This is a genomic window from Streptomyces sp. NBC_01410, assembly GCF_045040195.1.
GTDB lineage: Bacteria > Actinomycetota > Actinomycetes > Streptomycetales > Streptomycetaceae > Streptomyces.
This window is the reverse complement of record NZ_CP109530.1, coordinates 4,538,976-4,766,098: the sequence shown is the minus strand read 5'-3', so window position 1 is coordinate 4,766,098 and position 227,123 is coordinate 4,538,976. Positions and strand designations below refer to the sequence as shown.

Genomic DNA, 227,123 nt, shown 5'->3' with positions numbered 1-227,123 from the left:
GCGCGGCCAGGGCGGCGGTGATGGCTCGGCGGTAGGCGAGTCCGGTCTCTGCCGTGACGATCAGCAGCAGCGGCGCGACCGCGTGCACGGCCACTCCCACCAGGTCTTTTCTCAGCGCGGAGTCGGCGACGTTGAGCGCGAGGGTCATGCAGCCGGTCATCCACCGCAGCGCGATCGGCCACCGGCCACCGTGCCCACCCAGCCGGGCCAGCACCGCGTCCAGGCGGACCACAATCACGACCGCCGCATCCACCACCAGCGGCAGAATCGGCGCCGTCCAGTCCCACTCATCAGGGGTGTGAACGGCCATGAGCGGCGTGACGGTGAGGATGGAGTAGAGCATCGCCCCGGCCACGATCAGCCACGTCCCGACCGACAACGCGCGCTCGGCTGAACGGATCTGAACACTGTTCATTCCGTCGCCTCCCGCACCGTGACCGACGCGATCAGCAGCACCGCCGACGACGGGTCGTCAAACGTTGCACTGTCCTCGATCCACTCCCACTGCGCACCATCGGTGAGCGCGTAGCCGAGGGCGTTCAGCGCCCGTGAACGCTCCTGAACCGTCGGCACCGCAGCACCGCCACCCAAGTCCCGCTGCGGCCATGCCGCCCGCGTGTTGAGCAGCACCACATACAGGCGCCAACGGCCCCGGCGGCGCGCCATCTGCGCCGTGAACATGGCGGCCATCACGCCACCTCCGGCGAACCCGTGACGCCCCGGTTGGCCAGCTCACGGCGGGCGACCAGCACCCGCCGGCGGGCCCGCCGGATCCGGCGGACGTCCAGCGGCGACGGTGTGCGGTCCAGGGTCGTGATCTGCGCGTCCAGCAACTCGAGCTCGGCCGTGATGACGGGCATCTCCCACTCGATCGCGTCCAGCTCCGCGGCCGTGGGCTCGCGGTCGAAGTCGGGGGCGGTAACAAGCGCCTGAACAGCAGCGATGTGGTTCATGGGTCGTGGTCTCCCTAGCAGGTTCACGGCTCGACAGCGGCCCCGGAGGTGCAACTCCGGGGCCGCGCGCCGTGGGACGGAAAGTTGGGTCAGACGGTGGCGATGATCAGAGCGGCGATGAGCAGCCACAGGTGATGGAAGGACTGATCCAGCGCATAGGCGCCGGTCCCGATGTGCGGGTTGTCGTCCCGGCCGGCACGCGGAGCACCCAGCCGGTAGAAATCGCCCTTGCCCGTCACCTCAGCGAGGCCGGCGAGGCTGCTACGGCGATCAGCCCAGCCATGCGACAGGGCATCCACGGCGAGGCCAGCAGCCACACCGGCCGCGGAGAGCTCCAGCCCGAGCAACCACGCCACAGGAAGCAGCAGCAGGGCTTTCGTGGCTGTGAGGGTGGCGACGTGCCGTGCGGCGGCGAGGCGTCCGGGCCAACCCGGCGCCCCCTTCGTGCATGACTGGTGCGATGTCTGCACCCAGTGGTCACCCACCGAATGCCCGACCCATAACGCGATGAAGACCGCAGCGAACAGAGCAGCATCCATGCGGAAACTCCCAGGTAGAGAGGAACGAGCAAGCCGCCCGGCTCCCCTCAACCCCGCCCGTACGGCACGAACACCGGACGGGCAGGGGAGGCAACCGGCCGCAGCAGACCGCTGCGCAGGTGACCGAACTCCGCGAATCACCGGATGTCCCGGTGCGCTCAGCGGTGGATCAGGGAGACGCGAAGGGCATTAACCGCCCGTGCCGGTCCCGCACGAGCAGCGCCCTGGTACTTAACTCACGCATCAGAACTCCTCTTCTCGCCGGCCGTATGTGATGTCGCACTGCAAGGGGGACCTCGTCCCCACCCTCCGGCCGTTGCTCGCGGTCACCGGGCCACCTCGCCAGTACGGGCCGAAACCCTGTTCCACCTGGCCTTCAGCGGGATTGCAGCGTCCCCGCCCTCTACTGCTGAGCAGCCCGAAGAAGGCTCCTCAGACGTCGCTGAGAACTGCGATCGAGCTAGTCTCGATGCAGTACCTCTATTACAGGTACTGCATTGGGATCCGTCAAGCTTGCCGACGGACTCTGCGGTTCTCGCGCCGGGACTTCTTGGCGCACCATCAGAATCGGTGCAGGTGAGGGGCGTTGTTCACCCCGCGCATGGACACCTTGGGGCGATCTCGCTACCGTCAGGAAGTCCCTAGACGTCCCACCGGGGGTTGAGATGTCCAACGAGCGCTTACGGTCTGCTCTCTTGGCGCAGGGCATGACCGTGCAGGACCTGGCCGACGCGATCGAGGTCAACCCGAAGACGGTCGAGCGCTGGATCACTCAGGGGAAGGTCCCGTATCGGCGGCACCAGTACGCGACAGCGTCACTGCTCAAGGTCGATGTGACGACGCTGTGGGAAGACTCCCGCACGGTCGAAAGCGCCTCGGACCTGAGCAAGGCTGAGATCGTCACGGTCTACCCGCATCGACACATGGTGCCCGCCGGACTCTGGCGCGAGATCTACGGGCGGGCCCAGTCGCACATCGACGTACTCGTCTACTCCGGACTGTGGCTATCGGAGGACCCGCTCTTTCACGGTCTGCTCAAGGCCAAGGTGCAGGGGAACGCGCAGGTGCGCATCCTGCTCGGGGATCCGGATTGTGCAGCGGTCAAGCAGCGCGGCATAGACGAGGGTCACCAGATCATGGACGGGAAGATTCGCAATGCGCTGATGAACTACCGGCCACTGTTCAGCAGCCATCCAGACATCGGCTTCCGGCTGCATGACGCGACGCTTTACAACTCGCTGTTCCGAGCCGATGACGAAATGCTAGTGAACACGCACGTCTACGGCATCGGCGCGTATTTGGCTCCCGTTCTGCACCTGCGACGCTTGCCGGGTGGCGGGCTCTTCGACACGTACGCGAATAGCATCGAGCAGACCTGGGGAGGCGCGCGCCAGGTGACAGACCAAGACCTCACGGGAGCTTGAGCATGGGCCGCATTGACTATCTCCACGACCCCGACGCCCCGCCGGCCAACTCCGTCGTGCCATCGGTCGTCGCGTTCCTGCAGAACGACGCGGGCCAGGTGCTCGTGATCCAGCGGTCCGACAACGGGCGGTGGGCACTGCCCGGCGGCGGACACGATGTGGGCGAGTCGATCAGTGACACGGTGGTGCGGGAGGTCTGGGAAGAGACCGGCATCAAGGCCGAGGTCATCGACATGTCCGGGATCTACACGGACCCTGGCCACGTGATGCTGTACGACGACGGGGAGGCGCGGCAGCAATTCAGCATCTGTTTCCGGGCGCGGCCGATAGGCGGGGACGTTCGTACCAGCGACGAGACGACGCAGGTCCGCTGGGTTGCCCCAGCGGACCTGACGGAACTCGACATTCACCCCACGATGCGGCTACGCATCGAGCACGCGATGGACCGGACGCGAACGGCTCCCTACATCGGCTGACGCTTGGCCGCGGCGACCCGCTCCAGGACTCGGGCGGTACCGGCCAGGATCTCCGGTTCTGCGCGACGGATGAATGTGCCGATCAGACTGTCGGGCCCGTACCGCCCGGCGATCTCGTTGACGCGATCCACGGGGTTGGTGGGCGAGCCATCCGGGGTCGTGTTCATGTCGCAGTAACAGAGGGCGTCGGCGAGGTGCGGGCGCTCGCGAGGAAACTCGCCCTCCAGCTCATCGCGGAGGCCACGAGCCTCAGCTTCCATCCAAGCGCACGAGTGGTGAGCCACGAGCCGGATCACCCGCTCGTCCGCGTCGGCCAGGTCCCGCAGATACCGCGCACCGTCCAGCGGGTGAAAGCCGGTCTTGGCAAGGTCCGGTGCGTACCCGATGTCATGCAGCACCGCGGCGGCCTCCAAGAGATCCGCGTCAGCACCGAGGATGGGTGCGATGGCCCGCGCTCGCTCCGCCACCCCGAGCGAGTGCTTCCAGCGACGCGGCAGCGGATCGGCCAGCAGAGATTCGGCGAGGGGGTAAGCCCACTCGGTCAGTTCGGTTGCACTCACAGCTTGGATTGCTCCTCTCGGCTTGGCACAGCCAACACAGTGCGCTGCTTCCCCTGCCTTGCTTCCGACAGCAGGCCGACAGCTTCGAGCTTGCCAAGCGCCTTGGTCACGGTCGGCCGCGAAACACCGAACCGCGTGGCGAGTACGGACGTGCTGGGGAACGGCGCACCCACCGCGATATTGTCTCTGGTGATCACGTCGGCGATCCGCTCAGCCAACGGTCTGCGGTCGACGCTCCGCCCCTGCCTGATCACGCGCCACCGGCCACCCGGCACCGGTTCGGCCACTCCCTCTCGCCGAAGCACGTTGAAGGCCCGGAGGGCTACGCCTCGAGATACGCCATGCTCCTCCATAAGGGTCGCGAGCGTCGGCAGCTCAGTCATCTCCAGGTTGGCCTCGATCTCCGCCTTCACAGCATCCGCAATCTTTACGAAGGTTCCCCGAGGGCTTGTCTGCTGCGACACTCGTTCTCCCTCTCTGCGCGCCGTCGTCACGGTCAAGCGTCCCATGGGCTTCCATGCAGGCGACAGCATGTCCAGCGAGCCGACGCCGTCCGGGGCATGACTCGATCCTCCGTCTCAGATTCCGTCTCATTCACCTCCGTACGTCGGCGTTCATCTCCGTACGCGCTGTCAATCCCCTGGAAACGTAGAGTCCTCATCTATGCGGCTTGGGCCCTCTGGTGGGCTTGGCCGCGTTGTTGTCTGATCTTCTGCTCGAACTCCACGGGCGGGAGTCCGCCGGCACGGGTGTGGCGGCGTTTGGTGTTGTAGAAGTCGGCGATCCAGGTGGCGATCTTGATCCGGGCCTCGGCGCGGGTGGTGAACCGGTGTCGGTGGACGTACTCGGTCTTGACCGTGGAGTTGAACGCCTCGGCGGCGGCGTTGTCGAAACAGGACCCCACTCGTCCCATGGACTGGACCACGCCCAGCCGGTCGCACTGCATGACCCCGGTCAAAGCGTGCCTCCGGCGGGGGCGCTCAGGCTCCGAGATGGAGGGGACGCCGTTCGCGAGTGCCGGCCCTCGTTGGACCTTGCCGGATAACGAGATGTCCGCCGCCTGCCCGCTGCTCGCACCGGGCCGTGGCTCGGCGGGGTCACGGCCGGTATCGACGTCGGCATCGCCTCGGCGACCGGAGTCAGGGCAATCCAGGAGCAGACGACGGCTCTTCCTCCTATCACCACGGAAGTGAACTACTCGAGTGCGCCCTCGTCTCCCACCAGGTGGGAAGAATCTTGGAGCTGGCTTCCCGATCAAGCTCCCTGACGGCCACATACAGGTACGGGCAGATACCGCACCTGCTCCCGGTACAGAACGAAGGGGAGGCGAGCATGGACCCCGTCACCACGGCGGCGCTGGCGACAACTGCGGGTGGGGCACTCACGTGCATCACAACGATCACCGCAGGCTGGCTGAAGGCGCGGCTGCAGCTGCGGCGGGCTCGCGAGGAATCACGACGCCAGCACGTACGCATGCTGCCGACTGGCAGCCGCATCATCGACCTCGGCAAGCGCGGCATCGTCATCGAGGTCGGGACGCGGAAAGGCAGGGCTGGTGAACGTGGATGACCCCGAACCCTGGCCCCTCACCGACCCCGGCCGCGGGGACAGCACCCCGCCGCTGCGGGATGCTGCCACGATGGCCGGGATGCGCGGCGATTTCCTGGACTTCGTGGACGGCGCCTGCCACCGCATGGTCCGTCTTCTGATGTTGGACGGAGCTTGTCGGCAGGATGCCGAGGACGCTGTGCAGGAGGCGTTCCTTCAGGGCTGGTGCGAAGTCGTCGCCGGGCGATGGGCATCGATCGACAACCCGTCCGGCTGGATCCGCCGGGTCGTGTGGCACGTTCACCGCAGGCCGCCCGGGCAGAAACGGATCCAGCCGCAGATCGCGCACGGCATCGAGGTGCCGGACCTGGCAGACCCGGGTCCGGGCCATGCGGACTTGACTGAACAGACCCTCATCGTCATGGACGCCCTGGCCCGCCTCCCGGAGACTCAACGGGCAGTAATGGCCCTCACCATGGACGGCTCATCCGACACCGAGACCGCCTATCTGCTCAGCTTGACCGCACAGAAAGTTCGTGACCTGCGCAAACAAGCGCGCACCGCTTTACGGCGGAATCTCGCTCCACGACCGGGACGAAGGGAGGACACTCAATGAGCAACCCCGAAGACATGCCTGAGAAGCTCACCGACGCGCAGCTCGATGCTCTCCTGGACAGCACCGGAAGCGACCTCCTGCGCTACCTCCAGGCCACCAGCGACACCAGTACTCTCCTGTCCGCTTTCCTGACAGCTGACCAGACCACGTTGGAAACCCCGGCCGCACTGTACGACGAATGGGCCACCAGGCAGGCTCAGGCGGCTATCGCCATCAGGGCCCTTGCCCGCGGCCTCGACCGCGTCGGCAACAGCGCCAGCGACCTCGACAGCGCTCTCGCCCGCGCTCTCGCCCGCGCCCGCGACTTCGACCACGCTCTCCCACGCGATCTCGTCCGTGCCCTCGACAACGCCTTCGATCTCGACCTCAAACTCGACCACGAGGTCGATCTCGGCCGTGCCCTCGACCGTGCCCGCGACCACGCCCGCGAGCTCATCCGTGCGCTCGACAACGCCTTCGACCACGCCCGGGAACTCGCCCTCGCCCTTCAACTCGAAATCGACCGCGAGGTCGATCTCGTCCGCGCCTTCGATCTCGTCAGCGCCCTAGGCAGCGCCCGCGCCAGCGCCCGCGACAGCGCCCGCGCTCTCGACCGCGCCCGCGACCTCATCGATGCCCTCAGCGGCGCCCATGACCTCCTTCCCAACTCTGACCGCACCATCTCCGTACAGTCATGGCATCGTCTGCGCAAACTCGCTGAAGGACAGGTAGATGCCTCTGGTGCAGACCTCAGGCAGACGGACGTCACCGACTTGTCCCTGCTGACCAACTTCATCTGGTCAGACGAAACTCTCTGGCCACCTGGGACTAAACAGCGAATCCGTGTCCGCTCACGGGAACTGCGTCCTGGGGTCTACCTCGTACGAGGCGGCAGGTCAACACGACGTGGTAGCAAACGGTTCCGGGGCACGGGCGCGGACGGGGTGAACTGAGTCAGCGGGCGGCGAGCATCACCGGCGTGACTGTGAGAGCCGGAGCTCGTCGACCAGGGTCCCTCGCGTAGTCGGGTTCGCGAGGGCGGGGGGCTCTCCCATGGGACGAGATGGCCACTGCCTCACCGTTCACGCACGGTCGGCCGGGTCCGACGCGGGGCAGCCGTATCGTCCTCGCCGGATAGCGGAACGGCGCCGCACAGCAACCAATTACATCCCGATCAGCCCTGAAGATCATTGCGGGACAAGCCTTAGGGAGCTCCCTGACACTGTCGCTCAGTCTCAACCGCAGTCTCATTCGTGGAAGTTCGCGCTCGTTCAAGGCCATGCCAGCGGAAGGCGACACGCAGGATCTGAACGGGTCTGAACTACCAGGAACGGGGACCAGCAGAGTTGGAAAGCGTGCACACCGAAAGCGCGCCCGATGTACTGACCCGCGTGCGCGTGGCGCTCTGATGCCGCCCGGCCATGCGCCCTGCCCCGTATCTGCGACGTCGCACACGCTGGATGCCGGAACATCAGGCGGACTACCGGGGTGGACAGTGGGTGAGTGGAACCAAGGAAAGTGTGGTTGGCCGACAGAGGCCGGGGGGCGCTGTCGGAACAAGACGATGAAGGGCACGTCGCGCTGCTACCGCCATCAAGGTGAGTGGACCAAACGCGGCCAGGCCGAATCGAAGAAGAGGGCGGTCAAGCGTCGCAGGAAGTGAGCCCTTCCTGCCCGAGCAGGGGCGGCGGTTCAGAGAGGGAGCCGACTTCGGCATCATCGAGTGGGCGTCACTCCTTGCCTTCCCGGGCACGCGTCGTATGCGCGGGTTTCTGTTTTCGGGGCGCTGTGGCCATCCTGCGGCCAAGGACGCCCACCCGGGGTGCTGGTGGCTGGCGAACATCCAGGTCAGAGCAGGTCCGCTCCGGTGGCGGCGCCCTCCCTCAGCGCTTCGCCCGGTCGCGCAAGCGGCTTGACGTCGTCATTGAGACTCCCACCCAAAGCCACTACGCCGACCGTGCGGGAAACTCTCCGGAACCCAGTCAGATCTCCGGCAACTCCCTTCGAATAGCGTCCGGAATGGCGAACTTTCCCAAGTAGTAAGCCATAAACCGAGCTCCCTGAGGATCCCCACGCAATAGATCCGCCACAAACTGCACCTCGTGGGGGGCTGTCAACCTGCGAACTATCGATGCAAACACGTCGCCAATGTAGAAGCGGTTGTGCTCGACCCCCAGCCGAAAGATTCTCTTCAAGACCACTTGCCGAAGAACGACGTCGCCAGTGGAATGCAACACATTGCGGAAAAAATTCGCAAGTTCGTCAGTATAGCTGAAGGGATGACCACCCTCGGCGTACCCATCAAACACTCGAACAACCTGAGAGAAGACCGAAAAATCTTCCGCCGCCATAGCGTTGATCAACTCGGCCGGAAGGCTAGGCAGGAACTCTTTGAAAAAAACCTCATCGTCGGACCTATCCGAGAGGAAGCGCAAAAGTTCGGGAATGGAACCAGCTATTCCCTCAATGGCTCTTTCTCGCAATTCTTGCGCTCGCTCCGTCGGAGCGGCCAATTCATCGCTTGGAGCAGTCGCCAGCTCCAACGCTCGGCGCAGGTCAGCTACAGACTGAAAGCGATCTTCAGGCTCTTCCGCAATACACTTGGTGATTACATAGCGGAAGCCCGAAGGGATTTTCGCCACCCTGACTCGCGGATACGGAACCTCGCCCACGATGCAATAGTAGAGGATCTGGCCGATCGCGAAAATATCAGCCGTTACAGTGACATTATGCGGGTCGTCGAACTGCTCCGGCGCCATATACGGCAAGGACCCAAACAGCGTCTCCTGCCGGGTTATCGTCAAGCTGTTCGAGTTGACATCCTTACAGAGCCCAAAGTCGGAAACTACCCAACGATTGTCAAGAAGCAATATGTTTTCAGGCTTTAGATCCCTGTGAATTATTCCTTCAGCGTGAGCATAGGCGAGTGCGTTCAACACCTCTATAATCATCTCTACGGCCTCAGCCCACTCCAGGCAGCGCGCATGCAAAAGCTCTTGCAATGAATAACTCGCAAGCGGCATGACGTAGAATGGGTTATCTGCTTGCAAGTTCATCGCAATGATCGGCATGACGCCCGGGTGGCGAAGCGTGCTCTGGCATCGCATCTCTCGCACAAAGCGCGCTCGGTTTTCCTCGCCTGGAGAAAGATCTGTCGACTCTAGCGGGAATTTCATTGCGACAAGGCGTCCCGTTTCGAGGTACTTCGCCTTCCAAACGGTCGCCTGCCCGCCCTCGCGGATCTTTTCGATCTTGCTGAACTTGGCCAAGACTCTTCGCCACCCCCGGTGCCGGCATGAAGGTCATCGCATCGTACTCGGACCAGGGCACCAGTGGGTCAACATCTCCTAGCGTCCAATGCCCCGCCACATCCACCACTTGGGCTGATCCTGGAAGGTGTACGTCTTGCTGCGACAGGAGCAGTGCTTCGGCTGCGTACGGGCTATGTGAGCCACGCATGAGCCTCAGGTGCGACAGCTGTCGCCCTTGACGTCGCACTGACACACTTATTCCCCCCATTACAGAGAGGAGGGAAAGTGCGCCTCGGCAGCACCACCAAGGAAGCTGAGAACTTCTTGGCTTAGGCACCACGGCCATCATCTACCGGACTTCTGCCCCGGAACGACTGGGCGACACGATGCGCCACATAGCCCTTCCTGGCACTGCAATGCTACGTCTCATCGGGCACGCTGGCACTACGGCAAGTCTGGATCACCCAAATTTTCCCTCGCGCATCCAGTCGTGCGCCTGATCATCGACGGTGAGTCCTGCGTTCCGCAAAGCGTTGCGCAGTGTGACACGTGAGTTGATCCCGCCATCGAACCTCACTGCATGACGGCCAGAGTCATCCGAAAATTTTCTAACGTTGCCCACCTCTACTAGGACTGTACGGTCCCTATTCAGGGCGTCTGCAATGCCCGCCTCATAGTAGACGTTGGGTCGAGATTGTTGCCCCTTTTGGTGACCGTTTGGACCGCCCGCTAGATCTGATCGCAGCTTGACATCTTCGTCCGCAGTAAAGAGGACAACCACGGCATTCGAAAGCCGCATCCCTTCAAGTACTATGTCCCCCACGTAGGGCGACCCTTTCTTGAGGCTCGCCTTTGCGTCCTCCCAGTCAACGATTTTCAAACCTAGCGCACGCAAGAGGCTCCGCATCTCCTGTGCCGTTCCCTCGTCCTGGCCATGCACGAGGAAAACACTTCGGGAGTCTTGTGCAGAATGCAGCGTCTCGGGCATGTTCACCTTCTCCTTTTTTCTTTTTCCGGCATAGGCGGATACGTCAATACTTGGAGGGAATTCGAGATTAGAGAGACTCTCGAGAAGATTTGCCACCTCGATAATCTTCCTTCGGAGACCTTTGCTCTCGGTAGAAACACTCAAGGCCCGAAGGCTGATGATCCTATTTAGATAGTGGCGCGAAAAGGGCTTCAGCATTGCTGCCATATATGGGTACTGGGAGTACCCAAAGGACTCCTCTGCCAACAGATGGCCGCACGTGAGGTTGATATAGTCGCCGAACTGCTCAGTCCTCGGGTTCAGTCGGCCGGACTGGACGAGAGGCAGAACAACAGCCAAGCCCATCAAATCACCATGAAGATGGGACAAGAAAACGCGTAGACGACGGATTTCGTCACGATGTTCCCGCTCGATTCCGCGTATCTCCCAGACGGAGAATCTGCTCGCATGCAATGGGATGAACCTGCACTCTGCAGCAAGTCCGATCCCAACTGTCTCTACAAGAGTCAATGCATCGGCTGGCTGAATCCACCACGGTTTGGGAGTGAACCCCGGAACGTTAGAGCGCGTTGTGAAGTCGAGGAGGCTGGTCGCAAAATCATGGGCAAAGAGTCCGAGAGGCACATCCTCTTGACTCCGCCGAAGGTGTACGTTGAGGCCAAGGGCAGCCTCTACTGCACGCTTGGTGTATTCCTCAGGCATCTCAAACGAGGCCCAGCTTGGCGGACACTGAAAGCCGAATTCTAGCCGCACCAAGACGCGGTTGTGGCAGTACATTCTCACAAATGCTGATCGAAGCCCGCCACGTTGCGTTCTTACCAATATATTCCGGCTAGCGTCGGCATAGAAATCCTCACTGGGCCACGTTGACGGGTTTCCGCTCAATCGTTTACGCACCGGCCCAACCCGACGTACAAAGTCGGATCGGGATCCATTAGGGTGCCTCTTTGGGAATACTCTCGTCGGTGTAGGCCAGTCCGGTGAGCGTACCCGGTGGGTATCTCCCTCAAGGAGGGTTCGCAGATCGACGAATGGATACTGTACGACCAGCAGCATGATCCAACCCTAAGTCGCACGTATGGATCCTGCATCTTGATAAGCTTGCGCTTCTTGCGAAATCAACTGCTTCCCGTTGCTCGCCGACTTCGCGGAGCTGTATGGCACCCTGCCCTTCGCCAACCTCCAAATCCTGAAACCATGGAGCCCGTGCCACATCAAGTGGCGCACAGTGGCGGCTGCACCAGATGCGCACCAGATAAGACAGGGATCACCGGTCAACCACAGGCACGACGACGGGCTACTCCCTGGCTGTTCCTGCAGGCCAGAAGGCCTTTCAGCGCAGAACCACTCGTGATTCCCAAGCTCAGCGGCCTGGATGGGTCAGTACGGTCGAGGGATCTTGTGCGCGTCAAGCGCAGCGGAGCAGCGCGTCGAGGTCGGCCAACAGAAGGCCGGCGGTCTCCTGGGCACCGGCCCCGTCGCCCTGGTCGAGGGCTTCCACCACCTCGGTAACGTCGCTGCGGAGGATGGCAGGGCACAATTGCGCCTACCCGTACCGGCTGGCGACAGCGCACAGCCAACCTGCATGGCGAAGTCGTGTTCGGCGTCGACTACAGGGTGTGCCGCCGCCAGTCGTTGGAGCTTGGCTCCAGGCGAAGGGCGGGCACGCGCAGGCGGCTGCGGCGCGGGCGGCGACTGGCGCCGAGCCGCTGCGGCCTTGCGCGTGAGTGACGAGCGTCACTTCAATCATCCCAAGATTTTTTGTCGGTCCTGGCTCATGCCGCGCCTAGAGGTAGGAAGCCTCTTCTGAGACCAGCAAGGAGTCCACATGATTGCCTTCGGGAGCCTTCGCCAAGACCAGCCAAACTCCACCCCGTGCGATGGCTTGTGCCTTGACCCTCAAACGCTCTTGAACTCGGGCTGGCTAACGCCTGGCCGTAGCCGCCTCTGCACACGCCACGTCGATGCGCTGCAGCACCGTCTCGTACCCGACATCGATGATGTTGTATCTGGATTCACTCACCTTTCGCCCAAGATGGTGCGCGGAGAGCTGCAAGGGGTGGACTTTCGCGAGGCCATCCGCTTCGGTGTCATCCACCTCGTTCTGCCTCGGGAAGTGGTGATGCAGCACTTGCCAACTGCCCCCAGCCCTGCGAGTTCAGCCGGCTTGCTTCTAATGCTTGCCCGGTGCTGGCGGACTCTGCCTTCTGTGCCGGTTCGCGCAGCGATCCTGGCTGCGCTGAGTGCACGTAACGCGGCAATCGATGGCGACGTGGATCAGGTGGACGCCTTCGCTCGCACTTGGCTCGGCCTGCGCAACCCAGAGGCGTGGCGCGAGGCTGTAGAGATGGCGCTGCTGGGCGACTGGGTTGAGGTTCTCCGCCAGGGAGCAGCTAGCGACATGGTCCTGGCTCAGATTCTGCGCCACCAAATGGCGATCGAGCACCGGCACTTGCAGCCACTGTGGGAGCGCAGAGTACGGGGCAAGCGCATCCTGCTGCTTAGTCAGGAGGTTGGCGCCAGCCTGTCTCTGGAGGATCTGCTAGTTGACCGTCAAACTCCCGAGACTCAGGCATTCCGCACCGGACTGGGCGACACTCGAATTGCCGCAGTTCTGCATGGTCTGCACGGTGACGAAACAGTGGTCGCTCGCCAGTGGGCGCAGTCGCGGGACACCTGGGCTGCTGCCGCATCTGCGGCAGGCCTGCCAGCTGCACACGGTGAACGCGTGCGCCGTAAGCTCAAGCGGCTCGGGGATAGGCACACTGCACGCCGCTCGGCTGCCGCTGAAACTGCGGCGGCGAGGTCGTGAGCGTTCTCATGGCTGCACTGCCAGAGTTTCTCGGCAGCCTAGGGTCCGCCCTGGTCGTCGCTTTCGTCAGCAGAGGGCTTCACCGGTTGAGGGTGCGGCCAGTCCGATCGACAGCGTCAAACCGCGACGACGGCAACGTCCTCGGACCCGGCTCTCCTGAGCCGTGACCCACCTGGAAGCGCGGGGAGAAACCTGGGAGAAATCTTCTCCCAGACTCGTCCGTGAGCCAAGTCAGACCAACTTAGCCCAAGGCTCTGACCTGCACATACCCTGGCCGCGTTAGGTGGGGATCTTGCCCTGAGCTTATTCGGGACGAAGGTCGCCGAAAGCTGCGTTCGGCCAACCTGCGGCCAGGATTCAACTATGGAAGCCCGTCCGGGCTCGTACGTGCACGTCACAAGCTTGAAGGCATGCTGCACGGGCCGGTCTTGAAAACCGGCGCGGACATGGAGCTAGTGCCTGTCGGCTCCCGCGACCGCCTGCCGAGGCCTTGGCAGTACTGCCCCATCGTGCCTGTTCTGCTGCTCAATCAGCGTGCGAAGATCGGCCGGCGTGGGCCACGGGGCGCTGCGGTGGATCATGCGATGGCAGTTGGAGCAGATGAGCGCGAGGTCTGAGAGCTTCGTCGTGCCCTCACCAGCCTCGTGTAGCGGGACAACGTGGTGGCACTCGATGTACCCCTCGCCTCGCTCGCCGTAGACCGCGCCGAAGTCGAAGCCGCATGCCTCGCAGTCCAAAGTCCCGCCGCTCTTCAGCACAGCAGCGATCTTCTTCTTTCGCAGGCCCTTGTTGCGCTCCCGCGTGCGGTGGCGCCGATACAGCACTCTGCCCTCGGGTGCGCTGGCCTCGTCTTCGGCATCATCGTCATCGTCGGCCAGGACGGGCTTCAAGGTGCCGTGCGTCAAGCCCTCGCGCAGCAGTGCCGCGGCCTGAGCCATCTCAGTCGGCCGGTCCAGGAAATCGCGCAGTACATCCCGGTCCAGCTGGCCACCCTTGGTCTGCTTCTTCTCGTAGTCCGGGTGGTGGGTGGCGATATCGAAAGTCTTGCGCGCGGCACCATTGCGGTTGCGGTAGGTGCTGGCGCGCTCCTCATCTGGGTAGGCGGCCAGCAGTTGCAGGAAGTCGGAGAGCTCTGCGATGCGCGGGTCCTCTGCGTCGAGGCCGTTCCACGCGTTCCGGGCGACGACGTCACAAGCCAGGATGATTTCGTCGCGCGTCCACTTCGGGTTGCGTGACGCCCCGATGGTGAATCCTTCGCGCTTGAGCCAGTCCACAGCGTGGCCCACGCCGCCGCTGAATTCCAGGCGTGTGAGCGGCCGACCGTGCTGGTGCTTGTGGGCGACACCGGCAACGGCCTTGGAGTCGTACTCCTTGCCGTCGTGAACGATGAGGTAGGTACTCGCCTCGCCGTAGCCGTAGGCGCCGAGAAACGCGTCACGTCCCAAGTGGTCATACTCCTCAAGCGTCTTGAGGATGTCGTCCCGCGTGATCGCTCCCTTTTCCATGAGCGGGAGTGTAGGTGCGAGGTAAGACAACGACTGAGCCTCCGCTACGGGCCGGGGGCCTGGGCCACATGTGGGCCGTCAACGATCTCCCCGCGCGCGCCCAGCGATCACCAATGCACGGCCGCGGGCGAGGCCGGCGGCCGCGAAGACCCGGTCGCTGGAGCTCGGCGGACGTCTCGCGGACGACAAAGTGAGCAGCCGGATGTGTACGGAGATCAGCGAGTCTTGTCACTCTGCGTGTATATTGTGATGCTTTCACTCAAAATGGAAGGGCAGGCGACGTGAGCGAAGTGATCTGGCCTTCGGATCCCAGAGCGTTTGAGAAGGGCATCGCGGTCCTGCTCAGCCTGATGCACGGCGACGTCCAGCGGATTGACGGCTCTGGGGGCGATAGGGGTCGAGACGCCCAGTTCATCGACAACGACGGCCTACATGTCTTTGAGATGAAGTCCTTCAGAGGACGGATGACCCCCTCGCGCAAGAGTCAGGTGGCGGATTCCCTGGAGACGGCAGCTGCACTGAGTCCCGTCAGCTGGGACCTGATTGTCCCCATCGACCCGACGCCCGGCGAGCTGAATTGGTTCGAGGATCTGTGCGGGCGCTACCCGTTCAAGATGACGTGGCGGGGTGCTGCTTGGATCGAGGCCCGACTAGCCGAGCATCCGCAGGTCCGCAGGTTCTACTTCGGCGACGCGATGGCCGAGACGAGCGAATTGTTGCGGCAGTTGCTCCGGGAACAGGGACCGGTCGGTGACGTCGGTGATGCCCTGGACCGGATGCGGGGCATGTGCGTGCGGCTGAACGAGCTGGAGCCTCATTACACCTTCAGGATGACGGCAGGTCCCGGGCTGGACAGCATGGTGGAGATGTTGCCGGCCTATCCCGGGGCGGTGCGGGACAGACCGATGGGGTTTTGGCTGGCCTTCGCCGAGAGTCCGGAGGCTCAGGTTGCTGCGCAGGCCTGGGAGCAGGCCATAGCATTCGGTGATCCGGTTGAGATCTCAGGCGAGCATCTCACCGACTTTCAGGTCAGCGGGCCCACGGTCCTGGGCCTTCCGCGAGGACTGCCGGATCCTGGGATGACGCTACGGGTTGCGGCTCATACGGTTCCGGCAGATCACGCGGCGCAGTTGGTTGTTGAGAACGGCCACGGGCGCCGCGTTGCGGTGCTCGGGGTGCGCATGACATCGCTGCGGGCGGGGACTCACGGTGGCGTGCTGAGCGGTACCGACGCCACCGGGTCGTTTCAATGCCGTCTGCGGATGGATCACAGCACCGGCAGATTGCGGGTGGAGTTGGAACTTGAAGTCGCCGACCGGCTTCGCCCCGTCGCCCGGCTGGAGGTCGTACGTTTCGCCTCCGCCCTACTTCCTCACCACACCATGCGTGTAATGCTGGGCGGGCAACCGCTCACGGACCCCAAGCCCGTCCCCGTGCTGCCCGGAATGAACCAGGAAGCGGCGGATGCCATGATCGAGCTGCTGGAGCAGCTGGTCACTGTCGAACACCTGGCCGTGACCGCCTTCGAACTGCCCAGCCAAATCCCGGCACACGACAAAGCGGCCATCCGTACCGCCCATGCCCTCCTCACAGGGCGTACGGCGGAACTCGACAGCACGGCGACTGCAATCTTCGAGACCGCGGACTCGACGGAAATCCGCGAACTAGTCGCTAATCACGGCCGAGTTCAAGTATCGGGAGTCGAAGACGACTACAGCGTGGCAATCCTCGGTCAGAGCATCGTTGTCGGTACTGTCACTGTGGAGACGCCACCTCTGCAGATCACGGGGGCCGACCCCGTCGACACTGGGCTGAGGGTGTCTGCACGAACCGCTCCTGACCACGCGGGCGAGCGCATCCGCGTCACCCCACACCGGCCCACGAGCCGCTCATAAGTCAGTCCACCGCAAGTAGTTAGCTTCGACCTCACGGGCCTCAATTAGCCCCCTGCTCTCCTCGGGAAGAGGTTCGTCGCGCGCACAGGCGCCCAAACAGTCCAAAGCGTGATCGCGTTCTCGCCCGACGGCAACGTCTTCGCCACGGCCGGAGACGACCGAACTGCGCGGCTGTGGGACCCGGCCACGGTCGGCCCGTCGGTGAACCCCTCACCGGCCATCGAGACGCGGTATGGGACGCCGCGTTCTCCCCCGACGGCTCCCTCCTCGCTACGGCCGGCGGCACCCACACGATCCGGCCGTGGACGACTCCCGTACCACAGCGCAATCGGTAATCTCGTCTTCCCAGGTCAGGTGCCTCCGCCGCCGTACACCGGACCGGGGAGTGCGGACGCCCCTGACGATCCGCTGGCCCTGCTGTGCAGCCACGATGGTCGGCGGTCTCAATGGCGCCTCGATCCGGGACAGTCCACCGTCGTCCATCGGAGTCCGAGATCCCCTCTGAACAGCGGTGCCAGCCGCGTGGCGGACGAGGGTGGACGCCCGCGGATTATGATCGGACAACTCGTAATGCGTAGCTGGTCGGCTAGCGGTTCTGGCCACGCTGGCCATAGCCAAGCGTGCAGCGAAGCTGACGTGGGCACCATGCACGCCATGGCCATAGATAGGCGGGCGCCACCGAGGCGCTGCTGCAAGACGGGCCTCTATGAGTCGATGTCTAGCCGAGGCTGGGCCACCCCTGTGCCGAGGTACTCCAGAAGTGCTCGCACGTCGGCAGCGTCCATACCCGCGGCAAGCGGCACCTCTTCTTCGGGATCGCCGAGCTGCTGTACCTCCGGGTCATCGAGAATTCGCCCCATGAAGTCCAGCTTCTCCGCCAGCCGAAGGGCGACCACGTCATCGACACTCCCCTCGGCCGCGAGCACTGTGACCCGCGTCTGCGTGCCCGGATCGAGGCCGAGGCGGTGGATGCGGTCCAGACTCTGCAGGAACCGGCCAGCCTGGAAGTCACGATCGACGTAAACCGCGTCATGACAGACCTGGTGGAGGCTGATGCCCTCGCCAAGGGTCGCCGGATTTGAGATCAGGACCGCGCAGTCCGCATCTTCCCGGAATCGGCGGAGCTCAGCTTCCCGATCGGGTGTTCCACCGTGCACAGCCGCCGGCTGAAACGCGGCCAGTAGAGCTTGGAGTGAAGTGATGCTGCGGACGAAACTCGTCCACACCAGGGTCTTGCGTCCAGCGGCGGCGTTGGCAGAAACGATAGAGAGAGCCTCTTGGTACTTGGGCGGCAGCTCGTAGTCAGGGAGCTGCCGGAGGAGCATGGTGAGCGAGTCTCCTTCGGCCGCCTCCAGCGGTGGGACGCGGAAGTGCAGCGGCTCGTGGCGTGTTGAGCCCGCCACGAGCAGGGCCGGACTGGTCGCTGCCATCAGCAGGCGCAGCGCCGTCTTGCCGAGCGCCTCGAAGTCAGTCCTGTCGGCCATCGCCCTGGCCGAGAACTGTCCCATGAGCGCGTCATAGATTTCACGGTGCAGCGGCGGCATCGGAATGCGGCGCACCCGCGTCTCCACCGGGGGGAGTCCCAGCTCATCCTTGGTCGTCCGCGTATACAGCGGGCGCAGCACCTGGCTGGCATGGGCGAGATCACCGCCATCGACAGCCTGTGTCACCACACGCCGCCCGAGTCCCGGCCAGACGAAGGAAAATAGGTTCTCCAGGTCCCTGGCGCCATTGGGCGCAGGGGTGCCGCTAAGAATCATCCGGACTCGGCTGAGGGGGCCCAGTGCCATGCATGCGGCACCGTACACTCCAGCGCCACCGAGCTTCATTCGGTGTGCCTCATCGAGGATGAGCATCACCGGAGCCGCCTTCAACCATTGGGACAGCCCTGCCAGAGCCCGGTCCAAGCGCTCGTAGTTGACGAGGAGGATGTCCGCCGAGGCCGGCACCGACTTGCCAAGCACCTGCACGTCGAGCGGAGCGGAGAAACACTGCTTAGCCTCCTCCTGCCACGCCTCGTAGGCGGACTTGGGACTCACCACGAGCATGCGAACCACCGCTCCGCGCCGGCGGAGCGCAGAGAAGGCAGCGAGGGAGACACGGGTCTTACCGGCGCCCGGCACACTGAAGTTGGCTCCGTGGCCGACCGAAAGCAGTCGGGCTATGTCGCGGAACTGGAACGGAGTGAGAGGGCCGGTCCAGTCGTCACCCAGCAGGGCCGGAACCGACTCCGGCTCGACGGTGTCCTCGTCGGGCGAGCCGCTGAGGAGCCTGTCAGCCGTGTCAGCCGTGTCGAGCATCTCGGTGACCAAGAGGCGGAAGCCCTCTTCCCAGATGACGCTGTCCGGCCGGGGCCAGGTCCCGAGAGCGCTGAGGCTGGCGAGGAAGCTGTCGATAGGGACAGCCGCCGAGAGCCTGTCGGTCATACGACCGCTGGGGAAACTGGCGACCAACTGCCCGAGCGCGCCGCGGCACTCAGGCACGGTACGCAGCGCAGCCTGCGTACGGGTGACGTCGAAGCCGATGGTCAGACTGGGCTCGTCGGCCACTTAACGCGCCTTCCCGAACGTCTCAAGGAGCCAAGTCACACCGTCTCCGGGGTGCTGCACAGTTCGCCTGGTCTCGATAGCAAGCTTCTCCAGCTTCTGCCTCAGGTCAGCGACGGCGTCGTCGAACGACTCCTCATCCAGGCTTCGCTGCGCGCGGGACATGACCAAATCGGTGACGCACTGCTCGATGTCGCGGCCGGCGTCGGCAAGGCGGGCAGGTGCTGCCTGCTTGCGCTTCTTGATACGCGCGTCACGGCCGACGTTGGCGATGGCCTCATCCATCGCCGCACGCAGCCGCCTGATCTCGTTTTGGGCCTGCGCCGCAGCCTCCGGCGGGGCCGCGCTGCCCGGTTGGCTGACAGCTCGTGCGTGCAGGACGGAATCCGTCAGTGCCTTGGCCGCGCTAAGGGGGGCGGACGGACCCTTCACCGCACGCCCCAAGCCAGGGATGGCCACAGCCGCAGAAGTCTCAGCTGGAGCTTCGCTGGCTGGCAACTTCTTGGAGAGGTACAGGCCAGCGAAGTCGTGATCGATGAAGCGGACGTCGGTCTTGGCGAAGCCCAAGAGCATGGCCGCCAGCCGGTTCTCCAGCAGCAGTTCGGCCTTCTCGGGGTTCACCGCGTACTGCTTGGCGTAGGCACGCTGAAGTTCGCGGAACTTCTCAGCATGATCCTCGAAAGCCACCAATGACAGCTGCTCGCCTGCCGTCTCGCTCCGTTCGATGAGTGACTGGATGCAGGCGAGCACCCACTGGTCCTGCCGGCAGCGCTCCGCGGTCGTACGGAAGGTAGCCGCGATAACGGCGAGTGGCGTGCCTTGATCCACTAGCTCCTGAACAGCGAGCAACCGGTTGATGTAGGAGTAATCCCGCCGGTGCTCCTTGCGCAGCTGGAGCGACAGTTCGATCGCGGCAATGTCCTGCCAGTCGCAGGAAGGCGGGAGAACGGCTACACGCATGGCGTGGCTAGGGCCGTAAAGCTGCATCAGAGCAGCACGCCGGGTATTGCCGTTGACGAGGATGCCTTCGTGAGTAATCAGCCCGGGATCAGTCTGCCCGTACTCCTTCAGGCTCGCTGTCAGCTCGTCGAACTCAGGGTCAGTCCGGGCCGGGTCTGCCGGGAGCACTTGCAGGAGGCGGTCCAGGTATGCCTGGCTGCCACTGCTCCAGGGGTCGTCCGCGAGCGCTTCCGCCTGCTTCGGGTCGTGGCCGGCCTGCGCGCGGATGCGGTGGGTTGCCGGGTTGTAGTAGAGGTTGCCCACCGGCATCTGGATGACCTCCAGGTGCTCCGCGCCTCCCCTCCACTCGACAGTGAAGGTCTCGCGGGGGCCGCCGCCGGCCGCGATCTCCTCCACCCGGGACCGGACGAGGGCGCGGTTCTCCTCGGCACCCGGCGGCAGACCGTAGCCCTTGGCCATGTACTCGCTCCTGCTTCCGTGCTCGTTCTTACGAAGGTTGTTCCGTGCTACCGGGATACTCAGTCGAGTCCCAGCTCCGCCCGGAACTGCGTCCGTGACTCTTCAGGCAGAGAGCGGTAGTCACTCCAGATCCGCTCCAGGCGGCTGAACTCCCGCCGGTCGGCCGCCACCCAGTCGGACAGTACGCCGCGCTCGGCCGAGTCGAGGGCAGCGGCTGCCGTGAGCACCTTGTCCAGATCCGCCGCGAGCGACCTGCCTCCCACCCGGCACCGCTTGCACTCGGTGACCAGCTCCGTGGCCTTGGTACCGTCCGGCTTCACTACTTCCCTGCGCGCGATGTCGAGCTGGGCTGCCTCGTAGGTGCCGGCGTAGGTCTCGCCGGGGGCGATACCGCAGGAGCGGCACATGTACCCGTCCCTAGCCAGCACCTCACGCCGGCGCGCTGCGCCGATCGCGATCGTGCCTGCCTTGCGGGTCGCGCGACCCGGCTCCCAGACGGGGTCGCCAGGCTTCACGAAGCGCTGCTCGTGAGAGTCCAATCCCGCGTCCTCCCTGTTGGTGTCGATGCGCCAACCGAAATCCCGGAGGTCTCGCATGCGGCGGTCAACTTGGGACACCCCGGGGAAGGCGGCTCGCAGCTCCTCCTTAGTAAAGGTGCTGCCTTCGCCCACATCGGAGACCAGCCACAGGGCCACGCGCTTCATCGTTCCGAGGCCGGCATCCTGCCAGGACGGCATGACATCTCCATTCGCGGGGCCTCCCGGCGGGAGGCCCTGGGTGGCACTGGTGAGCAGCGGACTGTGGACATTCATAACTAGCACGACCCCACGCCCTTATTCCAGCGGTTATCAATCTTTACTCGAACGAGGAAAGAGAAGGACTCTATAAAGACCGTTTTGGCATTATTTGTCGGCATTAAAGGCGGCAAATCGCTTCGTGGAAAGTAGTCAGAGAAAAGCGCGGAACCGTGCGCCGCCGAGCCGGTGAGTGGCTAGGCTTCAGGTGATCACCGGTTCTCCATGGGCAATCTCGGGCAAGCGGAAGGGTTCGTTTGGCATGCCATCACTTGGATCGATTAGCACTACCTGTGCACCCGAGGCCACGGAAGAGGTCCAGGCATTTGCCAACGCCCTCAAGCGCCTCATCCACCACGTCCGCCCTGGTGACACGATGGCACTGAAGGCGAAGGCGCTGCACGTCTCACCGCCACTCCTCTCCCACTGGCTCAACGGGCGGCGGCTTCCGCGTCCGGCGGCCATCGAGGAGCTGTCCGGGTTGGCGCTGGGAGGGGTGACAGGTGATCGGGATAATGCCGCACTGACCCACGAGTTCACAGCACTTGAGTCACTCCTCCATGCCGCGCGGCGGTCGATCTGCCGCCGATGCGCGAGTAGCTGCACCTGCAACGAGACGGGAGGCGAGGGGGACCGGCGCAACAGTTCCTGCACTGCCCCTGCCGACAAGGGGGACCGGCGCAACAGAGCGGCGCCGCCGAACCCGGATTTACCCGCACACCTGGCGACGATGACTGAGGCCGACCGCGTGACTCATCTGCAGGACCTGGGGACGGCACTGAGCGAAGGAGATGTCGGCGTATATGCCGATATCCTCGCGCGCGCAGGAATGAAGACCGAAATGGAAATTCTGATCCGTTCAGCGGAATCAGCCGGGAAGGACTCGACGGAAATTGCAATCACCCTCGGCGGACTCCGCTAACATCTTGAATGATTGACTCTCACCCGAATCACGAACAGGGAACACATGTGTCCAGTGACAGGTACGAGGGGTTCTCCCGCCCCCTTTATAGCTACTGCCGCGCACCCCCGGCAGTGCAGGGAAGGCTCGGCCTGAAGGGTCTGGAAACCACGACCGAGACCTCCCCTGCCGGAACGCCCGTTAGATCGATGACCAACTAGGAGTTCCAACGTGAATAGTAAGGCCCTCCTGGCCCGGCTGGCCAGGAAGATCAAGGCTGTCTGCCGGCGGCTCCGCGCTGCCGCCGACGGCGCGGGACGCGCCGGTCTCCTGTGGGAGAAGACGCGTCGCCGACTCCGCTTCCTCCGCTGGACTCTGGTGATCCAGATCTTCAAGGGAGCCGCCTTCGCCGGCGGCGGCATCATCATCCAGGTCCTGGCTACTCGGCTCCTCAATCGCTGAGGCCGATTCCCTGGCTGCCGCCCGCCCTGCCGCGGAGAGCCGAGGACAGCCGACCGGTCGCCGTGTGGGCGACGGCAAGCTGGACAACCAAGCGGGTGCGGTGGCTGACCGTCCAGCAGCACCTCGTCGGGGAGCTGCTGGACGATACGCGAACCTGGGAGAAATCTGGGAGAAGATCTTCTCCCGACGTTGTCCGGGTCCTCGCTTAGACCAACGCATACCAAGGTCGTGACCTGCGCACATATGACCCACACCAAGTCTGGGTCTGGCCCGGACCTTATTCGGGACGAAGAGGTCGTGGGTTCAAATCCCGCCACCCCGACACAGGTCAGAGGCCCATTCGCATGATCGCGAATGGGCCTTCTGCGTGCCCTGGGGGCCAAACAGGGGGCCAAAGGAAATGGATCAGGCCCCGAGCGGGTCCGTCTCGTCATAGTCGGCGAAGATCTCGTCCATCGCTTCGCCTCCCTCCGTGATCACGGGACGGAGTTGCTTGCGGTAGACGGCTTCCGTGGCGGCCTGGCTGCTGTGAACGACCAAGGGCGCGATCCGCTCCAGCGTGATCCCGTGATCGGAGAGCAGGGACACGAAGCTGTGTCGGAGCTCCCGCGGTGTCCACTCCGGCTTCAGCCCCGCCTTTATGACGATGGCCTTGAAGTCTCGTCGGATGTTGGCAGCACCGAGCGGTTAGACACGGCCGGTTGGGCTCCAGTCCTTGCCCGATCCTGCTTTGCCACCTCGGGTGTTCTTCGAGCACGTCGACCACCTGCTTCGGCAGCGCGATGGTCCGTCGGCTCTTCCTGGTCTTGGTGTCGCCATGCTTGCGTACCGAGCGCCACACAGCGACGTGAGCCGGGCCGGCCTGTGTCGAGAGGTAGACGTGATCCCATGTGAGGGGCCATGCCTCCCCTGCGCGAACGCCGCTGAGGAGCGAGAGCACGAGGTAGGCGTACAGCCGCGATCCACGAGCCGTCACCCGCCTCCCGGTCACCAGCGCCGTGCTCTCCTTCCTGCTGCTCGGCACTGACGCGGCCGACCAGATGCCGCTGGTCATCGTCTGCTCGGTTCTCGGCTTCGTCGTCTCCGAACTCCTCGAAGGGGAGCGGAAGTAGGGCGCGACGGACTGATCAGGCCCTGCGTGGCGCGTCGCTGCGGTACACCGCCAGCGCCCAGATGATGAACACGTCGATAGCGATCATGACCACCGACCAGATCGGCGAGTACGGCAGGAACATGAACTCGGCGATGAGGCTGAGCGAGGCCAGGCAGATACCCAGCACCCGCGCCCAGGTGGCGGCCTTGAACAGGCCCCCGGCGGTGATCGCGAGGCAGGCGCCGATGATCAGGTGGATCCAGCCCCAGCCGGTCAGGTTGATGCGGTAGACGTAGTTGCCGACCCGGCCGTACACATCGTCCTCGATGATCGCGGCGATGCCCTGGAGCACGCCGAGCACTCCGATGCACAGCATCAGCACGGCGGCGAAGGCGAGACCGCCGGTCACCCACGGGCTGTTCGGTTCTCCTGGCTGCGGCCCCTTGTACGTCGGTGTTCCTATCGGCTGGTCCTGACTCATGGCGTGGTCCTCCGGTCGGTCCCGTACGCCGGCCGCGTCGGGACTTCGAGCGTCTGCCCGGGCCCACCCCGCCGCCATACGGGAACGCCCGTCCGGGTGATTCGGGCGCAGGTCGCTCATGCGCGAAGTGCACCGTTCGGCCGCTGTCGGGTGGCGGCGGATCGCCGGGGCGGACGATCGTGGTGGGGGCGTGCTTCGGCGGGACGCGACCTCGGGCGGGAGGCTCACGTGGTGCACCGCACAACCGATCCTGGCCCGGTACGGGTCTTGGGGCCACCCCTGTGTCTCGTAGTCGCCACGACCGTCGCGTACTTCCTGCTCCCCCTCGACAAGTTCGGACCGCACCGGCCCCTGCTGAGCTGGACGATCTTCTTCGTGGGGCTCGCCGTCGTCACGTACCTGCTGCTGCGTCAGATCATGAACGCGTACGTCGACAAGCCGGGCACCCACCCCGTCATCGTCATTCCCGTCCTGATGTTCCTGGCGGTCCTGCTCTTCTCCGGGACGTACTACGCACTCGCCAAGGACCCGAACGCGTTCACGGGACTGAAGACACGCCTCGACGCCCTGTACTTCACCGTCGTCACGCTGGCGACCGTCGGCTACGGGGACGTGGTGCCGGTGAGCCAGACCGCACGGCTGGTGACCATGTTTCAGATCCTCTACAGCTTCGTCGTCCTGACCGCCGCCGCGACCGCGGTGACGCGCCGGGTGCGCAGGAGAGCCGGGGAGCGGCTCGGGCGGGACGATCTGACCTGACAGGTCCGTCCGACCTGTCCGGCCTGATGCTACATACGAGCCATGTCGCATCACGGGACACTCATCCTGATCATGGCGATCGCCGTCGTCGCACCCCTGCTGGCGTACGGTGTCGCCCGCTGGGCCCCCGTCCCCCTGGTGATCTTCGAGATCCTGCTCGGCATCGCGGTCGGACCCGACGCACTGGGCTGGGCCTCCCACAGCCAGTTCATCGACACCCTCTCCAATCTCGGCCTGTCCATGCTGATCTTCCTCGCCGGGTACGAGATCGACTTCAGCAGCGTGCGCGGCGACACGCTGCGCCGAGCGACCTGGGCATGGGCGGTCTCGCTCGCCCTCGGCCTGGGCATCGCGTTCGCGCTCACCGGTGGGCAGACCGGCACGAGCTTCGTCATCGGCACGGCGCTCACCAGTACCGCGCTGGGCACCGTCCTGCCGATCCTGCGCGACAGCGGCGACCTTCAAGGCCGCTTCGGGACCGTCATGCTGGCCTTCGGGGCGGTCGGTGAGTTCGGCCCCATCATCGCCATCACCCTCTTGCTGAGCGGCCGCAGTCCCGGGAAGTCCGCCGTCGTACTGTTCGTCTTCGCGGGCATCACCGCGGCGGCGATCTTCTGGGCGCTGCGGCCGCGACGGCCATGGTTCTCCCGGATCGTCGCCGGGACCCTGCACAGCAGCGGTCAGTTCGCCGTCCGCTTCGTCATGCTGCTGCTCGCCGCGATGCTGGCGCTCTCGAACGCCTTCGGCCTCGACACCCTGCTGGGCGCCTTCGCGGCAGGCATCCTCACCCGGCTTCTCCTGCAGGGCTCGGTGCCCGAGAGCAGTGCGGAGATCCTCGGGAAGATCGAGGCGATGGGCTTCGGCTTCCTGGTCCCGATCTTCTTCGTCGTCACGGGTATCGACTTCGACCTCTCCTCACTGCTGGAAGGTGGCGGCTCGCTGGCACTCCTGCCGGTCTTCCTGCTGCTGTTCCTGCTGGTGCGCGGGGCTCCGGTGTACGCGCTCGCCCCCCGCGACCTGGTACGCCGCGACCGCGCGGCCCTCATGCTCTACGGGTCCACCTGCCTGCCTCTCGTGGTCGCGATCACCACCATCGGGCTGGACGAGGACGTACTGGAGGCGGGCGAGGCGGCGGCGCTGGTCGGCGCGGCCATGGTGTCCATCCTTGTCTTCCCGCTGCTGGCGCTGAGGATCCGCAGCGGGAAGGGGGCCGCCCACAGGGCGGAGCGGGCCGAGGGCAGCGAAGCGTGGTGAGGGCCATCCGGACGATGACATCGGGTGTACGGGAACCAGAGAGGGGGACCGCTCGTTGCCCTCTTGGGCAAAGGAATCGTCAAGAGGCGCGGCCCGCGCCGGATTGCGCAGGGGATTTCCATGGGTGTCAGCCTTTCCAAGGGCGGCAATGTCTCGCTGACCAAGGAGGCCCCGGGACTGACCGCGGTCGTCGTGGGCCTCGGCTGGGACGTACGAAGCACCACCGGCACGGACTTCGACCTCGACGCCAGCGCCCTGCTGGTCGATGCCAACGGCAAGGTCGTGTCCGACCAGCACTTCGTGTTCTTCAACAACCTCAAGAGCCCGGACGGCTCCGTCGAGCACACCGGTGACAACCTCACGGGTGAGGGCGAGGGCGACGACGAGCAGATCAAGGTCAACCTCGCGGGCGTGCCGACCGAGGTCGACAAGATCGTCTTCCCGGTCTCGATCCACGAGGGCGAGAGCCGCCAGCAGTCCTTCGGCCAGGTGCGCAACGCCTTCATCCGCGTCGTCAACCAGGCCGGCGGCGCCGAGCTCGCGCGCTACGACCTGAGCGAGGACGCCTCGACCGAGACCGCGATGGTCTTCGGTGAGCTGTACCGCAATGCCGCGGAGTGGAAGTTCCGCGCGGTCGGCCAGGGGTACGCCTCGGGTCTGCGGGGTATCGCTCAGGACTTCGGCGTCAACATCTGAGCCGCGTAAGCCTGTTCACCTGCTCAAGGGCCTGATCCTCGGCGACGTATGCGGCGCGGGTCGGGCCCTTGGCGCGCCACCGGTCCGTCTGCCGCTTCAGCCGGCGTACGCGTTCCCGTACGGTCGACTCTGGAGTCGGCCACTTCAACGCAACATCCGGCCCGTTGATCATGGTGACGGCTTAGAACCACAGGCGGAGGACCACAGCATGCCGACCGACATCCCCCTCGGCCGCGAGGCCCGGACGCTGCCGGGCGTGGATCTGCTGTGGTCCGGGCGGGTCCCCGACCACGTCGCCGATGTCCTCGCCCAGCGCCACATCCTCGACAGCGACGAGTCCACGCGCTTGGCCGCCTTCGTGCGCGACGCCGACCGCGACTCCTACGCCGTGGCGCACGTGATGCTGCGCCGGTTGCTGGGTGAGCGGCTGGGACAGGCCCCCGAAGCCGTGACACTCTCGCGCGAGCCGTGTGCCCACTGCGGCGGCCCGCACGGGCGGCCCGTCGTCCCCGGCAGCCCCGTGCATTTCTCGCTCTCGCACACCAGTGGCCTGGTGATGATCGCCCTCGCAACGGCATCCGTCGGCATCGATGTCGAAGCCGTCCCCGGCGACCCCGGCATCGTCGCCGATGTCGCCGCGCAGCTGCACCCGGAGGAGCGTGCACACCTCGCGGCGCTGCCCATGGAGGACCGCGCCGTCGCCTTCGCCCGCTGCTGGACCCGTAAGGAGGCTCTGCTGAAGGCGACCGGAGTCGGCCTGAACGAGGGCCTTGCCCTCACCCATGTCGGGGCCGGGCCCCAACCGGCCGTGAACGCGGACTGGTTGCTGGCCGACCTGCCCGCGGATCCCGGCTACACGGCGGCCGTCGCCGTACGCCGCACCACATCCGCGCCCGCTTCTCAGTAGCGCTCGACCAGGTGCTCGCGGCCCGGCGGTGGTTCGTACGCCTCGGGCCAGAAGTCCGTGACGGTCGTGATCCGGCCCTCCTCGTCGCCGGTGAAGAAGGTGACCGCGTACATCTCCTCGAGGCCCACGGTGACGTGGATCCAGGTGACGGCCTGGTCGGAGTCGGCCACGATCCGCTGGATGCGCACGTGCCAGTCGCCCGGATACTCGCGGTTGAACCGGACGCACGCCTCCCTGCCGCGGATCTTCTCGCGGGTCTGTGGCAGGTCGTAGACCACGTCCTCGGCCAGCGTCGCGGCGAAGCCCGTCCAGTCGCGGGCTTCGGCCGAGGACCAGTACGTCTCAACTGTTGTGTGCAGCTCGGTCGCTGAGGTCGATCGGTTCATACGGCGAGTGTGCACCCGGCCACTGACAATCGGGTCTGGGTGATCACGTTCGCGAGGCCTTGAGCGAGTACATCAGCGGTATGCGGGGCCGGTCGGCCGGGAAGCGGTAGTAGCCGTCCTCGTGCCGCGTCAGGACGCCGAAGCGCTCGAACAGTGAGATGTCGTGCTCGTGCAGGAACTCCAGTCGCAGGCCCGCGGCGCTGAGCGCGGAGACGACCTCGCCGACCGGGTGCTGCCACTCGACGCTGCGGTTGTGGACGGTGGGCGCGTCGAAGTCGGCGTAGGTGCCGGGTGTCTGGTCGATCCAGGCGTCTCGCGCGAAGTAGTCGTGGACGATCCGCGAGCCCGACGCGTCGTCCAGGACATCGGTGAGCGGATGGAATTCGGCGAGATAGAGAAAGCCGCCGGGTGCGACGAGGGACGCTGCGGTCTCCGCCCAGCGCGTGATGTCGGGCAGCCAGTTCAGCGCACCGACGCCGGTGTAGACGATGTCGTACGAGGAGTCGGGGACGGCTTCGGCGGCGTCGTAGACATCGGCGGCGACGAACGCCGCACGATCCGGGCCGAGTCCGAGGTCTGCCGCGAGGCCGCGTGCCGTCTCGACGGCCGGCTCCGAGAAGTCCAGGCCGACGACCTGCGCGGCCCCGCGGCGTGCCCAGCACAGGGTGTCGAGGCCTATGTGGCACTGGAGGTGGAGGAGCGTACGGCCGGTCACGTCGCCGACCTCCGCCACCTCGAAGGCGCGCAGGACGTCCTTGCCCGAGCGGAAGGCGTCCAGGTCGTAGAAGTCGCTCGCCACATGGATGGGGACGCGTTCGTCCCAGCGGGAGCGGTTGGCCTCGCGCCAGTCCGAGGGGGTCGGGGAGTACATGCCGTCGAAGTTATCCACAGGCTGCGGACGACGCCAACGGATTGTCGGGGGTCCGGCGCAGAATGGGGTCATGACTGAGATCACTGACTCCACGCCGGACCTGCCGGGCACGCCGGAGCTGCCCGGCATGCCCGACTGGGAGAAGCGCTTCCGAGCGCCGCGCGTTTCCCTGCCCGACTGGGCGGAGGACGCACCGCACCGCGCGCTCTTCGTGTCGAACGCCACGGGGACGTACGAGCTGTACGCCTGGGACCGGGCGACCGGCGAGCAGCGGCAGGCGACGGACAGGCCGAACGGCACGACGGACGGGGTGCTCTCCCCCGACGGCACGTCGATCTGGTGGTTCTCGGACACCGACGGGGACGAGTTCGGCGTGTGGATGCGCCAGCCCTTCGGCGGCGGGGACGACGAGCCCGCCGTACCGGGCCTCGGCCCCTCGTACCCGGCGGGCCTGGCGATCGGCCGGGACGGCACTTCGGTGGTCGGCCGCTCGACCGACGAGGACGGCACGACCATTCACGTCGCGCGGAAGGACGCGGAGCCGGTCGAGATCTACCGGCACCGGGAGTCGGCGGGGGTCGGCGATCTGTCGCACGACGGGACACTGATCGCGATCGAGCACACCGAGCACGGGGACGCGATGCACTCGGCGCTGCGGGTGGTGCGCCTCGACGGCAGCCCGGTCGCCGAGCTGGACGACACAAAGGGGGGCACTGAGGAACTGGGGCTGGAGGTCCTCGGTTTTGCTCCGGTGGACGGGGACACCCGGCTGCTCATCGGGCATCAGCGGCGCGGCCGCTGGGAGCCGATGATCTGGGACGTCGCATCGGGCGCGGAGTCCGATCTGGCGATCGACCTGCCGGGCGATGTGAACGCCGAGTGGTATCCGGACGGCTCGGGGCTTCTGGTCGCGCACAGCTTCGAGGCGCGCGGAGAGCTGTGGCGGTACGACCTGGCGACACGGGAGCTGGTGCGGATCGAGACGCCGGCCGGTTCGGTCTCGGGTGCGACGGCCCGGCCGGACGGGGAGGTGGAGTATCTGTGGTCCTCGGCCGCGCTGCCGCCCCAGGTGCGCTCGACGTCGGGCGGTGTCGTGCTCGATCCCCCGGGCATGAAGGCGCCCGAGTCGGTGCCGGTGGAGGACGCCTGGGTGGAAGGGCCGGGCGGCCGTATCCACGCGCTGGTGCAGAGGCCGGCGGGTTCGAAGGGCCCGCTGCCGACCGTCTTCGAGATCCACGGCGGCCCGACCTGGCACGACAGCGACGCCTTCGCGGCGGGCCCGGCGGCCTGGATCGACCACGGTTACGCGGTCGTACGGGTCAACTACCGCGGCTCGACGGGGTACGGCAGGGAGTGGACGGATGCCCTCAAGCACCGGGTCGGGCTGATCGAGCTGGAGGACATCGCGGCGGTCCGGGAGTGGGCGGTCACCTCCGGGCTCGCGGATCCGCGGAAGCTGATCCTGGCGGGCGGCTCATGGGGCGGCTATCTGACCCTGCTCGGCCTGGGCACCCAGCCCGAGGCCTGGGCGCTGGGCCTGGCGGCGGTGCCGGTCGCGGACTACGTCACGGCGTACCACGACGAGATGGAGGCCCTGAAGGCGATGGACCGCACCCTGCTGGGCGGTACGCCGGAGGAGGTCCCGGAGCGGTTCGAGGCCTCCTCGCCACTGACGTATGTGGACGCGGTCCGTGCCCCGGTCTACATCTCGGCCGGCGTGAACGACCCGCGCTGCCCGATCCGCCAGGTCGAGAACTATGTGGACCGGCTGGCCGCGCGCGGCGCCGTGCACGAGGTGTACCGGTACGACGCGGGGCACGGCTCGCTGGTGGTGGAGGAGCGGATCAAGCAGGTGGGGCTGGAGATCGCGTTCGCGGCCGAGCACCTGGGGCAGCGGGTGGACCTGGGGTAGCGGAGACGGGGAGCGGACTCCGGGAACGGGGGAAGCGAGCCGAGGGGCGGGAACGGGGGGCGGGCCGAGGGACGGTCGGCACGTTCCGTACCGTGGGGGTGTGTACCGGTTCCTGCTGACGCCCCGCTGGTGGGGGATCAATATCTTCGTCGCGCTGGCGATCCCCTTCTGTGTCTTCATGGGCTCGTGGCAGCTCGGCAAGTTCGAGGACCGCGTCCACACGCATCAGCAGGCCAAGCAGAAGCCCACGCCGGATGAGCAGAAGGCCGCGCCTCTCGACGAGCTGCTGCCCGTCGACCAGGAGACGTCAGGGCGTCAGGTGACGGCCGACGGGCGGTACGGCACGCAGTTCCTGGTGCCGGACCGGGAGTTGGACGGTGAGCGCGGCTCGTATGTGCTGACGCTGCTCAAGACCGACGGCGGCAGGACCCTGCCGGTGGTCCGCGGCTGGCTGCGGCAGGGCGCGCCCGCCCCCGCGGCACCGGCGGGCCGGGTCACCGTGGCCGGCGCCCTGCAGGCCTCCGAGACCGCGGGCACCGACGGGGTGCACGCGGCGGGCGGGCTGCCGAGCGGGCATCTGGGGATGATCAGTGCGGCATCGCTGGTGAACCTCGTGCCGGACGACGTGTACGACGCGTGGGTCACCCTCACGGAGGCGGACAGCGGGCTGAAGCCGGTCCCGGCGTCCGTGCCTGAGGGCAGCGGGCTGGACCTGAAGGCGTTCCAGAACCTCGGCTACACCGGGGAGTGGTTCGTCTTCGCGGGATTCGTGCTCTTCATGTGGTTCCGGCTGCTGCGCCGCGAGGCGGAGGCGGAGCGGGACCGCGCGCTGGGCCTGGAGCCGGAGCCGGTATAAACAGGGCCGCGGCACCGGCCGCCCCTGCCCCGCGCATTCAGCCCGTCCGGCGTTGAGGACATGCGGCCGAAGGTCGCATACGGGGTCTGGAGCTTGCCCCGGTTACGGATGGCGGTTGAGCCCGCGCAGGCGCCGGACCCGCCGGTCACTGACCGCTCAGCACACCCGTGCGGTAGACCGTGCCCGAGCACGCGTTGGGGATCGTCGTCTCCGCGCTCGGCGCGCCCACCGCCGTGGTGTGGCTCACCGCGACGCTGCCGTCCGCCGTGCCGCCGCCCTCCGCGGGGACGAGCTGGGGCTGGTTGTTCTCCGAGGTCGTGCCCGTACCCGTACCGGTGCTCGTGCCCGACGAGCCGCCGTCCGACGGCGTGGGCTCGGGCGAACCTCCGGTGGTCGGGCAGCTGTCCTTCGGGACCCAGGCGAACTTCACCTCGTACGCCGTGTCCGGCTTCAGCAGCAGCGAGCCCGCCTCCAGCGAGGGGTCCGGCAGTCCGGTGGCCGCGTCGCCCGCCGTGTGTTCGACGACGGTGATCTTGGCGGCGTCGGCCGCGCCCAGCGCCTTGAAGCCGACCGTGCCGTCGCCGCTGACCGCGCAGTCGGCCTTGGAGACGTTGGTGACGCGGAAGGTGCCGTACACCTTGCCTTCGGCGTCCGGCGCCGCCTGTGCCGCGGTGACGCCGAGCTGGCCGGCCTCGCAGACCGGGGAGCTCGCGGGCGCGCTGACGGACGGGTTGACGACGCCGCCCACCGCGCCGTCCTTGGCGCCGGAGGGCTGCTGTCCCGGCGTCTGGGTCGCTCCGCCCTGGTTCTGCCCGGTGCCCCGGCCGCCGGCGGAGGGGCTGTTCGTTCCCGCCTCGCCGTCCTCGGCGCCGGTCTCGGACCCGGTGCCGCCCTGCGCCTGTTCGCCGTGTCCGGCGTTGACGGGGTTGGCGCTGTCGCTGCCGCTGGAGTTCGCCACATGCACGAAGGCGGGGACGGCGGTGCCGATCAGCATCACCGCGGCCGCCGCACCGACCAGCGCCTGCCTTTTGCGGGCGCGCCGCGCGGGTACCGCCCTTCGCAGGTGGTCAAGGGCTCCGTCGGAGGGCTCGAGGTCCTGCACGGCCCCTTGCAGCAGCCGCCGCAGGGCGACTTCGTCCCCGCCGAGGCCTCCGAGGCCACCCAGCTCATTTTCCGGCCCGTTGTTCACAATTCCGTTCCCAGTCCGGTCGTCAAACGGCCCGTCCGGCCCGTACCGCTCAAACCTGTGCCTGTGCCCGCTCATGCCGTGGCCTCCATGGCGACGCGCAGCGCCGCGATGCCACGCGAGCCGTACGCCTTCACCGAGCCCAGGGAGATCCCCAGCGTCTCGGCGACCTGAGCCTCTGTCATGTCGGCGAAGTACCTCAGCACCAGCACCTCGCGCTGGCGGCGCTGGAGTCCGCGCATCGCCTTGATCAGCGCGTCCCGCTCCAGTTGGTCGTACGCGCCTTCCTCGGCGCTCGCCATGTCCGGCATCGGCTTGGAGAGCAGCTTCAGCCCGAGGATGCGGCGGCGCAGGGCCGACCGCGACAGATTGACCACGGTCTGGCGCAGATACGCCAGCGTCTTCTCCGGGTCCCGCACCCGGTTGCGCGCCGAGTGGACGCGTATGAACGCTTCCTGGACGACGTCCTCGCAGGAGGCCGTGTCGTCGAGAAGCAGGGCCGCGAGACCGAGCAGCGACCGGTAGTGGGCGCGGTAGGTCTCGGTGAGGTGATCGACAGTGGTACCCGCGGCCATGACGTCCTCAGCGCCCTCGCGCTGGGACGAGATGCGGGTGGTGCGGGGCGCGGGCATGGGGGCGATCACCGGCATGCCGCCGGACGGGCGGGGTCTGCGGAGCGGACGCACTGCGGCGCCGCGGACCGGGACCACCCTGGTGATGTCGAGAACCTCTGCCACGCCTGTTGGACACGCTTCCCCCCGTCAGGGTTGTACGCGTACGCCACCGTTTTTGACGGTGAACCAAATGCGCCCATGCGTACCCGCTCTTCCCCAATGCCCCTTTTCTTCACGGCATCGTGAAGGGGCAACCACAAAGACGCTTCCCGCCCAACTGCCGGTTGCAGGAAGGGGGAAGCGCATCGTCGAACATCTTTGCACCCCAGTTCAAGTGGTACAGACCTTCGACTTGATCACAGGGCGTTCACAGATCCTACAAAGCATTCCGCTTCTGCCGCCCCGAATAAGCCGCAAGCGGACAAGGAAGACGGACAGAGAAGGCGGACGGAGCAGGCGGAGACGAGCGAGAAGGATCAGCCGGAGGCGAGCGCAGGCCCGATCTCCGCCGCGACAGCCTCCGCGATCTGCGCGGAGTTGAGCGCGGCACCCTTACGCAGATTGTCGCCGCAGACGAAGAGGTCCAGCGCACAGGGGTCGTCCGGAGCCCGCCGCACCCGCCCCACCCACGTCGGATCGGTCCCCACCACATCGGCGGGTGTGGGAAAGTCCCCGGCCGCCGGATTGTCGTAGAGCACCACTGCGGGCGAGGTCGCCAGGATCTCGTGCGCCCGCTCCACGGTGACCTCGCTCTCGAAGCGCGCGTGCACGGCGAGCGAGTGGGTGGTGAGCACCGGTACGCGGACGAACGTCGCCGCCACCCGCAGCCCCGGCATATCGAGGATCTTGCGCGTCTCGGCCCGCAGCCCCAGCTCCTCCGAGGACCAGCCGCCCTCCTGGAGGGTCCCGGACCACGGCACCACGTTCAGCGCCAGCGGTGCCGCGAAGGGCCCGAGCTCGTCGCCCACGGCCCTGCGTACGTCTCCGGGCCTGGCACCCAGCTCCGTACCGGCCACGAGCGACAGCTGGGCGCGCAGCGCCGCGACGGCGTCACGTCCCGCGCCGCTGACGGCCTGGTAGGAGGAGACGACCAGTTCGCGCAGCCCGAACTCGGCGTGCAGCGCGCCCACCGCCGGAACCATCGCGAGCGTGGTGTCGTGCGGACTCGCGACAATGCCGCGCGGGCGGACCCGTACGGCATGCGGATTGACCTCGGGGACGACCAGTGGCACATCCGGATCCAGCCGGAAGGCGCCCGAATTGTCCACGACGACCGCACCGTTGGCCGCTGCGATCGGCGCCCACTGCGCGGACACCGCGTCCGGTACGAGGAAGAGCGCGACGTCGACGCCCGTCAGGGCCTCTTCGCAGAGCGCGACGACCTCGGTCTCCTCGCCGCGCACGGCCAGCTTGCGGCCGGCCGAGCGCGGAGAGGCGACCAGCCGTATGTCGCCCCAGACATCCGCGTGCTGCGAAAGGATCTGGAGCATCACCGAGCCGACGGCTCCGGTCGCTCCGACGACCGCGAGCGTCGGCTTGCGGGTCATCGCCCGGTGCCTCCGTAGACGACCGCCTCGTCGGAGTCGGAGTCGAGACCGAAGGCGGTGTGCACGGCGCGCACGGCCTCGTTGACGTCGTCGGCGCGCGTGACCACCGAGATACGGATCTCCGAGGTGGAGATCAGCTCGATGTTCACGCCCGCGTCGGAGAGCGCCTCGAAGAAGGAGGCGGTGACGCCGGGGTTGGTCTTCATGCCCGCGCCGACGAGCGAGATCTTGCCGATCTGGTCGTCGTAGCGCAGCGATTCGAAGCCGATCCCGGCCTTCGCCTTCTCCAGGGCGTCGATGGCCTTGCGGCCGTCCGTCTTGGGGAGGGTGAAAGAGATGTCCGTCAGGGCGGTGGTGGCCGCCGAGACGTTCTGCACGACCATGTCGATGTTGATCTCGGCATCGGCGATCGTACGGAAGATGGCCGCGGCCTCGCCCGGCTTGTCCGGCACTCCGACGACCGTGACCTTGGCCTCGGAGACGTCGTGGGCGACTCCGGAGATGATGGCGTGCTCCACCTGCTGGTCCCCTTGCGGCTCGTTGCTGACCCAGGTGCCGCGCAGCCCCGAGAAGGACGAGCGGACATGGATCGGAATGTTGTATCGGCGTGCGTACTCCACGCAGCGGTGCAGCAGCACCTTGGAGCCGGAGGCGGCGAGCTCCAGCATGTCCTCGAAGGCGATCCAGTCGATCTTCTTCGCCTTCTTCACGACCCGGGGGTCGGCGGTGAAGACGCCGTCGACGTCGGTGTAGATCTCACAGACCTCGGCGTCGAGGGCGGCGGCCAGGGCGACGGCGGTGGTGTCCGACCCGCCGCGGCCGAGGGTGGTGATGTCCTTCTTGTCCTGGGACACACCCTGGAAGCCCGCGACGATGGCGATGTTGCCCTCGTCCAGCGCCGTACGGATCCGGCCCGGCGTCACATCGATGATGCGCGCTTTGTTGTGGACGGAGTCGGTGATGACGCCTGCCTGGCTGCCGGTGAACGACTGGGCCTCGTGGCCCAGGTTTTTGATCGCCATCGCCAGCAGGGCCATGGAGATCCGCTCTCCTGCGGTCAGCAGCATGTCGAATTCACGCCCGGCAGGGATCGGGGATACCTGCTCTGCGAGATCGATCAGCTCGTCCGTCGTGTCGCCCATCGCGGATACCACGACGACCACCTGGTGGCCGTTCTTCTTGGCATCGACGATTCGCTTGGCGACGCGCTTGATGCCTTCGGCATCGGCAACGGAGGAGCCTCCGTACTTCTGCACGACAAGGCCCACGTGCGCTCCTCGCTCAATCCGTTTCGTTCCGCACTACTGCGGTCGGCTCAGTCTAACGAGCGGCCGGACTCCGACCCGGTGCTGTCACATCGTGAGATGTCCCGCTCACCACGTGATCATCAGGAAGGGGCACGGCCGCTCGGACCGACTCCTGCCCCGCCTGATGCGCGCTACGCGAGGTGTGGGCCGGGTCACACCCCGGGATCGTGCGGAGAGGCCGCTCCCCGGCCACCGCGGAGAGCGCTCAGGTGGCCGTGCGCAGGCCCAGTGGGCCCGCGATCTCCTGTGCCATCACCTTGCCGGCCTCCTCGGCCAGCGCGTCCTCGGCGAGGTCCTCGTCCGTGTCCAGGCCGTCCAGCTCCTCCAGCGGCTGGTCCAGCCTGACGTGGGCGACCAGCGACTGCAGCGCCCGCAGTGTCGCGGAGGCGGTCGGGCCCCAGTTGGAGAAGTACGAGAACTGCCACCACCACAGCGCCTCGCTCGTGCGGCCCGCCCGGTAGTGGGCCAGGCCGTGGCGCAGGTCGGTGACGATGTCCGCGAGGTTGTCGGAGATCCGGGAGGCGACCGGGGCCTTGCGCGGCTCGTACGGGTCGAAGACCTCGGAGAAGACGTCGACCGGGTCGAGCAGCACGGCGAAGCGCTCGCGCAGGTCGTCGACGTCCACGTCGGGGCCGGTGTCCGGTTCGTACCGCTCGTCCGGAATGATGTCCTCGTGCGCGCCCAGCCGGCCGCCCGTCAGCAGGAGTTGGGAGACCTCCAGCAGCAGGAAGGGCACCGCGCTGTCCGGCTCGTCGCCCTTCGCGACTTCCGTGGTCGCGACGATGAAGGACTCGATCGAGTCGGCGATCTGGACCGCGAAACTGTCCGGGTCCTGATTGACGGCGTGCAGATTGGCGTCAGACATCGAGAAGTCGTCTCCCCTCGAAGGCACGCCCCAGCGTGACCTCGTCGGCGTATTCCAAGTCTCCCCCCACGGGCAGACCGCTGGCCAGTCTTGTGACCCTCAGGCCCATCGGCTTGATCATGCGCGCCAGGTACGTGGCGGTGGCTTCGCCCTCGAGATTGGGATCCGTGGCGATGATCAGCTCCGTGATCGTGCCGTCCGCGAGGCGGGCCAGCAGCTCACGGATCCGCAGGTCGTCGGGGCCGACGCCCTCGATGGGGCTGATGGCCCCGCCGAGCACGTGATAGCGGCCCCGGAACTCCCGGGTCCGCTCGATCGCGACGACGTCCTTCGGCTCCTCCACCACGCAGATGACCGAGTGGTCACGGCGCGGGTCACGGCAGATGTTGCACTGTTCCTGCTGCGCGACATTGCCGCACACCGCACAGAAACGGACCTTGTCCTTCACCTCGAGCAGCGTGTGGGCGAGCCGGCGTACGTCGGTCGGCTCGGCCTGGAGGATGTGGAAGGCGATCCGCTGCGCGCTCTTGGGACCGACGCCGGGCAGCCTGCCCAGTTCGTCGATGAGGTCCTGAACCACGCCTTCGTACAACGGAACGCCTCTCGTGGAGTGCTGTGGTGCTTACGGTAGTTGGTGCGCCTGCGCCTTAGAAGGGCAGGCCCGGCATGCCGCCCAGACCCTGGGCGAGCGGGCCGAGCTTCTCCTGCTGAAGCTGCTGCGCGTTCTCGTTCGCGGCCTGGACGGCGGCTACGACCAGATCCGCGAGAGTCTCGGTGTCGTCGGGGTCGACGGCCTTGGGGTCGATGACGAGGCCGCGCAGCTCGCCGGAGCCGGTGACAGTGGCTCGCACCAGGCCGCCGCCCGCCTGACCGTCGACCTCGGTCTGTGCCAGCTCTTCCTGGGCCTGCGCGAGATCCTGCTGCATCTTCTGGGCCTGCTGGAGGAGCTGCTGCATATTGGGCTGGCCACCACCGGGAATCACGGTCACTCCTGGCATTTCGTCGACGAATATTCGGTAAGCCGAGCCTACGTGTTCGCCGGGCGGCTCGCCCCACCCTGCGGTGACCAACTCTTTCGAGTGAGTGGGCGCGCACACCCTTAGCTGATCAAGGACCTCTTGTGGGCGGAAATACCGCTATTTCTGGCGCACAGCCCACCATTCGGCGGTAGGAAGGGCATGAGCATCAGAACGCACGCGCGCACCGTATGTACACGCAGTGTTACGTCGTTCCACCTCGTTCCACCTCGTTCCACGTCGTAGAGGAGTGCACCGGTGAGCCAGCCGGACATGCAGCCCGGGGGGCCGGCCCGGGGCGATCGCGGCGAGGCGCCGCGCCGCGACCTGGCCGGGAGGCCGTTTCCGCTCGGCGACTGGGGAGAACCGGCGGAGCGCCTCGACGAGCTGTACCGGTGGGTCGAGGCGGGCGCGCTGCGCACGGCTCAGTGGTATCTGGTGGACCGCCTGTGGAAACGCCGGGCGGCGCGGGCGCTGCGCATCGGCACGGCTCTGGGCGTGATCGCCGGGGCCGTGCTCCCCCTCCTGGAGGTGACAGGCGTACGGGACGGGACGTCGAGGTGGGGGTATCTGTCGCTGCTGCTGGGCGCGGCCTGCCTGGCGTGCGACCGGTACTTCGGGCTGACGTCGGGCTGGATAAGGAACGTCGCCACGGCGCAGGCGGTGCAGCGCAAGCTGCTGGGGCTGCAGTTCGACTGGGCGTCGGAGTGCGTACGCGAAGTGCTGGGCCCGGCGGAGGGCACGGCGAGCGAGGCGACGGAGAGGTGCCTGGGGGTACTGCGGCGGTTCACGGAGGATGTCGCGGAGCTGGTGCGGGCTGAGACGGCGGACTGGATGGTGGAGTTCGGCTCGGGCCCGGCGCCGCTGGTGATGCAGTCGACGGGGGCGGCGCCGGGGCGGGGGGTGGAGGGGCACCCGTCGGGTCGGGTGCCGTTGCCGCCGGGGGCGCGGCCGAACATGCCGCGACAGCGACCGCCGGAGGCACCGCGCTGAGGCGGGGCCGCCTGCGGCCCCGTTCACGGGCTTGGGGCTGCCCCCGGGCCCCGCGCTGAGCCCGGACGCCGGGGCTCGCCCCGGACCCCGCGCGCCAATCCACCGGGCTTCGTCCGGCGGAGCCCCCGGACCCCGGGAAGCGGCGGTCTCGTGCCGCACAGCGGCTCGGCTTCCGCCGCCCCGGGGGCCAGGGGGCCAGGGGGCCAGGGGGTACGAGCTAACGGCGGGACGTGATCGCCCTCGTCACGATCGGGGGCAGCAGGTCCTTCGCCAGGCGGCGGGCGCGCGACGGGCGGCGGCGTGGGGCCGCGGCAGCCGCGACGGCGGGCACGGGCGCGGGTGCGACCGGCTCGGGCTTCGGGGCCGGCGTGTGGCGGGACTTCGGGTGCGGCGGCACCTCCGCCTTGTTGCCCTTGATGCGGATCAGCGGCAGGCCCGCCACCTCCTCCACCCCGTGCCACAGGTCCGTACGCGACTCCAGCCACGTCAGCAGCGCCTCGCGCGCCGGTGCCGGGTCGCCCCACGTGCCGTACAGCTTCGTGCCCGTGATCACGATCGGCTTCAGGCCCGACGTGGCCACCGCGCCCCACACCGCGGCCGAGACCCCGGGGCAGTGTTCCGCGCGGAAGTCGTCGAAGGACACGATGCCCTCCGGCTGCAGGAGCGTCTTCGCCGCCTCGATGTCGCCGTGCACGTGCTCGTACAGATGCGACGCGTCGACATGCACGAAGCGGCAGCTCCCCGCGCTCACCCGCGAGGTGATCACGGAGGTCGGCGCCTGCACCATCGTGGGCAGTTCGTCGTGGAACGACAGATAGTTGGCCTCGAACGCCCGCCTCGTCAGCGTCGAGTACGACCGGTCCATCTCCGCGCTGTTGGAGTCGTCCGGTGCCGGCGAGTCCCACAGGTCGCAGACCGTGAACTCCTCTCCCTCCCGCAGATAGTCGGCCGTGAAGATCGCGCTCTTGCCCAGGTACGCGCCGAGCTCGAGCAGATCCCCTCTCCCGTCCGGATCCGTGTCCCGCTGATAGGACAGGAACCAGTCGAAGAGCAGCTGGTCCACGGGCCAGAACCAGCCCTTGACGTCCGCGAAGCGCGTGGGCCGGGGGAGCGCTTCGTCCGCGATCTCCCCCGTCGCCGGGGTACTCGTCTGTGACATGCACCGGTCCTACCGGGCGGACATGTCCCGGAGCTTAAGGACGCGCGTTCAGGGGATGTGCGCAGGATGTGCGTCAGCTGAAAATGATCATTGAGCCCTGGCCGAGGCTGCGCGTCGCCGCCGCGTGCAGACCGAGCCACACGTGCCGTTCCCGCGCGAAAGGGCTCTCGTCGTACGGAATCGGCCCGGCCGGTTCCTCCAGCGACGTCGGCCGGTCCGGCGGCCGCGGTGCCTCGGGCGGGTTCGCCGGGTCGATGCCGATCGACGGTGCGACGAACTCCAGCTCCCGCAGCAGCCCCTGCGTGGATCCGAGCGGACCGCCCCCGGCGAGCAGTTCGTCGTTGAACAGCGGCGAGGTGAAGTCGACGGGAACGTACGCCCCGGCGTGGTCGTAGTGCCAGACCAGATGCGACTGCTGCGCCGTCGCCTCGAACATCTCCAGCAACTGCTCGTAGTCACCGCCCAGTTCGTCCACCGGGGTCCCCGCGAGCCCGCACAGCTGCAGCAGGTAGGCGCGCCGCAGGAAGTGCAGCGCGTCGTAGTCGAAGCCCGCGACCGGCGCCACATCGCCGGACAGGCCGGGCATGTACGCGAAGACGGGCACGGTCGGCAGTCCGGCGTCGGTCAGTGCCTTGTCGTAGGCGGCGATCTCTTCGGCGAACGGGTTGTCGGGGCTGTGGCACAGCACGTCGACGAGGGGGACCAGCCACAGGTCACAGGCCAAGGGAAGGCTCGCTCTCCAGGGTGTCGGGCACAGGGTCGGGCACAAGGTCGGGCAAAGGGGCGGGCAAGGGGTCGGTCGAAGGATCAGGCACAAGATCGGGAACAGGGTCGGGCACGGACGGGACAGCGTAGTGGCAGGGACACGTTCGGCGAAGGGTGCCGGTCAGCTGTCTGTCCGAACCGAGTCCTTCGGGTCCCGCACATCCCATACCCACACGCCGCCCACCCGCTTCCCCGGTCGCCCGAGCAGTTTCTCCACGGTCGCATACAGGGCCGCGTCGTTGTACTGCGGCTCCAGCACCACCAGTCCCGCCCTCCACGCCGCCAGGTCGAAGCGCGCCTGCGCCTGCCAGTTCGGCCCGATGGTGGGCACGCGCCCGCTGTTGCGCACCTCGTTGAGGAGGTTGGAGGTGTGCCGGGGAGTCGCGCCGTAGATGCCGATGCGGTCCGGCCCCCACGGCCCGTTGAAATAGCCGCCCGCGACCCGGAAACCGAGGCCGGTCGCCGACTGCCAGTGCAGGGCCTCCGCGCTGCCGGGATTGGGCAGCGGCACCGTGACGACCGACTCGCCCTCGCCGAGGTACGAGCGGTACATGCCCTGCGTGATGAACTCCGGGACCTGCGAGCGCTCCCGCACGGGATACGGCGTCGGCAGCACAGGCAGCAGCGCCGCCGCCACCGCCGCGAGGCCCACCACCTGGTTGACCCGGTCCCTCGTCACCACGAGCCGGTCGGCGGCGAGCGCGATCAGAACGCCCAGCACCGGGGCGCAGATCAGCGCCACCCGCGACTCGATGACCGACTCGAAGAGCGGCTGATGGGCCAGCGCACGCCACGGGCCGGTGAGCACGATGTCCGTGTACGGGATGCGGAACTCCGGCCCGAGCGAGAGGAACGCCGCCGCCATACCCGTAAAGGCAAGCGCCTTGACCAGTGCGAGCCGCCACAGCCGCACCACGATCGCCGCCGCGAGCGCGATCAGCGGCCAGCCGTAGAAGGCGTTCTGCTCGGTGCGGTTCAGCGCGAGCGGGTCGGCGCCCTCGTCGGAGCCCGCGAGCGAACGGCCCGCGAACTCCAGGAAAGCCAGTGGGCTGTTGCCCGCGTTGTCGCCGTGCAGCACGCTCTTGTAGCTCTGCGGGCCGAAGAACTGCCAGCCCAGCGGGAAGGCGATCAGCGGCAGACAGACCGCGGCCGCGACGGCGAGCCCGCGCAGCAGCGGCCGCCGGGCCGCCTGCGCCACATCGCGGCGCACGAGCGCGTACGAGAGCGCGAAGAGCAGCATGCCCACCGCGGCGAGCAGCAGCGGCTCCTCGCCGAGGAAGATCTGATACGTCGCGAACAGGCCCAGCAGCACCCCGTCACGTACGACATTGCGCCCCTCGCACAGCCGCAGCGCCCGGTCGATGATCACCGGAATCATAAACAGCACAAGGAAGTTGGGGTGCGCGTTGCCGTGCGAGATCATCGGCGGCGCGAAGGCGGCGAAGGCCGCGCCGAGCGCGGCCGCCCACCGGTTGGTCGCCAACCGGCGGGCGATCAGCCAGTACCAGGCGCTCGCGGTCGCCGCGAGCCCGAGCGTGAGCACCAGCGCCCAGGTGACGGTCGGGCCGAACAGCAGCGTGACGGGGGCGAGGGGGACGGACAGCCCGAACATGACGGTGTTCGCCATCAGGTTCACGCCGTCCGGAAACCCCTGGAGGGTGGTGAAGAGGGGATTTCGCAGATGCGCGACATTGTCGGCGGTGACCGCGAAGAACCACTCCCACTGGTTCTGGTCCTGCCCCGAGTCGGCGAGATAGCCCCGGTCGAGGTCCGCCCACAGATTCTTGTAGAGCAGTACGGACGCGAGGACGAAGAGCCCGACGACGGCCGGGTCGACACGGCGTACGGCACGGGCGCGCAGTCTGAGCAGCTCCAGCAGCACCCTGCCGTAGTCCAGCGGTCTGACCTTGGAGCCTTCCTGGTGCGACCAGCGCACCGGAACCTCCGTCACCGGCCAGCCCGCGCGCCGGAAGAAGCGCAGTATCTCGACGTCGATCCCCCACCCGTCGAGCCGCGAGTCGGCGAAGGCGGCACGCGCCTTGTCACCGTCGAAAAGCTTGAAGCCGCACTGGGTGTCATGGATGCCGGGCACGGCGACGGCCCGTATGAGGCGGTTTCCCATCCGGCCCATCCATTCGCGCAGCGGGCGCTGGTGCACCTCGATGTGCGAGTCGGGGTGCGCGCGCGAGCCGATCGCCGCCGCGCTGTCCTCGGCCGCGAGTTGCTTGTCGAGACGGTCCAGTTCCTCGATGGGAGTCGCGAGGTCGGCGTCCGTGATCAGGACGCGCCGGCCGTACGAGGCGAGCACGCCCAGGCGCAGGGCACTGCCCTTGCCGCGGTTGCCGTCGCCGCTGACGAGCTGGATGCGCGGCTCATCGGCCGCGGCCTCCTTGGCTATCCGGGCGGTGGCATCGGTGGAGCCGTCGTCGACGACGATCAGCTCCCAGTCGCCCCAGCGGCCGGGCTCCGCACGCAGATGGGCGCAGATCGCGTCCAGGGTCGGACGCAGCCGCCCCTCCTCGTTGTACGCCGGGACGACGACGCTCAGATCCACGCTCACTGCTCCAGCCGATCCGCCCAGGCGAGCGCATGCTCGTCGTATGCGTCGACAGCCGCGCGCACGCCTTCGGCGTCGCCGGCCGTGACGGCTTCCACCAGCTCCTCGTGGCCGCTCCACAGCCACTGCCGCAGCTCCTCGCCGCTGCGCAGACCGCGCAGATACGGGACGGCGAACACCCAGGTCTGGACGCGCAGCCGGTGCAGGAAGTCACAGATGTAGCGGTTGGCGACGAGCGCGCAGAGCTCGCGCCAGAAACGCAGGTCGTAGCCGATGAGGATGTCCAGGTCCCCGGCGCGGGCCGCACGGGCGGCCTCCTCGGCCCGGCGGCGTACGGACACCAGCGCCTTGCCGGGCACTGCGGTGATGCCGCGCTTCTGCGCATGGTGAAGGACACCGTCCACGACGAGTGCGCGCGCCTCGACCATGCCGCGGTAGTCCTCGACCGAGAACTCGTGGACCTTGAAGCCCCGGTGCTGGTCGGAGTCGAGCAGGCCCTGGGCCGAGAGATCGACGAGGGCCTCGCGGACGGGCGTGGCGGAGACGCCGTACTGCTCGGCGATCTGCTTGACGGTGAACTCCTGCCCGGGCTGCAGACGTCCGGCCAGGACCTCGTCGCGCAGCGCGTCCGCGATCTGTTGCCGCAGGGTGTTGCGGGTGACAGCGGAACTGCTGCCGTTGCCCTGCATCGTGGCCTTCTCCTTCGCCGGGGTCCCGGACACGATAGGCCAGACGTCACGAACCGGGTGCGGACAGGGGATTCTGACATGACAGACGTCTTCGAGGCGGCGACGGGTGACGGTCCGCGGCTCGATCTCACCGCACGGGCCGCGGAAGTACGGGCCGCGGAGGTGCGCGCCGCGCTGGACGGCCTGCTCCAGATCCGGCGCCTGACGAACACGGCACCGGCGGCGTGGGAGCTCAACCGGATGGTGCGCGCGGTCGCTCTCGTCCTGGAGGCGGCGGGCATTGAGCCCTCGGCCGTGGACGCGTCGGGGGCGAGGACGGCGACGGGCTATCGCGTACGCGCGTCGGACAGGGCCGGGATGGTGTGCGTGGACTGGCTGGGTCCGCGGGGCACGGGTGCGGCGCAGGAGGAGGAGCCGGGGCTGGCTCGGTGCGCGGCGGCGCTGGGGGCGATGGGGTGGGAGGCGCTGATGTACCGGGGGGCGCGGAAGAGGCGGTTCTTGGAGGTGGAGGCGGGGCGGGGGTGAGACCGCCTGCGGCGGGGCTGTTCCCCTACCCGCCCTCCCCCTACGGCCTGGCGGCCGTGGGAGGTACCCCCATCCCGAACTGGGGGCAAGCCCCCAGACCCCCGAATGCGACCTCCGGCCGCATGTCCTCAAACGCCGGACGGGCTGAATAATTTAGCCCCGTGCGGGTCCCCCCGGACGAAGTCTGGGGGAGTTTGAGGCGCGGGGGTCCGGGGGCGGAGCCCCCGGGTCTTACGCCGTGTGCTCGTCCGCGACCGACAGCGCCGCGTCCAGCGCCGCCAGGCCCTCCTTCGCCTCCGCCTCGGAGATGTTGCACGGCGGCACCGCGTGCGTGCGGTTCATGTTCACGAACGGCCACAGGCCATGGGACTTGCACGCGGCCGCGAACGCGGCCATCGGGGCGTTCGCCGCGCCGGTCGCGTTGTACGGCACCAGCGGCTCGCGCGTCTCCTTGTTCCGTACGAGATCGAGCGCCCAGAAGACACCCGTACCGCGCACCTCGCCGACACTCGGGTGCCGCTCGGCGAGTTCGCGCAGGCCCGGGCCGAGGACGGTCGCGCCGATGTGGGCGGCCTGTTCGACGACCTTCTCCTCCGCCATCACGTTGATCGTGGCGACGGCGGCGGCGCAGGCGAGCGGGTGCCCGGAGTAGGTGAGACCGCCGGGGTAGGGGCGGGTCTCGAAGGTCGCGGCTATCTCGGCGGAGATGGCGACACCGCCGAGCGGTACGTAGCCCGAGTTGACGCCCTTGGCGAAGGTCAGCAGGTCGGGTACGACACCGAAGTGGTCGGCCGCGAACCATTCGCCGGTGCGGCCGAATCCGGCCATCACCTCGTCGAGCACGAAGACGATCCCGTACCGGTCGCAGATCTCGCGTACGCCCGCGAGATAGCCGGGCGGAGGCGTCATGATGCCCGCGGTCCCCGGGATGGTCTCCAGGATGATCGCGGCGATCGTCGCCGGGCCCTCGAAGGCGATCGTGTCCTCGAGGTGCTGGAGGGCGCGGGCGCACTCCTGCTCCTCGGTCTCGGAGTAGAACGGCGACCGGTAGAGGAACGGCCCCCAGAAGTGCACGACACCGGAGGTGCCGTTGTCGGAGGCCCAGCGGCGCGGGTCCCCGGTGAGGTTGATCGCGGTCGCCGTACCGCCGTGGTACGAGCGGTAGGCGCTGAGGACCTTCGGGCGGCCCGTGTGCAGCCGGGCCATCCGGATGGCGTTCTCCACGGCCTCGGCGCCGCCGTTGGTGAAGAAGATCTTGTCGAGGTCGCCAGGGGTCCGCTCGGCGATGAGGCGTGCGGCCTCGGAACGGGCCTCGACGGCGAACGCGGGCGCGAAGGTGGTGAGCCTGCCGGCCTGCTCCTGGATCGCGGCGACGACCTTGGGGTGCTGGTGGCCGATGTTGGTGTAGACGAGGCCGCTGGTGAAGTCGAGGTAGCGGTTCCCGTCGTAGTCCCAGAAGTACGAACCCTCGGCACCGGCGACGGCGAGCGGGTCGATCAGGCCCTGGGCGGACCAGGAGTGGAACACATGCGCACGGTCTGCGGCCTTCACGGCTGCGCCGGCCTGGGGGTCGGGATGAGGGGTCATGCGGGCAAGCGTAAGGAGGGGCCGCTGGGGAGGGACATGGCCACGGTGTATGGCCGTGGCGCTGTTCCTGGGCACTGTGTCGCGTCCGCGGCCCGGTCCGACCCGGAGCCCATTGACAGCAGGCTGTCGACATGACAGGCTGCTGTCATCGAGAGCAGGAGGGCCACCATGAGCACCCGTACCGTTCATCTCGCCGTCTATGACACCTTCGCCGACTGGGAAACCGGCCACACCACCGCGCACCTCACCCAGAACGGCTTCACCGTCCGCACCGTCGGCCCCACCACCGGCCCCGTCACCACCATGGGCGGCGTCCGCATCCAGCCCGATCTCGCCCTCGGCGAGCTCGACCCCGAGGACAGCGCCCTGCTCATCCTCACCGGCGCACACCTGTGGGACGCGGGCGACGACCTCGCCCCCTTCGCCGCCAAGGCGCGCGCCTTCCTCGATGCCGGTGTCCCCGTGGCCGCCATCTGCGGTGCCACCGCCGGGCTCGCCCGCGAGGGGCTGCTCGACGACCGCGATCACACCAGCGCCGTCTCCTTCTACCTCGGCGCCACCGGTTACAAGGGCGGCGACCACTACCGCGAGGCCGACGCCGTCACCGACCGCGATCTGATCACCGCGGGCCCCACCGAACCCGTCGCGTTCGCCCGCGAGGTCTTCGCCAGGCTCGGTGTGTACGAGGGCGAGAAGCTGGACGCCTGGTACCGGCTGTTCCACGACTCGGACGCCTCCGCCTTCGCGGTCCTCAACTCATGAGCCGTGAGGAACAGGACCTGCTCAGCCGCACAGCCCTCGGCGTCTTCCGGCTGAACGGCCAATTCCTCGCCGTCTCGGAGGAGTTGGCGAAGCCCGCCGGGCTGACCGCGGCCTGGTGGCAGGTCCTCGGAGCCGTACTGCACGAGCCGCTGCCCGTCGCCGGGATCGCCCGCGCCATGGGCATCACGCGCCAGAGCGTGCAGCGGATCGCCGATCTGCTCGTCGAGCGGGGCCTCGCGGCGTACGAAGCCAACCCCGCCCACCGCCGGGCCAAACTCCTGCGCCCCACCGACGACGGCCGCGCCGCGATCACCCGGATCGACCCCGGCCACGCGGCGCTTGCCGCCCGTCTCGCCGAGGCGCTGGGACCCGAGCAGTTCGCCGAGACCGCACGGATCCTGGGCCAGCTCTCCAAGGCCATGGACAGCCTCGGGCCGCTCCCGCCGGATCCTGATCTGTAAGCCCCGGTTCGGCGCGCACTATCCTCGGTCCGTCGGCAGCGAAGCGGTACGGGGGAAGGGCGCACGGCGATGGAGCCTCTGGCACCAGCAGATCCACGGCACATCGGCGAGTACCGACTCCTGGCCCGCCTCGGCGCGGGCGGCATGGGGCAGGTATACCTCGCCCGCAACGACCGCGGCCGCACCGTCGCCGTCAAGCTCGTACGCCATGAGCTCGCCGAGCAGGAGGAGTTCCGAAACCGCTTCCGCCAGGAAGTACGGGCCGCTCTGCGCGTCGGCGGCGAGTGGACGGCGCCCGTGCTCGACGCCGACACCGAGGCGCCCGTGCCCTGGGTCGCCACGGGCTACATCGCCGGACCCGCCCTGCACACCGTCGTCTCCGGCGACCACGGCCCCCTGCCCGAGCGTTCCGTCCGTATCCTCGCCTCCGGCCTCGCGCACGCCCTGCGCAACATCCACGCCGCCGGCCTCATCCACCGCGACCTCAAGCCGTCGAACATCCTCGTCACCATCGACGGCCCCCGCGTCATCGACTTCGGCATAGCCCGCGCCCTGGAGACCGTCACCGACGGCGGTCTGACCCGCACCGGCGCGCTCGTCGGCTCGCCCGGCTTCATGGCTCCCGAGCAGATACGCGGCGACCGCGTCACGCCCGCCTGCGACATCTTCTGCCTCGGCTCGGTTCTCGCGTACGCGGCGACGGGCAGGATGCCGTTCGGTTCGGCGGACAGCGGGGTGCACGCGCTGATGTTCCGTATCGCGCAAGAGGAACCGGACCTGGAGGGCCTTCCGGAGAGCCTGGCCGGCCTCGTACGGGACTGCCTGCACAAGGACCCCGAGGCGCGCCCGACGATCGAGAGGATCCTGGAGCTCACCACCTCCGACGCGACCGCCGAGCCCTGGCTGCCGGGCGCGCTGATCGCCCAACTCGGCCGCCATGCGGTCCAGTTGCTGGAGGTGGAACAGCCGCAGGCTGCGGCGCCGGTCCAGCCGCCGACGATGACCGCGCCCGCCCCCAAGCCGCCCGGCCCGACTCCGCTGCCCACAGCGCCCCCGCCACTGCCCGCCTACGGCTACCCGCACGCGGCGGTCCCGGTCACGCACGCCCCGCCGGTGCCGTACCAGCCGATGCCCGCCCCCTACGCGCCCCCGACCCCGCCCCCGCCTCGCAAGAAGGGCGGCACGATCGCCCTGATCGCGGTCGCCCTGCTGGTCGCGGTGGCCGCGGGCGGATCGGTGTACGCGCTCATGGGCGACGACGGCAAGAAGTCCCCGGCGGACGCCAAGCCGGGCCCCACGACCTCCGAGCCGACGACCCCCGGCACGAACAAGCCGTCCACGCCCGCCGGTTCCTCCCGGCCCCCGACCTCGCCCGGCACCCAGGACAGCGGCGTCCCCGCGGAATACGTCGGCACCTGGCAGGCATCCTTCGCCACGGCGGACGGCAACAACACCCGCACCATGACGATCACCCAGGGCACGACGGGCACCCAGGTCATGACCCTGTCGGGCACCGGCCCGAACTACGACTGCACCTGGTCCGCCACCCTCCGAGCCCCGGGCCCGCCCCTCGAACTCGGCCCGACCCAGGTCACATCGGGCGACCCGAAGCAGTGCGCACCGGGCCAGTGGAGCCGCCTGGACATGCCGGACGACACGACGATCGTCCGCGAACTGGTGGGCTCGGGCGGGGCGCCGCTCACGTACACGAAGTCGGGCTGATCAGCCGAGCAGCGCCGATGCGGCGCTGCGCAGCAGGAGGGGGTGCACGAAGCGGTCCCCGGTGGGCGGGAACCGCCATGAGAGCGGCCAGGTTCGGCCGCGCAGGGCGGGGATGGGTACGTAACTCACGTGGGCCGGTCCCGAGTTGAGACGGGTCACTCCGCGCGGCCAGGGGCGGTGGGATGTACTCCCCGCCGGTACGAGGAAGTAGACCGACCGCCGCCCGTACGCCTCTATGACGACAGGGCCGGGGTCCCCGCCGGTCATCCGCTCCATCAGATCGGCGAGACTGCGGCCGTCTTCGTCGTCGACGCGGACGGCGTCGAATTGCACGCCCGCCTTACGTAGCTGGAATCCGGAAGCCGGAATCCAATCGAGGTTCAGTTGGCGACTTTGCGTATCCACAAGGACAGTCTCTGTGACCTCGGCTAGCGTTTTCCATGGGCTTGCGGAGGGCGTCGCAAAGGGGTTGACCTGCGCGAACTGTCTTGTAGACGGGTCGAATTCGGCGGGGACTGGTGGTGACCGGTTGAGTCCGGTTGAGTCGATTGGTGATCGCACATGGCACGAGCGGAAAACAAGGAAACGGCCGGTTCGGCGACCCGCCTGGTAGCGGATATCGCCCGCAAGATGCGTGCACGGAAGGGGTTGACGCAGGAGCAATTAGGGAGCGAACTCGGCTTCTCGGCGGCGGCGGTGAGCGCGATGGAGACGTGTGCGCAGCCCGCCAGCGACGAGATGCTCGTGGAGCTTGAGCGGGTGCTCGGGGACGGGATGGGCATCTTCGAGCAGGCGCGGGAGTACGTACGGCTGGACAAGTACCCGGCGCAGTTCAAGGACTACGCGCTGCTGGAGCAGCGGGCATTGGGGTTGTCGCTCTACGCGACGCTCGTCGTGCACGGCCTGTTCCAGACGGAGGAGTACGCGCAGGCGCTCATCGGCGGAGGCTATCCGCCGCTCTCCGAGGAGCGGGTGGAGGAGCTGGTCGAGGTGCGGATGGTCCGGCGGGCGCTCTTCGAGCGGGAGCCGGTGGCGCTGATCGAGCTGATCCTGGAGGAGTCCGTACTGAGGCGGACGATCGGCAGCGAGGAGGTCATGCGTGGCCAGATGCGGCACCTTGCGGAGTGCGCGCGGCGGCGTAACGTGACGCTGCAGGTGCTGCCGCTGGACTGCGGGCTCACGGGCGAACACGCAGGCGCGTATGGCGAGATGAACCTGGTGGAGACCCCAGAACACGATCACCTGGTCTACCTGGAGCCCCAGGAGGAAGCATTGTTGATCAAGGAACCCGCAAAGGTGAGTACATACACACAGCGGTATGCGAAGATCCGGGCACAGGCCCTGGGTCCTCGTGAATCGCTGGGCCTCATCGAGCGGTTGGCAGGAGACCAGCAATGAGCGACACCCTGCGGTGGTTCAAGTCCAGCTACAGCAACCCCAGCGGCGGCGACTGCATCGAGGTGGCCTTCGACTGGCGCAAGTCCTCGTACAGCGACTCCAGCGGCGGCGAATGCGTCGAGGTCGCCGCCTGCCCCGAGGCCGTCCACGTCCGCGACTCCAAGCTCCCGGACGGCCCCACCTTCACGGTCACCCCCGACGCCTGGTCGTCCTTCGTCACCGGCGTCGCATAGGCAGCGGGGCCCGGGTGCGAGCCGGGCCCCGCGCGCCGTACTACTCGACGATCCTGATCGTCCGGATGCCCGTGCCCCGGTACCGCGACGGTGTCCGGGTCAGCACCGGGCGGCCGCGCGGCCATTCGACGGACGGGCGCGCCAGGTGCAGCGCGTGCGCCCCGCTCCAGTCGTTCTCCGTCTTCTCCGGGTCGTCCGTGCCCGCGTCGGCGCGCAGTTGCTTGCCGACGGCCATCGCACCGGCGAAGTCGAGCGCCGCGATGTCCACGGACGGCAGCGCCCCGATGTGCTCGGCCACGCCCGCGCGTTCGGCCTCCGCGGCCGTCAGGCACAGCGCGGGGATGTAGACGCGCTGTGCGGGGTTCTTCTCGGCCTCGGTGACGAGGCGCGAGGCCATGCTGTTGCCCGCGCCGAGCGCGAGGGCCGCGGTGTCGTCGAAGACGATCGCGCGCGGCAGCGGGTACTGGTCCTTCTTCACTGGACCTCCCCGATGCGCCCGGCCTCCAGGTCGGCCCAGAGCTGCTCGCCGGCCTTCTCGTCCTCTGCCGTGTAGGGCCTGCCGAGGAAGTGCTCCTCGACGTAGGCCTTGGTCTCCTCGTACTGCTTCTGGAGCTCTTCCCTGGTGGGCGTGGCACCCGCGAGCTCCGCGACCAGGTCGCGCATGGTAATCCCGCGCTCGCGAGCAAGCTCCAGCAGACGGTCACGGACGGCGGGGTCGACCTTGATCGTGGTGTCAGCCATGATCACAGTATACCGACGGTATACCGTCTCCGGGCGTTCGAGTGTGGCGGTCACGGGACTCCGTTCCTCGGGGGTTCTGCCGATCGGGGCGTGTGCCAAGTGACTATGCCTGCACGGAAGTTGCGCCGCCCCGGCCTTCGGCACGGTTCACCCCTCAGGGTGACGGCACCCGCCCCGCTGAACCCCCGGCGAACATCCGGCGTCGGCCCCCTCAAACCCCTCCCCCTCCCCCCGCCCACCTCTTACGGTGGCCGCCCCGCCATGCGTGCGAGCAGACGACGAGGAGAAGACCCCGTGGAGTGGCTCAGTGCCGAGAACGTCGTGGCCGTGCTCACCGCCGTGCTCGGCATCCTGGCCTCCGTGGCCGTGCTCTGGTACGAGCGCCGGGTGCCGCGGCGCAAGCGCATCGGGTATCGCGTCCAGCTGGACACCCCCATCGGCAGCGACGTACGCGCCGGGCGGCCCAACTTCCGGCTCGGGCTCTTCAATGAGGCTCCGGAGATGTCCGACGCCACGCTCGTCCTCCTGCGCATCGAGAACGACGGCTCGCAGAGCATCGCCAACGACGACTACACCGGACGTGAAGTCCATGGCCTGACCGCCGAGTTCACCGACCGGACCGTACGGGCCATCGCCGTCACCCAGCCGCCGGGCGCCGAGTATCTGATGGACCACTTCACCCCGGCCGCGGGCATGCGCCACTCCGGCAGCACGATCCATCTGCCGCGGGTCCCGCTCAACCGCGGCCAGCACTTCAAGCTGCTGGTGCTCCTCACCGGCGGCCCGATCGGCTGCGAGGTCAGGGTCACCGGCGGTATCCGCGACGGCGATGTGATGCCCAACCGCAGCACGACGCCCGACGACAAGGCCCCGCTGTTCAGCCGGGCAGCCCGCTGGATCACCGTGCTGCTGACCGTCTGCGTGGTCACGCTCGCCACGATCATCGTCGTACGGGACGACACCCGGCCCCCGATCGGCTGCGCCAAGGGCACGCTGAGGCTGACCGGTTCGACCGCCTTCGCGCCCGTCGTGAAGGAGCTGGCGAAGAAGTACGAGAGGGACTGCGAAGGCTCGACCGTCATCGTCGACGCGCACGGCAGCACCGCGGGGATAAGGGCGCTCGCGGAGGCGGGCGCGCAGTCCACGAAGGGCTCCCCCGCGCTGATCGCCCTCGCCGACGGGCCCAAGCCCGGCGGCTACCCGCAGCTGCGCGAGGACCGTGTCGCCGTCTCCGTCTTCGCGCTCGTCGTCAACGACAAGGTGCCCGCGCGGAATCTGTCGACCGGCGACATCCGCAGGCTCTACCGCGGCGAGATCACCAACTGGAAGCAACTGGGCGGGCCGGCTCTGCCCGTACTGCTGGTCAGCAGGGACGCCAACTCCGGTACGCGCGAGGTGTTCCAGCGCCGGGTGCTGCTGCGCAACGAGCCCGCGAACTCCTCGCGCGACTGCGAGAGCAAGGACGACGGCGAGGCGAAGGTCCTGCGCTGCGAACTCGACAGTACGGAACAGGTGCTGGCCACCGTGGCGCGGCTGCCGGGAGCGATCGGCTACAGCGAACTGCGCGCCGGAGCCGGGCTGAAGGGGCTGCACCGGCTGGACATCGACGGGGATCCGCCGTCGGTGGACGACATCGGCGAGAGCAAGTACCCGTACCGGGAGATCGAGTACGCGTACACCTACGGCCAGCCGCCGGCGGACTCACTGGCCTCCAGCTTCCTCGGCTACATGAGCCGGGGGAACGGGCAGGACGTCATCCGCACGCACGGCCATCTGCCGTGCGCGACGCCCAAGGGGCTGCGGATCTGCGGCGAGGGCTGACGGCGGCCGGGGCGCCGCGGCGCCGGGCAAGGTTCCCCAAGTGGACGACCTGCTCGCCGACGCCCCGGCCCGCATCGGCCCGTTCACCCGGCGGCGCGGCTGACGCCCTCCCAGCTCGCCCAGACCTCCTTCCGCCGGTCGACGCTCTCCTGGACGACGTCGTACATCGCGCCGCCGAGGATCAGCCGCAGGGGCGGCTCATCGCTGTCGACCAGTGCCAGCAAGGCCTTGGCCGCATCGGCCGGATCGGCGTCCTCGGCGTCCTGCCACATCTCGGCGAGGGCGGAGTGCAGCGGGGCGTACGCCTCGTGGGCGGGCTGGGTGCGCATGGCGGTGTAGAGGCCTGTGGTGTAGCCGCCGGGTTCGACGATGCTCACCTTGACGCCGAACGGCGCGACCTCCTGCGCCAGGGCCTCGGTCATCCCTTCGAGCGCCCACTTGCTCGCGCTGTACAGGCCGCTGGTGGCGTAGCCGATGACCCCGCCGACGCTGGAGATCTGCACGAGGTGGCCCGCTGACTGCCGCCGGAGGTACGGCAGTACGGCCTGGGTGACCCAGAGCGCGCCGAAGAAGTTGGTCTCCACCAACGCCCGGGCATCGTTCTCGGTGAACTCCTCGACGGCGCCGATGCCCATGATGCCCGCGTTGTTGACGATGACGTCCAGTCGGCCGAAGGCGGCGGCGGCCTGCTCCACCGCCGCGAAGACCGCGGCGCGATCCGTGACGTCCAGGGGCAGGGCGACCAGCCGGCCGGGATGCTCGGCGGCGAGCGCGGTCAGCGTCTCGGTCCGGCGGGCGGCGCCGACGACGCGATCGCCGGCGTCCAGGGCCGCCCGGGTGAAGGCGAGTCCCAGGCCGCTGGATGCGCCGGTGATGAACCAGACGCGGTCGGCGGCTGCGGTGCTGGGGGCCATGCGGTTCTCCAATCAACGGTGGCGAGACGCTCCGCCTCGCTTCAAAGGGCCTGCTTGCGCGATTCGCCGGGTCAGTCGCCGACCGGGGCCGTCCACTCGACGAGCTGGACGACGACTCCGTTGGGGTCGGTGACCTGGAAGAGCCGCTCGCCCCACGGCTCTTCACGCAGCGGCATGGTGATGGGCGCGCCGGCCTGCCGCAGGCGCTCCTCGTGTTCGGCGATGCCGATGACGGTGAACGCCACGATCAGGCCGGATGCGCGCTGGTCGCGCTGCTCCGGGGGCAGAACCTCGATGCCGCGCTGGAGCAGCACCAGGTCGACGGCCGCGTCCTCGCGCGCGAGTGAGGCGAAGCCGTCCGCCGCCATGACCTGCTTGTAGCCGAAGTGGGTGGTGAAGAAGTCGCTGGAGGCGGCGACGTCGTCGACGGTCAGGGACACGGTGGAGGCGGTGATGTTGATGAGGAGCTCCGTTTGTGAAAGCGGGGAGTGGACTGTCGCACAGGTGAAAACTTACGACGAAGGTAAACTTACATAGAGGGTGAAGGTTCGTCAAGAAAAAACTTACTCCGATGGTAAAGTTGCCTCATGAGTGCTGAACCCACAGGCCTCCGCGAGGCCAAGAAGCTGGAGACCAGGCAGCTGATCTCCGACCACGCCACCCGCCTGTTCATGCAGCAGGGTTTCGAGGCGACGACCGTCGCCGAGATCGCCATCGCTGCCCGCGTGGCAAAGAAGACGGTCACCAACTACTTCGCCCGCAAGGAAGACCTCGCCCTCGACCACCAGGAGGTGTTCGGCAACAGCCTCGCCGTCGCCGTCGCGGAACGCGCCGACGGCGTATCCGCCCTCGCCGCCCTGCGCGGCGCCTTCGATGCCGCGCTCGAAGCACGCGACCCGGTCGCGGGCTTCGCCGGAGCGGCTTTCTCCGGCATGATCGCCGACAGCCCCACTCTCACCGCCCGCCTGCGCGACCTCCACGACCTGCGCGAACACGCCCTCGCCCGCGCTCTCGCCACCGCCACCGACGCCGGCCCCGACGACATCACCCCCCGCGCCGCCGCCGCCCAACTCGCCGCCGCCCACCGCCTCCTGTTCACCCGCATCCAGGAACTCACCCTCGCCGACCACGACAACGACGAGATCGCAGCCACCCTCGCAACTGAGGCCGCCCACGTCTTCGACCAGCTCGAACCCGCACTCGCCGGCTACGCAATCCGTTGACGCCACTCCAGTCTGACGGGCCCTGATCGCAGTGAACAGTCTGCATTCCATGGTGACTTGGGGACGAACAGCCGTCGCCCAAGGGGCTGCGGATCTACCGGGAGGGGCGACCTCGTACGCTTTCGCGCATGGAACAGCTCGCGCCCCAGGATCCGCCCTCCATAGGTGAGTACAGTCTGCTCGGCCGCCTCGGCGAGGGCGGTATGGGCCGGGTCTACCTGGCACGTTCCGCGGGCGGCCGCACGGTCGCCGTCAAGCTCATCAAGGCCGAGCTCGCCGGGCAGCCGGAGTTCCGTCACCGCTTCCGGCAGGAGGTCGCAGCCGCACGCCGGGTCGGCGGGGAGTGGACCGCGCCCGTGCTGGACGCGGACACCGAGGCGGCGGAGCCGTGGGTGGCGACCGGGTATGTCGCCGGACCCTCGCTGCTGCAGGTCGTACGGGAGAGGCCGCTGCCTCAGGAGTCGGTGCGGACACTGGCGTACGGGCTGGCCGGCGCGCTGCGGAGTGTGCACGGAGCCGGTCTCGTGCACCGGGATCTGAAGCCGTCCAATGTCCTGGTCACCATCGCCGGTCCCCGGGTCATCGACTTCGGCATCGCCCGCGCGCTGGAGAACGCCTCCGACGAACTGACGCAGACCGGCGTGGTGGTGGGGTCGCCGGGCTACATGTCGCCCGAGCAGATCCAGGGCGAGCGGGTCGGTCCCGCGGGCGACGTCTTCTCGCTGGGCTCGGTGCTGGCGTACGCGGCGACCGGGCGGCTGCCGTTCGGGCGTTCGGACACCGGGATCCACGCGGTCATGTTCCGCATCGTGAGCGAGGAGCCCGATCTCAGCGGTGTGGACGGGGAGTTGCGGCAGCTGATCGCGGACTGTCTGGCCAAGGACCCGGCACAGCGACCGACGCCGGAGCAGATCGTGGAGCGCACGCGTCCTGCCGATCCGGCCGCGCCCTGGCTGCCCGCGGCTCTGATCGCACAGCTCGGGCAGCACGCGGTGTCGCTGCTCGACGCCGATACGCCGTCGAGGGGCGCCGCCGCGAACCCACCGGCGTACGCCGCCGCCCCGGCACCCGGAACCCCAAGCGGCGCACCCGCAACTCCCGTGCCCGCAACCCCCGTGCCCGCAACCCCCGTGCCCGGAGCCCCCTACGGCCCCTGGGTACAGGCCCACCTCACGAGCGCCGACGCACCCGCCACCACCGGTACCGGCACCCAGGCGCGCAAGCGCTCCCGGCGCACTGTCGCGATCGCCGGTGTCGCCGTGGCAGCGCTGCTGGGCGCGTCCTTCACCGCCGTCACGCTCCTGCGCGGAGACGAAGACACGGTGAGCAGCCGACCGGGAGGCGGCGGCGGGCCGACCACCCCAGGGCCTGGCGCGGCCGGTCAGGGCAAGGGCAAGGAGTCGCTGTCCTCGTCCGAGCCCGGGAGCGGGAGCGGCGCGAGCGCGGATGCCAAGGACCCTGCGGCCAAGAACCCGGCGGGCAAGAAGCCGGGAGCGCCGGGGAAGCCCGCCGGACCGGCCGCGCTGCCGGCCGCGTATGCCGGGTCCTGGACCGGCAGCGTCTACCGCGACGGTGCCGACACCGGGTCGGAGCGCCGGATCACCCTCTCCCCCGGCACGGTCGGCGACACGGTCGTCGCGAGCATCAGCGTGGGCGAGAGCTATCTGTGCAAGGGCACCGGCAAGCTGCTTGCGGCAGGCGGCGGTTCGATCCGTATCGACACCGGAGTCACCGCGAGCACGCCCGCCGGAAAGTGTTCCGCCATCGGCGAGCAGACCCTGGCAGCGCGCTCCGACGGCACCCTCGCGTGGACGGCGAGCGGTGGCCGGACCTCGACACTGCGCAGGGCGGGCTCCGACCGGGTCCCGGGAAGCTTCCTGGGCTCGTGGGAGCGGTCGCTGAGCGGCTCGAAGGGTGCGCAGCGGCTGACCGTCAAACAGGGCGCCGTGGGCAGCAGCGTCGTCACCTTCACCACGACGACGGACGGCGCGACCTGTACGTCGGACGCCGAGCTGTTCTCGGCGGGGGACCGCGTCGTGATCGGTCCTTCCCGGGTCCTGAGCGGCGACTGCGCGGCGGCCGGGTCTTCGGTCCTGACGGTGAGCGGCAGCACACTGACCCGCACCTTCCTCGACACCGGCAACTCGCCGCGCGAGTACCGGCGTCCGTAAGAACGGGTCTGCAAGAACGCAGAGTGGGTCGACGTGCGGGAAGAGGACAGGTCAGCCTCCCTCGGCCGGCATGACCCGGGTCACCTTGCCCTTGGGGTCGGCCTCGAGGTAGGCGCTTTCGTAGTCGTCGGCCAGGTAGACGGCGAGGTTCGGCGGCGTGTGGAACGTTTCGTTGCGCCCGTTGACGATCAGGTAGCGTGAGGTCGGATTCTTCACGTTCAGGTCCTTCTCGGCCCTGGCCAGCAGAGCAGGGACGACGTCCCAGTCGAATTCGTCCAGGCTGAACGGGAGTTCGCCGCCCATGAGCGTGCTGCTGATGATGCCCTTGGTCGCCCCCTCGCCGACGCGGTAGGTCCAGCTGTCGTAGCGCTTGTCGCTCCCCTTGACCATGACGGACACGGAGATGTGCTCCGGGTAGACGGTGAAGTCACCCGCCCTGTTGGTGCCTGTCTTCTCCTTGATCTCCTTGATCGCCATCCGGATGCCGACGGGCGTGAGCAGGTCGGCCTTCTCCGTCTTCTCCGGCTCCGACTCCTCCGGCGATGCGGAGGATGTCGAGGTCGGTGTCGGGGTCCGCGAGCTGCTGGGCGAGGAGTCACCCAGTGAGCCCGTGTTGTCGCCCCGCCCGCCGCCGTCCGGCAGCAGGGACCACACCAGGACGCCGGCCAGCACGGTCCCGGCGACGGACGACGCGATCGCGATCCGGCGCTTCGCACGGGTGCCCGTCCGGGGCGGTGTCTGCCCTGTAGGACCCATCGGGTAGGGGGTCGGCGGCCCCATGGGGCCGGGCACGGCATCATGCGGAGTAGCGGGTCCGAAGCCCATCGGCGGCCCGAACCCGGGCGGTGCGGGCGGCGGGGTCGCCGGCCCTGGCAGCGGGGTCGCCGGTGCGGGCGGCGCGGTCGCCGGTCCCGGCGGGGGCGTCAGCCGGTACGACGTGGTCCCCACGGTCCCGCTCGGTGTGCTTGCCTCACCCTGAGCCGCCTCCGCGAGCATCCGGTCGACGGTCTCAGGGTCCGGCCGCGCGGCCGGGTCCTTGACGAGAACGGCGGCCAATACCCCTGCCAGCGCACCCGCCCGGCGAGGAGGCGGAAGCTCCTCCTTGAGCACGGCGGCCAAGGTCGCCAGCGTCGTCCCCCTGCGCAGCGGATGGTTCCCCTCGACGGCGACGTACAGCATCATCGCCAGTGACCACAGGTCCGAGCCCGGGCCGCCGTCGTCGCCGGAGATACGCTCGGGCGCCATGTAGTCGGGCGTGCCGATGATCGACCCGGTCATGGTCAGCGAGGTAGTTTCCCGGATCGCCGCGATGCCGAAGTCGGTGAGGACGGGGCGCCCGTCGGGCCGCATCAGGACATTGGCGGGTTTCACGTCACGGTGCTGGATGCCGACGTCGTGCGCGGCCCGCAGTGCGGCCAGCACGTCGCGCCCCATCGTGGCCGCCTCGACCGGCGTCATCGGCCCCTTGTTCAGCCGGTCCTGGAGCGATCCGCCGGTGACCAGCTCCATGACGAGCCACGGATAGGTGTGCTCGGCGCCGTCCACAATGTGGTGGATGGTCACCACGTGGGGATGGTTGACCCGGGCGAGCGCCCGCGCCTCCCGCAGCACTCTCTCCCGCAGCATCGCCGCGGCCTCGGGGTCGTGCTCGGCGAGCCCGGGATCGGGCGGCCGCACCTCCTTGAGGGCCACGGCGCGGTCCAGCGCCAGATCGCGCGCTCGCCACACCATGCCCATACCGCCGCCACCGAGCCGTGCCTCCAGCTCGAAGCGCCCGTCGATGACCCGTCTGCCGGATTCCCCGTCGCTCATGGGCGGGAGCCTACGAGGTGCCGGTGACACAGCCCTGCGCAGGTGCCCCCATCGTTATCCGGCCGACGCGCTCCACGCCGGCGTGCGTGGGTCGCACCGAGGAACTCGCCGAGAGCGCCAGGCCGTTCACCACGAAGGTGACCTGGCACAACGCCGAGGGACGACAAGGGGCGCCCCGCACCATCCGGGGCGCCCCTTGTCGGTATCCCTGCTACAGGAACGAGTTGATCTCAATCGTCTCGGTACGGCCGGGGCCCACACCGATCGCCGAGATCGGCGCGCCCGACAACTCCTCCAGCGCCTTCACATAGTCCTGCGCGTTCTTCGGCAGGTCGTCGAAGGTCTTCGCCTTCGTGATGTCCTCGGACCAGCCCGGCAGGTACTCGTACACCGGCTTCGCGTGGTGGAAGTCGGTCTGGGAGTACGGCAGCTCCTCGACCCGCTTGCCGTCGATCTCGTACGCGACACACACCGGGATCTGCTCCCAGCCGGTCAGGACGTCCAGCTTGGTGAGGAAGAAGTCGGTCAGGCCGTTGACCCGGGTCGCGTACCGCGCGATGACCGCGTCGAACCAGCCGCAGCGGCGGTCACGGCCGGTCGTCACACCGCGCTCGTGCCCGATGCGGCGCAGCGCCTCGCCGTCGTCGTCGAAGAGCTCCGTCGGGAAGGGACCCGCGCCGACGCGCGTGGTGTACGCCTTGAGGATGCCGATGACCCGGCTGATCTTCGTCGGACCCACGCCCGCGCCCGTGCAGGCGCCGCCCGCGGTCGGGTTCGAGGAGGTGACGAAGGGGTACGTGCCGTGGTCGACGTCGAGCAGCGTGCCCTGGCCGCCCTCGAAGAGGACGACCTTGCCCTCGTCGATGGCGTTGTTGAGGATCAGCGTCGTGTCGGCGACGTACGGCTTGATCTGCTCCGCGTACTGGAGCATCTCCTCGACGATCTTCCCGGCCTCGATCGCGCGCCGGTTGTAGACCTTGGCGAGCAGCTGGTTCTTGGACTCCAGCGCCGCCTCGACCTTCTGCTCCAGGATCGACTCGTCGTAGAGGTCCTGGACGCGGATGCCGACGCGGTTGATCTTGTCGGCGTAGGTCGGGCCGATGCCGCGGCCGGTCGTGCCGATCTTCCGCTTACCGAGGAACCGTTCCGTCACCTTGTCGAGGGTGACGTTGTACGGAGTGATCAGATGCGCGTTACCGCTGATCAGGAGCTTGGACGTGTCGACGCCGCGGTCGTTCAGCCCGCTCAGCTCGGAGAGCAGAACCGCCGGGTCCACAACGACGCCGTTGCCAATGACCGGGGTACATCCCGGCGAGAGGATTCCGGAAGGGAGGAGATGCAGCGCATACTTCTGGTCGCCCACGACAACCGTGTGGCCGGCGTTGTTGCCGCCCTGATAGCGCACCACATAATCGACGGATCCACCGAGGAGGTCGGTGGCCTTTCCCTTGCCCTCGTCACCCCACTGAGCACCGAGCAGCACAAGTGCGGGCACAGGCGTACACCCCTTCCGGGCGGGGCAAGACCAAGGTCAGGGGGCCTGAGCCGTGCCTGAGTCTTCGGACCGGTTGCCCCGGAATAGACGAAGCCCCTGGCGCAATAGCGCAAGGGGCTCTTGCACAAAGATGCTACCCGAGGAAGGACCGAGGTGTCGGCTCACGACCAGCTACTGGTGGTCATCGACCCGGTCGCCCGCCGGAATGACGGCGAGTCCGTACGGATCGCGAAAGATGTGCTGTGTGGCGGGTCGGAGGCGAAAATCTGTCTCCCCGAGGGGCCGGAGGAATTCGCGCGGGCACTGGCCCGCAGGGGGTCGCGCAGGCCCGTCGTGGTGGGTGACGACCGGACGCTGCTGCGTGCGGTGGCACTGCTGCACCGGGACCGCTGGCTCGGCGACGGGGCACTGGCGATGGTCCCGGTGGGGCCTTCCGTAGAACTGGCGCATGCGCTGGGGGTGCCGCGGGGGGCGGTGGCCGCGGCACGCACGGTGCTCGACGGGGTCGTACGGCGGCTCGATCTGCTGGTGGACGAGAGCGACGGGGTGGTGCTGGGGGATCTGGCGATCCCGGCGGCCGCGGGGCCGGTGGCGGTGCCCACGGCGAACGGCGCGGGCGGCGCGTCCGTGTGGAACACCTGCCGCTCGCTGGTGCGCACCCTGGTCCGCCCGGCACCGCCCGCTCCCGCGGTACGGACCCACCGGCTGCGGGTGGAGGCGGACGGGGTGCTGCTGACGGACCTGGACCGCCTGGTGGAGGCCGTGACCGTACGGGCGGGAGGCGGACGCGCGGAGGTGACCGTGCGGCACGGCGCTCACACGGAACCGGTCATGGCGCGGGCCCTGACGGTGACGGTGTCGGGTGCGGACTTCCGCTACCGGGCGGACGCGCTGATCACGGGCCCGGTCCGGACCCGGACATGGACGCTGAGACCGGGTGCGTGGGGCTTGACCCTGCCGTCGACGGCGGGCGCGGCGGGAGGCGGGTAAGGCCGGGGGCCTCACAGGCGGGCGGACAGGCGGGAGCGGCCGGGAGATCAGGCCGTGAGAAGCGTGGCGCCGGGCCGTCGGCCCGGCGCCGGGGTCGTCGGGTCAGTCGGTGCAGCCCTCAATGGCCGCGGTGCAGTTGTTCGGGGTGTTGCCGGTGACGGCGGTGGCCAGCAGGGACACCGAACCGCCGCTGTTGTTGATCCCGCCATCGCTGTCGGCGCCGCCCACCGAGGTGTTCAGCGTCACCGCCGAGTAGTTCATCAGGACAGTGCCGCCGAGATTCGCGACGCCGCCCCCGGACAGAGCGGTGTTGTTCCGTACCGTGGAAGCGTTCAGCGTCAGCGTGGAACTGGAGAAGTTGGCGATACCGCCGCCGACATCGGCGGTGCTGGTGTGCACCGTGGAGGCGTTCAGCGTCATCGTGCCGGCGTTGAGGACGGCGCCGCCGTAGAAGTTCGCGTTGCTGTCGTGCACGGTGGAGGAGTTCAGCGTCACCGTGCCGTTGTTGAGGAGACCGGCGCCGTTGTCGGCGGAGCCGTTGGTGATGTCCACTGCGGTGATCTGCACGTGGGCGCCCGCGCCGACGGACAGGGTCGTACCCGCGGCATTGCCGTCGAGAACCGCGCCGTTGAAGCCGACGAGGCTGAGGTCCTTGTCGACGGTGAAGCTGCCGACGCAGGTCCCCGCAACCATGATCATCGACCCCGAGTCCGCGCTGTCGATCGCGGTCTGGAGGTTCTGGGCGGGGCAGTTCACGATGGTCTGGGCCGAGGCGGGGGCGGCCGAGACCACTCCCGCCGCTGCGGCGGTGACCGCGACGGTCACGGCCGGCGCCCAAAGGCGCCAGGCTGCGCGAGTCGCTCGCATCTTGAGCATGCTGATGTCTCCTGTTCGTCTGCCGGGTCGCCCGGCGCGAGGGCATGGGTGCCCCAACCGGTCGACAACCGCAACCCGGGCAGCGCACCCGTCCCACGAACGGCCGGAGAGGATGACCTGCGTGGGCTAAGGACAGGGCTACAGCTCGACGTACTGCTCCTACAGCTCCACGCGAAGCTCCTCGAGACCGCGGATCACGAAGTTCGGCTTCCGTTCCGGCTCTGCCGCCGGACGCAGCGTCGGAGCCTGGTCCAGCAAGGCCCCCAGGGACGCCCCCAGTTCGATGCGTGCCAGGGGTGCGCCGATGCAGTAGTGGATGCCCGCGCTGAAGGAGATGTGCGGGTTGTCCACGCGGGACAGGTCCAGGGTGTCCGGGTCGGCGAAGACGTCCGCGTCGCGGTTGGCCGAGCCGAAGAGCAGGGCGACCTCGGAGCCGCGCGGGATCGTCGTACCGTCGATCTCGATGTCGTCCAGAACCCAGCGCTCGAAGAGCTGGAGCGGGGTGTCGTACCGCATCAGCTCCTCCACAGCTGTGGACAGCAGCGAGCGGTCGGCCCGCAGGGCCGCCAGCTGCTCGGGGTGGCGGAACAGCGCCCACCAGCCGTTGACGGTGGCGTTCACCGTCGCCTCGTGCCCCGCGTTCAGGAGCAGGACGCAGGTGGAGATCATCTCCTGCTCGGAGAGCCGGTCCCCCTCGTCGTGCGCCGCGATGAGGCCCGAGATCAGGTCGTCGCCCGGCTCCTTGCGGCGGGCCGCGATCAACTCCCGCAGGTAGGCGGAGAATTCGACGGACGCCCGCACAGCCCGATGCGCCGTCTCCTGCGACGGGCTCAGCTCGTACATCCCGCAGATGTCCGCCGACCAGGGCCGCAGCTGCTTGCGGTCGGACTCCGGGATGCCCAGCATCTGAGCGATGACGGCGACCGGCAGCGGCTCGGCGACGGCCGTCAGCAGATCGCCGCCGCCGTCCGCGACGAGCGCGCCCACCAGCTCGGAGGCCAGCCCCTGGACGTACGGGCCCAGCCGCTCGACCGTGCGCGGTGTGAACGCCTTCGAGACCAGGCGCCGGATACGGGTGTGGTCCGGGGGCTCCAGGTCCAGCATCCCGTTGTCGTTGAGCGTGTGGAACGGCTCGTGCTCGGCGGGCGGCGGCGTACGCCCGAACTCCTCGTGGGTGAAGCGGTGCAGATACGTCCGGCCGAGCCGCCGGTCCCGCAGCAGCGCGGAGACGTCGGCGTGACGGGGGACGAGCCACTGGCGGGTGGGCTCGTAGTAGTGGACGCGTCCGCGGGCGCGGAGCTCGGCGTAGGCGGGGTAGGGATCGGCGAGGAACGCGGGTGACCAGGGGTCGAAGGCGGCCATGGGCCGACGCTAGCCGAAGGTACGGCCGGACCCTAGGCCCTGTCCGGTCGATCAGGCCGGATCAGTGAGCGGCCCGCCGCGGAGCGGCTGATGTCACTGCGGTGCGTGCGATCGCAGGCCGGAGGATGGGGGTCCCCCCGCCGAAGGCAGGGGGAGAGCCGACGCGGAGCGTAGGCGACTGACGCAACGCAGCATGGGGGCACCTCCCGTGCCCGAAGGGCTACGGGGGAGTGCGTACCAGGGCACGCGAGCCCGGCAAGATCGGCCGGACAGGGCCTAGTCCCGGGCAGTCCCCTCAGCCGGGCGTGACCAGCCTCGCCTCGTACGCGAACACCGCCGCCTGCGTCCTGTCCCGCAGCCCCAGCTTCACCAGCACCCGGCTCACATGCGTCTTGATCGTCGACTCGGCTACCACCAGATGCGAGGCGATCTCCGCGTTCGACAGACCCTGCGCGATCAGCACCAGGACCTCCGTCTCGCGTTCCGTCAGGTCGCCGACCTGCGCCAGCGCGGGCGGTCGCGGGGCCTGGGAGAGCTTGGAGAACTCCGTGATCAGGCGGCGCGTCACCGTCGGGGCGAGCAGTGCCTCGCCGGCCGCCACCACCCGTACGCCGTCGGCCAGTTGGCGTGCGGAGGCGTCCTTCAGCAGGAAGCCGGAGGCTCCCGCGCGCAGCGCCTGGTACACGTACTCGTCGAGGTCGAAGGTGGTCAGCACCAGCACCTTGGAATCGGCGTGCGCCGCGACGATCTCGCGGGTCGCCTCGATGCCGTTCAGCTCCGGCATACGGATGTCCATCAGGACGACGTCGGGGGCGAGCTCGGCGACTCTGGAGACCGCCTCGCGGCCGTTGACGGCCTCGCCGACGACCTCGATGTCGGGCATCGCGTTCAGGAGGACCGAGAAGCCCTCGCGGACCATGATCTGGTCGTCGACGATGAGGACGCGGATCGTCATGAGGTCTCCTCGGATGCGGTCTCGGCCGCGGCGACGGGAATGAAGGCGGTCACCTCGTAGCCGCCGTCCTGCGTGGGCTGCGCGGTCATCTCGCCGGCCAGCATCGTCACACGCTCCCGCATGCCCGTGATGCCGTGCCCGGCCCCCGGCGATGGCTTGACCAGGCCCCGGGGCGCAGTGTTCACGACCCGCAGGCCCAGTCCCCCGAGGACGTAGGAGATCTCTATCTTCGCCGTCGCTCCGGGCGCGTGGCGCAGTGCGTTGCTCAGTGCCTCCTGGATGATCCGGTACGCGGAGAGCTCGACGCCCTGTGGCAGCGTGCGGACCGCGCCGGTGACCGTCTTCTCCGTCTCCAGGCCCGCTTCACGGACATTCGCGAGCAGGCTGTCCAGATCGCCGAGCACCGGCTGCGGTGCGTCCGGGGCCTGGTAGTCCTCGGCCCGTACGACTCCGAGGATCCGGCGCAGCTCGGTCAGTGCGGCCACCGCGTTCTCCCGGATCGTGGCGAACGCCCGCTCCAGCTCGGGCGGCGGGTTCTCCACCCGGTACGGCGCCGCCTCCGCCTGGATCGCCACCACCGACATGTGGTGGGCCACCACGTCGTGCAGCTCACGCGCGATGGTGGTGCGCTCCTCCAGCAGCGTGCGCTTGTCGCGCTCGACGGCCGTCACCGTCTGCTGGGCCGCGACTTCCTCCTTGGCCTCGCGGCGTACCTGCCCCACGGTCACCACCAGCAGCACCAGCGCGGAGACGAAGAGCATCTCCGGAATGTTGGATTGGCTGCCCCGGGAGAGCACAACCTCGGCGAACACGCCGTATCCGGCGGTGAGCAGCCACATCCAGGCCGCGGTCCGCGGCCGGGTCCGCAGCGCCACCACGGTCATCACCGCCAGATGCGCGACAAAGCCGCTGGGCGACCACGGAAAGTCGTCGTAGAAGTTGGAGGTGACCCCCAGGGGCGTCGACACCAGCGAGAGCCAGAACGCGCCGACCGGCCTGAGCAGCGTCATCACCACGGCGGCCGCCGGGACGAACCCGGCGAGCACCAACGCCGGTCCTATGCCGTCGCCGCCGTAAGCCAGGAGCACCGTGAACATCGCCACGACGCCGACCGCCGCATGCGGCGTCCAGGCCGCGTAGTCGCGTAGCCGGCCCGGGAGCCGGCGGGCTATCGGCCCGTCCGTATGCCTCCGCGGCAGCGGCCGGTAGGCGAAGGCGTCGTGGAAGAGGTCCTGGCGGAGCCCGCTCAGGGCGCCCACGGCCAGGCGGTACTCGGGGCTGCGATTCGGCTCGGTCACGTACAGAACGGTAAGCGGACGGACGAACGCGGTCGTCAGCATCGCTGCGGATTCTGCCGCGTCCGTCCTGAGTACTACCTGCGTCAACTCGCGGTACTTCCTGGTCAGGCGCGCCCTACGGCCGGAACGCGTCCGCGTGCTCGGCCGCCCACTGACCGAAGGTCCGCGCCGGGCGTCCGGTGACCTTCTCCACGGTGCCGGCGACCGTGCGGCCCACTCGCGGCGTGTTCCCGTACGCATCCAGCAGGAAGTCGATCACCTCCTGCGGGTGGCCCGACGCCCGCCACTGCCCGACGGCCTCCTCCTCGCTCATCCCGACGAGCGTGATCCCGCGGCCGCGTGCCGCCGCCAGCGCGTTCACCTTGTCCTTGAGGGTGAGCACCTCGGGGCCGGTGATCACGTACTCCTGACCGCCGTGACCGGCCTCGGTCAGAGCGACCGCGGCGACGGCGCCGATGTCGCCCTCGTGGACCATGGCGCTGAGCCGGTCGGTGAAGGGCTCGCGCACCTCGTCGGCGCTCTTGATCCCGTCCGCCCACTGCAGGGCGTTCGACATGAACTCGACCGGCATGATCACGGTCCAGTCCGGCTCACCGGCCCGCACGGCGTCCTCCAGCGGCGAGGGCTCGCCGCCGTGCAGCACGGTGACGCGGCGTACACCCGCCTCGCGGACCAGCTCCATGATCCGCGGGCCGGTCTCCAGCGGGGCGAAGTAGGCATCGCCGAAGGTGATCAGATGCAGGCCGGTGACACCCTCGAGCGCGGGGGCGAGCGAGTCCGGGTCGGTCAGATCGCCCCGCACGACCTCGACACCGGCCGGGAATTCGGCCTTCGCGGGGTCACGGGTGAGGGCGCGCACGCGGTGGCCGCGGGCGAGGAGTTCGGTGACGACCTGGCGGCCGACGGTTCCGGTGGCTCCGGTCACGAGGATGTTCTCGGGATTCGTCATGAGCACACCGTAGAAAGGCTTGCGGTCAGCCTCGGTCCTCAATGAAACGCTCTACCAGGCGAGTTGAGCGATCTCCTCCGCCACGACCGCGCAGGCGTCGGCGGCGGGATCGATGAGCGGAAAGTGCCCGACCTCTTCGAGGAGGGTCAGTCCGACCGTCTCCCCCGCCTTGGCCGCGGCGTCGACGTACGACTCGGAGACGGCGTCCGGCACGACGATGTCGGTGCGGCCCTGCACAACGGCCGTGGCGATGCCCGTCGGCAGCAGCGCGGCCGGATCGGCGTGCGCTCTCCTCGCCTCGAACTCCGCCTCGCCGCCGAGAAGTTGGGTCACCGCGCCACCGCACACATCGAGCTCGACGGCCTTCGCGAAGTCCGCGATCGGGGCAAGCGCGACGACCCCGCGCAGCGCGGGCGGCGCGTCCAGCCGCCACGGCGACCCGACGGGCAGCACATGCCGCGCGGCGGCCCACAGCGCGAGATGCCCGCCCGCGGAATGCCCGGTCACCACGATGCGCCGGACGTCCGCCTGCGGCAGGGCCTTCCGCGCCAGGGCAGGCAGGGCGTCCATCACCGCGGCGACGTCGTCGAAGGTCTCCGGCCACCGCCCGGCGACGGGCCCGCTCCCGTGCTGCTGCGGAATCTCGCGCCCGCGCCGGTACTCGACGTTGGCGACGGCGAGCCCGCGGCGGGCCAGAAAGTCGGCGAAGGGGGTGACATGCCACCGGTCGTACGGCGCCCGCCAGGCGCCGCCGTGCAGCACAACGACGAGGGGCGCACCGGCCTGCCCGCCGTGGGGCGCGTAGAAGTCGACGACCTGGTCGGGATGGTCCCCGTACGCGATGGACACGTCCGGCGCGACGGCGGGATGCGAAAGCATCGACTCGGCCTCGGCGGCGTCACGGGCGACGGGGTCGACGGGGTCCGGCATTGCGCTCCAGCCTTCCTGCGGAGTGGCGGAATTGACCTGACCAGCGGGGACGGTACCAGCCGGTTCCGCTGCGCGGGGCTTGTCCCCACCCCGCCCGTTCCCTTAACCGGGGCTCCGCCCCGGACCCCGTATGCGACCTTCGGCCGCATACGGGGTCCGGGGGCAGCGCCCCCGGGAACACCCTCAGCCCGCCAGAACCTCCGCCAGGACCGCCGCCGCCCGCTCCGCGTCGCCGAAGCCCACGTACAGCGGCGTGAACCCGAACCGCAGCACGTCCGGCCGCCGCAGGTCCCCCACCACGCCCCGCGCGATCAGGCGCTCCATCACCGCGGGCGCGTCCGCGCACCGCAGCGCGACCTGGCTGCCGCGCGCGGCATGCTCGACCGGCGTCAGCGAGGCGATCGTCCCCTCGGGCACGTACGCCTCGACGCACTCCAGGAAGAAGTCCGTCAGCGCCAGACTCTTCGCCCGTACGGAATCGATCGAGACCCCGTCCCACACATCCAGCGCCGCCTCCAGCGCCAGCATGGACAGGATGTCCGGCGTCCCGACCCGCCCCCGGACCGCGCCGGGTGCCGCCTCGAAGCCGGGCGTCATCGCGAAGGGGTCAAGGTGCGAGTTCCAGCCCGGCAGCGGGGAGTCGAACGCCGCCTGGTGCCGCTCGGCGACGTACAGATACGCCGGTGAACCCGGCCCGCCGTTCAGGTACTTGTACGTGCAGCCGACCGCCAGGTCCACGCCGTGCTCGTCCAGGCCGACCGGCAGCGCCCCCGCGCTGTGGCAGAGGTCCCAGACCGCGAGCGCGCCCGCCTCGTGGATCGCCGCGGTGAGCGACGGCAGGTCGTGGAGGCGGCCGGTGCGGAAGTCGACATGGTTGACCAGCGCGACCGCCGTGCTCGGCCCGAGCGCGGCGGGCAGGTCCGCCGGGGCGACCGGCACCAGGCGCTTGCCCGTCATCCGGGCCGCCGACTCGGCGATGTAGCCGTCCGTGGGGAACGTCGTCGCGTCGACCACGATGTCCGTACGGGAGTCGTCCCCGCACAGCCGTACCGCCCCCACAACCGCCTTGAAAACGTTGACACTTGTGGAGTCGCCGACCACCACCTGCCCCGGCCCCGCCCCCACCAGCGGCGCGATCCGGTCGCCGATCCGCTCGGGCGCCGTCCACCATCCGCTCTCGTCCCAGGAGCGGATCCGCAGCTCGCCCCACTGCCGGCTCACCACATCCGCGACCCGCGCGGGTACGTGCGCGGGCAGCGCGCCCAGTGAGTTCCCGTCCAGATAGACCGTCTCGTCGAGCGCGAACAGCTTGCGCGCACCGGCCAGTTCGTCGGCGGCGTCGAGCGCCGCGGCCCTGTGGGCCAGTGACTCAGACATGGCTGCGCGCCGTCCACAGCTCCGGGAAGACGTTCTTGCGGGCCCGCTTCTCCAGCCAGGCAACCCCGGCCGAACCGCCTGTTCCCGCCTTCGAGCCCATGGCTCGCCGCGTCGCCACCAGATGGTCGTTGCGCCAGCGCCACACCAGCTCGCCGACATCGGTCAGCGCCTCGCCGATACGGACCATGTCGCTGTCCTGGTCCTCGCCGCCGTACACCGCGGCCCAGACCTTCTCGACGTCCTCCGACGGCTCGTACTTCTGCGACAGGTCGCGCTCCAGGACCGAGGACGGCACCGGCAGCCCGCGCCGGGCGAGCAGCCGCAGCACCTCGTCGTACAGGCTCGGCTCGTGCAGGGCCTTCTCCAGCTCGGCGTGCACGCGCGGCGCGCCCCGGTGCGGCACCAGCATCGACGCCGACTTCTCGCCGAGCAGGAACTCCATCCGCCGGTACATCGCGGACTGGAAGCCGGAGCCTTCGCCCAGGGCGCTGCGGTACGCGTTGAACTGCGCGGGCGTCAGGTGCGCCAGAGGCTTCCAGGAGGCGTTGAGCGATTCGAGCTCGTACGTGCTGCGCTTCAGGGCGGCGAGTGCGACAGGCAGATCGTCCTCGCGCAGGGCGCGCGCCGCCGTCTCCCACTCATGGACGATGACGGTGAACCACAGCTCCATCACCTGCGTGGTGACCAGGAAGACCATCTCTCCCGGATCGTCCGAGAGCGTCTTCTGGAGGTGGGTGAGAACGTCCGCCTGGACATAGTCCTCGTACGGAGTGGTGCCCGCGAAATCCAGATTCGGGGCCGCGTCATGTGACATCGCTGTCTCCTCGACGTGTCCGGGTAGCGGTCCGCCCCTTCCTGTTGGCACGGGAGCCCCGGTCCCCACCGGCATCATAAGCCGACGTTCGTTTCACGGGTCAGAGCTCCGGGCCTGTGATGTACGTCCCGTCCTCGTCGTACGGCCAGGCATTGGAACGGCAGCCGTCCAGCCCCTTGATCTGCTGCATCATCACTGGCGCGAGCCTTCCGGGGCCCCCGCAGCCCAGGTGCCGGCTGATCCCGATCTCGTGCCCGACCTCATGGTTGATGATCAGATGCCGGTACTCGTCGGGCGTGCCCTTGAACGTCGGCGAGCCCAGCGTCCAGCGGCGCAGATTCACCACGACACCGTCGGCGGTCTCGCAGTTCAGCTCGCCGTGGGTGTCGAGGCCCTGCTTGAGGCAGAGGCTGTCGGCGGTGGCCGGGGTGGCGATCCTGATCACGAAATCGGCGTCGGCCTCGGACTCGACGAGCTGGAAGGAGCCCCGGCCGTGCCCGCCCCAGCCGCGCGGATGGGCGAGTATCTGCTCGATCTCGGCGGCGGCGTCCTTCGCGGGGATGTCGACGCCGTCCTCGACCTGGACGCGGTAGCGCCGCAGCGTGCCCGAGCCGGACGGGCGGCCTGTGCCGCGGGCGGTGGTGAAGGTACCCGCACCCGAGGCCGGGACCTTCGTGGGCGGCTCGGCGACCGGCGGGCGGTTTCGCGAGGGCGCCGAGGACGTGGGGCGCGGCTCGGGGTCGGCGGCCTCGGGGCTCTGTGACGGCGGAAGGAGCGGCCGGACGGTGTCCTGGGCGGCCCCGGTCACGCCTTGTCCCCTTCCCTGCCAGTGCGCCAGGGCCGCGCCGCCGCCGAGCGCGAGGACGACGAGGACGGCGGCGAGCGGGAGGATGCGTAAGGCCCGGCGGCGGGAATCCCTGCGACGGGCGTCGGCACGCTTGCCCAAGACAGACCCCTCCCCAGCGGTACCGGTGCGCGGGGCGGACAGTCCGAAGGCCCGCTCCCCCGATCAAGACAGGGGATGCGGGCCTTCGGTTCCATGATCAACGCAGCGTGTCCGCGCCTCAGCTCAGCGTGTCCGCCGCGGTCTGGGAGGAGTCCCGCAGGAACGTCGAGCAGCGCTCGTACTCCTCCTGCTCCCCGATCGCCTGCGCGGCGCGGGCCAGCGCGTGCAGGGCCCGCAGGAAGCCCCGGTTCGGCTCGTGCTCCCACGGCACGGGGCCGTGGCCCTTCCAGCCACTGCGCCGGAGCGCGTCGAGGCCGCGGTGGTAGCCGGTGCGGGCGTAGGCGTACGACTCCACGATGCGCCCGTTCTCGAAGGCGTCGTCGGCGAGCCGGGCCCAGGCCAGCGAGGAGGTCGGGTACTTGGCGGCGACCTCGGCGGGCGCCGTCCCGGCCGCGAGCAGCTCACGCGGCTCGGGCTCGTCGGGCAGGTGGGTCGGGGGCGGTCCCCCGAGGAGGTTTTCATGGATGGACATGGCCCAAGTGTCACAGGTCCCGCCGAGATCCGCGGCGGCGGCGCGGGGCTTGGGTTCCGGGGCACCCGGTGCCGTGTGTGCGGTGCAGGGTCGTCCCCGCGTTTCCAGCATCCGTGGTGAACGTGGGCCAGGGGCGTTGGTTGTTGCTGCCCGGTGGGTGGTCTCGCGGGCGAACCCCCGCGCACCACAGCCCGTCCGGTGGGGAGGCAGGGTCGTCCCCGCGTTTCCAGCGTCCGTGGTGAGCGTGGGCCAGGGGGCGTTGGTGGTTGCTCCCCGGTGGGTGGCTTCGCCGGGAAACCCCCGCGCACCGCAACCGTCCGGTGGGGAGGGGCGGTGCAGGGTCGTCCCCGCAGGCGATTGGCGGCCAACACCGGGTGCCCCTACGAACCCCTCATCGCCGCCGACGCCGAGGAGTCGAGCCCGGAGGCGCCCCGGAACCCGCACCACACGGCGGGCTCGCACCGCGGACGCCAAGGCCCGCGCCCCGCGGTCGGCCCGCACCCCGGACCGCCCAGGCAGGGGGCGGAGCCCCGCGTCAGGGTCCCGCCGACCCCGTCACCCGTTCCTCCGCCTGTTCCAGCGGTGGCGCCGAGACCCCGCAGTTCACCCGGCACTGCGGCCGCGCCCGCGCCAGGACGTCCGCCGGTTCCGGCCTCCGTACCGTCGTCCACGCGATCAGCGAGCCCAGCACCAGCACCCCCGCACACATCGGCATCGCCCGCCGGAACGTCTCCCCGAACTGCTCCGCCGAGCGGTACGCCTCCGGCCCCATCCCCGCCAGCAGCGGCAGCGCCGCCACCGCGAGCAGTCCGGCAGCGCGGGCCGCCGCGTTGTTGATGCCGCTCGCGAGCCCCGCCCGCGCGGTCTCCACGGACGCCAGGACGGTCGCGGTCAGCGGCGCGACCAGCGTCACCATGCCCATGCCCATGACCAGCATGGCAGGCAGCACATCGCGTACGTACGAGGCGTCCTCGCCCACGCGCAGCATCAGCAGCATCGCGGCCGCGCACAGCAACGGGCCCACGGTGAGCGGGATGCGCGGGCCGATCCGCTCCCCCAACTCGCCCGATCTCGCGGAGAAGAGCAGCATCAGCACCGTCGTGGGCAGCAACGCGGTCCCCGCGCCGAGCGCCGAATAGCCCGCCACCACCTGGAGTTGCAGGGCGGTCAGGAAGAAGAAGCCCGAGAAGGCCGCGTACACGCACACCGTCACCAGATTGGCCGCGGTGAACTGCCGCGAGGCGAAGATCGACGGCGGCAGCATCGGATCGGGCCGCGAGCGCTCGACGAGTACGAACGCGATGGCGACCACCACGCCCGCGGCGCCCGCCCACACCTGCGGCGCGATGAGCCCGTACGTGATCAGCCCCAGCGCCACCGCGCCGAGCACCGCGCCCAGAACGTCGAACCGGCCGTGCGCCTGCGGGTCGCGCGACTCCGGCACATGCCGCAGCGCGACGGGTACGCACAGCGCGGCCAGCGGCACATTGATCAGGAACACCCAGCGCCATCCGGGCCCGTCGACGAGCCAGCCGCCGAGGAACGGGCCGACCGCCGCGCCGACGCCGCCGAATCCCGACCACAGCCCCACCGCACGCGCCCGGTCGTCCGGGTGGAAGCTTGCCTGGATCAGCGACAGCGACCCCGGGGTGAGCAACGCCGCGCCGACGCCCTGGAGGGCACGCGCGGCCACCAGGAGAATGTCATTGGGTGCCAGGCCGCACAGCAGCGAGCCGATGGCGAACCAGACCACGCCGAAGATGAAGATCTTCCGCCGCCCGTAGCGGTCGCCGAGCGCCCCGCCGAGCAGGATCAGACCTGCCAGGGTGAGCGTGTAGGCATTGACGGTCCACTGGAGGACCGCCATGTCGGCGTTGAGGTCCTCGCCGATGCGAGGCAGTGCGACATTGACGACCGTGGAGTCCAGCAGCGCCATGCTGGACCCGAGCACGGTCGTCAGAATCACCCAGCGGCCAGTGGCGGAGGAAAGCCTGATCTCGCCCGGGGCTTTGTCCATACCCGGATCATCCCAGCCGCCACCGGCTCAGACGAGTCGGCGGAGGGCACGGATCAGGGCGTCCACACCCTGCTCCGCCTTGGCGCGCGGGCAGCCGACGTTGAAGCGTACGAAGCCCTCGACCCCGTACGTCGTGCCGGGCATGATCGCGACCTTCTCGCGCTGGATCAGCTCACGCTGCAGCACCGCGTCGTCGATGCCCAGCGCCCGCAGATCGATCCAGGCGAGATAGCCCGCCTGCGGCGGCTGCCAGCCGAGCTCGGGGAAGGCGGAGCCCAGCCGTTCGGCGACCATCCGCAGATTCCCCGCCACATACGCGCCGAGCTCGTCCAGCCACGGCCCGCCCTCGCGATACGCGGCGATGTGCGCGGTCAGCGACAGCACGGCCGGCGAGGCGAGCCCTTCGCCGGTCTGCATCCGGCGCAGAAACGCCGCATGGTCGTCCGGATCGCCGATGATCCCGTACGAGCCGCTCAGCGCCGGGAAGTTGAAGGCCTTGGTGGCCGAGGTGATCAGCGCCCAGCGGCCCGCTCCGAACCGCGTCCACGGCAGATGGCGCTGCCCGTCCGCCACGAAGCCGGGGTGGACGAAGTCGGCGTGTATCTCGTCGCTGACGACGGCGACGTCGTACGCGGCCGCCAGCCGGGCCGTCTCGGCCAGCTCGGCCCCCGTCCACACCCGTCCTGTGGGGTTGTGGGGCGAGCAGAGAACGAGCACCTTGCTGTCGGCACGGGCGAGCTGCCGCTCCAGTGCGGCCATGTCACCGACCGGCACCCCGCGCAGCTCCCGCCCGAGGCCCGATATCGCCTTCAGGAAGCCGTCGTACGTCGGCGTGTGGACGACGACCCCGTCGCCCGGCTCGGACCACATCCGCAGCAGCTGGGAGAGCTGGTTGAGCACGGACGGCCCGTACACGACCCGTCCGGTGTCGATCTCGGTGTCGTAGCGGCTGCTGAACCAGTGCGCCACGGCGGACAGAAAGTCCTCGTGCCGCCAGTCGGTGTAGCCGAAGACGCCGTGGGCGACCCGGCGCTGGAGCGCTTCGAGGACCTCGGGCGGGGAGGTGAAGTCCATGTCGGAGATGGTGAAGGGCAGCAGCCCGTCGACGCCGAAGCGGTCGGCGACCCCGTCCCACTGGATGCACCAGGTGCCGCGCCGGTCGACGGGGGTGTCGAAGTCATAGCTCACGATGAGTCCCTCCCGGGGCATGCCGCGGGCCCGGCACCCCGCGAGGGGGTGCCGGGCCCGGCGGTGCGGACGTCGTTTACTTGAGCTTGGTGCCCGTGGAGCGCAGCGCCGCGCAGGCCTCGGCCACACGCTTGGCCATACCGGCCTCGGCGGCCTTGCCCCAGGTGCGCGGGTCGTAGGTCTTCTTGGAGCCGACCTCGCCGTCGACCTTCAGCACACCGTCGTAGTTCTTGAACATGTGGTCCGCGACGGGGCGGGTGAAGGCGTACTGGGTGTCGGTGTCGAGGTTCATCTTCACGACGCCGTTCTCCAGCGCGGTGGCGATCTCCTCGGCCGTGGAGCCGGAGCCGCCGTGGAAGACGAAGTCGAAGGGGTCGGCCTTGCCGTACTTGGCGGCGACACCGGCCTGCAGGTCCTTCAGCAGTTCGGGGCGGAGCACGACATTGCCCGGCTTGTAGACGCCGTGGACGTTGCCGAACGAGGCGGCCAGCAGGTAGCGGCCCTTCTCGCCCAGGCCGAGCGCCTCGGCGGTGCGCAGCGCGTCCTCGACCGTGGTGTACAGCTCGTCGTTGATCTCGTGGGTGACGCCGTCCTCCTCGCCGCCGGTCGGGGTGATCTCGACCTCGAGGATGATCTTGGCGGCGGCGGCCTGCGCCAGCAGCTCCTGGCCGATGGCCAGGTTGTCGGCGAGGGTCTCGGCCGAGCCGTCCCACATGTGCGACTGGAACAGCGGGTTCTGGCCCTGGGCCACGCGCTCGGCCGAGACGGCGATGAGCGGACGGACATAGCCGTCGAGCTTGTCCTTGGGGCAGTGGTCCGTGTGCAGGGCGACGGTGATGTCGTACTTGGCGGCGACGATGTGCGCGAACTCGGCCAGCGCGACCGCTCCGGTGACCATGTCCTTGTTGTGCTGGCCGCCCAGGAACTCGGCGCCACCGGTCGAAATCTGGATGATGCCGTCGCTCTCGGCCTCCGCGAAGCCGCGCAGCGCAGCGTGCAAGGTCTGGGACGAGGTCACATTGATGGCCGGGTAGGCGAACTTGCCTGCCTTCGCCCGGTCGAGCATCTCGTTGTAGACCTCGGGAGTCGCGATGGGCATATGTCCGCTCCTTGTGATGTGCGGGTGTGTGGTGCTGGCCCTGACCTGGGGGCGACGTCATCGTCGCGGCCTATCTTTCCAGACTCTTGGCGCGGCTCCACCCTGCGTGCGTCGTGGGCATGCGTGAGGGGCCGGCTGTTTCACGTGAAACAGCCGGCCCCTCGTCATCACCGCAGGTCAGAGGACCTCTCGCGACCCAGGTCACGAGTTGCTCGCGGACAGGTCTCAGGCGAGACCGAGCTCGTCGAGCGAGTAGGCGTTGACATAGGGCAGCCCCGCCTCGGCGATGGCCGGCGCCGCGCCCCGCTCGACGATCACGGCGACAGCGACGACCTCGCCGCCCGCCTCGCGTACCGCCTCGACGGCGGTGAGCGGCGAACCGCCGGTGGTCGAGACGTCCTCGACGACCAGGCAGCGGCGGCCCTTGACGTCGGTGCCCTCGATCCGGCGCTGCATGCCGTGCGCCTTGCCCGCCTTGCGTACGACATAGGCGTCGAGCCGCTGCCCGCGGGCCGCCGACGCATGCAGCATCGAGGTGGCCACGGGGTCGGCGCCCAGGGTGAGCCCGCCCACGCAGTCGTAGTCCAGGTCGGCGGTGGCATCGAGCATCACCTGTCCGACCAGCGGCGCGGCCTCGCCGTCCAGCGTGATCCGGCGCAGATCGATGTACCAGTCGGCCTCAATGCCCGAGGAGAGGGTCACTTTGCCGTGCACCACGGCCTTGTCCTTGATCTGCTGGAGCAGCTCACCACGTACGTCAGTCATGCCCGCCAGCTTAGGTCCTGCCCAGCCCATCTTGCCGGGCTCGCGTGCCCTGGCACGCACTCCCCCGTAGCCCTTCGGGCACGGGAGGTGCCCCCATGCCGCGTTGCGTCAGTCGCCTACGCTCCGCGTCGGCTCTCCCCCTGCCTTCGGCGGGGGGACCCCCATCCTCCGGCCTGCGATCGCACGCACCAGACCCGCTCACTGATCCGGCCTGATCGGCCGGGCAGGACCTAGAGCCGCCGCCAGCTCCAGGTCGTCGCGATCTCCAGGGGCTCGATCGGAGTGACGAGCTGGGGGTGGGTGTTGAGGCCGTTGGGCGGGCCCGACTGCGGCTCCACGCAGACCGCCTCGGCCTGCTCGTCGTAGATCACGACCCATTCGGCGCGACTGGCCACGGTCAGCTCCAGCTGCTCGGGCCAGGTGAGGGTGACCGAGACCCCGTCGGGCATCCCGAAGCAGTCGTCCCAGGGCCCGGGCCGGGGCTCGATGCGCTGCCCGGTCGGCAGATGGTCCTCCCCGCGCTGCTCCTGCCACGCCGCGCTGAATTCGACGCGCGCGTCCTCGCCGCTTCCGAGGTTGCGCCGGAACCAGGGGTGCCAGCCGGCCTGGGCCGGGAAGGAGGTGTCGTACGTCTCGATGCCCATGGCGAGCGTCAGCGAGTCCTCGGCCAGCTCGAAGGTCTGGGTGACCCGTCCGGTGTACGGCCAGGGCTCGGCGAGGTCGTAGGTGAAGGACGCCTCGCTCTTGGCCGTACGGGCGGTGCGCCAGGCGGTGTCGCGGCCGGTGCCGTGGATGGCGTGCGGCGGGGAGTTGAGCGGCAGTTGATGCGCGACATCGCCGTTGTGGAACAGGCCGTTCCTGACACGGCCGCACCAGGGCACCATCGGAAAGCACCCGTACCGGTCGCCCTGGCGCAGCACCTCGGTGCCGCCGATGCTCAGGCTTGCGACACGGCAGCCGTTCTGCGGACTGACGGTCAACTCGACGTCTCCGGCGGCCAGCCGGACGCTCTCTTCGCTACTCACACCACGACAGTACTGGCGGTGACTACTTGCGGCGGCGCAGCGCCCGGCCGACGACCACGGCGGAGGCGAGCGCGAGCGCAGCGGCGGGCGCGATCCAGCGCAGGGTGGCCGCGGCGGTACTGGCTTCGGGGGCGGGCGTGGGGGCGTAACGCCCGCGCGGCGGGGCGTGGTCGACCTCTTCGGCGCTGCGCCCGATCATGGTGCGGCGGGCGTGCGCGGCCTCGGCGGGAGGCTCGTCGGGGATGACGGGAAGCTCAGGCAGCTCGACGAACTCCTCCGGCTCTTCGGGTCCGTCAACAGCCTGCGCCTCGCCCTCGTCGAAATCGGCCGCGTCGAACTCCTCGTCGGCGGCGGGGTCGAGGGTGGGCGACGGCACGGGCGCGTCGAAGGCGGTCGGCGCCGTGGCGCCGCCGTCCTGCTCCTCCACCGCGGTCTCACCCACCGCCGCATCGTCGGCAGACGAGTCGTCGCCCGGCGCGTCCTCCACCGCCGGGTCCTCCGCGGTCGTCGCGAGCCGGTCCGCGAAGCGGTCGAGGAGCCGGTGCGCGGCGGACGCCGTCGTCGCGTCCTCCAGCTCCGCCAGCCGGCCCTCGGCGCTCGACGTCCCCGTAAAAGTGAGCGTCGTGCCGCCCTCGGCAGGCTCCGGCCGGATCGTCAGGCTCACCTTGGCCGAGCCCGTGCCGCGCGCCTCCACGCCGTCGCCCTCGACCGCGAAGACCTCGCCCCGTTCCACGATGCGCAGGGTGCCGCGGTAGGTGATCGTGTGCCCGCCGATCCGTACCTTCAGCCGGCCGGCGAGCGGGCCCGCGGACTCGTCCGCGTCCTGTTGGAGCCCCGGCACACAACGGGCGACCCGGACGGGGTCCCTCAGCGCCTTTCGGACGGTCTCTGCCGGAACCGGAACGAACACCTCATGCTCCATGGATCGAGCCTACTCAGACGCGCCCGCCACGTCTGCTTTTCGGTCCGTGTACGGCTCACTCGATGCGCCGCTCAGTCGGTGTACCGCGGGTGCACCAGCGTGGAGGGCGGCAGATCGGGCAGCCTCGTACGCTCCGCACACCAGGCCCCTGCCGCCAGCTCGGACGCGTCCAGCGCCCGCAGCGGCGGCGCCGATGAGGCAAGCCCGAGCTGCGGCGCCCACCCGACGGCCGCCAGCAGGAAGCCCCAGCCGCGCGGCACGGCCGCCGCCCGCCCCGAGCGACCGGCCCCGTGCGCGAAACCGGCGAGCGGCCCGGTGGCGCAGTACGGACGGCTCCGGAACCCGGCGGCCCGCAGCGTCGCGTCGACCGTCCAGAAGGTGCGCGGGCCCGTGCCCGGCCGCCCCGCGTGCACGACGAGCCGCCCGCCGCCCGTGAGGACCCGCGCGGCAAGTCCGTAGAACTCCTGGGAGTAGAGCTTCGTGCTCCGTGTGATGCCCGGGTCGGGCAGGTCCGAGATCACCACGTCGTACGTCCCGCGCGGCACGCGCAGCCAGGTGAAGGCGTCCGCGATGACGACGCGCACCCGTGCGTCGCGCAGGGCGTGCCCGTTCAGCGCGGCCAGCGCCGGGTCGCTGCGTGCCAGCCGGACGACGCCCGGGTCCAGTTCGACGACGGTCACCGACTCGACGTCCCGGTAGCGCAGCACCTCGCGCGCGGCCAGCCCGTCGCCCCCGCCCAGGATCAGCACCCGGGCGTGCGGCCCCAGCATCGCCGGGTGCACCAGCGCCTCGTGGTAGCGGTACTCGTCCCGCCCGCTGACCCGCAGCCGTCCGTCGAGGAAGAGATCCGGCGGCCCCGAACGGCTGCCGGTGAGGACGACCTCCTGGACGCCGGTGCGGACGGCGACGCGCACCTCGTCGCCGTAGACCGCCCGGCGTGCGGCCCGCTCGAAGTCGTCGGCCATGACGGTCGCGGTCGCCAGCACGGCGAGCACCATCACATTGGCGACGAGCAGCCAGCCGCGCCAACGCGCCGTCAGATCCCGCCGGAAAAGCCACAGTACGAGCGAGCCGCCCGCCACCGCGTTGACGGCTCCCGTCAACAGCGCGCCCGTGAGCTGCCCCAGCCAGGGCAGCAGCAGAAACGGGAAGGCGAGCCCGCCGACCAGGGCACCCACATAGTCCGCGGCGAACAGGTCCGCGACCGTGCCCTCGGCGTCGCGCCGGGAGATGCGCTGGATCAGGGACATCAGCAGGGGGATCTCCGCGCCGATCAGCACGCCGATGGCGAGCGAGAAGCCCACCAGCACGAAGCGGGACTCGCCGATCCAGGCGAACGCGGCGTACAGCACCATCGCCGAGCAGCCGCCGACCAGGGCGAGCACGGTCTCCAGCACACCGAATCCGACCGCGGCCCGGCAGCGCAACCGCTTGGCGAGAAGCGAGCCGACACCCATGGCGAAGACCATCACCGACAGGACGACGGACGCCTGCGTGACGGAGTCGCCGATCAAATACGAAGCGAGCGCGACCAGTTCGAGCTCGTAGACAAGTCCGCAGGCGGCGCAGACGAAGACGGCGGTGAGCACCAGATACCGGCCGGCGTCGGGGCGCACGGGCAGCCGCACCGCGCACGGGGGCGGTGAGGTCGGCGGCCGGTCGATCATGTTCGTAACGCTACGTCAGGGGTACGGTGCGGCTTGTCACCCACAAGGGTTCACTACAGCGTTGCAGGCATACGGGCACCGACCCGCGTTCGGGTGACAACGAGTTGGCCCTCCTGCGGATAGGCGTGCCATGTGCGCCACCGCACCTGGCCGTCGAGCCGCTGCGCCAGCATCGCCGTGAACGCGTGCGGTGATCCGGGAAAGGTGCCGGCCAGTCCATGAGGGTGATCGGCGACCAGTGCGAGGAGCTCTTGCGCGCGCCCGGCGAAGGAGCCGCTCGACAGCGTCTCGACGCGGGCCGCGAACTCGTACTCCCAGTCCCCGATCCGCTTGGCGACGCCGAGAGGGAGCGGGGTGCTGCTGCCCGGCATACAGGCGACGGTCTCGGAGCAGCTGCCCTGTTCCTCCTCCAGCAGCACCTGGTGCGAGGCGCCGAGCAGCCTCAACTGGAGCTTCGCTCCGGACAGTTCGAGGTCGAGCACGGCGAGGGCGGGCAGCGGCTCCCGGCCCAGCGCCCAGGCGAGGTCGTCGGCGCGGGTGTCTGTGTAGGCGGTATGGAGGGTCGTGAGCATGGGTCGGCTCCGCAAACACGCTTCGGCGGGTGGACACGTGGACCGGCAGCGCCCCTGAGGGGAGTTGAAGAAGATCCGGGAGGAGCGCCTGCTCGGGTCCACATCAGGTCCGAGGGCTGGATGGTTCCAACAAGGTTCCGACAGCGAGGGAATCATGAAGTAAGCGACGCTCACAGCATTTTTACCCAACTTGCAGGGGTTTCCATCCCCCCGGGGGCCTGACGGTTCAACTGTTCAACTGCGAACGGCCACAAAGGTCACCTCGCCGACCATCAACAAGAAGGCACCCGGCGGGAGTTGCTCCGCCGGGTGCCTTCAGTGGTCGCGGACCAGCTGCCCCGTGTCAGCTGCCTCCGCCACCGCATCCCCCGCCGCCCCCGCCCCCGCAGGACGAGCTCCCGCCACAGGAAGAGCCGCCCCCGCACGAGCTGCCGCCCGAATCACCGCCACCGGCCCACCAGCTGCCGCCCCCCGCGGCGCTGCTCCGGCGCCCCCTGCCGCTCCTTGTCCGCTTGGAACCGGCGGCCATCGCGATGATCACGACGAACACGAACCCGATGATCAGAATCCCGATGAACGTTGGCACTGCACTCACCGTCCTTCCATCCCCCGAAGCGAGCTCCCCGCGTCGTCGCGTGACCGCTTCTTGCGTGTGAGGGGGATGCCCCCGGCCCCCGGAACCCAAAGCAGACTTGAGCAACTTCAGAGCCTTCTCGCGGGGCAACGGCCCCTGACCTGCACAGAAGGGCAGTTCAGGGGCCGTCTGTCGGTCACTGGGCCGTCTGTGGGCCGTGATCTTCCTTGGAGACGCGCTGAAACACCGTGTCGATGGCGCGGCGGGCCCGCTGACGGCTGTCGGGCATCAGGTGGGCGTACACCCGCAGCGTCAGCCCCGGGTCAGCATGCCCCATGTACTCGCTGACGGCCTTGATGTTCTCGCCCGCGTCCAACAGTGCGGAGGCGTAGAAGTGCCGGAGGGCATGCATGCCGTGTTCGCGCGCCGAATCGTACTTGCCGTTCTCATCCGTTTCCCGCGGGATGAGGCCCGCGACCGCGAGAGCGGGCTTCCACTCCTTGCCGTTGAAGTTGCTGCGCCACACCATGCCCCCTTGTTCAGCCGTGAAGATCAGCCGGGCGGACACCTTCGGTCCCTCCGGCACGTCCCACGGCAACGTGATCTCCACGGGCTTGAAGGCGTCCATATGCGCCCGGAGGGCTTCCGCCACGGAGCCGGGCAGCGGAACGTCCCGCTTCTTTCCGCCCTTGGGGAGAGCGAATACCGGGTGCCCTTCCACGTGTTTGATCTGCCGGACCACGTGGAGCGTGCGCCCGTCGGTGTCGATGGCGTCCTCAGCCAGCCCGAACACCTCGCCCTGGCGCAGGCCGCATCCGGCGCCGACGTCGACCATCGCTCGGTACCTCTCCAGAAGGGCCGCGCGAACGGCGAACACCTGGGCGGGCACCCACGGGACTACGGGATGCGGGTCAGGCTTGGGCCGCCGGACGGTCCGTGCACCGCACGGGTTGCGCGACAACAGCATGTCGTCGACGGCGGCAGATAGGACCGACTGAACGTCGGCGAAGATGTTCCGGGCGTAGGAAGGGCCGACGCCAGGCTTCGCTTCCAGGGCGGCAACGAAATCCCTGATGTGCTCCGGCCGGAAGGTCCCGATTGGACGGGAACCGAGCACCGGGTAGATGTGCAGCCGCAGGCGCCGGCCGAGTTCCTTCCGGGTCATCGGGCTGGGTGTCTTGCTGTCCAACCACTTCTCGGCGTACTGCTGGAACGTGATCCGCACGGACTTGGGGTCGGTGTACTGCCCGCGCGTCATGTCCGTCTCGATGGCGCTCAGCCACTTCTCTGCGAGCCGCTTCTGTCCGTCGGGGAAGCTCTTGGACTTCTCTGTTCCATCGGGGCCGATGTACCGGGCCCGGTAGCGCAGGCCGCTGCCGTGGCGGTCGCTCTTGACGCGGACGGTCTTGCCGTCGGCGTTGGTCTCGGTCTTGAACCAGCGGTCTTGGATGTGGCCTGCCATGTGGCGGCGGTCCTCTCAACACGCAGCAGGGAGAGCCGCCGGGCGGCGGCTCTCCCTGCTGTCTGCGGTGGGTGTTGGGTCAGGCGGCGTCTTGGTCGGTGCTCTTGCGTTCGGCCACGTGGGCGAGCACGTCGGCGGGGTCGTAACGGAGGTGCTTACCGATGCGGAATCCGGGAGGGCCGATCCGCTTCCGACGCCATTGGTAGACGGTCTCCTTGGGCACCTCGAAGATTTCGGCGATGTCGTCGGGGGTGAGGTAGCGGTCCGGCAGCCCAGCGCGGAGCGTGGCGCGCGGGTCCGACTGTTCACGTGCGATGCGCATGCGGGTCCTCCGTGCGGGGGCGAAGGGTCGTACGTCGGGGCGTGTCTGTCCGAGGTTCGGATTTCTGCGTCACCGCGTCATCAGCGTCACTTGAGGCTCTGACCTGCTGTTTTGGGTGACGCTGCAGTTCGGGGCTGCGTCACCGGTGCGTCACCGGCTGCGTCATCGGGTGACGCAGGTGACGCAGGATGACGCAGAGGCGGCCGTCTGCGTCATCGCTGTTGGCGCAGGTCAACGGCCGTTTTTCGGCTCGGGTGACGCAGGTGACGCAGCGTCTTCCTACTTAGGACAAAGAAGGGGCTGCCTGTAGTAGTTCGGTGCGCCTTACAGAGCGAAGAAGGAGCCGCTGCGCGGCGCGACCTTGGGGCGGCGTTCCGCCGAACAGCAAGAGGAGCACGTGCTCCTCTTGCTGTTCGCTTGAGCGTGCGGGTTGCGGGTCAGAACGCCCGGGTCTGTTCGTGCGGCGGCAGGGTCAGGGCGGCTGTGCGGGTCATTTCGAGGTAGCGGCCCGCTTTGGTGCGGCCCGAGTCGATGAGGACACCTCGGGCGGCGAGGGTGGGTTGGAGGCGCTTGAGGCGGTCGGAGAGGACTTTGCCGGTGGTGGGCCACCCCTTGGGCAGGGGACGGCCGTCGTCGCCGCTGTAGAGGTGGCTGAGGCAGGACAGCCACTCGGTGGACGTCATCTGCTGCGCGGCGCCCGGCTCGATGGTTTCGGCGTGCCGGAGGACGGTCTGCGCGAGGAGGTCACCCTCGATCACGTCGTCGTTCAGGTCGTCCAGACTGGCCCGGTACGCGGGCAGGGCCCCGAGACCGGTCGCCGCGTCGAACTGCGCGCACAGGTGGGCGAAGTCCGCCATCCGCAGGTCGGTGGGGGTCTCCGCCTCCGCAGCGCGGACCTTGACGGTGAGGTCCAGAAGCGAGCCGAGGACGACGGGCAGTACTTCCGCGTAGTCCGCCCACAGTTCGGCCTCGGTGCGCCGGATGCGGGGCCGCTCCAGCCGCAGGGGCAGGAGTCGTTCGGCGAGGTCGGGGCGGATGACGCCGACGTCGATGCCGGTGAGGAGCAGGGGGCGGCGGTAGCCGACGCGGAACACGTCCCCGTCGGTGAACAGGGCCCGCTTGATGCTTTCGGCGCCGGTGACGATGCAGCACATCGCATCCGACAGGTCCGGCGTCATGTGAGAGAGGTTGTCCAGCGCGGTCACCCATCCCGCCGCCACGGCCGCGATCAGGTTCTCCTCATCCTTCGGCGCCCGGCGCAGGTCGCCGGTCATGCCTTCGATGATGCGGACAAGCATCCGTCCGCCGGTGGACTTGCCTGCACCCTGCGGGCCGGTGAGGAACGGCGCGGGGACCGGCACGGACGGTCCGAGGCAGCCGATCAGCCAGGCGATGGCGAGGCATTCGGTTTCGGCGTTGGCGAAGTTGCACAGCCGCATCAGCAGGTCGATGCCCTTGCCCTCGGTGTCCTTGACCGGCAGCGGGAGTTCCCCAGTGAGCTGGGTGCGCCGCCAGCACACCTCGCGGGGGTCGGGGGTGAGGATGTCCCATCCGGTGGGGTGGATACGGACGGATTGCCCGTCGTCGCGGCCCAGGTCCAGCCACGTCGCCCCGTCGAACCCAGGGGCAACCCGGATGTTCACGGCGTGCGTGTCCGCGTCCAACGCGAGGGCTTCGATCAGGTCCAACGCCTCTTTCATCGCCGACCCGTTGAACACGCCGCGCCCGTCCTTGAACAAGCCGACCATGAGTTCCTGCCGGTGGCTTCCCGTCGTGCCCTGAGAGCGCATCGGCCGGGCCACGGGGTGCCCGTTCTTCTGCGCGTACACGGTTCCGTCGGGGGTGCGGAAGTAGCGGAAGTGCGCCTGTGCGTAGTCCGTAATGACTTCGCGGCCGGGAGTCTTTTCATCCTCAGACATGGCTCAGTCCCAACGTGGTCAGGGCGTTGGTCCACGCATCCGTGCAGTGCCGGGCGGTCTCACCCTTGGCCTGCGCGGCAGTGAACAGCCGGGCGGTGTGCGTCTCGGTGAGGCAGCCGCACCGGCCGTGCGTGGACAGCACCGCGAGGAACGTCCGGTAGACGGTCGCGTGCACCGCACTGCGGGCCTCGGTGATGCGCTGCTCCGCCATGGCGATGCCACGGTCCAGATACGTGGGCGTGCGGTGCGGACACTCCCCGCCACCGGCCAGCGCGGGCACCGCGACGGACACCGGACGGACCGTGGCCGTCTCCTTCACGGTCAGGGCCCGCACGACATCCGGCACGGCCGTCATGGTGCCGGTACCGGGCCCGAGCCACCGGGCGTAGGCCATGGTCGACTTGATGTCGACGCCGGTGCGTACGCCGTTGGCGCCCTGCATGACGCCCCGATAGAGCCAGTGCTCACCCCGGGTCGTCGGCACGATCCGGGTAGCGGGCAGACTCGCACGGGCCCACGCCATGGCTTGCGCGTTGTCCAGGTCCACGACGGTGAGACCGGCGCCGCCAGGGTGGTATGCCACGCCCGCCGCTTCCCGCCACGCCCACGCCCACGACGGCGAGTCGATGACGCCGGGGTCGGTAGTGGCGGCGGCCCAGCCGTGGCACGGGTACGGGCAGGTGCAAGGGCCGGGGGTCTTCATATTCGGCCGGCCACCACAGGCGTTCTTGGCGCAGGTGCGGCAGTTCCCGAACGGCACCTTCCCCGCTCGTAACGGCAGCGGAGGCACCCCGGAGGCTGCCAGCGAAAGAGCCGTAGCCAGGAGGTCTCGCCGAATGTCGGTCGGTTGGGTCATGCTGGAGGTCTCCAGTTCCTAGACGTGCTGGATTGGCGGCGGCCCCGGCTCTTGGTCGGATTGGGGCCGCCGTTGTCATTCCGCTGGAGTGGTCAGGCCGCTTGCTGGCCGGGCAGGAGCCTGCCGTCGGCGGTCCGGTGCAGGGCTCCGCTGGTGGTGAGGGTTTTGATTTCGCGGGAGACGGTGCCCTTGTTGAGGCCGGTCGCGTCGGCCACGTCCTTGGCCGTCCGGGCACCGGACTGCACAGCGGCCAGCACCTTGTCCCGGTTGGACGCCGCCCCCGACGGTGCGGCCGTCTCCTTGACCAGGTGCAGCGGTCGCGGCGACTGCTCGCCGGTTGTCTGGGCGGGGGTCCAGATCGACGTGGGCAGTGCGCGTACGCCCGCGTCGTCGAGGGTCCAGGTGCGGAGCATGCGCGGGCCGTAGCCCTTGAGGTAGCCGTGCCCTCGGTACTCGCGGCCGTCGGGGATCTGGTGCGGGGCGTAGTGCGCGCAGTCGTCCAGGGCGACCTGGGCTTGTGTCGTGCCGGCCACCCGCAGCGAGAACCGGGAGAGGAGGTTCGGTGCGATCAGCTTGTGCACGCCCGGCGCACTGCCATCGGTGAGCGGGTACTGGGTTGCCCACCACAGGACGACACCGCGCGAGCGACCGAGCGAGGACAGTTCGATCAGCCGTTGCAGCCGGTCCTTGTCCTTGGTGATCAGGGCCAGGATCACCTGTCCCTCGTCCACGACGACGGTGAGCTGACGGCCGTCCCACACACTGATGCCGCGCTTCTTCATGTCGACCTTGCGGCGGGTCATCTCCGCATGCGCCTCGTCCACGGCATCCGTGATGTCGTCACGTTCCACAGCGACGCGGCAGACCGGCTCCCAGATGTTGGCCTCTTCGCCCTTGCCATCGATGAGCAGCAGGTCACCGCGCAGGTGCGCGGTCCCCATCAGCGGACGGAACGACCAGGACTTGCCGGTGCCGGACGCGCCGGACACCAACAGCCGCTCGTCGAACGGGATCAGGACCTCATCACCGGTCTCCGTGTCCAGACCGAGGCTCATGGCGAGCGGGTCGGACGGGATGCGGTCCGGGGTCCACAGCGAGGAGACGCCCGCGGCTGCGGAGCGGGTGGCCAGGGTCAGGACGGCCCACCCGCCGCGCGAGGCGGACGTGATCCGTATGCGCAGCGCGGTGCGGGCGCCCAGCAGCGCACGGACCGAGTCGGCCTTGTCCGCGAGCGTCTTGACCGTCCACGTCCCGTCCAGACGGATCTCACACCGGATGCCACCCGGCTCCATGGCGGGAGGTGTGGTGACCGTGCCGGACAGGCCACGATCAGGCGCGTGCTCCACCCAGTGCGACGGGTCAAGACGCTCCATGAGCTGACGCTCTTCCAGCGACAGCGACTCATCCACCGGCACGCGCAGTGTGCGCCGCCCGAGCGCGAGAGCTGCCACGTTCGCCCCGATCAGCAGAGCGGAGGTGGCGGCAGGCCAGACGGTCAGGTGCGCGGTGGACATGAACGCAGACGCGACGACGCTGGGCACGGCGTGCACCGAGTGCGCCTGAATCGCGCGAGCCTTGAGCGTGCTCGGGTAGTTCACCCGCGCGGCCTTGAGCTTGGCGCGGGTGTCGCGCTCGTGCCGCGCGGCTGCCTTGCTCGCCACCCGCGCCGCACGGCGACCGGCCGCGAACGGATTGTTCGACGCGGCGCGCGCGGTGAGTTGCTGCGACTTGGCTGTGGCCTGTGTGGACCGCGCGGCGTTGTGCTCCTTCTGCGCGGCCATCAGAGCCTTCAAGTGTTCCGGCGTGCGCAGCTTGTCCCGACGGTCCGCCTCAAGATCCCAGCGGACAGCGAACGGAACACAGACGGGGGCGAGCGAATCCAACGCGCTGTTGGTGGTGTTGGTGGTGGTCGACCATGCTTGTTTCCAGTCCACGAAAGGGTCCTCCAAGACCGTGGATGAGGGCCGGTGCGCCGTTGCGTGGCGTCACCGGCCCGCCCGAGTTGCAGGGGTCGGCGCTGTCGGTTGCGTCAACAGCACCGGTTGAACCCCTGCAACCGCATATGACCTGCGACGTTGCAGAGTTGAGCGTTGGGGAGGGGTGGGGGCCTTACGCGCACGCTCGCGTAGAGGCGGCGGAAAACCGGCCGTGCAACCCCCTCACGAGGCCCTGAACGGCCGTACGCGGAGCGGGGGTTCTCGCCCCACACGGAAGGGGGTCGGGGCGCCCTGCGGGCCGCCTACGGCTCCCGCCCTCTTACCGGCGAACGAGGACCGTTCCGTTCAGTCCTTGGGGTGGGTGAGGCGGAGGGTGATGCCGCCGATGCCGAGGGTCCCGGCGGCGCCACCGACCGCAGCGGCGGTGTGGGCGGCGAAGTCGAGCAGCGCGAGGAACGCGGCCACCAGACCGAACACCCCCACAACTCCCGCGCCCGCGATGACGATCGGGAACAGGTAGTGGCGCAGCGGGCGCCCCTGTTGATCGGTGGTGTGCACGACGATGACGACCGGCTGCCCGGTGGCTTCGGCACGGCGGTAGACGTCGGCGGGTATGTGCGGGGCGATGATCCCCGGCGGATCACGGTGAGCCATCAGGACTCCTTCCACAGGTCAGGTGGGGTGTCGGTGCAGGGAACGCAGGCACCGAGCGAGGTGGGGATGACGTATCCGGCATCACGCCGGCAGGTGGGGCAGATCCGCCGGGCACGGTTGGCCCGGGCGAGCGCCGCCCGGCGGGCCGGGGTCATCGGCCGGACAGGCTTCGCGCAGTCGATGCGGTAGAGGTAGGCGACCAGTGGGCCCCGCCGTCGGCGGGGACGCTGGAGTTCGGCGGCCACGTCCTGACCCCCCGGACGCAGCCCCATCGAACGGAGCTGCCGCCGAGTGGCCAGACCGTCAGGGGCGAGCCGCCACCGGTAGACCGGCAGTGAGCCACTGGCGAGCGGGGTGGGCATCAGCGGCCCGTACCGGCGAGGTCGACCGGGGTGCCGTTGACGGGGCCGCGCAGTTCGGCGTACCGGGTCGAGACCCAGCCCACCGACCAGCCGCACAACTCCGCAGCGGTCCGCACCGACATGCCCTCACCGTGGGCGGCGGCCACGATGGCGCGCGCCTCGTCCTCGGGCAGCTTGTCCGTGGCAGGACCGGCGGACAGCAGCGCCGCGCGTTCACGCGCGGCCCGCTCCTCCCGCTCGGTCCGCTCCCGCTCAGCGCGTTCAGCGGCCTCGCGTTCACGGCGTTCACGCTCGCGCCGGGACTGTTCACGCTCGCGCTCCGAGCGTTCATGCTCAGCCCGCTCGGCAGCCTCCCGGACCTGTTCGCGCTCGCGTTCCTCGCGCCGTGCAGCGGCCTCCCGCTCGGCCTGTTCACGAACCATCAGAGCTTCGTGCTCACGCTGTTCACGCACCAGCGCCGCCGCATGCTCGCGCTCCTCGCGGGCCCGCCGCGCCGACTCGTCACGCCGCTCGATCGCGGCGCGTTCACGGGCTTCCCGCTCGGCGTGCTGCTTGGCCTCCAGCTCCACCACGGCAGCCGTGATGGCGCGCCGGTAGGCGAGTCCGGTCTCTGCCGTGACGATCAGCAGCAGCGGCGCGACCGCATGCACGGCCACGCCCACCAGGTCATTCTTGAGCGCGGAGTCCGCGACGTTCAGGGCGAGGGTCATGCAGCCGGTCATCCACCGCAGCGCGATGGGCCACCGGCCGCCGTTACCCCCCAGCCGGGCGAGCACCGCGTCCAGCCGGACCACGATGACCACGGCCGCGTCCACGACCAGGGGAAGGATGGGTGCGGTCCAGTCCCACCGGTCCGGGGTGTGCGCGGCAGCGAGCGGCCACGTGCCGACCGACAGCGCACGCTCGGCTGAACGGATATGAACGGCGTTCATTCCGGCACCCCCTCGTTGTCGAGGTCGCCCGGCTCCCCTATGAACCGCTCCCCCATCCACTCCTCGGTGTCACCGTTGTCCGGCCCCACCGTGAGCGGTGCCGAGTGGGACGTGAACAGATCCCCCACCCTGTTCAGCAGCCTCGCGAGGCAGACACTCATGCCGCACCCCCGAGGGCGAGCAACGCGGCCAGGACGAGCAGCGCGCCACCTGCGCAGGTGAGGTCGACCGCGCGGCGCAGGCCGGTGAACTTGACCAGCGCGATACGGGACAGAGTGGCGATGTCCGCGCTCAGATCCTCCGACAGGGTCGCGGTGATCTGGTTGGCGGTGAGGGTGGCCCACAGCGGGAAGCCGTGCCGGCCCCGCAGGTTCGGGCGAACCGACCGCAGCAGCAGACCCGCCGCCACGACCAGCACCCCCATACCGAGGCCGCCCGCAACGTAGGCGGGAACGGTCAGGGGCACGTCCTTGGCAACCGTCCACGATCCGGCGAGCACCGCGCCGACAAACGCCAGCAGCAGACCCGTCTTCGTGTCGGTCCGCGCGATCTCCGCCTTCACCTCTGCATGCGCGGCGGCGAGAGTCTGAGGGGTGCTCACGCGCCCACCCCCGGGATGCGCATCGTGGTCAGGTTGGCCACCGCGAGGCGGGCGGCCAGCACCTTGCGGCGGGCCCGGCGGATACGCCGGGTGTCCACCTCGTTCGGCGTCCGGTCCAGCGCGATGATCTGCGCGTCCAGCAACTCGACTTCCGCCCGGATCACGGGCATTTCCTGCTCGATCGCGTCCAGCTCCGCAGCCGACGGCTCACGGTCAAAAACGTCGGCGGTAACAACCGCCTGAACAGCACCGATGTGCTTCATGGGTCGTGGTTCCTCTCACAGGGGGATCGGCCCGAACAGCGGCCCCGGTGTTCCAGCACCGGGGCCGCGCGCCGTTGATGAATTGATCTGCCTGCCGAGCAGACACGGCCCCCGGCGCCCGGCAACCGGGCGTCAAGGACCGTGAGCACTCGGGCTCACTACGACCCATCGACCGCCCGTGGTCAGGCGACTGGATCGGCACTCTGTTCAGTTCTCAATCAATGCGTGCTCACTTCGTACTCACCCCTCCGGGCTTTCCTCCGGGCACATCCCTAAGGTTCCCTAGGGTTCCCTGCGGTGTCAAGCGGTAAGCTAGGGAACCTCAGGGAAGTGACGACAAGGAGCACACGACATGGCAGGCCAGGCCGACAATCGGGCCCCGTACGCGAAGATTGCCGCCCACTACACGGAGCTGATCGCGTCTGGTCAGCTACAGCCGGGGGCTCTCTTGCCGAGCATCAAGAACCTCGCGGAAGAGTGGAAGGTGAGCACTGCGACGGCCGAGAAGGCCCTACGCAAGTTGCGCAACGAGGGTCTTGTTCGCGGCATCCACGGCATCGGGACCGAGGTGTTGGACCGGCCGGCGTCGATGTCGTCGGGGTCTCAGCGCCAGGACCGGGGACGCCGAACCGGGTCCAGTTGGGGCCAAGGCGAGCGATCCGACTCGCATGAGGCGGCCGTGGTTTCTGCCCCCGCCGAAGTAGCTCAAGCGCTGGACATCGAGCCGGGGGCTGACGTTGTCCGCCGTAGCCGGGTCTACAGGGACCGACACGGCATCGTCGCCCACAGCACGTCTTGGATTCCTGCGCGATACGGGAAGCTGATCCCTCAGCTAGCAGCGAGCGAGCGACTGACGGGCGGAACGTCGCTCCAGCTCATCACTCAGGTGACCGGCCACCCGATCAGCCATCGGATCGACACCGCTTCCGCACACCTCCTTACGCCGGAGTACGCACGGCTCTTGGAGCTTGACCCCGATAACCCACTGGCGGAGCCGGTAGTCGTGATGACAGCAAAGTTCGTTGACACCGAAGGCAACATCGTTGAGTACGGCGTGGACCTCGGAGGTCCGGGCCGTACATGGCGCACGGAATCGGAGGTCTCCCCGTGACGGTCCTGGATGACACGCTCGTGAGCGTGCTGGAAGACCGCCTAGGAACGCTGCTCGTGGCCCGCAGGACTGGCACAATCACGCCTGAAGCCGAAGCAGAGATAGAAGTCATCGCCCAGACCTTGACGAGACCGATGCCACCACGCCCACCCTTCTGCGTCCTGATGGCCGGGCTTCCCGGCTCCGGTAAGACCACCCTTTCCCGCGCGCTCACAGCCCGCGGGTTCGTTCGGCTGTGCCCAGATGAGGAGATGTACCGCCGGCATGGCGTCTACGGGGTGGACTTCCCTCGGGGTACCTTCCCCACCCTGGAGCGGCCGGTCCTCGAAGACGTGGCGGACGAACTGAGCGAACAACTCAAAGCGGGGCACGATGTGGTCGTTGACCACGGCTTTTGGACCCCAGAGGATCGAGACAAGTGGCGAGCCATCGCCACTGACGCCGGTGCCACACCCGTGCTTGTCTACCTCGCGGCCAGCCATGATGAGCTGTGGGCGAGAATCAGCAAACGCAACGAACTCCACAAGAATGATCCGAACTCGATCTACTTCGCAGAGAGCGACCTACAGCGGTACCGCACGCGATTCTTCCCCCCTAAAGCAGACGAACCTCATCTTATGTACGACGGTGACGCGCCAGCCCTGCTTTCAGCCCTAATCACTGCCGCCGGTAAAAAATCCGAAGGCAATGGGGAACCCAGGCGCTAGACGAACCGGTATTTCCGCGATGGCCACTGTCACCCCGCCCCAATCCCTCCATATCTTGAGACCTTGATAGGCACAATCATGGCGTCTCAGGAACTTCCTCTAGGCGGCCTCTTTCATTGCTCCACCAAGGGAACTGCTCATCGACAGTAACAAACTCCTGAAACTCTCTCAGCGTTGATGCCGAGGACTGACAGAGGAGGTCGAGCCCTACGTACGCCAGGACGTGAGGGCTTATCGCTGCTTTCACGGACTCTACTGCTGAGCGGTCAAAATCGATCTCGATATTATGACGAGACTGCGGCCATCGAAGTTCGACCGCCATGACCCTAGCTAGCTCTCCGAGAGCCTCGGAAAGCGCCTGCATATCCATCGAACCGCGTAGTCCCTCGGTGGTACTACTCCGGATACGCGTTTTACTTCCGGGAGAGGTGAACTCAATCCCCTCGATTCCGTACCGATCAAGTCGGCGTTCAATTTCGAACCACCGAGGGGCAATATCCAATCCCGTGCGGTGCGAAATTTTCCGCCTGTCATCGACAAACTTGAAGTCTACTTCACCGCATCGCAGGTGTAGATGCGAGTCGACGACTTCCCAATAGGGCGGACCGTCCATGTCGTCAAACAAGTCTGGTTGCACGTGGTCGACTGCCGCTCCACGCGCCTTTATACGATCCAAATTGGCATTAACCAAAAGGTCCAGATTCTTTCCACCCCGCCAATGCTCTAGCTCCTGAAGATGTTCAATCGCAAGGTTCTGACCAAGATTCCGCCAGAAACTATTATTGACCACCTCCTCTAGGGACAACAGGAAGGGAAGGATCTGCGTCAGCTCTCCGGACGAAAGAGCCGCAACTGACTCGCGAGTTCCTGGGAATCTTTCTGTGTTTCCTCCTTGGCTGACCCAAATGACTTGCATGACGCGTTCAATTCGGGAAGAGAATGATGGCGAAAGGAATTCGTTGAGTGTCCTTACGCTGGCAGAAACCTCCGTCTCATCAAGCCGCGAAAGCGCCGCATCGGCGTGCGAAACCGCCCGCTGGACCCCTGCGGCAGAATCACCGACTAGGTAGCCCTTCCCGCCTTGAAGCAAAGACGCCTTAAGCATTTGAGTTACTGGAGTTCGGGAGTTCTCTTTGGAGATTTTCTCTAGGGCCGCAGTACTCGAAAGAAGACAGTCGTCATATTCATAAGTAACGACTTCAGTCTCCATTGAATCGAGCGACCGCCTGCCGCTCGAAATGGAGATGAAAGCTGGAGATTCCTCATGAAGACTCTCCAGATCCCGCTGAATCAATGGAGTATCAACACTGAACCTCAGGTAAACATCACGGGTAGGCCGTTGCCCACCAGATCCCCAGGTTAGAACAAAGTCGGGGATGAATGTGTGGTTGAAATAATCAGTAGCTTTGATTTCGGTCTTCGGATCTAGCGACTGCAATTCTCGGGCGACAACATGCTTAATGTCACGCATCGCCGATTCGGGCGAAGTTTGATGGAGTGCATTTTGAATCTGACTGTCGATGGTATCCACGAATTACGCCCCCCTTGTAATCAAAGAGCGAATATGACCTAGATACTCACGCTTCATCATCAGCTCTTCTTGGCGCTCCGATAGAACAATGAGCCAGAGTCTTTCAGCCAGAAGCTTTCCGATCTCTGGATCATACTCCTCCCCTCCCAGCTTCTCCGGATAGTCCGCAACCGCCTCTTGGATAATTTCAGCATTGCACAATTTCGTCCATGCGCCCATCGAAAATGGGTGCCACGTTATCCACATGAACTCGCACTCTCGATCTACGCCATCTTTAATCATTTTGGCCGTAGCCGAGTAGCAGTCAGTCAAATATTCGCGATACTTTGGACCCTGACTATCGCTCGTATACGCCTTAATCTCTGCGTAGAAAAGATTCTTTTTATCGTTCTCAAAGTAGCCAGCTACATCCCAGGATTCATGTTTCCCGTTCAGTAGTGTCAGTGTGGTCATGTGTGACGCTTCGTAGACAATCCAGGGAGCACTCACGCGCGTAGTGCTCTCCAGCCACGCTTGCGCGAAGTAGGCACCCTCGCGGCCCCGCTCCTGCTGCACTTCACCTGCCACCATGAGATAAGTATGGCGAGACTGAGGGTTCTATCACCAGGGTGATCTATAACTCGCACTCAGTGAGGCTAGGGCCAACGATTCGGTACAGCCAGGCCCAGTCATGAGAAAGCCTCATCCGGACGAGCCTCAGGGCGCCGCACCGGGGGTTCTCATCGAGAGTGGCAGCCCCGCCGCCGGGCCGTCCTTGGGCCGTCCAACAGCGGCCAACGACGACAAACAACGACAGTCGATGACAGCTCCTCCCCTGCTCAGGCAGGGTCCCCGGAACACCCCCGCAGGCCCTAACCCCCGAACCTGAGTTGAGCAACTCCAGAGCTTCGCCGCGTCGTCACCGCGCAGGGGACGCCGGACACCCCCGAAGCCGTGCCGTCCAAGCCGGACAGGGCCTACAGCGCGTCGCCGCTCCCGTCGGACCGGGGCAGCGCCAGCTCCGCCCAGATGACCTTGCCCTCGGGGGTGTAGCGGGTGCCCCAGCGTTCGGCCATCTGCGCGACGAGGAACAGTCCGCGGCCCCCTTCATCCATCGTGGCCGCATACCGCAGATGGGGCGAGGTGCTGCTGCCGTCGGCCACCTCGCAGGTCAGGGTGCGATCGTGGACCAGCTGCATCGTGACCGGTGCGGAGCCGTAGCGGATCGCGTTGGTGATCAGCTCGCTGAGCACCAGCTCCATGGCGAACGCGAGCTCGGACAGACCCCAGTCGTCCAGCTTCTCGGCCACGGCGGCGCGCATCCCTGCGACGGCGGCGGGATCCAGCGGCACGTCCCAGCAGGCGACGTGGTCGGGCCGGATCGCCCGGGTGCGGGCGATGAGCAGCGCCACGTCGTCCTTCGGCCGACTGGGCAGGAGCGCGTCCAGCACCGCCTGACAGCTCGCGTCCGGCGACCGGTCGGGATGGGACTCCAGTGCCTTGCGCAGCATCTCGATCCCCACGTCGATGTCCCGGGTGCGGTCCTCGATGAGCCCGTCGGTGTACAGGACGAGTTGCGTGCCCTCCGCCAGTTCCAGCTCGGCGGTCTCGAACGGCATACCGCCGAGGCCCAGCGGCGGCCCGGCCGGAAGATCGGGGAACGACACACTGCCGTCGAGGTGGACCAGCGCGGGCAGGGGGTGCCCGGCCCGCGCCATGGTGCAGCGGCGGGAGACAGCATCGTAGATCGCGTACAGACAGGTGGCGCCCATGACCCCCGCACCCGCGGTCGCCCCCTCCTCCTCCTGGTCCATCCGCCCGACCACATCGTCGAGGTGGTTGAGGATTTCGTCGGGCGGCAGGTCGAGCGTGGAGAAGTTGTGCACCGCCGTGCGCAGCCGACCCATCGTGGCGGCCGCGTGCAGGCCGTGGCCGACGACGTCCCCGACGACCAGCGCCACGCGACTGCCGGGAAGCGGGATCACATCGAACCAGTCGCCACTCACCCCGGACAGCGCGGGCAGGTAGCGGTGGGCGACATCGAGGGCGCTCTGCTCGGGCAGGGCCCGCGGCAGCAGGCTGCGCTGCAGGGCGACGGCGAGGGTGTGCTCACGGGTGAAGCGGCGGGCGTTGTCGATGCTGACCGCCGCCCGGGCGACCAGTTCTTCGGCCAGGGACAGGTCGTCCTCCTCGAAGGGCTGGGGCTTCTCCGAGCGCCAGAAGTTGGTCATGCCGAGGATGACGCCCCGCGCCTGGAGGGGCACCGTGATGAGCGAATGGATGCCGTAGTCGACGATCATCCGTGTCCGCTCCGGGTCCTGGGCATGCCAGCCGGACGCGTCGGCCAGGTCAGGAACCAGCTCCGAGAGGCCGCTGCCGAGACCGCGTGCCTGCGGTGTGGAGGGGACGAAGTCGATCAGGCGGTCGAGTTCGTAGAGGGGATGGTCGTCCCGGATGCCGTGGACCGCGGTGCGGCGCATGTCCGCGCCACCATTCGGCTCCTCCCCTCGCAGGACCGGGTCGGCAAGATCGACGGTGACGAAGTCGGCGAACCGGGGGACCGCGACCTTCGCCAGTTCCTCGGCCGTACGCACCACGTCGAGGGTGGTACCGATGCCCAGACCGGCGTCGTACAGCAGTTTCAGCCGCTCGCGGGCCACCTCCGCCTTGCCGTACAGCGCCCGCAGCTCCGTGGAGTCACGCAAGGTCGCGACCGTCCCCTCGGGGCCGCCGTGACGATCCGTGAGCCTCTGGTTCACCGCAAGCAACCGCTCCCCGGCCAGGTGCACCTCGTCCGTGGCCACGCGGCCCGAGGTCAGCAGTTCCACGGTGGGGGGATCAAGGCTGGGCAGTTCCGAGATGTGCCGCCCCTCGGCGTCGGGCGGCAGGTCCAGCAGCCGCCTGGCCTCGTCGTTCGCGAGCAGCAGCTGACCGTCGTTGTCGACGATGAGCACACCCTCGCGGACGGAGTGCAGCACGGCGTCGTGATGCTCGTACATGCGGGTCATCTCGGTCGGGCCCAGACTGTGGGTCTGCCGCCGAAGCCGCCTGGCCACCAGCGCCGTCCCGGCTGTGGCGACGGCGAGCGCGGCCGCTCCGGCACCAAGGATGATCGGCAGTTGTCTGTCCACCACGCTGGTCACGTTCTTGACCTTCAGGCCGGCGGACACCAGGGCCACGACATTGCCCTTGAGGTCGTAGACGGGGACGGTCGCCTGGACCTCGTGGCCGAGCGGGCCATGGACGCTCTCGGTGTACACGCGGCCGGCCAGCGACGGCTCGATGGTGCCGACGAACCTCTTGCCGATCCGGCCCGGCTGGGGATGCGTGTAGCGGATCCCCTTCGTGTCCATCACCACGATGAAGTCGACGCCGGCAGCCTTGCGCCCCGCCTCGGTGACGGGCTGCAGCACCTTGGAGGGATCAGGGGTCTTCAGCGCAGCCAGAACACCCGGTGAGTTCGCAAACGTCTGCGCCACGGCGATGGAGCGGCGCTTCGCCTCCGAGCTGCTGTCGTAGCGGGACTGCAGCACAAGCGCGACCACCGCGGCCGCCACAAGCAGCACCACCACGGCCACCTGCAGGGTGAAGACCTGCCCCGCAACGCTCCGGGGGTGCTTGTCGGTCAGTGACCGAACCGGTGCGCTCCGGAATCGGTCGGAGCGTTTGACCACATTGCCTTTCTAACACCGCGAAGTCCTCTGCGGCGATACATGCCCGGACCGGGCCGCGCGGCGCAACGCGAGTGGCGGCCTTTCCGGGTGCGGCACAGCCCGGCTGCGATCAGCGCGCGCTGATCAGCTGGTCGACGGCCTTGCGGATCGAGTCCTCGCGCTTGCAGAACGAGAAGCGGACCAGCCAGGCCGGAGCGTTCGCGCTCAGGTAGAACGCCGACGTCGGGATGGCCACGACACCCGCGCGCTCCGGCAGCCTCCGGCAGAACTCGACCCCGTCCGTGTATCCCCACGGCCGCACGTCCGCCTGCACGAAATAGCCGGCATCCGCACGGAAGGGCAGCAGTCCGGCCTCCGCCAGGCCGTCGCTCAGCAGGTCGCGATGCGCGCGCAGCGTGTCGCGCAGACCGGCCGCCCATTCCTCCACCGAGCCGAGTGCCTGCGCCAGCGCTTCCTGGTACGGGGTACCCGAGGCGTACGTCAGGAACTGCTTGGCCGCGCCCACCGCGGCCACGAGCGGCGCGGGTCCGCAGACCCAACCGACCTTCCAGCCCGTCGTGTTGAAGGTCTTGCCCGCCGAGGAGACGACCACCGTGCGCTCCCGCATCCCCGGCAGAGCGGCAATGGACCGATGGCGCGCGCCGTCGTTGTAGACGAGGTGTTCGTAGACCTCGTCCGTGATCACCGTCAGCGCGTGTTCACGGCACACGTCCGCGACGGCTTCGAGTTCCTCGGCCCTGAAGACCATGCCCGTGGGGTTGTGCGGGGTGTTGAGGATCAGCACCCGGGTACGCGGGGAAACGGCCGCGCGCAGCGCGTCCACGTCGAGGGCGAACCCGTCGCCGTCCAGGACGAGGGGAACGGCGACCAGCCGGGCCCCGGCGAGGCGGGCGTCGGCGGCGTAGGCGTCGTAGCAGGGGTCGAAGGCGATGACCTCGTCGCCGGGATCGCAGAGCGCCAGGAGGGCCGCGGCGAGGGCTTCCGTCGCGCCCGTCGTCACCAGCACCTCCCCCTGCGGCCGGTAGTCGAGGCCGTACCGCCGCAGCTGATGAGCGGCGACGGCCTCGCGCAGCGCGGGGAATCCATGAGCCGGCGGGTACTGGTTGCTGCCCGCGAGCACCGCGTCCGCCACGCCCTTGAGCAGCGCGGGCGGACTGGCCAGCTCCGGCACCCCTTGCCCGAGGTTCACGGCTCCGGTACTCCGCGCCAGCTCCGTCATCTCGGTGAAGATCGACGTGCCCATGCCGTGTACCCGAGCAGCTGGACTCCATCCTGCCGAGCCCACGAGGCCGCGCGTATCAGCCGTCCCTGCCGTGTTCATGCGATCCCGCTTTCCCGAGTGAGGCCGTCAACCAGGAGATCCGGCCCTCACGATAGGCCTGCGAGCGTGTCAGCAGTACAAAAGCCCGGCCGAGGGCGGCGGTCGTGGTGACCGTCGCACCGGCCGGGCTGTCGTTCGCCTGCGGGACGTATCCGCTCAGGCCTCGTCGTCGGGCTTCTCGTCGGCGGGCTTCTCGTCCGCCGTCTCCAGGCCGAGCTGCTCCGCGAGCCACTTGTCGAACTCGATGGCGGCACGGACCCAGCTGACCGTCGAGGAGACGAAGTGCTCCAGGCTGACGCCCGTGCCGATCAGCATCTGGGCCTCGCCGATGAGGCGGATGGTGGGGCCGTCCTCCTCTTCCTCGTGGAGGTGGGTGTAGACCTTGGGCCACAGCGTGCGACGGTTCCAGTCGTCGACCGCGTCGAGGATCTTCGGCTTGTCCTCGACGGCGTGCGGACGGTCGTAGAAGGTCCGCACGGAGAAGACCTGCTGGTCGTCCTCGCCGCGGAACATGAAGTACGTACGGAATTCCTCCCACGGCGCCGCGAGGTCACCCTCGTCGTCGACGACGTACTTCAGTTCCATCTGGTCGAGGAGCTGCTTGACCAGGTCCTGGTCGGGAACGACGGGGCCCGCCGGTCCTGCGGCCTGAGGCTGGGGCTGGCCCCCGAAATTCGGAATCGAGGACGGATCGATGGTCACCGTGGATTTCCCTTCGTACGGTTCCCGCCATCCTCCCCCATCTCGGGCGGGGGCTGGCAACCCCCACCCGACGGGTCCGCTCGTGGCGTAGTCCGAGCGACTCTTACGGCGGCCCCTTACAGCGTCTTTCCTGTGGCCGGTCCGTTCTCTCCTGTGGCCGGTCCGGTCTCGCCGGTGGCCGGTCCGACGATCAGGCCGTCCCCGAAACGGTCCACCCGCACCGTGTCGCCGTCCGTGATCTCGCCCGCGAGGATCTCCTTCGCGAGCCGGTCGCCGATCGCGGTCTGCACCAGGCGGCGCAGCGGGCGCGCTCCGTACGCCGGGTCCATGCCCTCGTCGGCCAGCCACTGAAGCGCCTCAGGAGTGACCTCCAGCGTCAGCCGGCGCTCGGCCAGACGCTTGGCGAGGCGCCCGATCTGCAGCTCGGCGATCCGGCTCAGCTCCTCCTTGCTCAGCGCGGAGAAGACCACCAGGTCGTCGAGCCGGTTGAGGAACTCCGGCTTGAAGGAGGCCCGTACGACCTCCAGGACCTGCTGCTTCTTCTCCTCGCCGCTGGTGAGCGGCTCGACCAGATACTGGCTGCCGAGGTTCGAGGTCAGGACCAGGATGGTGTTGCGGAAGTCCACCGTCCGCCCCTGGCCGTCGGTCAGCCGCCCGTCGTCGAGTACCTGAAGCAGGATGTCGAAGACCTCGGGGTGTGCCTTTTCCACCTCGTCGAGCAGGACGACGGAGTACGGGCGCCTGCGGACGGCCTCGGTGAGCTGGCCGCCCTCCTCGTAGCCGACGTACCCCGGCGGGGCGCCGACGAGGCGGGCGACGGAGTGCTTCTCGCCGTACTCCGACATGTCGATACGGACCATCGCCCGCTCGTCGTCGAAGAGGAAGTCCGCGAGCGCCTTGGCCAGTTCGGTCTTGCCGACACCGGTCGGGCCGAGGAAGAGGAACGAGCCGGTGGGCCGGTCGGGGTCGGCGATCCCGGCGCGCGTCCTGCGTACCGCGTCGGACACGGCCTGGACGGCCTCGCTCTGGCCGATCAGCCGCTTGCCCAGCTCCTGCTCCATCCGCAGCAGCTTCTGCGTCTCGCCCTCAAGCAGCCGCCCGGCCGGAATGCCGGTCCAGGAGGCCACCACATCGGCGATGTCGTCGGGGCCGACCTCCTCCTTGACCATGGTGTCCTTGGCGGCCTCCTGCTCCGCCTCGGATGCCTCCTCCAGCTCACGCTCCAGGTCGGGGATCTCCCCGTACAGCAGCTTGGACGCGGTGTCGAAGTCGCCGTCGCGCTGGGCCCGTTCGGCCTGGCCGCGCAGCTCGTCGAGCTTCTCCTTCAGCTCACCGACGCGGTTGAGGCCCTGCTTCTCCTTCTCCCAGCGCGCCGTGAGACCGCGCAGCTCCTCCTCCTTGTCGGCGAGGTCGCGGCGCAGCTTCTCGAGGCGCTGCCTGGAGCCGGGGTCGGTCTCGTTCTTGAGCGCGAGTTCCTCCATCTTCAGCCGGTCCACGGCGCGCTGCAGCTCGTCGATCTCGACCGGGGAGGAGTCGATCTCCATCCGCAGCCGGGAGGCGGACTCGTCGACGAGGTCGATGGCCTTGTCGGGCAGGAAGCGCGAGGTGATGTACCGGTCGGACAGGGTCGCGGCGGCGACCAGCGCGCTGTCCGCGATCTGCACCTTGTGGTGCGCCTCGTAGCGGCCCTTGAGCCCGCGCAGGATCGCGATCGTGTCCTCGACGGTCGGCTCGTCGACCAGCACCTGCTGGAAGCGCCGCTCCAGCGCCGCGTCCTTCTCGATCCGCTCGCGGTACTCGTCGAGCGTGGTGGCGCCGACCATGCGCAGCTCGCCGCGCGCCAGCATCGGCTTGAGCATGTTGCCCGCGTCCATGGCCGAGTCGCCGCCGGCGCCCGCGCCCACCACGGTGTGCAGCTCGTCGATGAAGGTGATGATCTGGCCGTCGCTCCCCTTGATCTCGGAAAGGACGGTCTTCAGCCGCTCCTCGAACTCACCGCGGTACTTCGCACCTGCGACCATCGCGCCGAGATCCAGCGAGACGAGCCGCTTGTTCTTGAGGGACTCGGGGACATCGCCCTTGATGATGCGCTGCGCGAGCCCTTCGACGACGGCGGTCTTGCCGACGCCGGGCTCACCGATCAGCACCGGGTTGTTCTTGGTGCGGCGGGACAGCACCTGGACGACCCGGCGGATCTCCTGGTCCCGGCCGATGACCGGGTCGAGCTTGCCCTCGCGGGCGGCGGCGGTGAAGTCCGTACCGAACTTCTCCAGTGCCTTGTACTGCCCCTCGGGGTCGGGGGTTGTCACCCGGCGCCCTCCCCTTACCTTCTCGAACGCGTCCTGCAGCTTCTTCGCCGTGGCCCCCTGCCGGGCCAGCACCTCTCCGGCCCGCCCGCCCTTGGCGGCGATACCGATGAGCAGGTGCTCGGTGGACAGATACTCGTCGCCGAGCTCCTTGGCCCGCCGGTCGGCGTCGGCGATGACCGCCAGCAGCTCCCGGTTGGGCTGGGGCGGGGCGACGGTCGAGCCGGTCACGCTGGGCTGGGCCGCGAGCACCCGCTCGGCCCCGGCGCGCACGGCCACCTGGTCCGCCTCGACGGCGGCCAGCAGATCCACGATGTTCTCGTTGTCCTCGCCCGCGAGCAGCGCGAGCAGCAGATGCGCGGGGGTCAGATCGGGATGCCCGGCGGACACCGCCCGACTGGTGGCGGCGTTGAGCGCATCCCGGCTCTTGTTGGTCAGCTCGGCGTCCACTGCGGTCTCTCCTCCTCGCTGGTAGGGGCCTGTTCCCTCACACTGACTCATTCAGCGTGCACAAAGTTGAGTCTATTCCACTCAACCTGTGAAAGGGTAGCCGCCGCCGGTAGGTTCCGGGGCATGGCCATCGATCCGCGCAGTCCCGACGCGTCCTTCCTCACCTTCTGGCGTGAGTACCACATGTGCACACTGACGACCCCGCGCCAGGACGGCACCCCTCACGTCGTCGCGGTCGGCGTCACGTACGACCCGGAGGGCGGATTCGCGCGCGTCATCACCAATAAGCACAGCCACAAGGTCGCAAACATCCTGGCCGCGGGCCCGGACGGGGCGCCGGTCGCGGTCTGCCAGGTCGACAAGGGGCGCTGGGCGACCCTGGAGGGCCGCGCGAGGGTCCGCACGGAGCCCGAGCTCATCGCGGACGCGGTGGAGCGTTACGCGGAACGCTACGGGCGCACACCGGCCCCGAATCCGGACCGGGTGCTGATCGAGATCGCCCTGACGCGGGCGATGGGCCGGGCCTAGCCGGGCTCACCTTCCCGTACATGGCTTCCGTACGGGAAAAGCACAGCGGCGCCATCGCGTTTCAGGTCCACGATGGCGCCGCTGTGTGGGGGAAGCGCCTGAGCGATTTACAACGACGGGGGAACCGCTCAGGCACTGCGGGGGGTGGCGGTGGTGGTGTCGGGCTCGACCAACTGGTGATCACGTTGATCGAGATTGACGAAAATCATGCCGTACCGGATGGCACAGCGGACGGGCTGCGGAGCTCCACGGGGCCGGCGAAGGCACCGATACGCACGGACGTCTTCGTCCTCCTCGCGTGCCACGACAATCGGCTCTCCGAAGAGGGTGACCATCAACGAGTCGCCACGGTGGGGGATTGCCGTGACGAGGTCGATGAAATGCCACCCCGATCGATAAGCCGTAGCCATCTCACGCCGGAAGACCCGGTCGTCCGGTGGAACGGTCATGCGTCCGTGCGGGCCGGAGCGACACCCCATGAGGGCTCACCGGGCGTGCCCGCGGCGTCAGCCGGAGCGACACCCCATGAAGGCTCACCGGGAGCCGACGCATCCGCCGGTGCCACGACGCCCCAGGAGGGCTCACCGGGCGTTCCGGCCACAGCGTCAGCGGGAGCGAAACCCCACGACGGTTCCCCAGGAGCTGCCGTCACCGCGCTGGCGGGAGAGCTACCCCAGGAGGGCTCACCGGAGGCCACCGCACCGAGCGCGGCCGCCGCTATGGCAAGAGCACAAAGAGCACGTAGCGTCCTAGACATGGGTGATCTCCACCTCTTTTGATCATTCCTCCTCCCCCGCGCATAAGACGATGTCTCACTCCGAACGCTTGCACCAGCGACGGCAGGCATCATGTTCCTGTAATGCAGGAGCCTGAGGGGGTGCATATGCCATCTAATGAGGGCGAAACGGGACACCCTCACGCAGACGGCGAGCTGTGCGAGGCGGGGAAAAGTCTCTACATCACCGCACTGCGCACCGGGCGTATAGCCCGGTCAGAGGCGGAATCAACACCCTGCCTCTTCGATCTCGCCCTGCTGCACCCGGATCCCGACGACGCTCAGTGGCTCCGACCGGTCCCGCCGACCACTGCGCTGACACAGCTGATACACCCCATTGAGCGGGAGATCCAAGAGCGCCGACGACGAACTGTCGCTCTGACCGATGCTCTTGAGCCATTCATGGCGTTCACCGCTCAGAACTCCACGGTCCCACAAGGGATTACCGTCCTCGAGGGCCTCAACCGCATCAACACAACCCTCGACCAGGTCACCGCAGACTGCACCGAGGAGCTTCTCACTGTCCAGCCCGGCAGCGGGCGACAGCCGCACATCCTGGAAAAGGCGCTGCGCCGCGTGGAGCCGCTCATCGACCGCGGCGTCCGCATGCGCACGCTCTACCAGCACACGGCCCGCCACCACCCCGCCACGCTCGCCTACATGGAGCAGGTGGGGCCCTCCGGCGTGGAGGTGCGCACGCTGGAGGAGATCATCGACCGGCTGATCATCGTGGACCGGAGAGTGGCCTTCATCCCGGCGAGCAGCGACCGGCTGTCCGCGCTGGAACTGCGGCACAAGGGCATCGTCGAGTATCTGGTCGGCGTCTTCGAGCAGTTCTGGCTGCACGGCATCGCGTGGGAGGAGCCGATCAGTTACGGACCGGACCTGGACGGCATCACCGGCATCCAGCGCTCGATCGCGAAACTGCTGGTAGAAGGGCATGTGGACGAGGCGATCGCCCGCCGGCTCGGGATGAACGTCCGTACCTGCCGGGCCCATATCGCCAAGCTGGGCTCCTCGTTGGGCAGCGGCAGCCGGACCCAGCTGGGCTATCTGATCGCCCAGTCGGGAATGCTGGAACACCAGTCCTGAACCTGACCGAAACCCATATGCAGAAGGGGCGGTGGAGCAACTCGCGTTGCTCCACCGCCCCTTCGGACCGAGACATGGCCTATTCGGAACGCTTGGGTCGCCAGACCACCAGCGCGCTCGCCTGCTGCACATCCTGGTACGGCACGAGATCGCGCCGGTAGGAGGCATGCACCTGGGCCTCGCGCTGCTGCATCGCCGCAGCCGCTCCCTCGACTGCGGCCGACAGCTCGACAACCCTTTGCTGAAGCGCAGCGACCTGGTTCTCCAGTTCGATGATGCGCTTGATTCCGGCCAGGTTGATGCCCTCGTCCTGCGACAACTGCTGGACGGTGCGCAGCAGTTCGATGTCACGGGCACTGTATCGGCGGCCCCGTCCCGCGGTGCGGTCGGGGGACACGAGACCAAGCCGGTCGTACTGCCGCAGCGTCTGCGGATGCAAGCCCGAGAGCTGGGCCGCCACCGAAATGACGTACACCGGCGACTCGTCGGTCAGTTCGTAGGGGTTGCGGCGACGACCGTCCATCTCATGCTCCCTTCGCGGCCTGGAACAGCTCGGCCCGCGGGTCCTCGTCCGCGGTGGCTTCGCGGTAGGCCTCCAGCGCTTCCTTCGCCTTGTCGCCCAGCTCCTTGGGGACCGCGACCTCGACGGTGACCAGCAGGTCGCCGCGGGTGCCGTCCTTGCGGACCGCGCCCTTGCCGCGGGCACGCATCGTACGGCCGTTGGGTGTCCCCGCGGGCAGCTTCAGCGTGACCGGCGGACCGCCGAGCGTGGGCACCTTCACCTCGCCGCCGAGCGCCGCCTCCGTATAGGTGACGGGCACGGTGACCGTGAGGTTGTCGCCCTTGCGGCCGAAGACCGGATGGGAGTCGACATGCACGACCACGTACAAGTCGCCCGCCGGGCCGCCCCGTTCGCCGGGGGCTCCCTTGCCGCGCAGCCGGATCCGCTGGCCGTCGGAGACGCCCGCCGGGATCCGGACCTGCATGGTGCGCGAGGAACGGGCGCGCCCGCTGCCCTTGCAGACCTCGCAGGGGTCCTGCGCGATCAGCCCGCGGCCCTTGCAGTCCACGCACGGGTCGGTGAGCGAGAAGGAGCCGCTGCCGCCGCGCGAGACCTGGCCGGTGCCGACACAGGTCGGGCACACGCGGGGCGTGCCGTTCTTGTCGCCGGTGCCCGAACAGGCCTTGCAGGCGGCCGAGCTGGACATCCGCAGCGGGACCGTGGCCCCGTCGACCGCTTCGGTGAAGCTGAGCGTCACCTCGGACTCGATGTCCTGGCCACGGCGCGGCTGGGTACGCGTACCCGGGCCGGCGCCGCGGTTGAACAGCCCGCCGAAGACATCGCCGAGACCGCCGCCGAAGCCGCCGGCGCCCCCTTGCGTGCCGCCCTGGGCGCCGCCGAAGAGGTCGCCCAGGTCGAAGTTGAAGGAGCCGCCGGGGCCGCCCGGCGCACCGGCGCGGAAGCCACCGTTGCCGAAGAGGGCGCGTGCCTCGTCGTAATCCTTGCGCCGCTTCGGGTCGCCGAGGATGTCATGGGCCTCGGAGATCTCCTTGAAGCGCTCCTCCGCCTTGGCATCGCCCTTGTTGGCGTCCGGGTGGAACTCGCGGGCGAGCTTCCGGTACGCCTTCTTGATCTCGGCCTCGGTGGCGTCCTTGGGGACGCCGAGGACCTTGTAGTAGTCCTTCTCGACGAAGTCCTTCGTGCTCATCGACGTCCCTCCTCTCGGACAATCATTGCGTCAGCCCTCGTCCGGGCCACCGCTCTCCTCGTCGTTCGCCGTCTCGTCCTTCGAGGTCGCGGGCGCCGCGCCCGGCTGGGGCTCGGCCACCGCGACCCGTGCGGGCCTGATGGTCCGTTCGCCGATGCGATACCCCGGCTGCAGGACCGCGACGCACGTGGTCTCGGTGACATCCGGTGCGTACGAGTGCATCAGGGCCTCGTGGATCGTCGGGTCGAAGGGCTCGCCCTCCTTGCCGAACTGCTGCAGGCCCATCTTGGCTGCGGCCGTCTCGAGAGACTCGGCAACCGACTTGAACCCGCCCACCAGCTCCCCGTGATCACGCGCACGGCCGATGTCGTCGAGCATGGGCAGGAGCTCGGTCAGCAGAGACGCCGTGGCGATCTCCTTGACCGTGATCCGGTCGCGCTCCACACGACGGCGGTAGTTCTGGTACTCGGCCTGGAGCCGCTGGAGGTCCGCGGTGCGCTCGTTGAGCGCCGTACGCACCTGGTCCAGCTGAGCCGTCAGGCCTGCGATCTTTGCTGCTGCGTCCCCTGCCGGGGCCGCCGGGCCCTCCCTCTCGGAGGACTCGGCGGACGCGGCGGCGTCGTCAGAGGTGGCGCCTGAGGGGACGTCGGGCTTCTCCTCGAAACCCGGGGTCTCCTCCGTCACGCGGCACCGTCCTTCTTCGGCTTCTCGTCGTCGACGATCTCGGCGTCGACCACATCGTCCTCGGCCTGGGGCTGCTCACCGGCCTGGGCGCCATCGGCGCCGGGGGCCGCGCCACCCTCGGGGGCGGCGTTGGCGTACATCGCCTGGCCGAGCTTCTGGCTGACCGCGGCGACCTTCTCGGTCGCCGTGCGGATCTCGGCCGTGTCCTCGCCCTTGAGCTTCTCCTTCAGCTCGGTGAGCGCGGTCTCGACCTCGGTCTTGACGTCACCGGGGACCTTGTCCTCGTTGTCCTTGAGGAACTTCTCGGTCTGGTAGACGAGCTGCTCGCCCTGGTTGCGGGACTCGGCGGCCTCGCGGCGGCGGTGGTCCTCGTCCGCGTACTGCTCGGCCTCCTGGCGCATCCGGTCGACCTCGTCCTTCGGCAGCGAGGAGCCGCCGGTGACGGTCATCTTCTGCTCCTTGCCCGTGCCCAGGTCCTTCGCGGTCACGTGCATGATGCCGTTGGCGTCGATGTCGAAGGCGACCTCGATCTGCGGGACCCCGCGCGGGGCCGGCGGCAGACCGGTCAGCTCGAACATCCCGAGCTTCTTGTTGTACGCCGCGATCTCGCGCTCGCCCTGGTAGACCTGGATCTGCACGGACGGCTGGTTGTCCTCGGCCGTCGTGAAGATCTCGGAACGCTTGGTCGGGATCGTGGTGTTGCGCTCGATCAGCTTGGTCATAATGCCGCCCTTGGTCTCGATACCGAGGGACAGCGGGGTCACGTCGAGGAGCAGGACGTCCTTGACCTCACCCTTGAGGACACCGGCCTGAAGAGCGGCACCGATGGCGACGACCTCGTCGGGGTTCACACCCTTGTTGGCGTCCTGGCCGCCGGTGAGCTCCTTGACGAGCTCGGCGACGGCGGGCATACGGGTCGAGCCGCCGACCAGAACCACGTGGTCGATCTCGGACAGCTGGATGCCGGCGTCCTTGATGACGTTGTGGAACGGCGTCTTGCAGCGCTCCAGGAGGTCCGCGGTGAGCTGCTGGAACTGAGCGCGCGTGAGCTTCTCGTCCAGGTGCAGCGGGCCCTCGGCGGAGGCCGTGATGTAGGGCAGGTTGATGTTCGTCTCGGTGGACGACGACAGCTCGATCTTCGCCTTCTCCGCGGCCTCGCGGAGACGCTGGAGAGCCATCTTGTCCTTGGACAGGTCCACGCCGTGACCGTTGGCGAACTGCTTCACCAGGTAGTCGACGACGCGCTGGTCCCAGTCGTCACCACCGAGGTGGTTGTCACCGTTGGTGGCCTTCACCTCGACGACGCCGTCGCCGATCTCCAGCAGCGACACGTCGAAGGTGCCGCCACCGAGGTCGAAGACGAGGATGGTCTGGTCGTCCTTGTCGAGGCCGTAGGCCAGGGCGGCCGCCGTCGGCTCGTTGACGATACGCAGGACGTTCAGACCCGCGATCTCACCGGCCTCCTTGGTGGCCTGACGCTCGGAGTCGTTGAAGTACGCCGGGACGGTGATCACCGCGTCGGTGACCTTCTCGCCGAGGTAGGACTCCGCGTCGCGCTTCAGCTTCTGCAGGATGAAGGCGCTCATCTGCTGCGGGTTGAAGGTCTTCCCGTCGAGCTCGATCTTCCAGTCGGTGCCCATGTGGCGCTTGACCGACCGGATGGTCCTGTCGACGTTCGTGACTGCCTGACGCTTCGCTACCTCGCCGACCAGCACCTCACCGTTCTTCGCGAAGGCGACGACGGACGGCGTGGTCCTGGCACCCTCGGCGTTGGTGATGACGGTGGGCTCGCCGCCCTCCAGAACGCTGACGACGGAGTTAGTCGTGCCCAGGTCGATGCCGACCGCACGTGCCATTTCAATTCCTCCAGCTGACTTGAGTGGATCTGGCTCAAGGATGCATGACCGAGCCGACGACGTCAACAGAGCTGAGTCGACCCCACTCAACTTTTATCCGGCACTTACCTGCAGCCCACCCCCCGACCTGCACCCCAAGTCCGCCGCAGCGCGTGGCGCACCCCTTCACGGATGCCCCCATCTGGGAGAGTCAGAGCCGCAAAAGCGGTCAAGAGAAGCCAAAGGGCGTGCGTCCATGCCTGCGAAGCGAGCCATCGACCTGACGGGCAGCCTGATCCTGCTGCTGCTCCTGTCCCCCGTGCTGCTCGCCCTGACCGCCGCCGTCGCCTCGACCACCCGGGGCCCGCTCCTGACCCGCCGCGACAGGACGGGCCTGGGCGGGTCCACGTTTGCGATGCTGTCGTTCCGTACGACACCGGCCTCGCCCGCCGGACGGCTGCTGCGCCGCCACTTCCTGGACAATCTGCCGCAGCTGGTCAATGTGGTGCGCGGGGAGATGTCGCTCGTGGGTCCCCGGCCACTGCCGCCCGGCGAAGACGCCTCCGTCGCGGGCCGGGCACGTCTCTGCGTACGCCCCGGAATCACGGGTCTGTGGCAGATCAGCGGCCGCTCCGAGCTCCCCTGGGAGGAAATGGGCGTGCTCGATCTACATTATGTGGAGCAGCACTGGCTGGGACTGGACCTGTTGATCCTGGTCCGGACCCTGCCGACCGCGATCGCCGGACGCCGCGCGGCCCGTCCGGTCAGGCTTGCCTGAGCGACACAGATCACCGGCTGCGTGGCTACAGTGCGGCGGAATAAGTGGGTACGCTCAGCACGGACTGATTAAGTTACCGCTTAGTAGACTGTCGAGATCCCCACCCTCGCAGGCCCGAGGAGCCCCCAAATGCAACTCGCCGCGATCATCGTGTCGCTGGTCCTGACCGTGGTCGGCGTTGCGCTCATCGCCCGAGCCGTCGCGCAGATCTACCGCTTCGTGAAGCTCGGTCAGCCGGTCCCGGCAGGCAGCCGCACCGACGACCCGAAGCAGCGCACGATCACCCTGGTCAAGGAGTTCCTCGGCCACACCCGGATGAACCGGTGGGGGATCGTGGGCTTCGCCCACTGGTTCGTCGCGATCGGTTTCCTGACGCTCCCGCCGACCCTGGCACAGGCGTACGGCCAACTCTTCGAGGCGGACTGGACGCTGCCGGTCATCGGCGGCTTCCTGCCGTTCGAGATGTACATCGAGTTCATCGGCATCATGACCGTGGTCGGCATCGTCGTGCTGATGGCGATCCGGCTGCTCAACCTGCCCTCGCGGGCGGGCCGCAAGTCGCGCTTCGCGGGCTCCAAGGCCTGGCAGGCGTACTTCGTCGAGTACGTCATCCTCACGATCGGCCTCGCGATCCTCGCCCTGCGCGGGCTCGAGGGCGCGATCCACCACGTCGACAGCTACGAGCCGGCGTACTTCGTCTCGTACCCCCTGGTCCTGGCCTTCAACGGGCTGAGCGTCCCCACGCTCCAGACGCTGATCTACTTCACCGCGATGATCAAGATCGGCACCTCGCTGATCTGGATGATCACGGTCTCGCTCAACACCAACATGGGTGTCGCCTGGCACCGCTTCCTCGGCTTCCCGAACATCTGGTTCAAGCGGAACGCCGACGGCTCCACCGCTCTCGGCGCCCTCCAGCCGATGACGAGCGGCGGCAAGGAGATCGACTTCGAGGACCCGGGCGAGGACGACGTCTTCGGCGTCTCCCAGGTCGAGCAGTTCTCCTGGAAGGGCATCCTCGACTTCTCCACGTGTACGGAGTGCGGACGCTGCCAGTCGCAGTGCCCGGCCTGGAACACCGGAAAGCCGCTGTCCCCCAAGCTCCTGATCATGTCGCTGCGCGACCACGCGCACGCCAAGGCCCCGTATCTGCTGGCCGGCGGCGGCAAGACGATGGAGGGCGAGGAGAAGGCCTCGGCAGAGGCTCTCAAGGACGTCCCCGCGGCCGCTCTCGCGGAGGCGGAGCGCCCCCTGATCGGGACGCTGGAGGAGAACGGCGTCATCGACCCGGACGTCCTGTGGTCCTGCACCACCTGCGGTGCGTGCGTGGAGCAGTGCCCGGTCGACATCGAGCACATCGACCACATCGTCGACATGCGCCGCTACCAGGTGATGATCGAGTCCGCGTTCCCGTCCGAGGCGGGCACGATGCTCAAGAACCTGGAGAAGAAGGGCAACCCCTGGGGGCTCGCCAAGAAGCAGCGCGTCGAGTGGACCAAGGAGGTCGACTTCGAGGTCCCGATCGTCGGCAAGGACGTCGAGGACCTGAGCGAGGTCGACTACCTGTACTGGGTCGGCTGCGCGGGCGCCCTGGAGGACCGGGCCAAGAAGACCACCAAGGCCTTCGCGGAGCTGCTGCACATCGCGGGCGTGAAGTTCGCGATCATGGGCGGCGACGAGAAGTGCACGGGTGACTCCGCCCGGCGCCTGGGCAACGAGCCGCTGTTCCAGCAGCTCGGCCAGGAGAACGTGGCCATGCTGAACATGGCCTACGGCGAGGACGACGAGGACGAGACGACCAAGAAGCCCAAGTCGTCGAAGAAGATCGTCGCGACCTGCCCGCACTGCTTCAACACGATCGCGAACGAATACCCGCAGCTGGGCGGCGAGTTCGAGGTCATCCACCACACGCAGCTGCTCCAGCACCTCATCGACGAGGGCAAGCTCATTCCGGTGACTCCGGTCGAGGGTCTGATCACGTACCACGACCCCTGCTACCTGGGCCGCCACAACAAGGTCTACACGCCGCCGCGCGAGATCATGTCCGCCGTCCCGGGCCTGCGCCAGCAGGAGATGCACCGTCACAAGGAGCGCGGCTTCTGCTGTGGCGCCGGTGGCGCGCGCATGTGGATGGAGGAGCGGATCGGCAAGCGCATCAACACCGAGCGCGTGGACGAGGCGCTGTCGCTGAACCCGGACATCGTCTCGACCGCCTGCCCGTTCTGCCTCGTCATGCTGACGGACTCCGTCAACGGCAAGAAGAACGACGGCAAGGCGAAGGAGAGCCTGCAGGTCGTGGATGTCGCGCAGCTGCTGCTCGACTCGGTGAAGACGCCTCCGGCCGAGCCCGCGGGCGAGACGGAGTCGCAGGACGCACCGGAGCCCGAGCCGGTGAAGTAGTTCCGGAAGACTGGAAGACTGCACTGCACAGAAGCGGCCGGATCTGCCTCGGGGGCAGAACCGGCCGCTTCTGTCTGTCAGTTGCCGCATGCGTACGCGCACGCCGGTTGCCGCGGCACCGCGCGGCCCAGGCCGGTGAGTTGATGCCTGATCTGCCGTGTCTGTAGCCGTTTGCGGCTGCGGCATCCACGAAGCTACGGATGCTCACCGGATAACCATTGGCCAGCGATCTCGCCGGAGCCATTGCCCTGAGGCGAACGCCGAACGAGCATCGTGAGGCGGCTGAGTACGAACGAGACGGACGAGGTGGGTTGTGCGGACAGGACTGGGGCCCGCGGCGGCAGCGATCGCGGCCTGCGCCTGCGCGGTGCTGCTGGCGGGCTGCACGAGCACGCCCGAGCCCCAGCGGCCCGCCCCCGCCAAGAACGGCGACACCGCCCCGCTCGCCGCCCGGGCCGCCGCCCTGCCCGTCCCCCGGGGCAAGGGCAGCCGCGTCCCCGGCGACTTCAACGGCGACGGCCACCGCGACCTCGTACTGAACGACCTGGTGAAGGCACCGGGCGACAGCCACGGCGACGACGCGGGCATCGGCGTCGTCTACGGCACCGCGGGCCCCCGCACCCTCGACCCCTCCGTACACCGCCTGCTCACCCCGCGGGCCAACGCCGCGCCCGTCGGCGGCACCCTGCCCGCCGCCTTCGACGCCGAGGCCGCCTGCGACCTCGACAAGGACGGCTTCTCCGACCTGATCGTGGCCACCGACCCGCCGTACGACGGCATCGGCCGCCCACCCGTACCGCTCCAGGTCCTCTTCGGCTCCCCGGCCGGGCTCGCGGGCAAGGCGGTCGTCCTGCGGATCCCCGAGCAGGCCCGTTACGGAAACGAGTGGCCCGACCACCCCGTCTGCGGCGACTTCGACGGCGACGGCTCCACCGACCTCGCGGTCACCGCGTCCGCGGGCCGGGTCAGCTTCCTGCGCGGGCCCTTCGCCCGCACCGGCGCCCCGCGGGCGGCCACGGCCCCGGTCCAGGGGGGCGGCCCCGCCCTGTCCGCGCCCTCCCCCCGGCCCGACGTCAACGACGACGGCTACGACGACCTGGTGGTCTCCGCCCGCGCCCCGGAGCCGGGCGCGGCGGCCAAGGGCAAACTGCTGCTCGGCGGCCCGCAGGGCCCGGGCCGGGCGGGAGGCCGCTACGGCTTCACCGCCGTGTCCGTCCCGCCGTCCCCCGCCCTCCCGGCGGGCGAGACGAGCCCGGTGACCGATGTCCTGCAGTACGCGGACTTCGACGGCGACAGGCGCCCCGACCTTCTCACTCGTACGCACCGGGGCGAGCGGGCGGATGTCGTGGCGCTGTATCCGGCCTCGGCGCGGACGGCCGCGCTGCTTACCTTCAGCACGTCGGTCTTCCTGCACTGAACCGGCTGCACCGAACCGGTTGCACTGAACCGCCTCCGCAGCCGCCCCCGGGATCCCCTAGGGGATGTCACAGGTCGGCAGCAAAGGCCTGTGGGTTCCCCCAGCGCGGGCACCTCACTCTCCGGGACCAGGTACGTTCGATTACGTGGCTGGATTCAGGATCGGACGCGGCCGGGACAACCGCACGTCGCAGCAGCAGCAACCGCAGCAGGCACCGCCGCCCTACCGGGGCGGTGGCGGCCATGCGGGGCCGCCGCATGCGCAGCAGCAACAACCGCCGCAGTGGCCCCAGGCGGGCGGCGGCTACCAACAACAGGGCCAGCCCCAGGGCCCGTACGGCGAACCGGAGTACTTCGGCGACCCGTACCAGCAGCAGCACCCGCACGGCGACCCGTATGCCAACTCCCCTGGCCACACGCAGGCGTTCAGCATCGACGAGGACCCGTACGGCAACGGCGCGACCTACCGCGCGGGCGCTTCAACAGCTGCGCCGGCGGGCCCGCGGCTGCACTGGAAGCAGCTGCTGAGCGGCATCGTGCTGCGCCCGGGCCCGACGTTCTGGCAGATGCGCGACTACCCCGTGTGGGGCCCGGCGCTGATCGTCACGTTCCTCTACGGCCTGCTCGCGCTCTTCGGCTTCGACAAGGCCCGCGAGGAGACGATCAACGCGACGATCTCCACGGCCATTCCGTACGTCCTGACGACGGCGGTGGCGTTCGTCATCGGCGGCCTGATCCTGGGCGCGGTGACCCACACCCTGGCCCGCCAGCTCGGCGGCGACGGCGCCTGGCAGCCGACGGTCGGCCTCTCCATGCTGATCATGTCCATCACGGACGCGCCACGCCTGGTCTTCGCGCTCTTCCTGGGCGGCGAGAACTCCCTGGTCCAGATACTCGGCTGGGCGACCTGGCTGGCGGCGGGCGCGCTGTTCACGTCGATGGTGAGCAAGTCGCACGATCTGCCGTGGCCGAAGGCGCTGGGAGCGTCGGCGATCCAGCTGATCGCGCTGCTGTCGATCATCAAGCTGGGCACGATCTGAGACTGCGCAGGGCCCCCGCCAATGACGAGGCGGGGGCCCTGCGCATGTCCGGCACCTTCCCGGCCGAGCCGGACGCACCGCCCTAGGCCACCGGACCCGGCCTGCGCGCCGTCGACGACTGGCTAGGCGAAGGCGAACGCGAGGATTAGCAGCACAACGACAAGGGCGAGCGTCTCCCACCGGGTCGCGCGCCTGAGCGTCCGCAGCGATGTGGGTTTACCGGACCGCGAGGTCGGTGAGTGGCTGTAGTTGGCGTCATCGGATGTGTCGTCGCTCATTCCGCCATGCTAGCCACGACGCTTCCGTGCTCCGGTCCACGCCGTGAGATGCCCACATTCTGAGATCGCGTGTCCGCCAACCGGGGCGCCCCGGTTCCCGGCAACAGACGTGGCCCGACGGATGCCGGGGCCCACGTCCGTTGCTCCTGCCCGATCAGGCGTCCAGAATCTGACCCGCGCGCCGCACGACGGGCGGTTCGACCGACCACGGGAAGTTGATCCAGTCATCCGTGCGCTTCCACACGTATTCGCACTTCACGAGGCTGTGCGACTTCTCGTAGATGACGGCACTGCGCACCTCGGCGACATGGTCGACGCAGAAGTCGTGCACGAGCTTGAGCGTCTTGCCGGTGTCGGCGACGTCGTCGGCGATGAGGACTTTCTTCCGGGAGAAGTCGATCGCGTTCGGCATCGGCGCGAGCATGACCGGCATCTCCAGCGTCGTCCCCACGCCGGTGTAGAACTCCACGTTCACCAGGTGGATGTTCTTGCAGTCCAGGGCGTACGCGAGACCGCCCGCGACGAAGACGCCGCCGCGCGCGATGGAGAGCACGATGTCCGGCTCGTAGCCGTCGTCGGCGATGGTCTGCGCGAGCTGACGGATCGCGCCGCCGAACTTCTCGTACGTCAGGTTCTCCCGGACATCAGCCATGGCTCACACCTGAGTCCGGTGGAAGTTCTGGAAGGACCGCGAGGCGGTCGGTCCCCGCTGCCCCTGGTAGCGCGAGCCGTAGCGCTCGCTCCCGTACGGGAACTCGGCCGGCGAGCTCAGCCGGAACATGCACAGCTGGCCGATCTTCATCCCCGGCCAGAGCTTGATGGGCAGCGTCGCGAGATTCGACAGCTCGAGCGTGACGTGCCCGGAGAACCCCGGGTCGATGAAGCCGGCGGTGGAGTGCGTGACCAGCCCGAGCCGCCCCAGGCTGGACTTCCCCTCGAGCCGCGAGGCGAGATCGTCCGGCAGCGAGATGACCTCGTACGTCGAGGCGAGGACGAACTCCCCGGGGTGCAGGATGAACGGCTCGTCACCCTCGGGTTCGACCAGCCTCGTCAGGTCGGCCTGCTCGACGGCGGGGTCGATGTGCGGATAGCGGTGGTTCTCGAACACCCGGAAGTAGCGGTCCAGCCGCACATCGATGCTCGAGGGCTGCACCATGGTTGCGTCGTACGGGTCGATGCGGACCCGTCCGGCGTCGATCTCGGCCCGGATATCCTTGTCTGAGAGAAGCACGCCCCGAGGATACGCAGAGCGCACGGGCCCACCCCAATCGGACGGCCCCGCGCGCTCCTCTCCGTGCCTCTCCCTGACGTTCCGCTACGCCCCGCGACGTCTCCCGCTACCGCTTGGCGGGCTCCACAGGCACGACACTGCGCAGCCGCGCACAACGCGGACACCGGATGAGCCGCCCGGGCCCGATCCGATCGGCGCCGAGCTGCTGCATCGGAAACGAAGCCGTACTGAAGACATGCCCCTCGGCACAGCGGACGACGGTGCGCTCCATCAAGTCCATCGGGTCCCTTCCCCAACCAAATGCGGACGAACGGCCACATTAGAGGATGAAGGGGACGGGGCCGCACGCGGCACTCCGCCGTTCAACGTTACGCCTCAACTCCCGCGCCCCGCAGCCACATCCGACCTTCGAGAGAGCCCGGGGCCAGGGCCCCGGACAGCGCAAAGGCCCCGCGGCGAAATACACCGGGGGCCAGCGATGGGGTACAGTGTGCGACGATGCGGTGCCGGTCACGGCCCGCCGCGCGGGTGTAGTTTAATGGTAGAACATGAGCTTCCCAAGCTCAGAGCGCGGGTTCGATTCCCGTCACCCGCTCCATACAAAAGCCCCAGGCCAGCGGCCCGGGGCTTCATTGTTGTCCAGACCGAATCTGGGGACCTCGCACCACTCGTGCACCACTACGTGGCCGCCGCCACCGAAGCCGAATTCCTGCGGCAGCCACTCCCACTGGATGCCATATCCAGCACGAACAAGATCCCCTGCAGGCACCTGCGGCCATCCAGCGGTAGACGACCCGGAGGGCGACGCCGGGGTGCACGCGCCGACAGCAGGGGCTCAATCCGCCACCACAAGTCGTCCGACACCAGCCACAGCGGGCCGTCCCCCTTCCCCCTCCGCCAGCCCAACGAGCCTCACCGGAAGGAGACATGGACCGATGAGCGCTTAATACTGGCTCCTCTTAATTCCATGGGGGACCCGGCGCCGGTCGGTGGCCCCGCCAGTCGAATTCAGGCTCTCTTTGTCGGATTCCTGTGCGATCATGGCCGCATCTTTGTCATGTGCCGCACCGGACCAGCGAGCGCGGCCATGTCCTTACCGTCCCGGGGGGAACGGAATGTCACGCCATCCGCGTGCGACGACCGCCAGACCTGCGCCGCGCACCGCACTTCTGCTCACACTGCCCGTCCTGTTGTCCGTCCTGCTGTCCACGCTGCTCCCGGCGGGAGCAGCGTGGGCGCGGGATATCACGCCCACCGCCGCGGACGCCGCCGGCGACAACTGTGCCGCGCTGCCGCTCACTCCCTTCGGGGACCCGGGCAGCGCGGCCGGCAAGGCGACGATCCCCGGCGGCAGCAGCGCCTGCTTCGGCTTCACCGCCGCGAAGGCGGGGCTGCACCGCATCGTGCTCGGCAAGGTCCACGCCGAGACCCACTCCCAGGTCTTCGACGGCGCCACCCAACTGAACTGCAACCAAACCGATCGGAGCGACGAGGGCTGGTGCGACCTGCCCCGCGCCGGCGCCTACACCCTGAAGGTGGTCAACCAGGGGTGGCAGAACCTGATCAACACTCCTGTCGCCGTCGTGCCGCTGAACACCGCAGACCAGTGCGCCCCGGAGGCCGGAACGGCGTGGGACGCCCCCGTCGTGAAGGGCTCCGCCCCCGGCCCGGTGGCGATCATGTGCCAGCCCTTCACCGGTAAGGCCGGTGAGCGCATCACGGTCGACCTCCGCACCGACAAGCACTCCGGCGACAGCCAGTACTGGATCACCGACGCGTCCGGTGCCCGGATCTGCCCGCGCTCGAACGACGACAACAGCGAAGGCTGCGTCCTGCCCGGCGACGGCCCCTACCGGGTCCTCGCCCGCATCGGCGACGTGGAGGGCGGCTTCCCCGCCGCGTACACCCTGAAGATCCGCCGCCTCTCCGACCCGGCCGGCTGCGCGCCCGTCCCGCTCAACGTGTACGGCTCGGCGCCCACCACCGTGGATCAGGCCTCCGGCTGCAAGGTCTTCACCGCGCCCGCCGCCGGGCGCTACGACGTGTACGCGGTCCATGACGGGAATCGCTCCCGGCTGAAGACGTACGACCACACGGGCAGGACCGTCTGCACATCGGACGGCACCTGCACCCTGCCCGCCGCCGGCGACTACACCGTACTCACGGACGACGCCACCCTGATCCTCGACCGGTCCGCCGCCACCGGCTGCCAGGCCGTCGAACTCGGCAACCACCAGGGCACCCTGACCCACAGCGGCGAGGTGGACTGTCTTACCCTGCCGCTGCCCAAGGGCTCCGGCATGGCCGCGCTGAAGAGCGTCAGCGGCCAGATCCCGCGGATCGACGTCACCGTCGCCGACGCCACCGGCGCCCAGTTGTGCGACGGGACCACCCTCAACTGGGGCACCTGTGGGCTGAACGGCACCGCTCCGTTCCGTGTCCTGGTCTCCGCCGCCGACCAGAAGACGCCGACCGGCTCCTACCGCCTCGCCCTGTACCGCACGAGCGCGCCGAACGACTGCCAGGTACTCCCGGCGGGCGACTTCACCTCCGACAGCGCCCACGCACGCTTGAGCACGGGTGACGGGGTGTTCTCGCACTGCCTGACCATTCCCGCCGGTGACCACAGCACGGTGGAGAGCCTCCAGCTCCAGCCCGCCCCCGGTACGACGGCCACGGCGTACCTCTCGGTCGTGGACAAGAACAGCAGGCAGGTCTGCCGGGGCCCCGCCTTGCCGGCCATCCGGCTCACCTGCAACCTCGTGCCGGGCGCCGCGCACACCGTCCTCGTCAACGGAAGCGACACAACCGGCACCTACTCCCTGACCCGCCGGGACGTCACCTCCACCGCGAAGGGCTGCACCGCCAATCCCGCGACCTCGGTCGGCGGACCGTCCACGGGCGGCACCTTCGCCGCGGGGGACACGCTGCTCTGCCGCCAGGTCACCACCGCCGACGCCGAGGACACCCTGCACCTCGACGTCCGCGATGCGTTGGGCACCGCGAGCCTCCTGGCTTTCGGTGAGGACGGGAAGGTCGCCTGCAGCAGCTACACCAACAAGGCCTGCGCGGTCACCGGCTCCACCCACTACCAGGTCCTCGTCACCGTGCCGAGGAGCCAGAAGGCCGACGACCCCTACCGCTTCGACGCCCTGCGCATCGCGACCGCCGCCGGGCCGGCCCGGGAGTGTACGGCCGTCCCCAACATCAGCTACGGGTACGGTCCGATCACCGGCACCCTGGACGAGCAGCACACTGCCGTCTGCGCGACACTGCCGACTGCGTACAACGACCGCTTCAACGTGGCGATCAGTGACACCACGGGGGCCACCGACACCGCCGTGCCCGCGCTGTACGGCAAGAGCCTCGACAACGGCTGCACACTGATGCAGCCCACCGGCTACGAATGCTCCGTCAACGAGCCGGAGACCAGGGCCGTCACCCCCAGCATCATGGTTCTGAGCCTGCCCAAGAAGGCGTCGCACACCTCCTACCGGGCGGAACTCACCTGCTCCTCCGCCATCTGCGGAACGCAGCGAGTCAGCGTCTACACGGTGACCCCGACCACCGCCGAAAGCGGCACGAAGGCGACCGTGAGCGTGATCGGTACCGCCCTGCACAAGGACGACAAGGTGGTGCTCAGCCGACCCGGCAGCAGGGTGGAGTCGACCACCGTGTCGGTTTCGGCCGACCGCAGGACCCTGACGGCCGTCCTGGACCTGACCGGGACCGCCCCGGGTGACTGGAACCTCAGCGTCATCACCCACAACGCAGGGGAGTACGCCCAGGGCACCTTCACCGTCACCCCGCCCTCGCTGGCCAACACCGCGGCTCCCGCCATCCAGGGCACGGCCCAGGTCGGCGCCACCCTCACCGCGAATCCAGGCAGTTGGACGCCCACCCCGGCGTCGTACGGCTACCAGTGGAAGGCGGACGGCGAGGCCGTCTCCGGGGCGACGGCGTCCACGTACACCGTGCCCGCCTCGCTGCTCGGCAAGAAGCTCACCGTCAGCGTCACCGCCCATCTTCTCGGTGGGGAAACCGCCGTCACCTCGGCGGCCGTAATGGTCGCCCAGGGCGCCGCCCCTATGGCGACCACGGCCCCGAAGATCAGCGGCACGGCGACGGTCGGCACCAAGCTAGGCCTCACGCAGGGCACCTGGACTCCGGCCGCCACGTCGTACGGCTACCAGTGGAGGGCTGACGGCAAGGTGATCTCCGGGGCGACGGCGTCCACGTACACCGTGCCCGCCTCGCTGCTCGGCAAGAAGCTGACCGTCACCGTCACCGCCCACCGCCCGGGCCACGCCGACGGCACCGCCACGACCCCCGCGGTCACGGTCGCCAAGGGCAGCGCTCCGAAGGCCACCAAGGCGCCCACGATCTCGGGCACCGCCAGGGCCGGCTACACGCTCAAGGCCGCCCAGGGCACCTGGACGCCCAGCCCGTCCTCGCACGCCTACCAGTGGTACGCGGACGGCAAGGCGATCAAGGGCGCCACCGGTTCCTCGCTGAAGCTGGCCCCCGCCCAGCGCGGAAGGAAGATCACGGTGAAGGTGACCGCCCGCCGCACCGGGCACAGCGACGGGACCGCCATCAGCAAGGCGACGGCGAACGTCGCTCGCTGAGCACGCCTCACGGGGTGGGCCCCGCCGGTCATCCGGCGGGGCCCACCCCTTTCGCGTGCCGCGTCTTGGCCCGCATCACAGGCCCTCCCGCGCCGCACTACCGTCCAGACCGCAGATTCTTCCGCTCGGCGCGTACCCGAGCATCGATGATCGTAGGAGCTGAAGTTGTCCGGCAGCCCGCCTGACGCCCGGACACGAACGCGTCCTCCTCACTGGCCTGCCGCTGCTGATTCCGTACGAGAGGCTCAGCCACGCTCTCGGCTACGCCAGCTTGGCCGGGCGGCGTTGGTCACCGCTCGCAGCAGCCACTCGACCGGACCGTAAGGGTGACGGCACAGCCACCACCGGCTGGCCACGACCTGGCATGCGAACAGGCCCAGCGCGATGCCCGTCACCAGCGGCGGTGGCACGCGGCCCACCAGCGCGGCACCGAATCCGGTGAAGAGCAGGGCGCAGACCAGTGACTGGGCGAGGTAGTTGGTCAAGCTCATCCGGCCCGCCGGAGCCAGGACGGCGGCGAGGCGGCGGCCTCGACCGGTGGATATCAGCCGCAGCACGGTGGCCGCATACGCGGCGGCCAGCAGGGGCGCGGTCACCACATCCGCGCCCAGCGCGAAAAGCTGGTAGGCGCTGCCCGGATGCTCCAGGCTCGCGTGCGCGTAAGCCACGCCGCTGGCCAGCCCGATGGGGAAGCCGACCCACTGCAGCCGCCGCAGCAACCGCTCGTGGCGAGTGACGTCGGCCAGGACCTCGTGCTTGCCTGCGGCGAGGCCGAGCAGGAAGGCGGCCAGAGCAGCAGGGGCTTGGAAGAAGATGAGCATGAACGCGACATCCGGCAGCTGCTTGAAGTGCGCCCCGATCACCGAACCCGGGCTGCCGCGCAGCGCGCCGGTGGTCTGCTGGGCGTGGGCTGCCACGGAGGCCGAGTCGATGCCACCATCGCCCGCCGCGTGCTGAGCGAGGCCGAGCAGCAAGTAGCCGGCGGCTGTAACCGTGAACAGCACGACCGCGATGCGCACCACCTTGCGGGGCCGGCCGCGGCGAGCGATGAGCAGGATCAGGCCCAACAGGGCGTAGGTGGTGAGGATGTCACCGGGGAAGAGAACGATGGCATGGAAGGCGCCGAGCGCGAACAACGCTGCGAGGCGGCGCAGGAAGCGGTGGGCAAAGCGGACGCCCCCGCGTTCGGCGGACTTCATTTGCAGGGTGAAGCTGTAGCCGAACAAGAAGGAGAACAGCAGGTAGAACTTGGCCTCGAACAGCATCGCCACCAGAAAGCGCACAGCGCGGTCGGCAGGTGAGTCGAAGCCGGGGTCTTCCAGGCCGGTGCCATGGTAGGCGGAGGCGAGGTAGGTGATGTTGACCATCAGGATGCCGAAGAGCGCGAAGCCCCGCAGCGCGTCGATGTCCGCGATCCGTCGCACTGCCGCACTTGCGGCCGTCGGCTGCGTCATCGTGCCGGTCACGCCGTCTCTCCGTTGCTTTCGTCGTCGACGTGCTGGAGGAAGCGGCGCTGGTCGGCGAGGTACCCGCTCGCGAACAGGGCCCTGGGCGCGAAGAGCGCAGTCAGCGTGACCCTGACCTCCGATTGTTCAACACCGTGCTTCACCAGGGAGTGAGTGGCGTCGGGATAGTGCTCGACCTGTAAGCCGGGGGCCTGGAGCAGCCTGCGGTAGGCGGTTTCGGTGTCGGCGACGTCGACGTTGATGTCGTGGCCGGCCAGGATCAGCAGGACGGGCGTCCCGCGAATGGCCCGCAGGTCTGCTGTGGCGTCGGCGGTGTAGTTCTTCGAGATGAACCGCCATCGCTCGGCCGTCATGCCCTGGGCGCCGCCGGCTTCAGCCCGGTACTCCTCGAACGACGCGCCGCGGCGTAGCAGTTGCAGCGTGGCCTCCCGCCGCCGCAGCGCCGCCTCGACCTGCTCGGCGGAGGCTCCGTCCTCGCGCATCTGGGCGAGGAGGTTGTAGCGGCCTTGCTGCTGCCAGTTCACGGCCGGGGATATGGCGATGACGAACCGCAGGCCGGGAGTGCGGGCTGCAACCTTGGGCAGTACCCATCCCGCCTGGCTCGCTCCCCACAGTCCGATGCGGCGACTGTCGATGTCCGGCCGCTGACGCGCCCAGGAGATGGCATCCATCGTCTCGTCGACCCGGTCCTCCATGCTCTGGTCCAGCCAGTTGCCCGACGAGCCCCCCACTCCGGGCTTGCTCCAGGACAGTGAGGCATACCCGGCTCTGGCGAACGACTCCCACAGCGGCCGGTAGAAGGTGTCATGGGTGGCGTCGACCGGCCCGTCCCCGTGAACGAAGACGACCAGCCCGTACGGCCCCCGGCCGTCCTTCGGCGTGGCCAGCACGCCGTCGAGCGCGCCTCCACCCTGCTGGAGGGTGACTCGCTCCTCCCGGATGTCGTAGGAGTTCCGCCAGATCACCACTCCGCCCAGCCCCGCTGTCACCAGCAGCACGCCGACCAGGGACCAGATCACTGCTTTCGCCCGGCGACGCCTGCCCCCGGGCACACCCCCGCGTTGTCGCGATCGCACACCCACCCCTATCTATTGATTTAGAAACGCTCGTTTAGCATACGAACGTACTACAGTAGATAGAGACATCGCTACGGCACGCAGGACGAGAAGCGAGGCGGGCCGGGAATGGCCAATGGGGAGAACACACGGGACGCAAGGAACACCGCTGAAGGCGGACCGATGACCGTCCGGCGCGGCGTGCCGGACGGAGCCGAGGAACGCGTCGCCGAGCTGTACTGGGAGGCGTTCGGCCGGAAACTGGGCGCAGCGCTCAACCCACCCGCCACAGGCAGGCACTTCATCGCGACACATCTGCACCGGGACCGGGCCGTGGTGGCACTCGCCGGCGACCAGGTAGTGGGAGTGGCCGGCTTCCAGCTCGACGGGCACGGACTCACCGGCGGAGGCGTGACCGATGTCTTCAATACGTACGGCCTGTTCAGAGGAATCCCGCGACTCGCAGTTCTGGCCCTGCTCGAACGCACCCCGGCACCAGGACAGCTCGTCATGGACGGCATCGCAGTCGACGCGGACTTCCGCGGCAACGGCATCGGCAGCCTGCTCCTGCGGGAGACGTTCCGGGTCGCCGTCGACCACCTCTGCGACGAGGTCCGGCTTGACGTCATCGACGTCAATCCCCGCGCACGCGCCCTCTACGAACGGCACGGATTCACCGCGGTCCGCACCGAACAGACGCCCTACCTGCGACGCCTGATGGGGTTCGGCGCCGTCACCACCATGCACCGCTCCATCGCCCCACCCGTGGGAGAGGTCGCCCCACCTGCCGGAGAGCGGCCGTGACCACCGGGGAGACGCACATCCCACACGCCTATGCTCGGCCCATGCCCGAAGCCGCCCCCGATATCCCCACCCGCCTGCTCGTGCATGCCATGGTCCGCGAGGATGGCACCGTCGACGCCGGCGAGCTCTACACCATCGCGGGCACCCTGGGAATGAGCGACCAGCAGGTACGTCTGTGCATCAAACGGCTCGTCGCCGAAGGCCGCTTCACCCACGAAGGCCGCGGCCGCAAAGCCCTGCTGCGTGCCACCGCCGACGTCACCGGATCCCTTGCGCCAAACGTCGACTACGTCCGCTACGCGTACCAACAGGACCACGGTCACGCCCCCTGGGACGGCATCTGGCACCTCTTCGCGTTCGCCATCCCGGAATCAGCCAGAGCCGCCCGCGACATCCTGCGCGACACTCTCCTCAAGCTCGGCGCAGCCGCCGTCCAGGGCGGCCTGTACGTCAGCGCCAACCCCATCGAGAAACACGTCGAGGCCCAGGCGCGGCACCTCGGCATCCTGGATGCCGTCACCTTCCTCACCAGCAGCGACCTGCGCACAGGCGATCACCGCGCCCCCACTGACCTGGCATCCGAACTCTGGCCCCTGGCAGAGATCGCCGACCGCTATGACCGGCTCGCCGTACTCGCCCAGGCCCGACTCGACCAACTCGAGGACACCGCAAGCCCGACCGACACCGAACGGCTGACCATCGCCATCGAACTCGCGGCCGAGTTCACCCGCGCCATGGAACCCGACCCCCTCCTGCCACCCCAGCTCCTCCCCCAGCCCTGGACCGGCACACACGCCCGCCACCTCGCGGCCCGGTGCTGGACCCAGCTCCTCGAGTACCAATCAGTCGCGGCGGCGGACAACCATCCACGACCGCGCCTCTTCAGCCTCTACGCCGACGTCATCCACCACGCCGCACATCAAGCACGCTGAGCCTCGGCGGTCGGCAACCACTTCATCGCCGCCGACCACTGCGGTCACAGCCGCGCGGAGGTGACGGAGCTGACCAGAAAAAATAGCTCCTGGCGCATGAAGCCAGGCCATCGGGCGCTCGTGCCCCATGCGTGCCCTTCAGAGCGGTCAACAGCGGTCATGAGCGGCGCATGGGGACGTTTCCCACGAAGGTGCTGGAATGCCGTTTCCACAGGTCAGGCAGGGTGTACATGGCACAGGCTTCGGTGATTCCCAAGCTCAGAGCGCGGGTTCGATTCCCGTCACCCGCTCCATACGAAAGCCCCAGGCCAGCGGCCCGGGGCTTCTTTATTGTCTAGACCGGCTTAGCGTCTCCTGCCAGATCCGTGCCAGATGCTTGATCGTCCGACTTCTTGCGCTGCCCCCGGACCAGCTGGTCAAGCCCAGCAGCAACCTCCTTCTGGCGCTCCAGATCCGAGTGCTGGAAGATCAGCACGGCACGTTCCGTGGGCTGACCGGCCCGCAAATCGTGTCCTTCAGCGTTGCCCCGGATCGGGTCGTGAGGGTGTGCCCGGTGTGACGAAGATCGTAGAAGCGGAAGCCGTCGGGAAGGCCGACCGTGGCACGGGTCTTGCGCCACTTCCGCCCGAAGGTGGAACGCCGGAACGGCTTCCCCTTCTCCCCCACGAACAGCAGTCCGTCCGGACCCTTTTCGGCGTACCAGTCGAGATGCCGTCGCAGCTCGATGCTCAGAAAGGCCGGCAGGACCACAAGCCGCTTGCCTGCCTCCGACTTGGTCGGTCCCTCAGCCCGCTTGCCGGAAGTCAGCTCCGGGGCGGCCTGCCGGACCCGAACGGTCAGGCTGTCGAGGTCCACATCCTTCCGGCGGAGCTCAGCCTGTTCCTCCGGCCGGAGCGGTCCGTACGTGCCGAGGTAGACCATCAGCCGCCAGCCAGGCGGCGAGCGCGTCGACCTGGTCGACGGAGGCGACCGGCCGTTCAGCCGCGGACTCCCTTCCCGCGCCCCGAGTGTCTCGTCTGATTCGGGGCTGCGCGGTGGCGCACGAAGGAGGAGCGACGGGCAACGTCCAAATCGCGGACGTCGAGTCCTCGTTCGGCCGGGCGTGGGCCGATGGGCCGACAGAACAGGCAGCGTCGGCGGGAACGGCGAAGGCCCCGGTCGGACCCCGTCAGTGCCCGACGGCCGCCTTCGCCGCCACGATGAGCGACACGAAGGCCAGGTTGACCAGGCCCTCGATGACCGCCTGGGTGCGGGACGCACCGGCGTTCAGAGCTCCGAACAGGGCCCAGGAGAACTGCTGCGCCCCCACGACCGACAGTGCGAGCCACCCCGCGCCGCTCGGCCCCAGCCCCAGGAGTGGGCTCACCACCAAGGCGGCCGCCGGCAGCACGGCCGCCTCAACGATGGGCAACTCGCGCTGTCCGGCCCGTCGGACCTCGGCCCGGCCAACGGGCCGGCCAACCAGTCGCTCGCCGGCGAGGCTCGCATAGACATGGGCCGCCCAGAAGACCGTGGCCGTCACGAGAAGCATCACGACGACCTGGACGCGCGGGAAGTCACCGACCGCGCTGGCTGTGGCAATCACCGAAGCCGCAAGGAGCGACCCGTAGACGGCTCCCGCGTGGTCCGTCCGCGATGCCGACCGAGTGTGATCGGATCTGCGAGGCCATCGGAAAAGGCGGTGCACCCGCCCAACCTATAGATCGCGGCCCGCCCTCGGCCGCACCACACGCGGACATATGCGCTCCACGCCAGCTCAGCCGCTGCGGCGACCTCTCATAGCAGCCGGTATGCCGTCGCCGACCACATAGACCAGGTTGTCACCACGCGGGACGGCATCAGCAGCTGGTGCGGGCCGCCAAAGACCGCCTCTGAAGCCGCCCCCGAACAGCACTGGTTGGGAACGCCTAGCAGCGGGGCAGGGTGCCGCTCTCCTTGGTGAGTTTGGTGCTGTGGGCCCAGCCTTCGGTCTTCGTCCCATCGATACGGGCGTAGATCCACTTGTTGCCGTAGGCGTTGGTGATGTAGCAGTGGTAGTAGAGCTTCACACCGGTCTTGACCACGGTCACGTACTGGCATTCCGCGTACGGCCCGGTGTAGAGGTGGGACGTCTCGGCCAGGTAGCCGTAGCCGTCGCTGCGGTTCTCGTGGCCCCAGCCGGTGCAGGCCGTCGACACCGGAGTGGGCTCCTTCACCGTCGGGCTGGGCTTGGTCTCTGGGGAGACCAACGGGCTCTCGGCCGGCTTGTCGCCTTCGATGCCGGGCTTCTTCGTGGGGCCCAGCTCCTCGTCCTCGTGACCGTCCGGCTCCTCCGATGTCGACGGCTTCGAGGACGTGCCGGGAGAACCGGCGGACGGCGGGGTGCTGCCCCCGGTCGACCAGGGGCTGTCCATGGGGGAACCGACGCCGGGCGGCGTCGCCTGTGCGCCGTCCGTGGTCGTGCCGCCCTGTTGGGACGTCAGGGCGTAAGTGATGCCGGCGCCTGCGGCGAGGAGCACGACGGCGGCCGCCGCCGCGACGACGGTGCGGTTGCTGCGGCGCCCTGCGCGACGGGCTGCCGTCCGGCTCGTCTCGGGAGCGGGGACTCCGGCGTGGCCCGCGACCGGCACGCCGTGCTGCGGCAGCCTCGGCGGCAGGTCGGGCTGCGCGTAGCCGGCGTGCAGAGGCTCAGACTGCGGGGCGGGCTGGGGGAACAGCGCGGGACCGAACCCCGGGGCCGGTGCGGCGGCGGCCGCAGCCCCGGGGTCCACCGTGGGAGCGGGAGCGGGTGTCGGCTTCGGCGTCGGAGCGGCGGATGCGAGGTGCACCGTCCCGCCCGAGGCGACGCGCTCCAGCATGCCGCGCGCCTGTTCCGCGGTGGGCCGGTTCTCCGGCTCCTTCGCCATCAGCGCCTGGAGCACCGGCGTGAGCGGTCCCGCCCGTCGGGGCTCCGGCAGGGGCTCGGTGACGATCGCCGACAGGGTGGACCACGCGGACGTGCGGCGGAACGGCGACGTGCCCTCCACGGCCGCGTAGAGCGTCATGCCGAGCGACCAGATGTCCGACGCGGGACCGGGCTCCCTGCCCTGCGCGCGCTCCGGCGGCAAATAGTCGAGGGAACCGACGAGTTGACCGCTCTGGGTCAGCTTGGCCATGGCGTCGTCGCCGGAGGCTTCCATGCTGGCGATGCCGAAATCGGTGAGCACGACCCTGCCGCCGTGCTCGATCAGCACGTTTCCCGGCTTGACGTCCCGGTGGAGTACGCCGGCCCGGTGCGCGGCGTCGAGCGCGTCCATCAGCTTGGCGCCGATCGCGGCGACTTCGCGCGGCTCCAGTGTGCCGCGCTCCGTCAGCACGTCGTCGAGCGAGGGCCCGTCGACGAGTTCCATGACGATGACCGGGAGGCCCTGCTCCTCGGTCACGTCGTGCACGGTGACCACGCCGCTGTGCCGGATACGGGCGGCGGCCTGCGCCTCCCGCTGCATCCGGGTCCGCACGTCGGCCAGTTCGGCTGCGGAGGTGTCGGTGAAAGCCCGCAGGACCTTGACGGCGACCTCTCGGTTCAGGAGTTCGTCCACCGCCCGGGCGACCACTCCCATGCCGCCGCGCCCGATCATGGAGGTCACCCGGTAACGCCCGCCGAGTACCTTGCCCGTCAGCTCTCCGCCATGCGTTTCCCCCGCGGTCACCGCACGCTCCGTTCCATGGTTGTTCGTGAACCATCAATCCGAAGTCCTCAAGGGTAGAGGCAGGGGCGTGAGGGGAAGGCGGCGGCCGTGCGCAAGTAGGTGGCTGCACATCAGGTTTGTCGCCCATTGCGGGGCGGTCCCTGGCCGTGCGTCTCGCCCGGCGTCAGATGTCAGAGCCGGGTGCTGACTTCCGCCGTCCAAGGGAAAAGCGAAGATGAAGGGCCCGGGGGAAGCCCCACTGGCTCAGCAATGACGCAGGGATGCGCCTGGCACGGCGAGCGGGCTCCCCTGGGCAACGGTGGTGATCCGGGCGTCACGGAGCTGCAGACCCTCGGCCTGACCCAGCCCACCAGCTCGTCGATGAGCTGGTCGCCCACCACCTTTGGCGGCTGCGGCGCTGGCGCTCCTGGGTCCGAGCCGGCGCACAGGGTCAGGGAGCCTCGGGCGCCGCCAGCATGTCGTCGAGGTCCCCTGCGGACAGAATCTTGGTCGAGTTGTGTTCGCGAACGATCCGCCAGCCGTCCGGCGTTCGGCGCCAGACCAGCGAGGTCGTGGTCCGAATGTCCGTGGTGACATCGGGCATGGTGATCCGCGCTACAAATGTCAGGGTGGACGCGGCCAGATCGTGGCCGGCGATGACGTGCGGGCCGTCGTCGACGGCATGATGCGCGGAAACCATCTTGTGAAAGGTGGGCTCCCAGATCGAGCCGTACGCGGCGGCTGTCGTCGCCACACGCTGCTCGGGGTCGAAGTTGTCGTAGAGGCGGACGTCCGGAGAGCTGAAGTCGTAGAACTCGTCGAAGGTGCGCCGGAAGTCGAACGGTGCGCCCCCCTCGTTGCGCTCCCAGCCGAACACCCACCGGCCGTGCAGGTCCGCGATTGCTTGTTCATCGTTCATGATTCGACGCTAAGGCCGCGAGCGAGGTCCAGGGAGGGTCCGTCGCACCCACCCATCCGTGGCACAGCCGCGGCATCGGTCGTGGTGGAGCTGGGCCCGGGAACGGGATAGTTCACGTCCGGCATCCAGACGCGGCTCGCCGGGGATGGTCGGCACATCGCCGTCGACGTCAACGAGCGGTTCACCGTGGAACATCCTGGACGCGGTGACCGGCTTGCTGACCCCCGTGGGCGACTTCACCACCTTCGCGTACATCCATGCGCGCTGGACCGCCCCGCCCCGCCGCTTCCACAAGTCTCTGCGGCGAGAGGTCCGTTGCAGGGACAGCGTTCGGGAGTGCGTTTGAAGGGTTCAGGGTTTGTCGGGGCTGATCGCCTTGGCCACTTCGCTCAGATCGTTGTTCAGCTGGTGATCGCGCCCGGGCAGCCGGTGCACCTGCGCCTGCGGAATCACGCGGGCATAGAGGTCGGCATGCGACGGTAGGGCGGTCTCGTCCTCGAGTCCGTGGAACACGTGCACCCGCGCGCCGTGCGGCAGCCTCGCGCCGAGGTCGCCGGGCAGCTCGAATTCGTCGCCTGGCCAGCCGCCCTGGCCGACGAACGGGGCGGCGATCAGCACGATCGCCGCAAGCCTTCGTTCCGGCGGCTGCTCGGCGAGTGCATGGATGAGGATCGTCCCGCCCACCGAATGGCCGGCCACGACCGCGCCGTCCTCCAGGTCCGCCATCTCGCGCCGGATCGCCGCGCTCCACCGGGCGTAACTCGGGTCACCCTCGTCGGGCATACGCGGGTAGCGGACTTCGTGCTCGTCCCCGAGCTCTCGCCTCAGGCTGTCGACCAGTTTGTCGTCCCATTCGTCGTGCGCGCCCGCGCCGCCGCCCTGGATGAACAAGATCTGCTGAGTCCCTGTCATGGCGATCGCCCTTCGCACCCTCGTAAGGACCCGGTTTGGTACCCGCTGCTGGCCGGTGTCAACCCTGGCGGGCGGGAGTACGGCTGGTCGAGCGCATCTGGAGGTCGGAGAAGAGCAAGGTGAGGTGGTGCGCGTTGGTTTCGATGCGTACCTCATGGAAGTCGATGCCGACGGCTTGCGCCCAGCGCCGGGTCGCTTCCGACTCGGGAAGAAGCTTCGCACCTGGGTAGAAGCAGTGCCACTTCACACCCCAGACGTACCCGCAGCCAGGCGCAGACCAGCAGGGATCCGCACTGACTACGGCGTGAAGACCTGCTCCAGGCGGTGGATGGCGCCGTCCTCGCCGGTCTCATACCTGAACACCAGGCCGGAGTCGGGGTGCGCATTGATCCAGTCGATCAGCTCTTGCACGCCGATCCGCTGGTTCTCACTGCTGTCGGTGATGGGGTTGGTGGCGGTGACATACGCGGCCTGGTCGAGAGCCCAGCGACTGCGCTCGCCTGTGACGACGAAGGGCGCGCCGTCAGTGTCCTTCCCCGGGCATCCCCAGGCGCCGTGCTCAATGACCAGGTTCACCTTCCCGGTGCTGCCGTCGAGTTCCTCAACCCGGTAGACGGCGATCTCGTCGGGGTCGACCTGGTCCGGGCTCGGCGGCGCGCCGGCACAGTCAGCGGCGGGCGCGCTGGTCGCGGCTGATCCGGTGTGCTTGGCGTCGGGCTTGCCAGCGGGCGTGCCGCTACCGCCCGCAGCGGGCGACGAGGGGGCCGTGGCGCCCGCGCTGGGCGTCGCGTCGGGCTCGCCGGCAGTCGTGCTTGGCGACGGAGTGACCGTGGCTCCCGCGCTCGGCGTCGCGTCCGCCCCGGCGGCAGACCCGTCCTCCCTGCATCCGGTGAGCACCGCGGTCAGCGCGACGGCCGCGAGCGCGAGGACAACGGGTCTGAGGCGGTTGGCATTCATCTGGACGTCCCCCTGTTCACAGGCGGCCCAATCGGCCGCACCCCGAAGCGGGACCGTAGCAACGGCCTCGTCGTGCCGCAGCAGTGGAACTCCTGGTGTCACAGAGCCGGGACACGGCCGTCACGGGGCAAGGACGGTGTGACGTGATGACTCCAGACGCGACGAAATTCCGACGCGAACTCCCGGTGTGCGGAGCTTCCCGGTTGTGACACACCGCACGCCTCTTGCCTCTGACGTTGGTGTGAGGTTTTAGCGTGGATACATGCCCGGCCAAGTGCTAAGGATCTCAGGGGTGTTCAACGTGACGAACCTCCTCGACAGCTGTCTGCTCGGTACGACGAGGCTGCCCAACCGGGTGTAGATGGCCCCGATGACGACGGACAGTCCAATCCGGGCACCGGGCGGCACCGATGACCAGATCGCCGCGTGGCGCCAAGTGGCCGATGCCGTACACACCAACGGCGGCGCCACGGGACCAACGGGTCCGACTGGAGTGACCGGAGCGACGGGACCAACGGGTCCGACCGGCGCGACCGGGACGACCGGGACGACCGGAGCGACCGGCGCGACGGGTGCGACCGGCGCGACGGGTGCGACGGGTGCGACCGGGCCCACGCTCGATGTCGGCGCGAGTATCTTCGCCACCGCGAACCAGGCCATCCCGAGCAGCACCGCGACTCAGATCAGTTTCGATGACTCCGCCTACGACACGGACGCGATGTTCGATGACGCGTCCGACAGTCTGGTGGTCAACACCCCGGGGCGATACCTCCTCAAGGCAAGGCTTCTCTGGTCCATCACTCCGGCTCCGGGGAGCCGTCAAATGGGCATCTACGTCAACGGCGTTCTCCAGGCCTACGACGAGCAGGACACCGCAGACACCGGGGGCGCTCCTGGAATTTCGCAGGAGGTGTCCACGATTCTTGAGCTGAATGCCGGTGACGTGATCTCCCTCACGGTCTTCCAGAACAGCGGAAGCCCCGCCACCTCTCTCTCCGCGTCCAATGGAGGGGCCGTCGTAGCTCCGCAGCTCCAGGCGGAGTGGCAAGCGCCGTAGGCAGGGCCCTGGCCCGATGGATTCTGTGACGGCCTGCCGATCCGCCCGACAGGCCGTCACATCTCTTTGGTCCGGTCGCGTACCCCTGCCGTGTGCAGAAACCCCGGCAGGACGACGTACCGCTTGCCTGCCTCTGATTTTTTCTCACCTACCGCACGTGCGCCCGTGCTCAGCTCCGGAGCAGCCCTGCGTACTCGAATCGGCACACGGAAGCTGCGGAACACACTCGGGATCAGTCGCGGCGGATCAGCTCAGGGTTGATGCGTCGCCCGACCAACGGCAGCGTCCCCGCCACCGCCACCGCCACCACTCCCGCCGCCGCGAGTGCGAGCAGCGGCGTGCCTGCGAGGTCCCAGTAGACCTCGCTGCCCCCGGTGATCAGATAGCTGGACTCGGCGAGCTTGCCCGTCACGAGCGCGAGCACGAGTCCGATGCTCAGCGGTAGCACGACCTGTACGCACTGCACGGCCCGCATGGTCCTCGCCCGGGCTCCGATCAGCGTGATGGCGGTGACCTGCGCGCGACGTTCCACGGCCCGGTCGGTCACCGAAACGACGAAGGCCGCGACCCCGATGACCAGACCCATGATCATGCCGAGGGCCAGCAGGGTCTCGATGACGGCGATCTGCTCAAGGCCCTGGATGTTCACGCCGACGAGCTCGATCTCGGCGATCGGGGCGACGGCCGCGATACCGTCCAGAACCTTGCGGACCTGTTCGGGTTCGGAGCTGCTGGTGAGGATCAGCCGCGCCGTCTCGGGTCGCGCGTCGGCGGGCAGGGCGGACGGCGGGACCAGGAGAATCGCGCTGCCGACAGCAGACGGCGAGTAGGCGCTGTAGACGATCCGCTCGGAGGGGAGCGTGATGTTCAGTTCCTTCTCCTTGCTCCTCTCGAAGCGGAAGGGGAAGGACGTGCCCGGGGTCAGATCCGATCCGACGCTCGAGTTGGGGTCGACGAGCCGCATCACCTTGCCGTCCGTGCAGCCCTCGGATCGCCTCACCATCTGGGCCAGTTGGGCACAGGTGGCGACGAGCGCGGTGGCCTGGTCCGGGATCGTGGCGTCCGGTGACTGGAGATCGATCCACGAATCCATCGTCAGGGCACCTGCCCGTACGCCCGGTACGCCGGCCAGCTCGTCCTGTTGCTGTGCGGTGATCGCGGACAGCGAGAGGGAGTAGTCCTGAACCGGACCGGACGGACGGGTGACCTGCTCCAACTGGATCAGGACGCCCTGGGCGAGCGAGGCGGCGAAGACGAGCAGTACAAGGCCGGTAACGACCCGCATGGTGCTGCCCGGTTCCACCTCGTTGCGCCGCATCGCCAGGTTCAGCGTGAGGGACTGGGTGGTACGCGCCAGCCGGCGGGCGAGGCTGTACGAGATCAGGGGCAGCGTGAGTACCAGGCCCACACCCGTCAGCAACACGCCCGCCGGGATCAGCAGCGCGTTCGGGCCGATGCTGGAGGCCGGGCGTCCCATCGCGCCTGTCACGCAGTAGCCGGCCACGATGCCGAGTCCGGTCACGAGCAGCAGGCCACCCCACTTGGCGGGGCGCTTGGGGGCCGCGGTGCGCCGAACCGCCAGGGGATTCTCTGCCGCGCTGCGGGCACTGGCCCGGCCGACGAACCAGGCGAGGGCTGGGCAGCCCACCAGACAGACGACGATGGTGGTGACCGACAGGGCGCCGTCGTCCGGATACCACCGCAGGCTGGGCAGGCCCGTCCTGGTCATCACCTGGTTGAGGAGCCAGTACTCGCCGAGGCCGAGGAATGCGCCGAGCAGTGCGGCGACGACCGTCTCGGCGGCGTTCACGCGCTGGGTGCCCTTGGCGCTGAGCCCGAGCAGCCGCAGAGAGGCGAGACGGCGTGTCCGGCTGGCGGCCGAGAGCCGGGCACACACGGACAGGAAGATGCCCAGGGGAAGCAGAACGAGGGTTCCCAGGGCGAATCGGAGGATGGTGAGGGTGGAGGGTTCGACGGCCGGGAAGGGTGCGTAGCTGTACCCGAAGCCCTTGAGCTCGCGTCCCTCGCCGGCGATCCGGTCACGCGTGGTGCCGACGTAGGCGAAGAGTTCGTCGGGGTGGGCGAGCCCGGCGGCGCTGATCCTGCCCTTCTCATGGCCCGGCAGGAGCCCCTTGATCGCGGGCTGGTCGCGAAGGAGGTCGTGCACCCGGGGGGAGACGAACACCTCGCCCGGGCCGGGCAGTTCACTCAGTCCGGGCGGGGTCTTGTCCGTACCCTTCTCGCCCTTGGCGACGAACACCCGGGTGAACGCCTTCGAGCCGTACGGATCCGAGCGCTGGAGGATCAGCGTGGAGCCGGCCGGCTGCGCGGAGGTGGTCCGGGGTTCCCGGGCGGCGGCCCGCCCGTCATGGGCATCCAGGATCGAGGGAATGGTCAGTACGAGTGCCAGGCAGCACACGCCGATGGAGCCACCGGCCGCCATCAGGAAGAAACGTATGCGATTGCCGCGGCCGGCGCCGAGCAGCAGGCGCAGGCCGAGCAGGAACTCCCTCACGCCGCCCCCCGCGGGGCGAGGACGCCGTCGGACATCGTGTAGTGGCTGTCGGCCTGGGCGGCGACGGCGGGGTCGTGGGTGACGAGAATGACGGCGGTGTCCTGCGACCGCGCGAGGCTCAGGAATTCCTTCAGTACGGCCGAGGCGTTGGCGCTGTCCAGCGATCCGGTCGGCTCGTCCGCGAAGACCACGGCCGGTCGGTGGACCAGGGCCCGTGCTACGGCGACGCGCTGGCTCTGCCCGCCCGACACCTGGGACGGGCGGCGTGCGCGCAGCTCGCCGAGCCCGAGCCGCTCCAGCACTTCTCCTGCCGCCGCGAGCGCGGGCTTCTTGCGCTGCCCGGCCAGGCGCAGCGGCAGGGCGGTGTTCTCCTCCACGGTCAACTCGGGCAGCAGCTCGCCGTACTGGAAGACGAAGCCGAAGCGCTCGCGGCGCAGCGTACTGATCTCGTCGTCGCTGAGGCTGCCGAGTGTCCGGTTCTCGAACCGCACCTGACCGCGTGCGGCGGCCAGCACGCCCGCCAGGCAGTACAGCAGCGAGGACTTGCCGGAACCGCTCTGGCCGGTGATGGCCACGACCTCGCCGCGGGCGACAGAGAGGTGGGCGTCACGGACGGCCGGCTGCGTGCCGTAGGAGAGGTCGACTCCCGTGGCACTGAGTATTTCTGACGTACTGATGGCTTCCCCCAAGAAGCGAGCGGGCCCAGGTGTGCACCCCTGGGCCCGGCCTTACCGACTACCGCTCTACCGCGCTACGGCTTGTAGTGCTTGGTCGGCGAGCAGTTGTCGGGGTTGAACGAACCCTTGTCGCGGCAGACGCGGATGTAGGCGTCGTCCGTGTAGCGCTGGGCGCCGTCCCAGTTGAGCTGGTTGAGCGAGACGGACGACTTCTGCTTGCCGTTGTAGCGGGACCAGTCGTGGCCCTCGACCTTGACCTGCATGTAGACGTTGTGATCGTCACCGTGATCGGTGTCGTTCAGCTTGCCCGCCCACTGGAACGCGCCGTGGCTCTCGCCCGCGGGGTGGAACTTGTACTTGCCGCCCGTGAACGACGCGCCGCCCGTCGAGAGCGTCGGAATGCTGTGCCACGAGGCCGCGAACGCGGTTCCGGCACCCGCGGCGAAGAGTCCGGCCGTGAGTATGCCTGCTGCCAACTTACGCAATGTTTCTCCCGTTTTTGTATGCCCTGGTGGTCGTCGTGCTTCCAGGGCCGCGGAGGAACTTAGCATGATCACAAAGGATGTGAACGACAATTTGTTCGGGCGCCATACGTTTGTTCGATGCTCAACTGATCGGCCCTCAGGGCGACTTCGGACTACGAGGAGCCCACCTGCTCCGGCCGGCTGCTGCGATGAGCGCCCAGGGTGTATCGGCGCAGCCGACGGCGGTGCGGGCGTGCGGGCGGCGCGGCCTGTCAGGCTCCGCGTTACTGTGCGGCTCCCCCTTGTCCAGCCCAGGAGGCGACGTGAAGGAAGACGACAGCGAAGACCGCAAGGGGGTGACGTGTGGGTAGGAGGCGGTACGTGGCCAGAGGCGTACCAGGCGGGTATCGAATCTGGGACAACAGAGGGCGACGGTGGTGGGGCGACCACTACGAGCTCTGTCCCGACGAACTGCTCGACGAACTGAACGGCCAGGCGAACCACGAGAAGATCACCGCCCTGCTCAAGCGGTACAGGGCCCAGAAGCGATAGACGCCACCCGTGGCCCGCCACGGGCTTGGCCGTCTTCGGGCGGGTAGCCGACCTCGCGCGCGTGCGGCCGACCGAAGTTCGGCGGACCGTCACCCTTCCGGCAGGCTCTCGACCTTTCTCCGCGTTTCTCTCGTCAGTTCTTCCACTCGCCTGATCTCCGCGTTCACTTCCTCGATCTGGTTCTCGAGAATGACCGGGATTCCGACTCCGGCATAGCGAGCCTTCTCGATCTCCAGTTTGTTCAACGATCCGTAGTGGACGTTGAGGAGCGTACTCAGCCCCTCAAGTCTCGTTTGGAGCGCTTTTCTCTCGACGTTGAGATCTTTCCATTTTCCGAGACCGTCCGCGCCGTCGATCAATTCGACGACATGCCTTCCTGTGCTTGCGACGTGACTCTCTTGCTGCCGGTCGATTTCCTCGACAGACCGAGGGCTCCTCGCGATGGTCGCGAGTTCGTCCCTGATTTCCGACAGCAGGTCCGACAGGTTGGATTTGAGGTCCGAGGGGGTTGTGTCACCGACGATATCCTGCAGCCGCCCCATGGACGCGGCGAGCCTCTGCCCTTGCGCGGCCACCGATGCCAGCGATGCGGCCCGTTCGTAGAATACGGTGAGATCATTCTCTCTGACGCCTTCTCGCGCCGTAAGGAGCAGGTTGACCTCCTGCAGCGACATGTTCTGGGCGAGCCGGTCACAGATCGTCGGGACCAGGGCTGCGGCAGCGTCATAGAAGGGAAAACCTGCGACACCAGTCCCCAGAGCCGGGAAGGAAATGGTTCGGACACGGAGAAATTCCGCCAAATCCAGGGCCCGATTCACCAGGTCCCTGATGCATCGATGGTCCGGATACACTCTGCGGTCCAGGTCAATTGTCACCGCATGGAAGATGTATTTCGCTGGGAGTTTCCCTGCGGTCGTCACGGCCACATCGCCGATGCTCAGCGGAATCATTTTCCGGGAATGTTTGAGAACATCCGAGCCGCCCGCTCTCAGGAGAGACCGAGAAACTCCCCCACCCATGGTCAGGTAGTTGTCGTCGGAACTTACGAGAACTTCGGCATTCGAGTCCTCCAGAAGCCCGTAGCTGACGCTGAAGGTGGAACTTCCAATGCGGTAGACGGGTGAATTCCGGGGCAACGGCCCGCACCTCTCATTTTTCTGGTCCGAGCCGACGCCTCAGCTCGGACAGTCGGGAGCGCTCGTCCTCCAGCTGGGTCAGGAGATGCACGGGGGCACTTCCCGCGTACCGCGCTTCCTGCTGTTCGAGGATCTGGATACTGCGCTCATGAATGCGAGCCAGCTTGTTGAGATGCTCACGCTCCGTCGCTCCGAGGCCGGAAGGCTCCACGGCCGGAGGACGGGAGTTGACGGGCAGCGGCCATGGCGTCCAGTAGCGACCAATGACCTCTACGGGGATCGCGTAACCGGTCCGCGGATCCCCGCCGTCCCCTCGGGGGCGGTCTCGCGTGACGACCATCCCGATGACTGCCGCGAGATCGACGTCCCACACCGGCGATCCCGAAAAGCCCCGTTCCAGCGCGAAGCCAAGGGCGGAGTCCGATTGCAGCTGCAGCCGCTCGACACCCGCCGCACCGATCACCACTCCTCGTGAGGGCACTCCGGTTTCCTCATGCCCCCGCGGATAGCCGTACGCACGGAACCGGTGGTCCCAGACCCCGACCCCTGTCGAGCAAAGAGGCGCGGGCATGGCGTCTTGGGGCGGAGGCAGCTGCAGTTCGAGAACGGCCACATCACCTGTGCCGTTATTCGGATCGGGGTGCCATCCGCCTTCCACCACCCTGGCGGGAATCGACCGGTGCGGTTCGGCGTACTGGAACTCGACATACACGGTGTCCGCCAAGGGCGTTGGCCCCGCCTCGGCCATGACGACATGCGCGCAGGTGACGATATGCCGCTCACCCACGAAGATCCCTGCGCCTACGGGTGCCTCACTCGCGCTACGACGGACCCTCAGCAGCCAGGGTGGCCGCTCAATCGTCGATTCGAGCACCAGCCGGTCCCTCGCTCGAGCGTTGCCACGCAAGCCGGACGGTGAAGTGTCCCTCTGCGGCTGTCTTCGCGACGACAACGCCGGCCTCGGCGTTCAACTTGATCCCGAATTCGACCTCGAACTCGTCCGGCACCATCTCCCGCACGGTCGCGATCACCGCGCGAATGGTGGGACGTGCGGCTTGTAACGCGTCGTCCAACCGACGTCCCGCTTCGATCACTCCGTTGCGATCGCGAGCTACACGCTCAACTCCGAAGGAATTCTCGTCAACTTCGATCAGCATAGAGCCTTGCGTAGTTTCAAAGCGAACTAAATCGCTCATCATCACCGTCCGGTGTTCCGTATCAGCACACGGGCTTGCGTTTGCGGGTGATCAGCCACTCCGGATGCCGAACTCAGGCAGCGGAAGAGTCCCATCAATGGCTCGCCGACTTTACCCGTTTGGCCACTGACCCGTGCCATCAACTCCCGGACGGTGCGGGCGGGTTCTGCCCCGCGACGATGTCGCGATCTCGACCATGGCCATCGGGGTGGCTGCGAGCCTGCACGGCAGGGCCGGCCATCCTGGCAGGACTGGCCTTGCCGGCCATCGCCATGTCCCCGGCCCTGGGCCGCCCCGCCCCCGAACGCCTATGTGGCCAACAACGACGACGACACGGTGTCGGTGATCGACACCACCACCAACGCGGTCACCGACACCGTCTCCGTCGGCGGCACCCCCCGCCGGTATCGCGATCAGCCCGGTCATTCCGGCGCCGCCGCCGGCGCCTTCGCTGACCATCGCCAAGAGCCACACCGGGAACTTCGTCCAAGGCCGACAGAGCACTTACACCATCACGGTCGGCAACAACGGGACCGCCCCGACCAATGGCTCCACGGTCACTGTTCAGGACACCCGCCCGGCAGGACTCACCGCCGGCAGGATCACCGGCTCCGGATGGAGCTGCAACCGGTCCACCGTCACCTGCACCCGCAGCAGCGTCCTGGCCGCCGGGAGCAGCTGCCCGCCCATCACCCTGATCGTCCGCGTCGCCCGCAACGCCACTCCCGGCACGGTCACCAACACCGCCACCAACCCCACCACCATCAGCCCCCGCAGATGGCAGGACTGGAACTGGCACCGCCCCTGGACTGACCTCCACGCCTGACATCGAAGAGGGCGTACAGGGCGATTCCCGTCACCCGCTCTGCGTAAGACATAACAACATGCCTGATCAGGGCCCTGACTCGTCTCCGGACGGCTCAGGGCCCTGACGCGTTTTCCGGAACATCACGTGCCCGTGCCACTGCGTGCGTTTCCGGAAGAGCGCAGCCTCCCGGCAGAGCCCTCCCTAGCCCGTTCGCCGTCCCTGCGCCGTTTCCTCCACCGTGACGGGCTCTGCTCCGATGACCTGCGTAAATGATCAAGCGAAAGCCGCCACTTCGCCTACCCGGGTGACATATGTGGCGATCCGTCATGTTGCGGAGCTGACGGACTGTCGGTTGCCTCGTGAACGGAGCACAGCAGAGGCGCCGCGCAGACAGGCCGGACACTGCTCCGTTGGAGGATCCTCATGCGTTACACACGAGTTGGTGCAGGTATCGGCCTGGTTGTCGGTGCCCTTGCCCTGTCGGTCCCGGCCGCTGTCGCCGCCGATGGCTCAGGCATCCAGATCCGCCCGGGGAAGGCCTCCCCGGGCTCCACGATCACCGTCAGTACGACCGCCTGCGGCAAGGAGACCTACGGCAAGGGCACGTCGGAGGCGGGAGGAGCGTTCCACCTGTTCAAGGGTGAGAGGGCAGGGGTGCTCACGGGCCAGTTCAAGGTCCCGGAAGACACCGGGCCCGGCGTCCACGGAGTCACGGTGAAGTGCCCGCCACGGATCAAGATCACCGATACGCACCTGATCACCGCCGACTCCCCGAGCGGCCCGGTCGACGCCGGTTTCGGTGCCGACGACAAAAGTACGCAGCTCGCCCTGGGCGGTGTGCTGATCGCCGGAGCCGCCGCCGGGGGTGTGCTCAGAATGCGGCGCCGCCCGAGCGGTGTCCGGACCTGACCGCCCAACTCCCGCCACACCGGCCCCCGGACACCGCATCGGTCCGGGGGCCGCGAGGTCCTCACCCCGCTGCGAGGCAAAGGCTCAACCGCGATGGAAACCGGGCACCAGACCAGCGATTCCCCACACCCCTTCATCCCCTCGGTCAAGCTTCTGGCTTGCGCACTGATGGCGGGCACCCTGCTCGTGATCAACGCGGCACGCGACGAGCAGCCACCGCAGCCTTCGGCCGCCCAGGCCTTCCCCACCTCTGTCCCCACCGCTGTACGGTCCACTCCCAGCGGCGCCGCCCCGGCCGCGCCCTCCACCGTCCAGCCGCTGCCGGCGTCGGATCCTGTCCGGCTTCGGGTCCCCGCCATCCAGGTCGACGCGCCCATGACACGACTGGACCTCGACGCGGCGGGGGCGCTACGGCCCCCGCCCGCCGACAGCCCCGGCCTTGCCGGCTGGTACGGCGACGGCACGGCTCCCGGCGCGACAGGGACTGCCGTCACCACCGGGCACGTGGACACACGCACCGGCCCGGGCGTCTTCTACAACCTCGGTGCCGTGACCAAGGGCGACACCATCGAGATCAGCCGCGCAGACCAGCGCACGGCCGTGTTCACCGTCGACGCCGTGGAGGTCTACGACAAGAAGAACTTCCCGGACGAGAAGGTCTACGGCAGCTCCGACCGGCCCGAACTGCGGGTGATCACCTGCGGCGGCGGCTACACCAAGCGCACCGGCTACGAGGGCAACGTCGTGGTCTTCGCGACGCTGAGCGCGGTGAAGTAGCCCACCGAAGGTGCCCGGTGCGGAGCCGTGGTGCGGTGCGGGGCGCCGTCCGGCTCAGTGCTGGTAGCTGGGGTAGTCGACGTATCCGGTGTCGCCGCCCGAGTACCAGGTGTCCTTGTCGGGGGTGTCACGCAGCGGCAGTCCCGTACGAAGCCGCTCGACCAGATCCGGGTTGGCGAGGTAGGCGCGGCCGTAGCCGATCAGGTCCGCGCCCTGGGCGAGCCACCGTTCGCCGAGCGCCTGGTCTGTCGGGACCGGGCCGATCTGCCCGCCCGGGTTGACGATGAACGCGCCCGGCCAGGCCTTGCGCAGCGCGATCAGGAGGTCGTCGTCCGCGGTGACCAGGGTGTGGACATAGGCGAGACCGAGCGGGGCGAGTGCGTCGAGCAGGGCCCCGTACAACTGCGGGACGTCGTCCTCGGCCATCTCCCAGACCTGGCCGCCGGGGGAGAGACGGATACCGACGCGGTCGGCGCCGATGGCGTCCGCGGTCGCCTCGGCCACCTCGACGGCGAAGCGGATGCGGCCGGTGACGGAACCGCCGTAGGCGTCAGTGCGCTGGTTGGCGTTGGAGGACAGGAACTGCTGGATCAGGTAGCCGTTCGCCCCGTGCAGCTCGATGCCGTCGAACCCGGCGTCGATCGCGCGGCGCGCGGCGTCCACGAACACCTGCACCTCGCCCTTGACCTCTTCGGTCGACAGGGCGCGCGGGACGGGAGCGGGCAGGAGCCCCTTGGGACCGGTGAACAGCTCTGCCTTCAGAGCGATCTCCGACGGGGCGACGGGATGGTGGCCGACGGTCTCGGGGTGCGCGACCCGGCCGGCGTGCATGAGCTGGGCGAAGATCCGCCCGCCGTTGGCATGCACCGCGGCGGTCACCGGCCGCCACGCGGCGACCTGCTCGTCGGTGTGCAGCCCGGGGGTGTTGGGGTTCGACTGGCCCCGCAGGCTCGGCTGCACGCCTTCACTGACGATCAGCCCGGCGGTGGCCCGCTGGGCGTAGTAGGTCGCCGCCAGGGGGCTCGGGATTCCGTCGGCCGTTGCCCGGGCCCGGGTCATCGGGGCCATCACCACGCGGTTGGGGAGCCGGAGGTTTCCGAGCTGGTAGCTGTCAAACAAGCTGGTCACAGTGCTGTCCTTTGCATTCGTGGAATGTGCGGGCCGTCCATGGGCAGCTCCGTGAGCTACGCTAAAACCTGACGCTGACGTCAGAGGCAAGTCATGTGGCCCGGATCACGAGGAGGCGCTGTGCGCATCGGCGAGCTCGCCGTAAGGACGTCCGTGAGCGTGCGGGCCCTGCGGTACTACGAGGAGCAGAATCTGCTGACCTCGGAACGCAGCCCGAGCGGGCAGCGGCTCTACCCGGAAAGCGCGGTCGACCGCGTGCTGCTGATCCAGCAGCTGTACGCCGCGGGGCTGTCGAGCAGGACGATCCTGGAGCTCCTCCCGTGCGTCTACACAGGAGTGAGCACGCCGGAATCCCTGGCGCTGCTGACGGCCGAGCGCAATCGCATCGACAAGCAGATCGGCGAACTGGCCGGCGCCCGCGACAGGCTCGACACCATCATCACCGCGGCCAGGAGCAGCACATCCTGACACTGTGACAGCCGACTGCTCACACGCATGCCTGATCGCGCGTACGGGGAGGCGACGCGACCCCCGTATCGGCTGACCGGACAAAAGGTGTCATATCGTCAGAATCGATTCATCAGCACCTAAACTGACGCACGATCACACTGGGTGATCGGCGGCTTGGTGTCGGCGCCATCGGCGTGACCGGCGGAGGCTGCCCCTTTTCGTGCGACGGAGGTACCGGTGGTCAGACGCATGAGCAAACAGACTGGGTCCTATCGCGGTCCGGGGCCCAAGGGGAGCGGGCTTCGGCCATGGTCATGGGCGTGGCTGCGGGCCTGCGTGGCGGGGCTGGCGATGCTGGCGGGAATGACCTTGCCGGTCGTCGCCTCGTCACCGGCCTGGGCCGCCCCGGGCCCGAACGCCTACGTCGCCAACTTCACTGGGAACTTTGTGTCGGTGATCGACACCTCCACCAACACGGTCACCGCCACCGTCCTCGTCGGCGACGGCCCGTTCGGTGTGGCGGTCACCCCGGACGGCGATCACGCCTACGTCGCCAACGGGCTCTCGGACAATGTGTCGGTGATCGACACGGCCACCAACACGGTCACCGCCACCGTCCCCGTCGGCGACGGCCCGATCGGTGTGGCGGTCACCCCGGACGGCCAGCACGCCTACGTCGCCAACCAGGGCCTGAGCTCGAACAATGTGTCGGTGATCGACACGGCCACCAACACGGTCACCGCCACCGTCCCCGTCGGCTTCGCCCCGATCGATGTGGCAGTCACCCCGGACGGCGATCACGCCTACGTCACCAACTCCAATTCGGGCACTGTGTCGGTGATCAATACCGCCACCAACACGGTCACCGCCACCGTCCCCGTCGGCTCCGGCCCGAACGGTGTGGCGGTCACCCCGGACGGCCAGCACGCCTACACCGCCAACATCGGCGACAACACCGCGTCGGTGATCGATACCGCTACTAACACGGTCAGCGCCACCGTCCCCGTCGGCTCCGCCCCGCGCGATGTCGCGGTCAACCCGGACGGCCAGCACGCCTACGTCGCCGACTCGATCTCGGACACTGTGTCGGTGATCAATACCGCCACCAACACGGTCACCGCCACCGTCCCCGTCGGCAGCAACCCGATCGGTGCCGCGGTCAACCCGGACGGCCAGCACGCCTACGTCACCAACCGGAACTCGGGCACTGTGTCGGTGATCGATACAACCACCAACACGGTCACCGACACCATCACCGTCTTCGGAGAGCCCTTCGCTATCGCGGTCGGCCCGGCGCCGACGCCGACGCCTTCCTTGACGATCACCAAGAGCCACACCGGGAACTTCGTCCGAGGCAGGCAGGGCACCTACACCCTCACCGTCGGCAACAACGGGACCGCCCCGACCAATGGCACCACCGTCACCGTCCAGGACACCCTCCCGGCAGGACTCAACGCCGCCAGCATCAGCGGCAACGGATGGCGCTGCACCCGCGCCACCCTCACCTGCACGCGCACCAGCGTCCTGGCCGTTGGGAGCAGCTACCCGCCCATCACCCTGAGAGTCCAGATCGCCCGCAACGCCCCCGCCTCAGTCACCAACACCGCCACCGTCACAGGAGGCGGCGACAACGCCACCCACACCGCCACCGACCCCACCACCATCACCGGCAACTGGCAGAACTGGAACTGGGGCTGGGGCTGGCACCGCCCCTGACGAAACCCCACCCCCGCACGAGAGGGGTTGATCAACAGGTGGCTGCTGTACGGCAATGACGTACAGCAGCCACCGTGACCGCATCATAGCCCTGGGAGTAGACCGCGCCGCAGCGCCGTCGGTCGGTCCGACCGCGGACCGGATGCGGTACGCCGCGTAGTCCCGCCTCTCATCCCGGCATTCGTGACGACATGTCCGGGAGTACCACGCACTACCGCCAGTAGATCTTTGCAGCAGCGTCACAAGGGCTGCGCATCACCTTCCGCGGGCGCCAGTAGCGTTACTGGCCGCTCGATCCCGCATGCGAAGCGAAATGCGAACGCGAAACAGGTCGCCGGCGTCCCTGGCGGTGCAGTCAGCACAGGAAGATCGCAGATGGACTACTGCTACTCGTGCCGCCGGAATCTCAACGGTGCCCTCGTGTGTCCCGGGTGCGGTGCATACGCTCCGGACATAGCCCCGCCCGCCCATCGCCTCCACAGCGCGGTCCCCTCTCCCGCAACGACGGGGCAGGCCTGGGACGCGGAGGATGTCCCCACTGCGGAGCCCCGCCCCGGCACTCCTCAGTCCGATGCCGCACCCGCCTGCAGCGGCGCGTCCGGGGACACGACGGCGGACGCATCCGGCAGTGATTCGTCCAGCGGCCACGAAGGCACCGCCTCCACCGGGCAGGGCAGGGCCGCTCGGCGTCGCCAGCTGGCGCGTTGGAAGAAGAACAAGCGCCGGGCCGTGGCCGCGACGGCCGTTGCCCTTGTCGGTGGCGGACTGACCGTTGCCGCGCTGCCGACCACCAGGCCTGCCGGCGGCCACACACACGCGGCCTCACCGCCGGATCCTGTGACCGCGCCAACCCCCGGGACCGCGGCCACCGACTCGGCGTCGGAGCAACCGGACACCCCGGGTTCGCGGCATCCCAGCACTCGCCCGCCGACAGCAACCGGCGGACAGCAGAGCACCACGGCCGCCACGCCTCGTACTGCGCCTGCCACAGCGACGACGAGCCGACAGCTGAAAACCGCGGCGACGGCCCAACCCGTCGCGCCCCCCGTCGCAACACCGCCCTCCGCAGCCGATCCGGCCCCGGCGACGCCCGCGGGCAACGCCCCCGCCCCGGCGCCGGAGCCGACGGCGCCCGATTCCGCCGAACGCCCCGGCGCAGGCACAACGACGGTGAACCTCTTGCCGACAACGTCGACGGACGATCCCACATCACCGTCGCAGGTGTGCCTGATCGCCTTGTGCATTGGCTGATCGCCTCGCTGCCATCCGCGCGCCGAAGCCTCCTCAAGGCAGCCAGCGGTCCAGGTGGTGGCGGAGGCCGGACAGGTCGGTTCCGCCCGCGCGGTAGGCGAGGTATCCGTCGGGGCGGACCAGGCCGTGCGCGGTGCCCGGCCAGGGGCTCTGGTCGCCGAGGTGGTGGACGGTGACCAGGCCGCTTCGGTCGAAGGCCGTCAGGTCCTCCGACTCCCAGGCGTCACGCGGACCGCACAGCAGCACGTGGTAGCCGGGACCGGCTGTCAGGGCCTGCAGACCGGCGGGAGTGTCGGGCAGCCGGTCGCCCGCCCGGGGGCCGCCGCGCGGACGGCGGTTCCCCTCCTCGGTGAGGGGGCTCCGCCGGTAGTGGATGGCGAGCTCGGAGAGCGTACGGAACGCTCTGCCGCGCAGGGTGGTGAAGCGAAGCGCCAACGGCATCAGGCGCGGGGCGAGTTGGGTCCTCGCGCGACGGATGAACGGGTTACGGCTCGTGGCGATCGTGAAGGCGCGGTCGGTGAAGCGCAGCACGTTCCGGCCGACCGGTGCCCGTTCGCTCTCGTACGTGTCGAGAAGCGCTTCGGGGGCGGCGCCACGGCAGGTGAGGGCGAGTTTCCAGCCGAGGTTGAGGGCGTCCTGAATGCCGGTGTTCATGCCCTGGGCGCCGGCCGGGCTGTGGATATGGGCCGCGTCGCCCGCGAGAAAGACACGGCCGGCGCGGTAGTGGGCGGCGCCGCGGTTCTGCAGCCGGAACTCGGTCATCCAGACGGCATCCCGCAGGCGCAGCCCCTCGCCCGCCTCGGCCGCGGAGCCCGCCGCGCCCGCGTACCGGTCGGTGATCGCCTGCAGCTGCCCCAGGCTCACCTCTTCGTCCGGCGCGTCCGGCGGGCGCATGGCGAGCATCCGCCAGGTGGCCGGTGATTCCAGTGGGAAGAACAACAGCATCCCGGCCTCGGAGAGGTACGCATGGGCGGCGCCGCGTTCGAGGCCGTCGACCTCCAGGTCCGCGAGCAGGAAGGTCTGCGGATAGGCGGAGCCCACAAAGCCGATGCCCGCGAGGCCGCGTACGGTGCTGTGCGCGCCGTCGCAGCCGACGACGAAGCGGGCCCGGACCTCTTCGCGCTCCTCGTCACCGTGACTCAACCGGCAAGTGACGTACGTGTCTTGTGGCGACAGGTCGCGCAGCACTGTGCCGCGCTCGATGGCCACACCGCGCTCGGCGAGATGCGCCCCGAGCACGGCCTCGGTCTCGGCCTGGGACAGAAACAGCGGATACGGATACGGGGTGTCCGCACACCCGATGTCGAACAGCGGCAGCCGCAGCACCCGGCCGCCCGGCACATGCATCCGCACCTGCACCGCCCGGTTGCCGCGCGCGACCAGCTCGTCCGTCACACCGAACCCGGCCAGCGCCTCCAGGGTCCGCGGCTGGATGGCCAGAGCGCGTGACTCGCGAGCCCGGTCGAGACTGCGGTCGATGATGCGGAACCGGGTGCCGTACGCCCGCAGCTGAGCGGCCAGGGCCAGTCCCGTCGGGCCGGCACCCACCACCAGTACATCCAGCGGTTCCGCCATGGAGCCACCGTAATCCGGTGTCAGCCGCAGCCGCAGCCCGGCCCGCAGGCGCAGGCATCGGCCTCGGCATCCGCTGACGGGGAGGCGGCGGGTACCGGGGGTGCGCAGCAGCCCTTGCCCTGCCATGCCTCGCGGCCTTCCTTGACCGCGACGGCGGCGATGGCCAGGGCTGCGACGGGGTCGGCCCAGGACCAGCCGAACGTGGCGTTGGCGAGCAGGCCGACCAGCAGTACGGCGGACAGGTAGGTGCAGAGCAGGGTCTGCTTGGAGTCGGCGACCGCGGAGGCCGACCCCAGTTCGCGCCCGGCCCTGCGCTGGGCGGCGGACAGGAAGGGCATGACCGCGAGCGACACGGCGGCGAGCACGATGCCCGGGACAGAGCGGCCCGCCTCGCCCGCGCCGGTCAGCGCCCGCACGGCGTCGACGGTCACATAGGCGGCGAGTACGAAGAAGGACACGGCGATGATCCGCAGGGTGGTGTGCTCCCGCGCCTCGCGCGACGCATGGTCACGGGCGGAGAACTGCCAGGCCACCGCCGCGGCGGAGGAGACCTCGACGACCGAGTCCAGGCCGAAGCCGACGAGCGCCGTGGATGACGCGATGGTGCCCGCGGTGATGGCGAAGGCCGCCTCGACGACGTTGTACGTCAGGGTGGCGGCGACCAACAGGCGTATGCGACGGGCCAGTTCGTCCCGTCGGGCGGGGGCAGGGCCGAGGGGTGTCGCGGCGCTTGGGGACGTCGCGGCCATCAGCAGCAGCTCTTCTCGGCGGCATCCGGGCAGGTGCGGTCGGTTTCTACGGCCACGACGGCGGAGCGCAGGTCGTCGAGGGCATGACCAAGTCGCGGGTCGGCCAGTTCGTAGCGCGTACGGCGGCCGACGGGGACGGCCACGACGAGGCCGCAGTCGCGCAGACAGGCCAGGTGGTTCGACAGCCGGGTCCGGGAGATCCCCAACTCGTCGGCCAGGTCGGACGGATGGGCAGGCGCGTCGCGAAGGGCGAACAGCAGGCGGCAGCGGATCGGATCGGCGAGCGCCCGGCCGAAGCGGGCCAGGACGTCGACCTCGGTGGCAAGTGTCAGCACACTGCGACGATACATCGACACCTGAATTCAGGCAATCGTGAACTCTACCGCTCCCGTGCATGGGAAAATGCGGCTGGTGGTCGTCAGGCGGGTTGCGGACGGTGGAGTCAGTGGGGGAGTCGAACGTGGGGTCAACTGTGGCAAAGGCCGGGCTGTTTCACCGGCTGCGCGTTCCGGTCTGCGTACTCAGCAGCTCGGCTCCGCCGCTGGTCCGGCACGGGCACGATGCGGCCGCCTTCGTCGAGATCGGATCCCTGACCAAGGTGCTCACCGGCACCGCCCTGATACGGATGGCCCGGGCGGGCCTGCTCGGCCTCGACGATCCGGTGGAGCAATGGCTCCCGACAACGCCCGGATCGGGGATCACGCTACGGACGCTGGCGGACCACACCTCGGGCCTGCCGCGTCTCCCGCCGGGCTTGACCGGCAGCGATCCCTACGCGGCCTTCGACGAGGACGCGCTCCGGGCCCTCCTGGGGCGACTGGACGAGATCACCGTGCGGCGACCGGGACAGGAGGAGGAGTACTCCAACCTCGGTTACGCCGTGCTCGGCGCGGCCCTGGTCTCCGCGGCCGGGCGGCCGTACGAGGACTTGGTGCGTGAGCACGTACTCACGCCCCTGGGGGTGGACGAGGTCACCGCGCATCCGCCCGCCGACCGGCTGCTGGGCGCGCGGAACCTGCTCGCCCGGGAACGCGCCCGGTGGACCATGGACGGGCCGATCCTGCCCGCGGGCGGGCTGTGGGCCACGCCCCGCGCGCTGGCGAGCGTGGTCACCCAGCTGCTGATGGAACGCGCGCTGGGGGAACCCGCGCCTTCCTGGCAGTCGGCCGGGCAGCTGTTGTGGCACAACGGGGCGACCCGCGATGCCTCGGCCTTCGCCGGGGCGCTCCCCCGGACGGGGAACTGGGTGCTCGTCCACCGGCTCGGCGGCTCTCCGGGCCGCACCGACAAGATGGGAATCGACCTGCTCGCCGCCGCCAAGAACGCGGCGGACCGGTCGGGGTTGTAGTCGGCCGGGGGACAGAACGAGGGCTGCCGAGCTCAGGCCCCGCCGCCCGAGCGCAGAACCGCGTGTACGAAGTCGCTCGGTGGCAAGTAGTCGTGGACTTCGACGTAGTGAGCTGTCAGCTCAGGGGCGGCATGCCGACGTTCACGAGGGGTACGCCGCGCCAGGGAGCCGCATCGAGCGGTGGCACCCGCGGCTGGGTGCTCAAACTCTTGTGGCAGCCCCCGTTGCCTGGTTGTGTACCGCGGGCGATCCCGTACGGGATCGGTGACGAGGGGAATGGCGTGGCACAAGTGGCTGGGCAGGACCTGCGAGGCACTCTGCCCGAGGGGCTCGGTGAGGCCATACGCGGCACCGCCGAGGAGATCGCCGCGCTGCTGCGCGGGGTTGCCGACACGGGTGTTCCGGTGCCCGGGTCGGAGTGGAGCCTCGGGGCGGCGGCAGCTCATCTGGCGCAGGCCAATGAGCTGATGGCCGACATCGCGGCAGGGCAGGAGCGCAGCCACGGGGACGGCACCCCGCAGAGCCTGGCCGCGGCCAATGAGCGCGCGCTCGCCGAGTTCGGCGAGCGCGGGGCCGATCCGCTGGCCGGGATGATCGTGGAGCAGGCCGCCGCATTCCTCAAGGCGGTCGACGAGCGGGCGGGCGAGGGGGCCGTGGAGGGGGCGTTGTTCACTCCACTGGGCCCGATGAGCCCGGCCGAGCTGGGTTCGTACCTGCTGACGCACATGCTCGGCCACGGCTACGACCTCGCCCGCGCGCTGGGCCGCCCGCACATGATCGACCGCGTCCGGGTCGAGCTGGCCCTGCCCTTCCTGATCAGGGCCATGCCGCGTGTGGTCGACGCCGCCAACAGCGCGGGGCTGAACGCCCGCTACACGATCCGCCTGTGGGGCGGCGCCCGCTTCGGCGTGACGTTCACCGACGGCGAGGTGGCCGTGAGCCCGCAGCCGCCCGACCGCCCGGACTGCACGATCCTCACGGAACCGGTCACCTTCCTGCTGATGGCGCTCGGCCGCTGCGAGCCGTGGGGCGCCATCGCCCGGGGCCGCGTCGTCGCCTGGGGCCGCAAGCCCTGGCTCGCTCCCCGCTTCCCGACCCTCTTCACGGCGCCCTGAACTCACGCGTGCCGCGGGCTTCGCGAAGGTCCGGCCGGACGCATGGGGCGATATGCCCCTACCTCGTGCGGGCAGGGATCGGAGCATGCCCATGCTCGTCGGAACCTCGGGGTGGCAGTACAAGGACTGGCGCGGTGTTCTCTATCCGCCCAAGCAACCGCAGCGGTTGTGGCTGGAGGAGTACGCCCGGCAGTTCGCCACCGTGGAGAACAACAACGCCTTCTACCGGCTCCCGACCAAGGAGAACTTCGCCTCATGGCGGGAGCGGACGCCGGAGGGGTTCGTCATGGCGGTCAAGGCCAGCCGCTATCTGACCCATCTGAAGCGGCTGCACGACCCCCAGGAGCCGGTGCGCCGGCTGATGGACCGCGCCGAGGGCCTCGGCGAGCGGCTCGGACCCGTCCTGCTGCAACTGCCGCCCAACTTCCGGGAGGACATCGCGGCTCTGGACGCCTGCCTCAGCTGCTTTCCCGACACGGTCCGGGTGGCCGTCGAATTCCGCCACACCTCGTGGTGGGAGGCGGAGCGTGAGCTCCGGGCGGTACTGGAACGGCACGGCAGCGCCCTGTGCTGGGCGGACCGTGCGTCCCGTCCGGTGACACCCCTGTGGCGTACCGCGTCATGGGGGTACGTGCGCTTCCACGGCGGCATCGCCGAGCCGCCGCCGCGCTACGGCCGCCAGGCCCTGACGTCGTGGGCCGGGCGGATCGCCGACGCCTGGCCGGACGAGGACGACGTGTACGTGTACTTCAACAACGACGTCGGCGGCGCGGCCGTGGTGGACGCGGCGAAGTTCGCGCGGGCGGCAGCGGCGCTGGGCCGGACGGTGAGCCGGACGCCTGCGGCCCCGCCCGGGCCATGACCGGCTCCGGCCGAGGGCCAATCCGCCGGCCGGCGCTACCGGTGTTCAGGCTCCGCGATGCGGGAGCTCCAGCTCAACGGGCCGGGCCCGCAGGTCAGTTGCCGATGCGGCAGGAGCGCCAGCTCCGGCGGCTGCGGCTGATGAGCCCGGCCTGTTCCAACCGGCGGAGCTGGTAGGCCACCGACGACGTGCTCGACAGGCCGACACTCTCACCGATCTCCCGGATCGTCGGGGCCTCGCCGTGTTCGGCTATCCACTCCGTGATGCACCGCAGAATGCTCTCCTGCCGCGCGCTCAGGCGATCGACCACAGGCCTCCCCTTCCTCCTCCTGAGCGCGCGCCTGGCGGCGCAGCTCCACCCGGGCCGCCGGCGACCGGCCCTGCTCGGTGGCCCAGAACGGATGCCGGACAAGCCGGATAGACAGGTCCAGCAGGCGGCGGCGCAGCACCGTGGTGTGGAGCTGATGCTCGGCGAGCAGTGCGTATGTCCGGTTCCAGTCGCGCTGGGCCTGTACGAGGTCGGGCGGGAAGGCAGCGTGGGGCATGGCCGGAATTCAATCATGTGTTCGATTTCTTGCGCACGTCCTACACGCCGAGTCCACGCCTTACCGCCGCCGCAGGCAGATCCAGGCGTGCTCACCGGGTCCGGGAGAAGGAGGGCTCCCCGGAAGCTCCGGGCGAAGAGCCCCCGTTCAGTCGAGGACCGCGGTGGCTTCGACCTCCACCAGGAGGTCGGGCTCGGCCAGCGCGGCCACGCCCACCCCAGTGAGTGGCGGTACCGGGGTGACCCCCAGCTTCGCGGCAACCCGGGCGACCCCCTCCAGGAACGGGGGCATCTTGTCGGGGGTCAGGTCGACCACGTAGACAGTCAGCTTCACCACGTCGGCGAAGGAGCCGCCGACCTCGGCCAGGGCGGTGGCGATGTTCAGGTAGCACTGCTCGACCTGGGCGGCGAGGTCACCTTCGCCGACTCGGTTGCCGTCGGCATCGCGGGCGACCTGGCCGGCGATGTGGACCAGCCTCGACCCGGTCGCGATCGATACCTGCCGGTAGATGTCGACCTTCGGGAGTCCTTCGGGGTTGACCAGGGTGATGGGCATGCTGCCTGCTTTCGCTCGCTTCCACAGAACCCGAGGCACAAACGCTCTCCGGTGGTTACTCGGAAACCGTAGGAGAGTGTGTGCCCGGCAGGGAAGAACGCACTTTTCGGTGACTGGGGAACCTGGCGGTGACCGTCCCCTTCCGGCCGAACAGCCTGGTCTCCGCAGTCTCCTTGCCTGTTACTCGCAGTGGCAGGCTAGAAAATGCGGGCCGGACCATACTCGACCGCATGAACGACACACGGCACGGCAAATCCCTCCTCGGGGAGTTCCTCTCAACGCGCCGGGCACAGCTGAAGCCGGCGGACGTGGGGCTCCCGGAGTACGGCGAGCGGCGGCGGGTCCCGGGTCTTCGGCGCGAGGAGCTGGCACAGCTGGCGGGCGTCAGCGTGGCCTACTACACGCGGCTGGAACAGGGATTGTCGCTGAACGCGTCGCCGCAGGTCCTCGATGCGCTCGCCACGGCGCTGGGGCTGGACGACGCGGAGCGGCGCCACCTGCACGACCTGGCGGGTGACGGGCGGCAGCAGACGCGCCGGCGCCGGCTGCCCGCCGAGCGGGTCACACCGGCGGTACGGCAGTTGATGGACACCTTCGGTGATGCACCGGTGGTCGCCCTCGGCAGGCGTTCGGACGTGCTGGCCTGGAACCGTGCCGGCCACGCCCTGTTCGCAGGGCACCTGGACGTGGACAGCCCGGACCGGGTGGCCGAGCGGCCCAACACGGCCCGGCTGGTGTTTCTGGACGCCCACACTCGGGACCTGTACGTCGACTGGCCGAGGAAGGCCAGGGACGTGGTGGGCAAGCTGCGGCAGGCGGTCGGCGAATACCCGGACGACCCGCGCCTGGCATCGCTGATCGGTGAACTGACCATGCAGAGCCAGCAGTTCGCCACTCTGTGGGCCGAGCACCGGGTACGGGCCTGGGATCTTGCCGAGTACCGGATGCGCCATCCGCTGGTCGGGGAGATGGACGTTCTGCAGCACTCTCTGCCCGTGCCGCGGGGACAGGGGGTCCGGTTGGTCGTGACGACGGCCGAGCCCGGATCGGCCTCCGAAGCGGCGCTGCGGTTGCTCAACCAGACCGTCCACCCCGCCGGGGAGGCGGCGACGGCCGACAGCCCCAACACCCGTACGTCCTCGCACGCCTGATCCGATCGCCTGCCTGATCCAACCGCCCGGCTGACGACCCGAAACCGAACCGCAGCCGGCCGGACGATGCGTCACACCCGGACGAGCGCCCCGGCGGTTGCCCACTGCCGATAGCCGGGCCACGAGTGACCTGAGCGGCGCGTGTCACGGCCAACTCGCCGACGCCGACGCCATCGCCGACGACGCTGCCGCTCCCGCTCGTCCCACCTCCGCAACAGGGGCAACACGTGCCCTTCGACAGACATGTCCACGGAACGCCCCGTCCTGCCCCCTTTGACCATGAATGGAGATCTCCCATGTCCAAAAACCCCGTGACGGCCTTCACCGGCATCGTCGACACCGTTGCCCAGCTGGTCGAGGCCGTCGCCGAAGACCAGTGGACCGCGCCCACGCCCTGCTCCGACTGGAACGTCTCGCAGCTGGTCGACCACCTGGTGACGGGACAGCGGGTGTTCACCGACGTGATGGCCGAGCAGCCCACCTCGCAGGGCCCCGAGCAGCCGGCCGGCACCGAGTCCACGCCTGCCTCGCTGAAGGCGGCCGTCCGCGAGTCGGCCGGCGCTCTGGCCGCCGCCTTCGCTCGCCCCGGAGCGCTGGAGCGCACCGTCCAGGCCCCGATCGGGGAGGTGCCCGGCCCCGTGGCACTGCACCTGCAGACCGTCGAGCACCTGGTCCACGGCTGGGACCTGGCCCAGGCCACCGGCCAGAAGGCCCTGTTCGACGACACCGCGGTCGAGCGGGAGATCGAGTTCGCCCGCGGTCTGGTGGCGCAGCTGCCGCCCGCCCCGGACGGCCCGTTCGCCATGTCCCGTACCGCACCGGCGGATGCCCCCGCGATCGACCACCTGGCCGCCCTGCTCGGGCGTCAGATCACCGACTGATCTCCCAGTCGGCCCGCCCGTACCCCAACGCCGCCCGCGGCAGCGTCGACGCCGCGCTCCCTCACTCACAGCCTTTCGCGAAGAACACCTCAACAGACGGAGGAAGATTTCCATGAAGCTCAAGCTCGCGCTCGCCGCCGCCGCTTTCACCGCAGTGCTGACCACCGGTACGGCCGTCATGACGGCCTCCGCCTCCACGGCTCCCGGCCACGACGGACCGAGGATCGAGCAGACCGAAAACGCCGCGCACAGCGTCATCAAGGCCAACGGCCCGGGGGTGTTCCCCCACTCGGTCGACTACAACCGCCAGTCGAAGAGCTTCGTTGTCGGCTCGCTGAAGCACAGCACGATCTCCACCGTCGGCCTCGACGGAACCGTGCGCACCCTCGTCGACGACCCGAGCCTGGTGTCCGTCCAGGCCGTCCGCGTCGACCGCGACAGGCACCGCGTCCTGGCAAGCAACGTGGACTACGGCCTCGCGGACCGCTCGTCCAAGGACACCACCTTCCGCGTCGCCGGAGTGGGCAGTTACGACCTGACCGGCGGACGGAAGCATTGGTACGCCGATCTGGCCAAGGTCGCCGCCGACGGCAAGCAGCACCTGATCGCCGACGTGACGGTGGCCCCCGACGGCACCGCGTACGCCGTCGACCAGCTCACCCCCACCGTGTTCCGCATCGACCGCAACGGCCACGCCTCGGTCCTCCTGCGCAGCGATCTCCTGAAGGGAACGGTCGACGTTCCCAACTTCCTGTCCGGCATCGGGATGACCGCGGTGGCGTGGACGCCCCACAACCACCTCATCATCGCCAAGGCCGACGGCTCTCTGGTCCGGGTACCGGTCAACCACCCCGAGCGGGCGCGGAAGGTCGAGCTCTCCAAGCCGCTGGCCGCCCTCACCGCCGGCATCCGGGTGCTGCCCGACGGCTCCATCGCGGCGGTCAGCAGCGGCCTCCTGACCGGCAAGCCCGCCCAGATCCAGCGGGTGCGCCCCTGCGGCGACTGGAAGTACGCCACGGTGAATGTCACCGACACCGTGACCGCCCCCGTCACCAGCGGCATCGCCGCGGGTCCCCACGGGTCGACCTTCGCCCTCAGCGGTGGGCTGCCCGACCTGCTCATGGGCAAGCCCAACAACGGATTCACCCTGACCCCCGTCAAGGTCAAGAACTGATCAGCGGGTCGTAGCACAGGATGTGACTGAGCGCTTCGGTTGGCGGTTTCGCCAACCGAAGCGCTCAGTGTGTGCGGGGAGCAGTCCTTACGGAAGCCGCGCCAGGAGCCACTCGCACAGTTCGGCGGTGACCTGCGTGTGGGCAGTGGTGGTGGAGGAGCACAGGAACTCGTCCAGCTCGCTCTCCGCCGGGTCGAGACCGTCGATCTTGACGTAGAGGTCGTCCTGGTTGCCGATGTCCCGGATGGCGACGGCGCTGACCGAAGGGACGAAGCAGACCGTGGGGTGCCGCAGATCGGTCCTGCCTCCCTTCTCCTCCAGAGCCTTGGCGATGATCTGGTAGGAGTCGAGGGTGCCGCCGGGGGCGCCGTCGAGTTCCGGGAGGCCGTTGGTCTTGACGGTCTTCGAGGCGGGCGGCAGCAGTCGCCTGAGTTCAGCGACCGTGACACCGTCGCCGGCGGCCTGGGTGTAGAAGGTGGAGCCGGGGAAGGCGATGAGGCCGGTGCTCTTCAGGGCCATCTCGCCGGGTGGGACGTCGATGCCGGTGCCGTTGCCGGTGCCGTTGGCGACGGCGATCTTTCGGGGAATCCGAGGCCAGTCGCCGACCGCGCGCAGGGCTTCAAGGAACGTTTCGCGCATCGGGTCCTGCCGGACCGAGCCGTCCGCGCTGTTGTAGTGCCGCCACAGCATCTGCCGGGAGGCCGAGCTGTTCATCTGCTTGGCGAAGGCATTCTCCTGGCCCGGGATGAAGTGGGCGAACGCCTGGATCGCGATGGGGATCACGCCGCCGCGGTGGGGGGTGTCATAGGAGAAGTACAGACCGGTGCGGTGGTCCACACTCTGCGACTCGAGTCGGGCCAGGGCATAACGCGTGATCAGACCGCCCATGCTGAACCCGCCGACAGCCAGCGGGGTGTCGCCCCGCTGCTCGGCGATGGTACGCAGGATGGCTGCTTGCGCGGCCTCGGCGTTGTCGAGGATGGACTCGGTGCGCTCCTCGAAGCCGAGCAGGATCACGGTCCTGCCCTGCTGCCGCAGCTTGGTGATCAGCGGGTAGTCCCGGTCGAGTCCCGCGTAGAGCCAGTCCAGGTCGCTCTTGCCCAGGTTGAACCCGTCGGCCATGATGACCGGCCGTTCGACACCATCTGAGCCCTCGCCGTAGTAGACCCGCGCGAAACCGTTCGGCAGATCCCACTTCTGGTCCGGGTCCGGTACGGGATACGGCATCGGCGGTACGGACGCGACCCGACCCCCGAGCGTAAGCCGGCCGATCTCCTGCTCGTTGCCCTGTTCAGCGGCCAATGCCACTCCTCATGTTCGCGCGTGCGTGTGGCGCCCCCGGCGGACCGGGAGCGCCACAGACAGGCGGGTGGGAAACGTGATGTCGGGAACATCATCACCACCCCGGCTCGGGGCGCCCCGGTGACTCACTGCAACCGTCACCCAGACGGCTGAGCTGACTTTCAGGGGTGCGTCATGCCTCAGCCCGGTCGAGCTCCTCGTCCAGCGACATGGCCGCGGTGATCAGTGCCAGATGCGTGAACGCCTGGGGGAAATTGCCCAGTTGCTCGCCCGTGGGACCGATCTCCTCGGCGAACAGGCCGACATGGTTGGCGTAGGTGAGCATCTTGTCGAAGGCGTACCTGGCTGGGCCGAGCCTGCCCGCGCGGGCGAGGGCGTCCACGTACAGGAAGCTGCACAGAGAGAAGGTGCCCTCGCTGCCGCGCAGTCCGTCCGGGGACGCGGCAGGGTCGTAGCGGTAGACGAGGCTGTCGGAGACCAGTTCTGCGTCCATCGCGTCCAGCGTCGACAGCCAGCGGGGGTCCTTGGGCGATACGAATCCCACGGTGGGCATCAACAGCAGGGACGCGTCCAGGACTTCGTCCCCGTAGTGCTGGACGAACGCCCGGCGGTCACGGCTCCAGCCGCGGTCCATCACCTGCTTGAGCACGGCATCACGGGCGGCGGTCCAGCCGGGCACGTCGGCAGGGCGGGCGAGTTCCGTGGCCAGCCGGATACCGCGGTCGAAGGCCGTCCAGCACATCAGACGGCTGTACGTGAAGTCCTTCTGGCCGCCGCGGGTCTCCCAGATGCCCTCGTCGGGCCGGTCCCATGTCCCGGCCAGCCAGTCGAGCAGTCCGGCAACGACCTGCCAGCCGTCATAGCCGGCGAGGAGGACGACGTTCCTGGTCTCCGCGAGCGCGTAGACGGCCTCGCCGTAGATGTCGAGCTGGAGCTGGTCGGCGGCCCCGTTGCCGACCCGTACCGGAGCCGAGCCGCGATAGCCCTCCAGGTGGCCGAGCACCTCCTCCGCGAGGTGAGGGTCGCCGTCCACCCGGTACATGATCTGCAGCGGCTCACCGGTGACGGTCTTGCCCGCCTTCATACGCGCACCGAGCCAGAGGCGGAAGGCGTGGGCCTCCTCCTCGAATCCGAGGTCGACCAGGGCCTTCACGGACAGGGAGCCGTCGCGCACCCAGGTGTAGCGGTAGTCCCAGTTCCGTTCGCCGCCGAGCTGCTCCGGCAGCCCCATCGTGACCGCCGCCACGGGCGCGCCGGTCGGCGCGTACGTCAGGAGCTTGAGCGTGATCGCGGAGCGGTGAACCATCTGCTGCCAGCGGCCCCGGTAGCGGCTGCGACGGATCCACCCGTGCCAGAAGTCCCGGGTGTCGTCGAACGCCTGCCGTCCGTCGTGGTCGGTCATCGGTGCCGGCTGCTCGCCACCGGCCTCGCACACGGTCAGCACCACGGCGGCCCGCTCCCCCTGCCGCAGCACCACCGTCGACGTTGCGTCCTCGCCGTCGCGCTCCAGCGTCACCGGCCCTATGGTCTGCAAGAAGGCCTCGGCGTCCGGCCCGCTGAAGTGAGCGACTCCGGACTCCAGGGTCAGCCGGTGCTCGGCACGGCCGTAGTCGAACCGCGGCCTGCACTCCAGGGCGAAACGGACGGTGCCGCGCGTCACCCGCATCACGCGCACCATGCGGTGCCGGGCCGTGGGCAGTTCGGGGAGGTCCAGGGGCATGAAGTCGAGGACCTCGCCCACGCCGTCGGCCGTGAGGAAACGGGTGACCAGGATGGCCGTGTCCGGCAGATAGAGCTGCCGGACGGTGGCGTCGGGCGCATCGGCGGTGATCGCGAAATGCCCGCCGCGTTCAAGGTCGAGCAGCGCCGCGAACAGGCTCGGCGAGTCGAAGCGCGGCGTACAGAACCAGTCGACGACGCCCTCGGAGGAGACGAGGGCCGCGGTCTGCAGATCCCCGATGAGCCCGTGGTCCGCGATGGGCGGATAGCTGCGCATGGTGATCCTTCCGCAAGGCCCCCACCACGACTACAACCAACGCTATGGCACCCCTGCCGCAGGGGCACTCCGGAGCCTTGCGGCACAGAACAGGCCCGGCCCGCTGCCCCGGCGCGCCCCCCGCGTCACAATGGTGGTGAGGAGCACGCGCCTGCCCAGCTGAGAGGCGGGACCTTCAGTGCCGTACATAGCCGTGACCGCCCTGAGCCACGTCGGGCTGATCCGGGAGCACAACGAGGACAGCCTCGTCGTCGGGCCGTGGACGCTGTGCGGCACCGTGACCGAGAACCCTCAGACCCTGGTGTTCCCGCTCGGCACGCCGCTCGTCGTCGCAGTGGCCGACGGGCTCGGCGGGCAGCCTGCCGGTGAGGTGGCCAGTGCGCTGGTCGCCCGCCAACTCGCCTCGTTCGGGCCTTCCTTGGACGGTGAGGCGCCCCTCCGTGACGCGCTGGACGTGTGCAACGAGTCGGTGTACGCGGCTGCCGACGGCCGGCCCGAACTGGCCACGATGGGGACGACGGTGGCGGGTGCCGTCGTACTCGCGGAGTCACTGCTGACGTTCAACGTCGGGGACAGCAAGGTGTACGAGGCCGGTGGGGACGGGCTTCGCCAGGTGAGCGTGGACGACAGCCCACCGCCGGAGCCGGGGCGGCGCACGACGTCGGCCGTCACACAGACGCTCGGCGGGCGCCTCGAATTCGAGGCCGTCACGGCCCATGTGCGGGCCTCGACGCTGTCGACGGGCGATCGCTACCTGATCTGCACCGACGGGCTGACCGATCCGTTGCCGGACGACGTGATCGACGAGCTGCTGCGGGTGCATGACGACGGGAGGGCGGCGTTCGAGCTGTGGAAGGCGGCGATCGAGGCGGGGGGTCCGGACAACATCACGCTGGCGCTGGTGCGGCTCAGCGAGTAGAGGGCGCGCCTGCGGCGGGCTCCACGCGGCGGAGCCGCACATCGGTACAGCCCCGACCCGCCCTCCCCCTACGGCCTGGCGGCCGTGGGAGGTACCCCCATCCCGAACTGGGGCTCCGCCCCAGACCCCGCTCCTCAAACGCCGGAGGGGCTGAATTGTGCGGCCCAGCCGCACATCCAGCCCCGACCACATAGCCTTCGGGCGGTCCAACCCGCCCTTGTCCCAGCGCGCCTGATTCCTCGCCACGTCTCCTGGACGATCCCTCGCGCCCACAGGCAACTCACCGCTCTCTCATGCCCTCTTCCGGCTCGGAATCCCGAACCTCAGGAAGGGACGCATCGTGAGTACGAGCCATGCGAGACACGCGGCACTGGCCATCACCGTGATCGGGGCCGTAATGGCGCCCGTGTCACCGGCGTTCGCCGTCGAGTCGCCCGCACAGGTGGACCTCCGGGCAGACGTGAACCGGGACGGGCGGGTGGATGTCAGTGGCACCACCGACACCGACGGGGAGGACAGTTGGGCCCCCGGGAGGGGCGCGGTCTTCCTGCCCAATATCGACGACGACAGCAAGCGGTGCGCCGTGAAGGGCCCCGGCGGCAAGCCGCTGCCGGACGCCAAACTCGCCGCCTGCAACGACGCTTCCGACGCCAAGGTGAACGGCGCCGACGACCTGGCCGACCTGGCGCGGGTGCGTTCCGTGCCGATGGCGAAGCTGCCCGCCACCGCGACAGGCACGCTGCGAGTCGTCAACGGCGGCAAGAACACCCGGGTCTTCCTCAAGCACACCACCGGCTGGGCCCTGGTCACCGCGAAGACCCGGCTGTCCACCGCCGAGCTGCGCTCCGGGGCGGAGCTCGGGGTCGAGAGCACCGACGTCATACGTGACAGCAAGGTCTGGGACGGCCGCGCCGTGATCCGGCTGACCGTGACCTCCGGCGGGAAGAGCACGTCGGACGATGTCACCCTGCGCGTGGCCCCGCTGCTCACCCACCATCACCTGCAGAACGCCCAGCAGTTGATGGTCACCAAGGTGCCCGGGAAGGACGATTACGCGCGCAGGCAGCAGGCCTTCGTCAAGGGCCTTGCCGCGCAGGCCACGTCGGCGGGGCTGTCCAAGCCGCTGGTGACCTTCGAGAAGTACGGGGACATCTGGGCGCAGGACTTCGTCGAGCCCGGCTATGTGAGCATGGCCGGTCCCGGCGGGCGGCAGCAGGTCATGCGCGTGATGCTGCGCTCCGCGCAGGCGGACCGCACGGCGGGCCGGGAGCTGTTCGAGAAGCTGCGCGGCAACGGCGTCGGCGTGGTGCAGGTGTCCGGGGTCCGTGACTCGGAGGAGTGGACCCTCAACTCGATGGGGAACCTGGAGACCATCCCTCCCTACAGCCACGGTGGCCGGTCCTTCCCCGCCGGGCGCATCATCATGGGCGAGCGCAAGGACAACGGCTCCAAGCCCGCACAGGCCATGCGTACGCTGCTGAAGTCCCAGGGCTCCCAGGACCCGCTGCTCCTGGACACCTCGTGGCTGCACGTGGGCCACGTGGACGAGTTCGTCCAGTTCCTCCCGGCCGACACCCCGCGTGGCTGGAAGATCGCGATCGCCGACCCGGATGCCGGGCTGCGGCTGCTGCGCGAGGCGAAAGCGGCAGGTCACGGCAAGACACGGATGTTCTCGGTGCCGGGCAGCAAGGACCTGCCCGCACCCAAGGAGACCATCGACCAGGCACTCGCCTCGAAGTGGCTGGTGGCCGACAACACCCTGGCCGCGAAGCGGATCAGGGCGAATCTGGCGGTGCTCATGCGCGAGACGGGCGCGACCGAAGCCGAGGTCGTGCGGGTGCCCGCCCTGTACACGCGGGGTACGGGCGAGGAGAGCGGTGACAGCATGCCGCGGCTGACGCGGATGGGGGCCGGCCAGGCACCGGACGCGGTCCGCGAGTACGGGCAGCAGAAAGAACTCTCCCGTCACCGCGAGGGCGGCGCCGCCGCGGAATCCGTCATGACCAGCGCCTACGTTCCGGGGGCGGTCAACGGGGTCGTGCTCGGCAGGAACCGCTATCTGGCTCCGCGGCAGTGGGGACCGGTCATCGGCGGCAAGGACATCTTCACCACCGCCGTGACCGCCGCGTACACGGGCGCGGGCATGAAGGTGTCGTACCTCGACGACTGGCACACGTATCACGTCGGCATGGGCGAGGTGCACTGCGGAACGAACACGCTGCGCGATGCCTCCGCGGCCTGGTGGAAGCCGTAGCCCGTCGGACAGCAGGGGTGCGCACGTCCGTCACCGCGGGCGTGCGCACCACCCCGGCGGTCAGGTCTCGCGCGGCGACAGGGTGATGTCCGCCCACACCTGCTTGCCGCCGCTGAGCGGCACGGAGCCGTACGACGCCGACACCGCCTGGACGAGCAGGATGCCCCGGCCGCCGGTCGCGTCCCAGTTCACGTTCGATGGTTTGACGGGCGCGCGCGGAGAGGCGTCGCTCACCGCCACCCGAAGGCGCGCCCCCGCGAGTGTGAAGTCGAGGCGCACCTGGCCCTGGGTGTGGACGAGGGCATTGGTGACCAGCTCGGAGACGACCAGCAGGATGGTGTCGGCCTCCTCCGTCACCTGCCAGGAGCGCAGGGTGCGGGACGTGAAGCGGCGCGCGTGGGCGACGGCGTCGGGCAGTCTCCACACGGTCCAGCTCACCCGCAGCGGCCGCACCCCGATCCCGTCGTAGCGCAGGAGCAGCAGGGCCACGTCGTCGTCGCGCCGGTTGGAGCCGCCGAGCAGCTCGTCGGCCATCCGCCCGGCGTCGGACGGGTCGGCGGCGGACAGCAGGTCGCACACGCGGCGCATGCCGACGTCCAGATGCAGGCTGGAGGACTCGACCAGACCGTCCGTCAGCAGGGCGAGCACCGCGCCGGGAGCCAGTGCGACCGCGGTCATCGGGAACTCCGCCTCGGCGAGCACGCCCAGCGGGGGCCCGCCCTCGACGGTCACCTCCCGGGTGTCGCCGTCCGGCGTCCGCAGCAGAGGCGGCAGATGCCCGGCCCGTACGCACCAGGCGTTGCCCTCCTCCATGTCGATCGCGACATAGCAGCAGGTGGCGAACAGGTCGGTCTCCATGCCGACGAGCAGGTGGTTGGCGCGGGAGACCACCACGTCGGGCGGGTGGCCCTCCACCGCGTAGGCCCTGATGGCGGTACGCATCTGTCCCATGATCGTCGCGGCGCCCGCGTTGTGTCCCTGGACGTCCCCGACGACCAGCGCCACCTGGTTCTCGGAGAGCGGGATCACGTCGTACCAGTCGCCCCCCACGGCGAGGCCCACCGTCGCGGGCAGATAGCGGGCGACGGCGACGGCTCCGGACAGCTTGGGAAGCTTGCGGGGCAGCAGGCTGCGCTGGAGCATCGTCGCGAGCTCGTGCTCGGCGTCGAGCGCACGGGCGCGCATCAGGGCCTGTCCCACCAGGCCCGCGGTCGCGGTGAGCAGGGACCGCTCCTCGGTGCCGAAGGCGTGCGGCTCGTCCCATCCGACCAGACATGCGCCGACCACCCGGCCGTCGGCCGGGAGCGGCAGAACGGCGAGGCCGCCGGGTCCGACGCCCGCAAGGTTCGGCTCCAGGCTGGATCCCGCCGTCCACAGGCTCATCCGGCCCTCGCGCAGCGCGGCCTCCAGTGTGGGCAGGGCGCGGGCGGGCGCGTCGGGCCACTCGGAGCGCCATTCCGAACGCCACAGTTCCGGCCAGGCATCCGGTTCCGGCGGGTCGAGGACCGAGACCACCAGCCGGTCGCCCTCCAGTTCGGCGAGGGCCACCCGGTCGGCTTCCAGCGGGTCGCGCAGGGCGGACACCACCGCCCGGCTGACGTCCCTGACGGTCATCGCACCGGCCAGCGCGACGGACAGCCGCTGCACCTTGGAGACCTCGTCCGCGCTGGGCCGCAGATGCGCGGCGTCGGCGACGACTCCGAGGACCCGCTCGGGCCTGCCGCCGCGCTCCGCGAGCCGCCGGGCGCGCAGGCGCAGCCAGCGCAGCTCACCCGTGGGGCGGCGGATACGGAATTCCAGTTCCCGGCCGGTGGAGGTCATATGGCCCGGCTCGACGATGGACATGAGCGCGGGCAGATCGTCGGGGACGGTGTGTTCGAGCAGCGTCTCGACACGTCCGTCGAAGTCTTCCCTGGGGATGTCGACCAGATCGAGCACCCGGTCGTCCGCGTCGATCTGGCCGGTGTTCAGGACCAGGGTGAAGGAGCCGACGGAGAAGCGGTCCAGAGCGGGTCCCAGAACCGCGCGGCGACCCGTACGGCCGATGGCGTGACTGCTTGGTTCGCCGCCCGCTTCGAGCCATGCGGCCACCTGGTCGGCGTAGAGCTCCAGGAAGTTGCGGCGTTCGGCATCGAAGCCGTCGGCGACCTCGTCGACGACGACCAGGCAGCCGAGCGGACTGCCGTTCGCTCCGAGCGGCAGCGCGCCCAGCGAGACATGGGCGGGCAGGGTCTCGGGAGGGTTTTCGCCGTACGAGGCGAGTCCCGTCGCGTTGAGCCACAGGGGGCGGCCGGTACGGAAGGCGTCCACGACGGGAGCCCGGCCGGACAGGGAGTAGCTGGGCGACAGCCCGTACAGGGCACCGGAGCCCCCGGCCGATTCGGCCAGCTGGAGGGTGTCGTGCTTTTTGCCCAGCACATAGACAGCGGCCAGAGCCGCCCCGCCGAAAACCTGGATCCGCTGGGTCACAGTCCGCAGCGCCCCCGTGCTCGCGCTCTCGTCGGACGTTTCATCATCCCTCGCCTCCGACCGGGCCCTGTCGGCCGCGCCGCGCTCAGAGGCGGCCCACCCACCTCGTCACGCGTCCTGGACCGGTCGGTTCCAGCCTAGGGAAGGCGCGCGACGTGTGCGGGGTTCCGCGAGTGTTCACCAGTTCCCGGCTTCCCGCCACCCCCTGGGCACAAGCCGCCCGGCCGGTCCCTACGGGCCGCTCCTGGCGGGGCGGCGGGACCGGCCGGTACTCGGTCCTTGGCTCAGTCCTTGACGCTGTCCATGACATCGCCCAGATCCACGAACTTGAACCCGGTGGCCTCCCGCTCGTCCTCTGCCGGTGTGTCGTGGCCGTCCTGGACGACGAGCAGGCCGTGCGGGTACTTCCTGCCCAGCGGCGCGTTGAGCACGGCGGCGCCGTCGCACTCCTCGGAGCCGTCGAGGGTCCCCGTAGCCGCGGCGACCCGGAAGCCGCCCTCGTACTCGTTGTCGTCCTCCAGCTCGCGGTCGTACAGCGCGAAGGTGTTGTCGCCCTGGCTGGAGGCCATGAGGTAGCCGTCGCCGTCGCGCTCGGTGAGCAGCGTCAGCCCTTCGACGTCGGCCGCGAGACGCTTGCCGCCGAAGCCGGGGTCGGCTCCCGCGGTGCACTCCTCGGTCTCCTCGTCGTACACGCCCGAGATGCCGAACTCGCGTACCTTGTCGACGAGTTGGGGCCGACCGGTCAGATCGGCGCGCATGCGCCAGATGCCGACGTCCTCCTGCCCGGCGTAGAGCATGCCGTTGGCCGGGTCGACGACCATGCCCTCGACCTGGGGCAGCTCACCGGGTTCGGCGCACGGGGTCCAGGAGGAGCCGTCGGGCAGCCGGAAGGTGGACGGCAGGTCGAGGGTGCGCAGCTTGCGGTAGCCGACGGTGCCGCCGGGCCGGGCGGTCAGCTCCAGCAGGGCGACGGCGGTGCGGTTGCGGCGGCTGACCAGGGCGTACGAGCGGCCGCTGGTCTTGTCCGTCCAGGTGGCCAGGCCGTAGGCGGTCTTCTGGTCGTTGATCTCGTCCTGGCCCGTGGAGAACACCGGCGCGGCGGCGGGGTCGGTGACATCGGTGAGCGGTCCGCCGGGACGGTCGCGGTCGATGCGGTAGACGCGCAGCCGGTCGTTGCCGCGGTCGGTGGTCACGGCGATGTCGGCCTTCTGGGAGCTGAGCCGCAGCCCCTGGACCAGGTCGACGTTGTTGAACCTGCCCGGGGCGTCGTCGGGCCGCGGCCCGGCAGGGGCCGGGATCGACTGCACCTGGCGGGCGTCGAGGTCGTAGACGCGCAGTCCGCCCTCCTTGGCGGTGGCGATCACCAGACTGCGGCCGGGGTCGGCGGCGTTGCGCCAGATCGCGGGGTCGTCGGCGTTGGCATTGCCGCCCGCCTCGTCGTCGTACAGCGTGGGCGTCTCCGCCCGGGGTGTGACGGCGGGCAGTGAACCGGAGGCAGGGGTACGCGCCTCGGCGGGCACGGCCGCGGCGAGCACCGCGAGAGACGTGACCAGTACGAGGGCGGCCGGCCGGACGGAACGGGGCCTGCTCACGAATGTGCTCCTCAGTGTCGGGAACATGACGATCAGTCACGTGAGCGTGTAACCGGGGGATGGCGGCCGGGCGTCGGGCACGGGATGGGCGCATGTGCGGGCCGTGAATTCGCCGCGACGGCGGAGCGGCCCCGGGCCGACGGGGGCCCGGGGCTGCTCCGTTGAACGGTCGGACGCGGTCAGTCGCGGTCCGCCGCGATCAGCAGGTAGGGGGAAGTGCGGAGGTCCTGCGACAGGCCCTAGGTCACGTCCGACATCTTCGGCATATCGCCGGCGGTCGTTGTCATGTCGATCACCGAGAACGCCGCGCCCTGCGGATCGGTCAGCGCCGCGAACCGCCCGAACGGGCTGTCCATCGGCCCGAACCGGAGCACCGCGCCGCGTTCGGTCGCCTTGGCCACCGCCGCGTCGCAGTCCTCGACGGTGAAGTACACGTTGAGGTAGGCAGGCACCTCCGGCGGGAACTCCTCCCCCATCTTCATCCGCCCCAGGACCGTGTCGTCGCCGAGGTTGTAGACGGTGAAGTCCAGATCCTTCATCTCCGGGTCCTCGACGCGCTGCACCTTGTACGGGAAGACGGCGGGGAAGAAGGCGTCCGCCTTCTCGGGCTCGCGCGTGAAGACCTCGGCCCAGGCATACGCGCCCGGTACGGCCTTCTCCTCGAAGCCCTCGTGGACACCCGCCTGCCACACCCCGAACGCGACACCGCCCGGATCGCTGGCCAGCAGCATCGAACCGAAGTCGCCGACCTGCATCGGCTCCATCACACCTCGCCCCCCTTGTCACGGATCTTCGCGGCCGTGGCGGCGGCGTCCGGCGACGCGAGATACAGACACCACGCCGACTGCCCCTCCGCGCCGGGCATCGGCGGGACGACAGCGGCCACCGCCTTGCCGTTGACGTAGGCCTGCGTGTAGTTGCCGTACTCCGACTGCGCCTCCCCGAACGTCCAGCCCAGCACATCTCCGTAGAAACTCTTCGCACCCTCGACGTCGCTGAACATCGCGTCGGCCCAGCACGGCGTGCCCTCAGGTAGTGCGGCCATGGCTATGACTCTCTCCTGCTCGATGGTTTGTCCCCGCTTGTCACGCTAGCCATTCCGGGGCCAACCCGCGCGGTGAACGCCTGACACGTCGGTGAGATTCAGGTCCGCCGGGCTCCCAGGCCCGGGGCGCCCCACACCGGGAACCAGCGGGCCAGGTCCGTCTCGATGCGCAGGTCGTCGGTGAGCAGCGCCCTGGTCTGGAGTTCCAGGGCGTTGTCGCGCTTCTCGACCGCGCCGGGCAGCGGCGCGAAGGGGTAGAAGGTGCCGCGTTTGTAGAGGTAGACGAGGGCCAGCGGGCGATCGCCCGCCGTCTCGCGGAAGACCATCAGGGAGCAGAGCAGCTGGGGGCCGAATCCCGCCTCCTGGAGAAGGGTGTTGACCGCGTGGAGGTCGTTGACCAGGGAGGCCGTGTCGTCGGCGGGGTGGCGGGCGAGGAGCCACGTGTAGCCGTACGCGTCCTGGCTGAACTCGACCGGGACGCCGCCGCGATCGGTGTCCGCGTCCAGCAACTCCCGTACATCCTGCTGGAGTTGTGCGAAGGCGCCGCCCTCCACGCTGGCGAAGCACACCGATCCGATACCGGTCGGGGTGAAACCGGCGCCGGCCTGGAGGGTGATCGCGGCACCGGGCAGGCCGAAGAGCTGGTCGAGATCGGGGCGTACGGGCCTGCTGCGGCCGAGGATGGTGTCGAGGAGTCCCACGGGGTACCTCAGTTCGTCGGCATCTGCGTCTTACGGACGGGCCAGCTGCGCCGAGATCCTGGCCAGCTGGTCCAGGCGCTGCTCCAGCGTCGGGTGCGAGGAGAACAGGCGGCTCAGGCTCTGCTTCGAGGAGAACGCCGGCGCGAACCAGAAGGCGTTGTAGGGCTCCGCCTTGCGCAGATCCTCCGTCGGGATCCTCGCCATCTCGCCCGTCACCTTGGTCAGCGCGGACGCGAGCGCCGAGGGGCGGCCGGTGAGCAGCGCGGCGGCGCGGTCGGCGGACAGTTCGCGGTAGCGGGAGAGCACGCGGGTCAGCAGGAAGCTGATCACGTAGACGACGGCGCTGACCACCGGCACCAGGATCATGGCGATGGCGGCGTTGGGGTCGCGGCTGCTGTCCGCCCGGCCGAAGCCGCCCCAGAGCGCGATACGGGTCATCACGCCCGCCAGCACACCCAGGAACGACGCGATGGTCATCACCGCGACATCGCGGTGGGCGACATGGGACAGCTCGTGCGCGAGGACCCCTTCCAGTTCCTCCGGCTCCAGGCGGCGCAGCAGGCCGGTCGTGGCGCAGACCAGGGCGGTCCTCTCGTTGCGGCCGGTGGCGAAGGCGTTGGGCACATCGCTCTGGGCGATCGCGACGCGGGGCTTGGGCATGTCGGCGAGCGCGCAGATCCTGTCGACGACGCCGTGCAGCTCGGGCGCCTGCTCGGGGGTGACCTCACGCGCGCCCATGCTGAAGGCCGCGATCCGGTCGCTGAACCAGAACTGCGCGACGAACACAGCGCCCGCGATCAGCAGGATGAGCGGCCAGGAGCCCCGCAGGATCGCCAGCAGGGCGCCCACGAAGACGACGTAGAGCAGCCCGATGAGGAACATCGTGGTCACCATGCGTGTGGTGAGTCCGTGATCCGGGGCGTAGCGCGAAAGAGGCCGGTTCGCTGGCATCTGATCACTCTCCGGGCGGTGCCGTTTCTCGTTCCCCCCTGAATAGATTGTGCTCCTTTCCCATCTATTTCCGGCATAAGTTCACGGAGCCGAGATCCCGGCTCCCGGCGCATTGTTTCGACATGTGTCAACATAGGCATATGTCGAATGCGAAGGTGCTGCCCCTGCTGGAGCCGGATGGCGAGCCCTGCTGCCCGCCGCTGACCGAACGCCCCCTCACGGCACAGGAGGCAGTCCGCACCGCGGCCATGTTCAAGGCCCTCGGCGACCCGGTCCGGCTGCGGCTCTTCTCGGCGGTCGCCTCGCACGCGGGCGGCGAGGCGTGCGTCTGCGACATCTCCGACGTCGGCGTCTCCCAGCCGACCGTCAGCCACCACCTGAAGAAGCTCAAGGACGCGGGCCTGCTCAGCTCGGAGCGGCGCGGCACCTGGGTCTACTACCGGGTCGAGCCGTCCGTGCTGGCCGCGATGGGCCACATCCTGGGCCGGTACGCCACCTGAGCAAGCGGCAGCGCCGCACCGGGGCTCGGCACCGGCGGTATCACGCGCGCAATCTCTTGACATGTTCCTGCCTCGACGCTGAGATGTGGTGACTTTCGTTCGCCCCCGTTTGTTTGTGCGCCATTGACCCCCCTCTGGAGCCGCACATGCACACCGAACGACACACCGCACGCCCGCTCAGAGAACGCCTGGCCGCACTCACCGCCGCGTTCGCCCTCCTCGCCGTCGGTGCCGCGGCCACGACACTCGCCACCGTCACCGCACAGGTCGCCGCCGCGCCCCCGGCAGCGGCCGTCGACAACGGCCTCGCCCTGACGCCCCAGATGGGCTTCAACAACTGGAACTCCACCCACTGCCGGGCCGAGTTCAACGAGGCGATGGTCAAGGGCGTCGCCGACGCCTTCGTCTCACAGGGGCTCAAGGACGCCGGATACACCTACGTCAACATCGACGACTGCTGGGCCCTGCCGCAGCGCGACGCCAATGGCAACCTCGTCCCCGACCCGGTGCGCTTCCCCAGCGGAATCAAGGCGGTTGCCGACTATGTGCACTCCAAGGGGCTCAAGTTCGGGATCTACTCCAGCGCCGGGACCAAGACCTGTGACGTCCAGGGATTCCCCGGCGGGCTCGGGCACGAGCAGCAGGACGCCAGCCTGTGGGCGTCCTGGGGCGTGGACTACCTGAAGTACGACAACTGCAACAACACCGGCGCCGATGCACGGCAGCGCTACAAGGCGATGGGTGACGCGCTCAAGGCGACCGGGCGGCCGATCCTCTACAGCATCTGCGAGTGGGGCGAGAACCAGCCCTGGAACTGGGCGGCGGGCGTCGGCAATTCATGGCGTACGACCGGAGACATCAGCGACTCCTGGTCCAGCATGATCGGCATCGCCCACCAGAACCAGGGACTCGCTCCGTATGCCGGGCGCGGCGCCTGGAACGACCCGGACATGCTGGAGGTCGGCAACGGCGGGATGACCGACACCGAATACCGCACCCACTTCAGCCTCTGGGCACAGATGGCCGCGCCGCTGCTGATCGGCAGTGATCTGCGCAGCGCATCCGCCGCCACCCTCGCGATCCTGAAGAACACCGACGTGATCGCGGTCGACCAGGACGCTCTGGGCAGGCAGGGCACCGTCGTGTCCAGTTCCGGCGGCCTGGTGGTGATGTCCAAACCCCTGGCGGACGGAGGCCGTTCGGTGACCCTGACCAACGAGACCTCCTCGGCGCGGACGATCTCGACGACCGTCGACGCGATCGGGATCGGCGGTGCTTCCTCGTACGCGCTCAAGGACCTCTGGTCCAAGCAGACCGGCACCACCACGGGCGCCATCAGCGCTTCGGTGCCCGCCCACGGCACCGTGATGTACCGCGTGACGCCGGGCGCTCCCGTACCGCCCCCGGCCGGGGTCAACCAGCTCAGCGATCTGCCGTGGACATCGGCGATCAACGGCTGGGGGCCGGTCGAGCGCGACCGCAGCAACGGCGAACAGCGCGCCGGAGACGGCAGGACCCTCACCATCGGCGGGACGGCGTACGCCAAGGGCCTCGGCACGCACGCGGCGAGCGAGCTCACGTATCACCTGGGCGGCACCTGCCGGTCCTTCAGCGTCGACGTCGGCGTGGACGACGAGTCGACGGCGGGCGGCTCGGCCGTCTTCCGTATCTACAGAGACGGTCTCCTGCTCGCGGACAGCGGGCTGCGGACGGCGAACGATCCGCCCAAGCGGATGAGCGCCGACCTCACCGGCGGTACGAAACTGCGGCTCGTCGTCACCGACGGCGGCGACGGCATCAACTACGACCACACCGACTGGGCGGACGCCAGGCTCGTCTGCGGCAACGGCCCGGCCGCCGGGACGCATGCGCTCAGCGACCTGTCGTGGGCTTCGGCGGTCAACGGCTGGGGACCGGTGGAACGCGACCTGAGCAACGGCGAGAAGGCCGCGGGCGACGGCAGGACCCTCACCGTGGGCGGCACGGCCTACGCCAAGGGCTTCGGCACCCACGCGGGTTCCACGATCACGTACTACCTCGGCGGCGGCTGCTCGGCCCTGACCACCGGAGTCGGCATCGACGACGAGGCGGGCGGTACGAACGGCTCCGTGGTCTTCCGGATCTACCGGGACGATGCGTTGGTCGCCGACAGCGGCCGCGTCACCGGAGCCGACGCGGCCAGGCAGCTGACCGCGGATCTCACCGGCGGCCTGGAGGTCAGGCTGGTCGTCACCGACAGCGGCGACGGCATCGACTACGACCACGCGGACTGGGCGGCCCCGACGCTGAGCTGCGGCTGACCGGGAGCGAGAGGCGGCACTCTGCGCCGGCGCGACCGATGGCACACTGACGGACGATTGTCCGAAGGAGCCCAGCTGTGCCGATGATCCGCAATCTCCGCCGTGCGGTGCGCCGCGCCTACCGCAGGACGGTGGACCTCTCTCACCCGTCCCGCTCCCCCCTGGGCAGCACCGTCGTCAACTGCGTGGTCTACGAGAACGGCGTGCGGCAGCCCGACGGCGCCCCCGTGGACGAGGCGCTGCGGCGGGTCCGCAAGACGGGCCGCGGCTTCGTGTGGATCGGGCTGCACGAGCCCTCGCAGACGGAGATCGCCGGTATCGCCGAGCTGTTCGGCCTGCACCCGCTGGCCGTCGAGGACGCGGTGCAGGCCCACCAGCGGCCCAAGGTGGAGCGGTACGAGGACTCGCTCTTCGCCGTCTTCAAGACCTGCCGCTATGTCGAGCACGAGGAGCTCACCGCCACCAGCGAGGTCGTGGACACCGGCGAGCTCATGGTCTTCACCGGGTCCGACTTCGTGATCACCGTCCGGCACGGCGGGCACGGCTCGCTCGGCCCACTGAGGGAGGCCCTGGAGGCCACGCCCGAGCAGCTGGCCAAGGGCCCGGCCGCCGTACTGCACGCGATCGCCGACCAAGTGGTGGACGACTACCTCAACGTGGCGGACGCCGTACAGAACGACATCGACGCCGTCGAGACCGCCGTCTTCAGCGAACACGCGGGCCACGGCGACGCCGGCCGCATCTACCAGCTCAAGCGCGAACTGCTGGAACTCAAGCGCGCGGTGGCACCGCTGGACCGCCCGCTCCAGATCCTGGCCTCCCACTCGCTGCCGCCGTTCGGCCCGGACATCCAGCCGTACTTCCGAGATGTCGTCGACCACCTCAACCGCGTCGCCGAGCAGATCACGTCCTTCGACGGCCTGCTCGACTCGATCCTCCAGGCCCACCTCGCACAGGTGACGGTCGCCCAGAACGAGGACATGCGCAAGATCACGGCATGGGCGGCGATCATCGCCGTACCGACGATGGTGTGCGGCGTCTACGGCATGAACTTCGAGCACATGCCGGAGCTGCGCTGGACCTACGGATACCCGCTGGCCCTCGGCGTCATGGCGGTGGCCTGCTTCGTCCTCCACCGCAGCTTCCGCCGCAACGGCTGGCTCTGAGCGCCGCGCCGGCCGGGGCCGTCAGGTGGCGGCCCAGCCGGACCAGCGAGTCACGCTGATCACGACGACCGGCCCCTCGGGAGAACGCTCCCGGTACTGCACGTACTTGGCGCGCAGCAGCTCCATGACAGCGGAGAGCCGCTCACCCTCCTCGACCACCTCGGCATGCCCGTCGGCCCGCGCCCACCACAGCCGGGACCAGTCGTCCGCGTAGTGATCGGCGAGTGCCGAGACATGATCGTTGGCGCGGATATCGCGCAGCCGCCGCAGATCGCGGGTGCTCTTGGGCTTGTGGTCGACCGCGAAGCACACGAGGTCGCCGTCCACGGCGAAGGTGATCGGCACCAGATGCGGCGCGCCCTCGCTCCCGACCGTGGCCAGGCGGGCGACCGGCGCCGCCGCGAACCGCGCTCGCGCATCCTCGGGAGTCAGCCTCATCGGCCCGCCCGTTCCAGCAGCGCGGGCAGGTCCGCGAAGGAGTCGAGGACATGGTCGGGGGTGCCCGAAGCCGACGCGTGGGCTTCCGGGAGGTACTTGCCCGTCTTGACCAGGACGCCGGTGATGCCGCAGCGCTGGGCCGCGAGGACGTCCGACTCGATGTCGTCGCCCACCATCAGGGCCTCGGACGCGGTGACTCCGAGGTGTGCCAGCGCTGTGGCGAAGAACGCCTCCGCGGGCTTGCCGGTGACTGTCGCCTCGACGCGGGCGGCTCGCTCCAGGCCGAGCAGGAAGGCCCCGGTGTCGAGGTCGAGGCCCCCTGACGTGCGCCAGTAGAGGTTGCGGTGCATGGCGATCAGCGGGATGCCGCGCTGGAGTTCGCGGAAGGCGCGGTTGAGGCAGGCGTAGGTGAACTCCTTGCCCGCGCCGCCGAAGACGACCACGTCGGGGGCGGTGTCGTCGGCCTCGGGGACGAGGGTCACGCCGTCGAGATCGTCCTGGACGTCGCCGCTGTTGAGGAACAGGCAGCGGGCGCCCGGGTGGTGCTCGCGGAGGTACGCGGCCGTGACGGCGGGGGCCGTGAGGATGTCACCGGCGGTGACCGGGTAGCCGACCGAGGCGAGTTTCGCGGCGATCGCGGCGCGGGTGCGTGCGGTGTTGTTGGTGACCAGCGCCAGCGGGAGGCCTGCGGCTCGCAGGCGCTGCATGGCCTCCACGGTTCCGGGCAGTGGCCTGAAGGACACGGTGAGTACGCCGTCGATGTCGATCAGGGCGGCTCCGATGCGTTCCATACGGAGGACCGTATCGCCGCCTAGTAAAATAGCCACAAAAGGGGCAATACGCGCGGGGAAGTGAACCACCGTGCTCTTCACCGACCGCATCGACGCAGGACGACAGCTTGCCGAAGCGCTACGGCACGTACAGGGGGAGGAGCCCGTCGTGCTGGGTCTGCCCCGGGGCGGAGTGCCGGTGGCCTTCGAGGTGGCGCGGGCGCTCGGGGCGCCGCTCGATGTGATCGTGGTCCGCAAGCTGGGGGTCCCGTACCACCGGGAGCTGGGATTCGGGGCCATCGGCGAGGGCGGGGTGCGGGTCATCAGCGACGACATCGTCCGTATGAGCAGGGCGGGGCAGGACGAGCTCAAGTCGGTCGAGCGGGCCGAGGAGGCTGAGCTCGCGCGGCAGGCGCGACGCTTCAGGGCGGACCGGCCGCGGCTCGCACTCACCGGCCGGACCGTGATCATCGTGGACGACGGGATCGCGACCGGTGCCACGGCCGCGGCGGCCTGCCAGGTCGTTCAGGCACAGGGCGCGGGCCGCGTTGTACTGGCCGTGCCGGTCGCACCGCCCGACGCCGTCGAGTGGCTGCGCGTCGAGGCGGACGAGGTGGTGTGCCTGTCCACGCCGCGCGCCTTCCGCGCCGTCGGCGAGTGGTACATGGACTTCTCCCAGACTCCCGACGAGGAGGTCGCCTCGCTGCTCGCACAGGCGTCCGCGCTCGGCGCCTCGACAGGTTCCGAGGCCGAGGTGGATGTGGACGCGGGAGGGGTCGCTCTCGCCGGGGACCTCACCCTGCCGGCAGGTGCCGCGGCGGTCGTGATGTTCGCCCACGGCTCCGGCAGCAGCCGCCACAGCCCCCGCAACCGCTTCGTGGCGGGCACCCTGAACCGGGCGGGCCTGGGCACCCTGCTCTTCGATCTGCTCACTCCCGCCGAGGAGTCGGACCGGGCCAACGTCTTCGACATCGAGACCCTGGCCCGGCGGCTGGCCGACGCCACCCGCTGGCTGCGGGGCCGCGAATCCCTCCCGATCGGCTACTTCGGAGCGAGCACCGGAGCGGCTGCGGCGCTGCGGGCCGCCGCCATGACGGAATCCGGCGCGGACATCGGGGCCGTGGTCTCCCGCGGCGGCCGCCCCGATCTCGCCGGTCCGTCCCTCGGCGACGTAAGCGCTCCCACGCTCCTGATCGTCGGTGGCCACGACGCCCTCGTCCTCGATCTCAACCGCCAGGCACAGACACAGCTGCACTGCGAGAACCGGCTGGAGATCGTGCCGGGCGCCACGCACCTCTTCGAGGAGCCTGGGGCCCTGGACCGGGTCGCCGAGCTCGCCCGGGACTGGTTCACCTCGCACCTGGCGGCGCAGAGCGTGGCCGGCTGAACCAGGGCGTGTTTAGTCCCGCCCGGTCGGACGCCTCAGCCGTCCCACTCGCCGACGACGAGGTCATCGCCGAGGGCCAGTTCGCCCGTCCGTACCACCGAGAACTTCGAGCCGAACGCCACACCGCCCTCGGCCGCCCGCCGATAGCCCGCGAGCGTCCGCAGCGGCTCCGGGCCCGCCTTCGCGCCGCTGCTCTGGTCGACCAGGGTGACCGCACAGCGGATCGCGAGCTTCGCGTAACCGAGCTCGGCGCTCCCGACGGTGACACGCCGGGCCCGGTCCTCCGTATGCGGCTCGTCCCAGCCGTCGACCACGATGTTCGGACGGAACCGGGTCATCGGCAGCGGGCCGGAGCCCGTCTGCGCGATCCGCCGGTTCAGCGCCTGAAGGGAGGAGACCGACAGGATGTGCACCGGACTGCTGTCGGCATAGCCGGAGGTGCCGGGCGTCAACCCGTCCGTCAGGCGCCCGTGTTCCGGCGGCACGCACACGAGTCTGCTCGGTGCGCCCAGTACGCCGGAGAGCCAGTCGGCGGCTGCCGGGCCCTGGTCGATGCCCTCGTACGCCGTACCGAACAGCTCCACCCCGACCCGCGCCGACGCCCGGTCGACGTCGATACGGACGGGGTCAACACCCGGCGCGTGGAGCGTGAGCTGCCCGCCGTCGGCCGTGATCGCGGGGCGGACGACCGCAAGTCGCGGATCGCGCCGCTGGCTGCGGAACACCCCGTTCTCGCCGACCACCATGAAGCTGCGGTCATGAGCGAGACCCGCCCGCGTCATCAGCGCTTCTGTCAGCGCGACGCCCGCGCATCCCTTGACCGGATAGGACGTCAGTTCCACCACTCGGGCCACGGCGTCAGCGTACCGCTGGGCGTTTGCCTAGACCTGGGCTATGAGCGCGTACCGCTCGTCCGTCACCGGGCGTCCCCACAACTGCGGGTCGTCGCTGAGCAGTTCGATGCGCAGCGTGCCTACGAGCGGGCGCACCGCGGCCGCCAGTGCCTCCGCGCCGATGCCGCCGTGCCACGGCAGGGACTCGGCTCCGGCCACATAGGGCACACCCGTCTGGCCCGCCTCGCGCCAGCGGCCCTCGATCAGCACCAGCAGACCGCCCGGCCGCAGGCGCCCGACCCATTCGCGCAGGGCGGCTTCGGGATCGGGCAGGGTCCACAGCAGGTGCCGCGAGAGCAGGACGTCATAACGCTCGTCGCCCGTCGGCGGCAGCGCCGCGTCGCCGACCAGGAAACGGGCCGCGAACCCCGCCGCGCCCAGCTTCGCGCGGGCCTCGTCGACCATGCGGGGCGCCAGGTCGACCCCGGTGACCCGGTGACCCCACTCGGCGAGGAGCAGGGACAGGGACCCGGTGCCGCAGCCGACGTCGAGCACGTCGAGCGCATCCGCCGGGCCGGACGGAACCCAGGAGCGCAGGCGCCGGGCCCACGCGGTGCGCGTCTGTTCGGCGCGCAGACCGTGGTCCGGCTCGTCGTCGAAGGCGGCCGCGGCGGCGTCCCAGTAGTCGGTGATCGAAGCAGTCGTCCCGGTCATGCAAACGATCGTGCCAGCCGCCACTGACAATGCCCGTTGCCGTGCTACGTCTTCGCGATGAACAGGGCCAACGTCAGTACGGCGACACCACAGCCGTACAGCGCGAGCGTCACGGAGCGCGCCTCGGCGGACGGGTCCGTACCTCCGGCGCGGGAGAAGCCGCGCACGGAGGTCACGATCAGAGCGAAAGCTGCCGCGACGAAGACGGCGAACATGGAATCGGTCACCCGGCGAACGTCTCACGGGCCGTCAGACGCCGCATGCCGAGCTACTCCGTCCGCAGGAGACGGAAGGCCGGACGTCGCAAACGTCAGGCTCCCGTACGGAAACCCGCCAGCGCCTCCGTCAGCCACTTCGTCCAGAACGTCTCCAGCTCGATCCCGCCCCGCAGCACCACATGCCTCAGCCGGTCCTGCTCCGTCGCCTGCCGGTCGGGCGGGAAGTCGCGCTCCTCGATCGCCAGATACTCCTCCAACTGGCGCCGATGCAGCACGAGATGGCGTTCCAGCTCCGCCTCCAGACCCGCGCTGCCCACCACACCCGCGGCGCGCAGCCGCAGCAGCAGCGGGTCGCGCGCCGGCTTGGGGTCCTCCGACCTCGCGACCCAGGCGGTCAGCTCCTCGCGGCCCGCGGGCAGGACCTCGTACTCCTTCTTCTGCCCGCGGGTGGGCTGCGCGGCGGGAAGGGCCCGGATATGGCCCGCCTGCTCCAGTTTCCCCAGCTCGCGGTAGATCTGCTGGTGCGTGGCCGACCAGAAGTAGCCGATCGACCTGTCGAAGCGGCGGGTCAGCTCAAGACCCGACGAGGGCTTTTCGAGCAGGGCCGTGAGGATCGCGTGCGGGAGGGACATGGCCAGATCCTAGGGATCCCCTAGAGCCTGGCCGCCAGCCGCGTGCCCTGGTCGATCGCACGCTTGGCGTCCAGCTCGGCCGCCACGTCCGCGCCGCCGATCAGGTGCACCGAGCGGCCCGCGGCGCTCAGTTCCTCGTACAGTCCGCGCTGCGGCTCCTGGCCGGCGCACAGCACGACGGTGTCGACGGGCAGCACGGTGGTCGTACCGTCGACGCTGACGTGCAGGCCCTCGTCGTCGATGCGCTCGTAGGTCGCCCCGGCCGTCATCGTCACCCCGCGGTGCTTGAGTTCCGTCCGGTGGATCCAGCCCGTCGTCTTGCCCAGACCCGCGCCGACCTTGCTGCTCTTGCGCTGCAGGAGGTGGACGGACCGCGGCGGCTTCGGGCGTTCGGGCGCCCTCAGGCCGCCCCGCGCGCTGTAGCCGGTGTCGACGCCCCACTGCCGGAAGTACGTCTCGGCGTCCAGACTCGCGCCCTCGCCGCCGTCGGTCAGGAACTCCGCGACGTCGAAGCCGATACCGCCCGCGCCGATGACCGCGACCCGCTCGCCGACGGGCGCTCCGTCGCGCAGGACGTCGAGGTAGCTGAGGACGCTCGGGTGGTCGACGCCCTCGATCTCGGGGGTCCTGGGCGTGACCCCGGTGGCGACCACGATCTCGTCGTACGCGGCCGACGCGAGCTCGTCCGCGGTCGCGCGGACGCCGAGGCGGACCTCGACGCCGTGCAGTTCGAGCTGCGTACGGAAGTAGCGCAGCGTCTCGTTGAACTCTTCCTTGCCGGGGATCCGCTTGGCGACGTTCAGCTGGCCGCCTATCTCGTCCGCCGCGTCGAAGAGGGTCACCTCGTGGCCGCGCTCGGCCGCCGAGACCGCGCAGGCGAGCCCCGCGGGACCCGCGCCGATCACGGCGACGCGCTTGCGCAGCCGGGTCGGGGAGAGCACCAGCTCGGTCTCGTGGCAGGCGCGCGGGTTGACCAGGCAGGACGTGATCTTCCCGCTGAAGGTGTGGTCCAGGCACGCCTGGTTGCAGCCGATGCAGGTGTTGATGGTCTCCGCGCGGTCCGCCTGCGCCTTGGCGACGAATTCGGGGTCGGCGAGGAACGGGCGGGCCAGCGACACCATGTCCGCGCGGCCCTCGGCGAGCAGCTGCTCGGCGACCTCGGGGGTGTTGATGCGGTTGCTGGTCACCAGGGGGACGGAGACGGAGCCCATCAGCTTCCTGGTCACCCAGGTGTACGCGCCGCGCGGCACCGAGGTCGCGATGGTGGGGATACGGGCCTCGTGCCAGCCGATCCCGGTGTTGATGATCGTCGCTCCGGCCGCCTCGATCTCCTTGGCGAGCGTGACCACCTCTTCGAGCGAGGAGCCGCCGGGGACGAGATCGAGCATGGAGAGGCGGTAGATCAGGATGAAGTCGGGGCCGACGCGCTCACGGGTGCGGCGGACGATCTCCAGGGGGAGCCGGATCCGGTTCTCGTACGAGCCGCCCCAGCGGTCGGTGCGGTGGTTGGTGGCGGCGGCGATGAACTCATTGATGAAGTAGCCCTCGGAGCCCATGATCTCGACGCCGTCGTACCCGGCGGACTGCGCGAGCCGTGCCGCCCGTACGTAGTCCTCGATGGTCTCCTCGACCTCGGCGTCGGTGAGGGCGTGCGGGACGAAGGGGCTGATGGGGGCCTGGATGGCGCTGGGCGCGACGAGGTCCGCGTGGTACGCGTACCGGCCGAAGTGCAGGATCTGCATCGCGATGCGCCCGCCCTCGGCGTGCACCGACTCGGTGACGGTCCTGTGCTGCTCCGCCTCGGCCTCGGTGGTCAGCTTGGCGCCGCCCTCGTACGGGCGGCCGCGGTCGTTGGGCGCGATGCCGCCGGTGACGATGAGGCCGGCGCCGCCGCGGGCGCGGGCGGCGTAGAAGGCGGCCATCCGCTCGAAGCCGTTCTCCGCCTCTTCGAGGCCGATGTGCATGGAGCCCATGAGCACCCGGTTGGGCAGGGTGGTGAACCCGAGGTCGAGCGGGCTCAGCAGATGCGGGTACGGGTTCGGGTTCGGGCTCATGGGGGCGCCTCCTCGCGCAGGGGTCGACGGTCCAGTTGTAGCGACCCCGAAGCGATTATGCAACAAGGTGCAAAAGAGTGGGTCGGGTGATCTCGGCTACTCGGTCGCGACAGTCCGACAAGTGTGCTGATCAGTCGTAAGGGTGATGGTGGTGGTCCGGCCGGGTCGCGCGCCCGTAGCGTGCCGCTGTGGCGGGATGGAAGCAGTTGTGCGTACTGGGGATCGTGGCGATTCTGGGCTCGCAGGGGTGCGGCATCGCCTTGTGCGTGGACGTCGGGCCGCTGTCGGTTCACATCGGGAGCTGCACGCCGGCGCCAAGACCGACGCCGACACCTGCTCCCGTGCCCACGCCCACGCAGCCCGTGCCGTCGGCTCCGGCACCGCCCAGCACTCCGGCGGGCCCGCCGCCCCCGCCCCCGCCGCCGTCGCCCGCGCCGGTCGAGCCCGAGCCGCCCTCGCCCCGGCCCCCGGGACCCGCCCCCTCGAAGGCACCCGCCGCGGATCCGCCTGCCGCTCCGGCTCCGGCTCCCGGGGCGACGCCCACGGCGCGGCCGAGCGTCCATGCCGTACGCAACTACCGCCGGGCGACCGGGAAACCGGCCGCCACCGGGACCCCGCTCACGGTCCTGATGCTGGTGACAACCACCCCGGCGGTCCTGGCGGCCGCAGCGCTGCGGCCCCGCTCACGGTCCGCCGCCTCCGGGCGCGGCCGTTCCTGAACCACCGTCCCCTCCCCGGCTCCCCACACACCCTCCGGAGAACTGTCATGTCGGAATGGCTGGTCCTGGTCCTCGCGATGGCCGCCGCGTGCGCCTTCGTCCTCGTCATCGTGCTGTTCAGGCAGTACCGGCTGAGCAGGGCGGGGGTGGCGGAGGAGGACGGCAGCGAGACGCCCGACGTCCTCGAATACATGACGATGATGGTCGGCGTCGTGTACGCGATCGTGCTCGGTCTGGCCATCGCGGGCGTGTGGGAGGCGCGGAGCGCCGCGCAGGACGACGTACGGCGCGAGGCGCAGGCCCTCCACGAGGTGTCCCAGCGGGCCCAGGTCTATCCGGCCGACGTCCGGGAGAAGCTGCATGCGGACATCAACCGGTACGTCTCCCATGTCGTCCGGGTGGAATGGCCGAGGATGGTCAACCACAACGAACTGCCCGACCGTGGCACGGAGTTGCTCGCGGCGGTCCGTACCGGCATCGCGGAGAGGGCGCCGGCCGGCGAACTGGAGGCGCAGGCCTACCAGCCGATGCTCGACCAGATCGCGATCGCGGACGACGCGCGCAACGCCCGCGCGGAGAACGCCGGGGAGACGCTGCCGGGTGTGGTGTGGTTCGGCCTGATCACCGGCGCGCTGGTGACGGTCGGCCTGATCTTCACTCTGCAGATCGGCCGCACACCGAGGGAGCTGCTGATGGCAGGCCTCTTCAGCGCGCTGATCGCGTTCCTGCTCTTCCTGGTCTGGGACTTCGACGCACCGTTCGGCCGCTCGGGCTCGGAGTCGGCGGACGCGTTCCGCCAGCTGTTCGCGACGGCGGCGGGGAAGGGCTGAGCGGGGCGGCCGGGGGTGCTGCGGGTCCGCTTACTTCTGCTTACTTCTGCGCGTGCTCCCCCACGTAGAAGAGCAGGTACACGAACCCGGCGAACAGATGCGTCGCGAAGATGTACACGAAGACCCGGAGTGCAACCCCCCGCTCCTTCCAGCTCTCGCTCTCGCTCACCCGTCGCTCCTCTCGTCACCGTTGCGTCATTCGCTAAGTCACTCAGTCAATCCGTCGCTCCAGAGTACGGGCGGCGGAATAGACGAAACCCGTCCTCCGTTCCAGCTGGCAGTTTAGGATTCAACCAACTGGCCCCCTGGAGGCGACCACGATGCAGTTCGGGATCTTCACCGTCGGCGATGTGACCACCGATCCGACCAACGGCCGTACGCCGACCGAGCACCAGCGGATCAAGGCAATGGTCGCCATCGCGCTGAAGGCCGAAGAGGTCGGACTCGACGTCTTCGCGACCGGTGAGCATCACAACCCGCCCTTCGTGCCCTCCTCGCCCACCACCCTGCTCGGGCACATCGCCGCCCGCACCGAGAACCTCATCCTGTCCACCTCCACGACGCTGATCACCACCAACGACCCGGTGAAGATCGCCGAGGACTACGCGATGCTCCAGCACCTGGCCGACGGCCGGGTCGACCTGATGATGGGCCGCGGCAACACCGGGCCGGTCTATCCGTGGTTCGGGCAGGACATCCGCCACGGCATCCCGCTCGCCATGGAGAACTACGCCCTGCTGCACAAGCTGTGGCGCGAGGACGTCGTGGACTGGGAGGGCAGGTTCCGTACGCCGCTGCAGAGCTTCACCGCGACGCCGCGCCCGCTGGACGGCATCCCGCCGTTCGTCTGGCACGGCTCCATCCGTTCCCCCGAGATCGCCGAGCAGGCCGCGTACTACGGCGACGGCTTCTTCCACAACAACATCTTCTGGCCGATGGAGCACACCAGGAAGATGGTCGAGCTCTACCGCAAGCGTTACGCGCACTACGGCCACGGCACCCCCGAGCAGGCCATCGTCGGACTCGGCGGACAGGTCTTCATGCGCAAGAACTCCCAGGACGCGGTGGCCGAGTTCCGGCCCTACTTCGACAACGCACCGGTCTACGGACACGGGCCCTCGCTCGAGGACTTCACCGAGCAGACCCCGCTGACCGTCGGCTCCCCGCAGGAAGTCATCGAGCGCACGCTCGGCTTCCGCGAGGCCGTGGGCGACTACCAGCGCCAGCTGTTCCTGATGGACCACGCCGGACTGCCGCTGAAGACGGTCCTGGAGCAGCTCGACATCCTCGGCGAGGAGGTCGTACCGGTGCTGCGCAAGGAATTCGCGAACCTGCGGCCGGCGGGTGTGCCTCAGACCGCGCCGCTGCACCCCGCCGTAGACGTAGCCACGAAGGAGGCATAACCACATGACAACGCTGAAGCTGGTCGCCGTGTCGGCGGGGCTGAGCGTGCCGTCGTCGACCCGGCTGCTGGCCGACCGGCTGACTCAGTCCGTACGGGGCGGGCTCGGCGAGCAGGACGTCGACGTGCAGGTGCGCGTCGTCGAGCTGCGTGAGCTGGCGGTGCCGATCGCCAACAATCTGGTGACCGGGTTCCCGGCGCCCGCGCTCGCCGACGCCATCGAGGCGGTGACGGACGCGGACGGGCTGATCGCGGTGACGCCGGTGTTCGCGGCCTCGTACAGCGGTCTGTTCAAGTCGTTCTTCGACCTGATCGAGCCCGATGCGCTCACCAGGAAGCCGGTGCTGATCGCGGCGACCGGTGGAACGGCACGGCACTCGCTGGTGCTGGAGCACGCGCTGCGACCGCTGTTCGCCCATCTGCGGGCGCTGGTCGTGCCGACGGCGGTCTACGCGGCTTCGGAGGACTGGGGCGGGACGGGCGACGCCCTTACCGACACGCTGCCGCAGCGGATCGAACGCGCGGGCGGTGAGCTCGCGGGCCTGATGACGGGCAGCGTCGGCGCGGGCGTCAGGACGGGTGCGCAGGTGCCCGCGGCCCGTATCGCGTAGGTCGTCACAGGGGGTGCCCCGGCAGGGGCACCCGCTAGTCCTCTCTCATGTAGAAGAGGTAGAAGGACACGGCGAGCATCACCGCGCCGAAGATGGCCCCTATCCCGACGGAGCTCAGAACGCTCGCCCCGGTCAGGCTGTACAGGAAGCCGACGGCCACGCCGCACAGTGCCCCGTACGCCCCGGCGCGCAGCTCACGCGGCAGCAGGTGCTGGGTCCGGCCGAGAACGAACGCCAGCGCCGCGAGAACCACGCCGGCGACGAAGGCGTAGAGGACATCACCCCAGGTGACGTCACCCCAGGCGTGGCGGATGAACAGCACGTAGGTGCCGTAGGCGAGGCCCAGGCAGACGGGCATCGCCCAGCCGAGAGAACCGTGGTGCCGTGCGGGCACCGCTGCGTGTGCGGCCATGGCGGAGAGCTCCCTTCCTCTCGTCCCCCGCGTCCTCCTTTCAGAGCACACCCGCGCCCACCGCCTGGCAAGTCCGGCGACAGGCTCGGACGACGGGCGGGGATGACCAGCACGCGCACCCGCCCGGTCGGCGGCGCACCGCTCGCGAGCGGCCCTCGGCCCGCGTTCCCTTGAGCTGTGCGGAGCTTCCTCTCAGCGGCGTCGGCGGTGCTGCTCGTCCTCGTGGCCCTCCTGACGCCGCTGAGCGCGCTCGCGGTCTGGGCCGACAGGGAGATGGGCGACACCGAAAGCTATGTCGCCACGATGGCGCCGCTCGCCGCCGACCCCGCCGTGCAGAACGCCGTCGCCGACCGCATCACCGACGAGGCGATGGCGAAGTTCGACGCGGGTCTCTTCCATGAAGGTGTACGGAACCTGCTGCACGAGGCCGTGTTCTCCTTCTCCGGCACCGACGCCTACAAAACCGCCTGGAACACGGTCAACCGCGCGGCGCACACCGCCGTCGAGCAGGCGCTGACCAGCGACAACGGCGACAGCGTGAGCATGGACCTGGGGCCCGTCTTCGCGCAGGTCAAGCAGCAGCTCAGCGACGAGGGGGTGCCGTTCGCGGACCACATCCCCGTGGAGCGCACCCCGATCACGATCCTGGAGTCCGACAAGCTCGGCGTGGCGCGCGAGGTCTTCGACGGGCTGCAGATCGCGGGGGTGTGGCTGCCGGTGGCGACGCTGCTGCTCGCGGTGGCCGCGTTGCTGCTCGCCGCACGCCGGGTCCGCGCCCTGACGGGCCTCGGCCTCGCCCTCGCGGCGGGCGGCGCCCTGCTGCGCCTCGTGGTCACGATCGGCCACGGCCTCGCCCTGGACGACCTCCCCCCGGACGTCGACCGCGCGGCGGCGGGGGCGGTGTACGACGTCCTGACGCAGACGCTTCGGACGACGTCGTGGTGGATGACGGGGGTGGGGGTGGGGATTGCGGTGGGGGCGTGGGGGGTGGGGCGGTGGCGGCGGGCGCACTTCGGCCCAACCGCTCGCGACCGCCCAACACAACGCCTGTGCACTGTCGTTGATGTCGGATGGTGATGTCAGCTCGGAGGACCGCATGGAACGTGTCGAGGCTGAACTGAATGAGACGGAAACTGAGACGGAGCGTGCCTGGCCAGGTGACGACGAGTCCCCGCCGGCGTTAGCGTGCGGCGGTGATCAGCAATGAGGGGGAACGGCTGGGAGCCGACGCCGCAGTGACCGACCGGGCGGCCGACGGCATCGGCGGGGCGCTCGGCGTCGTCAGACGCTACCGCAGCGCGCTGTGCGGCCTCACGCTCCGCGTGTCCGCCCTGACAGCCGTGCTCGGCTGCGCGATCGTGGCCGGCGGATTCGCGGCGACATGGGACACCTTCGAGGGCGTCCGGGACTACGCGGACTCCAACATCGCCAACGAGGACTCCTACGTTGCCTACGCCGACGGTGGCATGCCCCCGTTGGTAAGGGCCGGTGTCGCGGTGTCGCTGCTGTTGCTCGTTCTGGCACTCCTCGTCGTCTCCGTCCTGCACACCGCGTACGCCGTCGGCGACTCTCATGCCACGCGCGACGGCGGACCGCTGGCCACCGGCGAGTTGTGGCGGCGCACCCGCCGGCGCCTTCCCGCCGCCCTCGTGGTCAACGCGCTGACCGGACTGGCTGTGGGCGCCATAGCGGTGGCGGGCCTGGTGCTGTGGAGCATCGTCGACAGCGGCAAGGTGCCTGGTGTCGAGCCCACGCCCCTGCACGAAACCGCGACCCCGCAGTACGCACTGGTGGGATGGGTGCTGCCGATCGCCGTGTGGTGTCTCGGCCCGCTGCTGTACTTCCGCCTGTCGGTGGCCACCGCCGAGACGGTGCTGGAGCGCCGTTCCCCATTCGTGGCGTTGTACCGCTCCTGGGTGCTGACCCGCCGCGCACGATGGCGCACCCTCGGCGCGGGCACGCTGGTCACCGCGGCCGCCGTGCTCGTCTTCTGGCTCGCCCGGTACGCGGCCGCTCCCCTCGCCCACCCCGCCGGACTCGGCATGCTGTGGCTCAGCGACGACAATGTGTGGATCACCGGCGTGCTGGTGATGATCCTGCCCACAGCCGTGGCCCTTCTCCTGCTGCCTCCGGTGGTCATGCCGCTGGTGTGCGCGGTGTTCGCCCGTCTCCACGGAGACCTGCGCGCTCAGGAAGAGGCGGGTGCTGGGGCGGTGGGTTCTTCGGCGGCCTTCAGCCGAGCTGCTCGGCCAGCCCGACGATGATGCCCTCGGGGCCGCGGACGTAGCAGAGCCGATAGCTGTCCTCGTACTGCGCCAGCTCGCCGACGAGTTCGGCGCCGTGGGTGCGCAGGCGGGCTACGACGTCCTCGATGTCGTCGACGGCGAACATGATGCGACGAATGCCCAGCGTGTTCGCCGGTGCGTCCTTCGGTTCGGCGCTGATCGCCTTCGGCGTGTGAAACTTCGCCAGCTCGATTCGGCCGTGGCCGTCCGGGGTCCGCAGCATTGCGATGTCCTGTCGGACGTCGTCGATCCCGATGACACGCTCCACCCAACGTCCCTCGATTGGCGCCTTGCCCTCCAGCGCCATGCCAAGTTCCACGAAGAACGCAATAACAGTGTCAAGGTCGTCGACAACGATGAGGACGTTGTCCATCCGCTGGATCGTCATGCTGAGCCTCCTTGGGTGTGGCACGGCCACGATGGCCGCATCTGCCCCTGAGACGTAGCCGCCAGGCCGTTCTCGACATCCGCTTCAGGAGTTGATGTGGTCAGGCTTGGATGTCAGACGGGGTGAGGCACGATGCTCACGGCCCGGTAGTCGTAGCCGTCCTGTTTGAAGCCTGGGGCTTCCCACGAGAGGTCCACTTGCCGGCCGGGCGAGAGGGTGCGGACCCGGCCATCTGGCGGGTGGCACATGCGCGGGAGGCCTGTGGGGAACCTGTGGTGCCGGGCGTGTCCATGGCAGTCATCTGCTAACTTCCTGACGGTTGTGACCTGGCCCAACTTCCCTGTCCGGAAGCTGGGTCGGGGTCGGGGACGCGGGAAACGGGGGAAGGGTCATGACCTCTGCGAAGGGCTACCAGGTCGGGCACAAGGGCATGTCGGGCCAGGCCGGCGAACTGGACGGTTCCGGCAACGACGTGGGCAAGATCCGCAAGGCCGTCGCCAGCACGATGTGCTACACGCAGGACGCCCTCGGCGGCTCCGACACCGGGCCCGCGTTCAACGCGTTCGCGGCCGCCTGGGAGGCCGAGACCAAGGTCCTCGAGGCGGCCCTGCACGAACTCGCGGACAAGGTCCGCCTCTCCAGCCACGCGTACCGCGGTTCCGACATCGACGTCCGTACGGGGGCCCACGCCGTCTCCGTCGGCTCGGCGGCCGACCCGGGCGTCAGCACGATGCCGGCTCACGCCCAGCGCCCGTCCGCGCTGGCCTCCTACTGACGGGGCACGCGTCCATGACGGAATCCACGAACGACCGCAGGCAGAAGCTCGACGGCCTGCGCGGGCGCATCTCCTCGGCAGGCAGCAAGAACGACCTGATCGACGCGATCGAGGACGCCCTCGGCGTCTCGGCACCGGTCGGCGACCCGAAGGTGATCGAGGCCCTGGGCAAGCGCTACACCGGCCAGACCGACGAGGCCGACAAGGTGAGCGACCGGATCGCCAAGATCGCCCGCAAGGGTCTGCCACAGGTCTGGGTCGGCGACACGAGCGTCCTCGCCTCCGACGTGGTGGGCGCCGCCGCCCGCGACGCCCAGCAAATGATCGAGGCGTTCCAGGGCGGTGGCAAGGCACTGATCGCGCTGTCCGACGCGCTGGAGATCGCGCAGTCCAAGGACGGCACCGGCCGCGGCAAGCTGCGCGACGCCCGCACCATGCTCGGCGGCAAGGACGGCTTCTTCGACGACTGGCACGAGGACGACGACGAGGAGGAACTCCGTCTGCGGGCCCGCTCGCTGGCCTCCCAAGGCGTCGACGACCTGCACACGGCGGCCGCCGACGCCGACGACGCCGCCCGCGTCGCGGCCCGCGACCTCAACAAGTTCGCCGCCGAGGCCCGCGCCGGCCAGATGGACACCGACGAACTGACCGCCGCCGACCGCCTCGCCCTCGCCGACACCAGCAACGTCGGCGGCGACGCCGAACTGAACGAGATCCTCAGCGCCAACGACCTCGAACGCTCGGGCCGCGCCATGGAGAACCTCTCGCCCGCCGAACGGGCCCGTATGGAACTGCTCCTGGCGAACGCGTCGAGCCCGCAGGAGAAGGCGTACCTCATGAAGGCCCTCGCCTCGGGCTACGACGTCGGTGAGGTCGAGAAGTTCGGCGGGAAGATCCACGGCAAGGACTCGACGTGGCTCCAGGAGCACCTGGCGCCGGTCACCACCGGCATGACCCCGGGGCAGAAGGGGAAGGAGGACCAGAAGTTCGGTGACGAGAATTGGTCCCAGGACGACGCGACCTGCGTGCCGTCCTCGACGGTCACCGCGCGCGCCTTGGTCGATCCGGTCTACGCCCTCGAGCTCACCGGTGGTCCCGACGGCCAGGACAATGACCCCGATCACTTCCGCGAGCGTCTGCACGACGAGCAGTTCCGGATGAACGAGGAGGGCGACGGCGATTACGACGGCTGGTGGTGGGACCGCCACCCGGCCGGTATGGACTCCGACGGGCAGGAGGAGATCTCGAACAAGGAGATCGGCCCGCACACCGGCGACAAGTACGACACGCAGGACATGGACGGCGCCGACGACCGGCGCGGTGTCCTGCCCGACATCGAGAAGTCCGTGGCCGATGGCAAGCCGGTCCCCATCAACATCTCCCGCAAGGACGAGAACGGCGACTGGGTCGGCCACAGCCTGGTGATCGTCGGGCACGAGGACGGGAAGCTACAGGTCTACAACCCCTGGGGCACCACCGCGTGGGTGAGCGAGGACGACTTCATCAACGGCGACCTCAGCGCGGCCACCGACGACCGCTACTCAAAGGCCCACGACGGCGATGTCGAAACCGTCTACATCGAGCGGAACTGAGGGTGTCCATGCCGTCTTCTCTGCGTACGGCGCCCGTGCTGGCCGCCCTGCTCCTCGTCCTCACCGGCTGCGGCGACTCCGAGTACGAGACCGACGAGCGGACTGTCTCGGTCGACCACGGCGAGCAGTTCACGCTGAAGGTCCCGGCCAGCCCAGAGCTCGGCCAGAACTGGTACCTGGCGGACCCGCGCCCGGACCCGGAAGTCCTGGAGTACCGGGGCTTCCGCGAGGACGACAGTGTCAGTGACGGAGCTCAGTTCTTCGACTTCACCGCACTCTCGCCCGGGAAGGCGACGGTGAAGCTGCTGTTCTGCCCCTACGCCCGGTGCAGCAGCGCCAACGAGGTCGCAGCGTCGCCGGTCCCGACGGCCACGAGCACCCCGAAGAACGCCGACCAGGAACCCGCCTACTACCTCTATACGATCACCGTCCGCTGAGCCGGACCGGAACGGAACGACGATGGTCCACGACCGCTCCCCACGCACCGACGACGAGGTGCTCGCCGCCACCGACATCGAGGCACTACTGCGCCACGGCCTCAGCCGCGACACCTTCCGCACCGCGCTCTTCGGGGACGGTGCGATCGCCGCCGCCGTCACCCTCGACCGGCTCGGAGTGCTGCCGCGCTCGGTGGCGTACGTCGCGAAGATCGTCCGGGCCGGCGGCCTCTTGTACGCGGCCGGACTGCCCGAGCCCCTGCCGTCCACTGCCGCGTCCGCCCACCTGCGGGACTGGCTGGAGACCGCCGCGCAGGTCGCGGGCGCACCGGACGACGAGGCGCGCGCCGCACGCTGGCTGGACACCGTCGCCGAGCTCATCGGCCTGCGCCGCGGCAGCCGGGCCGCAGGCGCCCCTCAGGCGCCCCTCCCCGCCTCCCCCGGCCACGCGGGTCAGCACCCCCAACTACGAGCGCTACGGCCGTAGTTGGGGGCGCAGGTCACACGACGCCCCCGCGCACCCGACCCGTCACCTCACGTGGCCGAAACTCTCCGTGCTCAGCGTCGCGAACTCCTGTGCGTCGTGCGAGGAGAAGATACGGATCAGCCTCGGGTCCGCCCTGCGCAGCTCCCTCAGGCGTTCCAGCTGCGTCAGGCGCTGGCCGTGGTTCTCCGCCACCAGCCGCTGGTGCAGCGCCAGCGGGCGGGGGCAGCGCGGTCTGCGCAGGTCCATCTCGCCGTGGAAGAAGTACGCGTCGCCCGCGTGCAGCAGCCAGCGGTCCGGCTGCTGGACCGCCACCGCGCAGTGGCCCCGCGTGTGGCCCGGCAGCGGGACCATCAGGACGTCCGGGAAGCGCAGGACACGGGATGCCGCGAAGCCGTGCCAGTTGGAGTCCGCCGTGTCGTGGACGGTCCAGCGCGGGCCGTGGATCCACTGCGCGGTGATGTAGCGGCCGGCGTCAAGGCGCGTGTCGCGGCGCATCGCCGCGCGGTACTCGTCGGCCATCACATGCACCCGCGCATCGGGGAAGTCCGCGAGACCGCCCGCGTGGTCGAGATCGAGATGCGTGAGCACGATGTCCTGCACGTCGCGCGGGTCGTATCCGAGCGCCCGTATCTGGTGGTACGCCGTGTGCGCCATGGCCAGTTGGGGCCGCATGGTCCGCCGGAAGAACGTGCCGAGCCGCCGCGGGTCGGCCACGTCCGCGGTGCCGAGGCCCGTGTCGATGAGGACGAGGCTGCTGCCGGTCTCCGCCAGCAGGCAGTGGGCGACCAGCGGGGCGCCGCCGACCGGATGCATCGGGGCGCAGTCGAGATGGTGGACGGTGGGCACAGACATGCGTTGCGCGCCTCCGGCTTACGCGGGGAGAGGGAGGGACGGCGCGAGGCCGAGCCGGGCGGGGACGGTCGCGGGGGCGGCCGAGGGGGCGAAGTGGCCGCGCTCGCAGACCAGTTCAACCCGCCGACCGGTGGCGTCCGCCGCGGGCCCGTCGACGAGCTGACCCGTCGCGACGGTCTCGTACCGGGGTTGACCGAAGGTCTTCCGGGTGCCGCCGTGCGCGTGCCGGTTCTCGCTCGCCATGTGCGCGAGGACGAGTGCCTCGCGCGCTTCCTTGCTCATCTTCCGGGCCCTCCAGGCCAGTCCATTCCGTACTTACGCCGTAAGTACGGGACCGAGAGAAGCACTTACGCTGTAAGTCGTCAAGGAGTAGGGCACGAGTCCGCGAAACCCACCCAGGAGCCCCCCGATGTCTGACGGAAGATCCCGTCAACACCCCACGGAGCGCAGCACATCCGCCCCTGGCGAGGAGCGGGAACCCCGCGAGCCGCTGTCGCGCGAGCGGATCGTCGAGGCCGCGCTGACGATCATCGACAACGAGGGCGTGGACGCGCTCTCCATGCGCCGGATCGCCACCACCCTCGGTGTCCAGGCCATGTCGCTCTACAACCATGTCGACAGCAAGGCGGACGTCCTCGACGGAGTCACCGAGTTCATCACCCATGACATGCAGCTCTCCCGCCGCTCCGGCGGCGGCTGGGAGGACGGCATCCGTTCGGTCGCGCACGCCTTCCGGCGGGCGTCCCTGCGCCACCCGCGCGCCTGCGAGCTCGTCCTCACCCGCCAGCTGTCCTCCCCCAGTGCGCTCCCCACCATCAACTGCTCCCTCGCCGTCCTGCTCGACCACGGCTTCGACGAGGCGGACGCCGTACACGCCCTGCGGCTGCTCATCGCCTTCCAGGTCGGCTCCCTGCTGCGGGAATTCCACTCGCCCTCGGTCAAGGGTGAGGACGAGTCGGCGGTACGGGAGCGCACGGAGCAGCTCGCGAACTCGGGCTTCCCGGCGGTGGCGAAACTCGCGCCGAAGCTCGCGGTGATCGATCACGATGCGGAGTTCACCTTCGGGGTAGAGCTGCTGATCGACGCCCTCCGCCCGTATGCTCCGAAGGAGGACTGACCATCCCGCGGCTCGGAGGCCGGTTGTGAACAGCGCCATATCGGCGGCGGCCCCGGACACGCCTGCGGACGCATCCTTCCGCTCCTCGGACGGACGGCGCGCCGCTGCCTGGCTCGCGGGCCTGCTGCTCCTCGCTCCCAGCGTGGTCGTGGGCTGCCGTGTCGCGGACACCGACGGGATCACGCCCGTCCCCCAGCTGCTCGCCTTCCTGCCCTGGCTGCTGCTGCCCGCGGGAGCCGCACTGCTGCTCGCCCTGCTCGCGCGCTGGCGTACGGGCATGATCTGGGCCGCCGCCGTACTCGCCGTCACGGGGTGGTTCGTCAGGCCGTACGACACCGGGCTGACCGACGATCCGCCGGGGCGGGTCGTCGCCCGCGTCACGGTGCTCGCATCGAACATCGAGTTCGGGAACGCCACCGAGGGGCTGCTGGCCACCATCCGCCGGGAAAAGCCCGACCTGGTCTTCGTCGAGGAATGCGACAGCACCTGCTCGGACGTGCTCGCGGCCAGGGTCTCGCGCACCGACTATCCGTACCGCAATGTCGTCGAGGGCTACTCGGCCGCCGGATCGGCGATCCTCAGCAAGTATCCGCTGCGCGCGGCGCCGGGGATCGACAGTGAGCTCGCGATGCCCGGCTCGGTCGCCGACGTCGCCGGGCACCCGGTGAATGTGCAGCTCGCGCACCCCCTGCCGCCCATGCCCGGCGCCATCGGCGACTGGCGCCGCGATCTGGGCCGGGTGCGTTCGTACGCGAGCGGGGTGAAGGGCGAGCCGACCCTGGTGGCAGGCGACTTCAACGCCACTCAGGATCACGCCGCCTTCCGCCGCATCCTCGACGCCGGTCAGCTGCGCGACAGCGCCACCCTCGTGGGCGCGGACCGCACCCCGTCCTGGCCGACCGCGGTCCGCCGCCCGCTGGGCGCGCAGATCGACCATGTGCTGGTCAGCGAGGACTTCTCGGTCCGCTCGGCACGCTTCCTGGACCTGGCGGACACCGATCACCGCGCGCTGCTCGTGGGGCTCGAACTGCACGACGTGCGCTGAGTGCGCGCCCGCGTAAGAGTGGGGTCGTGAGGGTGGTGAGAAGCAGGGGCCGTCCGTCAGGAGGCGTTCCGGATGCGCGCTGTCGCGGTCAGGGCCTTCAAGGCCGAGGCCGAGCTGATCCAGGTACCCAAGCCGGAGCCCGGCGAGGGCGAGGTGCTGGTGAAGATCGCGTACGCGGCTCTCAACCCCTTCGACTGGAAAGCCGCCGACGGAGCGCTCGCCGGCCGGGTCCCGCATGTCTTCCCGCTGGTCATCGGCTCGGACTTCGCGGGCAGGGTGGATGTGGTCGGCCCCGGCGACAGCCGGTTCCGGGTGGGTGACGCGGTCTTCGGCCAGGCGACCAGGCCGCCGGTCGGCACCGGTACGTACGCCGAGTACGTGGTCATGCCGCAGGACGCGGCCATCGCCTTCGTCCCCGACGGCCTCCCGCTGAGAACGGCGGCCATGCTGCCCACGGCCGGGATGACCGCCGCGCAGCTGCTGGACGCGGCGAAGGTGGGCGCCGGGCAGTCCCTGCTGCTCATCGGCGCCGCGGGCGGCGTCGGCACCTTCCTGACCCAACTCGCCGCGGCCCGTGGCATCCAGGTCCTGGCGGCCGTACGCGGCGACGAGCACGGCAGGATGTCCGCGCTCGGCGCGGCGGCGACCATCGACACCACCTCCCGCGATCTTCCGTCCGCGGTACGGGACGCCTGCCCCGACGGCGTCGACGTGCTGGTCGACCTGGTGTCGGCCGACGCCTCCTCCTTCGCGGCGAACGCCGCCCTCGTGCACGCCGGCGGCCGCGCGCTGACCACCCGCGGCGTGGCGGGCGAGGCCCGGCTCCCGGCCGGCGTCGAGGGCATCGACTTCCGGCAGCACCCCTCAGCCGCCCTGCTGGACACCCTGGCCGCGGCCGCCGCCGACGGCTCCCTGCGGGCGCCCGTGGACGCCGAACTCCCCTTGGAGAAAGCGCCGGACGCGCTCGCGCGGTCCCGCGCGGGCGGGGCACGCGGCAAGACGGTCTTCGTACTCTGAGAGCAGGAGCCATGGACAACGACCAGATACTCGGCAGCATCAGCGAACTCGTCGCCGAGGAACGCGCGCTGCGGGCGCGCACGTCCGAGGAGCACGGCCTCGACTCCGGCCAGCAGGCGCGGCTGCGCGACCTCGAGGTCCAGCTCGACCAGTGCTGGGACCTGCTGCGCCGGCGCCGCGCCAAGGCGGAGTTCGGGGAGGACCCGGACACGGCGAGGGTGCAGCCCGCCGACGAGGTGGAGGGCTACCTGGGCTGACCGCCCGCCTTCCCTCAGGCGAGTGGCGAAGGGGAGTTACGCAGGAGAGTTGCGCGGGCCGCCCACTTCGAGGTCTTTTGATGACCATGCGTGAAGACAAGGGCGGGACTTCCACGGGATCCTCCGGATCAGCGGCGCCGACGGGGCGCCTGTCCCCACCCGAGTGGCTGCTCAACAGCCTGCGGCCGCAGTCCGCGCCCGTGCCCTGGGCCGCCGTCGCCCGTGCCTCCGTCGCGCTCGCCGCGCCGCTCGCCGTCGGGCTCGCGATCGGGCAGCCCGTGTACGGCGCGCTGGTGTCGATGGGCGCGCTGTCGGGCGTCATCGGCGACACCGCCGACGCGTACCGGATGCGGATCTTCAATATCGCCGTCCCGCAGCTCTTCGGCGCCATCGGCGTCACGCTCGGCACGCTCGTCTACGGAGAGGGCTGGCTCGCGGTCGCCGCACTGACCTTGGTCGCGCTGGTCTCCGGAATGATCTCGTCGATCGGCGCGGTGGCCTCCGTGTCCGGGCTGCTGCTCCTGCTCAACGCGGTGGTGGGCGCGGGGCTGCCGATGCCCGGGCCCTGGTGGAAGGCCCCGATGCTGCTCACGCTCGGCGGTCTGTTCGTCCTCGTACTGTCGCTGCTGGCCTGGCCGTTGCGCGGACGCATGCCGGAGCGGACGGCGGTCGCCGCCACGTACCGCTCGGTCGCCGATCTTCTCGATGCGGCGGGCACGACGGACTACGACGAGAAACGCCAGGCCGTCACCCAGTCCCTCAACACCTCCTACGACCTGATCCTCGCCCGGCGGGCCCGCGACCACGGGCGGAGCAGCCCGCTCGTCCGGCTGCTCGCGCAGCTCAACGTACTGATCCCGCTCGTCGAGGCGGCGGCAGCGGCGCACCTGTACGGGCGGGCCTCGCGGCAGCCCGAAATCGCCGCGGCCGTACGGGACTTGGCCGACGCGGTCGACAAGGGCCGGGGCGAGGCGCCCCGGCTGGAGCTGCCCGAACCGGAAGGCCCCGCCGACCGCGCCGTCGAAGCCGCGCTGCGGCACGCCGCGGTCGTCGTCCACGAGGCGGACCCCGACCCCTACAACGTCGACGACCGGCTCGGCAGGCCCGCGGCCCTGCGCATCCGCGCCCGCCGCACGGCCCGCGACCTCCTGCTCTCCGAACCGTCCTGGCGCTACGGCCTGCGGCTCGCCCTGTGCATCGGCCTCGCGCAGGCCCTGGTCTCGCTGGTGCCCGTGCCGCGCTCGTACTGGGTCGCCCTCACCGTCACCTTCGTACTCAAACCGGACTTCGGCTCGGTCTTCTCCCGCGCGGTCCTGCGCGCGCTCGGTACGGCGGGCGGTCTGGTCGTCGCGGCGGCCGTGCTCTCCCAAGTGCCACGCGGCTGGTGGGACGTGCCGGTCATGATGGTCCTCGCGGCACTCGTCCCGGCCTTCTCCGCGAAGGGCTACGCCTTCCAGACGGCGGCCATCACCCCCGTCATCCTGCTGCTCTCCGATTTCCTCAACCACCAGGGCTTCGACCTGGTCCTGCCGCGTCTGGTCGACAGCCTCATAGGCTGCGCGATCGCGCTCGTCGCCGGCTATCTGCTCTGGCCCGAAAGCTGGCACACCCGCATCGGCGACCGGCTCGCGGCGGCGGTGGAGGACACGGCGGGGTACGTGGCGTACGCGTTCGGGTCCGAGTCGACGGCGGACCAGGCGGAACGGGTGCGCCGCCGACGGCGGATCTACCGCGACCTGTCCTCCGTCCGCACGGAATTCCAGCGCGCCCTGACGGAACCACCGCCGACGGGGGCGCGGGCGGCGGCCTGGTGGCCGCTGGTCGTCGCCGTCGAACGCATCGTGGACGCGACGACGGCGGCGCGGGTGCGGGTCAACCACGGGGCGGAGCCGCCGACGCGGGCGGAGGTGGCGGAGATCGAGCAGCAGCTGCGGGAGCTGGCGGAGGGCGTGCGGGCGAGTGAGGTGCTGGTGGAGGTCAAGGCGGAGCTGGAGGGGGGCGAGGAGGGGGTGCTGGGGGCGCTGCGGCAGGAGGTGAGAGCGGCGAGGGCGATCGCGTCGCCGGGCGGTTCGGGGTGAGGAGGTTTGTTTCCCCTACCCGCCCCTTCCCGAAACCGGGACTCCGCCCCGGACCCCAGGGGATTGGTGGGGGCTAACGCCCCCACACCCCCTGCGGCAGCTTCGCACCGCCCGGGCATGCACCGTTCCGGTGGGGAGGGGCGGTGCAGGGTCGTCCCCGCGTTTCCAGCGTCCGTGGTGGACGTGGGCCAGGGGGCGTTGGTGGTTGATGCCCGGTGGGTGGCTTCGCAGGCGAACCCGCACCCCCGTGGCGCCGGGTCGCCCATTCAGCCCGTCCGGCGTTTGAGGACCGGGGTCCGGGGCGGAGCCCCGGTTGAGGGATGGGGGTACCTCCCACGGCCGCCAGGCCGTAGGGGGAGGGCGGGGTGGGGAAAGGCCCCGCGCAGCGGCCCACCCCGCACCACACGGCACCGGCGCACCCCGGACCGCCCAAGACCCGCGCCCCGCGCGGGCCCGCACCCCGGACCGCCCAAGACCCGCACCGGGCGACCCCGAACCCTCAGCGGACCGGGCCGCCCCCACCCCCCTGCAAGCGTTCCATCTCTCGCCGGTCCCTCTTCGTCGGGCGCCCCGCGCCCCGGTCCCGGATCGCCACCGGGGCCACGAATTCCCTCGGCGGGGGCGGCGGGCTGTTGTCCACGTAGCACTGGACCGCCACCGGTGGGCCCACCCTCTTGCGGACGGTCTTCGAGACGACCACCACCCGCTCCCGCCCCGCGTGGAAGACCCGCACCTCGTCCCCCGAGCGCACCGCATGCGCGGGCTTGACCCGGTCGCCGTTCACCCGGACATGTCCGGCCCGGCAGGCCGAGGCGGCCTGCGAGCGGGTCTTGGTGAGGCGGACCGACCAGATCCAGGTGTCGACCCGTACCGTTCCCTCGTCCGAAACGTCTGCAGTCATATATCGACTCTACGAGTCCGCCCGCGCCGCCCGCACCGGCAATTCGTTCGGCGCCCGCCTCGGGAGCGGCCCCACCCCCTCACCCCAGCGCACGCATCCGACTACGATGCGCACGTTCTCCCTTCACGGAGGCCTTCTCGCGGGCCTTCACTCTGCAGCGGGCATTCGTTTCTGACGTGCCGACACATGTCGTGTGACACAAGCACATCCGGCACCAGGCATCACCAGGGCATTCGGAGAGTCCTATGCGCACCAACTCCGGCAGAGGGCTTCAGCCCAATGTCCTCGGCACCTTCGACACGATCGTGATGGCTGTCGCGGGCAGTGCCCCCGCCTATTCGATCGCGGCCACCACCGCCGTACTCGTCGCCTCCGTCGGTCTCGCGGGACCCGCCGCGCTGCTCTACTGCGCGATCCCCATGCTCGGCATCGTCCTGGCCTTCGGCCGACTCGGCAGGATCGACGTCAACGCGGGCGCCAGCTACTCCTGGGTGGGCCGGACCGTCCACCCCTTCCTCGGCTTTCTGTCCGGCTGGGCCCTCGTCGTCTCCGCGACGATCTTCATGGTCGCCGGATCGCTGCCCGCCGGTGCCATGACCCTCGCGCTCTTCGACCCGGACCTCGCCGGGAACACCGCACTCGCGACGGCCACCGGCGCAGCCTGGTTCCTGGCGATGCTGCTCGTCGTCGTCGCAGGCGCGCGGCTGACCGTGCGCGCGCAGCTGCTGATGTCCGGCGTGGAGCTGGCGATCCTGCTGTTCTTCGTCGTGGCCGCGCTGCTGCACACCGGCTATGCCGCCGCCTTCGACTGGTCCTGGCTGGGCTTCTCGCACTTCGACGGACCGGCGGGCTTCGCCTCCGGCGCGCTCGTCGCCGCCTTCTACTACTGGGGCTGGGACGTCACCAGCAATCTCAGCGAGGAGACCCGCGACAGCCGCCGCACGGCCGGACTCGCCTCGCTCGTCGGTCTCGGCGTCGTCTTCCTTCTCTTCGAGGCCTTCACCATCGCCGTGAACATGATCCTGACCAGCGAGGACATCCGGGCGGGCGGCGCCAATGTGCTGGGCGCGCTCGGGGACGCGATCTGGCCGGGCGTCGGAGGGAAACTGCTGGTCGTGGCGGTGCTGCTGTCCACCGTCGCCACCCTGGAGACCACCCTGATCCAGGTGACGCGCTCACTGTTCGCGATGGGCCGCGACCGTACGATGCCCACCGCGCTCGGCACCGTGCACCGGCGCTGGAACACCCCTTGGGTCGCGGTCGCCGTCGTCGGGGCGGTGGCGCTCGCGATGTTCGTCGCCTCCACCGCGCTCGGCTCCGTCGGCGACGTGCTCTCCGCCGCGGTCTCCGCGATCGGCCTGCAGATCGCGTTCTACTACGGCCTCGCGGGCATCGCCGCCGTCGTCGCGTACCGCAAGGCCCTGCTCACGTCCGTACGGGACTTCGTCCTCGGCGGAGCGTGGCCGCTGCTCGGGGCGCTGTTCATGCTCTGGATTCTTGTCGAGGCACTGAGCAGGCTGAGCGCGGCCTCGATCGCGATCGGTATCGGCGGTCTCGCCGCCGGTCTGGTGCCGATGATCCACTACTGGCGGCAGGGGAGTTCGTACTACCGACCCGCCAGACTGGACGCGACGCGGGCCATCGCCGCCGAGGAGCGGTACGCCAACTCCGCCTCGCAGCACACCGACTACGCCGACCAGGCGCTGGCGACAGACTTCTGAGGGACGTGCCGAAGATGGCCGCGCGCCGCCGACGTGATGGTTTCGTACCGGACTTCGATCCCGCTTTCGGCGATCGGCCGCTCGCCGACGCCGTGCACGACATCGTGATCGGCCGCTGGCAGGGCGTACGGGATCTGCTGCGCGCCACCGGCGCCGACTGGCCGCTGCGCACCCATCGGCTGCGGCTGCTCGCGCACGCGGCCGCCGGCTCGTCGGCGGTGGAGGCCTGGCGTGCGGCGGAGCCCGGAAGCCCGGACGCGGAGGTGCTGCGGGCGGCGACCGAGGTCGTACGCGTCTTCCACCAGGCGATCGAGTCCGGCCGCAGAGCCGCGCTCGACCAGGGACGGCTCGATGCGACGGTACTGGCGTGCCTGCGCGCGGCCGACGCCGAGCCGGACGACCCGATGCCGTGGGTGTCGCTGCTGACGGTGGCCCGGCTGTACGAGACGGGCGTGCCGCGGCGCGAACTGCGTGGCTGGTGGGACGAGTTGCGGCGGCGCGACCCGCACAACATCGAGGGCCATGTGCAGCTGCTGCGCTACCACTCGGCGCGCTGGCACGGCACCCACGGCCGGATGTACGACTTCGCCCGCGACGCCGCGGGCGCGGCGCCGCCCGGGTCGCCGCTGCCGGTACTGGTGCAGATCGCCCGGGTGGAGGAGTACCGCCATGTCACCGAGGGCGCGACGGGTCCCGCGCCGGTACGGGACTTCGGCAGGCACTGGCACCACGAGCTGGCGGTGACCGAGGTACGGCGCACCTGGGACCGCTGGATCGGCGGCCGCGGGCGGGGCCCGGCGGCCCCGGAGGAGATGGGCGAGCTCAACTATCTGACGCACGCGGCCTGTTACGCGGGCCTGGCCGACGAGGCCCGGCAGCTGTTCGGGCTGCTCGGGCGGCAAGCGGCGCGGGTCCCGTGGTCGTACACGGGACCCGCGTCAAAGGAATTCCTGAGGTGGCGCGCACAGGTGCGCGCCACCTCGTGACAGGCGTCAGACGCCGATGTCGCAGCCGTCCTTGCGCCAGACGGCGACGACCGCCGGGCGGACGATCTTGCCCGGTCCGTCCGGCCAGACACTCGCGGGCTTCTCGACGGACGCACCGTCGAGCTCGCCCGGGTGCTGGACGGCGACGAGCACCCGCCGGTCCTGGATGATCGGACCGCAGGTCTCGGCACCGGCCGGGACGGTCAGGAACTGCTTGAGCTCACCGCGCCGCTCGCCCTTGGTCGCCACGCCGAACAGACCGTCGTGCGAGCCGAGCTGGTTGCCGTCCGTCGAGATCCACAGGTTGCCGTGCGGGTCGAAGGCGACGTTGTCCGGGCAGGAGATCGGGCTGACCTTCTCCTTCGGGTAGCCCGCGAAGTACGTGGCCGGGTCGTTCGGGTCTCCGGCGACCAGGAAGAGCCGCCACGCGAAACCGTCGCCGGCCGGGTCGTCCCAGTTCTCGGCGAGCTCCAGGATGTGGCCGTGCTTGTTGGCGTTGCGCGGGTTGGCCTCGTCGGCGCCGGCCTTGCCCGCAGCGCCGCGGTCCTTGTTGTTGGTCAGCGCGATGTACACGCGGCCGGTGCGCGGGGACGGCTCGACGTCCTCGGGGCGGTCCATCTTGGTGGCGCCCACCTTGTCGCCGGCGAGGCGGGTGAAGACGTACACCTCCTCGGCGGTCATGCCGGGGACGTGCGAGGTGTTGCCGGTGGCGAGCGGGATCCAGACGCCGCTGCCGTCGAACTCACCGTCGTTGGGGAGCTTGCCCGTGCCGTCGATCTCCGCCGCCGGGGAGTCGCCGGTCAGCTTGGCGACGTACAGCGTGCCCTCGTCGAGGAGCGTGCGGTTGTGCTCGCGCGCGGAGCGGCTCGAACCCTTCTTCATGCGCTTGCTCGACACGAACTTGTAGAAGTAGTCGAAGCGCTCGTCGTCGCCCATGTAGACGACCGGGCGGCCGTCGTCGGTCAGGCGGGGCTGCGCGGCCTCGTGCTTGAAGCGGCCGAGCGCGGTGCGCTTGCGCGGGGTGAACTCCGGGTCGTACGGGTCGAGCTCGACGACCCAGCCGAAGCGGTGCGACTCGTTGGGCTCCTGCGCGATGTCGAAGCGCTTGTCGAAACGCTCCCACTTGCGCTCGGAGGCGCCCGCCGCGAGGCCGTACCGCTTGTCGGTGGCGCTGACCCCGCCGTTGGCGAAGTACTGGTTGAAGTTCTCCTCGCCGTGGAGGGTGGTGCCCCACGGGGTGGTGCCACCGGCGCAGTTGTTGAGCGTGCCGAGCACCTTGGTGCCGGTCGGGTCGACGCTCGTACGCAGCAGGGCGCTGCCCGCGGCCGGGCCGGTGATCTTGAACTCACTGGTCGCGGTAAGGCGGCGGTTCAGCGCGTGACGGGTGACCGGGGTGAGCTTGCCGCTGCGGCTCTCCTCCTGAACCACGACGACGGACAGACCGTGCGCGGCCCAGGCGATCTCGACCTGCTCGCGGGTCGGGTTCGCGGCGTCGTAGCCGCGGAACATCAGGACCTCGTCGGTGTACTCGTGGTTGGCGACGAGTACCTGACGGCCGCGCTCACCGTAGAGGGGGAGCAGCGAGAGGAAGTCGTTGTTGTAACCGAACTGGCCGGCCTGCGCCGCGGCGGTCTGCTTGTCGGCGTCGAAGGCGGGGGCACCGCGGAGGATCGGCTCGCCCCAGCGGATGACGACGTTCTGCGCGTACCCGTCGGGGACGGTGACCTTGTCGTCCTTGTTCGGCGCGACGGCGGCGAAGCGGAGACCGCGGGCGCCGCCGGTCCTGCCCTGTCCGTCGCCGTGACGCTCGGCGGCACCGACGGTCGCGGCGGAGGCCTGCTCGCCACCGGCACCGATGACGGTCGCGGTACCGGCGGCAGTGGCGACGGTCACCACGGCGGCGGCACGCATCATGGAACGCCGCGACAGGGCGCTGGCTATGACATCGCCGACGTACTCGTTGTCGCTGGTGTTCGGTACCTCGTGGAAACAGGCATCGCCGCAGCGAAAGCGGCAGGTGAGAGCGGAACGTCCGCCCGCGTGGGCGTTCGTGTTCAACAGCGGCAGCAGCTTGCGCACTTAGTCCTCCTCCGGCGCACCCGCGCCGACAATGGTGTCGGAATATGTTCCGCCGCGACGTTAGGGGTAAACGTGCTCAATGTGGCAGCCGGGAAGTGAACGGCGAATGAATGCGGCCCGGCTGAGGCGGGGTTGACATGTGCGGGCGCTTGAGGGCCGCCCCTGCCGGAGATCGCCACGGGCGGCGGCTAACCTTACGTGTCCACCGTGGCCAGGATGCGGAGCGTTCCGGCCACATGTGGACATTCTCCGCACTCAACTCATGCGAAAGGCCTCGCCCATGGGCATTCGGAGCTTGCTGCGCAAGGTGTTCGGACGCGAGCGTTCGGAGCGAGGCGAGTCGACGGCAGCCTCCGTCCCGCCCCAGACCGAGCGTTCGGAACCGCCGACCGCGACGGTCCCGTCGCCGTCCCCGGCGGAAAGGGCGGCGGCGGACCTGGTCTCGGCGGCGTTCGACAACCCGACCCCGAAGGTCCCGGCCCAGGCGGCCGCGGAACCGGCCAAGCCGCGGCCTGCGGCGCCGGTTACGGAATCAGTGGCCCCGGACGCGGAGGTGACGCCTGCGGAGCCCGAGGCAGCCCCGGCCGCCGAGCCGGATGTCACGGTCGAGCCCGAGGCCGCGCGGCCTGCGGCGCCGGTTACGGAATCGGTGACCGCGGACGCGGAGGTGACGCCTGCGGAGCCCGAGGCGGCGCCTGCGGCGCCGGTCGCCGAGGCGGAGGCTGCTCCTGCCGAAGCTGAGCCGATCGCCGAGCCGGAGGCCGCTCCGGCGGAGCCGGTTGCGGTGACCGAGCCGGTTGCCGCGTCGGCTGCGGTGGCCGAGCCGGAGGCTGACGCCGATGACGTCACCCCGGCCCAGGACGAAGAGTCCGTTCCCGTCACCGCGGCCGAAACCGCTCCGGCGGAGCCGGAGAACGAGGCCCTGGCCAACAAGACCGAACCCGAAGCCGTAGTCCGGGACGCCGAAGCTGCTCCGGCGGAGCCGCTTGCGGAGGCCGCGTCCGTCGAGGACGCTCCGGCGGAGCCGGAGAACGAGGCTCCGGCCGACAAGACCGAACCCGCACCCGTGGCCCCGGACGCCGAAGCCGCTCCGGCGGAGCCGGCCGCCGAGCCGGTTGCGGTGGCCGAGCCGCAGGCTGACGCCGAAGGCGCGGCCCCTGCCGAGAGCGACGAGCCCGTCGCTGTCACCGCGACCGAACCCGCCGAGCCGGTTACGGAAACCGAGCCGGAGGCGGCCCCCGCCGTGGCGCAACCCGACACCGAGCCCACCACCCCGCCGGCCACCCAGGCCCCCGCGCACACCCTCGCCCAGGTCAAGGCCCTCGCGCCCCAGCTCGTCGACCACTACAAGGCCGCCGGTGCCGCGCTCAAGAAGCACGAGCTCACCGGGGTTCGCGCACGGGTGTATCTCGTGCTCGACCGGTCCGGGTCCATGCGGCCGTTCTACAAGGACGGTTCCGCCCAGCACCTCGGCGAGCAGGCCCTGGCCCTCGCGGCGCATGTCGACGAGAGCGCGACCGTCAACGTCGTCTTCTTCTCCACCGAGATCGACGGCACCGGTGAGCTGACCCTCGCCGAGCACCAGGGCCGCGTCGACGAGCTCCACAACTCCCTGGGCCGGATGGGCCGTACGAACTACCACCTCGCCGTCGAGGAGGTCCTCGCGCTTCACGCCAAGGCCGACTCCACCGTGCCCGCGCTGGTGATCTTCCAGACCGACGGCGCGCCCGAGTCGAAGACCGCGGCCACCGCCGCGCTGACGGAGGCGGCCGACAAGCCCGTCTTCTGGCAGTTCGTCGCGTTCGGCGAGCACGACGCGAAGGCCTTCGACTACCTCCGCAAGCTGACCGCCGGCAACGCCGGGTTCTTCCACGCCGGGCCCGCGCCCCGCGAGCTCCCGGACGCGGAGCTGTTCAGCGGCGTTCTGGCGGCCTGGCGCCCCTAAGACACCACCGGCAGCGGCACGGTGACGGCGAGCCCGCCCGCAGGGCCGGGCTCGGCCGTCACCGTGCCGCTGTGGGCCTCGGCGATCGAGCGGACGATCGACAGGCCTAGCCCCGCTCCGGGCCCCATCCGGTCCCGCCCCTCGCCCCGCCGGAAGGGCTCGAACAGCGCCGGGATGTCCGCCGCCGCCACCACCGGCCCCGTGTTCGTCACGGTCAGCAGCCCAGACTCGACTCCGACGTCGACCGTCCCGTCCGGCACGTTGTACGCGACCGCGTTGGCCACCAGGTTCCCGACGAGCTGCGCCAGCAGCAGCCGGTTCCCGCGCACCACGCCACCGGACACGGTCGCCGCCGCCTTCACCTCGTAGCGCGCCGCCTCCTGCGCCACGAGCTCCCCCAGGTCGACGTCCTCCCGCTCGGCCAGCCCCCGCTCGCTCCGGGCGAGTACGAGCAGCCCCTCGATGAGCCGTTCGCTGCGCCGGTTGTTGTCGAGCAACACCCGCTTCACAGCGGCCAGTTCGTCGGGCGAGCAGTCCGCGTCCAGCCCCACCTGGATCGCCGTACGCTGTGTCGCCAGCGGCGTACGCAACTCGTGCGAGGCGTTCGCGATGAACCGCCGCTGGCTGTCGAAGGCCTTCTCCAGCCGCGCCAGCAGCGCGTCCAGCGTGTCGCCGAGTTCCTTCAGCTCGTCGTCGGGACCGCTCGCCGCGATCCTCTCGTGCAGCGTCCGCTCGGACAGCCGCCGTGCCTTCGCCGTCATCGCGTGTACGGGCCGCAGCACCCGCCCCGCCGTCCACCAGCCCACCGCGACCGCGCACAGTGCCGTCCCCAGCAGGGCGAACACCGACCAGATCAGCATCTGCTGCCCCGCCGCGTCCCGGACGCTGTCGGTCAGCTGGACGACCGTGACCCCGCGCACGTCCTCCACCGGCAGCGCGGAAACGACGCGCTTCCTGATCGCGGCGACCTCGTTCTCCGTACCGGCGCGGGAGAGCAGATTGACGATGCCCAGCAGCACCGCGCCGAGCACCAGGAAGACCCCGCCGTAGACGAGCGCGATCCGCGTCCGGATCGTCGAACCCGGGCCCATGTAGGAGCGGTTCACAGGACGTACCCCACACCCTGCACCGTACGGATCAGCGCCGGTTCCCCGAGTTTGCCGCGCAGCTTGCTCATACAGACCCGCACCGCGCCCGTGAACGGATCCGTGTGCGCGTCCCAGGCGCGCTCCAGCAGCTCCTCCGCCGAGACCGTCGCCCCGTCCGCCTCCAGCAGGAGCTGCAGGACGGAGAACTCCTTCGGTGACAGATCGAGATCCCGCCCGTCCCGCTCGGCCGTCCGCCGCACCGTGTCGACCCGTACCCCGTGCCGCTCCAGCAGCGGCGGCACCGGCCTGGCGCTGCGCCGCCGCAGCGCCCGTACCCGGGAGACCAGCTCGGGGAACTCGAAGGGCTTGCCCAGATAGTCGTCCGCGCCCAGGTCGAGGCCCTCGACGCGGTCCTCCAGGGACGAGGAGGCGGTCAGCATCAGGATCCGTGTGCGGGACGCGGAGGCGACCAGCTCGCGCGCCACCTCGTCGCCGTGGACGCGCGGCAGATCGCGGTCAAGGACGACGACGTCGTAGTCGTGCAGCCCGAGATGCGCGAGCGCGGCGTCCCCGCTGTGGACGGTGTCGACGGCGAATCCGGCCCGTCGCAGCCCGGTGGAGACCAGCTCGGCCAGTATTTCCTCGTCCTCGGCGACCAGTACCCGCATCGTGTCGTCCCCCAGATCCCCTGGCTCCCCTTGCACCGCCCCTCCTCCCAGGATGCGCCCTTCTTAGGGGAGGGGATGTTTCGCAGACCTCTCCGCACCGCTTATCGAGGTGAGTGGACGTTGCGCGGGCCGTTAGGATTTCGACCATGGCGGCCACTGGATCCGAGAAGCAGGGGGCGAAGGCGTACTACGTCTCGACCCCCATTTACTACGTCAACGACGCTCCTCACCTGGGCCACGCCTACACGACCGTCGCAGGCGACGTGCTCACACGCTGGCACCGTCAGCGTGGCGAGAAGGTGTGGTACCTCACCGGCACGGACGAGCACGGTCAGAAGATCATGCGCACTGCCGAGGCGAACAACGTCACGCCCCAGGAGTGGTGCGACAAGCTCGTCGAGGAGGCATGGAAGCCCCTCTGGGAGCATCTGAACATCGCGAACGACGACTTCATCCGTACGACGGAGAAGCGGCACACGGACCGTGTGCAGGAGTTCGTGCAGGACCTGTACGACAAGGACGAGATCTACAAGGGCGGGTACGAAGGCCCGTACTGCGTGGGCTGCGAGGAGTACAAACTCCCCGGTGACCTGCTGGACGGCGAGGGCGAGTTCACCGGGCAGAAGCTCTGCCCGATCCACAAGAAGCCGGTGGAGATCCTCAAGGAGGAGAACTACTTCTTCAAGCTCAGCGAGTACGGATCGAAGCTGCTGGAGTTCTACGAGGCCAACCCCGGCTTCATCCAGCCCGAGTCCGCCCGCAACGAGGTCGTGAACTTCGTCAAGCAGGGTCTGCAGGACCTGTCGATCTCGCGCTCGACCTTCGACTGGGGCATCCCGGTGCCGTGGGACGAGAAGCACGTGATCTACGTATGGATCGACGCGCTGCTCAACTACGCGACGGCCGTCGGCTACAACGAGAACCCCGCGAAGTTCGAGGAGACCTTCCCGGCGAACGTGCACCTGATCGGCAAGGACATCCTGCGCTTCCACGCGATCATCTGGCCCGCGATGCTGATGGCGCAGGGTCTGCCGGTGCCCGGCAAGGTCGCGTGCAACGGCTGGCTGATGGTCGGCGGCGAGAAGATGTCGAAGTCGAACCTGACCGGCATCAAGCCGCAGGACCTGACCTCGCACTTCGGCGTGGACGCGTACCGCTGGTACTTCCTGCGCGCGATCTCGTTCGGCCAGGACGGCTCGTTCTCCTGGGAGGACTTCTCCGCCCGGTACACCAGCGAGCTCGCCAACGACTACGGCAACCTCGCGTCCCGTGTCGCGGCGATGGTCGGCAAGTACTTCGGCGGCGCGCTGCCGGAGGCGACGGCGTCCGGCGAGGCGGAGAAGGCGGTCCAGGAGGGCCTGGCCAGGGCGGTCGCGGAGGCCGACCGGAAGATCGGCGAGGAGCTGGACTTCCAGGGCGGCATCCTGGCGGTCTTCGACTTCGTGAAGCAGGTCAACGGCTACATCACGGAGCAGGAGCCGTGGAAGGTCGCCAAGGACGAGTCGCCCCAGGGCCAGGCCCGTCTCGCGACGATCCTGTACACGGCTGCCGAGTCCCTGCGCGCCGTCGCGGTGCTGCTCAACCCGGTCATGCCCGAGACCTCGCAGGCCCTGTGGGACTCGCTGGGCGCGGAGGCCCCGCTGGGTGCCCTCGCGGACCAGCGGATCCAGCACGCGGGCGAGTGGGGCAGGCTCCCGGCGGGTGCCACGGTGACGAAGGGCGCGGTGCTGTTCCCGCGCCTGGAGGACCCGAAGAAGGACTAGTGCATGTGTGAGGGGCCCGGGACCTGCACAGGTCCCGGGCCCTTTCGCTTACGTACTTGGGCGGCTCGGCCTCAGCGCCTCAGCGCCGCCACGTCGCCCATCACGACCACCGGCCGCTTCGCCGGGTCCAGCCACACCAGCAGCTCCTTCATCCGGTCCAGCTTCAGCGCCACGCAGCCCTGGGTCGGCCCGCCGTGGTCGACGTGGATCCAGATCCCGCCGCCCTTCTCGTCGCCGAGCGGCCGGGTCCAGTCCAGCGGGGTGGTACCCGGCTCGCGGTTGTAGTTGATGGCCACCACATGGTCGAAGGAGCCTCTCAGCGGCTCGCCCTCGAAGCCGGTGCCGGGCGCGTCGAAGGCCGCTTCCTGGTCGTACGGGAGCCTGGTGCCCGGGTCGGGCAGCTTGCCGCCCGCGTCGGTGAGACCGTAGACCCCGATCGGCGAGCGGTGGTCGGCGGCCTCGTGGTCGTCGGTCCAGCCGCGCAGGCCGTTGTGTGCCGGCCAGGGATCGGACACGGCCTTCCAGCCCAGACCGGGGATGCGCTCGTAGAGCGTGGCGGCGGACTGGTTGGAGTCGGGTCCCTCGCCGACCACCACGACCGCCTGCTGGGTCGCCTTGGAGATCCTGGCGCGGGTCTGGGGTCCGAGGAAGGGGATCTCCTGCGACCGGACCATCTGCGTCTGGGGGCCGAGATGCCCGGCAAAACCCGTCGAGGCGGCGCCCGCGGATCTCTGCGCCCCGGGCGCCGCCTCGCCGCCGGCGCCCGCGCAGCCGGTGAGCAGCAGACCTGCGACGGCCAGCGCGACCGCCGGGAACAGTCCTGTGCGGAGGGACATGTGCGGGCCTTTCGGTTCGAGAGCCTGAAGGTGCTGCTGCTTCTGGGGCGGGGCTCGGGGCGACGTCGGTCCCGGCGACATCAAATCGGATGTATGCGATCATTCGTTGCATTTCGGAAGGAGAATGCGCGAGGCGTCGTCAACGACACAGAGCCGGAGGTACGGAAAGCGCACGAGGATCGCAATGTTCCGGCGCGGCGACGCCGCCGATCGGCGCGGTGCACTCCTGGAAGCCGCGGCTCCGTCTGTCTCCCTGCCCAGGGTGACCAGCGCATCACAGGACCGCAACTTCCCGTAGTTATAGCGCATCGACAATTGAAGTGAAGAAGCGTTAAACGCATGAATAATCGGACATTGTCTTCAAGCTGGGCGTATCCAACGAATTTCTTCATCGTTGGGAGGGGCATGGCGACGATGAGCCCGCAGAACACAGCGGTGGCAGAGTTTTACGAGGAGCGGGATCCGGGCTTCGCGCGCGCGTCCGGATACGCGGACTGCTCCGATCTGCTCGACGACCTCTTTGGCGCCCTGGAGCAGATCCAGGCAGATTTCACCCGGCGTTTCGGCGCCGCCCCGGCGCCGATGAGGCGGGCATGAGCGGATATTGGCCCCGTCCCGACGACGGGTTGGGCACGGCTCCGTATCACTACCAGTTTCCGTCGGACGCCCTCGGCGCGGATGTGCTCGACCCCACCATCCCCGACGGCCTGGACGTCCATCCGGACACCCACTGGGACTTCGAGAGCGATCTCACCCAGCTTCTCAAGGCCGCGGCCCCCGACCCCGTCGCACCCACCGTCTCGTCCGTCCCGCCCCTCCCCCGCAGGCGCGGTGCCCGCAGGCGTCCGAGTCTGCTGGTGCGCTGCGTCCGCCGGATCCGGGCGCCGCGGGTGAAGGTGCTGAGCCTGATCATTGCGGCCCTGACCGCGGCCATCGTCGGCATGCTGAGCGTGCTCAGCGGGCTGATCGCCTACGATCCGCTGCGCCGCATGGCGTCCCCCGAAGCCCACGGGCTGGCCGGATGGTGGCCGCTGCTGGTCTACGGGCCGTGGCTGGTGGCGTCGTTGTCGATCCTGCGGGCCGCGCTGCACGACCGCCGCGCCGCACACAGCTGGGCCGTGGTGGTGCTCTTCTCCGCCGTCGCGATGTGTCTGTGCGTCGCCCACGCGCCCAGGTCGCCGATCCCCATGGCCGTGGCCGCGCTTCCGCCCGTGACCGCGCTGCTCTCCTTCCAGCAGCTGGTCCACCAGATCCTGCTCACCAGCCCCTGCCGACGCGCCTCCCGCCAGCGGCACGGGGGGCACGCCGCCGCCTGCTGCTCGGACTGAAACCGGCGAGGCCCCGGAACCTGAGCGGTTCCGGGGCCCTTCGCGCGTACGGCGTGTGAACGGGCAAGGGCCCCGAACCTTCCGGTCGGGGCCCCTCGCGCGTACCTGCTACTTGTCCTTGTCGGCGACCGGCTTGCGCAGCGCGATGTTCAGCTCGCGCAGCCGCGCCTCCTCCAGCTCGGTCGGCGCGCCCATCATCAGGTCCTGCGCGTTGCCGTTGAGCGGGAAGGCGATCGTCTCGCGGATGTTCGGCTCGTCGGCCAGCAGCATCACGATGCGGTCGACGCCCGGCGCGATGCCGCCGTGCGGCGGGGCGCCGAACTGGAAGGCGCGGAGCATGCCGGAGAACTCGTGCTCGACGGTCTCCTTGGAGTAGCCCGCGATCTCGAAGGCCTTGAACATGATCTCGGGCTCGTGGTTCCGGATCGCGCCGGAGGACAGCTCGACGCCGTTGCAGACGATGTCGTACTGCCAGCCCAGGATGTCCAGCGGGTCCTGGGTCTGCAGGGCCTCGAGGCCGCCCTGCGGCATCGAGAAGGGGTTGTGCGAGAAGTCGATCCTGCCGGTCTCCTCGTCCTTCTCGTACATCGGGAAGTCGACGATCCAGCAGAACCGGAAGACGCCCTCCTCGAAGTGACCGGCACGCTTGGCGGCCTCGACCCGGACCGCGCCCATGATCTTGGAGACCTCGTCGAAGTCGCCCGCGCCGAAGAAGATCGCGTGGCCGGGGGCGAGCGAGAGACGCTCGGTGAGGACCTTGACGTTCTCCTCGGTGAGGAACTTGGCGATCGGGCCGGTCAGCGAACCGTCCTCGCCGACGCGCACCCAGGCAAGGCCCTTCGCACCGTGCTCGACGGCGAAGTCGCCGAGGCCGTCGAAGAACTTCCGCGGCTGCGAGGCGGTGTCCGGCACCGGCAGCGCGCGCACATGCTTGCCCGCGAAGGCCTTGAACTCCGAGCCCTCGAAGACGTCCGTGATGTCGACGAGCTCCAGCTGGGCGCGCAGGTCCGGCTTGTCATTGCCGTACTTGAGCATCGACTCGCGGAAGGGGATGCGGGGGAACGGCGAGGTGACGTGCCGGCCGTTGCCGAACTCCTCGAAGAGCTCGGTCATCAGCTTCTCGATCGGCTGGAAGACGTCCTCCTGCTCGACGAAGCTCATCTCGACGTCGAGCTGGTAGAACTCGCCCGGCGAACGGTCGGCGCGGGCGTCCTCGTCGCGGAAGCAAGGAGCGATCTGGAAGTAGCGGTCGAAGCCCGAGATCATCAGCAGCTGCTTGAACTGCTGCGGGGCCTGCGGCAGCGCGTAGAACTTGCCGGGGTTCAGCCGGGAGGGCACCACGAAGTCGCGCGCGCCCTCGGGGGACGTCGCGGTCAGGATCGGGGTCGCCATCTCGTTGAAGCCGAGCGCCGTCATCTTGTGCCGGATCGCGGAGATCACGGCCGTGCGCAGCATGATGTTGCGGTGCATGCGCTCGCGGCGCAGGTCGAGGAAGCGGTACTCCAGGCGGCGCTCCTCACCCACTCCGTCGTCGGTGTTGATCTGGAACGGCAGCTGCTGCGAGGCGCCCAGTAGCTCGACCGCGGAAACCTCGACCTCGATCTCGCCGGTGGGCAGTTCGGGGTTGATGTTCTCGGCGCCGCGCGAGACGACCTGTCCGTCGACGCGGACGACCGACTCCTTGCTGACCTTGTCGAGCGCCTCGTAGGCGGCGGTGCCGGGGCGGGCGACGAGCTGCGTGATGCCGTAGTGGTCGCGCAGATCGATGAAGAGGATGCCGCCCAGGTCTCGGCGATTGTGCAGCCAGCCGCTCAGCCGGACGTCGGTGGAGACGTCAGAGGCGCGGAGCTCGCCGCAGGTGTGGGACCTGTACCGATGCATCGTCGTTCATCCAGTCTTAGCAATTTGAGAGGGGGTGGGCCCGTCAAGGTTACCGCCCGGCCCCCGTCCGGCTCATTGACATACGCATGCCACCGGCCGGCACGCCCCGCCGGGCGCTCTACGCATCGGCCGCGCCGGAGCCCGAACCCGGGTCGGAGCCGGGACCCTCGCCGGAGCCGGGACCCTCGCCCGAGTCCGAACCACCGCCGGAGCCCGAACCCTCGCCGGAGCCCGCGTCGGCGGGGTAGCGGCTGCGCAGCTCGCCGATCACGCCGAACGCGGCAGCGGTCAGCGGTACGGAGACCAGCATCCCGAGAATCCCGGCGACGGATGCCCCCGCGGTGATCGCCACCATCACGACGGCCGGGTGCATCTGGACCGTACGGCTCTGGATCACGGGCTGGAGCACATGCCCCTCCAGCACCTGCACGGCGATCACCACCGCCAGCGCCCACAGCGCGATCACGAGCCCGCGGTCGGCGAGCGCGACAAGGACGGCCACCGTGCCGGAGAGGAAGGCGCCGAGGTAGGGGATGTACGCCGTGACGAAGACGAGCGCGCCCAGACCGACCGCTCCGGGGACGCGCAGGATCAGCAGCCCGACGGTGATGCAGACGGCGTCGATGAGCGCGATCAGAGTAGTCCCGCGCATAAAGCCCTCGACGGCCCCGAAGGCCCGCCGCCCCATGGCCTCGGCGGCATCGCCCGTCGAGCCCGGGGCGAGGGACCGCAGCACACCGGCCGCTCTGTGGGAGTCCCGCAGAAAGAAGAACATGAGCAGCAGCGCGAGGACGGAGGCGGCGATCACCTGCCCCACCACGCTCAGGCCGCTGATCACCCCGGACGCGGCCGTCCCCCCGAACTTGCCGAGCAGTTCGCTCGAGTTCTTGGCGAGATCGTCGAACGAGGTCCCGGCGGCCCCGAAGCGCTCGGCGAGATCCCGGCCGGCCCGCCGCAGAGAGTCGACGATCTGGTCGCCGCTGTCGATCAGCGCGTTGACGACGATGTACGCGGCCCCGCCGATGACGACGACGACCGCCGCACAGGTCAGCGCCGCGGCAACGGACCGGTTCACCTTCATCCTCACCAGCCGCCGGTGCAGCGGCCCGAGGAGGGCGGTCCCGAGCAGCGCCAGCAGCACGGGCGTAACGGCGGTCTTGAGTTCCACGACCAGCCATACGCAGACGGCGGCGACCCCGGCCACAAGGAGCGCGACCACGCACCAGGCGGCAAGCCGCCGCACGGGCTCGGGAAGAAGGGTCTGCACGCTCCCACGGGACCACAGCGCGCACACGCCGTCCCGCCCACCGGGGCCAGGAGGGTGACACCCCATCAGATCCGGCGACCGGCCGGCCCACGCCCAGGTGCCGAAGGGCGCGGGACCCTCAGTCCTGGCCCACGCCCTGGACCCCCGCCCTGGACCCCCTCAGCCCTGGGTCTCTCCCACGCCCGGCTCGCCCAGTCCGTGCACGGCCGGGATCGTGCCGAGGCGTCCGGCCTGGAAGTCCTCGACCGCCTGCCTCAGCTCGGCCTGGCTGTTCATCACGAACGGCCCGTAGTGCGCCATCGGCTCCCGGATCGGACGCCCGCCGAGCAGCACGATCTCCAGGTCACCGGTGTGCGAGCCGTTCTGGGTGTCATCCGCCCATACCGTGAGCGAGTCGCCGTCGCCGAACACCGCGGTCTGCCCCATCCGCACGGGCCGCCGCTCGGTGCCGACCGCGCCGCGCCCGGCCAGGACGTACGCGAGGCCGTTGAAGTCCTTGCGCCACGGCAGGTCGATACGAGCACCGGGCCGCAGAGTCGCGTGGATCATCGTGATCGGCGTGTGCGTGATGCCCGGGCCCTCGTGACCGTTCAGCTCACCGGCGATGACCCGCAGCAGCGCACCTCCGTCGGGCGAGGTGAGCAGCTGCACCTGGCCGCCGCGGATGTCCTGGTAGCGGGGGTCCATCATCTTGTCGCTCGCCGGGAGGTTCACCCACAGCTGGAGCCCGTGGAAGAGCCCGCCCGACATGACCAGCGACTCCGGCGGCGCCTCGATGTGCAGCAGGCCGGAGCCCGCCGTCATCCACTGGGTGTCGCCGTTGCGGATCGTTCCGCCGCCGCCGTTGCTGTCCTGGTGCACGAACGTTCCGTCAATCAGGTACGTGACGGTCTCGAAGCCGCGATGCGGGTGCCAGGGCGTGCCCTTGGGCTCGCCGGGCGCATAGTCCACCTCACCCATCTGGTCCATCATGATGAACGGGTCGAGGTACTGGTAGTTGATCCCCGCGAACGCGCGCCGCACCGGGAAGCCCTCGCCCTCGAACCCGCTGGGCGCCGTGGTCACGGCGAGCACGGGGCGCGACAGGGCTTCGGCGGGCGCGGCTACGCGCGGCAGGGTGAGCGGATTCTCGACAGTCACTGCAGGCATGACGTGGCCTCCTTATGCGTCCAGTTTAGTTGAAGACTGAACTTCTTGCCACCTGGAACGCGAGACGCCCGGGAGGAATTCCCCCCGGGCGCCCTACAGGCAGGCCTGCCGCTCAGCCATACATCCGCCGCATCGCGAAGTCGACCATCTGCTCCACGGCCTTCGCGTCGAAGACCATGCGGTGGTCGCCCTCCATGTCCAGGACAAAGCCGTACCCGGTCGGCAGCAGGTCGATCACCTCGGCACCCGTGATCACGAAGTACTTGGACTCCTTGCCCGCGTACCTGCGCAGCTCCTTGAGCGAGGTGAACATCGGGATGACCGGCTGCTGGGTGTTGTGCAGCGCCAGGAATCCCGGATTGTCACCGCGCGGGCAGTACACCTTCGAGGTCGCGAAGATCTGCTGGAAGTCCTCCGCGGACAGCGACGCCGTGGTGAAGGCCCGCACCGCGTCGGCGAGCGAAGGGGGCGACGGCTCGGGATACAGCGGCTGCTCGCCGTATCCGGGCGCCTGCTCGCCGTATCCGCCGGCCGGCATGCCGACACCGGGCATCGGCTGCTGCGGCGGAGCGCCGTAGTGCTGCTGGGCACCGGGGGTCTGCTCGTAGCCGTACATGGACGCAAGCCTACCGAGGCCGCCGCCACGCCCGGGCATGGCCGCTCCCGCCGCTCCCGCCGCCCTCACCCCGCCCGCCATGCCTGAGCGCGTTCCCCTTGGGGACGAGCGGCAGGCACCACCGCCACCGGCGTATACGGCCTGGGGCGCGGGCACGGCGGCGGCGCTCGTCGTCATGGCCGGCGTCGCCTGGTTGAAGTACTCGGACGGACGCGCGAGCGCGGGCGCGCTCGCGGACGCGCTCGCGCTGTTCCAGACCGACGGGGCCGGCCCCGAGGTGGCCCTGCTGGTCTGGCCGGGATTCCTGGTCGGGGCGCTGTTCGTCACGGTCATGTGCTGGTCCGCCGGCTACGGGCAACCGGCCGCCCTGCGCGTCCGCGCGGCGCTCGCCGCGGGCGGGACCTCCGGGCTGCTGTTCTTCACCGACGTCCGACTGCTCTCGGACTACGGCACCGACTTGCCGTACGCGACGGCCGACACCGGCCTCAGGTGGACGTTGGTGCTCATCGCACCCACCGCCGGACTGGTCACCGGCATGGCCGCCCGGGCCGCGATGGGACAGGGGGCGGGGCGCGGACGCCTGGTGATGACCGCTGCCACGGCCACCGCCACCCTGCTCCTGGTGGCCGTGTATCTGCTGCGCGAGGTCCAGGACAAGTGGGCCCGGATCGACATCGTCTACGGGATCACCCTGACCACGGGCGTGCCGATCGCCGGGCTGCTGACCGGGTTCCTGGTGCATCTCACCGCACGCCGGTCGCTGCGCCCGGTCGAGGCCATCCGGCGGGAGATGGAGGACATCACCAGCCAGTCCCTCGACCGGCGGGTACCGGTGCCGGCCGGCACCGATGTGATCGCCGACCTGGCCCGTACCACCAACGAGACGCTCGACCGTCTGGAACAGGCGTCCGCGCGGCAGCAGCAGTTCGTCGGCGACGCCGCCCATGAGCTGCGCAGCCCCCTGGCCGGGCTGCGCGCGCAGCTGGAGTCCGCGCTGCGCCATCCCGGTTCGGTCCAGTGGCCGTCGGTGGTCGAGAACGCGGCGGCGGACGTCGTACGGCTCCAGGCCCTGGCGGACGACCTCCTGCTGCTGGCCCGGATGGACGGGACCCGGCACCCGTGCCCGGAACCGAAGGCCGTCGACCTGTCGGCCATCGCCGAGGACCTCGTACGCGAGCACCAGCACCTGCCGGTCGCCCGGAAGCTCGAGCTGAGCCGCGAAGCGGACGGTCCCGCCCCGGTCATGGGCGATGCCTCACAGCTGGAGCGGCTGCTGCGCAATCTGATCGGGAACGCCTGCCGCCATGCCTCCCGCACCGTCGTGGTGCGCACCCGTCCCGACGTCAACGCCGGCACCGTCGTCGTACAGGTCGCGGACGACGGCGCGGGCATCCCGCAGGCCGACCGGGAGCGCGTGTTCGAACGCTTCACCCGCCTCGACGAGGCGAGGGCCCGCGCGTCCGGCGGCGCCGGCCTGGGCCTGGCCATCGCCCGCGAGATCGCCGCGCGCCACGGCGGAACGCTGACGGTCGCGGACCGCGCCCGGGGAGCGTGCCTCGAAGGCCGCTTCCCTCTATGCCCGCTGCCACAGGAACCTGCCCAGGACCAGGGGCCCGTCCGTGCGGGACACGTCACAGATGTCCGATAGGGGTTGCGTCTTATTACCGACGGGTAGCATCATCGTAGTTACTAAGTGGTACGTGGATGAGAAACATCGATCCTTACGGAGCCGTCGCCATGGGGCACTACAAGTCGAATCTCCGCGACATCGAGTTCAACCTCTTCGAGGTCCTCGGGCGCGACAAGCTGTACGGCACCGGCCCGTTCGCGGAGATGGACGTCGACACTGCCAAGACCATCCTCGAAGAGATCGCGCGTCTCGCCGAGAACGAGCTCGCCGAATCCTTCGCGGACGCCGACCGCAATCCCCCGGTTTTCGACCCCGAGACCAACACCGCGCCCGTCCCGGCGTCCTTCAAGAAGAGCTACCAGGCCTTCATGGACTCCGAGTACTGGCGCCTGGGCCTGCCCGAGGAGATCGGCGGCACCACCTCGCCCCGCTCCCTGATCTGGTCGTACGCGGAGCTGCTCCTCGGCTCGAACCCGGCCATCTGGATGTACTCCTCGGGCCCCGCCTTCGCGGGCATCCTCTTCGAGGAGGGCAACGAGGCGCAGAAGAAGGTCGCCCAGATAGCTGTCGAGAAGCGCTGGGGCTCCACCATGGTGCTCACCGAGCCGGACGCCGGCTCGGACGTCGGCGCCGGCCGCACCAAGGCCGTCGAGCAGGAGGACGGCTCCTGGCACATCGAGGGCGTGAAGCGCTTCATCACCTCCGGTGAGCACGACATGGAGGAGAACATCCTTCACTACGTGCTGGCCCGCCCCGAGGGCCACGGCCCCGGCACCAAGGGCCTGTCGCTCTTCCTCGTGCCGAAGTTCCACTTCGACTGGGAGACCGGCGAGCTGGGCGAGCGCAACGGCGTGTACGCCACGAACGTCGAGCACAAGATGGGCATCAAGGCCTCCAACACCTGCGAGATGACGTTCGGCGACCAGCACCCCGCCAAGGGCTGGCTGATCGGCGACAAGCACGACGGCATCCGCCAGATGTTCATGATCATCGAGTTCGCCCGGATGATGGTCGGCACGAAGGCCATCGCGACCCTGTCCACCGGCTACCTGAACGCGCTGGAGTACGCCAAGGAGCGCGTCCAGGGCCAGGACCTGGTGAACTTCGCGGACAAGACCGCGCCCAAGGTCACCATCACGCACCACCCGGACGTGCGCCGCGCGCTGATGACGCAGAAGGCGTACGCCGAGGGCATGCGCGCCCTGGTCCTCTACACCGCATCCGTCCAGGACGAGATCGCCCTCAAGGAAGCCGCGGGCGAGGACGCCAAGGCGCTCGTCGCGCTGAACGACCTGCTGCTGCCGATCGTGAAGGGCTACGGCTCGGAGAAGTCGTACGAGCAGCTGGCCCAGTCGCTGCAGACCTTTGGCGGCTCCGGCTATCTGCAGGAGTACCCGATCGAGCAGTACATCCGGGACGCCAAGATCGACACCCTCTACGAGGGCACCACGGCCATCCAGGGCCAGGACTACTTCTTCCGGAAGATCGTCCGCGACCAGGGCCAGGCGCTGAACACCCTCTCCGAGGAGATCAAGAAGTTCCTGGCGGTCGGCACCGGCGGCGACGAGCTGGCCCCGGCCCGCGACGCGCTCGCCAAGGCCGCGGTGGACCTGGAGGCGATCGTCGGCACGATGACGAACGACCTCATCGCCACCGGCGAGGACGTCAAGAACATCTACAAGGTGGGCCTGAACACCACCCGCCTGCTGATGGCCTCGGGCGACGTCGTCGTCGGCTACCTGCTGCTGCGCGGCGCGGCTGTCGCGGCGGAGAAGCTCCCGACGGCCTCCGCGAAGGACGTGCCCTTCTACCAGGGCAAGATCGCGGCCGCGAAGTTCTTCGCCACGAACGTCCTGCCGGGCGTCTCGGCGGAGCGCGCGCTCGCGGAGACTGTCGACAACTCGCTGATGGACCTCGACGAGGCGGCTTTCTAGTCACGCCGATGCGTCCTTGATGTGGCCCGCCCCCAGTTCCGGGGGCGGGCCACATCCATGACCGGACCCCCGGGACCGACGCGCCGCCGGCCTGGGCCCGGCCGATCGGCAGACGGGCCACGCCTGTCCCTCGTTAAGGTGACCCCATGAGCGCGAGAACCGCCCGCTTCGACCGCGGCCACACCGACGACCTGATGTCCTTCCTGGCGGCGAGCCCGTCGCCGTACCACGCGGTCGCAGGCGCGGCCGCGCGGCTGGAGAAGGCCGGATTCCGGCAGGTGCTGGAGACAGACGCCTGGGACGGTACGCACGGCGGCAAGTACGTGCTGCGCGGCGGCGCGATCATCGCCTGGTACGTGCCCGAGGGCGCCGAGCCGCACACCCCGTTCCGGATCGTCGGCGCCCACACCGACTCGCCCAATCTGCGGGTCAAGCCGCTGCCGGACACCGGCGCGTACGGCTGGCGGCAGATCGCCGTCGAGGTGTACGGCGGGACGCTCCTCAACACCTGGCTGGACCGGGACCTCGGTCTCGCCGGCCGGCTCACCCTGCGCGACGGCAGCCACCGCCTGGTCAACATCGACCGTGCGCTGCTGCGCGTCCCGCAGCTCGCCATCCACCTGGACCGCTCGGCCAACGACGGGCTGAAGCTGGACCGGCAGAAGCACCTCCAGCCGATCTGGGGTCTCGGCGAGGTCGAGGAAGGCGATCTGATCCGGTTCCTGGAGCAGGAGTCGGGCCTCGCCGACGGCGACGTCACCGGCTGGGACCTGATGGTGCACTCCATCGAGCCGCCGTCCTATCTGGGCCGCGACCGCGAACTGGTCGCCGGGCCGCGGATGGACAACCTGCTCTCGGTGCACGCGGGCACGGCCGCGCTCGCCGCCGTCGCCGAGTCAGGGGAGCTGCCCTGCATCCCCGTCCTCGCCGCCTTCGACCACGAGGAGAACGGCTCCCAGGCCGACACCGGCGCCGACGGTCCGCTGCTCGGCAATGTGCTGGAGCGTTCGGTGTTCGCGCGCGGCGGTGCGTACGAGGACAGGGCGCGCGCCTTCGCGGGCACGGTGTGCCTCTCGTCCGACACCGGCCACGCCGTCCACCCCAACTACGCGGAGCGACACGACCCGACGCACCACCCGCGGGCCAACGGCGGACCGATCCTCAAGGTGAACGTCAACCAGCGGTACGCCACCGACGGCAGCGGCCGCGCGGTGTTCGCCGAAGCCTGCGAGCGGGCCGGGGTGCCGTGGCAGACGTTCGTGTCGAACAACGCGATGCCGTGCGGCACGACCATCGGCCCGATCACCGCGGCCCGGCACGGCATCCAGACCGTCGACATCGGCGTGGCGATCCTGTCGATGCACAGCGCGCGTGAACTGTGCGGCGCACAGGACCCCTATCTGCTGGCGAACGCCCTCACCGCGTTCCTGGAGGCCTGAAGTCCCCTGGCTGGGGGGCCGGTTGGGTGTGCGAAACATCTGCGAAAGCAGCCGTGCGCCACGGTGACGACCATGGTTCTCCAAGGTCGTCAAAAGGTGGTCTCCCACCGGCCCGGCCCCTCGCGGCGCACCCTGTTCCTCACGCTCGCCTCGGCGGTCGCGGTCCTTGTCGCAGGGTGCTGGTTCGTCATCCAGCGGCACAACGAGCGGCCGCCGTGGGCCGAGGACATCGCGTACGAATCGGGTTACGTCCAGGGCCGACGGATCCGGATGTACGACCCGACCGGCCAGGAGGTGAAGAAGCTCCTGGCCGGCGGGTGCGCGGAGATCCGGTCCGCCGGCTGGGGCGGGCGCAAGGCGACGTACGACCCCGGCCTGTGGGTGGACGGCTGCCTGGACGGTGCGGCGGGCCGCCAGCCCCTGCGACAGGGGCTCTTCCACTAGGGCGTGTTGGGCGTAGCGCCGCTACTCCTGGTCCATCCCGGCCAGTACGAGCGGCAGCCGCGTGACCCCGTCCGCGCTCACCCGCACCGGAACACCCCAGTCCTGCTGGTGCACATGGCACGCCGGGTACTCGTTGGACGGGTCGTCGTCGCAGGACGCCGCCATCGCCGACACATGCAGCACGCCCTCGGCGACCGCCGGATCGATCTCCAGGTCGCGCGCCAGGTCCGTGCCCGCGCCCTCACCGGAGATCAGCAGCCCCGGCGGGGTCGAGGAGACGAGCAGCCGGGTAGACGGCCCGTACCGGGTGTCCAGCTTCTGGCCGGCCGGGGCCTGGAAGACCACGTCCAACCGCAGCTTGCCTCCGGCGACTTCGGTCGCGGCACGCTGGGTGCGGTGGGCTACGGCATCGACGCGTACCGCCTCCTCCGGCAGCCGCAGCCGGGTCAGCCGGTGCCGCGCGGACTCCACCACGACGATGTCCTCGCCGACCAGCACGGCGTCGCTCGGCTCCCGCAGATCGGTGGCCAGGGTGGTCACCTCGCCGCTGTGCCCCTCTTGAACAGGAGGTGTGTAGCGGCGCAGCGCGTGGTTGTACGTGTCGCTGACGGCCACCGACCCGTCGGGCAGCGCGGTCACGCCCAACGGGTGCTGGAGCAGGGCCTGTCCGGCCGCACCGTCGCGGTGGCCGAAGTCGAAGAGTCCGGTGCCGACGGCGGTGTGCACGGCGCCCTCGCGGTCGACGTACCGCAGCGCGCTGGTCTCCGAGTCGGCGACCCACAGCCGCTCCTCGGTCGCCGCGAGCCCGGACGGCTGGGCGAACCACGCCTCGGCGACCGGGCCGTCGACCAGGCCCTCGTTGGTGGTTCCCGCGGCGACGCGGACCGTGCCCCGCTCGGGGTCGTACGCCCACAGCTGGTGGACGCCGGCCATCGCGATCCACACCTCGCCCTGCCACCAGGCCACGTCCCACGGCGAGGAGAGATCCACGTCGCGGGCAGGGCCGTTCGCCGGCGAGCCCTGCCACCACTGCCTGCCTGTCCCGGCGACGGTGGTGGTCTCGCCGTTCTCCAGGTCGAGCACGCGCAGGGCGTGGTTGACGGTATCGGCGACGACGACGCGCCCCCCGGGCAGCAGGGCAAGCCCCTGGGGTTCACTGAACCGGGCCCGCTCGGGGCTGCCGTCGACGAGCCCCCGCTCACCGTCGCCGTACCGCTGGACGACCGTCTCGGCGTCGGCAGCCAGCCGCACCAGCTGATGGCGGGTGGTGTCGGAGACCAGAAAACCGCCGTCGGGCAGCACGAGCACCTTGCCGGGGAAGCGCAGATGCGTGGCGACCGGCTCGGGCGCGACATACGGCCCGTCACCGCGCCGCAGCGTGCCCTTGGCGACGTGCTCCGCCTCCAGCTCCTCGACGAGCTTCTCGATGGCGTGCGCATGCCCCTCGCCCGCGTGCTGGGCGACGACATAGCCCTCGGGGTCGATGACGACGAGGGTGGGCCAGGCCCGTACGGCGTACTGCTTCCAGGTGGCGAGCTCGGGGTCGTCGAGCACGGGGTGATGCACCTGATAGCGCTCGACGGCGTCCACGACGGCCTGGTGCTCGGCCTCGTGCACGAACTTCGGCGAGTGGACCCCGATGATCACCACGGTGTCGCGGTGCTTCTCCTCGAGCTCGCGCAGCTCGTCCAGGACATGCAGACAGTTGATGCAGCAAAATGTCCAAAAATCAACAACAATGCACTTACCTCGCAGATCGGCGAGGGTAAGCTCTTTGCCTCCGGTATTGAGCCAGCCGCCCTTTCCGACCAGCTCAGGGGCACGGACACGGGCGCGGCGGCGCGGGGCAGGCGAAGCGGCAGTCATGGTCCCAAGCGTGCCACGTCTGTATGAAGCCTCAACCACAGCCGCCCTATGCGCAATGCGGGTGCCGTTGTCTCCGCCGAGGGCTTCGGCAGCCTTACCCGGGGCAAGCTCACACGGCTGTGTCCCCACTTGCCGGCTTCGCCCAATGGATCTGGACACGCTGCTCGGGGATGATCCTCTGACCTCGTATTCCCTTGCTCACTTCCACCCGATCCACGGCGAGCAACAACCGGTCGCGCCGCTCTTCGGTCGTCGCGCCCATCCACGCCTCGCGCAACGTGGGGCCGTCAAGCATCGGAGACACATCCGCAGACGGCACGGGGAGCTCGCGGAGATCACCACGAAGGCCGTCGATGCGCCCTCGCAGGCGCTCTGAGAGCCGGTTGTACCGTTCCACGGCTGCGGCGCCGTTGAACTCGCCACGCACGTAGCGCGCGTCCTCAAGGTCGGCCAACCGGGCCTCCTCATCCAGGATTTCGGCAGTGAGCGCATCACGTTTCGCGAAGGTCTCCGGGTCCAAGCGATGCACCCAGCGGTCAGCGATCGCGACGAGCAGCGGGTCGTCCGGTTCGAGAGCCGGAAGCTTGGTGAGGAACTGTTCGGTCACGTAGTTGTCCACGGTCTCAGCCAACGCCGACGCCCCGATGCACTGGTTCCCCGCGCGGCGCGCCATGCACTGATAGCTGCCGCCCACACGATGCATCCGGCGGCCGCAGCCGGGAACCGCGCAGTAGACGAGTCCTGTGAGCAGGGCCGCACCTTCGGGCTTCGGCCGCCTCATCCCTGCGTGGACGAACGTTCTGGATTCCAGCGTGCGGATGATCCGTTCACGCTCTCCGACCGTAATGATCCCCTCGCCGATCGAGACCGTGTCCAGCGTCTCGGGGTCGCGGTACGGGAAGACCCTGCCCGTGTACTTCCGTTCGCCGTCGCCTGTCTCAACGGTCTCGGTCTCCGGCATCAGGCCGGCGAACGCGGGTGAACGCAAGAGCTGCATGATGCTCGCCGCATTCCATTGCCCGCCCCTTGGCGAGGGGATCTCGTGCTCGTTGAGAAGTCGCGCGATCTTGACCAGCGATGTCCCGGCGAGCGCTTCATCTGCGATCAGACGGGCGTAGACGGAGTGCTCAGGCTCGAGTACGAGCTTCTTGGTCTTCGTGTCGATCCTGAGCCCGTATGGAGGCTGCCCGCCGATCCACTGGCCCTTGCTGCGCAGGTGGCGCTTGGCGTGGCCGACGCGAGTACCGAGATTCTTGGACTCGGACCGGGCGAGCTCGGCGAGCATCGCGACGGCCTTGCGCGCCGCGTCGTTCGAGGTGTCCAGCCCGTCGAGAACCGAGACGAGACGGCCGCCGGCCTTCTCGATGTCGTCCAGCACCTTGCCGACCTCGCCGATGCCCCTGCGGGACAGGCGGTCCAGCTTCCAGACGATCAGCGTGCCGACAACCCCGGCGGTGACTGCCACCAGTGCAGCATCGAAACCCTTGCGCTCGACGGCCTTGTAGCCGGAGCGGCCTCTGTCTATGTGAACCTTGCGGACGGTCAGTCCGCTGCTCTCGGCCCATGCACGGCAGTCGGATTCCTGCCGTTCTATCGCAGTCTTGCCGTCCCGGTCGAGGGACAACCTCAGGTACAGGTCACAGATCGTGTCTTGATGCACACACTCAGTTTGACCAAGAGTTCAGTGCCCTGTTGTCCATTCTCAGAAATCGAGGACAACGATGCGTCCTCGCAGGTCAGCGAGGGTGTTTTGGGTGTCGCCCGTAGGGAGTCAGCCGCCCCTGCCGATGAGCTCGGGGGCCCGAACGCGTGCACGTGTAGCCATACCCCCATCCAACCGCACGCGAGCGGGTACGCATTCCAGCCATGAAATACCTCGTACGCGACAAGATCTTCGCGATCGGTGACGACTACTGGATCGAGGACGAGCAGGGGCGCCGTGCCTTCCTCGTCGACGGCAAGGCGCTGCGGCTGCGCGACACGCTGGAGCTCAAGGACCCGAGCGGGCTTGTGCTCATCACGCTGCGCAAGAAGCTGCTGAGCCTGCGGGACACTATGACCGTCGAACGGGGCGACGCGCCGCTCGCCACGATCCGCAAGAAGCGGCTCTCGCTGCTGCGCAACCACTACCGGGTGACACTCGCAGAGGGCACGGAACTGGATGTCAGCGGCCGGATCCTGCACCGGGAGTTCGTGATCGAGTACGACGGCGAACTGCTGGCGCACATCTCGAAGCAGTGGTTCCGGGTGCGGGAGACGTACGCGGTGAATGTCGTCCGGGATGACGCGGATCCGGCGCTGATGATCGCGGTGGCGGTCTGCGTGATCCGCATGGCGGAAAAGGAACGGGACGACGACTAGCTAGGCCACGGAAGCGGCGGAAGCGGCGGGCGGCCGATGAGTTTCTCCATGATCGGCAGTCAGAGATCATGACTGGTGCACCGCAGCCACCAGCGTGGGCGAAGCGGCACCGGCCGAACCCGCTGAGAACCAGACACGAGATTCCGAGGAACCTTAGATGCGTACCCTGATCAGCACCGCCTTCATCTCCCTCGACGGCGTCGTGGAGGCCCCTGGCGGCGAGCCCGGTTACCGGAACTCCGGGTGGACCTTCAAGGACATCGAGTTCCTCCCCGAGGCATTCGACATCAAGGGGCGGGAGCAGAAGGAAGCCACCGCCATACTGATGGGCCGGACCAGCTACGAGGCGTTCAGCCCGGTGTGGCCCGACATGGAGGACTTCGCCGACTACAAAGTGATGCCGAAGTACGTCGTCTCCACCACCCTCACCGAGGACAACCTGGTGTCGAACTGGGGCGAGACGACAATCCTGCGCTCACTCGACGAGGTCGCCGCCCTGAAGGAGACCGAGGGCGGGCCGATCATCGTCCACGGCAGCGCCTCCCTGAACCAGGCCCTCTCGGACGCCGGCCTGATCGACCGTTACCACCTGATCGTCTTCCCGCTGCTGCTCGGTGCGGGCAAGCGGCTCTTCAGCGCCACGGACAAGGACACGCAGAAGCTGAAGCTCGTCGAGCACGAGGTCTACGCCAACGGCCTGCAGAAGAACGTCTTCGACGTCGTCCACTGACAAGGCTCGCGCACTCGCCCTGCCGTCGTGTCCCGGGGCTCGGCCCCGGACCGCGGCAGGGCACGCGAACCCGGCAAGATCGGCCGGACAGGGCCTTAAGCCCCCGGCGGCGCGTCCAGGCCCAGCCGCCGGTCCTTCAGCGCCGGGAACTGCTCGCGCGTCGCCGTCACCTTCTCCGCCGACAGTTCCACCCGCAGGACCTCCTCGCCCGGCCCCGCCTCCGCCAGGACCTCGCCCCACGGGTCGACCACGATGCTGTGGCCCGCCTGCTCGACTCCCGCGTGGGTCCCCGCGGTGCCGCAGGCCAGGACGTAGGCCTGGTTCTCGACCGCGCGGGCGCGGGCCAGCAGGGTCCAGTGTTCGCGGCGGCGGGCGGGCCAGCCGGCCGGGATGACGAAGGCCTGGGCGCCGGCGTCCACGAGGCCGCGGAAGAGTTCGGGGAAGCGCAGGTCGTAGCAGGTCGCCAGGCCGACGGTGAGGCCGGGCAGCGGGACGGTGACGAGTCCGTCGCCCGCGCCCATCATCACCGCCTCACCCTTGTCGAAGCCGAAGCGGTGGATCTTGCGGTAGGTGCCGACCAGTTCACCGGCGGGGGAGAGGACGAGGGAGGTGTTGTAGAGCGTGCCGTCAGCGGCCTTCTCCACGACGGAGCCGGCGTGCAGCCACACGCCCGCGTCGCTCGCCGCCTTCGCCATCACCTCGTACGTCGGCCCGGTGACCGTCTCCGCCTCCTCGGCGAAGGACTCGTAGGCGAAGGCGCCGACGGGCCACAGTTCCGGCAGGATCACCAGATCGGCGTCCTGTTGTTCGCGTACCAGCGAAGCGGCCCGCGCCCTACGAGAATTGACTGTTTCGTCCGGGTCTACTGCGATCTGG

General features: G+C 69.2%; 213 protein-coding genes, 1 tRNA gene and 8 pseudogenes (2 of these 222 cut by a window edge). 87 read left to right on the top strand and 135 right to left on the bottom strand.

Features of this window, described 5'->3' with window-relative positions; genetic code table 11:
* The 4 genes from OG741_RS21900 to OG741_RS21885 all read right to left on the bottom strand — a co-directional run.
* On the bottom strand, nt 1-415 hold the start of the coding sequence (locus OG741_RS21900) for a DUF2637 domain-containing protein (protein WP_405600390.1). It extends 590 nt beyond the left edge of the window; the window shows 415 of its 1,005 coding nt (coding positions 1-415); its start codon is at nt 413-415; the stop codon falls past the left edge of the window.
* On the bottom strand, nt 412-690 hold the full coding sequence (locus OG741_RS21895; RefSeq protein WP_405600388.1) for a DUF6303 family protein: 279 nt from the start codon (nt 688-690) through the stop codon (nt 412-414). Before OG741_RS21895 ends, OG741_RS21900 begins: the two co-directional genes overlap by 4 nt.
* Entirely contained in the window at nt 690-953 is a 264-nt protein-coding gene (locus tag OG741_RS21890) for a DUF6284 family protein (RefSeq protein WP_405600386.1), read from the bottom strand. The genes OG741_RS21895 and OG741_RS21890 overlap by 1 nt, the downstream gene beginning before the upstream one ends.
* Nucleotides 954-1,042: 89 nt before the next feature.
* Nucleotides 1,043-1,492: a transcriptional regulator gene (locus OG741_RS21885; RefSeq protein WP_405600384.1), complete on the bottom strand. Its 450-nt coding sequence runs from the start codon at nt 1,490-1,492 to the stop codon at nt 1,043-1,045.
* Nucleotides 1,493-2,199: 707 nt separating this feature from the next.
* On the opposite strand from OG741_RS21885, the gene OG741_RS21880 reads away from it, so the two are divergent.
* Nucleotides 2,200-2,916 carry an XRE family transcriptional regulator gene (locus OG741_RS21880; protein ID WP_405600382.1) on the top strand — a complete coding sequence of 239 codons (717 nt, stop codon included), beginning with the start codon at nt 2,200-2,202 and terminating at the stop codon, nt 2,914-2,916.
* A 2-nt stretch (nt 2,917-2,918) separates the two neighbouring features.
* A complete protein-coding gene (locus OG741_RS21875; protein WP_405600379.1) occupies nt 2,919-3,392 on the top strand; it encodes an NUDIX domain-containing protein in 474 nt (157 codons plus the stop codon).
* On the opposite strand, the gene OG741_RS21870 is transcribed toward OG741_RS21875, so the two are convergent.
* From OG741_RS21870 to OG741_RS21860, 3 genes are all read right to left on the bottom strand, one after another.
* The gene (locus OG741_RS21870) at nt 3,380-3,952 is read right to left on the bottom strand and encodes an HD domain-containing protein (protein ID WP_405600377.1); all 573 of its coding nucleotides are present in this window, start codon (nt 3,950-3,952) and stop codon (nt 3,380-3,382) included. The genes OG741_RS21875 and OG741_RS21870 overlap by 13 nt on opposite strands.
* Complete coding sequence (locus tag OG741_RS21865; protein WP_405600375.1) at nt 3,949-4,416, bottom strand: GntR family transcriptional regulator; 468 nt, start codon at nt 4,414-4,416, stop codon at nt 3,949-3,951. The genes OG741_RS21870 and OG741_RS21865 overlap by 4 nt, the downstream gene beginning before the upstream one ends.
* Nucleotides 4,417-4,613: 197 nt before the next feature.
* Nucleotides 4,614-4,910, bottom strand: a complete 297-nt coding sequence (locus OG741_RS21860) for an integrase core domain-containing protein (RefSeq protein ID WP_405600372.1) — start codon at nt 4,908-4,910, stop codon at nt 4,614-4,616.
* 374 nt (nt 4,911-5,284) lie between these two features.
* Here OG741_RS21860 and OG741_RS21855 point away from each other — a divergent pair, with 374 nt between their 5' ends.
* From OG741_RS21855 to OG741_RS21845, 3 genes are all read left to right on the top strand, one after another.
* Complete coding sequence (locus tag OG741_RS21855) at nt 5,285-5,521, top strand: hypothetical protein (protein WP_405600370.1); 237 nt, start codon at nt 5,285-5,287, stop codon at nt 5,519-5,521.
* A gap of 70 nt (nt 5,522-5,591) precedes the next feature.
* Nucleotides 5,592-6,116: an RNA polymerase sigma factor gene (locus OG741_RS21850; protein ID WP_405600369.1), complete on the top strand. Its 525-nt coding sequence runs from the start codon at nt 5,592-5,594 to the stop codon at nt 6,114-6,116.
* Entirely contained in the window at nt 6,113-7,048 is a 936-nt protein-coding gene (locus tag OG741_RS21845) for a hypothetical protein (RefSeq protein WP_405600367.1), read from the top strand. Before OG741_RS21850 ends, OG741_RS21845 begins: the two co-directional genes overlap by 4 nt.
* A 1,029-nt stretch (nt 7,049-8,077) precedes the next feature.
* On the opposite strand, the gene OG741_RS21840 is transcribed toward OG741_RS21845, so the two are convergent.
* Together OG741_RS21840 and OG741_RS21835 are read right to left on the bottom strand one after the other, a co-directional pair.
* Entirely contained in the window at nt 8,078-9,364 is a 1,287-nt protein-coding gene (locus OG741_RS21840; RefSeq protein WP_405600364.1) for a serine/threonine-protein kinase, read from the bottom strand.
* 442 nt (nt 9,365-9,806) lie between these two features.
* Entirely contained in the window at nt 9,807-11,036 is a 1,230-nt protein-coding gene (locus OG741_RS21835) for a TIR domain-containing protein (protein WP_405600362.1), read from the bottom strand.
* Between the two features lie 1,126 nt (nt 11,037-12,162).
* Here OG741_RS21835 and OG741_RS21830 point away from each other — a divergent pair.
* A complete protein-coding gene (locus OG741_RS21830; RefSeq protein WP_405600360.1) occupies nt 12,163-13,146 on the top strand; it encodes a hypothetical protein in 984 nt (327 codons plus the stop codon).
* Nucleotides 13,147-13,598: 452 nt separating this feature from the next.
* Here the strand turns inward: OG741_RS21830 and OG741_RS21825 are convergent, their stop codons facing one another.
* Nucleotides 13,599-14,651: an HNH endonuclease gene (locus tag OG741_RS21825; protein ID WP_405600359.1), complete on the bottom strand. Its 1,053-nt coding sequence runs from the start codon at nt 14,649-14,651 to the stop codon at nt 13,599-13,601.
* 281 nt (nt 14,652-14,932) lie between these two features.
* Here OG741_RS21825 and OG741_RS21820 point away from each other — a divergent pair, with 281 nt between their 5' ends.
* The 3 genes and pseudogenes from OG741_RS21820 to OG741_RS21810 all read left to right on the top strand — a co-directional run bounded on the left by OG741_RS21820 (nt 14,933) and on the right by OG741_RS21810 (nt 16,881).
* Nucleotides 14,933-16,546, top strand: a complete 1,614-nt coding sequence (locus OG741_RS21820) for a hypothetical protein (RefSeq protein ID WP_405600356.1) — start codon at nt 14,933-14,935, stop codon at nt 16,544-16,546.
* Nucleotides 16,547-16,654: 108 nt separating this feature from the next.
* Nucleotides 16,655-16,720: pseudogene (locus OG741_RS21815) on the top strand (WD40 repeat domain-containing protein); the annotation flags it as partial.
* Nucleotides 16,720-16,881 carry a WD40 repeat domain-containing protein gene (locus OG741_RS21810; protein ID WP_405600353.1) on the top strand — a complete coding sequence of 54 codons (162 nt, stop codon included), beginning with the start codon at nt 16,720-16,722 and terminating at the stop codon, nt 16,879-16,881. The pseudogene OG741_RS21815 and the gene OG741_RS21810, both read left to right, overlap by 1 nt.
* A gap of 369 nt (nt 16,882-17,250) precedes the next feature.
* Here OG741_RS21810 and OG741_RS21805 read toward each other — a convergent pair whose 3' ends face one another.
* The 3 genes from OG741_RS21805 to OG741_RS21795 are packed head-to-tail and all read right to left on the bottom strand — an operon-like array spanning nt 17,251 to nt 21,248.
* Nucleotides 17,251-19,095, bottom strand: a complete 1,845-nt coding sequence (locus OG741_RS21805; protein WP_405600350.1) for a DEAD/DEAH box helicase — start codon at nt 19,093-19,095, stop codon at nt 17,251-17,253.
* Nucleotides 19,096-20,511, bottom strand: coding sequence for a transcriptional regulator (locus OG741_RS21800; RefSeq protein WP_405600348.1), 1,416 nt, complete (start codon nt 20,509-20,511; stop codon nt 19,096-19,098).
* Between the two features lie 59 nt (nt 20,512-20,570).
* Nucleotides 20,571-21,248: a hypothetical protein gene (locus tag OG741_RS21795; protein WP_405600346.1), complete on the bottom strand. Its 678-nt coding sequence runs from the start codon at nt 21,246-21,248 to the stop codon at nt 20,571-20,573.
* A 265-nt stretch (nt 21,249-21,513) separates the two neighbouring features.
* On the opposite strand from OG741_RS21795, the gene OG741_RS21790 reads away from it, so the two are divergent.
* Nucleotides 21,514-22,227: a hypothetical protein gene (locus OG741_RS21790; protein ID WP_405600344.1), complete on the top strand. Its 714-nt coding sequence runs from the start codon at nt 21,514-21,516 to the stop codon at nt 22,225-22,227.
* Between the two features lie 210 nt (nt 22,228-22,437).
* Entirely contained in the window at nt 22,438-22,668 is a 231-nt protein-coding gene (locus OG741_RS21785) for a hypothetical protein (protein WP_405600342.1), read from the top strand.
* Nucleotides 22,669-23,073: 405 nt separating this feature from the next.
* Here the strand turns inward: OG741_RS21785 and OG741_RS21780 are convergent, their stop codons facing one another.
* Nucleotides 23,074-23,298 carry a hypothetical protein gene (locus OG741_RS21780; protein ID WP_405605703.1) on the bottom strand — a complete coding sequence of 75 codons (225 nt, stop codon included), beginning with the start codon at nt 23,296-23,298 and terminating at the stop codon, nt 23,074-23,076.
* Nucleotides 23,299-23,795: 497 nt separating this feature from the next.
* Entirely contained in the window at nt 23,796-24,242 is a 447-nt protein-coding gene (locus tag OG741_RS21775; protein WP_405600340.1) for a hypothetical protein, read from the bottom strand.
* A 228-nt stretch (nt 24,243-24,470) separates the two neighbouring features.
* Here OG741_RS21775 and OG741_RS21770 point away from each other — a divergent pair, with 228 nt between their 5' ends.
* The 4 genes from OG741_RS21770 (at nt 24,471) to OG741_RS21755 (ending at nt 27,858) form a co-directional block, all read left to right on the top strand.
* The gene (locus tag OG741_RS21770) at nt 24,471-25,001 is read left to right on the top strand and encodes a potassium channel family protein (RefSeq protein ID WP_405600338.1); all 531 of its coding nucleotides are present in this window, start codon (nt 24,471-24,473) and stop codon (nt 24,999-25,001) included.
* A 42-nt stretch (nt 25,002-25,043) separates the two neighbouring features.
* Nucleotides 25,044-26,255, top strand: coding sequence for a cation:proton antiporter (locus OG741_RS21765; RefSeq protein WP_405600336.1), 1,212 nt, complete (start codon nt 25,044-25,046; stop codon nt 26,253-26,255).
* A 120-nt stretch (nt 26,256-26,375) separates the two neighbouring features.
* Entirely contained in the window at nt 26,376-26,951 is a 576-nt protein-coding gene (locus OG741_RS21760; RefSeq protein WP_266479937.1) for a TerD family protein, read from the top strand.
* A 208-nt stretch (nt 26,952-27,159) separates the two neighbouring features.
* Nucleotides 27,160-27,858 (top strand): 4'-phosphopantetheinyl transferase family protein, encoded by a 699-nt coding sequence (locus OG741_RS21755; RefSeq protein WP_405600334.1) that lies wholly within the window; start codon nt 27,160-27,162, stop codon nt 27,856-27,858.
* On the opposite strand, the gene OG741_RS21750 is transcribed toward OG741_RS21755, so the two are convergent.
* Nucleotides 27,852-28,244: a nuclear transport factor 2 family protein gene (locus tag OG741_RS21750; RefSeq protein WP_405600333.1), complete on the bottom strand. Its 393-nt coding sequence runs from the start codon at nt 28,242-28,244 to the stop codon at nt 27,852-27,854. The two genes, OG741_RS21755 and OG741_RS21750, sit on opposite strands and share 7 nt — an antisense overlap.
* Nucleotides 28,245-28,287: 43 nt before the next feature.
* Nucleotides 28,288-29,115: a class I SAM-dependent methyltransferase gene (locus tag OG741_RS21745; protein WP_405600331.1), complete on the bottom strand. Its 828-nt coding sequence runs from the start codon at nt 29,113-29,115 to the stop codon at nt 28,288-28,290.
* A 70-nt stretch (nt 29,116-29,185) separates the two neighbouring features.
* On the opposite strand from OG741_RS21745, the gene OG741_RS21740 reads away from it, so the two are divergent.
* Together OG741_RS21740 and OG741_RS21735 are read left to right on the top strand one after the other, a co-directional pair.
* Nucleotides 29,186-31,027 carry a prolyl oligopeptidase family serine peptidase gene (locus OG741_RS21740; protein WP_405600329.1) on the top strand — a complete coding sequence of 614 codons (1,842 nt, stop codon included), beginning with the start codon at nt 29,186-29,188 and terminating at the stop codon, nt 31,025-31,027.
* Between the two features lie 100 nt (nt 31,028-31,127).
* Nucleotides 31,128-31,883 (top strand): SURF1 family protein, encoded by a 756-nt coding sequence (locus tag OG741_RS21735; protein ID WP_405600327.1) that lies wholly within the window; start codon nt 31,128-31,130, stop codon nt 31,881-31,883.
* Nucleotides 31,884-32,028: 145 nt separating this feature from the next.
* Here the strand turns inward: OG741_RS21735 and OG741_RS21730 are convergent, their stop codons facing one another.
* The 7 genes from OG741_RS21730 to OG741_RS21700 form a co-directional block, all read right to left on the bottom strand.
* Complete coding sequence (locus OG741_RS21730) at nt 32,029-33,072, bottom strand: hypothetical protein (protein WP_405600325.1); 1,044 nt, start codon at nt 33,070-33,072, stop codon at nt 32,029-32,031.
* Nucleotides 33,073-33,143: 71 nt separating this feature from the next.
* The gene (locus OG741_RS21725; RefSeq protein WP_266479952.1) at nt 33,144-33,806 is read right to left on the bottom strand and encodes a SigE family RNA polymerase sigma factor; all 663 of its coding nucleotides are present in this window, start codon (nt 33,804-33,806) and stop codon (nt 33,144-33,146) included.
* Between the two features lie 353 nt (nt 33,807-34,159).
* On the bottom strand, nt 34,160-35,230 hold the full coding sequence (locus OG741_RS21720; protein WP_405600323.1) for an aspartate-semialdehyde dehydrogenase: 1,071 nt from the start codon (nt 35,228-35,230) through the stop codon (nt 34,160-34,162).
* Nucleotides 35,227-36,498 carry an aspartate kinase gene (locus OG741_RS21715; protein ID WP_266479957.1) on the bottom strand — a complete coding sequence of 424 codons (1,272 nt, stop codon included), beginning with the start codon at nt 36,496-36,498 and terminating at the stop codon, nt 35,227-35,229. The genes OG741_RS21720 and OG741_RS21715 overlap by 4 nt, the downstream gene beginning before the upstream one ends.
* A gap of 244 nt (nt 36,499-36,742) precedes the next feature.
* On the bottom strand, nt 36,743-37,402 hold the full coding sequence (locus tag OG741_RS21710; RefSeq protein WP_142214507.1) for a DUF5063 domain-containing protein: 660 nt from the start codon (nt 37,400-37,402) through the stop codon (nt 36,743-36,745).
* Nucleotides 37,395-37,994, bottom strand: a complete 600-nt coding sequence (recR, locus tag OG741_RS21705) for a recombination mediator RecR (RefSeq protein WP_405600319.1) — start codon at nt 37,992-37,994, stop codon at nt 37,395-37,397. The genes OG741_RS21710 and recR overlap by 8 nt, the downstream gene beginning before the upstream one ends.
* A 55-nt stretch (nt 37,995-38,049) precedes the next feature.
* On the bottom strand, nt 38,050-38,385 hold the full coding sequence (locus OG741_RS21700) for a YbaB/EbfC family nucleoid-associated protein (RefSeq protein WP_405600317.1): 336 nt from the start codon (nt 38,383-38,385) through the stop codon (nt 38,050-38,052).
* Nucleotides 38,386-38,676: 291 nt separating this feature from the next.
* Here OG741_RS21700 and OG741_RS21695 point away from each other — a divergent pair, with 291 nt between their 5' ends.
* A complete protein-coding gene (locus OG741_RS21695; protein ID WP_405600315.1) occupies nt 38,677-39,411 on the top strand; it encodes an SLATT domain-containing protein in 735 nt (244 codons plus the stop codon).
* 217 nt (nt 39,412-39,628) lie between these two features.
* Here OG741_RS21695 and OG741_RS21690 read toward each other — a convergent pair whose 3' ends face one another.
* The 4 genes from OG741_RS21690 to OG741_RS21675 all read right to left on the bottom strand — a co-directional run bounded on the left by OG741_RS21690 (nt 39,629) and on the right by OG741_RS21675 (nt 44,581).
* Nucleotides 39,629-40,570: a class I SAM-dependent methyltransferase gene (locus OG741_RS21690; RefSeq protein ID WP_405600313.1), complete on the bottom strand. Its 942-nt coding sequence runs from the start codon at nt 40,568-40,570 to the stop codon at nt 39,629-39,631.
* 73 nt (nt 40,571-40,643) lie between these two features.
* Nucleotides 40,644-41,294, bottom strand: a complete 651-nt coding sequence (locus OG741_RS21685; RefSeq protein ID WP_405600311.1) for a hypothetical protein — start codon at nt 41,292-41,294, stop codon at nt 40,644-40,646.
* Between the two features lie 162 nt (nt 41,295-41,456).
* The gene (locus tag OG741_RS21680; protein WP_405600310.1) at nt 41,457-43,895 is read right to left on the bottom strand and encodes a glycosyltransferase; all 2,439 of its coding nucleotides are present in this window, start codon (nt 43,893-43,895) and stop codon (nt 41,457-41,459) included.
* A complete protein-coding gene (locus tag OG741_RS21675; protein WP_405605701.1) occupies nt 43,892-44,581 on the bottom strand; it encodes a GntR family transcriptional regulator in 690 nt (229 codons plus the stop codon). The genes OG741_RS21680 and OG741_RS21675 overlap by 4 nt, the downstream gene beginning before the upstream one ends.
* Before the next feature lie 78 nt (nt 44,582-44,659).
* On the opposite strand from OG741_RS21675, the gene OG741_RS21670 reads away from it, so the two are divergent.
* A complete protein-coding gene (locus tag OG741_RS21670) occupies nt 44,660-45,106 on the top strand; it encodes a hypothetical protein (protein ID WP_405600308.1) in 447 nt (148 codons plus the stop codon).
* 231 nt (nt 45,107-45,337) lie between these two features.
* On the opposite strand, the gene OG741_RS21665 is transcribed toward OG741_RS21670, so the two are convergent.
* The gene (locus OG741_RS21665; RefSeq protein WP_266479974.1) at nt 45,338-46,693 is read right to left on the bottom strand and encodes an aspartate aminotransferase family protein; all 1,356 of its coding nucleotides are present in this window, start codon (nt 46,691-46,693) and stop codon (nt 45,338-45,340) included.
* A 168-nt stretch (nt 46,694-46,861) separates the two neighbouring features.
* Between OG741_RS21665 and OG741_RS21660 the strand changes: the two genes are divergently transcribed.
* The 3 genes from OG741_RS21660 (at nt 46,862) to OG741_RS21650 (ending at nt 49,638) form a co-directional block, all read left to right on the top strand.
* On the top strand, nt 46,862-47,455 hold the full coding sequence (locus OG741_RS21660) for a type 1 glutamine amidotransferase family protein (RefSeq protein ID WP_405600305.1): 594 nt from the start codon (nt 46,862-46,864) through the stop codon (nt 47,453-47,455).
* Nucleotides 47,452-47,916 carry a MarR family winged helix-turn-helix transcriptional regulator gene (locus OG741_RS21655; protein WP_405600303.1) on the top strand — a complete coding sequence of 155 codons (465 nt, stop codon included), beginning with the start codon at nt 47,452-47,454 and terminating at the stop codon, nt 47,914-47,916. The genes OG741_RS21660 and OG741_RS21655 overlap by 4 nt, the downstream gene beginning before the upstream one ends.
* A gap of 69 nt (nt 47,917-47,985) precedes the next feature.
* Nucleotides 47,986-49,638: a serine/threonine-protein kinase gene (locus OG741_RS21650; protein ID WP_405600300.1), complete on the top strand. Its 1,653-nt coding sequence runs from the start codon at nt 47,986-47,988 to the stop codon at nt 49,636-49,638.
* Here the strand turns inward: OG741_RS21650 and OG741_RS21645 are convergent, their stop codons facing one another.
* Nucleotides 49,639-50,022, bottom strand: a complete 384-nt coding sequence (locus tag OG741_RS21645; protein ID WP_405605699.1) for a hypothetical protein — start codon at nt 50,020-50,022, stop codon at nt 49,639-49,641.
* Between the two features lie 177 nt (nt 50,023-50,199).
* Between OG741_RS21645 and OG741_RS21640 the strand changes: the two genes are divergently transcribed.
* Nucleotides 50,200-51,036, top strand: coding sequence for a Scr1 family TA system antitoxin-like transcriptional regulator (locus OG741_RS21640; RefSeq protein ID WP_405600297.1), 837 nt, complete (start codon nt 50,200-50,202; stop codon nt 51,034-51,036).
* Nucleotides 51,033-51,269: a DUF397 domain-containing protein gene (locus OG741_RS21635; protein ID WP_405600294.1), complete on the top strand. Its 237-nt coding sequence runs from the start codon at nt 51,033-51,035 to the stop codon at nt 51,267-51,269. Before OG741_RS21640 ends, OG741_RS21635 begins: the two co-directional genes overlap by 4 nt.
* 40 nt (nt 51,270-51,309) lie before the next feature.
* Here OG741_RS21635 and OG741_RS21630 read toward each other — a convergent pair whose 3' ends face one another.
* Nucleotides 51,310-51,747, bottom strand: coding sequence for a hypothetical protein (locus tag OG741_RS21630; RefSeq protein ID WP_405600291.1), 438 nt, complete (start codon nt 51,745-51,747; stop codon nt 51,310-51,312).
* Nucleotides 51,744-52,010, bottom strand: a complete 267-nt coding sequence (locus OG741_RS21625; RefSeq protein WP_405600288.1) for a hypothetical protein — start codon at nt 52,008-52,010, stop codon at nt 51,744-51,746. The genes OG741_RS21630 and OG741_RS21625 overlap by 4 nt, the downstream gene beginning before the upstream one ends.
* A gap of 294 nt (nt 52,011-52,304) precedes the next feature.
* Between OG741_RS21625 and OG741_RS21620 the strand changes: the two genes are divergently transcribed.
* Nucleotides 52,305-53,831 carry a substrate-binding domain-containing protein gene (locus tag OG741_RS21620; RefSeq protein WP_405600287.1) on the top strand — a complete coding sequence of 509 codons (1,527 nt, stop codon included), beginning with the start codon at nt 52,305-52,307 and terminating at the stop codon, nt 53,829-53,831.
* Between the two features lie 83 nt (nt 53,832-53,914).
* Here the strand turns inward: OG741_RS21620 and OG741_RS21615 are convergent, their stop codons facing one another.
* Both OG741_RS21615 and OG741_RS21610 read right to left on the bottom strand, forming a co-directional pair.
* Nucleotides 53,915-54,745 carry an SDR family NAD(P)-dependent oxidoreductase gene (locus OG741_RS21615; protein ID WP_405600284.1) on the bottom strand — a complete coding sequence of 277 codons (831 nt, stop codon included), beginning with the start codon at nt 54,743-54,745 and terminating at the stop codon, nt 53,915-53,917.
* A 71-nt stretch (nt 54,746-54,816) separates the two neighbouring features.
* The gene (locus OG741_RS21610) at nt 54,817-55,206 is read right to left on the bottom strand and encodes a VOC family protein (protein ID WP_405605697.1); all 390 of its coding nucleotides are present in this window, start codon (nt 55,204-55,206) and stop codon (nt 54,817-54,819) included.
* 126 nt (nt 55,207-55,332) lie between these two features.
* Between OG741_RS21610 and OG741_RS21605 the strand changes: the two genes are divergently transcribed.
* Both OG741_RS21605 and OG741_RS21600 read left to right on the top strand, forming a co-directional pair.
* Nucleotides 55,333-55,968, top strand: coding sequence for a TetR/AcrR family transcriptional regulator (locus OG741_RS21605; protein ID WP_405600282.1), 636 nt, complete (start codon nt 55,333-55,335; stop codon nt 55,966-55,968).
* A 128-nt stretch (nt 55,969-56,096) separates the two neighbouring features.
* Nucleotides 56,097-58,139, top strand: a complete 2,043-nt coding sequence (locus OG741_RS21600) for a protein kinase domain-containing protein (RefSeq protein WP_405600280.1) — start codon at nt 56,097-56,099, stop codon at nt 58,137-58,139.
* Between the two features lie 51 nt (nt 58,140-58,190).
* Here OG741_RS21600 and OG741_RS21595 read toward each other — a convergent pair whose 3' ends face one another.
* Together OG741_RS21595 and OG741_RS21590 are read right to left on the bottom strand one after the other, a co-directional pair.
* A complete protein-coding gene (locus tag OG741_RS21595) occupies nt 58,191-59,951 on the bottom strand; it encodes a serine/threonine-protein kinase (protein ID WP_405600278.1) in 1,761 nt (586 codons plus the stop codon).
* Nucleotides 59,952-60,162: 211 nt separating this feature from the next.
* A complete protein-coding gene (locus OG741_RS21590) occupies nt 60,163-61,446 on the bottom strand; it encodes an adenylosuccinate synthase (protein ID WP_405600275.1) in 1,284 nt (427 codons plus the stop codon).
* 153 nt (nt 61,447-61,599) lie between these two features.
* On the opposite strand from OG741_RS21590, the gene OG741_RS21585 reads away from it, so the two are divergent.
* Entirely contained in the window at nt 61,600-62,436 is an 837-nt protein-coding gene (locus OG741_RS21585) for a diacylglycerol kinase (protein WP_405600273.1), read from the top strand.
* 102 nt (nt 62,437-62,538) lie between these two features.
* Here OG741_RS21585 and OG741_RS21580 read toward each other — a convergent pair whose 3' ends face one another.
* From OG741_RS21580 to OG741_RS21440, 29 genes are all read right to left on the bottom strand, one after another.
* Nucleotides 62,539-63,312: a hypothetical protein gene (locus tag OG741_RS21580; protein WP_405600271.1), complete on the bottom strand. Its 774-nt coding sequence runs from the start codon at nt 63,310-63,312 to the stop codon at nt 62,539-62,541.
* Nucleotides 63,313-63,471: 159 nt separating this feature from the next.
* A complete protein-coding gene (locus tag OG741_RS21575) occupies nt 63,472-64,674 on the bottom strand; it encodes a cytochrome P450 (protein ID WP_405600269.1) in 1,203 nt (400 codons plus the stop codon).
* A 295-nt stretch (nt 64,675-64,969) separates the two neighbouring features.
* Nucleotides 64,970-65,629 (bottom strand): response regulator, encoded by a 660-nt coding sequence (locus tag OG741_RS21570; protein WP_405600268.1) that lies wholly within the window; start codon nt 65,627-65,629, stop codon nt 64,970-64,972.
* Nucleotides 65,626-66,969 (bottom strand): sensor histidine kinase, encoded by a 1,344-nt coding sequence (locus OG741_RS21565; RefSeq protein WP_405600266.1) that lies wholly within the window; start codon nt 66,967-66,969, stop codon nt 65,626-65,628. The genes OG741_RS21570 and OG741_RS21565 overlap by 4 nt, the downstream gene beginning before the upstream one ends.
* A gap of 73 nt (nt 66,970-67,042) precedes the next feature.
* Nucleotides 67,043-67,876, bottom strand: coding sequence for an SDR family oxidoreductase (locus tag OG741_RS21560; RefSeq protein WP_405600264.1), 834 nt, complete (start codon nt 67,874-67,876; stop codon nt 67,043-67,045).
* Between the two features lie 51 nt (nt 67,877-67,927).
* The gene (locus OG741_RS21555) at nt 67,928-68,806 is read right to left on the bottom strand and encodes an alpha/beta hydrolase (RefSeq protein WP_405600262.1); all 879 of its coding nucleotides are present in this window, start codon (nt 68,804-68,806) and stop codon (nt 67,928-67,930) included.
* Between the two features lie 183 nt (nt 68,807-68,989).
* Complete coding sequence (gene kynU, locus OG741_RS21550; RefSeq protein WP_405600260.1) at nt 68,990-70,183, bottom strand: kynureninase; 1,194 nt, start codon at nt 70,181-70,183, stop codon at nt 68,990-68,992.
* Nucleotides 70,176-70,997, bottom strand: a complete 822-nt coding sequence (locus OG741_RS21545) for a tryptophan 2,3-dioxygenase family protein (protein WP_266480014.1) — start codon at nt 70,995-70,997, stop codon at nt 70,176-70,178. The genes kynU and OG741_RS21545 overlap by 8 nt, the downstream gene beginning before the upstream one ends.
* 100 nt (nt 70,998-71,097) lie before the next feature.
* Entirely contained in the window at nt 71,098-71,943 is an 846-nt protein-coding gene (locus OG741_RS21540) for a DUF3152 domain-containing protein (RefSeq protein ID WP_405600257.1), read from the bottom strand.
* 118 nt (nt 71,944-72,061) lie between these two features.
* Nucleotides 72,062-72,475, bottom strand: coding sequence for a DUF3151 domain-containing protein (locus OG741_RS21535; protein ID WP_405600255.1), 414 nt, complete (start codon nt 72,473-72,475; stop codon nt 72,062-72,064).
* 535 nt (nt 72,476-73,010) lie between these two features.
* Entirely contained in the window at nt 73,011-74,492 is a 1,482-nt protein-coding gene (locus OG741_RS21530) for an MFS transporter (protein WP_405600253.1), read from the bottom strand.
* 27 nt (nt 74,493-74,519) lie between these two features.
* Nucleotides 74,520-75,701, bottom strand: coding sequence for a MalY/PatB family protein (locus OG741_RS21525; RefSeq protein ID WP_405600252.1), 1,182 nt, complete (start codon nt 75,699-75,701; stop codon nt 74,520-74,522).
* Between the two features lie 55 nt (nt 75,702-75,756).
* Nucleotides 75,757-76,779 carry a class II fructose-bisphosphate aldolase gene (fbaA, locus tag OG741_RS21520; RefSeq protein ID WP_324982054.1) on the bottom strand — a complete coding sequence of 341 codons (1,023 nt, stop codon included), beginning with the start codon at nt 76,777-76,779 and terminating at the stop codon, nt 75,757-75,759.
* Between the two features lie 225 nt (nt 76,780-77,004).
* Nucleotides 77,005-77,544, bottom strand: coding sequence for an orotate phosphoribosyltransferase (gene pyrE / locus OG741_RS21515; RefSeq protein WP_405600250.1), 540 nt, complete (start codon nt 77,542-77,544; stop codon nt 77,005-77,007).
* A gap of 230 nt (nt 77,545-77,774) precedes the next feature.
* Nucleotides 77,775-78,569, bottom strand: a complete 795-nt coding sequence (locus OG741_RS21510; RefSeq protein ID WP_405600248.1) for an aldose 1-epimerase — start codon at nt 78,567-78,569, stop codon at nt 77,775-77,777.
* 22 nt (nt 78,570-78,591) lie between these two features.
* The gene (locus OG741_RS21505) at nt 78,592-79,491 is read right to left on the bottom strand and encodes an SRPBCC family protein (RefSeq protein WP_405600246.1); all 900 of its coding nucleotides are present in this window, start codon (nt 79,489-79,491) and stop codon (nt 78,592-78,594) included.
* 71 nt (nt 79,492-79,562) lie between these two features.
* Nucleotides 79,563-81,158: a polyamine aminopropyltransferase gene (locus OG741_RS21500; RefSeq protein ID WP_405600245.1), complete on the bottom strand. Its 1,596-nt coding sequence runs from the start codon at nt 81,156-81,158 to the stop codon at nt 79,563-79,565.
* A 53-nt stretch (nt 81,159-81,211) separates the two neighbouring features.
* Complete coding sequence (locus OG741_RS21495; RefSeq protein WP_266480028.1) at nt 81,212-81,730, bottom strand: DUF2617 family protein; 519 nt, start codon at nt 81,728-81,730, stop codon at nt 81,212-81,214.
* Between the two features lie 770 nt (nt 81,731-82,500).
* The gene (locus tag OG741_RS21490) at nt 82,501-83,766 is read right to left on the bottom strand and encodes a tyrosine-type recombinase/integrase (protein WP_405600243.1); all 1,266 of its coding nucleotides are present in this window, start codon (nt 83,764-83,766) and stop codon (nt 82,501-82,503) included.
* 79 nt (nt 83,767-83,845) lie between these two features.
* Nucleotides 83,846-84,088, bottom strand: a complete 243-nt coding sequence (locus tag OG741_RS21485; protein ID WP_405600240.1) for a helix-turn-helix domain-containing protein — start codon at nt 84,086-84,088, stop codon at nt 83,846-83,848.
* Between the two features lie 437 nt (nt 84,089-84,525).
* Nucleotides 84,526-86,007 (bottom strand): ATP-binding protein, encoded by a 1,482-nt coding sequence (locus OG741_RS21480; protein WP_405600238.1) that lies wholly within the window; start codon nt 86,005-86,007, stop codon nt 84,526-84,528.
* Nucleotides 86,000-86,863: a bifunctional DNA primase/polymerase gene (locus OG741_RS21475; RefSeq protein ID WP_405600235.1), complete on the bottom strand. Its 864-nt coding sequence runs from the start codon at nt 86,861-86,863 to the stop codon at nt 86,000-86,002. Before OG741_RS21475 ends, OG741_RS21480 begins: the two co-directional genes overlap by 8 nt.
* Before the next feature lie 92 nt (nt 86,864-86,955).
* Nucleotides 86,956-88,797, bottom strand: a complete 1,842-nt coding sequence (locus OG741_RS21470) for an ATP-binding protein (protein WP_405600234.1) — start codon at nt 88,795-88,797, stop codon at nt 86,956-86,958.
* A gap of 348 nt (nt 88,798-89,145) precedes the next feature.
* Entirely contained in the window at nt 89,146-89,454 is a 309-nt protein-coding gene (locus OG741_RS21465; protein WP_405600232.1) for a hypothetical protein, read from the bottom strand.
* The gene (locus tag OG741_RS21460; protein WP_405600229.1) at nt 89,454-89,816 is read right to left on the bottom strand and encodes an RRQRL motif-containing zinc-binding protein; all 363 of its coding nucleotides are present in this window, start codon (nt 89,814-89,816) and stop codon (nt 89,454-89,456) included. Before OG741_RS21460 ends, OG741_RS21465 begins: the two co-directional genes overlap by 1 nt.
* Nucleotides 89,816-90,748, bottom strand: coding sequence for a DUF2637 domain-containing protein (locus tag OG741_RS21455; RefSeq protein ID WP_405600227.1), 933 nt, complete (start codon nt 90,746-90,748; stop codon nt 89,816-89,818). The genes OG741_RS21460 and OG741_RS21455 overlap by 1 nt, the downstream gene beginning before the upstream one ends.
* The gene (locus OG741_RS21450; RefSeq protein WP_405600225.1) at nt 90,745-90,909 is read right to left on the bottom strand and encodes a hypothetical protein; all 165 of its coding nucleotides are present in this window, start codon (nt 90,907-90,909) and stop codon (nt 90,745-90,747) included. Before OG741_RS21450 ends, OG741_RS21455 begins: the two co-directional genes overlap by 4 nt.
* Nucleotides 90,906-91,349 carry a Pycsar system effector family protein gene (locus OG741_RS21445; RefSeq protein ID WP_405600223.1) on the bottom strand — a complete coding sequence of 148 codons (444 nt, stop codon included), beginning with the start codon at nt 91,347-91,349 and terminating at the stop codon, nt 90,906-90,908. Before OG741_RS21445 ends, OG741_RS21450 begins: the two co-directional genes overlap by 4 nt.
* On the bottom strand, nt 91,346-91,612 hold the full coding sequence (locus OG741_RS21440) for a DUF6284 family protein (protein ID WP_405600221.1): 267 nt from the start codon (nt 91,610-91,612) through the stop codon (nt 91,346-91,348). Before OG741_RS21440 ends, OG741_RS21445 begins: the two co-directional genes overlap by 4 nt.
* Nucleotides 91,613-91,964: 352 nt before the next feature.
* Here OG741_RS21440 and OG741_RS21435 point away from each other — a divergent pair, with 352 nt between their 5' ends.
* Nucleotides 91,965-92,723 carry a GntR family transcriptional regulator gene (locus OG741_RS21435; RefSeq protein WP_405600220.1) on the top strand — a complete coding sequence of 253 codons (759 nt, stop codon included), beginning with the start codon at nt 91,965-91,967 and terminating at the stop codon, nt 92,721-92,723.
* Nucleotides 92,720-93,430, top strand: a complete 711-nt coding sequence (locus OG741_RS21430) for an AAA family ATPase (RefSeq protein ID WP_405600218.1) — start codon at nt 92,720-92,722, stop codon at nt 93,428-93,430. Before OG741_RS21435 ends, OG741_RS21430 begins: the two co-directional genes overlap by 4 nt.
* A 76-nt stretch (nt 93,431-93,506) precedes the next feature.
* Here OG741_RS21430 and OG741_RS21425 read toward each other — a convergent pair whose 3' ends face one another.
* From OG741_RS21425 to clpB, 6 genes are all read right to left on the bottom strand, one after another.
* Nucleotides 93,507-94,961 carry a hypothetical protein gene (locus OG741_RS21425; RefSeq protein WP_405600216.1) on the bottom strand — a complete coding sequence of 485 codons (1,455 nt, stop codon included), beginning with the start codon at nt 94,959-94,961 and terminating at the stop codon, nt 93,507-93,509.
* A 3-nt stretch (nt 94,962-94,964) separates the two neighbouring features.
* Complete coding sequence (locus tag OG741_RS21420) at nt 94,965-95,531, bottom strand: hypothetical protein (protein ID WP_405600214.1); 567 nt, start codon at nt 95,529-95,531, stop codon at nt 94,965-94,967.
* 386 nt (nt 95,532-95,917) lie between these two features.
* Nucleotides 95,918-98,569 (bottom strand): SpoIIE family protein phosphatase, encoded by a 2,652-nt coding sequence (locus OG741_RS21415; protein ID WP_405605695.1) that lies wholly within the window; start codon nt 98,567-98,569, stop codon nt 95,918-95,920.
* A 154-nt stretch (nt 98,570-98,723) separates the two neighbouring features.
* Nucleotides 98,724-99,857, bottom strand: a complete 1,134-nt coding sequence (locus tag OG741_RS21410) for an aminotransferase class I/II-fold pyridoxal phosphate-dependent enzyme (protein WP_405600212.1) — start codon at nt 99,855-99,857, stop codon at nt 98,724-98,726.
* Nucleotides 99,858-100,091: 234 nt separating this feature from the next.
* Complete coding sequence (locus OG741_RS21405; RefSeq protein WP_266480030.1) at nt 100,092-100,637, bottom strand: YbjN domain-containing protein; 546 nt, start codon at nt 100,635-100,637, stop codon at nt 100,092-100,094.
* Nucleotides 100,638-100,753: 116 nt separating this feature from the next.
* Nucleotides 100,754-103,393: an ATP-dependent chaperone ClpB gene (gene clpB, locus OG741_RS21400; protein ID WP_405600210.1), complete on the bottom strand. Its 2,640-nt coding sequence runs from the start codon at nt 103,391-103,393 to the stop codon at nt 100,754-100,756.
* A gap of 123 nt (nt 103,394-103,516) precedes the next feature.
* On the opposite strand from clpB, the gene OG741_RS21395 reads away from it, so the two are divergent.
* Entirely contained in the window at nt 103,517-103,921 is a 405-nt protein-coding gene (locus OG741_RS21395) for a pyridoxamine 5'-phosphate oxidase family protein (protein WP_405600208.1), read from the top strand.
* A gap of 128 nt (nt 103,922-104,049) precedes the next feature.
* Here the strand turns inward: OG741_RS21395 and OG741_RS21390 are convergent, their stop codons facing one another.
* Nucleotides 104,050-104,370, bottom strand: coding sequence for a (2Fe-2S)-binding protein (locus tag OG741_RS21390; RefSeq protein WP_142214562.1), 321 nt, complete (start codon nt 104,368-104,370; stop codon nt 104,050-104,052).
* Between the two features lie 434 nt (nt 104,371-104,804).
* On the opposite strand from OG741_RS21390, the gene OG741_RS21385 reads away from it, so the two are divergent.
* On the top strand, nt 104,805-105,788 hold the full coding sequence (locus OG741_RS21385) for a helix-turn-helix transcriptional regulator (protein ID WP_324979456.1): 984 nt from the start codon (nt 104,805-104,807) through the stop codon (nt 105,786-105,788).
* 79 nt (nt 105,789-105,867) lie between these two features.
* Here OG741_RS21385 and OG741_RS21380 read toward each other — a convergent pair whose 3' ends face one another.
* The 4 genes from OG741_RS21380 to dnaK are packed head-to-tail and all read right to left on the bottom strand — an operon-like array spanning nt 105,868 to nt 110,037.
* Entirely contained in the window at nt 105,868-106,311 is a 444-nt protein-coding gene (locus OG741_RS21380; protein ID WP_266480035.1) for a heat shock protein transcriptional repressor HspR, read from the bottom strand.
* Nucleotide 106,312: 1 nt separating this feature from the next.
* Nucleotides 106,313-107,497 (bottom strand): molecular chaperone DnaJ, encoded by a 1,185-nt coding sequence (gene dnaJ / locus OG741_RS21375; RefSeq protein ID WP_266480037.1) that lies wholly within the window; start codon nt 107,495-107,497, stop codon nt 106,313-106,315.
* A gap of 30 nt (nt 107,498-107,527) precedes the next feature.
* Entirely contained in the window at nt 107,528-108,181 is a 654-nt protein-coding gene (gene grpE, locus OG741_RS21370) for a nucleotide exchange factor GrpE (RefSeq protein WP_405600203.1), read from the bottom strand.
* Nucleotides 108,178-110,037 (bottom strand): molecular chaperone DnaK, encoded by a 1,860-nt coding sequence (dnaK, locus tag OG741_RS21365; protein ID WP_405600202.1) that lies wholly within the window; start codon nt 110,035-110,037, stop codon nt 108,178-108,180. The genes grpE and dnaK overlap by 4 nt, the downstream gene beginning before the upstream one ends.
* Nucleotides 110,038-110,272: 235 nt before the next feature.
* On the opposite strand from dnaK, the gene OG741_RS21360 reads away from it, so the two are divergent.
* The 4 genes from OG741_RS21360 (at nt 110,273) to OG741_RS21345 (ending at nt 115,650) form a co-directional block, all read left to right on the top strand.
* The gene (locus OG741_RS21360) at nt 110,273-110,794 is read left to right on the top strand and encodes a sugar transferase (RefSeq protein WP_405600200.1); all 522 of its coding nucleotides are present in this window, start codon (nt 110,273-110,275) and stop codon (nt 110,792-110,794) included.
* 129 nt (nt 110,795-110,923) lie between these two features.
* Nucleotides 110,924-113,194 (top strand): (Fe-S)-binding protein, encoded by a 2,271-nt coding sequence (locus OG741_RS21355; RefSeq protein WP_266480048.1) that lies wholly within the window; start codon nt 110,924-110,926, stop codon nt 113,192-113,194.
* Nucleotides 113,195-113,507: 313 nt separating this feature from the next.
* On the top strand, nt 113,508-114,611 hold the full coding sequence (locus OG741_RS21350) for an FG-GAP repeat domain-containing protein (RefSeq protein WP_405600198.1): 1,104 nt from the start codon (nt 113,508-113,510) through the stop codon (nt 114,609-114,611).
* 145 nt (nt 114,612-114,756) lie between these two features.
* On the top strand, nt 114,757-115,650 hold the full coding sequence (locus tag OG741_RS21345; RefSeq protein WP_405600196.1) for a Yip1 family protein: 894 nt from the start codon (nt 114,757-114,759) through the stop codon (nt 115,648-115,650).
* Nucleotides 115,651-115,772: 122 nt separating this feature from the next.
* Here the strand turns inward: OG741_RS21345 and OG741_RS21340 are convergent, their stop codons facing one another.
* The 3 genes from OG741_RS21340 to dcd all read right to left on the bottom strand — a co-directional run bounded on the left by OG741_RS21340 (nt 115,773) and on the right by dcd (nt 117,159).
* Nucleotides 115,773-115,928: a hypothetical protein gene (locus OG741_RS21340; protein WP_405600194.1), complete on the bottom strand. Its 156-nt coding sequence runs from the start codon at nt 115,926-115,928 to the stop codon at nt 115,773-115,775.
* 154 nt (nt 115,929-116,082) lie between these two features.
* A complete protein-coding gene (locus OG741_RS21335) occupies nt 116,083-116,580 on the bottom strand; it encodes a phosphoribosyltransferase (protein WP_405600192.1) in 498 nt (165 codons plus the stop codon).
* Nucleotides 116,581-116,583: 3 nt separating this feature from the next.
* Nucleotides 116,584-117,159, bottom strand: coding sequence for a dCTP deaminase (gene dcd / locus OG741_RS21330; RefSeq protein ID WP_324987674.1), 576 nt, complete (start codon nt 117,157-117,159; stop codon nt 116,584-116,586).
* Between the two features lie 524 nt (nt 117,160-117,683).
* On the opposite strand from dcd, the gene OG741_RS21325 reads away from it, so the two are divergent.
* Nucleotides 117,684-117,757, top strand: a tRNA-Gly gene (locus tag OG741_RS21325).
* A gap of 90 nt (nt 117,758-117,847) precedes the next feature.
* Here the strand turns inward: OG741_RS21325 and OG741_RS21320 are convergent.
* Nucleotides 117,848-118,032 (bottom strand): annotated as a pseudogene (locus OG741_RS21320) (transposase); the annotation flags it as partial.
* Nucleotides 118,033-118,274: 242 nt separating this feature from the next.
* Between OG741_RS21320 and OG741_RS21315 the strand changes: the two are divergent.
* The gene (locus OG741_RS21315; RefSeq protein WP_405600190.1) at nt 118,275-121,787 is read left to right on the top strand and encodes a hypothetical protein; all 3,513 of its coding nucleotides are present in this window, start codon (nt 118,275-118,277) and stop codon (nt 121,785-121,787) included.
* Between the two features lie 245 nt (nt 121,788-122,032).
* On the opposite strand, the gene OG741_RS21310 is transcribed toward OG741_RS21315, so the two are convergent.
* Nucleotides 122,033-123,253 carry a DUF418 domain-containing protein gene (locus OG741_RS21310; protein ID WP_405600188.1) on the bottom strand — a complete coding sequence of 407 codons (1,221 nt, stop codon included), beginning with the start codon at nt 123,251-123,253 and terminating at the stop codon, nt 122,033-122,035.
* Entirely contained in the window at nt 123,250-124,272 is a 1,023-nt protein-coding gene (locus tag OG741_RS21305) for an alpha/beta hydrolase family protein (RefSeq protein ID WP_405600186.1), read from the bottom strand. The genes OG741_RS21310 and OG741_RS21305 overlap by 4 nt, the downstream gene beginning before the upstream one ends.
* Nucleotides 124,273-124,491: 219 nt before the next feature.
* On the opposite strand from OG741_RS21305, the gene OG741_RS21300 reads away from it, so the two are divergent.
* Together OG741_RS21300 and OG741_RS21295 are read left to right on the top strand one after the other, a co-directional pair.
* Nucleotides 124,492-125,112, top strand: a complete 621-nt coding sequence (locus OG741_RS21300) for a GNAT family N-acetyltransferase (RefSeq protein WP_405600184.1) — start codon at nt 124,492-124,494, stop codon at nt 125,110-125,112.
* A 41-nt stretch (nt 125,113-125,153) separates the two neighbouring features.
* Nucleotides 125,154-126,044: a PaaX family transcriptional regulator C-terminal domain-containing protein gene (locus tag OG741_RS21295; protein WP_405600182.1), complete on the top strand. Its 891-nt coding sequence runs from the start codon at nt 125,154-125,156 to the stop codon at nt 126,042-126,044.
* Nucleotides 126,045-126,378: 334 nt separating this feature from the next.
* Here the strand turns inward: OG741_RS21295 and OG741_RS21290 are convergent.
* From OG741_RS21290 to OG741_RS21260, 7 genes and pseudogenes are all read right to left on the bottom strand, one after another.
* Nucleotides 126,379-127,050 (bottom strand): annotated as a pseudogene (locus OG741_RS21290) (tyrosine-type recombinase/integrase); the annotation flags it as partial.
* A 162-nt stretch (nt 127,051-127,212) separates the two neighbouring features.
* Nucleotides 127,213-127,629, bottom strand: coding sequence for a hypothetical protein (locus OG741_RS21285; protein ID WP_405600179.1), 417 nt, complete (start codon nt 127,627-127,629; stop codon nt 127,213-127,215).
* A 322-nt stretch (nt 127,630-127,951) separates the two neighbouring features.
* Complete coding sequence (locus OG741_RS21280) at nt 127,952-129,712, bottom strand: protein kinase domain-containing protein (protein WP_405600177.1); 1,761 nt, start codon at nt 129,710-129,712, stop codon at nt 127,952-127,954.
* A gap of 430 nt (nt 129,713-130,142) precedes the next feature.
* Nucleotides 130,143-130,610: a YybH family protein gene (locus tag OG741_RS21275; protein WP_405600175.1), complete on the bottom strand. Its 468-nt coding sequence runs from the start codon at nt 130,608-130,610 to the stop codon at nt 130,143-130,145.
* Between the two features lie 351 nt (nt 130,611-130,961).
* Nucleotides 130,962-131,522: an alpha/beta fold hydrolase gene (locus OG741_RS21270; protein ID WP_405600173.1), complete on the bottom strand. Its 561-nt coding sequence runs from the start codon at nt 131,520-131,522 to the stop codon at nt 130,962-130,964.
* A gap of 58 nt (nt 131,523-131,580) precedes the next feature.
* Nucleotides 131,581-131,769, bottom strand: coding sequence for a hypothetical protein (locus OG741_RS21265; protein WP_405600170.1), 189 nt, complete (start codon nt 131,767-131,769; stop codon nt 131,581-131,583).
* A 50-nt stretch (nt 131,770-131,819) separates the two neighbouring features.
* Complete coding sequence (locus tag OG741_RS21260) at nt 131,820-132,479, bottom strand: hypothetical protein (protein ID WP_405600169.1); 660 nt, start codon at nt 132,477-132,479, stop codon at nt 131,820-131,822.
* A gap of 493 nt (nt 132,480-132,972) precedes the next feature.
* Between OG741_RS21260 and OG741_RS21255 the strand changes: the two genes are divergently transcribed.
* Complete coding sequence (locus OG741_RS21255; protein ID WP_405600167.1) at nt 132,973-133,536, top strand: hypothetical protein; 564 nt, start codon at nt 132,973-132,975, stop codon at nt 133,534-133,536.
* A gap of 232 nt (nt 133,537-133,768) precedes the next feature.
* Here OG741_RS21255 and OG741_RS21250 read toward each other — a convergent pair whose 3' ends face one another.
* The 3 genes from OG741_RS21250 to OG741_RS21240 all read right to left on the bottom strand — a co-directional run bounded on the left by OG741_RS21250 (nt 133,769) and on the right by OG741_RS21240 (nt 137,204).
* Nucleotides 133,769-136,051 (bottom strand): FtsX-like permease family protein, encoded by a 2,283-nt coding sequence (locus tag OG741_RS21250; RefSeq protein ID WP_405600165.1) that lies wholly within the window; start codon nt 136,049-136,051, stop codon nt 133,769-133,771.
* Entirely contained in the window at nt 136,048-136,740 is a 693-nt protein-coding gene (locus OG741_RS21245) for an ABC transporter ATP-binding protein (RefSeq protein ID WP_405600163.1), read from the bottom strand. Before OG741_RS21245 ends, OG741_RS21250 begins: the two co-directional genes overlap by 4 nt.
* A 62-nt stretch (nt 136,741-136,802) precedes the next feature.
* Nucleotides 136,803-137,204: a hypothetical protein gene (locus OG741_RS21240; RefSeq protein WP_405600162.1), complete on the bottom strand. Its 402-nt coding sequence runs from the start codon at nt 137,202-137,204 to the stop codon at nt 136,803-136,805.
* A 351-nt stretch (nt 137,205-137,555) separates the two neighbouring features.
* Here OG741_RS21240 and OG741_RS21235 point away from each other — a divergent pair, with 351 nt between their 5' ends.
* Nucleotides 137,556-137,744, top strand: a complete 189-nt coding sequence (locus OG741_RS21235) for a hypothetical protein (RefSeq protein WP_405600160.1) — start codon at nt 137,556-137,558, stop codon at nt 137,742-137,744.
* Nucleotides 137,745-137,833: 89 nt separating this feature from the next.
* Here the strand turns inward: OG741_RS21235 and OG741_RS21230 are convergent, their stop codons facing one another.
* From OG741_RS21230 to OG741_RS21220, 3 genes are read right to left on the bottom strand one after another with little or no spacing between them, the layout of a single operon-like run.
* Nucleotides 137,834-138,880: a macro domain-containing protein gene (locus OG741_RS21230; protein WP_405600157.1), complete on the bottom strand. Its 1,047-nt coding sequence runs from the start codon at nt 138,878-138,880 to the stop codon at nt 137,834-137,836.
* Between the two features lie 13 nt (nt 138,881-138,893).
* On the bottom strand, nt 138,894-139,754 hold the full coding sequence (locus OG741_RS21225; RefSeq protein WP_405600155.1) for a serine protease: 861 nt from the start codon (nt 139,752-139,754) through the stop codon (nt 138,894-138,896).
* On the bottom strand, nt 139,735-140,037 hold the full coding sequence (locus tag OG741_RS21220) for a CU044_2847 family protein (RefSeq protein ID WP_405600153.1): 303 nt from the start codon (nt 140,035-140,037) through the stop codon (nt 139,735-139,737). Before OG741_RS21220 ends, OG741_RS21225 begins: the two co-directional genes overlap by 20 nt.
* 192 nt (nt 140,038-140,229) lie before the next feature.
* Between OG741_RS21220 and OG741_RS21215 the strand changes: the two are divergent.
* The 4 genes and pseudogenes from OG741_RS21215 to OG741_RS21200 all read left to right on the top strand — a co-directional run.
* Nucleotides 140,230-140,469, top strand: a pseudogene (locus OG741_RS21215) (hypothetical protein); the annotation flags it as partial.
* A gap of 13 nt (nt 140,470-140,482) precedes the next feature.
* On the top strand, nt 140,483-140,902 hold the full coding sequence (locus tag OG741_RS21210) for a hypothetical protein (RefSeq protein WP_405605693.1): 420 nt from the start codon (nt 140,483-140,485) through the stop codon (nt 140,900-140,902).
* 405 nt (nt 140,903-141,307) lie between these two features.
* A complete protein-coding gene (locus tag OG741_RS21205) occupies nt 141,308-141,793 on the top strand; it encodes a sortase (RefSeq protein ID WP_405600150.1) in 486 nt (161 codons plus the stop codon).
* Between the two features lie 93 nt (nt 141,794-141,886).
* Entirely contained in the window at nt 141,887-142,570 is a 684-nt protein-coding gene (locus tag OG741_RS21200; protein WP_405600148.1) for a class F sortase, read from the top strand.
* Nucleotides 142,571-142,624: 54 nt separating this feature from the next.
* On the opposite strand, the gene OG741_RS21195 is transcribed toward OG741_RS21200, so the two are convergent.
* The gene (locus OG741_RS21195; RefSeq protein ID WP_405600146.1) at nt 142,625-143,698 is read right to left on the bottom strand and encodes an alkene reductase; all 1,074 of its coding nucleotides are present in this window, start codon (nt 143,696-143,698) and stop codon (nt 142,625-142,627) included.
* Between the two features lie 120 nt (nt 143,699-143,818).
* On the opposite strand from OG741_RS21195, the gene OG741_RS21190 reads away from it, so the two are divergent.
* The gene (locus OG741_RS21190; RefSeq protein WP_405600143.1) at nt 143,819-144,166 is read left to right on the top strand and encodes a MerR family transcriptional regulator; all 348 of its coding nucleotides are present in this window, start codon (nt 143,819-143,821) and stop codon (nt 144,164-144,166) included.
* Between the two features lie 231 nt (nt 144,167-144,397).
* Complete coding sequence (locus tag OG741_RS21185) at nt 144,398-145,864, top strand: beta-propeller fold lactonase family protein (protein ID WP_405600140.1); 1,467 nt, start codon at nt 144,398-144,400, stop codon at nt 145,862-145,864.
* Between the two features lie 1,284 nt (nt 145,865-147,148).
* On the opposite strand, the gene OG741_RS21180 is transcribed toward OG741_RS21185, so the two are convergent.
* Genes OG741_RS21180 through OG741_RS21170 form a run of 3 tightly spaced genes read right to left on the bottom strand, consistent with a single transcriptional unit; the run spans nt 147,149 to nt 149,774 of the window.
* The gene (locus OG741_RS21180) at nt 147,149-148,690 is read right to left on the bottom strand and encodes an FAD-dependent monooxygenase (protein WP_405600138.1); all 1,542 of its coding nucleotides are present in this window, start codon (nt 148,688-148,690) and stop codon (nt 147,149-147,151) included.
* 20 nt (nt 148,691-148,710) lie between these two features.
* Nucleotides 148,711-149,439, bottom strand: coding sequence for a cation transporter (locus OG741_RS21175; protein ID WP_405600136.1), 729 nt, complete (start codon nt 149,437-149,439; stop codon nt 148,711-148,713).
* The gene (locus tag OG741_RS21170) at nt 149,439-149,774 is read right to left on the bottom strand and encodes an ArsR/SmtB family transcription factor (RefSeq protein ID WP_405600133.1); all 336 of its coding nucleotides are present in this window, start codon (nt 149,772-149,774) and stop codon (nt 149,439-149,441) included. Before OG741_RS21170 ends, OG741_RS21175 begins: the two co-directional genes overlap by 1 nt.
* Nucleotides 149,775-149,899: 125 nt before the next feature.
* Here OG741_RS21170 and OG741_RS21165 point away from each other — a divergent pair, with 125 nt between their 5' ends.
* The 3 genes from OG741_RS21165 (at nt 149,900) to OG741_RS21155 (ending at nt 152,764) form a co-directional block, all read left to right on the top strand.
* Nucleotides 149,900-150,787 carry a serine hydrolase domain-containing protein gene (locus OG741_RS21165; protein ID WP_405600131.1) on the top strand — a complete coding sequence of 296 codons (888 nt, stop codon included), beginning with the start codon at nt 149,900-149,902 and terminating at the stop codon, nt 150,785-150,787.
* Between the two features lie 290 nt (nt 150,788-151,077).
* The gene (locus tag OG741_RS21160; RefSeq protein ID WP_405605691.1) at nt 151,078-151,902 is read left to right on the top strand and encodes a maleylpyruvate isomerase family mycothiol-dependent enzyme; all 825 of its coding nucleotides are present in this window, start codon (nt 151,078-151,080) and stop codon (nt 151,900-151,902) included.
* A gap of 85 nt (nt 151,903-151,987) precedes the next feature.
* A complete protein-coding gene (locus OG741_RS21155; protein WP_405600129.1) occupies nt 151,988-152,764 on the top strand; it encodes a DUF72 domain-containing protein in 777 nt (258 codons plus the stop codon).
* Between the two features lie 94 nt (nt 152,765-152,858).
* Here OG741_RS21155 and OG741_RS21150 read toward each other — a convergent pair whose 3' ends face one another.
* Complete coding sequence (locus tag OG741_RS21150) at nt 152,859-153,074, bottom strand: LexA family protein (RefSeq protein ID WP_405600126.1); 216 nt, start codon at nt 153,072-153,074, stop codon at nt 152,859-152,861.
* Between the two features lie 382 nt (nt 153,075-153,456).
* Complete coding sequence (locus tag OG741_RS21145; RefSeq protein WP_405600125.1) at nt 153,457-153,864, bottom strand: RidA family protein; 408 nt, start codon at nt 153,862-153,864, stop codon at nt 153,457-153,459.
* A 230-nt stretch (nt 153,865-154,094) separates the two neighbouring features.
* Between OG741_RS21145 and OG741_RS21140 the strand changes: the two genes are divergently transcribed.
* From OG741_RS21140 to OG741_RS21130, 3 genes are all read left to right on the top strand, one after another.
* A complete protein-coding gene (locus OG741_RS21140) occupies nt 154,095-155,015 on the top strand; it encodes a helix-turn-helix domain-containing protein (RefSeq protein WP_405600123.1) in 921 nt (306 codons plus the stop codon).
* A 296-nt stretch (nt 155,016-155,311) separates the two neighbouring features.
* Nucleotides 155,312-155,896 (top strand): TIGR03086 family metal-binding protein, encoded by a 585-nt coding sequence (locus tag OG741_RS21135; RefSeq protein ID WP_405600121.1) that lies wholly within the window; start codon nt 155,312-155,314, stop codon nt 155,894-155,896.
* 112 nt (nt 155,897-156,008) lie between these two features.
* Nucleotides 156,009-157,070: a hypothetical protein gene (locus OG741_RS21130; RefSeq protein WP_405600118.1), complete on the top strand. Its 1,062-nt coding sequence runs from the start codon at nt 156,009-156,011 to the stop codon at nt 157,068-157,070.
* 87 nt (nt 157,071-157,157) lie between these two features.
* Here OG741_RS21130 and OG741_RS21125 read toward each other — a convergent pair whose 3' ends face one another.
* Nucleotides 157,158-158,372, bottom strand: a complete 1,215-nt coding sequence (locus OG741_RS21125) for an esterase/lipase family protein (RefSeq protein ID WP_405600116.1) — start codon at nt 158,370-158,372, stop codon at nt 157,158-157,160.
* 172 nt (nt 158,373-158,544) lie between these two features.
* Nucleotides 158,545-160,368, bottom strand: coding sequence for a glycoside hydrolase family 15 protein (locus OG741_RS21120; protein WP_405600114.1), 1,824 nt, complete (start codon nt 160,366-160,368; stop codon nt 158,545-158,547).
* 178 nt (nt 160,369-160,546) lie between these two features.
* Between OG741_RS21120 and OG741_RS21115 the strand changes: the two genes are divergently transcribed.
* Nucleotides 160,547-161,287: a PP2C family protein-serine/threonine phosphatase gene (locus OG741_RS21115; protein ID WP_405600113.1), complete on the top strand. Its 741-nt coding sequence runs from the start codon at nt 160,547-160,549 to the stop codon at nt 161,285-161,287.
* A gap of 397 nt (nt 161,288-161,684) precedes the next feature.
* Complete coding sequence (locus OG741_RS21110) at nt 161,685-163,541, top strand: protein-arginine deiminase domain-containing protein (protein ID WP_405605689.1); 1,857 nt, start codon at nt 161,685-161,687, stop codon at nt 163,539-163,541.
* A gap of 60 nt (nt 163,542-163,601) precedes the next feature.
* Here the strand turns inward: OG741_RS21110 and OG741_RS21105 are convergent, their stop codons facing one another.
* From OG741_RS21105 to htpX, 5 genes and pseudogenes are all read right to left on the bottom strand, one after another.
* Nucleotides 163,602-166,010 carry a SpoIIE family protein phosphatase gene (locus OG741_RS21105; protein ID WP_405600111.1) on the bottom strand — a complete coding sequence of 803 codons (2,409 nt, stop codon included), beginning with the start codon at nt 166,008-166,010 and terminating at the stop codon, nt 163,602-163,604.
* Nucleotides 166,011-166,294: 284 nt separating this feature from the next.
* On the bottom strand, nt 166,295-167,602 hold the full coding sequence (locus OG741_RS21100; RefSeq protein WP_405600109.1) for a phytase: 1,308 nt from the start codon (nt 167,600-167,602) through the stop codon (nt 166,295-166,297).
* A gap of 239 nt (nt 167,603-167,841) precedes the next feature.
* Nucleotides 167,842-168,647, bottom strand: a pseudogene (locus OG741_RS21095) (VOC family protein).
* 98 nt (nt 168,648-168,745) lie between these two features.
* Entirely contained in the window at nt 168,746-169,348 is a 603-nt protein-coding gene (locus OG741_RS21090; protein WP_405600107.1) for a hypothetical protein, read from the bottom strand.
* 30 nt (nt 169,349-169,378) lie between these two features.
* The gene (gene htpX, locus OG741_RS21085) at nt 169,379-170,299 is read right to left on the bottom strand and encodes a zinc metalloprotease HtpX (RefSeq protein WP_266480174.1); all 921 of its coding nucleotides are present in this window, start codon (nt 170,297-170,299) and stop codon (nt 169,379-169,381) included.
* 140 nt (nt 170,300-170,439) lie between these two features.
* Here htpX and OG741_RS21080 point away from each other — a divergent pair, with 140 nt between their 5' ends.
* The 4 genes and pseudogenes from OG741_RS21080 (at nt 170,440) to corA (ending at nt 174,265) form a co-directional block, all read left to right on the top strand.
* Nucleotides 170,440-170,799 (top strand): ArsR/SmtB family transcription factor, encoded by a 360-nt coding sequence (locus tag OG741_RS21080; RefSeq protein WP_405600105.1) that lies wholly within the window; start codon nt 170,440-170,442, stop codon nt 170,797-170,799.
* A 146-nt stretch (nt 170,800-170,945) separates the two neighbouring features.
* Nucleotides 170,946-172,640: pseudogene (locus OG741_RS21075) on the top strand (NPCBM/NEW2 domain-containing protein); the annotation flags it as partial.
* A gap of 33 nt (nt 172,641-172,673) precedes the next feature.
* A pseudogene (locus tag OG741_RS21070) lies at nt 172,674-173,099 on the top strand (NPCBM/NEW2 domain-containing protein); the annotation flags it as partial.
* 83 nt (nt 173,100-173,182) lie between these two features.
* Entirely contained in the window at nt 173,183-174,265 is a 1,083-nt protein-coding gene (gene corA / locus OG741_RS21065; RefSeq protein ID WP_405600103.1) for a magnesium/cobalt transporter CorA, read from the top strand.
* 21 nt (nt 174,266-174,286) lie between these two features.
* Here corA and OG741_RS21060 read toward each other — a convergent pair whose 3' ends face one another.
* Nucleotides 174,287-174,703, bottom strand: coding sequence for a TIGR03668 family PPOX class F420-dependent oxidoreductase (locus OG741_RS21060; RefSeq protein WP_405600100.1), 417 nt, complete (start codon nt 174,701-174,703; stop codon nt 174,287-174,289).
* Nucleotides 174,700-175,494, bottom strand: coding sequence for an HAD-IIA family hydrolase (locus OG741_RS21055; protein ID WP_405600098.1), 795 nt, complete (start codon nt 175,492-175,494; stop codon nt 174,700-174,702). The genes OG741_RS21060 and OG741_RS21055 overlap by 4 nt, the downstream gene beginning before the upstream one ends.
* Before the next feature lie 70 nt (nt 175,495-175,564).
* Here OG741_RS21055 and OG741_RS21050 point away from each other — a divergent pair, with 70 nt between their 5' ends.
* Entirely contained in the window at nt 175,565-176,860 is a 1,296-nt protein-coding gene (locus OG741_RS21050; RefSeq protein WP_405600095.1) for a phosphoribosyltransferase family protein, read from the top strand.
* A gap of 35 nt (nt 176,861-176,895) precedes the next feature.
* Here OG741_RS21050 and OG741_RS21045 read toward each other — a convergent pair whose 3' ends face one another.
* From OG741_RS21045 to OG741_RS21015, 7 genes are all read right to left on the bottom strand, one after another.
* Nucleotides 176,896-177,714 (bottom strand): MOSC domain-containing protein, encoded by an 819-nt coding sequence (locus OG741_RS21045; RefSeq protein ID WP_405600093.1) that lies wholly within the window; start codon nt 177,712-177,714, stop codon nt 176,896-176,898.
* Between the two features lie 27 nt (nt 177,715-177,741).
* On the bottom strand, nt 177,742-178,407 hold the full coding sequence (locus tag OG741_RS21040) for a class I SAM-dependent methyltransferase (RefSeq protein ID WP_405600090.1): 666 nt from the start codon (nt 178,405-178,407) through the stop codon (nt 177,742-177,744).
* A 44-nt stretch (nt 178,408-178,451) separates the two neighbouring features.
* Nucleotides 178,452-178,634, bottom strand: coding sequence for a hypothetical protein (locus OG741_RS21035; RefSeq protein WP_405600089.1), 183 nt, complete (start codon nt 178,632-178,634; stop codon nt 178,452-178,454).
* 83 nt (nt 178,635-178,717) lie between these two features.
* Nucleotides 178,718-179,257 carry a PadR family transcriptional regulator gene (locus OG741_RS21030; RefSeq protein ID WP_405600087.1) on the bottom strand — a complete coding sequence of 180 codons (540 nt, stop codon included), beginning with the start codon at nt 179,255-179,257 and terminating at the stop codon, nt 178,718-178,720.
* A 20-nt stretch (nt 179,258-179,277) separates the two neighbouring features.
* Nucleotides 179,278-181,311, bottom strand: a complete 2,034-nt coding sequence (locus OG741_RS21025; protein ID WP_405600085.1) for an FAD-dependent oxidoreductase — start codon at nt 181,309-181,311, stop codon at nt 179,278-179,280.
* 289 nt (nt 181,312-181,600) lie between these two features.
* On the bottom strand, nt 181,601-181,855 hold the full coding sequence (locus OG741_RS21020) for a hypothetical protein (RefSeq protein WP_405600083.1): 255 nt from the start codon (nt 181,853-181,855) through the stop codon (nt 181,601-181,603).
* Between the two features lie 30 nt (nt 181,856-181,885).
* Nucleotides 181,886-182,035 carry a hypothetical protein gene (locus OG741_RS21015; RefSeq protein WP_405600080.1) on the bottom strand — a complete coding sequence of 50 codons (150 nt, stop codon included), beginning with the start codon at nt 182,033-182,035 and terminating at the stop codon, nt 181,886-181,888.
* A 42-nt stretch (nt 182,036-182,077) separates the two neighbouring features.
* On the opposite strand from OG741_RS21015, the gene OG741_RS21010 reads away from it, so the two are divergent.
* On the top strand, nt 182,078-182,860 hold the full coding sequence (locus OG741_RS21010; protein WP_405600078.1) for a hypothetical protein: 783 nt from the start codon (nt 182,078-182,080) through the stop codon (nt 182,858-182,860).
* A 40-nt stretch (nt 182,861-182,900) separates the two neighbouring features.
* Here OG741_RS21010 and OG741_RS21005 read toward each other — a convergent pair whose 3' ends face one another.
* Complete coding sequence (locus tag OG741_RS21005; protein WP_222123134.1) at nt 182,901-183,029, bottom strand: DUF6126 family protein; 129 nt, start codon at nt 183,027-183,029, stop codon at nt 182,901-182,903.
* A gap of 151 nt (nt 183,030-183,180) precedes the next feature.
* On the opposite strand from OG741_RS21005, the gene OG741_RS21000 reads away from it, so the two are divergent.
* Together OG741_RS21000 and OG741_RS20995 are read left to right on the top strand one after the other, a co-directional pair.
* The gene (locus tag OG741_RS21000) at nt 183,181-184,263 is read left to right on the top strand and encodes an LLM class flavin-dependent oxidoreductase (RefSeq protein WP_405600075.1); all 1,083 of its coding nucleotides are present in this window, start codon (nt 183,181-183,183) and stop codon (nt 184,261-184,263) included.
* 4 nt (nt 184,264-184,267) lie between these two features.
* On the top strand, nt 184,268-184,873 hold the full coding sequence (locus OG741_RS20995; RefSeq protein ID WP_405600073.1) for an FMN reductase: 606 nt from the start codon (nt 184,268-184,270) through the stop codon (nt 184,871-184,873).
* 34 nt (nt 184,874-184,907) lie between these two features.
* On the opposite strand, the gene OG741_RS20990 is transcribed toward OG741_RS20995, so the two are convergent.
* Complete coding sequence (locus OG741_RS20990; protein WP_405600071.1) at nt 184,908-185,285, bottom strand: hypothetical protein; 378 nt, start codon at nt 185,283-185,285, stop codon at nt 184,908-184,910.
* A 177-nt stretch (nt 185,286-185,462) separates the two neighbouring features.
* Between OG741_RS20990 and OG741_RS20985 the strand changes: the two genes are divergently transcribed.
* Together OG741_RS20985 and OG741_RS20980 are read left to right on the top strand one after the other, a co-directional pair.
* A complete protein-coding gene (locus OG741_RS20985; protein WP_405600068.1) occupies nt 185,463-186,362 on the top strand; it encodes a hypothetical protein in 900 nt (299 codons plus the stop codon).
* Nucleotides 186,363-186,478: 116 nt separating this feature from the next.
* Nucleotides 186,479-187,549, top strand: coding sequence for a hypothetical protein (locus OG741_RS20980; protein WP_405600066.1), 1,071 nt, complete (start codon nt 186,479-186,481; stop codon nt 187,547-187,549).
* Here the strand turns inward: OG741_RS20980 and OG741_RS20975 are convergent.
* The gene (locus OG741_RS20975) at nt 187,518-187,958 is read right to left on the bottom strand and encodes a VOC family protein (protein WP_405600065.1); all 441 of its coding nucleotides are present in this window, start codon (nt 187,956-187,958) and stop codon (nt 187,518-187,520) included. The two genes, OG741_RS20980 and OG741_RS20975, sit on opposite strands and share 32 nt — an antisense overlap.
* A 113-nt stretch (nt 187,959-188,071) precedes the next feature.
* Nucleotides 188,072-188,179: pseudogene (locus tag OG741_RS20970) on the bottom strand (cold shock domain-containing protein); the annotation flags it as partial.
* Between the two features lie 170 nt (nt 188,180-188,349).
* Here OG741_RS20970 and OG741_RS20965 point away from each other — a divergent pair.
* The 4 genes from OG741_RS20965 to OG741_RS20950 are packed head-to-tail and all read left to right on the top strand — an operon-like array spanning nt 188,350 to nt 191,249.
* On the top strand, nt 188,350-188,733 hold the full coding sequence (locus tag OG741_RS20965) for a hypothetical protein (RefSeq protein ID WP_405600063.1): 384 nt from the start codon (nt 188,350-188,352) through the stop codon (nt 188,731-188,733).
* Between the two features lie 14 nt (nt 188,734-188,747).
* Nucleotides 188,748-190,325, top strand: coding sequence for a peptidoglycan-binding protein (locus tag OG741_RS20960; RefSeq protein ID WP_405600062.1), 1,578 nt, complete (start codon nt 188,748-188,750; stop codon nt 190,323-190,325).
* A gap of 8 nt (nt 190,326-190,333) precedes the next feature.
* A complete protein-coding gene (locus tag OG741_RS20955; RefSeq protein ID WP_405600060.1) occupies nt 190,334-190,762 on the top strand; it encodes a hypothetical protein in 429 nt (142 codons plus the stop codon).
* A 22-nt stretch (nt 190,763-190,784) separates the two neighbouring features.
* On the top strand, nt 190,785-191,249 hold the full coding sequence (locus OG741_RS20950; protein WP_405600058.1) for a hypothetical protein: 465 nt from the start codon (nt 190,785-190,787) through the stop codon (nt 191,247-191,249).
* A gap of 42 nt (nt 191,250-191,291) precedes the next feature.
* On the opposite strand, the gene OG741_RS20945 is transcribed toward OG741_RS20950, so the two are convergent.
* Entirely contained in the window at nt 191,292-192,101 is an 810-nt protein-coding gene (locus OG741_RS20945; RefSeq protein WP_405600056.1) for an MBL fold metallo-hydrolase, read from the bottom strand.
* 18 nt (nt 192,102-192,119) lie between these two features.
* Nucleotides 192,120-192,383: a hypothetical protein gene (locus OG741_RS20940; protein WP_405600055.1), complete on the bottom strand. Its 264-nt coding sequence runs from the start codon at nt 192,381-192,383 to the stop codon at nt 192,120-192,122.
* A gap of 127 nt (nt 192,384-192,510) precedes the next feature.
* On the opposite strand from OG741_RS20940, the gene OG741_RS20935 reads away from it, so the two are divergent.
* From OG741_RS20935 to OG741_RS20915, 5 genes are all read left to right on the top strand, one after another.
* A complete protein-coding gene (locus OG741_RS20935) occupies nt 192,511-193,218 on the top strand; it encodes a TetR/AcrR family transcriptional regulator C-terminal domain-containing protein (RefSeq protein WP_405600052.1) in 708 nt (235 codons plus the stop codon).
* Entirely contained in the window at nt 193,199-194,263 is a 1,065-nt protein-coding gene (locus tag OG741_RS20930; protein WP_405600050.1) for an endonuclease/exonuclease/phosphatase family protein, read from the top strand. Before OG741_RS20935 ends, OG741_RS20930 begins: the two co-directional genes overlap by 20 nt.
* A gap of 72 nt (nt 194,264-194,335) precedes the next feature.
* Nucleotides 194,336-195,280 carry an NADP-dependent oxidoreductase gene (locus tag OG741_RS20925; protein WP_405600048.1) on the top strand — a complete coding sequence of 315 codons (945 nt, stop codon included), beginning with the start codon at nt 194,336-194,338 and terminating at the stop codon, nt 195,278-195,280.
* 11 nt (nt 195,281-195,291) lie between these two features.
* Entirely contained in the window at nt 195,292-195,537 is a 246-nt protein-coding gene (locus OG741_RS20920; protein ID WP_324990664.1) for a DUF2630 family protein, read from the top strand.
* A gap of 80 nt (nt 195,538-195,617) precedes the next feature.
* The gene (locus OG741_RS20915; protein ID WP_405600046.1) at nt 195,618-197,615 is read left to right on the top strand and encodes an FUSC family protein; all 1,998 of its coding nucleotides are present in this window, start codon (nt 195,618-195,620) and stop codon (nt 197,613-197,615) included.
* 499 nt (nt 197,616-198,114) lie between these two features.
* Here the strand turns inward: OG741_RS20915 and OG741_RS20910 are convergent, their stop codons facing one another.
* Complete coding sequence (locus OG741_RS20910) at nt 198,115-198,516, bottom strand: RNA-binding S4 domain-containing protein (protein WP_405600044.1); 402 nt, start codon at nt 198,514-198,516, stop codon at nt 198,115-198,117.
* A gap of 245 nt (nt 198,517-198,761) precedes the next feature.
* Between OG741_RS20910 and OG741_RS20905 the strand changes: the two genes are divergently transcribed.
* The gene (locus OG741_RS20905) at nt 198,762-200,237 is read left to right on the top strand and encodes an APC family permease (RefSeq protein WP_405600042.1); all 1,476 of its coding nucleotides are present in this window, start codon (nt 198,762-198,764) and stop codon (nt 200,235-200,237) included.
* 14 nt (nt 200,238-200,251) lie between these two features.
* Complete coding sequence (locus OG741_RS20900; protein ID WP_405605687.1) at nt 200,252-201,223, top strand: hypothetical protein; 972 nt, start codon at nt 200,252-200,254, stop codon at nt 201,221-201,223.
* A 6-nt stretch (nt 201,224-201,229) separates the two neighbouring features.
* On the opposite strand, the gene OG741_RS20895 is transcribed toward OG741_RS20900, so the two are convergent.
* Nucleotides 201,230-203,302, bottom strand: a complete 2,073-nt coding sequence (locus OG741_RS20895; protein ID WP_405600040.1) for a PhoX family protein — start codon at nt 203,300-203,302, stop codon at nt 201,230-201,232.
* Nucleotides 203,303-203,582: 280 nt separating this feature from the next.
* On the opposite strand from OG741_RS20895, the gene OG741_RS20890 reads away from it, so the two are divergent.
* On the top strand, nt 203,583-205,247 hold the full coding sequence (locus OG741_RS20890) for a VWA domain-containing protein (RefSeq protein WP_405600038.1): 1,665 nt from the start codon (nt 203,583-203,585) through the stop codon (nt 205,245-205,247).
* On the opposite strand, the gene OG741_RS20885 is transcribed toward OG741_RS20890, so the two are convergent.
* Both OG741_RS20885 and OG741_RS20880 read right to left on the bottom strand, forming a co-directional pair.
* On the bottom strand, nt 205,244-206,338 hold the full coding sequence (locus OG741_RS20885) for a sensor histidine kinase (protein ID WP_405605685.1): 1,095 nt from the start codon (nt 206,336-206,338) through the stop codon (nt 205,244-205,246). The genes OG741_RS20890 and OG741_RS20885 overlap by 4 nt on opposite strands.
* An 11-nt stretch (nt 206,339-206,349) precedes the next feature.
* The gene (locus OG741_RS20880; protein WP_405605681.1) at nt 206,350-207,003 is read right to left on the bottom strand and encodes a response regulator transcription factor; all 654 of its coding nucleotides are present in this window, start codon (nt 207,001-207,003) and stop codon (nt 206,350-206,352) included.
* A 146-nt stretch (nt 207,004-207,149) separates the two neighbouring features.
* Here OG741_RS20880 and metG point away from each other — a divergent pair, with 146 nt between their 5' ends.
* The gene (metG, locus tag OG741_RS20875; protein WP_405600036.1) at nt 207,150-208,766 is read left to right on the top strand and encodes a methionine--tRNA ligase; all 1,617 of its coding nucleotides are present in this window, start codon (nt 207,150-207,152) and stop codon (nt 208,764-208,766) included.
* A gap of 71 nt (nt 208,767-208,837) precedes the next feature.
* On the opposite strand, the gene OG741_RS20870 is transcribed toward metG, so the two are convergent.
* Complete coding sequence (locus tag OG741_RS20870; RefSeq protein WP_405600033.1) at nt 208,838-209,602, bottom strand: L,D-transpeptidase family protein; 765 nt, start codon at nt 209,600-209,602, stop codon at nt 208,838-208,840.
* Nucleotides 209,603-210,007: 405 nt separating this feature from the next.
* Here OG741_RS20870 and OG741_RS20865 point away from each other — a divergent pair, with 405 nt between their 5' ends.
* Both OG741_RS20865 and OG741_RS20860 read left to right on the top strand, forming a co-directional pair.
* Complete coding sequence (locus tag OG741_RS20865) at nt 210,008-210,199, top strand: hypothetical protein (protein WP_266480263.1); 192 nt, start codon at nt 210,008-210,010, stop codon at nt 210,197-210,199.
* On the top strand, nt 210,196-210,930 hold the full coding sequence (locus tag OG741_RS20860; protein ID WP_405600031.1) for a DUF2637 domain-containing protein: 735 nt from the start codon (nt 210,196-210,198) through the stop codon (nt 210,928-210,930). Before OG741_RS20865 ends, OG741_RS20860 begins: the two co-directional genes overlap by 4 nt.
* A 108-nt stretch (nt 210,931-211,038) precedes the next feature.
* Here the strand turns inward: OG741_RS20860 and aspS are convergent, their stop codons facing one another.
* The 4 genes from aspS to OG741_RS20840 form a co-directional block, all read right to left on the bottom strand.
* Nucleotides 211,039-212,811 carry an aspartate--tRNA ligase gene (gene aspS, locus OG741_RS20855; protein ID WP_405600028.1) on the bottom strand — a complete coding sequence of 591 codons (1,773 nt, stop codon included), beginning with the start codon at nt 212,809-212,811 and terminating at the stop codon, nt 211,039-211,041.
* A gap of 118 nt (nt 212,812-212,929) precedes the next feature.
* A complete protein-coding gene (locus tag OG741_RS20850) occupies nt 212,930-214,078 on the bottom strand; it encodes an AI-2E family transporter (RefSeq protein WP_405600024.1) in 1,149 nt (382 codons plus the stop codon).
* A gap of 159 nt (nt 214,079-214,237) precedes the next feature.
* Entirely contained in the window at nt 214,238-215,227 is a 990-nt protein-coding gene (locus OG741_RS20845) for a pirin family protein (protein ID WP_405600022.1), read from the bottom strand.
* Nucleotides 215,228-215,339: 112 nt separating this feature from the next.
* Complete coding sequence (locus OG741_RS20840; protein ID WP_405600020.1) at nt 215,340-215,843, bottom strand: SseB family protein; 504 nt, start codon at nt 215,841-215,843, stop codon at nt 215,340-215,342.
* Nucleotides 215,844-215,922: 79 nt separating this feature from the next.
* On the opposite strand from OG741_RS20840, the gene OG741_RS20835 reads away from it, so the two are divergent.
* The 4 genes from OG741_RS20835 (at nt 215,923) to OG741_RS20820 (ending at nt 221,290) form a co-directional block, all read left to right on the top strand.
* Complete coding sequence (locus OG741_RS20835) at nt 215,923-217,491, top strand: sensor histidine kinase (RefSeq protein ID WP_405600018.1); 1,569 nt, start codon at nt 215,923-215,925, stop codon at nt 217,489-217,491.
* An 89-nt stretch (nt 217,492-217,580) separates the two neighbouring features.
* Nucleotides 217,581-219,407, top strand: a complete 1,827-nt coding sequence (locus OG741_RS20830; protein WP_405605679.1) for an acyl-CoA dehydrogenase — start codon at nt 217,581-217,583, stop codon at nt 219,405-219,407.
* Nucleotides 219,408-219,553: 146 nt separating this feature from the next.
* Nucleotides 219,554-220,846 (top strand): M18 family aminopeptidase, encoded by a 1,293-nt coding sequence (locus tag OG741_RS20825; protein WP_405600017.1) that lies wholly within the window; start codon nt 219,554-219,556, stop codon nt 220,844-220,846.
* Between the two features lie 72 nt (nt 220,847-220,918).
* Nucleotides 220,919-221,290 (top strand): hypothetical protein, encoded by a 372-nt coding sequence (locus OG741_RS20820; protein ID WP_405600015.1) that lies wholly within the window; start codon nt 220,919-220,921, stop codon nt 221,288-221,290.
* 21 nt (nt 221,291-221,311) lie between these two features.
* Here the strand turns inward: OG741_RS20820 and OG741_RS20815 are convergent, their stop codons facing one another.
* Nucleotides 221,312-223,156, bottom strand: a complete 1,845-nt coding sequence (locus tag OG741_RS20815) for an NHL domain-containing thioredoxin family protein (RefSeq protein WP_405600013.1) — start codon at nt 223,154-223,156, stop codon at nt 221,312-221,314.
* 109 nt (nt 223,157-223,265) lie between these two features.
* Complete coding sequence (locus OG741_RS20810; protein WP_405600011.1) at nt 223,266-224,816, bottom strand: recombinase family protein; 1,551 nt, start codon at nt 224,814-224,816, stop codon at nt 223,266-223,268.
* Between the two features lie 206 nt (nt 224,817-225,022).
* Here OG741_RS20810 and OG741_RS20805 point away from each other — a divergent pair, with 206 nt between their 5' ends.
* Together OG741_RS20805 and OG741_RS20800 are read left to right on the top strand one after the other, a co-directional pair.
* The gene (locus OG741_RS20805) at nt 225,023-225,517 is read left to right on the top strand and encodes an LURP-one-related/scramblase family protein (RefSeq protein WP_405600009.1); all 495 of its coding nucleotides are present in this window, start codon (nt 225,023-225,025) and stop codon (nt 225,515-225,517) included.
* Between the two features lie 157 nt (nt 225,518-225,674).
* The gene (locus tag OG741_RS20800) at nt 225,675-226,247 is read left to right on the top strand and encodes a dihydrofolate reductase family protein (protein ID WP_405600007.1); all 573 of its coding nucleotides are present in this window, start codon (nt 225,675-225,677) and stop codon (nt 226,245-226,247) included.
* Nucleotides 226,248-226,342: 95 nt separating this feature from the next.
* Here the strand turns inward: OG741_RS20800 and OG741_RS20795 are convergent, their stop codons facing one another.
* On the bottom strand, nt 226,343-227,123 hold the 3' portion of the coding sequence (locus OG741_RS20795) for a carbon-nitrogen family hydrolase (RefSeq protein WP_405600006.1). 17 nt of this gene lie beyond the right edge of the window; only the last 781 of its 798 coding nucleotides appear in the window; its start codon lies beyond the right edge, outside the window; its stop codon occupies nt 226,343-226,345.

Coding starts and splice junctions, on each gene's coding strand:
- OG741_RS21565 (WP_405600266.1), bottom strand. CDS start 66,969: ATGCTGACGACCGCGTTCGTCCGTCCGCTTACCGTTCTGTACGTGACC.
- OG741_RS20995 (WP_405600073.1), top strand. CDS start 184,268: ATGACAACGCTGAAGCTGGTCGCCGTGTCGGCGGGGCTGAGCGTGCCG.
- OG741_RS20840 (WP_405600020.1), bottom strand. CDS start 215,843: ATGTACGGCTACGAGCAGACCCCCGGTGCCCAGCAGCACTACGGCGCT.
- OG741_RS21625 (WP_405600288.1), bottom strand. CDS start 52,010: ATGGCTGACACCACGATCAAGGTCGACCCCGCCGTCCGTGACCGTCTG.
- kynU (WP_405600260.1), bottom strand. CDS start 70,183: ATGTCTGAGTCACTGGCCCACAGGGCCGCGGCGCTCGACGCCGCCGAC.
- OG741_RS20975 (WP_405600065.1), bottom strand. CDS start 187,958: ATGACGATCCAGCGGATGGACAACGTCCTCATCGTTGTCGACGACCTT.
- OG741_RS21580 (WP_405600271.1), bottom strand. CDS start 63,312: ATGCTCAAGATGCGAGCGACTCGCGCAGCCTGGCGCCTTTGGGCGCCG.
- OG741_RS21850 (WP_405600369.1), top strand. CDS start 5,592: ATGGCCGGGATGCGCGGCGATTTCCTGGACTTCGTGGACGGCGCCTGC.
- OG741_RS21455 (WP_405600227.1), bottom strand. CDS start 90,748: ATGAACGCCGTTCATATCCGTTCAGCCGAGCGTGCGCTGTCGGTCGGC.
- dnaK (WP_405600202.1), bottom strand. CDS start 110,037: ATGGCACGTGCGGTCGGCATCGACCTGGGCACGACTAACTCCGTCGTC.
- OG741_RS21475 (WP_405600235.1), bottom strand. CDS start 86,863: ATGACCCAACCGACCGACATTCGGCGAGACCTCCTGGCTACGGCTCTT.
- OG741_RS20820 (WP_405600015.1), top strand. CDS start 220,919: ATGGTTCTCCAAGGTCGTCAAAAGGTGGTCTCCCACCGGCCCGGCCCC.
- OG741_RS21560 (WP_405600264.1), bottom strand. CDS start 67,876: ATGACGAATCCCGAGAACATCCTCGTGACCGGAGCCACCGGAACCGTC.
- OG741_RS21300 (WP_405600184.1), top strand. CDS start 124,492: ATGACCGTCCGGCGCGGCGTGCCGGACGGAGCCGAGGAACGCGTCGCC.
- OG741_RS20860 (WP_405600031.1), top strand. CDS start 210,196: ATGAGCGGATATTGGCCCCGTCCCGACGACGGGTTGGGCACGGCTCCG.
- OG741_RS21185 (WP_405600140.1), top strand. CDS start 144,398: ATGAGCAAACAGACTGGGTCCTATCGCGGTCCGGGGCCCAAGGGGAGC.
- OG741_RS20915 (WP_405600046.1), top strand. CDS start 195,618: ATGACCATGCGTGAAGACAAGGGCGGGACTTCCACGGGATCCTCCGGA.
- OG741_RS21535 (WP_405600255.1), bottom strand. CDS start 72,475: ATGTCCATCCATGAAAACCTCCTCGGGGGACCGCCCCCGACCCACCTG.
- pyrE (WP_405600250.1), bottom strand. CDS start 77,544: ATGACTGACGTACGTGGTGAGCTGCTCCAGCAGATCAAGGACAAGGCC.
- OG741_RS21595 (WP_405600278.1), bottom strand. CDS start 59,951: ATGAGCGACGGGGAATCCGGCAGACGGGTCATCGACGGGCGCTTCGAG.
- OG741_RS21505 (WP_405600246.1), bottom strand. CDS start 79,491: ATGGAGCATGAGGTGTTCGTTCCGGTTCCGGCAGAGACCGTCCGAAAG.
- OG741_RS21140 (WP_405600123.1), top strand. CDS start 154,095: ATGAACGACACACGGCACGGCAAATCCCTCCTCGGGGAGTTCCTCTCA.
- OG741_RS21555 (WP_405600262.1), bottom strand. CDS start 68,806: ATGCCGGACCCCGTCGACCCCGTCGCCCGTGACGCCGCCGAGGCCGAG.
- OG741_RS21835 (WP_405600362.1), bottom strand. CDS start 11,036: ATGCCTGAGGAATACACCAAGCGTGCAGTAGAGGCTGCCCTTGGCCTC.
- OG741_RS20945 (WP_405600056.1), bottom strand. CDS start 192,101: ATGTCTGTGCCCACCGTCCACCATCTCGACTGCGCCCCGATGCATCCG.
- OG741_RS20835 (WP_405600018.1), top strand. CDS start 215,923: ATGCCTGAGCGCGTTCCCCTTGGGGACGAGCGGCAGGCACCACCGCCA.
- OG741_RS21895 (WP_405600388.1), bottom strand. CDS start 690: ATGGCCGCCATGTTCACGGCGCAGATGGCGCGCCGCCGGGGCCGTTGG.
- OG741_RS20890 (WP_405600038.1), top strand. CDS start 203,583: ATGGGCATTCGGAGCTTGCTGCGCAAGGTGTTCGGACGCGAGCGTTCG.
- OG741_RS21080 (WP_405600105.1), top strand. CDS start 170,440: ATGTCGAATGCGAAGGTGCTGCCCCTGCTGGAGCCGGATGGCGAGCCC.
- OG741_RS20920 (WP_324990664.1), top strand. CDS start 195,292: ATGGACAACGACCAGATACTCGGCAGCATCAGCGAACTCGTCGCCGAG.
- corA (WP_405600103.1), top strand. CDS start 173,183: ATGATCCGCAATCTCCGCCGTGCGGTGCGCCGCGCCTACCGCAGGACG.
- OG741_RS21605 (WP_405600282.1), top strand. CDS start 55,333: ATGAGTGCTGAACCCACAGGCCTCCGCGAGGCCAAGAAGCTGGAGACC.
- OG741_RS21135 (WP_405600121.1), top strand. CDS start 155,312: ATGTCCAAAAACCCCGTGACGGCCTTCACCGGCATCGTCGACACCGTT.
- OG741_RS20885 (WP_405605685.1), bottom strand. CDS start 206,338: ATGGGCCCGGGTTCGACGATCCGGACGCGGATCGCGCTCGTCTACGGC.
- OG741_RS21000 (WP_405600075.1), top strand. CDS start 183,181: ATGCAGTTCGGGATCTTCACCGTCGGCGATGTGACCACCGATCCGACC.
- OG741_RS21435 (WP_405600220.1), top strand. CDS start 91,965: ATGGCAGGCCAGGCCGACAATCGGGCCCCGTACGCGAAGATTGCCGCC.
- OG741_RS21525 (WP_405600252.1), bottom strand. CDS start 75,701: ATGCCCCGGGAGGGACTCATCGTGAGCTATGACTTCGACACCCCCGTC.
- OG741_RS20935 (WP_405600052.1), top strand. CDS start 192,511: ATGTCTGACGGAAGATCCCGTCAACACCCCACGGAGCGCAGCACATCC.
- OG741_RS21420 (WP_405600214.1), bottom strand. CDS start 95,531: ATGGTGGCAGGTGAAGTGCAGCAGGAGCGGGGCCGCGAGGGTGCCTAC.
- OG741_RS20880 (WP_405605681.1), bottom strand. CDS start 207,003: ATGCGGGTACTGGTCGCCGAGGACGAGGAAATACTGGCCGAGCTGGTC.
- OG741_RS20870 (WP_405600033.1), bottom strand. CDS start 209,602: ATGTCCCTCCGCACAGGACTGTTCCCGGCGGTCGCGCTGGCCGTCGCA.
- OG741_RS20805 (WP_405600009.1), top strand. CDS start 225,023: ATGAAATACCTCGTACGCGACAAGATCTTCGCGATCGGTGACGACTAC.
- OG741_RS20965 (WP_405600063.1), top strand. CDS start 188,350: ATGACCTCTGCGAAGGGCTACCAGGTCGGGCACAAGGGCATGTCGGGC.
- OG741_RS21260 (WP_405600169.1), bottom strand. CDS start 132,479: ATGAATGCCAACCGCCTCAGACCCGTTGTCCTCGCGCTCGCGGCCGTC.
- OG741_RS20815 (WP_405600013.1), bottom strand. CDS start 223,156: ATGACTGCCGCTTCGCCTGCCCCGCGCCGCCGCGCCCGTGTCCGTGCC.
- OG741_RS21010 (WP_405600078.1), top strand. CDS start 182,078: ATGTCGGAATGGCTGGTCCTGGTCCTCGCGATGGCCGCCGCGTGCGCC.
- OG741_RS21875 (WP_405600379.1), top strand. CDS start 2,919: ATGGGCCGCATTGACTATCTCCACGACCCCGACGCCCCGCCGGCCAAC.
- OG741_RS21220 (WP_405600153.1), bottom strand. CDS start 140,037: ATGCTGATCGAAGTTGACGAGAATTCCTTCGGAGTTGAGCGTGTAGCT.
- htpX (WP_266480174.1), bottom strand. CDS start 170,299: ATGCCAGCGAACCGGCCTCTTTCGCGCTACGCCCCGGATCACGGACTC.
- OG741_RS21795 (WP_405600346.1), bottom strand. CDS start 21,248: ATGCCGTCCTGGCAGGATGCCGGCCTCGGAACGATGAAGCGCGTGGCC.
- OG741_RS21665 (WP_266479974.1), bottom strand. CDS start 46,693: ATGACCCCTCATCCCGACCCCCAGGCCGGCGCAGCCGTGAAGGCCGCA.
- OG741_RS21615 (WP_405600284.1), bottom strand. CDS start 54,745: ATGGCCCCCAGCACCGCAGCCGCCGACCGCGTCTGGTTCATCACCGGC.
- OG741_RS21175 (WP_405600136.1), bottom strand. CDS start 149,439: ATGGCCGCGACGTCCCCAAGCGCCGCGACACCCCTCGGCCCTGCCCCC.
- OG741_RS21395 (WP_405600208.1), top strand. CDS start 103,517: ATGGCCATCGATCCGCGCAGTCCCGACGCGTCCTTCCTCACCTTCTGG.
- OG741_RS21450 (WP_405600225.1), bottom strand. CDS start 90,909: ATGAGTGTCTGCCTCGCGAGGCTGCTGAACAGGGTGGGGGATCTGTTC.
- OG741_RS21570 (WP_405600268.1), bottom strand. CDS start 65,629: ATGACGATCCGCGTCCTCATCGTCGACGACCAGATCATGGTCCGCGAG.
- OG741_RS21485 (WP_405600240.1), bottom strand. CDS start 84,088: ATGCGCATCGCACGTGAACAGTCGGACCCGCGCGCCACGCTCCGCGCT.
- OG741_RS21060 (WP_405600100.1), bottom strand. CDS start 174,703: ATGAGGCTGACTCCCGAGGATGCGCGAGCGCGGTTCGCGGCGGCGCCG.
- OG741_RS21600 (WP_405600280.1), top strand. CDS start 56,097: ATGGAACAGCTCGCGCCCCAGGATCCGCCCTCCATAGGTGAGTACAGT.
- OG741_RS21710 (WP_142214507.1), bottom strand. CDS start 37,402: ATGTCTGACGCCAATCTGCACGCCGTCAATCAGGACCCGGACAGTTTC.
- OG741_RS21765 (WP_405600336.1), top strand. CDS start 25,044: ATGTCGCATCACGGGACACTCATCCTGATCATGGCGATCGCCGTCGTC.
- OG741_RS21655 (WP_405600303.1), top strand. CDS start 47,452: ATGAGCCGTGAGGAACAGGACCTGCTCAGCCGCACAGCCCTCGGCGTC.
- OG741_RS20925 (WP_405600048.1), top strand. CDS start 194,336: ATGCGCGCTGTCGCGGTCAGGGCCTTCAAGGCCGAGGCCGAGCTGATC.
- aspS (WP_405600028.1), bottom strand. CDS start 212,811: ATGCATCGGTACAGGTCCCACACCTGCGGCGAGCTCCGCGCCTCTGAC.
- OG741_RS21775 (WP_405600340.1), bottom strand. CDS start 24,242: ATGAGTCAGGACCAGCCGATAGGAACACCGACGTACAAGGGGCCGCAG.
- OG741_RS21635 (WP_405600294.1), top strand. CDS start 51,033: ATGAGCGACACCCTGCGGTGGTTCAAGTCCAGCTACAGCAACCCCAGC.
- OG741_RS21030 (WP_405600087.1), bottom strand. CDS start 179,257: ATGTCCCTCCCGCACGCGATCCTCACGGCCCTGCTCGAAAAGCCCTCG.
- OG741_RS21340 (WP_405600194.1), bottom strand. CDS start 115,928: ATGAGCGACGACACATCCGATGACGCCAACTACAGCCACTCACCGACC.
- OG741_RS20950 (WP_405600058.1), top strand. CDS start 190,785: ATGGTCCACGACCGCTCCCCACGCACCGACGACGAGGTGCTCGCCGCC.
- OG741_RS21270 (WP_405600173.1), bottom strand. CDS start 131,522: ATGACAGGGACTCAGCAGATCTTGTTCATCCAGGGCGGCGGCGCGGGC.
- OG741_RS21670 (WP_405600308.1), top strand. CDS start 44,660: ATGACAGACGTCTTCGAGGCGGCGACGGGTGACGGTCCGCGGCTCGAT.
- OG741_RS20825 (WP_405600017.1), top strand. CDS start 219,554: ATGAGCGCGAGAACCGCCCGCTTCGACCGCGGCCACACCGACGACCTG.
- OG741_RS21675 (WP_405605701.1), bottom strand. CDS start 44,581: ATGCAGGGCAACGGCAGCAGTTCCGCTGTCACCCGCAACACCCTGCGG.
- OG741_RS21040 (WP_405600090.1), bottom strand. CDS start 178,407: ATGACCGGGACGACTGCTTCGATCACCGACTACTGGGACGCCGCCGCG.
- OG741_RS21885 (WP_405600384.1), bottom strand. CDS start 1,492: ATGGATGCTGCTCTGTTCGCTGCGGTCTTCATCGCGTTATGGGTCGGG.
- OG741_RS21335 (WP_405600192.1), bottom strand. CDS start 116,580: ATGGCTGATGTCCGGGAGAACCTGACGTACGAGAAGTTCGGCGGCGCG.
- OG741_RS21295 (WP_405600182.1), top strand. CDS start 125,154: ATGCCCGAAGCCGCCCCCGATATCCCCACCCGCCTGCTCGTGCATGCC.
- OG741_RS21480 (WP_405600238.1), bottom strand. CDS start 86,007: ATGTCTGAGGATGAAAAGACTCCCGGCCGCGAAGTCATTACGGACTAC.
- OG741_RS21690 (WP_405600313.1), bottom strand. CDS start 40,570: ATGTCACAGACGAGTACCCCGGCGACGGGGGAGATCGCGGACGAAGCG.
- OG741_RS21460 (WP_405600229.1), bottom strand. CDS start 89,816: ATGCCCACCCCGCTCGCCAGTGGCTCACTGCCGGTCTACCGGTGGCGG.
- OG741_RS21830 (WP_405600360.1), top strand. CDS start 12,163: ATGATTGCCTTCGGGAGCCTTCGCCAAGACCAGCCAAACTCCACCCCG.
- OG741_RS20830 (WP_405605679.1), top strand. CDS start 217,581: ATGGGGCACTACAAGTCGAATCTCCGCGACATCGAGTTCAACCTCTTC.
- OG741_RS21825 (WP_405600359.1), bottom strand. CDS start 14,651: ATGGAAAAGGGAGCGATCACGCGGGACGACATCCTCAAGACGCTTGAG.
- OG741_RS21720 (WP_405600323.1), bottom strand. CDS start 35,230: ATGACCCGCAAGCCGACGCTCGCGGTCGTCGGAGCGACCGGAGCCGTC.
- OG741_RS21740 (WP_405600329.1), top strand. CDS start 29,186: ATGACTGAGATCACTGACTCCACGCCGGACCTGCCGGGCACGCCGGAG.
- OG741_RS21845 (WP_405600367.1), top strand. CDS start 6,113: ATGAGCAACCCCGAAGACATGCCTGAGAAGCTCACCGACGCGCAGCTC.
- OG741_RS20845 (WP_405600022.1), bottom strand. CDS start 215,227: ATGCCTGCAGTGACTGTCGAGAATCCGCTCACCCTGCCGCGCGTAGCC.
- OG741_RS21155 (WP_405600129.1), top strand. CDS start 151,988: ATGCCCATGCTCGTCGGAACCTCGGGGTGGCAGTACAAGGACTGGCGC.
- OG741_RS21880 (WP_405600382.1), top strand. CDS start 2,200: ATGACCGTGCAGGACCTGGCCGACGCGATCGAGGTCAACCCGAAGACG.
- OG741_RS20990 (WP_405600071.1), bottom strand. CDS start 185,285: ATGGCCGCACACGCAGCGGTGCCCGCACGGCACCACGGTTCTCTCGGC.
- OG741_RS21530 (WP_405600253.1), bottom strand. CDS start 74,492: ATGGACAAAGCCCCGGGCGAGATCAGGCTTTCCTCCGCCACTGGCCGC.
- OG741_RS20900 (WP_405605687.1), top strand. CDS start 200,252: ATGGCCGCGCGCCGCCGACGTGATGGTTTCGTACCGGACTTCGATCCC.
- OG741_RS21650 (WP_405600300.1), top strand. CDS start 47,986: ATGGAGCCTCTGGCACCAGCAGATCCACGGCACATCGGCGAGTACCGA.
- OG741_RS21120 (WP_405600114.1), bottom strand. CDS start 160,368: ATGCGCAGCTATCCGCCCATCGCGGACCACGGGCTCATCGGGGATCTG.
- OG741_RS21575 (WP_405600269.1), bottom strand. CDS start 64,674: ATGGCCGCCTTCGACCCCTGGTCACCCGCGTTCCTCGCCGATCCCTAC.
- OG741_RS21145 (WP_405600125.1), bottom strand. CDS start 153,864: ATGCCCATCACCCTGGTCAACCCCGAAGGACTCCCGAAGGTCGACATC.
- OG741_RS20955 (WP_405600060.1), top strand. CDS start 190,334: ATGCCGTCTTCTCTGCGTACGGCGCCCGTGCTGGCCGCCCTGCTCCTC.
- OG741_RS21200 (WP_405600148.1), top strand. CDS start 141,887: ATGGAAACCGGGCACCAGACCAGCGATTCCCCACACCCCTTCATCCCC.
- OG741_RS20940 (WP_405600055.1), bottom strand. CDS start 192,383: ATGAGCAAGGAAGCGCGCGAGGCACTCGTCCTCGCGCACATGGCGAGC.
- OG741_RS21465 (WP_405600232.1), bottom strand. CDS start 89,454: ATGGCTCACCGTGATCCGCCGGGGATCATCGCCCCGCACATACCCGCC.
- OG741_RS21385 (WP_324979456.1), top strand. CDS start 104,805: ATGCCATCTAATGAGGGCGAAACGGGACACCCTCACGCAGACGGCGAG.
- OG741_RS21545 (WP_266480014.1), bottom strand. CDS start 70,997: ATGTCACATGACGCGGCCCCGAATCTGGATTTCGCGGGCACCACTCCG.
- OG741_RS20800 (WP_405600007.1), top strand. CDS start 225,675: ATGCGTACCCTGATCAGCACCGCCTTCATCTCCCTCGACGGCGTCGTG.
- OG741_RS20930 (WP_405600050.1), top strand. CDS start 193,199: ATGCTCCGAAGGAGGACTGACCATCCCGCGGCTCGGAGGCCGGTTGTG.
- metG (WP_405600036.1), top strand. CDS start 207,150: ATGGCGGCCACTGGATCCGAGAAGCAGGGGGCGAAGGCGTACTACGTC.
- OG741_RS20905 (WP_405600042.1), top strand. CDS start 198,762: ATGCGCACCAACTCCGGCAGAGGGCTTCAGCCCAATGTCCTCGGCACC.
- OG741_RS21490 (WP_405600243.1), bottom strand. CDS start 83,766: ATGGCAGGCCACATCCAAGACCGCTGGTTCAAGACCGAGACCAACGCC.
- OG741_RS21055 (WP_405600098.1), bottom strand. CDS start 175,494: ATGGAACGCATCGGAGCCGCCCTGATCGACATCGACGGCGTACTCACC.
- fbaA (WP_324982054.1), bottom strand. CDS start 76,779: ATGCCCATCGCGACTCCCGAGGTCTACAACGAGATGCTCGACCGGGCG.
- OG741_RS21760 (WP_266479937.1), top strand. CDS start 26,376: ATGGGTGTCAGCCTTTCCAAGGGCGGCAATGTCTCGCTGACCAAGGAG.
- OG741_RS21800 (WP_405600348.1), bottom strand. CDS start 20,511: ATGGCCAAGGGCTACGGTCTGCCGCCGGGTGCCGAGGAGAACCGCGCC.
- OG741_RS21130 (WP_405600118.1), top strand. CDS start 156,009: ATGAAGCTCAAGCTCGCGCTCGCCGCCGCCGCTTTCACCGCAGTGCTG.
- OG741_RS21750 (WP_405600333.1), bottom strand. CDS start 28,244: ATGAACCGATCGACCTCAGCGACCGAGCTGCACACAACAGTTGAGACG.
- OG741_RS20865 (WP_266480263.1), top strand. CDS start 210,008: ATGGCGACGATGAGCCCGCAGAACACAGCGGTGGCAGAGTTTTACGAG.
- OG741_RS21355 (WP_266480048.1), top strand. CDS start 110,924: ATGCAACTCGCCGCGATCATCGTGTCGCTGGTCCTGACCGTGGTCGGC.
- OG741_RS21180 (WP_405600138.1), bottom strand. CDS start 148,690: ATGGCGGAACCGCTGGATGTACTGGTGGTGGGTGCCGGCCCGACGGGA.
- OG741_RS21640 (WP_405600297.1), top strand. CDS start 50,200: ATGGCACGAGCGGAAAACAAGGAAACGGCCGGTTCGGCGACCCGCCTG.
- OG741_RS21315 (WP_405600190.1), top strand. CDS start 118,275: ATGTCACGCCATCCGCGTGCGACGACCGCCAGACCTGCGCCGCGCACC.
- dnaJ (WP_266480037.1), bottom strand. CDS start 107,497: ATGAGCACGAAGGACTTCGTCGAGAAGGACTACTACAAGGTCCTCGGC.
- OG741_RS21360 (WP_405600200.1), top strand. CDS start 110,273: ATGCCTGCGAAGCGAGCCATCGACCTGACGGGCAGCCTGATCCTGCTG.
- OG741_RS21380 (WP_266480035.1), bottom strand. CDS start 106,311: ATGGACGGTCGTCGCCGCAACCCCTACGAACTGACCGACGAGTCGCCG.
- OG741_RS21755 (WP_405600334.1), top strand. CDS start 27,160: ATGCCGACCGACATCCCCCTCGGCCGCGAGGCCCGGACGCTGCCGGGC.
- OG741_RS21205 (WP_405600150.1), top strand. CDS start 141,308: ATGCGTTACACACGAGTTGGTGCAGGTATCGGCCTGGTTGTCGGTGCC.
- OG741_RS21440 (WP_405600221.1), bottom strand. CDS start 91,612: ATGAAGCACATCGGTGCTGTTCAGGCGGTTGTTACCGCCGACGTTTTT.
- OG741_RS21110 (WP_405605689.1), top strand. CDS start 161,685: ATGGCGCCCGTGTCACCGGCGTTCGCCGTCGAGTCGCCCGCACAGGTG.
- OG741_RS20910 (WP_405600044.1), bottom strand. CDS start 198,516: ATGACTGCAGACGTTTCGGACGAGGGAACGGTACGGGTCGACACCTGG.
- OG741_RS21390 (WP_142214562.1), bottom strand. CDS start 104,370: ATGACCGTTCCACCGGACGACCGGGTCTTCCGGCGTGAGATGGCTACG.
- OG741_RS20960 (WP_405600062.1), top strand. CDS start 188,748: ATGACGGAATCCACGAACGACCGCAGGCAGAAGCTCGACGGCCTGCGC.
- OG741_RS21275 (WP_405600175.1), bottom strand. CDS start 130,610: ATGAACGATGAACAAGCAATCGCGGACCTGCACGGCCGGTGGGTGTTC.
- OG741_RS21495 (WP_266480028.1), bottom strand. CDS start 81,730: ATGCTCACGACCCTCCATACCGCCTACACAGACACCCGCGCCGACGAC.
- OG741_RS21410 (WP_405600212.1), bottom strand. CDS start 99,857: ATGGGCACGTCGATCTTCACCGAGATGACGGAGCTGGCGCGGAGTACC.
- OG741_RS21855 (WP_405600370.1), top strand. CDS start 5,285: ATGGACCCCGTCACCACGGCGGCGCTGGCGACAACTGCGGGTGGGGCA.
- OG741_RS21890 (WP_405600386.1), bottom strand. CDS start 953: ATGAACCACATCGCTGCTGTTCAGGCGCTTGTTACCGCCCCCGACTTC.
- OG741_RS21025 (WP_405600085.1), bottom strand. CDS start 181,311: ATGAGCCCGAACCCGAACCCGTACCCGCATCTGCTGAGCCCGCTCGAC.
- OG741_RS21500 (WP_405600245.1), bottom strand. CDS start 81,158: ATGATCGACCGGCCGCCGACCTCACCGCCCCCGTGCGCGGTGCGGCTG.
- OG741_RS21660 (WP_405600305.1), top strand. CDS start 46,862: ATGAGCACCCGTACCGTTCATCTCGCCGTCTATGACACCTTCGCCGAC.
- OG741_RS21745 (WP_405600331.1), bottom strand. CDS start 29,115: ATGTACTCCCCGACCCCCTCGGACTGGCGCGAGGCCAACCGCTCCCGC.